Here is a 163,450-nt window from a genome sequence, read left to right on the forward strand (position 1 = left end):
TATTGCAGGGTTGCAGCAAGGTTTTGAAAACCAGATCATTACGAAAGTGATTCCATTTAAAGCGTTCAGGCTCAACGATCAGCAATATTTAGATTACTACTATAAGAACCCTGAAAAGCCGTTTTGTAAAACATTCATTGACCCGAAATTAAAGGTTTTGCTAAACCAGTTTTCGGGTCATGTGAATGACGAAAAATTGCAGTCTTTGGAAGTAAAGGCGGATGGTGGATCAATGTTGCAATTCTCTTCTACAAAGTGAAATTAACCCTCGCAAACGCAAACCTCCCGTTAAATCCAGACTGCTGGCCGGTGCGGGAATAAATGCATAATATCCTGCACCCCGGTTTCCGCCAATGGTTTCGTCAGGGTAAATGTCGAGCAAGTTATTGGCGCCGATGGTGAAACGCACGGTTCTTGAAACGTCATAGCTGAGCGAAAAGGTCGGTGATAATTTTCGAACCAAACGTCTGCGCGTCAGCTTCCACGTTCGTTGCAGCGTCCACAGTAGGTCCGAAATATACATTTCTTAAAAATGCCACAAAATTTCCGATGTTATAGCTCAATGTCAGATTGCTTTTTACGCGGGGCACGGCTGATTCGAGGTAAATGCGGCTCGACCGATCGAAATAAATGTTCTCTTTTCCAGCCAATAAAGGGGAAGCTTTCACGCCGCCGACAATATTGGTCTTTACAAAAGTGCCCGACAGATCTGCCCGGAAACGTGATTTCCCCAAACGCTCTGCATAAGTGAGGACTGCGTCAATGCCCCGGGTTTCGGTGTCAATGGCATTTGCGAAAAACCTGGCAGTCTGTGCATTGGCTTGTGAAAGCAGCTCGAAAATTTCCCTGTCCTGAGGCGAAGCAGTGGGTGAATTGTTTCCGCTGAACTGGCCTGTGTAAATGATTCGATCGTTAATCCGGATGTAATAGCCATCGACTGTAACCTTGAATTTGCCAAAATTTCCAGTAAATCCGGCGCTGTAATTAATGGAAGTTTCCTCTTTCAATTCCGGAATGCCAAGCAGCCGCGCAGGGCGACTTTCATTCGTAAATGTGCCCGACTGAATAATTTCTCCTTCCACAAAAAGACTCGATGTAGCGCTGAAATAACGTTGGTGCAACGATGGCGCCCTGAAACCAGTGCTGACCGCGGCGCGGATCGCAAAATCTTCCCCGATCTTGTAACGCGACGCCACTTTCCAGTTCAATGTTGACCCAAAATCTGAATAATTTTCAAACCGGACCGCGCCATCGATCAGCCAGTTTTCGGTAATGTCCAGTGAAAGATCCGTGTAAAGTCCGACCGAAGTTCGTGACACATTAATTGCGTTCTCCGGCCGAAATCCAGGAAAAGCCTGTGCGCCGCCCGCATAATTTGCACCATTTGCCGCTTGCAGGGTGAAAACATTTCCGGTCAGACTTGGAATCAAAATAGCGGCACCATTGGCGCCCGTTCCGACCCTTACCGCACGGCCATAATCAGCCCACGACCTTTCCTCGCCCTGGATAATCTGGTAATTTTCGTAACGGTGTTCTGCGCCGAAGGCCACATTTAATCCGCTAAGCACGTTTTCGAAATTACGGTTGAGATCGAGGTTTGTTGTGTTTCGGGTAAACTCATATCCGCCTGCCGCGAAACGGGTAGGGGACGCGCTTAAGCAGGGAAGCATTTAAAGAATTTTCAGTAGTAAAATCAATCTGGTTACGGCCGAATGTATTGCTCAGATCAGCATTCCATTGACCCACTTTTCCCCTGATTCCGGTTGCAATGGATTGGTCATAATTATTGGTCGCAATCAGCGGCAGATAGCCGAGCGGATATATTTCTCCAATATTCTGGGTCAATTGTGCAGGCATTCGCCGGAATGCAGCCGACTCGCCCTGACGGTAATTGAGTCCGCCAAAAGCATAAATCTCCGCATCATTAGCGAGCGGGACAACGCTGTTAAACGAAAACGCGCCGCCGCGGGCACGTGCCTGTCCGATTCGGGAGTTGAAATCGGATCGGGTCATTCCTCTGCGTTCGAGTTCCGCATTGGTAATGTCGGCGCCGGTCGGATTTGGATAAAGGCCCGGATTGTTATAATCTGAAAAAATGACGCCCGTGAATTCCCGCATGCGGTTCGTCGGATTTCTAAAATCGAATGATCCCGCTAAATTGATAAAACCACCTTTGGCGCCCAATGGCAAACCGTAATTTACATTTGCCTGAACGGTTTCTCCATCAATGCCGCCTTCGGAATTTTTGGAAGCAAATCCGCCCGCCGTTGCGCTCACTCTCAGTTCATTGACATTGTCTTCCAAAATAATGTTAAGCACGCCCGCAATGGCGTCAGAGCCATATTGTGCCGAGGCGCCGTCTCGTAGGATTTCGATGCGCTTGATGGATGAGGTCGGGATCGCATTCAGGTCCGTTCCCACGGAACCTTTTCCAAATGTGCCATTGATATTAATGACCGAAGTCGTATGCCGGCGCTTTCCATTGACCAAAACCAGCACCTGATCCGGTCCGAGTCCGCGCAAGGAAGCAGGGTCAATGTGGTCGGTGGCGTCGCCCAAAACCTGTGTGTTGGAATTGAACGAAGGCGCCACATAATTCAGGATCTGGTTCACACTCACCTGTCCAACGTCTTTCACCAGATTTTGAACGTCGATGACATCCACGGGCACCGGCGTATCCAGCTGCGAACGGGCCTCGCCACGCGAACCCAGCACGACGAGTTCATTTAATGAAGTTGTTTTTAAATCAAAATTCAATTCAACGGTTTCCCCACCTTGCAGCGTGACAGGTTTTTGCTCAGGCGCCGATCCTGTAAAACTGGCATTGATGACGTAGGTTCCAGCCGGAAGTGACAATTGATAGGAGCCATCAGCGCCAGTAATAACGCCCTCGCCACCGCCCTGAACAAAAACCGACGCACCCGGCAGTGCATCCGTCCCTTCTTTTACGGTTCCGCGCACCGTCGCCTGCTGCGCCACAGCAATGTTTAGTGACAACAAAAATACAGCTGCAAAAACCTGCATTTTTCTGAAATGTAGATGGATTCTCATGTTTCAAGTGATTTGTTGAACAATAAGTCGCGCGCCAACAAATTCCGAGCCAGCGGTAAAAAAAGTCTCCATTGTGAAATTTTCACAACGGAGACCAATCCGCAAAAGCGGCTTTCTTATATCATTATATAGACATTACAGTCTTATTACTTCGGATCTGAATTCTCTTTTTTGTCCTTCCGTTTCTTTCCCGATTTGTCAGATGTCCCGGCATTGGTGGTCGTTGCTTTGTTCATGCTGTCGCTTTGTGTTGCCGGATCGGTGCTGAACGGGCTGCCATTCTGCTGACCTGTGGGATTAATGCTGTTGTTGGTCGTGCTGTTATTCTGCGTTGCAGGCGCGGCGTCCTTAATGCTGCCGTTGGTTTGCGATGACGGAGCGGCGTTACGCTCATTGTTGTTCTGCTGGCCCGTCGGATTTATTGAATTGTTCGTTGTGCTGCTATTTTGCGTTCCAAAAGTCGAGCTGCCCTGCTGGGTCGACGAGCTTGTTCCCTGTTTCGGTGTGGTCTGATTAGTCGTGCTTTGCGCGAAAAGTGTTCCGCCCGCGATCAGCATTAATGCAACGATACTTGATGTTAACTTCTTCATGATGTTCAAATGTTGATGAATGCATGAAGTTATCAATTTCCGTTCCAGGGCTAAAAATACAATTGCTGAGGGGAGTCAGATCACGAGAGTTTTTTTATAAAAGTCAGGATCTTTTGTTCCTGCCTTGTTTTGTTCGGTTGAGATAAGATTGAATCAATGATCTCTTTCTGTTCCTCGTCGCAGCGATTTGAATTTCTTTAAAATATCGGCGTCGTCGAAGCAATCCAGCAATTGATCTTTTGAGCTGAGTTTATTGTCTGAAATTTTGTAAAGGGTGACAGTTACTTCGTCGCCGCCACCCTTATTAATCGCTTTTCTGATTGTGCCGTTGACCGAAATCATCTTATCCGCATTCGTCACGGGAGCCAGATTCAGATTTTTGAATTCAAAGCCGTCAATGGTGCCGGAGACCTTCATTTCACCCCAGCTTCCCCGAATGTCCTTTGTTCCGGGTATGACCAAATGATAAGTCCAGGCGCCTTTTCCGGGTTCGTGGCGGAGAATCAGCTTCTCGTCTTCAATCAGTGCTTTCATTTTCTCTTGTCACAACGTATGAGCAGCAACGTAAGCAATTTAGTGAACACATTGGCACATTAAAGGGAAATTTCGTCAGTCTACGCAAGTTTTATAACCGCACCAGTTGCCATAGCGAACCGTTTTTGGTGCTCAGCTCGCTCAGATTTCCTGACTCGACCAGGGTCCTAAGGAATGGTTCCGCCTGCGTCCGGGAAGTCTGGAAAGTTCGGAAAACTCACGGGCAGTCAGCGTATTGAATTTGCTAAAAAGTGATCTCCAATCCGTATTAATGTCCTTTTTTTCGGCATTGGGTAACTGTTTCAGCAAGGCAGCCTCATATGTTTCATAAGGCTTAGTGCCGTAAACTTTTTCCTGGTTACCCTGCTCATCTACAAAAAACATCGTCGGAAAACCTCTTACACCAAGCTGTGCCGCAAAGTCCAGATCCTCCTTGAACAAATCTTTCGCGCGACCATTGAAATCGCTTTTCAGCTGCTGCACATCCAGACCGACCGTTTCAGCGGCCAGGGCCATATGCTCCCATTTTGCAATGTTGATTTTTTGCAAAAAAAGCATTTCACGTAATGTCCGCAGGAATTGAACGGCTTTTTCGGAACCTTGAAGCTGAGCAGCTTTGAAGCCAATAGAGGGTGGATAGGATGAATCGAGCGGGTCTTCCAGCCACACATCGCCATCGATCGGCATGTCATAACGCTCGCTTACTTCATCCCAATGATGCGCCACGTCCGAGGGTTTGCTGATTCCGCCGCTGTTGTAACTCCAATTTGGCAACAAGCCGCCCGATTCGATATTCTATTTATTTCAATGTGCTGTCCATATTCCAGTTTCAGTTTGCGCAACTGAGGTTCAATGCCCCAGCACGAGGGAACAGATCGGATCGGTGAAATAAATGAGTTTGACGCTTTTTTGCGAAGCAGCACTTATTTGATCGATCGTTCCAGTAACCAACCTCAGGCATTTCGTGGAACACCTGTTTCAATATCACACAGCAGCGGGTTAATGTTTGTATTTTCCATGTAATTTTTTTGTGATTAGCCGATTTGATGTTTGGCGCCTGCCCATCAATCTCCTATACTAATGTTCAGATTAGGCAACTCAATTTGCAACTTAACTTTTGCTTTCAGCGCTGTAAAAAAACGTGTAGCAAAGTATCCATTGTTGCATTACTTGCATTGCTTTCAAGTCTTGAAATTTGCGCTTTTTGAACGCCAATTAATTTCCCTAAATCTTCTTGGGTTAAGTTTCTTTCTTTTCTTGTTTCTTTAATTGCTTTACCGATCAACTCCATTTTTAGTTCGTATTCAAGTATATCGCGTTGGGGCGCATCGAATGTTTCCAAGAAGTTTGTCCTGAACTTCGTCTAATGTATACGTTTTCATCTCTTATGATTTTCTGATTGTTTTCTGAGAAATATCGAAGCCGAGCGCTTAATGCTTTCTCAAATTCCATTTTCCGGAACCTTACTTCTCTTTTTTATAAATCCATGCGTGGATATTACCAAGGTTTCTTTTGCCAAAGTTTTGTCCCAAAACGCAAGAAGACGATATTGGAAACCTTGATAAAGTGTTCTGTAAACTCCGAAATATCATCAGTTAGTTTTTTAAACAATTCCGGGTCCGTTTCGATTTGTGATTTACGGATGTTGTAAAGAATTTTTTTCTGAATGCTTCCTTTCGAGCCCACTTAGAAAATCAAAAGCTTCGTCCAATAAGATAATTTCAAAAAGTTTACGCATATATAGTGTGTTTGAAACTCTAAATGTAAACGAAGTTTCGTTAAAAAGAAACTTCTCATTACTCTTGTGCACTTAATTCTTTCTGTGCGAACCGTTAAGCATCATCCATTGCACCGCATTTTCAATCAGTTTTAGCAAAAGTTTCCATTTTTCCAACACTTGCGTCGTGTCCCATGGACGTGTAAAATGTTCCGCCTTTCCCGACATTCCGGTGCCAGGCGACGGGGTGGTTACGGCCCATTCCGAAGTTTTTGATTCCTCGATAAATAGCATGTTACCACTTGGCAGGATGCGCTCGCCATTAATGTAGGCCACAATTTTTGCGTCTTTGGGCTGGGTATGAAAGATATACCATTCGTCTGTGCTCGGCCAGGAAGCGGGCAGCCGGCGCGTAATGGTGGACTTCTCCCGCGTTCTGCTGCATTTGAACTTCGGCCGCTTGCAGCTGAGGGCGGAGTGGATGGTGCGAGAAAGCAGCACCGACCAGATTTTTGGTCAGCCACGGCCAGTCGTCGTGCGAGAAATCACCGGACCCGTGAATGCCCATTAACGCCTCCTCCCACTGCACATATTGTTCCACTGCCCGCTGTTGCGCCGCATTGCAGCAGTCGTCCGGTCCCGTTATTAATAATGACGGCATTGAAATGTTTAAGCTGCTCCAAATTGAAGACGCCGCCTTCCTCATTTTCATACACAAACCAACCGTTTTGCTCACCCAGCTTTTCAAATACAATTTTGGCAGCATCAATCGATTCCGAATGCCGGTAACCAGTCGCTTTGGAAAACACCAGAATAGCAGACTTGCCGGTGGGAAAGTCAATAGCAGGCTGCTCCGTTTCGAAGCGGACGGGAAAGCCATTTTTGATCTTGTAAATAAATAAACCGCCAGCAACGGCTGCTATAAGCACAAAAGCCGCGGCAGCTGATAAGGCCTTTTTTAGGAATTTTTTCAAGACGGATGCATTTGATTAAACCAGATTCAGCGTCACGGATACAACAAATACTTCTTCCTGATATCCTTAAACTGTTGCAAACCAGGTTCCCAGCTTTTTCTGATGTCCGCTTCTGACACACACGCAATGATCTGTTTCCTCAACTGATCCGTTCCAATGCGTAGATCAAAAGCGGAAATATCCTGGTTTGCCCTGCCGGGTGTGAAGAAATGGGCTTTGTCCGGGTAGGCGTTGTATAATTCAATTACCCAGGTCAGATTAAGCTGGCGGCTTTTGCGGAGTTTAGCGATGTCGTATCCGCGCAGGTCGAGTCCGTAGCAGATGGAGTCCTTGTGATTGGGGCGTTCGCTCATTCCGGGAATGCTTACGGGTTTATAGGAAAATGCATATTTGCCTTTCAATGCGGGTGCTCCCAGGATCGTAAATGGCATTAATGTGCCCCTACCTTCGTTAATGGCTGTTCCCTCGAACATGCACAGGCTCGGAAAAAGCATGACGGCTTGTTGTGTATTCAGATTCGGCGACGGATTAATGGGCAATTCGTAAGGCATATCATGATCGTAATTGGCCACCTTAATGACGTTAATCTTGCATGGTTTGTCAAGATATCCTTCCCCATTCAGGTATTGCGCAAATTCACCAATCGTCATGCCGTGCGTCATGGGTGTGTAATGGATCCCGATGGCAGATTTAAACCTGTCTTCCGTCATTACGGGCCCGTCAACTACATATCCGTTGGGATTTGGCCGGTCAAGAATCAGCAGTTCTTTATTGTTTTCTGCACAAGCTTCCATCACATATTCAAGCGTATTGATATTCGTATAATAACGGCAGCCAACGTCTTGAATATCAAAAACCAGAAGGTCAATGTCTGCCAGCTGCTCTTTGGTAGGCTTCTGGTTTTTGCCATATAATGAAATGATCGGAATGCCGGTTTTCGCATCCACTTCACTATTTACGACGGCGCCATTGCTGGCATTCCCCCGGAAACCGTGCTCCGGCCCAAACACTTTTACAATGTTAATGCCCAGGCTCAGCAGGCTGTCCACACTGCTTTTTTTACCAATAATAGAACTCTGATTCGCCACCAGACCAATCCGTTTTCCTGTCAGTAACTGGCAGATATTTTTCAGTCTGGTCAGCACCGGTGATGATTCCGGAATTATTTGAATTAGTCTGTTTGGACGAGGCAGTTTGAGCGTAACAAACGGGCACGACGACCGCCAATAACATTGAGAAAAAAAGTTGCAAGAACATAGACAAGGGATTTATTTCACAACCTCACTCACCAAAATGACCGGCGTTGTGTTGGTATAATTAGCAAAATCTGCACGGATGGCATCTCGGTGCGGTCCGACTGCCTCCTGATATTCTTTCAGGTTTTTGACATAGAATGTGCCGATCGCCATGTATGGCAAAGGTTGATTTGGAATGCCGGCGGAAAGTCCTTTTTCAATGGTGTATTTAACGAGATTTGACCCCGAGAAATCCCGCTACCATCGGCATATGTTTCGTCTCATAATATTCCATGTTGAAGGTTTTTCCCTCAGCAAACGGATACATAATGCAAATTTTGATCAAACCTTTTTCTTCCATTGTAATGTCATTTTTTATAGGTTTTTCAAAATTGTTGTCACGACCAAGTGCAATTAAACAAATGGTTAGGAAGAAAAATGTCAGAATGCCCTTTGTTTTCATGACCAGCTACATTTAAGTTTCGAAATATTTAAATTGTTTTGAAATATATGTAATAAATTACATTATCGTGCGCTTAATAACCCTATCATTCTCGCAGAATCCATGAACAGAAGAACTGCCATTACCCACGTTGCGGCCTTACTTGGAGGGGCGTTTTCGGCTCCCACTTTGCTGGCGATGCAGCGTTGGGAAGCATCAGAAACTTTTCCGGCCGAACTGACTTTGACCGAAATCCAGAAACAGATCGTCGCGGAAGTCGCTGAAATGATCATTCCCAAAACGACCACACCCGGCGCGAAAGATGCAGGCGTTCCGGCGTTCATTGTGATGATGGTGCAGGATTGTTACAAGGCCCCGGAGCATAAGAGTTTTGTGGAAGGGATTAACAGTCTGGAAAAAAAGCAGTTCCTGACATTTACAAATGAACAGAAAACCGCATTGTTGAAACAGGTGGAAATCGATTCGGCCGAGGAAATGAAGGCATATCAGGTGCAGCAGACCAAAATGGGTGACAACGAAGACCGGGAACAAATGGCGGTTCAGAAAAAGGGATTGCCGTATTGGAGATTGATGAAAGAACTGACCATGCTTGGCTATTTCACTTCGGAGGCGGGCATTAAATCGTCCTTTGAATATGTCCCCATTCCCGGAAAACTGGAAATGATCACCATGCAGCCCAATCAAAAATCTTTCGCCTACTAGTCGCCCATTTTACCATGAACTTAAATTTAAAAGCAGATAAAGCACATACGTTCGACGCAATTGTAGTAGGGTCGGGGATGACGGGTGGAATGGCAGCGAAAGAGCTCACGGAGAGAGGCTTGCAAGTGTTGATGATCGAGCGGGGACGCGAAGTGAAACACATTGAAGATTACGATACGGCCATGAAAGGCCCGTGGGAATTTGAGCATAGGGGCAAAGTTTCGATCCATTCAGCCGAAGAATATTGGGCAAACAGCCGTTTCGGGACTTTGGCCAATGAGGAAACCGGGCCGTTTTTTACCGATGATCAAAAGAATCCGTATATAGAAAAGCGTCCGTTTGACTGGATCAGGGCTTATCACACCGGCGGGAAGTCGATGCACTGGGGTCGGCAGTCGTACCGGATGAACAAAAGCGATTTTGAGGCAAATGCAAAAGAAGGCATCGCCATCGACTGGCCGATCCGCTACGAAGACCTCGAACCGTGGTACACGCATGTTGAGAAATTTGTGGGCATCAGCGGACAAGCCGAAGGCTGGGACGTGTTGCCCGACGGACATTATCTGCCCGCCATGCCCATGAGCGCTCCCGAGCGATATTTCAAGGAAACCATGTTGAAAAAGCTCAACCGGCCGGTAACGATCGGGCGGGTTGCTAATCTTACCAAACCGCAATCATGGCATACGGATCTGGGTCGCGCTTCGTGCCAGTATCGGAGTAAATGTGCCCGTGGTTGTCCTTACGGCGGTTATTACAGTTCACTATCAGGCTCCATACGAGCCGCTAAAAACGGACAAGCTGACGGTGCTGCACGATACCATTGCGAGCGAGATCATTTACGATGAAAAAACGAAGAAAGCCAAAGGCGTGCGCGTGATCAATCAGAATACGATGGCGGTTGAAGAGTTTTTTGCCAAAATCGTCTTCCTTAATGCAGGTTCCATGAACACGGCGGCGCTTCTGCTGAATTCGAAATCAAACCGTTTTCCTACCGGGCTCGGCAATGACAGCGACCAGGTTGGCCGGAACATTATGGACCATCATTTGGGTGTGGGCGCGAATGCGACGGTGGAGGGATTTGAGAACGATTATATTTTTGGTCAAAGGCCGAACGCATTGTATATACCGCGTTTCCGGAACTGGGGAACAGACAAAAAGGACTTTTTGCGCGGCTACGGTTACCAGGGTGGCGCGAGCAAAACAGACTGGAAACGAGGCATCACGATGAACGGTTTTGGCGCCAGTTTCAAAGAAGATATGTCGCATCCCGGCACCTGGACAATGGGTTTTGGCGGCTTCGGCGAAATCCTTCCTGACCCGTCGAACCGCATGTTTTTAGACAAAGAAAAGAAAGACAAATGGGGCATTCCGATGATCGTGTTCGACGCCGCTTTTGGTGAAAATGAACTGACAATGCGAAAAGATATGATGGTCTCCGCCGTGGAAATGCTCGAAGCCGCAGGTTTCAAAGACGTCACCGGATTCAACCGGCAGGACACGCATCCCGGCCTAGGAATCCACGATATGGGCACCGCGCGCATGGGGAAAGATCCAAAAACATCAGTACTCAATAAATTCAATCAGATCCACGACTGCCAAGAATGTCATTCGTCACCGACGGCGCGGCGATGGTATCATCATCCTGCGTCAACCCGTCCATTACCTACATGGCAATGACAGCACGGGCGGCTGATTTTGCGGTAGGGGAGTTGAAGAAGCAGAATTTGTAATCTTAATTCAGCTCGAAAAGTTTGCCCGAAATCCCGACGGTGATTCGCCTGTTTTAGTCTGAAACAACCGGCTGAAATAGGCGGGATCATTGTAACCTAATTCATAAGCGATTTCTTTGGCCGTGAGCGAAGTGTGGACCAAAAGCCGCTTCGCTTCCAGGATAATTCGGTTTTTGATCACCTCATTAGGCTGTGGCAGCCGCAGGCGGTTGAATTTATGCGTGATCGTTTTCGGTGCCATGCACAGGAAATCGGCATAGTCGGCGACGGTGTGTTTAGACTTATAATGCTCTTCCACGAGCCGGGTAAACTTTCGGAAAAATTCCAGGTCACTTTGCTGTTCAGTCACATCGTGTGTCAAATGCTGCCGTTTCCAGGAGCGTGTTGCTCGGATGAGCAGTTGTTTGAGATAGGTGCGGACCATTTCTTCGAGCGAGCTGTCGTTGAGATGAAATTCCTGGATCATTTCCTTAAATAAGCCGCCCAGAAAAGCATTTTCAGCCCCCGAAAGCTCCACTTTGGGCATATTACGGATGTTGTTGAAAAGCAGCCCGTCGCACGCAACTTCCTGATCGTGAATTTGAATGCAGTAAAAATCGCGGTTGTAAAAAATGAAGTAGCCATTTTCCTCGCCAGCAGCTTCCAGTTCAAGATATTGATTGGGGCTGATAAAAAACAATGTCGGCTGCTGCGTCTCGTAATTCGCAAAATCCACCCTCAGTTTGTAGTCTGCGGGCAGATAGAGGATCTTAATGTATTCCTTGTAAGCTGGCCCGTTGATCACATCCGTTTGCTCCTGGCTCACATGCAGCAATCCCAAAGTCTTTAAATTGTTATTGAAAACGGTCTTACTCATGGCTATATAGGCTTGTGAATGCTGGGGTTATTGTTTCAAAATAGAGAAAAAACCTGTGAAGCGATCATTCGCTTCACAGGTGCGATTTGTTTAATTAGTTTCTGGCAAATTTTTCGAGCTCGGCGTTGAATTTATCCATTTCTTCAATAAAAAACCCGTGTCCGCCTTTTTCGAATTTGACAATGTACGATCCTTTGACGGCTTTGTTAAGCTGTTCAGCCTGAGCATAGTCACACAATTTGTCATTCACACCGTGGAATATCGCAACCGGCATTTTGATTTTTCCAAGCACAGGACGCAGGTCCAGGTCGCCTAAGGCGCTGATAGCCTGAGTCGTAGCGTAAGGTGATGCATTCAGGTTGATGCTTTCCAACCATTTGATCGATTCCGGTTTAAGTCCGCCTTCTTGTCCTTCAAATGCTTTTCCAAAGCCTGCCACCAGTTGTTCGCGGTTTGTTTTTGTTTGTTTAATGAGATCTTTTGCGCCTTGTTCGGTGATGTGCCGTAAGGATGGCCTTCGCGTTGTTTCCATGATGGACCGGTTGCACCAAATATGGCTAACTTCTTGATATGCGCACCATTATATTTGGTCACGTAGTGAAGAACCACAGCACTGCCCATTGAAAACCCGCCTAGCGTCGCGTTCTCGATTTTCAATTTTTCCAAAACCACCTTAATGTCGTCCGAGAAAGTATCGAAGTCGTATTTTCCATAAGGTCTGTCCGATTTTCCGAAGCCGCGGAGGGAAATGCTCGATCACCCTGAACCCTTTTTCAACCAGATATTGGTATTGATATTCGTACATCTCGTTGTTGAGCGGCCATCCGTGAATGAGCACAACGGGCTGACCTTCGCCGAGGTCGATCACGTGGAGTTTTACATTTTTTTCGACCTCAATGTATTCTTCTCTTCCGAATGCTGCTGGCTTGCGTGTTTGTGCAAATAGAGATTGGCTTTGGATAAAAGTGAAAAGGAATGCGATGGTCAAGGCAATAGTTTTCATCTGAGTAGTAAGTTTGAATGTTTGAGTTAATCTGCTAACCGTTAGTCGATTGTCATATCGTTTTGACATTACAAAGGTGGCAGGTTAATCAGCCCAGAAGAATGGATAAAAAGCCTTGCGCCTTGTACATTTTTCCCGCAAGGTGAAATTATGGCTTGTAAATGTCTCTCTACACGACAAGCGTTTGCCGGTTCTTACTGATTCCTGTTCAAAACACTGACAATCAACTTCTTTACAGTTTCCATTTCCTCCGGTTTGCTGGCAGCGGCGAAAAGTGTCAGGCTTGCGAGTGCTCTCGTTGCTGATAATTGGGTTTTCGTTCGCTTTTAATAAGCCATTCACTTCCAGGAAAAGTAAAAAAGACGCCGCAGCAATTCGTTTATTCCCATCGACAAATGAGTGATTTTTGATAACTAAATAAAGTAGGGTAGCCGCTTTTTCCTCGATTGACGGATAAAAATCAATTTCCCCAAATCCTTTACTGATCTGCGCAATTGAGCTTCGGAAACTATCATCTTTCTCCTTTCCAAAAACGAAAGAGTCGAAATCACGCCGCATGGTATTGATAATGTCGTGATAAGACGATAAGTCAGGATAAAACGGCCGCTCTTTGACTGATACCTTTCTGATCCAACGCTTCATGGTCGTAATCATCAAGCAATTCCAGTCCTTTGGCAAAATGTGCGAGCCAGGTCGTGTCTGCTTCATTCACCTTGTATTCGATTGCACGGCTCAGAATCCGAATCCCGTCTTTCAGCGTTTGCACCTGCTGGTTCTTCTGAGCAAGTCGCTGTTCGTTAATGGAGTAGCCTTGGACAAGATATTCTTTAAGCCGCTGGGTTGCCCACTGGCGGAATTTCGTGGCAACTTCCGATTTGATACGATATCCGACTGAGATAATGGCATCCAGATTATAGTATTTTTGGCTACGTTTCACTTCTCTCTTGCCTTCCGAAGCAACTATTAAGAAAACCTTAATAGTTGCCTCTTCTATCAACTCCCCATCTTCATACACATTTTTGAGGTGCATATTGATATTCGGAATCTGTCGTATGAAACAATTCTGACATCATTTTTTGAGTAAGCCAAACAGTGTCGTCTTCAAACTTTGTCTCAATCTGTGCCTGTCCATCCTGGCTGATGTATATCTCAATCTGCTTCTTCATTTATTAAATCATTTTGTCCGGACCCAATATAGAGGTAAGCCGGGCAAATGATTTGATGGATTATCCTTCGGTAAAGAAGATGGACAACTTTCTGCGCGGATGCATCGTGCGCGCAATGTAAAGCTGTAAGCAATTATTTAAAGGTCGCTATTGTCTATTTGCAGACGTCGTATTGAATAGATTAATGTAAAGTTATGTTCAGTGCTGGTGAACTTGCGCTACCTACCCATCCAAACTTTCTCCTATATTTGCCCCGCAAACTTTAATAAATTCTTATGAAACTATTTTCAAATGTCAGACCAAAAACGGTCTTGGAGAGGCATACGGGTGTAAGTCCCGAGACCTGACCGATGTAGTTTCATTCGTTAAAGTTTGCGGTGACCTCTCCTTTTTTCTCACTCTTTTTCATGGTCATATGCAAACTTTAACGAATGAAGAAGGAATCGATTCGAATGCAAATTCAGTCAACGCAAACGCAACGATGCACGTCACGCATCGAATGTCGGCGCTCCGCTGACGCAATCACAAGCTGATTTTTGGTATGTGATTGAATGTCAGGGTTACAAAGAGCTGGCGCATTCGCTGAAAATGGTGCATGATCTGGCGCTTTATCATTCGGATGTTCCGTTTGACACCTGCAGAGAAGTCGGCACTTTTCGATGTGAACTTACTTGTGGAGGGATTTCAGAAGTCTGGGACAAAAGGTTTAGAATGGGACTGCGAGGGCAGTCCCTCTTTTGTTTTGAAAAGACAACGATTCTTGTTTTTGCGCCAACCCTTCCCGCAAGATGAATGCATTTGAAATCATTAGCCCGTAATTTTCAGCGAACTAATCAATGCATCATCAAAATCCAGATGATAATTCATCACAAGCGGACTGCCCGGAAATGTGCCGCTTGCTTCCACGGTGAGCGTTCCTTTTGTACCAGTTTGCGTAAAGTCAATGACTTTTGTATGCATATTATACTTCTCTGTCGCTTCCTCGATCCACCCTTTTATTTCCTCCCTGCCTGAATAGGACGAGCCTTCGTCGGAAACGGTTGCGTTTTCTGTGAAGTAATTGGCAAATGCGGTGCTGTCTGCTTCGTTTTGTGCTTTGATAAAGCCTTCTATGTTTTCTGGAAGTTTCATGATTATGTTGATTTAAAATGGTTTTTGTATTGAATAAAATCTTGATAAAAACTGGGTTATAATGTGGGAATGGTGCCGCCATCAATCACGTATTCTGTGCCAGTGAGGTAAGCTGCTCTTGGAGAAACCAGGAAGCCGACAAGCTCCGCGACTTCCTCCGGCATGGCCGCTCTGCCGAATGGAATGCCGCCTAATGCGTCCATAACGCTTTTTTCAGCTTCTTCCATCGTGCCGCCTGTGCTTTCGGCAATGCGCTCCATCATCCGGACGGATGATGTGGTCATGATCCAGCCCGGCGAAAGGGTGAGCACGCGGACGCCTTTGGGCGCAACTTCATTGGATAAGCTTTTACTATAATTGACCAAAGCAGCTTTCGCAGCCGCATAAGGCAATGTAGAGTCGTACAAAGGAAGCTTCGCCTGAATGGATGCAATGTGGATAATGACGCCTTCGTGCCGGTTGATCATTGCCGGCAAAATCCGCGGTCCAGCCGCACCGGCGCCAGCAAATTGGTTTGAAATGACGTTTCCCAATCTTCATCAGAAAGCACTGCAAAGCCGCCCGCAGGCGTTTCCGAGCCTCCATATTGTTGATCAGAATGTCCAGTCGGCCGAATTTTTCAATGACTTCGTTTACCACTTTCTGCGTTCCTTCCGGTTTGCTTAAATCTGCGGCTATGAAGTGGATGTTTTCATTTTCTTCTTGCGGCTTGTTTCTTGCGGTGATGATCACCATTGCACCTGCTTTAAATAGACGGTCGGCGATTGCTTTTCCGGCTCCTTTGCTGCCACCGGTTACCAAGGCAATTTTGTTTTTTAGTTCGTTTTCAAAATTGAAATCCATGTCCTTATCGATTTGTGTAGGACAAATTTCAGCACAATGCCACGCGCTGACAAGTACGGACTTACGATTCAGATAGGGATAAATTTATCCCTATTGAACCGCCAAATGCATATGTTTATATTTGCAGCATGTACGAGAGAAAGACAATGCCCAATCTGAATTGCGGGCTCGACCTGATCGGTGAGGTGCTTTACGGCAAATGGAAAATCAGGCTTTTGTGGTTCATTCACCAGGGCTTTCAACGGCCCAGCGAGCTGCAACGGAAAATTCCGGATGCATCCCGCCGGGTGTTGAATGTGCAATTAAAAGAACTCGAAAACCACGAGCTCGTTGGAAAGATCATCTATCCCGTCGTCCCGCCCAAAGTGGAGTATTACCTTACCGATTTCGGCAAATCATTGATTCCCGTTATTGGCGCAATCGGCGAGTGGGGCGATCAAAATGACCAGCGTCTGCGGACGCTTATCGAAAGGAACATTCAGTCTTAGCAACTAAATTTTCCTCACAAGCTTTTTCCAAAATCTGCTCCATTTCCAGAAGTAAGCCTGGAATAGGTGTATCACTCGTATTGGTCAGGCAAAGCGCATCGTTGGAAGTTAACGCACCGATCGTCTGTTCCATTCCTTTGCCCGAGCGCACCATCGGGCCGTAAAGCGCTTTCAGTTTCAATGGTCCGAAATCCGTTTTGTATTTCACTCTGACCAGATTGGTAACCATAATGTGATGGTTAAATGCCTGTTTTAAAGCATCCAGCATTTGCTGCATATCGTTGTGGCCAAAGACAAGGTCGCGGAAAAACGACGAATAGCCGGTCGTGTATTCAGCAGAACTCGTCCCGCCGAGACCAGCCTTCGCCAATCTTGCCAAATCCCAGAACGATAAGTAGCGCTGGTTTTCAAAAAACACCGATTGCGTGGTAATGTTCAGGCCAAAATTATCGTCCAGGTTCAGCGCGCCTCTGGTGCAAACCGGCGAAACCAACTCCATTCTCGTCTCGTCCCATTCCGGGCGCAATTTCCTGGAAGCCAGCAATACGGCCGCGCAAATGGCGCCATGAACGCTTGTGTTTTCCTGTCTGGCGCGTTCTAGCAGGTTATGCGTTGTGCTTTCCGAAAAGCGGTGCGATGAAACCAGTGGATTCACGACATCCGTTTTCATTCTGAGTTCCAAAATCTTATCGACTATCTGTTCAGGCAGATCTTCCGGCAAATCGAGCGTTTCATCATTAGACACTTGCGGCTCCATTAGTTCAAGCTCATTTCCGGTAACGGCCAGCAATATATCCCGAGTCAAATAACTTAGTGATGTGCCATCCGAAACGGTGTGATTTGCAGCCAGGATCAGGACCGTGCTATCCGTTTTTTGAACCAAAACAACCCTTAACAATGGGCCTTCTTCAAGTGTTGAACCTTTTAGAAAGCTCTTTCTCCACTTCCTGTTCCCAGCGATAATGCTGCTCTGCATGCACTACCCGGAGCGGAATGTGCAGGTTGTCCACATGCTGTAATGCTGGTCTTCCCAATTCATCCATTACAACCCTTACCGAGAGGTTTGGATGGCGTTTTTGTGCCATGTCAATGGCCTTCCGCCATTTTTCAACGGGCTGTGTTCCGGTAATGTCGGCGGCCAGACAAAAGTCCTTGGAATCGATTTGATCCAACAGCCAAAACGCTTTTTCGAATGCACCTAACGTGCGATTCTGTTGACTTTTCATTTTGCATTGAGTTAAAGTGAGAGGAGACGGAACCGACCGCCTCCCTTAAACTGAATGCAAAATTGGCAGACTGGAATGGGGGAGAGAATGGACAAAAGTTGATGCAGCGTGTACATTTTTCGATTCGCATTTTGGGCATAACTTGACTGACTGGGCCAATATCTTCAAATTTGTAATGCAAGTTGTTTCAGCTTTTGTAAATTCGTTTAATCACAAAGCACTAGGCGGATGATGACGGCAATCAGACTTTTATACTGCATCTCAGTTACGTTATCGATCATTTACGTAAGCTTGTTTATGCTATATGGAGGGCCGCTTCTGATCTTGAAAGTGGTTGAATGGGGCCTGTTTAAAGTGACTGTTGGATCTAATATGTATAGTTTGGACTTTCCGCCTTATGAAGATAATCTGTCAAGCTTCAGTTTTTACGTTTTGCTAATAGTGCATTGACCGGTCTTTATTTCACCGCTTTAATAGCGTGCGCGCTTCTGCCGATTTTCACTAAGATGAACGTTAGGACCAAATATATTACAGGAGCCAGCTTAGGCATGACTGCACTTTTTATTATTACTATCGGTCACGCGATTTGGCGTCACATGGTCCTCATTTACGTTGGAATTTGACCGGCACCAAAAAACCCGGGAAAAAATAAAATTTTTTCCCGGGTTTTTAACTTAGGTGAAAAACGCTCTTCATTCAATCCCTGAACTTTGATGTAACAAAAAACAAAAATGTTACATCATGAAATCGCTGAACACATCTGCTGTTGCCACTTCTAACGAGGCTGCTGAAACTGCTAAATCTTTGCGTACGCTTTACTTTACCCGCACAGCATTCTCTGTATTATGGGTTTTGCTGGTCACGGCACTGGCCGGTAAAAATGCTTTGGCTGCAACGATCCTGTTTGTTGTTTATCCGGTATGGGACGTTATCGCAACCTTTTTTGACATCAAAGCGAACCCGACGCATGCAAACAAAACACCGCAATATGTGAATATGGTGATCGGAATTGCAACGACCATTGCGGTTTCCATTGCGTTACAAAAAGGCGTTGCGGAGGCACTGGTCGTTTTCAGCGCCTGGGCGATCCTTACTGGCCTGATCCAGCTGATTCTGGGTTTGCACAGACGCGGACAACTCGACGGTCAATGGCCGATGATCATCAGCGGCGGTCAATCCATGCTGGCGGGCGTGTCCATATTTTTGAAAGCACATACGCCCGGAACAGGTTTGAATACGCTGGCTGGTTATGCTGCTTTTGGGGCATTTTACTTCTTGCTGGCCGCTTTTCGCCTTAATAAGACGATCAAAAATGCTTAACCGCATGCAGATTTGGAAAGAGCGGCCCGATGTCGTCGTTTGTATCAAATTAGAAGGCATTATGCGTGACAAAAATGAAATCATTGCCCAGCATTTGCGAAACTTTGCTGCGCTGACGGATAAGGACATTGCCGAAGGACAGCCCTGCTGGAAACCCCGGTCAATTAAAAAAGGCGATTTTTTCAACATGCAGAGCATGGTCTGCAACGACCTCGGCTTGGTTGTGAAAGGGATCTTTCGCATCTATTATCACGATCCGAAAACAAACACCGATAAAAACCTCTTTTTCTTCTCGGAAGATCAGTTTGTCGTTTCGTTCAGAAGCTTTATTTCGCAAAAAGCCTGCTGGTATTACATAGAGGCGATGGAAGATTCGGAGATCGTTTTTATTTCTTACAAAGACCTCAACGGGCTGTATGAAACGAATCCGAACTGGGCGAAATTCGGGAGGCTTCTAGCCGAGCTGTTCTTTTCCTATGCCCAAACCCGCACCGAAGAATTTGTTTTTTTCTCGCACGAAGAACGTTACTTGCGGCTCTTGGAAGAACATCCGAACATTGTTGAGCGCATTCCCGCCTATCACATTTCCTCGTTTTTAGGCATTACCAATCCTTCGCTGAGCCGGATCAGGAAACGTTTAAAGAGCAGTTGATGAGCCGGTGCTGCCGCCCTTCTGCTCTTCTTTCCTTTTTCTCTTCTTTCATGCGCTGCCGTACGCCGTCGTCCACGCCTTCACCCGCTTGCATAGGCGTCAACACGCTTCCAGATGTTGCCGGTGCGGGCGGTGCCGTTTTGATCTGATAACGATGCGCAATGTTGGCCGACAATCTCTCCGTGAAATGTGGGAAAATGCGGTGCGAGATGTAGGCGCCCCGGGCTTTCCAGCCCACAGGCAATTCCCTGGTCCGGTGGAGGGATGAGAAAATGATCGCATTCACCACTTTTTGCGGTCCGTCCATAGCCGCCATCCGCGGTGTGCCGCCGCTATAATTCGCAGCATGGCGCCAGAAAGGCGTATCAACCGCCCAAGGCATGATGGTTACGACCTTGATTTTCTTCTTGTTGCCGCTGAGCCTGAGTTCCTGATGAAGCACATTTCCCAGCGCACGCACCGCCGCTTTGGTGGAGCCGTAAGTTGCATGGTATGCAAGCGGAACAGCACTTTCTACCGAGCCGACATTGATCAGCTTGCCATGTCCCTGCTTTTTAAAAATAGTCATCGCAGCATTGCTTCCGTAAACCACACCTTTCAAATTGACATCGACGAGTTTTGAATATTCTTCCACAGGAATGTTTTCAAAACCGCCTATGGCGCCGACGCCAGCATTATTGATCCAAAAATCTAGTTTGCCAAATGTCTGCTTAGCCGTGTCAGCCAAATGCTGAATGTCCTCCGCCTCGCTCACATCAGTCACAACCACGATTGCTTTTCCGCCGCCTTTTCGAACTTCCTCGGCGACCTCCTCCAATATGTCTCCACGCCGCGCTGCCAGGACCACATTTGCATGATAATGTCCGAGTTGCTGGGCAACGCCCCGTCCAAAACCGCTGGACGCGCCGGTTACGACAAATGTTTTGCCATCAATTTTGCGTTGATCCGACTTGCTCAATTGTCTGGTTGCACAGCTGCTAAGCAATGTGAGCAGTGAGATAATCAGGATAAAGCTTTGTTGCTCCCGGCTGTTTTGCGTGAGCATTTTACGGAAAATATATTTCATCATTCTGTAATGTTAATCAGCTTAAAGACCGCCGCCCCGGTTTTGCCGGTTCATTGCTACTGGCATAACTGGGGCGGCGGGGCAGGCTTAAATGGGTTAAAAGGATCAGGAAATGATGTCCTTAACCTTATCAATGAAGCTCGGGTCGGGAGCGACGCCTTGTTCAATCTGGCCGTGGACTTCTTTGTCTGCCGGGGCCAAAACAGGCGTTCCTCCGGTCGGAACTGCTTTTTCAAACCGGAAAATGCCTTTGCCGTCGATAGATGAGCCCTCAGTCCAGCGTCCCGTTGCATTGGTAACCTCATTTACGCTTGTGCTTAAAAAACTGTAAGCGACATTCTCATGCTGCAACGACGACGGGAAGCTGTTTGGAATCGGGTGCGTATCAGGGCCCAGCTCTTCGAGCACCGCCATCCATTGGTTCTGGTGCATCGTATCGCGCGCAATCAGGAACGCGAGCATGTCCTTCATGCCGGTGTCGTCTGTCATTTCGTACAGCCTCGTCGCCAGCACGCGGCCTGTGGTTTCGGCCATCACGTTCGCATGCATGTCTGCCGCAATGTTGCCGCTGCTCACCACCCACGATCCGTTGAATGGAACACCGTTGGCGTCAGCAGCCATCGCTCCCAATCCGGCAGAAAGAATGTGGCGCGGATCACGGCCGCCCATCACCGCTTCAACCATCGGATTGCTCATCGCCATTTCATCTTTCACTGCGCTGGAAGAGCCTTCCAGATTCAGGCATACGGCTGTTGCGAGCATTTCAATGTGCGCGATTTCCTCTGTTCCGGTTTCCAGGAGCATATCGCGGTATTTTTGTGGCCCCCGCGAGTTCCATGCCTGAAACAAATATTGCAAACAGACGCGCATCTCGCCTTCAATCCCGCCAATTGCCTGTTGAAGTAATTTTGCAAATTGAGGGTTTGGCTTATCAACCCTTACCGTGTACTGGAAGCTTTCCATCGTGATAAAACATAATTGTAGATTTTTAAGTGAGAAATGCCGACGTGCTTTATAAAAATCATTCCAGTATCGGCGTTTGCCTGGCATGAGATGGTTATCCATTTTTTGCCACATTCCGGCTTTAAAAAGGATCGTTAAAATATTGCTGGTCAATAATCTTTTCCTTTCCAATCGCCTCATTTTCATGCGGAAGGTTTGACTCAGGCGTTTGAGAATAGGGGACATTTTGCGGGATAAAATCCTGTATGGCGCCCGGCTTGCTGTAATCGTAAGGCCAGCGGTAAAACGGCCGGGAGCTTTCCAGGCCAGTTGCCGTGCCCGGGAAAAATAGGTGTCGTCCATTCCAATGTGTTGGAATGCCACGGATTTTGCGGACCGACTTTTCCAAAAAAGATGGATTTGAAAAAATTCCAGAGGAAAATAAACTGCGCCACAAAAGTTACCACGGCTGCGACCAGAATGAACAGGTTCATATCCAGAAACTTATTGGTAAAATCGTAACTGGTAAATGCGTAATAGCGGCGCGGAAAACCTGCAATGCCAATGTAATGCAGCGGAATAAAGACCATGTAAATGCCGATAAACGTGAGCCAGAAATGCACTTGTCCCATTGTAATGTTCATCATTTTGCCAAACATTTTTGGAAACCAGTGATACACGCCCGCAAACAATCCAAACGATGCCGCCGCACCCATAACCAGGTGAAAATGTGCTACTACAAAATACGTGTCGTGCAATTGGATATCCAGTGAGCTGTTGCCCAGAATAATCCCCGTAAGCCCGCCGGAAACAAAAAATGAAACCATCCCGATTGCAAAAAGCATAGCCGGAGTAAAAACAATGTTGCCGCGCCAGAGCGTAGTAATGTAGTTGAATGCCTTCACCGCAGAAGGCACCGCAATGATCAGCGTCAGGAACATAAATATGGATCCGAGAAATGGGTTCATGCCGGAAACGAACATGTGATGCGCCCACACAATGAAGGACAAAAACGCAATTCCGAGCATGGAAGCGATCATAGCGCGGTAACCGAAAATGGGCTTGCGCGCATTGGTGGAAATGATTTCGGAAGTCAATCCGAGCGCGGGAAGGATCACAATGTAAACCTCCGGATGGCCCAGAAACCAGAACAGATGCTGGAACAAAATGGGCGTGCCGCCAACATGGTGCAACGCTTCGCCATTGATATAAATGTCTGATAAATAAAAACTGGTGCCGAAATGGCGATCAAATATCAATAGCAGCACGGCTGAAAAAAGCACGGGAAATGAGATCAGACCAAGAATCGCGGTGATCAGAAATGACCAGACGGTGAGCGGTAACTTGCTGAATGTCATGCCTCTTGTTCGGAGGTTAATGACCGTTGTAATGTAGTTGATCCCACCCAGCAGCTGCGATATGATAAAAAGCGCCATACTCGCCAGCCAAAGCGTCATCCCGGCTCCCGATCCCGGAATGGCTTGCGGTAATGCGCTCAATGGCGGATAAACCGTCCACCCGCCAGCCGCAGGCCCTGTTTCAATGAACATCGACGAAAGCATTACAATGCTCGCCGCGAAGAAAAACCAGTAGGAAAGCATATTCATGAAACCCGAAGCCATATCGCGCGCACCGATTTGCAGCGGGATCAGGAAATTGCTGAATGTGCCGCTCAGACCGGCAGTAAGCACAAAAAACACCATAATGGTGCCGTGCATGGTCACCAGGGCGAGGTAGAAATTTGGGTCGAGCCGTCCGGCTTCGTCAATCCATCCGCCGAGTATGGGTTTTAACCAGGACAAATTAGCCTGCTGCAAGCCCAGCTGAATGCGGAAAATAACCGACATTGCGAGTCCGATCACTGCCCACAGAATGCCCGTGATCAGATATTGCCGCGCGATCATTTTGTGATCTTGCGCAAAAACGTATTTGGACCAAAAACTTTGCGGCTCATGGTGAACAGTTTCGTGGATCTGCTCGCCGGATGCGGGTTGAAAATGTGCTGACATGGTTGATTGTGGAGTTGGTAAAACGGAATGGTTATATCACAACCAGCCCCGGTTTGAGGTCAGAGCCGGTTGTGTTTTGTGGAGGCAAGATGTTAATAGCCAGGGTTTTGTCTCAACACAGAGTTGCCGCCCTGGTTGCTGAGGTCGATCTGCCGCTGCGGGATCGGGTAAAATTCGTTTCGGTTGGGCGTAAACCTTGCGCCACGGATATCGGTCGTTAACCTTCCTTCATACGCGAAATACGCATTCAGCACCTGCGGCGCGATGCCCCAGCGCACAAGGTCGAAAAAGCGCTGACCTTCCATGGCCAGTTCCAGCTTGCGTTCGAAATAAATGGCGTTCAATGCACCCGCTTTGCCCATTCCGCTGAACGCGCCCGCCGGATAGGGGCTGATCACATAATTGGCTGCCGGAACATTCGAAAAGCCTTCTGCCGGGTCATTGTCATCGCGGTATTTTCTTAAAATGTTCACAGGATCCGCAGCCCTTGCCCGCACCTGGTTCACGTAAGTTTGCGCTTTGTCAAGATTGCCTAATTGTGCCTCCGCCTCGGCTGCCATCAGCAACACATCCGCAAACCGGATCACATTGTAATTGATCGCTGTGCCTGGTGCCCACGTGCTTTGGTCCGCATAAATATCCTGCGTGTTTTGCCAGTAAATGTTCTTTTTGGGCGAATAAGGGCCGGCATAAGTTTGCCCCGGACTTCTGATCCAGCGCGCTCCCGGATGGTAACCCCAGTCGTGATAAGGCAATCCGCGGCGGCCTACGGTCCAATCGAGGCGAGGGTCAACGGGGCCGGGATCGGGAGTGAAAGGTTGCGTGGATGAGATGCCCTGATCGTTTTTCAGCGGATGCTCATTGTAATCGTTCAGGTAGGGAAGTCCGGCTGCGGTTGTGCGGTAAGAGTTGGCCAGATCGTGGCTCGGCTGGTAAAATCCGCAGCAACGGAATGGACTGTCGCCATAGGGAAAGTTGAGCATATCGCCCTGGTTTCCGTTTGCAATGCCATTTGTTCCATCATGCACAGCCATCTGGATCTGGAACACACTTTCAGAATTGTTTTCCGTGGCCGCGTCGAAGTTGTCTTCAAAACGTTTCGTTAGCGCATATTTGAGTCCGTTACTCGTCACGCCTTGTGCGATCACCACATCAAAAAGCGTCTTGGCTTCCTGATATTTCTTTTGATAAATGTAGCTTCTGGCCAGATACGCGCCGGCTGCCCATTTGTTAACCCGGCCCACTTCCGATTGCGTTGCAGGCAGATTGTCGTAAGCAAATTGGAAATCGGCTTCAATTCTTGGCCAGATATCCTCCGTATTGGGCTGCGTCGCCGCTTCCACGGTTTCCACATTTTCATCCACCCAGGGCACATTGCCGAACATTCTTTTCAGCTCAAAATAATAATGTCCCCGCAGGAAACGCGCTTCGGCCAAAATCTGCGTCCGGTCGGCTTCGTTCACTTCCGCGACTCTGCCCACAACCCGGATCACCGAATTAGCCCGGTTAACCCCTTCATAAACAGACCGCCATTTGCTGTTGAAATAACTGTTGCTCGGGTCGGCTGTGAACCTGGCGATGGCATCGATGGCGGGCTGGTCACTGCCGTCGCTGCCTTTGTGCGCCTCGCCGCCCGCAATGCTGCCGAACACCCAGTTGGTAGGAGAGGCCTCCCAGCCGCTGGTTCCGCTGAGATTGGCATTATCACGTTGTTGCGCGTCGAGAGCGGCATACGCGCCTCTGAGTAATGCGTCCACGCCCGCGCGGGTGTTGAGCTGTTCTTCACTTAATGCACCTTGGGCGCCAATGTCGAGCGCATCTTCACACGACACCATGCATATGCCGGACAATGCCAGCAGGATCGAAAGTATGTTTTTTAATTTCATCTTGATTCGTATTTATATTAAAAACCAATGTTAACCCCGAGCAAAAACTGGCGTTGATTTGGATAAACGCCTTCGTCAATGCCGAAGGAAGTGGTGGTGGAAAAGGATTGGTTGAGGCTGCCGCCGGAGCTGTTGTTGGTGTTGGCCGTGGTGCCAATCTCAGGATCAAGACCTGAGTAACCGGTGATTGTAAATAGGTTGGCAGCCTGTAAATAAATGCGTAACCGCGACATTTTGGCCTTTTTTAGCCAGGCTTCGGGAAATGTGTAACCGATCTGTGCATTCCGCGCGCGCAGGTAAGAACCATTTTCGACGAAATAAGAGTTAGGCACATTGGCGCTGCTGAACGAGCCGACGGTTTCCTGGATAGGCGCTTTGGCATTGTGGTTTTCCGGCGTCCACGAATCGTAAAGGGCTGTTTCACTTTTGGCGCCCTGGAAATTGGCATTGAAATCCGTCCACCACCTTACATTGTTCCAAATGTCGTTTCCCTGCGAACCATATAGGAAAATGCTAAAATCGAAGTTTTTATAATTAGCGCCGAGGTTCAGGCCGTAGGTAAATTGAGGATTGGGGTTGCCTAAAAATGTCCGGTCGTCTGCCGTAACGACGCCGTCGCCGTTGGTGTCCGCATAACGGAAGCGTCCCACAGCCACATCAGACTGGTAGATTGCACCCTGATTTCCGGAAGCTTGTTGCGCCTGCGCATTAGCCGCATTGATCTCTTCCTGCGAATTCCAGAAACCATCGACTTTATAACCAAAAAATTCACCAATCGAATGTCCGACAGCATTGCGAACGATGTAGCTTCCATTAAACCGGCGGCCTTCCTGATCAAAATAATCAACGCCCTCGGCCAGTGAAATAATTTTGTTGGCATACGTCGTAAAGGTTAGCGTCGCATTCAGTTTCAGATCATCGGTGACATTGAAATCAGTGTGGGCCGATAAATCCACGCCCTGGTTGCGCATACGCGCAATGTTCACGAAAGGAACAGCTCCCAAACCGGCGGTTCCGGCGATTTCTGGATTGTAAAGCAAGTCACGGATTTCCTTCCGGTAATAGTCAACCGTCAGGTCCAGTTTTCCTTTAAACAATGTGGCGTCGATCCCAATGTTGCTGTTGATGTTTTTTTCCCATTTCGCATCCGGGTTACCGATCCGTAATCTTTGCAAACCCATCATGGTTGTCTGGTTGGTGCCGTCGATGTCGTAAAATGACGAGCTTCTGTCCTGGCCGTAAGTGGTGTAAGCATTGGCCGGATCCACATTCAGCTGGTTTCCCATAATCCCGTAACCCGCACGGATTTTCAGGTCTTCCATCCATGGGATATCGCCCAGAAATCCTTCATTGGAAATGCGCCAGCCCGCACTGACCGACGGAAACCAGCCAAAACGGTTGTTAAGAAAACGCGAAGATCCGTCACGACGAACGGTGGCCCCGATCAGATATTTATCTTTCAGCGAGTAATCCACCCGGCCGATTAATGACCAAAGTGCGTCTCGAAAACGCGAGCTATAATTGGTAGGCGTGCCCGAGCCGGTGGTCAGGTTGGTAAATTCGGGATCAAAACTGAAATAACCGGTTGTTGTTCCACCGAGCAAATTGCCGCGGTTCTGGTAATTTTCCGTTCCGACTAAGACCTTGAAATCATGAATGTCGCCGAAAACGTGCTGCCAGTTGATGGTGTTAGTCCAGGTCCAGTTGAAACCGTTGAATGAGTTTTCAGTATAGGAATTGGTGGTGGTGTTTTCTTGGCTTTCGTATTCCGGATAAGCAAACGACCGATAAGCACCATTGTAAATTTCTCCCCCGAAGCTCGACCTAAAAGTGAATTCTTTCAGAAAATCAGCTTCCACGAAGATGTTACCAAACAACCGGTTCGTCTGCCCGCGGTTGTTGCTGGTCCGCTCTGCAATAGCCACCGGGTTGTCAGCATTACCCAAACCTTGTCCATAACCTCCGGCATAGTTGCCCATAATGTCACGGACGGGAATGATCGGCTGCTGCCGGAACGCCATCCCAATGGAGCTGCCCTCCGTCAACGCGTTGATACGCGGGTTATCGGAAACCGAAAACGCCAGATTTTCACCCACGCGAATGCGCTCATTTACATTATACTGACTGTTTGAACGGATCGTATAACGTTTCAGGTAAGTGTTGATGAGCGTGCCCTGCTGGTTAAAATAGTTGAGCGAAAACAAATAATTTCCCTGCGGCCCGCCGCCACTTACCGATACATTGTGGCTGGTGATAACCGCCGGTTTGAAGATCTCATGAAACCAGTCGGTGCCTTCCTTATTCGCCCGGTTAATGCGGTAAAAATTGTTGTATTCATCCGTTCCCGTGAAATTCGGATTCACATTATAGCGGGAAGGATCCACCGACGGATCGCCTTCGCTGGCGCCTTGTGGTGCGATGTAATCCGGCAACACGGGCGTCGGGCCACTGCCATAAAGCGGATCGTTGATCGGATCATTCGGATTTGCGTTCCGTAATGCATTGAATTTTAGCTGCGCCGTTTCCTGTGGATTCAGGAGGTTCCACACGTTCCCCGACTTGGGTAACTGAACCCCCACATAGCCATCATACTGCACGCTGACCTTGCCTTTTCCACGCTTCGTAGTAATGATAATAACCCCGTTTGCAGCACGTGAGCCATATATTGAGGCTGATCCTGCATCTTTGAGCACCTGCATGCTTTCGACATCATTGGGGTTGATATCATTGATATTTTGGGTAGGAACACCGTCGACAACATACAGCGGCGAGTTATTTCCAAATGTATTGATCCCCCTGATCCTGATCTGCGGCGCTTCGCCCGGCTGCCCGGAGCCAAGCACCGTCACACCGGAGGCCCGGCCTTGCAACTGGCTGGTAATCTGTGAAGTCGGTTGCTGTTGCAGTTCATTCACATTCACGATCGCCACCGCGCCGGTCAGGTCTTTTTTAAGTGCCGAGCCATAACCCACGACCACGACTTCATTCAGCGATCTGGCATCAGAAACCAGCGCAACGTCCACAGTCGCATTGGTTCCTGCTGCAATTTCCTGGGTCGTGAAACCCACAAAAGAGAATACAAGTGTGGCGTCTGGAGCGTCGGGAATGTTGATCGAATAGCGGCCTTCGGTGTCCGTGATTGTTCCCGTTTGTGTCCCTTTGACAACGACGCTCACGCCCGGAAGCGCCTCATTATTATCACCGCGGACCACGCCGGTTACCGTTCGGTCAATGTAGTTATTTTGTAAAATGTTTAAATCAAAAGGCTTTTTTGGTGCGGCAATGACATTTAATGCAAAAAGTAAGGCAGGTAAAATGATTTTCAAACGCAGTAAAAAATCGCGGTAAGGAAAAGCAACACTGCGCTTTGACGCAGCGAATCGGCTATAATGTGTTTTCATAGTTAGTTGATTGATAAATGATTACATTGATTTTCGCGCTAAGCGGGCGCTTTCGAGGTTCTGGCGAATGGCAGGAAGTTTGGCTTCGGCCCAGCGTCTCACGCCGGGATCCTGGCCCGACTCGATTTCGGTTTCATACAAAATGACCAGCTCGTCATGCGCCGTGATCGTCATTTCCATGAAAGTGGGGTCGAAGGATTCGGTGTTTTTGGCACGGAGCATGTCCATCTTCTTGACATTGGTGTCCGACATGTCTTTCTGCGCAATCCCTTTTTGGCGAGTCATGACGCTGATCTCGCGATCCAATGCGCTGCTGAACGTGACGAGTCCGGCGGCATATTGCTTCACCAATGCATTTTTCGCATTAATGAGGGCAACGTCACCAGCCGTTTTACAGAGAACATTGAGATCAGAAGCAGAAAGCAGGAATTGTCTGTCCGTCTCAGGCGGGACGGGCGGATCGCTGAGCATGGTGCACGCCAGCAATCGCGCGCACACCATTCCGAAAAGCAAATAAATGGTCAGCTTCCTTGGATAGCTAACCTGATTTAATCTGCTGCAAAAAGCTTGAAAGAAATTTGCTTGAAAACGAGGCTTGTTGATGAAAATAAACATAGGCTTAGCATTTTTTTCGTTGAGATAAAAATGCCGGCCGCCTATAAAAAACTGTTCCCGAAGCGGTTGTGGGAAGGGGTATTTTGCTTATCAGCGCGTTGCGCCAACTGGTGAGATGTACATCAAACCGTTTTCAAATAAAGACTTTCCAGCTCATTAGCCGAGATCGAACTTGCGTCAATGACCGATTGCAGGCTGCCTTCTTTCATGATCCCGATCCGGCTGGCTACTTCTTTGGCCCTGAAAATGTCGTGCGTCGCCATCAGGATTGCGGTGCCGTTTTCTGCTAGGGTTTTTGATGATCTGGGAAAATTCGTTGGATGCTTTGGGATCAAGTCCGCTGGTGGGTTCGTCGAGGAGCAAAACCTTTGCTTTTTTTGCAACTGCGATCGCTATGCCCACTTTTTGCCGCATTCCTTTTGAATATCCGGCTAGTCTTTGATCAAATGCTTGTCCCTGCAATCCGGCCGTTGCGAGTAAATTTCCCAGCTCCTTTTTTGAATAATTGAAACCCGCCAGCGACGAGAAATATTCGAGGTTTTCGAGGCCGGTCAGGTTGGGGTAAAGCATTACGGTTTCGGGAATGTAAGCCAGGTGCTTTTTGATTTCCTGCGGGTTTTCAGCGACTGAAATCCCGTCGATGAATGCGGCGCCTTCAGTAGGCTCGATGAATCCTAAAAACAGATTGATCGTCGTTGTTTTTCCGGCACCATTCTGGCCCAGCAATGCAAATATTTCACCTGGTTTTATATTGAGATTCAGGCTGTTCAAGGCTGTGTGGCTGCCATAGCGTTTGGTAAGGTTTCTTGCTTCATGCATTTGAAATGTCTTTTATTTTAATAAAATTTCTTTTGAACAAAATCACTGAAACGGCCAGCGAACCCAACGCCCAAGCCATAATCGCAAACAACCCACCGCGGACCGGTTCGTCAGCATATTGGCCGGGCCGGTAAGCCGGGTAACCCGCCCAGTCAATACTTTCGGTAGGCGTGTCTTCGAAGATAAAAGGATAAAAATATTCCCTGATCCGCCGGTGATGCGCTTTAACGGATTGCAGGTAACGAATGTGGCTCGTAAGGTCCGTGTTGGCGACTTTATTGAGCGACTGCTGTGCCGCTATCACGGGATTAAATCTTGCTATACGTTCCGAAAGGCTTTGTCTTTGCATTAATTTGTCAAAAAGCTTTTCCGAAGAATGCGCTGATTCGAGGTCGCCGGAAAGCTGCATGGCATAATACCAGCCAGGCGAATATTTATCTTCCGGGATCGGATATTTGCGGAATTGCGGGTAAATGGCGTAAAATTTTTCCATTGTCGGCTTTTTTGGCTCATCCCATTTGGCATGATAGCCTTCCCGCTGGCGGATCGCCGTTTCGGCCGCTTCCGGCACCGGAACGCTGTTATTGACCACAATGTTGGACACACCCGGAAACAGGATCGCCAGAAAAATCCAGATGCAGACCAGCGTCGTGGCATTGAACGACGAACTTCTGCCCAAAGCCACAACCAGAACCGAAACCGTAAACCAAAACAACATATAAAGCAGCACCACAAGCAGCAGCTGAAATGTGGGCTGCGAGAGCGGAAGCTGCAACGCGACGACCGCAGCAAAAAAGACAAGCAGCGTCGTGATAACGATCACGGCAAGCCGCACGAGCAACTTGCCCGCAATGGCAGCGCCTATGTTACTGCTCGTTGTGCGGACGATTTTCCAGACGCCGTTCTCCTGTTCTTCGGAGAGCACATTATAAGTGAATGCAATGATCAGCAGCGGAAAAAGGAATATAAACACAAATGACGCGTCCAGATTCCCGACCAGTAATGTAAGCGGATTCGTCAGTTCGGAGTCATAAAGCTGGCCTTCGATCGCGAGCATTTTCACCTTCAATGTAAAGGGGTTGACGTCGCGCTGCCCGATTGAGAATTTCGCCCAGGGAGAGGCCGGGTTAGTCGTGTAAAAAAATGGATAGTAAGCCGTCGTGCCCACCATTTTACCGGTTCCGTGTTCGACAATCTCCAGCAAATGTTGTTGCTGCACTTCGGGCACCGACGCAATGGTTTCCTGCTGCCTGCCGATCACCTGATTGCCATGATAAAAGCTGTAAAAACCAAAAAGCAGCAAGCTGACGGCTCCGATCAGCACCGTTTTTCCAAGCAGGAAATTCTTGATTTCTAGGAGCAGGATCTTCTGATTGATTTTCATAACTGGTATTTGCGTTTGGAAGAAACATAGGTCAATGCGCCAAAACCAGCGAAAACCCAGACCACGAGCGCAGCAAGCGTCAGACCACCGGCATTCAGATTTTGCGTAACGGTTAAGGGCTTGAAAGTGAAGTCGGGCTGCTGCTGCCAGTTTTTCGCGCTGACCTTTTGCTTGCCATCATTCTCATATTTGATTTGGGTCAAATGGATCTCGTTCAACTTTTTTGTTTTATCAAAACGATACTTTTCGGTCTGCTTTTGAAATGCGGTAAAACTATCGAAATCGGTGCCGGACAGATTCATGGAAATGTTGCGGATCGCCAGATATGGGTCAGCAAAGCTCAAAATAGATGATACGGCATTTTGCGACCTGTAAATGCGGATCAGGTTGTCGAAATGTTTGTTGAAAATGCCCGAAGAAATGTTTTCGCCTTCCTGCATCACCAACGCACCATAGTTGACGGGCAATGCCGAGATCGAGTCCACGCCGTATTTCTTCAATGTATTGGCTTTCAATGTTGCAAAATGCGGATCGTCGGGATCGTGGCTGTCACCTTGTTTACTCACATCCTGCTCAATGGCCTGCTCAAAAGCGATTTTATCCGGCGCTTTATACATGCTGCTGCCAAGCGTTTGGGCACTTTTGGGAATAACAATGAAGAACAACATCCATATCAGCACGAGCACCATCAATGCATTTTTGGAAGATCCGCTCACCGCCGAAACTGCCACAACAAGCAGTGTGATGACCAGAAAGTAAAGCGCGAAAAGCACTGTCAGCAATGCAATCCGAAGTAATGTTTCGCCACTTAGTTCACCCGTAATGAGCAGGTTACCAGCGATCAGGCTGACTAATAATAAGGGTAAAAACAAAACCCAAACGACGGAGGTCAAGCCTGCCGTTTTGCCAATCAGAATGTCCAGATAAGAAGCTCTTTGGCACAAAAGGATTTTAAGCACGCCATTTTGTTTGAGCCCGGCCACGGTTTGAAAGCCGATAAAAATGATGAAAAGCGGCACGAGCAATTGCAGCACCATCGCCATGCTCAGCTCGCCAAAGCGCAGCATGCCATTTGAGAATCCGGCTTCGCTCATGTTGACCGTGTTCTGCCGGTGCGCTTCTAGAAATACGGAATTGCCGACGTAACTGTCCAGGCCAAAGTCAAAAAAGCTGAGCGGCGATTTTTCCCGAAAAACCATGTAACCATAGTGTGCAACCCGATGCGGGTGCCGGTTGGGCTGGCTCATCCACTGATCCTGCACTTGCTGATGAGCGATTTTTTGCTGGTGGTTAAATTTGCTTACATACTGCCAGCCTGTAAATGTGGCGAGTAAGGACACCACCAGCAGCACGGAAAACAGCGCAAGCGGAATCTTACTCCGAAAGATTGAAGCCCATTCCTGCCTGGCAATGATGGTAATAAAATTGAAATGCATCATAAATAAATGTTTGTCTGCTATGCATTGCCAATGCAACAGCGTTGCAATTTAAAGACATTGATTTACTCTTGCATCATAGTTGCAAATATAAATTATTACGTATTGGGGTTGATGCGCGTTGTTTTTCGGCAGCATAGGCGGTTCGTAACCAAGATAAATGTCAGATCGCCAACCCAAAACTGTGACAAATGTCAACGCGAGATTGTGTCATATGACTTCGTTTTGACCGATGGTCGCTATCTAATTTTGTTCAACAATGATCAAGTCTTTTGGTCACTAAATGATTAAAAAATGATAGGGATATGAAAACAGAAAACAGCAGCACATCACCGCTTTATTATCAGGATGCAAGCGGTCTGGCAAAAATGATTCGTAACAAGGAAGTGTCCGCGGTCGAAGTAATGAAAGCACATCTTGATCGCATTGATGCTCTTAATCCGACTGTAAATGCGGTTGTGACGGTTTCGGCAGATGCGCTCAAAGCGGCAAATGCAGCAGACGAAGCCATAGCCAGGGGAGAAGCAGTCGGCGCTTTGCATGGTGTTCCTTTTACAGTTAAAGATTCAATTGACACCGCAAATGTGCTGACCCAGCGCGGTTCGCCTATTTTCAGGGGGACGTGTTCCGGGCGAGGATGCCACCAGCGTGTCGCGTATGAAGGATGCGGGCGGAATTTTGCTCGCCAAGACCAACCTCCCTGAGTTTTCGTACTGGATTGAAAGCGACAATCTGCTCAGCGGCAGGTCTAACAATCCGTGGGATCTGACGCGCACGCCGGGCGGTTCGAGTGGTGGAGAATCGGCGGCCATCGCATCCGGAATGTCCCCGCTGGGTCTTGGAACGGATCTGGCGATATCAGTCCGCGGGCCCGCCGCGCAGACGGGAATTGTTTCGATCAAACCCACACACGGCCGCATTCCGATGACGGGCGTCTGGCCACGTGCGCCGCGCCGCTTCTGGCATGTGGGCCCAATGGCGCGTAGCATCCGCGATTTGCAGCTCGCTTTGTCCGTTCTTTCCGGCCCCGACGGACTTGATGGATTTGCTACGAGTACAGTCCGGTTTGATGCAGGCATAGGGAGCCATCCAGGTCGTCCGTTGCGAGTAGGCTGGCTGGTCGAGCCGGGTTTCGGGCCGGTCGATGCGGAAGTGGCTGCAACGGTCGAAGCTGCTGCTGCTGCGCTGAAAGGTCTGGGATTGAATGTGGAGCCCGTGCATATTCCCGCTTTGGAACGTGATTTCGCGCTGGACGTGTTCAACAAACTTCACGTGATGGAAATGAAGGACGCATTCAGGGAGGCAACTGCCGGTCGCAGCGAGGATGAGATTTACAAAATGGCCAAAACAATGCTTTCGCTGCCGGACACCTCGATGCAGGATTTTATCAACGCCGAGCAGGCAACAGAGCGTCTGCGGGACGGATTTGCGGGATATTTTCAAAAATACGACGCATTACTTACGCCCGTGCTGCCGATCCCGGTTCACAAGCATGGAGTAGAACAGTTCGTGATCAACGGGCAGACGGTGGATGCAACTTATTTGCAGGGAGCCACCGTGCCGCTCAATGTCACGGGCTTGCCCGGGATCGCAATGCGGTTTGGCACGAGCAGAGAAGGGTTGCCCATTGCCGTTCAGATTGTCGGGAGCTGGCTGGCCGAATCCACCATTTTGCATATTGCGTCGCTGCTGGAAAGTGTCAGTGAAGTCCGCGACCTGCACCCGATTCCGTGAATGTGAGCATTATGAAGCGTCTTCCGGATTTTCAGGGAGGCGCTTTTCCGATTTTGTAAAATCTTTCCGGATACGGCTCAACGTTTCCCGGGAAATGCCCAGATACGACGCGACCATGTGCAGCGGCACATTGTTAAAAATGCTGGGATAAGTTTTTTCAAATTCCAAATATTTCTCGGTCGCCGAATAGCTGATCAGATAATAAATGCGCCGCTGGCTTGCCTCATAGGCGTTTGAAGTCAGCCTTTCGTAGAAAAGTTTAAGCGCCGGGATCGTCTGCAATAATTCCAGCCATTGTGCTTTTGTCCACATGATAACCGTGCTGGAAGCGAGCGCTTCAATGTTATATTCCGAAGCTTTCTCATGACTATAACTTTCCTGATCGGTGATCCACCAGTTTTCAACACCAAACCTTACCGTATGATCCGTCCCGTTTTTGTCAAACCGGTAAAGCCGGCAACATCCGCTGGCAATGAAACAGTTATAATGCCAGACTTCGCCTTCGTGCAAGATCGATTGCCATTTACGCAGCTTTCTTTCCGTACTCGCCGCCCGGACAATTTCCAGGTCCTCGTCAGAAATGTCAACTTGCTTGCGTAAATATTCTGCGAAGGCTTCAAACATATAATGCTCGTGTTTTCGGTGAAATGTATAAGTCTGGCCATAGATTGTCAAAGCAGAAAACCCAGCTAACCTTGAATTTTGTGTCAATCAAAAATCAGCTCATTAGGTTCCAAATTGTGATTTTCGACTCATAAAGTCTTTGAACTGATCAGGGCCGTCACCTGCTCATCGATGGCATTCTGACCGGTTTCCATTCCGACTTGCCGCGTGATCATTTTACCTTTTGAGTCAAATAAAATCCAGACTGGGATAGCACTCAAATTGTATTTCTTATCAAACTTCACATACGAATTGTCACGCGCGAGGAGCACTTGCTGCCAGGGCATTTGCTCTTGTTTCATGGCGCGCTTCCAAGCCGCTTCTTTGGTGTCAACCGAAATGCTGACTATGTTTAGTTTGTCGCTTTGCGCATCGTAAAGCTTCCGGATTTGCGGAATTTCCTGTCGGCAAGGACTGCACCAGCTTGCCCAGAAAACGACGAGATTATATTTATTTTGATCAATCACCGGTTTGGCCAAAGAAGCCTCCGCCTGTACGAGACTAACTTCCGCAGGATAATCATTTCCCTCTTTGTATTGATAATGAGTGTATTCAGTAAGTCGCTTATATAATGGCGCAACATGAACCGATTCGTCAAATAAGGACAATAGTTGGGCAAGGTGCGTGTCTTTCAGTTCGCTTTTTTGAAAGTCCAGTTGTTTCAATAAATGCATCGAAGCTGGAAATTGCTTGATTACCGCTTCATTATACCGGTTTGATTTTTCAGAATTCCCCTTCGCCGCTGCAAAATTCCAATGCTTATAAAATGCCTCGGTTTGCTTGTTTACATTCAGGAATTTCAATGTGACCATCGCTTTTTTCGGCACCTGTGCCAAGGTGTCCAGCACTAGCTCCATTTTTCCTTTGTCAACATAAAAGTTCGACATGCCAACTTTTAATTTGTACGGATTTGTATAGCCCAGCATCCAATAAGGATAACTCTTATCGCCAGTCTCATACAAGATCGCTGCCTGAAATGGCACAAAATCAGCACCGATTTTGACTGAAAAGCTGAACTTCCCATCCTTCACAATTGCCGAATCCAAAAATTCCCTTGTTGCCTGCTCTGCGAGAAATACTTTTTTCCCTTCCAGAATTGACTTTGAGCTGAGGAGATCAACCTGAATGACACTATCCTGCGGTTGCGAACAGCCGCTCGCGAGAAACAGAAGCGACACAATGCGCAGCGCGAAGCATTGATAAGCCATAAACTTTCGAGTATTTCCAATCCAATGTCCCATAGTTTTCAGCGTTTAATTTACCTTAAATATATAAAGAAATTATATATGTGAAAATAGGAAGAAAATTTGTTTGTTAAATTATAAATAAAACCTGGAACAAAAATTTTGACCAGTAACCCAGTTCCTACTGACACGCCTATGTCACATTGCCGCCCTAACTTGCCAGTGCAATCACAATGCTGGCTGCTTGTAACATTCATCAACCTTAACTGAAAATGCCATGTATATTGTTTTAGGTGCTACGGGCCATGTTGGTTCTGCTGTGGCTCAATCATTATTAGAGAAGAATAATCAGGTAACTGTTGTTGTCCGGGACGCTGAGAAAGGCCGGGAATGGGAGGGGAAGGGTGCAAAGGTTGCAGTAGTTGACATTCGCGATACGGACCGGCTGCAGGCAGTTTTTCAACAAGGCGAGCGCCTTTTCGTGCTCAATCCGCCTGCGCCCATCACGATGGACACCGCACCGGAAGAGCGAAAAAGTGCAGGGTCAATAATGGCGGCTTTAACGGATTCAAACATCGAGAAAATAGTCGTCCTATCAACATATGGCGCCCAGCCAGGCGAACAAATCGGTGACCTGAGTGTGCTTTATGAATTAGAACAGGGGCTGATTCAAACAGGCATTCCGACCAGCGTTGTGCGCGGCGCTTACTATATGAGCAATTGGGATATGGCGCTGGAAACAGCCCGCGAAACCGGTCAGGTGCACGCGCTTTATCCACCCGACTTCAAGTTGCCGATGGTTGCACCGCAGGATCTAGGGGCGACCGCCGCACGCTTACTAATGGAGCCCGTTGCGCAGACAGGCCTGCATTATGTGGAAGGACCAGAGCATTATTCGCCGGCAGATGTAGCCGCAGCGTTTGCAGACGCATTAAAAAAGGATGTTGTTGCCGTACAAATCCCGCAAGAAACCTGGGTGAGTTCATTGCAGGCAGCCGGCTTTTCAGAACCGGCTGCCCAATCAATGGCTGCCATGACAGCGATTATTTTGGATCAGAAAATCGAGGTGCCCGATTCGCCCATTCGTGGAAAGATTACTTTACAGGAATACATCAGTTCCCTTGCAACCGCAACCGGACATTAACCTCAGGCATTAAGCCCGCCGTCAATCGTAAGCCAGGATCCGGTGATGTATTTTCCTTCTTCGCTGGCCAGGAAGGCAACCAGTCCGGCAATGTCTTCACCGGTTCCATAGGTCGGGTTTGCCATTCTGCTCCGGAGAAAATCGGCCAGTTCGCCCGTGGCAGGGTTCATGTCGGTGTCCGTTGGGCCGGGCTGTACGAGGGTTACGGCAATTCCTTTTGGCCCGAGGTCGCGCGCCAGCCCGCGGGTGAATCCTTGCAATGTGGATTTGCTCATCGTATACAATGTCGTTTGCGGACTGAGTGCGTTGTCGGCCATATTGCTTCCGATGGTGATGATCCGCCCACCCGTTTTCAGATGTTTCACAGCTTCGAGGGCTGCCACAAAAACTGCCTTCACATTGACGTCCATCACCGTGTCGTAATCTGCAATGGTGTGCTCAGCAAAGTCTTTTCCAATGTAAATGCCAGCGTTATTGACCAAAATATCCAGTCCGCCAAATGCTTCCACGGTTTTCCGCACGGCACCGGTCACTTCATCTGCATTTGTATTGTCCGCAGCAATAGCAACGGCCTCACCGCCAGCTGCGGAAATTTCTGCTGCGAGTGCTTCTGCCTTCTCAGCGGAGCGCGCGTAAGTGAATGCTACTTTGGCTCCGTCAGCGGCCAGGCGGCGTACAATTGCTGCGCCTATTCCGCGGCTGCCGCCGGTAACCAATGCTATTTTATTTTCTAACTTTTTCATAACAACAACTTTGTGTTTTAATACGATGCAAACCTACGCCACTTCCTTTATATTTGTAAGCAAGCAGCAAATTGTTAGGTACCAACAAAAAAGTAAGAAATGAGAAAAGAGACTTCCACCAATGCTTTGAACGAGCGGATGATCAGCGATAGCTGCGGAATGGCTTACACGCTTGGCGTATTGGGCGGTCGCTGGAAGCCTGCTATCCTGTGCAGGCTCATGCACGGGACATTGCGCTACGGCGAACTCAAAAAATCAATCGAAGGGATTTCTGAAAGAATGCTCGTGGCCCAGCTTCGCGAGCTGGAAAGTGACGGGCTCGTTCAGCGAAAAGTATTTCCGGAAGTCCCGCCACGCGTGGAGTACGAAATGACCGCGTTGGGATTATCCATGCAGGACGTCATAGCGGCCATGTCCAATTGGGGAAATATGCATAGAAGCCTGAGTAAAGAACATTCAGTTGCCGAATCATCCGAAGATCAGTAACAATAAAAAATCCCGTCCGCTGCATCCTGAAATGCAAGGGACGGGATCTTATAATAGTGTACGTATTTCGAAAAGGAAAGCTGAAAAAAGCTTCGCCTATTGCTTGGCGATGGTCATTTTTTCAGACACAATCACCTTGTGTTCAATTGGTTTTACCGTATTCAGGTAGGCAAAGATCGCGGACAGGTCTTCTTCTTTCATGCCGCCGTACATCGTCCATGGCATAGGCGTGTTGAGATCGCCCGCTGCCACTTTTCGTGAAACATAGCTGCTGTCCGTATAGGCCCTGAAATGTGAGACAAAAACGTCTTTCGTCCAGTTACCAATGCCCGTTTCTTTGTGCATTGTAATGTTAGGTGAGCGCATCACACCGTTCGGGCCTTTGAATTCCATTCCTCCGCCAAACTCTGTTCCGGGAATTACTTTGCCTTTGTCCGTCTTGCTGTGGCAATCCACGCAGCCCGTTGCTGTGATCAGATACTTTCCGTAAGCCACCTGGTCTGTTTCGGATGGGCGGGTCGTGAAAGCAGCTTCCTGCGGCATTGTATTGATCAAAATGTTGACAGGAAAGTCTGGCTCTGACTGCGGGACGTCCTTTTTTACAGGTTGCAAATCACGGATATAAGCAATGATCGAATAGATATCCTCCTTATCAAGCTGGCCAAAGCGGTGGTAACCCATCACCGGGAATAATGCTTTACCACTCTTATTTACGCCTGTGGTAACGGCACGAAAAATTTCACCGTCCGTCCAGCTGGCCAATGTGTACGGCGTAATGTTAGGCGCGTAAAATTTGCCGGGAAATCCCATTTCTTGCGTGAATGCCTCGCCGCCGCCGCCGAATTCGCCCGCAAGCGGACCTGCATATTGCGACCAGTCGCGGGTGCTGTGGCAGTCCATGCAAACGGTCACATGGTTAGCCAGATACTCTCCACGCTCAACGTGTGCCAGCAGTTTTTTCAATTTTCAGCTCAGGCGCCGGTCCGGTGTTCGGAAGGGCAGCTTTGACGTAAATGATGGCTGCGACGATGACGATTGCGAGGCCGGCAAAGATTTTCCCGACAATTTTGAGTGCTTTCACTATAATGTTCAGAATGAATTAATGAATGCTTTTATTCCTGATTAATAAGTCAGTTTAACGATTGTCCCGTCCTGATAGCTCAGCAGATAATACACGTCGTCATTGGTGCGGATGATGTCCGTTGGCCGTGAAATGTTCTTTAAAAGCACGTTGCCCTTTTCATCCAATACTTCACCCGAATTTGGTTTAAAGCCCATCGCTCCAAACTCTCCGTGGTGAACCACGATTGGCTTGTTGTTAGCAGAAAGTGTGATGCCCGTCAGCGTTGTGAAATTCGGTGCGTAAACATCAACTTTTCCATTTTTATCAACCTGGAAAATTTTTGCATTGTCTTTTGCAAACGGAAAGCCTGTCAATGTGCTTACAAGGAACTTAGTGCCGTCGTAAACGATTCCTGTTGGCACAGCTTCTACTTTCGTAGCAACATTCGGGATTTGTGCAAATAAATGTAAAGTACCATCGCTGTCTCTTTTAAAGATCGCATTGGCACCAGAGTCAGCAATGTACAAAAGTCCGTCCGGGCCAACTGTAAGGTCCCATGTATTAGAATTAAGCGGGTCAGTCAGTGCTTTTGATTTTACAAATGTTCCAATGTCCTCAACAGGAATTGAAGCAAGGTTAACGGCTGCATCGCCCGATTTGAAAGAGGCTACGTCAGCGATGTAAAGCTTGCCGGTTGATCCATGCAAAAAATACAGTTTGCCGCCTTGAAAAACCAGGTGACCGATGCCCTCAGGAGAACCTTCCTGCGTAATTGAGCTTAGCCCTGTCACGAATAATGTCTTTGTGCCCGACGGGGTGATCATGGATACGCTGCCGTCTGTGCCATTTCCTGTTCCGGCCTCCGTTACCCACATATTTCCATTGTCATCAATGGCCATTCCGATGGGCGCTTTCAGTCCTTCTACAAAGGGCTGGGAAGTGAATGTTGTTGGTTCTGGAAAAGGCTGCTCATGATCCGTACAAGCCTGGATAAAAAGTCCCGAAAGGACAACTGCGATCGAAAGTACTAATTTTTTCATTGAATTGGAAGTTGGTTTTTGTCGATTAACGTGAGGTAAAATCAAACAGGATTAGGTAAAAAAATGAACGTTGAGTAAATATTATATCTGGAAAGTTTTTTAGTGCGGATGTCACCACCGGCGCAGCAGCCAAACTATTTATCGCTGAGAAAATTAACGTTTGCAAAAGAAGACAAGTGGCTGTCATGGCACAATAGCAAATTCTTGCTATAAAGGCCTTTTTCGGCAAGAAATCCGTCGCTGAAACAATCGTTTTTTCGCAGGTATATAAAAAGCGGTTACTTCTTTAATCTAAAAATCGATTTTTGGAGTATACACCCTTAGTCGTCTTACTCAACCTTTCCTCTTTGCATGCCGCGCCAACTTTTACGCTTCAACATTTGGGTGCCTGTTTTGAAGATCCAATGTCTTTGGTTATTCCTGTTCCTACTGCAATCCGGCATCAATCTTAGCATGGCGCAAACGCCGCAAACCCGCGTGAACATTCAGTTATTCGGGCCGGAGCAGGGCTTGCCAAGCAGAAATACGCGCTGTCTTTCGCAGGATGGCCGCGGATTTATGTGGGTGGGCACCGGTCAGGATTTGTGGCGCTACGACGGATATACATTTCAAAACTTTACGGGCATGCTGACCCGGTCTATCGGTGGCAGCACGCTCATTAACCAGATCAGGACCGGACCGGAAGGCAACATTTGGATTGCGCATAACAATGGCATCAGCATTATTGACCCAAACAACCTGACCTGCAAGACCATAGACCCGTCGCAGCAGATTAAGCATGTTGGTTCCAAGCAAAATCTGGATATATTTTTTGACAAAAAACAAAATGCATGGGTGGCGATCCCAAGCGGCAGACTCGTCCTGATCACCCGCAAATTGCTCCCCGCTGCATTATATACGCCAGCTTCAAATCCATCGCACGCGTTTTCTGTCGGAAGTGTGGCAAGAACCCTGCTTAGTGATAGCAAAGACAATGTGTACGCTTACATTGAAGGAAATTTTTTACACAAAGTCAGCGAAAAAAACAGCTTAACGCACGCTGTAAACCTGATTGAAGGGCTGTCAGAACAAAATTTAGCAGTTTCAAACGTATTCCAGTCTGCGCCTGACCGGATCACGGTTCATTATAACGAGCAAGGCAGTAATGTTGGGAAAATGCGCAGCTATGATTTTAAAAATCAGAAATTCGGCCCGTTGGAAACGGCCAATGCACCCGTTAAACCGGATTTTATTGAATCAGATGCCAAAGGTTATCTTTGGAGTAAAAGTGAAAGACAAGTTGGTTTTTTAAATCAGAAAACGGGGGAGCACACATCGCTCACCAGTCAGCTGCAGCAAAAGTCAGGCGCTGAAACCTTCTTCTTTGCCAGTTACCTAAGTTCAGACGGGAGTTTCTGGATTTCGTGCGTCAACGGCCTTTTCAAGATTACTTTAACAGGCGAAATATTTACCAAATATCTGAGCAAGCCGCAGGAAAAGCCCGGTGATATCGGCAGCAGCATCCGGGGCATCACCGAGGACAGCCAAGGCATGATCTGGGTGTGCTCATATGGCTATATCGTGAAAGACGTCGCTTATATGCTCCACCAGATCGATCCGGTACATGCGAGGGCCAGGCACATGGTGCTGCATCGGGCGGGGAACATTCCGGGCGATAATGTAATCCCTTATAAAGTGCTTTTTTCGAAAAACGAGGTTTACGCTGTCACCGACGGAACGCAATTCCTGAAAATAGAGCCGGAGACTGAAGAATATAAACCGGTCGAGTTTCCATTTGTCAGCGGTCGGGGATTCACTTCCTTTTACAAGCTCAATGATCACACTTTCTGGCTGGGAACCTGGGGCGGAATGGGCATAATTGATACGCGGAATCTGAAACCGATCTTGCTGAATGACAAGCCCGGGCGCTACATTAAGAATGAGCGCGTGAATCATTTCATGGCGTGGTCGGAGAACCGTATTTTGGTGAGTACGATCAATGGTTTGTACGTTTTGAACCAGGATGCGACCATCAAAGAGCATTATGGACAGTCTGCCGGAGACAAGATCAAACTTCCAGCTTTGCAGATCTTCCACACGGTTTGGCATGAAAAGGCATTATGGGCATCATCCGGGCAGGGACTTATCCGGATAGATACGGCTCAGAAAACCACGCGTCTTTTTACGATGCAGGATGGCCTTCCTGACAACAACATTTATGCAGCACTGCCCGACGAGCAGGGCAATTTGTGGCTGAGTACGAACAAAGGTTTGTCCCGTTTTAACACCCGGACACAGAAATTCCATAATTACGGGCTGGCCGACGGACTCCCGCACATGGAATTTAATCACGGTTCTTACATGAAATCGAGGAATGGAACGCTTTATTTTGGCGGTCTCAACGGCATTGTCGCATTCGACCCTTCGCGCATTGATACAAATCCTGAAGAAGAGCGCGCATTGCAGCTGATCTCTTACTCAAAATACGACGCCGACCGCAACAAAGCCGATACGATCATTAACCATAAGCCGGGCAAGGAAATCGTTTTTAACCCCGGCGACCGCCTTTTTGCATTCTCTTTCATGAGTCCCGATTATCAGAACACAGCATTGAACCGCTTCCGATACAAGCTCGAAGGCTGGGGAGATGACCGCTGGCAAATGATTGAAAATGGCAACAGACTGCTCATCAACAGCCTGCCGCCGGGGACATATAATCTCAAAGTGCAGGTTTCTGTTGCAGGCGCTGACTGGGGCACGCAGGATTGGCATGCGCCGATCAGGGTGATTGTTCCGTGGTACAAATCGCCCTGGTTTTTATCCTGAGCGTGCTGGGCATCGGCATGGTGCTTTACCTGTTTTACCGTTACCGGCTGCAACAGATCCTGCACATTCAGCAAATCCGGAACGGCATCAGTGCCGACATGCACGATGAGATCGGAAGCACGCTCAGCAGCATTACATTTTACAGTCAGGCGCTGCTTATGCAAATGGAAAAGGCAGAGCATCAGCAAGTTGTAAGAAAAATAAAGGAGAATGCACAGCAGGTGCAGGAAGGACTCAGCGACATTGTATGGAGCGTAAAAGCGGGCAATGATGAAATCGAAGATGTATTTGCACGCATGTTCAGTTTCGGCAGCAGCGTGGCCGAATCGAAAGGAATAGCGCTCCATTTCGAGACAGATCCGCAGCTTCAAGAAAATGAAGCTCGATATGCAAATGCGAAAAAATCTTTATTTAATTTTTAAAGAAGCCGTCAATAATGCAGCCAAATATGCCGACTGCAGTGAGATTAATGTAGACATTCGCCAGGATGCCAATAAGGTCAGAATGATTATCAGGGATAACGGCAATGGTTTTGATCCTGAGCTTATTAAAAAAGGAAATGGCCTTTCTAATATGCAGCAGCGCGCCGTGCAAATGAAGGGCAAGCTGACCGTTAACTCAAAAAAAGACGGCGGCACGAACATTACACTTATTTTTTGACTAAATGCGGATGGCGAGTATTTGCTATGTAGTTCTACGTGGCGAATAGTTAACTTTGTCACATGGCATCCAGGATCATAATTTTTGACGATAATCAGGAGCGGCTCAACAGCGTTGCAATGCTGCTGAACCTTTCTACTGAATTCACGTGCACCGGCACTTTCCCCAATGCCGCTAATCTGGTGGCCGATATCACGGGCTCAAAGCCCGATTTGGTGCTGATGGATATTGACATGCCCGGCATGAATGGCATTGAAGCAACGCGACTCGTACGGAGGCATTTCGGTGCATTACCGGTTTTGATTCAAACAAATTTTGAAGAAGATGAGCGCATTTTTGACAGTCTGCGTGCAGGGGCAAACGGTTATTTACTTAAAAAAACCAGCCCGGAGCGTTTTTTGGAAAGTTTGAGAGAGGCGCTCGAAGGCGGAGCGCCCATGACCGGCAGCATAGCCTCGAAAGTGCTTCGTTTTTTTTCCGCAGAGTCGCCCACCAAGAAAGATTATCACCTTACCGAGCGCGAAAAGCATGTGCTTGGATTTTTGGTAAAAGGTTACAGCTACAAACTGATTGCGTCGGAATGCGGCATCACTTACAACACGGTTAACAACCACATCCGCAACATTTACGACAAGCTTTACGTGAACAGCGCCACCGAAGCGGTCAGTCTGGCCATCAAGGAAAGGCTTGTTTAAAAGCGATCGGAAAATTTCTGAAATGCTTTGATGTGCATTAAAGCGAGCCTCTGATGTTGAGCTGCCACGGATTTTCAATGGTCAGAATGGCCTTTGTATCAATGAGATTAGCCATTGTTTTGCCCATTAATCTAAAATCTGTGGAAAGCGTTGTGATCCCGCCGGCGAGGACTTCTTTGAGCGGCGTATCATTGTAGGAAATAATGCCGAAATCCTGTCCCGGTTTCAATTGCTGAACAGCAGTTTGCTTAATGAGATCAGCCAGATCTTCGTCTTTTACCACGATAAAAAGATCGCCCTTCTGAATTTCCCGGCCCGCCGTTTCTAAAATGTAATCGTGTGAGAAACCGTAATTTTTGCAAAAAGCTTTAAGCCCTGCATATCGTTCCTCCGGTTCCTTTTCTTCCTTTTGGACCATCAGAATGCGCTTGTATTTCCGAATCAATTCCAGTCCTGAATCGAGGGCCTCGTATGTGTTTTTTTCAAAATCCTGAAAAACGGAGGAATATTGTCCTTTCAATTCGGGATGAAAATGGTCGAGCAGGAAAACGCGGCCGGAAAGCGATTCGAGCAATTCGCCAATGCCCTTGAACTTGCCGGACATGATGATGTAATCGGTGTATTTATTGTTGGCGTCCCGAATGAGCGTTTCGAAGACTTTTCTGTTGTAATTGTGAAAATAAAGATCGACCGTTGCCGAATTTCCAACCGCCTCGATGAATGACTTAAAAAGGACTTCCTTAAAGCCATTTAGCTCATTAAAAAGCAGGAAAATATGATGTCCCGTCTCGATTTTGGTGCTTTGTACAAAATAACCCACACCATGATTTGAAGCAATGATGCCTTTTGAAACCAACTCTTTTAGACCAGCAAAAACCGTGTCGCGGGAAAGATTATAAGCGCTCCTGAATTCATTGATGGAAGGAATGCGGTCGCCGCAGCGATATTCTTCCGAGCTGATCCGATCGGTAACATGGCTGACTATCAGCTTATATTTTGATTTATTCTCTTTCACTCCACATATGACTAGCCTGCAAAAGTAATTTTTTTAAATGATTTGATCAGATTGGCCTGAAAAATTAAATCGTACCAGTTCGTACCAGTTAAAAACATTTCTATACATTTGGAGGCAAATTAATGGATATGAAAAAGAACCTGATCTTCCTGGGCCTGACGCTCGGCTCATTGTTTTCTGCAACTTGTGCACAATCTCAAAACACGGCCGAAAAACATATAACGCAGCTTAGCCAAGTGCCGCACACGGTCATTAATGATCCGTTCTGGAATCCGAAGTTCGCATTATGGAGCACAACCACGGCCACCGACGTGCTGGACAAGTTCGAAGGAAAGCACCTGAAATCTGCCGATGAGCAAAGCAAGAATAATGTGCTTGCGAATTTTGATAAGGTGGCAGCGGGCAAGAAAGGGCAACACGCCGGTTTGCCGTGGTTTGACGGACTGATCTACGAATCGATCCGGGGCATCGGCGACCTCGTTGGCCAGTATCCGAATGCTGCATTGCAAGCCCGGCTGGACGGAATCATCGATCGCATTGACGCAGCCCAGCATGCAGATTCGAATGGATATCTCAACACCTACACCGATCTGATGGAGCCCACGCACCGCTGGGGTGATCATGGTGGATTTCTGCGTTACCAGCACGACGTTTACAATGCAGGAATGTTGGTGGAAGCCGGGGTTCATTACTATTAGGCAACCGGTAAAACCAAACTCCTGACCGTGGCAACGCGTTATGCCAATTATATGGCCGGATTAATGGGTAATCCACCCAAACGCAACATTGTCCCCGCACATTCAGGGCCGGAAGAAGCATTGATCAAGCTTTATTGGCTTTATAAAAACGAACCTGCACTGAAGCAGAAAGTGAATGTTCCGGTAAATGAACAGGCATATTTTGACCTGGCCCGCTTCTGGATTGAAAACCGCGGCAAACATTCGGGTTATCCGCTCTGGCTGACCTGGGGAAATGACAAATCGGAAGCTTACATTAAGTCGCAAAAGTATAAAGAAGTTGGAGCCGAAGCGCGCCCGACCTGGGGCGACTATGCCCAGGATTCGATCTCTGTTTTTCAACAAAAAACCATTGAAGGTCACGCGGTAAGGGCCACATTGCTTGCCACCGGTGTTACGGCTGCGGCACTGGAAAATCATGAACCGGCCTATATGCTCACGGCCGACCGGCTTTGGGACAACATGACCGGCCAGCGCATGTTCGTCACCGGCGGCGTGGGCGCAATTCACAATGATGAAAAGTTCGGCGCAGATTATTTTCTTCCAACCGACGCTTATCTGGAAACTTGTGCTGCGGTTGGAGCCGGATTTTTCAGTCAGCGGATGAATGAGTTGACTGGAAATGGCAAATATATGGATGAGTTTGAGCGCGTGCTTTACAACAATGTGCTCACGGGCGTCGCGCTTTCCGGCAAGCAGTATACTTATCAAAATCCGCTGAATGCGCACAAGCATGCGCGTTGGGAATGGCATTCTTGCCCATGTTGTCCGCCGATGTTTCTGAAAATGGTGTCAGCGCTGCCCGATTACATTTACTCAACTACGAAAGATCGCATTTATGTCAACCTGTTCATCGGAAGCAATGCGGCTGTGCAATTAGCAGATAATAAGCAGGTTAAGATCGAACAAAAAAACGAATATCCCTGGAAAGGCAACATTGCATGGATCATAAACCCGGAAAGCGAAACGGATTTTAGCCTGATGCTGCGGATTCCCGGATGGGCGCGTGGCAAAGAGAATCCGATGGATCTGTATCGCTCCGATTTGAATGTAGCATTCGTCATTCGGGTGAACGGAAAGCCGGTTAAGGCAGCGCTGGAAGACGGCTATGCAGTGATCAATCGCAAATGGAAAAAATCCGATCAGGTAACGCTCGAACTGCCCATGCAGCCTCGTATCATTACAGCGAACGAGAAAGCAAGGGATTTGAAAAATATGGTCACGCTCGCATCCGGCCCGGTGATCTATTGCCTCGAAGCCGTTGACAATCCGACATTGGATTCTGTGAAAATCGTCGCTTCACCTATGAAACTGGAATTCCGCAAAGACCTGCTCAATGGCGTGAACATTTTAACCGGCAGTGCCACAGGAAAAGACGGAGCAAAGACAACCTTCCAGGCCGTGCCTTATTACGCATCCGGCAACAGGGAAGGAGCTGGTTACAAGGTTTGGGTTCCTAGAAATTAAGTAAAAAGCATTCGCGCGGCGGTGCATCCTGCGGCTCGGTTTCCTTAAATGCGATGAAATTAGATTTAATAACGGCTTCAAATTTCCTTAATTTCACACAATGCAAAAGGCGGAGATAATCACGGAAACATTGTATGATCTGTACAAGATCATGAACCTTCCTTTGGCGGGCATTGATCCGGAATCTGGCTTTACCATTCATGCATTGAAGGAAACATTTACCCAGCTTCCTTTCCAATCGATCGCCTATCGCCCCGATTATTTCAGTTTTGTGTTTGTCAAAGACGCAAAAGGAAAATATGTCATCGATGAAATGGAATTCCCGATCGAACCGGGCACGATCTATTTTACCAACCCCGGAAACTTCCGTCAATTTGAATGGTATAGCATTGATGACGCATTCCTGATCACGTTCAAAGAATCATTTCTGAAAGAGCATGTGCATCACGATGTATATAAAGATTTCTCGTTTTTGCTGACCGAAGTGGTTCAGCCTAAAATCCTGCTTCCCGATCAGTTTGATGTAATTGAATCGTTGTACCAACAGATCTGCAAGGAATATCTGAGCCAGTCGCGGTATAAAAATAAGATCATCGGCAGCTTGTTTGTAGCGCTGCTTTTACGGATAAAGGAACATTTCTGGCAGGATTACAATCCGATTTACGAAGGCAATCGCAGCTCTGCCATTGTCAAAGTTTTTAAGCAAAATCTTGAAAATAGTTTTCGGGAGCTTCTGAACGGTCAGGCTGATAAGACGCCTCGCGTGCAGGACCTTGCTACAATGCAAAATCTGCATCCCAATTACCTCAGCACCGTAATCAAGACCAAAACGGGCAAAGCGATCAGCACCTGGATCGCTGACAAAACCATCGCAGAGGCCAAATCACTTTTGCAGAACTCGGACACTTCCATTAAGGAAATCACCTTTCAGCTGGGGTTTACGGAAGCAACGCATTTCAGTAATTATTTCAAAAAACACACGGATCTTTCCCCGGCCGCTTATCGCAAACAATATCAAAGCGCCTGACCTTAGATATTTGTAAGTAATGCTTTGATATGCGTCCTTTTCCGCCAGCCAGAAGCGCGAAATTTGTTTTATCACAACTAAAACAAAGAATCATGAGCAATCTGACAAATAAAATAATATTGGTAACGGGCGCTTCAAGAGGCATTGGAGCCGCTATTGCACATGCATTGGCCGGCGCCGGTGCAAAGGTGATCGTTAATTATGCAGGGTCGCAGGAAGCGGCTGATCAGACGGTCAGTGAAATCACAGCCAAAGGTGGAGAAGCTGTTGCCATTCGGGCGGACGTGAGCAATACCGGCGAAGTAAAAGCATTGTTTGATGCGGCAATTGCTAAGTTTGGAAAGATCGATGTGCTCGTCAATAATGCGGGCATTATGATCACAAAATTGCTGAAAGACACCACCGACGAAGATTTCACGCGCCAGTTTGATATCAATGTCCGGGGGACGTTTAACACCATGCGTGAGGCGGCCACGCGGCTGGCCGACGAAGGCAGCATTATCAACTTTTCAACTTCCGTAAATCGTATTATGCTGCCAACTTACAGCACTTATGTGGCAACAAAGGCCGCAGTTGAGCAGCTTACCCGCGTTTTTTCTAAAGAAGTGGGCGAGCGTGGGATTAATGTCAATTCCGTTTCTCCGGGGCCAACCAACACCGAGCTTTTTACCAAAGGCAAACCAAAGGAAGTGATCGACAGACTTGCTTCACTTTCAGCGTTTAACCGCATTGGTGAGCCTGAGGATATCGCAAAAATCGTGGTGTTTCTGGCCAGTGATGAGGCCAAATGGATCACAGCGCAAAATATCGGAGCGAACGGCGGCATGGCCTGAGCGACTGCTGCTGCGTTTTTACAAACATTTAAACCAGAAATGATGAACAGTTTAAAAAATAAAGTGGCCTTGATCACCGGATCAGCGCGTGGACTGGGCAAAGCCATTGCCGAGCGTTATGCGGCATTGGGAGCAAACATTGTCATTAATTATTCTCGCGATAACGCTTCCGCAGACGAAGTGGTGAGCAATATCAAAGCAATGGGCGTGAAAGTAATCGCCGTCCAGGCCGATGTAAGCAAGGTTTCAGACATTGAGCGCTTGTTCTCAGAAGCCAAAAATGCATTTGGAAAAATTGACATTGTTGTGGCTAATGCAGGCATTGAACTCGTGGAAACACCGGTCGTAAACTTCACGGAAGAGCAGTTTGACCATGTTTTCGGCATTAATACAAAAGGTTCTTATTTCACCATGCAGCAGGCTGCCAGAAATGTGGAGGACAACGGACGCATCATTTATATCGCGTCCAGCACCACTTCATTTCCTGTTCCGGGCATGGCGGTTTATGGCGGGAGCAAAACCACCCCCAGATATTTAGTCGATATTTTGTCAAAAGAAATCGGACATCGGGGCGTGACGGTCAACACCATTATCCCTTTTGCGGTGGACCATTCCGGCATCTTCGCCGAGCCAGACAGTTATCCTGCATTGCGTAAGCAACTGCTGGACAGCTGCCCGATGGGAAGGCTTGCAGAAGTGGAAGATGTGGCCAATGTGGCCGAGTTCTTCGCCAGCGACCTTTCCTCATTTGTAAACGGTCAGCATCTGCTCGTTAATGGCGGCGCGACCAATTAATAATCAACTTGATTTTGCGTATGAAAACGTGGTTTATAACAGGGACTTCTTCCGGGTTAGGAAGGCTCCTTACTGAAAAATTATTGCACCAGGGCAGCCGTGTTGCGGCAACGGTCCGGAAAGCCGATGCGCTTGCTGATTTGAAAGAACAGTTCGGCGAGCAATTGCAGGTTTACGTGCTGGATGTGACCGACACTGCGGCGATCAAAGAAACAGTGAGAAAAGCGTTTGCTGACCTTGGCCAAATTGACGTCATCGTTAATAATGCAGGTTATGCATTGTTCTGCGCCGTTGAAGAGGCGAGTGACGAACAGATTGAACATCAGCTTAATACCAACATTTTAGGGTCAATTCAGGTCATTCGCGCCAGTCTGCCTTATTTGCGCGAGCAAGGGGGCGGGCATATCTTGCAGCTGTCGTCGGCAGGAGGACAAACGACTTACCCGAATTTTGGTTTTTATCACACCACCAAATGGGCGATCGAAGGTTTTTGTGACACATTGACCAAGGAAGTTGCTCCGCTGAACATTAAGGTCACCATTGTAGAACCCGGTGCACACGCCACTTCTTTTGGCAATGCAATGGTGACTGCGCCCATCATGGAAGTCTATGATCAGACGCCGGCAGGTGACGTAAGACGGGCAGTCGCGGAAGGTGCATTTCCGCTGACGGGCGACGTAAATGTAACCGTCCAGGCGATGATCGATTGCGTTGAACAATCACCGGCACCCAAACGGCTTGCATTGGGTAAGGATGCATACTGGGACGTAAGGGCTTCCTTAGCGGAGCGCCTGGCAGAGCTGGACGCCCAGAAAGAGCTCGCACTTTCAAGTGATGTGAGCTTAGGTTAACAAAGGCTCCGGGTCGGGATTGCTTTTATTCCGATCCGGACCAAACCAGTGTTTCCCCTTCACCCAGGTGGTTTTTCCAGGCCCGGAGCATGCTTTCACAATTGAAAACGAGCTCCACATTTCCCTTTGCGTTTACAGCAATGAGGCCGCCTTCGCCGCCAAGCGCGGTAAGCTTATCGATTGCAGTTTGGCAGGCTGCATGAAGTTCTAAATCTTTATACTGCACTAGCGCAGCCACGTCGTATGCGGTGACGAGCCGGATAAAAAACTCGCCGTCGCCAGTGCACGAAACTGCGCACGACTCGTTGCTGGCATAAGTGCCGCAGCCAATAACCGGACTGTCGCCGACACGTCCGAATTTCTTGTTTGTAATGCCGCCTGTGGATGTTGCCACGGCCACATTTCCCGATTCGTCGAGCGCAACTGCGCCTACTGTGCCTTTTCCCGTGTTCTTCCCATCTTCTTTTTCCTGCGCCTTCATGAGTTCTTTGTGCCGCCGTTCGGTGTGGAAATAGGGATCGTCTTCAAACGGAAGTCCGTGGGCCTTTGCAAAATCTATCGCGCCATTACTGGTCAGCAGCACATTCGATGACTTTTCCATAACCGCCCTGGCGAGGCTTATCGGGTTGCGGATACGGCTTATGCACGCCACGGCACCCGCTTCCAGCGTTTTGCCGCACATCATGGCTGCATCTGCTTCATTTTTGCCTTCCGCAGTAAGCACGGAGCCCCTTCCCGCATTGAACAACGGATTGTCTTCAAGCGCCATCACCGATTTTTCAACCGCTTCAACGGCACTTCCGCCGCGTTCCAAAACGGCGTAACCGGCCTGCAATGCTGCATCCAGGCCTTTTTTGTATTCTTCTTCTTCCTGCTGCGTGGTCGTAGCGCGGGTCAGTGAGCCGGCGCCGCCGTGAATTGCAATGGTAAACATAGGATGCGTTTTGTTGGTCAAAAATTGGATCGTGGCCGATTACAAAAAGTTTGCCAGTCAACGACCGCTCAACCGGCCTGCATTACAATTGCGCAAATATTTCTACGAAAAGTATAAAAAACTTTTTTTCTCAAATTTGGTTTACGTCCCGGCATATTCCCCACTGCTGGCACAATTATTAACTGCCGCCGAAAATCTGATTTTTTAGAATCAGAATGTCCATCCACAATAAGTAATGTAGTGTAGAGTATGAAGATTATTGATATCCGTTGCATGCGCGGCCCGAATGTGTGGTCGGTACGCAAGAACAGGTTGGTAGTAATGAAGTTGGACCTAGAGGAGCTGGAAGAACTGCCAACCAACAAAATCGAAGGCTTTTACGACAGATTGAAGAAGACGATGCAGAGCTTACAGAGCCATTTTTGCTCAGAAGGACATCCGGGAGGCTTTTTTGAAAGGGTAAAAGACGGAACCTGGATGGGCCACGTGATCGAGCATATTGCTCTTGAAATGCAGTCGCTGGCAGGAATGGATTGTGGCTTTGGCCGCACCAGGGGAAATGGAGAATACGGCGTTTACCATGTGGTATTTGAATATGCAGCGGAACGTGCGGGTGTACTAGCCGCCAATAGTGCCGTTGAAATGGCAGATGCATTGGTGAAAGGCAGGCATTATGACGTCGCGGACGTGGTGCAGCGACTGAAAAGCATTTATCAGACCGACCGCCTCGGCCCAAGCACGGAATCTATCGTGGACGCATGCGCGGCACGCAATATTCCGAGCATCAGGCTTAATGACGACAGTTATGTGCAGCTTGGTTACGGAAGCAGGCAAAAGCGCATTGAAGCAACTACGACAAACAGCACCAGTAACATTGCCGTATCACTCGCCGGGAACAAGAATGCTACAAAAGAAGTGCTCGGCAGGGCAGGGGTGCCGGTGCCGGCCGGGTTGACGGTTAATAACGAAAAAGCACTCGCCGAAGCAGTCGCGGAACTCGGTTATCCGCTCGTGATCAAACCTTTGGATGCGAACCAGGGTAAGGGCGTTACTACGGACATCCGGGATATGCAAACGGCAGTTGACGCCTATAACTGGGCATCTTTCTTTTCGGACAAAGTGATCGTGGAAAACTTCATTTCCGGAAGCGATTATCGTTTGCTGGTGATTGATTATAAATTCTGTGCTGCTGCAAAGCGTACACCGCCAATGGTCTTCGGCGACGGCATTTCTACGATCCGCGAGCTCATTAACCAGACCAATCTGGATCCGCGCAGAGGCGACGGACATGAGAACAAGCTGACCCGGATCGTCATTGATGAAATGCTGCAAAATCACCTTGAGGCGCAAAACCTGTCGCTGGACACAGTCCTTCCGTCGGATGTAAGCGTCACGGTTTCGGATGCGGCTAACCTCAGCCGGGGCGGCACTTCGGAAGACGTAACCGACCGCGTTCACCCGCAGATTATAAGCATGGGCGAGCGTGTGGCGAAGCTGATCGGGCTGGACATTTGCGGAATCGACATCATTGCCCAGGACATTACCAAGCCGCTAAGCGAATCGGGAACATCAGTGATCGAAGTGAATGCGAGTCCTGGGTTCCGGATGCACCTTTATCCGTCTTCGGGAAAGCCGCGTGATGTTGGCAATGATGTTGCAGAAATGCTTTTCCCAAACAATGACAACGGTCGCATTCCGATCATTGCAGTCACCGGCACCAACGGCAAAACAACCACCACGCGCCTGACAGCTCATTTGATGAAGCAAGCCGGTTCATGCGTGGGATATACGACAACGGATGGCATTTATGTAGACGGTCTGATCATCGAGGAAGGCGATTGCACTGGTCCGGAAAGTGCCCGGAAAATTCTGAAAGATCCAACCGTGGACGTGGCTGTACTGGAAACGGCAAGAGGCGGGCTGCTCCGGTCCGGACTTGCGTTTGATCAATGTGATGTAGGCATCATTACCAATGTTGCCGCCGACCATCTCGGGCTGAACGACATTCATACGGTGGAACAAATGGTGCATGTAAAGGCGGTGATAGCCGAATCCGTGCGACCGGATGGATTCGCAGTCCTTAATGCTGATAATGATCAAAGTTACGGCATAAAGGACCGGCTCAAATGTCGCATCGCCCTATTCAGCATGAACCCGGAAAACGAGCGCGTGCTTGCACACATTCGCGACGGCGGACTGGCGTGTATATATGAACAAGGCGAAATAAGACTCATCAACGGCAGCATTAAGGTCTCGGTTGCCGATGCCGAAGCCATACCCGCAACATTCGGAGGCAAGTGCCATTTTATGATCGAAAACATTCTCGCTGCGACGCTAGCGGCATATGCACAGGGAATGGACGTTCATTTGCTTGCCAAAGGACTTTACAGTTTTCAGGTTTCAGAGGACTCAACGCCGGGAAGGCTGAACCACTTCCACTTCCAGGACTTTGATCTGGTCGTCGATTATGCGCATAATCCGCACGGAATGACTGCATTGGGCAGTTATCTGGAAAATTTACCGGCAACCAGCAAGCTCGGGATCATCACAGGAGTAGGGGACAGAAGGGACGAGGATATCCTGAGAGATTGGCAAAGTGGTTGCCGGTATTTTTGATGAGGTCATCATTCGGGTGGATGAAGACCCGCGTGGCAGGAAACACCAGGAAATCGTGGAACTGGTGAAAAACGGCATCAGAACCGTAAACCCGCGCTGCAAGATCAAAGTAATCCAGAACGAACTGCAGGCGATCAATTATGCGATCCGTCATTCGCGGCCGGGACAGCTTATTGTCGTGACCACAGAAAAAATCAAAAGTGCAATCTCATTAATTAAGGTGCTAAAAGAATCAAATGCAAAAGCCAGCTTATATGAAAGGCAGCTGGTTGCACATTAAGCGATTAGAGCATATGGAATTACCAAAAGGAAAGTTGATACCAATCGGGGGTAAAGAAGCGCGCAGCTCAGAACAGGATAGTAACGGCAGCTCGCGGTCGGTTTCGTTTGAAAATGAAGGCGTTTTGCAGGAAGTGCTGGGCGAGATGAACGGCGCAGATTCCAAAATAGCGGTCATTACAACTGCATCCACCGAACCCGAAGAAATGGGCGAAATGTATGTAGAAGCATTCGGTAAACTGGGATGCAAACAAGTGTCTGTACTGAATTTGACGGGTCGTAATGTCGATAGCAAAGCCACATTGCAGACGCTTTCAGAAGTAGACGGTGTCTTCTTCACCGGCGGCGACCAGACAAGACTGATCGACAAAATCTGCGATACGAAGTTCATGGACCTAATGAAGGAGCGTTACCGCAATGACAATTTCGTCATTGCGGGCACAAGCGCCGGAGCGATGGCCATGTCTGCGGCAACGATCAAGGAAGGTTCGAGTACGGAGTCGCTGCTAAAAGGGATTGTTGAGTTGAGCAGAGGTTTTACATTATTGCCCAAAACAATTGTAGATACGCATTTTATGAGTCGCGGACGCTTTTCCAGACTTGCCGAAGCGCTGCTGATGCAGCCGGGTTTTCTTGCAATAGGCATTTGCGAAGACACCGGACTTGTGATTACGGAAGGCAACCACATGCGGACGATCGGGTCGGGCGTGGCCCTGATTCTGGAAGCCGATGACATCCAAAATACCAACTACGAAACAGCGAAAAAGATGGATCCGATTTATGTCGAGGGCATGCAGATCCACATACTAGCGAAGGGCGCAAGCTTTTCTCTGGAAGAGCGGAAATTGATCGTTGATAAGTCTTGAAGCATGAAATCTGTTGAAATTACGTCCATCGATCAGTTTATCAGGGACATTGTTGCTTTGAAGAATGACGAGTTTGATTTTTTCATTTTCAGGGGCCAGCGGATCAATGCACCGCTGGTCCCTTCCATTGCACGTTATCATCACAAAGACATTACCCATATTGAAAAACGAATGCTGCTCGACCTCAAACGCCGGGGTAAGCTGCTGTTGCCCGACACCGTTTCCGAAGAATGGGAGCTCCTGATCCTTGCCCAGCACTACGGCTTGAAAACAAGGCTGCTAGACTGGTCCAGCAACCCGCTGGTGGCGCTGTATTTTGCAATAAGAGACATTGACGATTCCGACTCGGCATCATTCGTTTATCTTTTCAGGGGATATAATGAGCAGGTGATCGATAAAGATGAAATGAGTGCCACAACGTCCCTCGGGTCACCATTTGAAATAGAAGAATTGAAAGTGCTTCGGCCGTCGCTGAACAATGAGCGGATCATTGCCCAGTCGGGGTGGTTTACGGTGCATCCTTATTCTGAGGAAAAAAATGGATTTATTCCCATGCAGGTGGATGAGGATGTGAAAGTGAATGTCACCGAGTTTACGATTATTCCCGGTTTGAAAAGAGAGTTGATGGATCATTTGAATATGCTCGGCTTCAACGCACAGACGCTTTTCCCGGAACTTGCCGGATTGTGCCATTATCTGAACTGGGAACATCTTTACCAAAAAAATGCGGAGCAAGACTAGCCAAATCACAGGCGGCAAGGAACTCACAAGCGGATTAAATGTTTTTTATTAACAGCAGTTTTAAAGTTAATAAATCGACATGGCAGATAAACTTATTCAGGATATACCATTCTCCATTCTGGATCTCGCACCGATCACGGAAGGGAATGACGCGTCGGCTACATTTAAAAATAGTCTCCGGCTTGCACAGCGTGTTGAAGAACTTGGTTATCAACGTTACTGGCTCGCGGAGCACCACAATATGGCCAGTGTGGCCAGTTCAGCCACTTCTGTGCTCATCGGTTACATTGCCGGCGGCACGAAGACCATTCGGGTTGGCAGCGGAGGCATTATGTTGCCAAATCATGCGCCGCTCGTTGTTGCGGAGCAGTTTGGAACGCTCGCATCACTTTATCCGGGCCGCATTGACCTGGGACTTGGCCGTGCACCCGGAACCGATCAGATCACGGCTCGTGCGCTGAGGAGGAATTACATGGAATCGGCTCAGGATTTTCCGGACGATGTAATTGCCTTGCAAACTTATTTTTCAAAAGAAAACAGCACGTCAAAAGTGCGTGCGATCCCTGGTGAAGGGTTGGATATCCCGATCTGGATACTGGGTTCAAGCACGGATAGCGCACGACTGGCTGCACATCTGGGATTGCCCTATGCATTTGCAAGCCACTTTGCACCCACGCAGTTCACGACCGCCATAGAACTTTATCGCCGCAATTTTAAGCCCTCAAAATATCTTGCGCAGCCTTATGTAATGGCATGTGTAAATGTGATTGCAGCCGACACAAATCAGGAAGCAGAGCGCCTTGCGACATCCTTTTTCCAGCTTGCGACAGGCATTATCACAGGCAAACGCCGCCCTTTGCAGCCACCCGTAGAGAGCATGGACGGACTTTGGGGTGAATATGAAGAAGCAGCAGTGCGTGAAATGATGAAATACACATTCATCGGCGACAGAAAAAGAGTCGGCAGCAACCTTGCCTATTTCCAGAAACACACGCAGCTCGACGAATTAATGGTCACAAGCCATATTTTCGATCCAGAGGCACGGATCCACAGTTACGAGGTTTTGAAGAGCGTGCAGACTGAAAGCGTTCTGGCTTCATAAGCCTAAAATTGCGCTTCAACAAGCTCCTTATTAACGATTGCGCCGGTCATGTTGCCAGTCGAAACAGCACTGGCGACCGCGCGCATCATGGACGTGGAATCGCCGCACGCAAACACGCCGGGAACCGTTGTGTTGTGATAATGATCGATCTTAATGTGCCCATGTTCGGTCATTTCACAGCCTAACGAAGCCGGAATATCGGAATGCTGTGTAAACGGAACCGCTGCGTAAAGGCCGTCAAGTTCCATTTCACCATCTTCCAGAATCACTTTGCTTAGCATTCCCTCCTGGTGAATGATTTCCAAAACCTTTGATTCCACAATATTAATCCCGTGCTTTTCAAATTTGGCCATTTGCTCGGGTTTGAAATCCGCTTCTCCCGAAGTCAGGATTGTGAGCTTGTCAGTGAGGTTGTTGACAAGTGACGCCAGGTGAAAAGCCCTTTCTCCGTTTGCCATGATGGCGGTGTTTATGCCGCGCAGCTCATAGCCGTGGCAATAAGGGCAATGCACCACAGAAATGCCCCAGCAAGCTGCAAAGCCCGGAATATCAGGCATAATGTCCTTAACACCTGACGCGAAGATCAGTTTTTTTCCATGGAATGATCCGTTATTTCTGGTCGTAATGCTGAAACCGTTTTCAGTTTTCTCACCGCTGATCGCCAGATCGTTCAGGATCTTTACCGTGCTGTAAAGCAGCACTTGCGCTCTGGCTTTCTCGGCTATTGCGCTCGGTTTTTCTCCGTCGTGCGTGATAAAATTATGTGAATGTGGTGTCTGAATGTTGCACGGCGAACCGCTGTCAATGACAAGCACTTTGCGCAACGAACGTCCCAATGCCATTGCCGCGGATAATCCTGCATAGCTTCCACCAATAATAATTACTTCAAAATCATTGTCCTGCTCCATAACCCATTTATTTTAAAAGAAGTCGGCATGATTAAAATGTAATGCCAGGCCATAATTGAACCGCCGTTTCATCATTTCGATAAAAGGCGCTGTAAAGTTCAGGAATAATTTTGTTTATGCAACAATGTTGCATTTAAAATTTATATTAAATCGATCCGTGTGAAGCTTTGTGGCTGGGTGGCGCAAGCTTAATGCAGTAGTTTTGGGGCTAATCTTCGAAAACGCATCAGATAATGAATTTTTGCCGGTTCAACTTCCGCTTACTTTACGCTTCGCTCATTTGTTTTACATTGTCATTTGCCGCATCGGTTTCAGGACAGGGAACGCACCGTTACACAACTGCGCAAGCCCATTCTCACAACGATTACGAGCAAAAGATCCCTTTCTACCAAGCTTATTATCAGCATTTCGGGTCTGTTGAGGCGGATTTGTTTTTGCGAAATGATTCGTTATTCGTAGCACATCAAAGTTCGGATATGCAGCCTGACCGGACATTGAAAAGCCTTTATCTGGATCCGCTTGCAGCGCTTATCAAAAAGAACAAAGGCCAGGTTTTCCCAGACACCAATCAATCGTTGCAGCTCTTAATCGATTTAAAAACTCCTGCGGCGGCCATTATGCCGGTGCTCGTAAAAGAGCTTGAAAAATACAAACATTTGCTGGCACCGACTGGTCCGGTGCACATTGTACTTAGCGGCAACACGCCCGCGCCTGCACAATTCGAAAATTATCCCAACTACATTTTTTACGACGGCCGTCCCGGGGTCAGTTATACACCTGATCAGCTCAAACACATCGGCCTGATCAGCCAGTCTTTTGCCAGTTATACACGCTGGAACGGGAAAGGTGTTTTGACAAAAGTTGACAAAGAAAAAATTGAAAATGTCATCCGCGAGGTGCACGGAAAAGGTAAGAAAATCAGGTTTTGGGGAACGCCGGATCACATTAATGCATGGAAAGCATTCATTAATCTGGGTGTGGATTACATTAACACCGACCACGTTTCGGAACTAGGCGATTTTTTAAGAAAACGCCCGACTGCTGAATACACTTTCAACGAGCCATATCAGCCCTATGAACCCAAATACCGGAACAACGATGCACTGAGTGAAGTTGAAAATGTGATCCTGCTCATCGGTGACGGAATGGGCCTTGCGCAGATCTTCTCCGGCCTGACTGCTAATCGTGGCAAGCTCAATCTGGCACAGTTTCTCAACATTGGTTTTTCCAAAACAAGCGCATCCGACACTTACATAACTGACTCAGCAGCAGGCGCAACCGCATTTGCGACGGGCAAGAAAACAAGAAACCGGGCAATTGGCGTTGACAGCAATTTCGTTGCCATTCCCAACCTTCCTGACAAGCTCAAACCGCTGGGTGTGAAAACGGGCCTCATTTCCGCAGGCAGCATTACCGATGCTACACCGGCTGCATTCTACGGCCATCAGCCTTACCGGGAAATGGAAAAAGAGATCGCGCGGGATTATCTTCGTTCATCCACAGATATCCTCGTCGGCGGCGGTCCGGCGCATTTTGTAAAGGAAAAAGTGGCTGATTCGCTGCGGTTAAAGGGCGTGCAGTTTTCTGAAAAGTGGGCGGATCTGGCGAATATGAAAGCACCTTTCGTATTGCTTGACGATGCAAAAACGAAGTCGGTTGCCAATGGAAGAGGCGAGTTCCTGATTCCGGCGTTTCAGAAAACCTTTGAGTCGCTGCATGCTGCAAACACCGGCACATTTATTATGGCCGAGGGCGCGCAGATCGACTATGGCGGTCATGCGAACATTGTTTCCTATGTCGTTACCGAAATGCTTGACTTCGATAAGCTGATCGGCGAAGCGATGCGAGTGGCTGACTCAAACGGCAAAACGCTGGTCATTGTCACGGCGGATCACGAAACGGGCGGACTTACACTGCTAGACGGAGACATTAAATCGGGTTATGTCGACGGGCATTTCAGCACCAATGACCACACGGGCATCATGGTGCCCGTTTTCGCATATGGTCCGCATTCGCTGGATTTTCGGGGCGTGTACGAGAATGCAGCGATACACGATAAAATCATGGCTATTTTTAACAAATACAGAAAGAAGTGAAATGACATTTTGACTACACATTTCACACAACTGGCTACATTTCCCCAACATTCGGCACCGAATTTTGTAAATCAAAAAACACCTGATTTATGGAAAACGGAATCGAAGGAAAAGTAATCGCAATCACAGGCGCCAGCAGCGGAATGGGCGAAGCAATGGCCGAATTGCTGACCAGCCGTGGCGCGAAGGTTGTGCTCGGTGCGCGGCGGGAGGATCTGCTTGCAGCCCTTACGGCGCGCATTCAGGCATCCAGAGGTAAGGCGGTGGCTTTAAAAATGGATGTTACCAAACGTCATGAAGTCGCCCAGCTGGCAGGTCTGGCTGTTAGCGAATTTGGACGGCTGGATGTAATGATTAACAATGCGGGAATCAGCCAGCTTCACCGCATGGAAGAGCTGGATGTGGATGGCTGGGAGCAAATGATCGATGTAAATCTGAAAGGCGTGCTGTATGGAATCGCTGCCGCGCTGCCCATTTTCAAAAGCCAGGGATCCGGGCACATTATCAACATTATTTCTACGGCGGGGATCAGCATTGTTCCTGCTATGGGCGTTTATGCGGGCACAAAAAATGCCGTCAGGACAATCAGCGAGGCATTAAGGCGCGAATCGGAAGGGCGCTGGCGCGTGACGGGAATTTCACCGGGTTTGGTAAAAACGCCTTTTGTAAGTAACATTAAGAACGAGAATATCAGGGACGCGATCCAACAGAAAGCGGACGAAATAGCGATCCCGGCAGAAGCAATTGCCCGTGCCGTTGCCTACGCCATAGAGCAACCCGACAATGTGGACGTGGGTGACATTGTCATCCGTCCGGCTGCGCAGGATTAAGGACTAGAACAAATTTTAGCTGCTGATAATGCGATGAAGGACGCGATGACAGAACCCGTGATTTTTGAGACAATCTCTGACTTAATGCAGCGGATCGATCTGCCGAAGCCGCTGCATCCGCACATTGCCTTGGCTAACTACGATCTTTCTAAGCCAAATTTGAATGATGCCGGGCGCCGTTATCTGCTGCGATTTTACAAAATAGCATTTAAAACAAGCTTCAAGGGAAAAACAAAATATGGGCCGGGCACGTACGATTTTCGGGAAGGCGGCCTGGCTTTTGTGGGGCCAAATCAGCTGGTGGAGCTTTCTGCTGATGAAGAGCAGCACGAAGGTTATGCGCTCTTTTTTCATCCTGATCTGCTTTTCCGCTATCCGCTCGGGAAGCATATCCAGCAGTTTGGTTTTTTCTCTTATGCGGTTTCTGAGGCTTTGTTCCTTTCTGAAAAGGAAAAGACCATCATCACTTCCATTTTCGAAGCCATTGACACGGAACTGAATAACAACATTGATCAATTTAGTCAGGATGTGCTTGTGTCGCAGATCGAGTTGCTGCTTAATCATTGCAACCGGTTCTATAACAGGCAGTTTTTGACACGCAATGTTGCGCATCATGACATTATCGTGCAGCTGAACAATTATCTGGCGCAGCGATTCAAGGAAGAACAAGCATTGATAAACGGTTTGCCGAGCCCGCAGGAAGTGGCGGATGAACTGGGCCTTTCGCAGCGATATTTATCAGACATGCTGAAATCACTGACCGGCCAAACGACGCAGCAGCACCTGCACCTCTGGCTTATCGACAAGGCGAAAGAACTGTTCAGTGCAGAATCGCTCAGCACCGCGGAGGTCGCTTATAAGCTTGGTTTTGAGCATCCGCAGTCTTTTAATAAACTTTTCAAACAGAAAACGGGAAGCTCACCAGCAGCATTCCGGCAAGCGCTTTACCAGAACTGACAGGCGAAAATTTACCAATCCGTGGGTGCTTTGCCGAATTTTCGCTTGAACGAATGGGAGAAATGGGAAAGACTTTCGAAGCCGAGGTCGAGGTAAATGGCTGATGGTTTCTTGTGCTTGGTTTCGATCAGATGGCGTGCTTCGGCAAGCCTTCTTTCTTGCAGCCATTGCCGCGGTGCCATGCCAAATGTCTTTTGAAAATCCCTTTTAAAACCAGCCAGACTTCTGCCGGTAAGGCGCGCAAACTTCTCGACGGGAATGTTGTAATGGAAGTTTTGCATCATGAACCGTTCGAGATCCATTTTGTATGGCTCCGAGAAATCAAACAAAAACTCCTGCAATTCGGGCATTGTGTAAAGCAGCAGGTGAACGGCTTCTTTCACTTTAAGCATGCCCATTGAGGTCGTTATCTGCTCGTTCGGATGGCGCACATAAGGAATGATCGACTGGAAAAAAGCGCGCAAAAAGTCGTTTCCAGGAATCAAAATATTGGTCGGGCCCGTGTATTTCTGCCCGGTTTCGATCTGTTCTTCAAGCGCGATCTGCCGCAGTAAATCCTCTTTCAGGCTGATCACAATGGTTTGATAATCCTCTCCATCCATTGGGATTTTAGTGATTTCGCCCAACTGGTTTTTTTGGATCAGCAGCATTTGTCCGGCGCCCATGGTGACGGTCTCGTGCGCGGTCTGCATGGAAAACTGTCCCGAAACCTGTAAAACGAGCGTGTTATGTTCAAGAAATGCCACTTTGTCCTTTCTCATGGTGGAGAGATAGGAGAAAAAAATGACACCGGGAATGATGTACAGTTGGATTGGTCACTTTGTAAATATAGAAAATGCGGGGCTGTTTTTAAGCCCCGCATTCGTTTTATCGCTGTAAATAGGTGCCGCCCAAAATAGCATCGGGGGCAAAATATGTGTCGAGTGCTTTGGCTTCTTCGGCAGTGAATTCAATCGACATCGCCTGGATATTTTCCGGCAGTCGCGACCTGCGGCTCATGCTCACCAGCGGCATTACCCGGTCGCCCTGCGCATTAACCCATGCAATGGCAAGCTGGGTTGGCGTGAAGCCTTTGTCTTTTGCCATTTGCTTCAACGGCTCAACTTTTTCAAGATTTTTAATGAGGTTATCGCCTTGGAAACGCGAAAAATGATTCAGATAATGGTCTGCTGGCAGAGGTGCTTTCAACTCACCGGTAAGCAACCCTTCGCCCGTATTTGCAAATGCCACAACCGCAATGCCCAGCTCTTTTGCAGTCGGAAGCAAATCGCTTTCAATCCCGCGATCAGCCAGTGAATAGCCATATTCGAGAGCGCTGACCGGATACACATCATTTGCCTGACGCAATTGTTCCGCATTGATTTCGGAAACGCCCAGATAGCGAACCTTTCCTTCTTTGATCAGATCCGCCACGGTGCCAATGACATCTTCCAGCGGCACACTGCCGTCCAGCCGCGAAGGCTGGTAAAGATCGATGGTTTCCACGCCGAGACGCGTCAGTGAATAATTGATAAAGTTTTTGATCGCGATCGGGCGCAGGTCCATGCCCAGCCAGTGGCCATTATGAAATATAGCGCCGAATTTGACACTGATAAAAGCGTCGTCGCGTCTGCCCTTAATCGCCTTGCCCACAAGCATTTCATTGTGTCCAGCTCCGTAGAAGTCGCCCGTGTTCAGGAAGTTAATGCCATTATCCAGCGCCATTTGAATGGTTGCTATGCTTTCACTTTCGTCATTTGCCTTGCTTCCCCAAACGGAGGACATGCGCATGCAGCCCAATCCAAGTTTGGAAACGAGCGGGCCGTTATTGCCAAGATTTATTTTTGCGATCGTTGTCATGTTGATTTTTTTTATGATTTACGATACAAAGATCGCCGCCAGCGGCTTCCGCCGATTTCACCCACGGCTCAAATAACTTGTCTGTACGGATCAGGTTTTCATTTGTATGTTTTGCCAACTGTGTCCATCTTCACATCGTGATTGGTAAAAGTGGCGAAGTAGTAATATTTGCCTTTATAATGATGCAGTTATGCCGCCCTAAGCCCCGACAAGCTTGTCGCGTAGGATCCTTTTCCGGTAATCTGCGGGGGAGGTGCCGGCGAATTTGCTGAATAGCCTGATAAAATATTTGTAATCGTCATAACCGAGCTGGAATGCAATCTCTTTCACCGTGTTGGTCGTGTATAGCAGCTGGCGCTGTGCTTCCCGAAAAACTTCCTGCTGGATAAACCACGTGGACGAAAATCCGGTGATCGATTTTACCGTATCGTTTAAATAGCTGACGGTCATGTTCATTTGAAATGCATAATCCGCAGGCTTTTTCAATGTCCGGAAGTTTTCCTTCACCAATTGATTAAAACGGCTTGCTATCTCAACACTGCGCGACGAATGCGCCAGAATCCGGTCATTTTCCTGATGCTGGAAAATATCGACAGCCTTGTGAAACAATGCATTCAGCAGGTTGCCGATCAGCTGTTCCTGGAAATTGCCGGACTTTCCATCGGTTAATGTTTCATTCAGTAAATGAAAAATTGTAGCAAACCATTTCTTATCGGCCTCGTCCAAATGGAGCAGTGCAATGTTAGCAAGCGAATTTTCGATGATCATGCGGGCATGCTGATCAATATATCTGGCTTCAAATGCAACCATCCAACCCGAAATTTCTGACGCCAGCTGCAAGTCATGCACTTGTCCGGGACAGGACAACAGCAGCGCAGGTTTGTTCAGATCCAATGTGTGAAAATCGACATTCACATTTGCATAGCCGCTTTCGAGCAAAAAGCAGCAGTAATGGTCGTGGCGATGCGGAATCATCACCCTGTCGGACACATGCGTGAGTCTGTTCATGTCTGATATCTGAGCGATTTCTACGCCAGCCAGGCCTTGCTCCAGATGCCGGATCTGTATTTCTTTATTTGCCATTCCGTTTTTCAGGACCAAAATCCATAGCCGTACACTTTGGCGTGCACCGCTGGATTTGCTTTCAATTTTCTTCTGAGTGCACGCATCATGGGCACGTTCCCTGCAATATAGATCGAATTGTATTGATTCAAATCTTTGCGGTCGCACCATTGTTCCAACAATGCGATTCCTGCATTGCCGTGTCCGGTGATGAACTCAAATTCGGGATTTTCTTCCTTTAATGTATCGGGAATCCGACAAACTTCCGGCAGCAGAACGGCCACGTCCATGGGATGCTCACTGTGGTCGGTCAATTGCTTCAATGCCAGGAAGTGCCCGAGCGCGCTTCCCGTCCGCGAGGCACAAAACCCCGCCCATTGACGAGGGAAGCGCTGCGGCATGTGCCGCTCCAAACGAAATCTCATCTCCGGGCTGCAACCGCTTTACCCAGCGACTTCCCGCCCCATTATGACCCGCTTCAATGAACATCGTGCACACATTGGTTTCCGAATTCCAGAGCGCAGGCGTATAATCGCGGTATTCCAGCGCATCGACTTTGCATTTCAACCGCTTGATCGTATCCCAGCCTTCCATATTCGTTGTGTGGAGGTGCAGATCGACCTCGTACATTGTTCCGGGATGCCATGCTCTCACGGCCAGCACCGTGGCCGGGCTGAGCATCATTTCCAATAATCCCGAGGCTGCTTTCTTTAATATATTAACCATTTTACCTTCTCTTTTTTGACAAAGGTAAAATGAGAGAATATGTCATTTGTCCAACAAAAAGCGGTAAGAGGTGGACGAATGGCAGGTGTTGTATAATGTTGCGTTTAAATGAGCAAGTCTTAAAAGTTATTGGGGGCAGCGCATTTTTTCCAATATTCGATCATTACTTTGATCGTATCCTTGATTTCCTCGAAAGTGCCTGGCTTTACAAAAAAACCTTGTGCGGACGTGCTATACGCTTCTATAACAGCCTGTTGATTAATGGCCGTAGTAAAGTAAACGTAAGGAATGCATTTGAGGCTAAGCTCCTCATCGACCTGCATTTTCCTTCTCAGTTCCAGGCCACTTAACTGCGGCAGGTTTACATCGGAGATGATAATAAATGGTCGGTCTGGTGTTGCATGAAGAAATTCGAGTGCCTTCACACCATCCGAGAAATATATCCGCTTGTTCGTATAGTCAAGCTCATTAAATACTTCCTCTAATATAAACTGATCGTCGAGATCGTCTTCTATGATGATTATTGCGCCATTCTTGTCCATGCTGATTTGAGGTTTTGCAAAATGCCTGTAAAAACAATGCCAGTCGAGCTTTTCTCTCTGCAGGCATGAAAATTTAACCAATATAGAAAATCGATAGATTAAACTTAAAGGAAAATATCATGGCAAATACAGTTGTAGGAATTTTTGAATATGAAGCAGATGGGCAAAATGCTCAAAATTATTTGTTGGCAAATGGTTTTGCTGATGGAAATGTCGATATCAAAATTGCTACTTATAAAACAGAAGCAGACGCATCCGAGGCTCACCACGAGGATGAAGACATATTCGAACGCATAGGCCATTTTTTCCGTGATCTTTTTGATGGAGATGAAGAGGAAACAACGCGCTATGCCGAGGCAGGAAGACGCGGAACGATTGTAACCGTGCATGCCGCCACCGTCGAAGAAGCACATCAGGCAGCAGCGATTCTTGACGAATATGGAGCAGTAGATGTTCGCGGAAACGATGCATTGCGCGTAGACACTGATGAATTGAGAAATGAAGCTGTCCGTACGAAAAGCCGCATTGTAGGGCGCCCGATCCAGGAGAGCTTCCGCCTGCGTCAGACCGAATATTTTACGGATACGGAAAGATCGAGAAGATCCGGGCTTGATTTATAACAGGCTCATTTGATACATACAATTTTAGCAACCAGGTCGTTACGGCCTGGTTGTTTCTGTTTTATGGCCATCCTAATGCGTATGCAGGCGTTTCATGATGTCTTGGAATGAAAAAATTTTATTTTGTTTTATATATAAAATAATTATATATAATTGCATTTAAAATAGTTTCAAACCAACACCTTATTCGAACCTATGCTTACACATTATCTTACACTCTCTTTACGGCGCTTGTGGCGGCAGCGACAGGTGAATCTGATCCGCATACTCAGCCTGGCGCTGGGAATGGCGAGCGGATTGATCATTTTTCTGGTCGTCAATTACATGTTCAGCTTCGACCGCCATCATCCGCATATGGACCGGTCGTTCTGGGTTGTGACGGATATCAAGCGCGAGCAGCTGATGCAGACCGACGCCGCACCGCGACCGCTCGCCGAAGTGCTCCGCCGTGACTATCCGTTTGTGGAAAGTGCGACCCGCCTCGAAACTGTTTTCGGGCGCTCGATCAGTGTTCCCGATGGTAAAAACAGGCAGGTGAAAAAATTCAATGAAGCTCGGAATGTGTGCTTTGCGGAGCCGCAATATTTCAACCATTTTTTGGTAGAGTGGGTGACAGGCAATCCGGAAACTGCCCTGAACATGCCCAACACAATCGTCATTAGCGAGCGTTATGCAGAGAAATATTTTGCCAATGCTGATCCGGTCGGCCGAACATTGCGGCTTGACAACCAAGCCAACCTGACCGTCACGGGCGTGATCAAAAATCCGCCTGCCAACACGCAGCTCCGTTATGATGCATTGATTTCGTATGCCACCATTCCGGTGTTGAAACAAAGCGGCGCCATGGACGATTGGGAAGGTCTGCAAAGCATGTGTTTTGTGCTGTTGCGCGAGGGCGCAGCTCCTGCACAGCTCGCAAGCACGCTGGACGCGATCCGGAAAAAGTATTTGTCCGCGGAAAAAGCAACGCAATTCGCCTACCAGCATTTACCGCTTGCCGAGCTGAACCACGAGCGAAGCGGCATGGCGCCGCGTCCGGTTTTATATGCACTGACTGCGATTGGCATATTACTGGTTTTGGCTGCCTGCATTAACTACATTAACCTTGCGACGGCGCAGGCATTGCAACGCGCGCGGGAAGTGGGCGTGCGTAAGGTTGTGGGCAGTAATCAATGGCAACTGATCCGTCAATTCGTTCTGGAAACGGCCATTCTGACATTTGTTGCGGTGGTGATCGCACTAATGCTGACCCAGCTGACGATGCCGCTCATTAACCAGACGCTTGCCACACAAGTGGATATGCTGCACCCCGCGATCTCGATCCTGGATATTTTGAATCGGACCAGCATTGGATGGTTTGTTACGCTTGTTATGGGTGTTATTTTACTTTCAGGTTTGTATCCTGCATGGGTTTTGTCCCGTTTCAATCCGACCCAAGCGCTTACAGGTCAGCTTACTACGCAGACAGTTGGAGGCTTCACCATTCGCCGCACTTTGATTACAGGGCAGTTTGTTTTGTCGCAACTGTTTCTGATCATTGTGCTCGTGATCACCGCCCAGCTGCGGCATATGCAAAAGGTTGACTGGGGTTTCAAACACGATAACATGCTGACGGTCTGGCTTTCTCCGCCCAATCCGGTCCCTTATGACCAGCTGCGTCAAAGCTGGATGCAATTGCCTGGCGTTGAAAAAGTGACTTATGGCAGCGATCCGCCAGCTTCGCCTTACAACCGTCCTACGCCTTTCAGCTATCATATTTTGTCAAAGCCAGAGCCGTTCGAAACGCGGCTGCGCGCTGCTGATGAACATTATCTGTCCACATTCGGATTATCGCTTGTGGCAGGCCGGAACTTTCGTTCTACGGATACAACGGCGCAGGAAGCACTTGTAAATGAGTCGCTTGTGCGGCAGCTGGGCGTTTCGCCTGTGAGTGCTGTGGTGGGAAAGCATATGCGGGTGAAAGAGTCCGATCGCATCATTGTGGGTGTTGTGAAAGATTTTCGCAGCGGTGATCTGCACCAGCCCATCGTGCCCGTCACCATTGTGCATGACCTTGGACACACCAATATGGCTGTGATCACCTTATCGCCCGCATCACCGCAATCCACATTGAAAGCCATTGAACAGACCTGGGACGAAGCGCTGCCCGACCGCGTATTCAAGGCGGATCGCGTTGACAATTTACTCAATTCATTTTTTCAAATGGAGCGCTTACTGGCTGGATTTGTACAGGCCTTTGCGCTCATCGCCATGGCCATGAGCTGCATCGGGCTTTACGGTCTGGTAACGTTCATGGCAACAGGCCGGGCCAAGGAAATTGGTGTTCGGCGCGTGCTCGGTGCGCGTACGCAACAATTGCTGTGGCTTTTCGGTAAGGAATTCAGCAGGCTGATCGTCTTTGGATTTCTGATCGCCGCGCCATTGGGCTGGTGGCTGACCAGCAGCTGGTTACAGCAATATACACACCGCATTTCGTCAAGCGCGTGGCTCATTGCAGCCACATTATTCCTGACCATCCTGATCACCGCTTTAACCGTTTTAGGTCATGCATTGAAAGCAGCAGTTGCCAACCCGGTAAAATATTTGCGGGCGGAATAGTCGGCGCATCTGCGCTGCATATTTTTAGTAATCAATTGGTTTTTTAGAGATGTACAACGTGCCGCGGAAGTCATTCTTATCGCACGCTTGTGCATCTTCTTTTTCATTACAAAGCGGCGCAGAGCCAGAAATATAAAGTCTGGATTGCTGGGCGGGTTGCATATCGGTTGCCAGGATCATTGCCGTTCATCTCTTGCGTATCGAGTGTGAAAAGTGTGTCGTGTCTCATGCAGTTACCGACGGAATACTTAAATCTTTCTACAATTTTTCCTGGCTAATTATATGTAGCTTACTCTGGATTTACCGTTGAATCGTGACCCGATGGTTTTCCTGATTGCTCAAATGACATTTCTACCCACCTCTTTTGGAACGCAGTCGATGTGTGAATCGACATTATAGTGATGAAAAAGCGATTTTTCCGGCCGGCGTTGACCAGTTTTCTTGTAACGATTCTAATATGCCTGTCGCTGTTATGGAGTTTTACATCTTGCGAGAAATCACGAAATGTTGATCAGGAAAAACAGTTGAAATCCCTGATCGACAGCCTTGATCGCACATCCCGCAAAATCGGCAGTAAAAATGCCATTCGAAAGCTGGATTCACTCATGGCAACTTTTGATGTGCCGGGCTTACAGGAACGTGTTCAGTATTATAAATTTATGAAGGTGCTCAGTCACCGCGACTCCACATTGGAACGCAACGGGCTTATGTACACCGACAGCCTGCTCCAGTTGTTTTCTTCCCATGCAATCCGCGAGCAATATCCGATCGATTACTCCAAAGCCTTGCTTCTGAAAGGGGATGATTTGTTAAAGCAAAAAGAATTTTACCGCGCTTACCGGAATTATTACGATGGGAAAGCCTTCTTGACAAACCTGGGCGAAATCTGCGAATGTGCGCGTTACAGCAGCCGCATTGCCATGATTTCTTACAGAGAGCAAAATTACCTTCAGGCCATCGCATACTGGAAACAAGAACTGAAAGAACTGGCTGAATGTCGTGATAAGGAAAGTTTTCAGCTTCAATTTATTGAAAAACAGGGTGGTATGCGGAACATTGGCATCGCCCACCTCCATCGCAATGAGCCGGATACTGCATTGGTTTATTTTCGTCAGGCTCAAAATTTTATCGAAAAGCATGCAGCCGAATTTCCCCGCGAACAAAATTTCATCAAGTTTGCCCGGCTTGTTATTGTGAAAAATCAGGCGGAGGCATATGTCCTTAAAGGCCAGCATGCGGTTGCGGAAAGGATGCTGAAAAAATGCCTTGTACATGATGTGGAAGTGGAATGGTCTATTGATGTAGAACTGCAATCGCGCCAGATTTTAACGAAACTTTACATTGACACAAAGCAATATGCGAAAGCGGCGGAACAATTGGCCATTCTGAGAAAGATGCCTATGGTGCCCGGCAGCGAGCCAAGCGCTTTGGATCAGTTTCGGGCGCAGATTTTGTTCGGTCAAGGCCAATACGAGGAGGCCGGGAAGCTGTTTAACGCCAATCTGGAAAGCGCGCGTTTACGTCAGTTGAAGGCGAATGCGGAAAACAAAAGCGACGTCGGGCAGCTTTTGCAACAGATCCGGGGTGAACATGAATTGGAACTGGATGACAAAAAATTTGAGCGGCAAACATTGATCCTGAAATTTGCCATCGTCATTTTGATAACGCTTTGCATTATCATTTACCTGATCTGGCGAAATGCCAAAAAGCGTGCGGCGAATTTGCGGGCTGTTACCGCATTAAACCGGATCATTACACAAAGGAACATTGTGCTGCAGGACACGGTAAATGCTTTGGAACAGGCGGAAACCGAGAATGAAGCCGTCCTGAAAATCGTTGCGCACGACCTGCGAAATCCCATCGCAGCGATGATTTCAGCCTCTCAGCTCGTGCTTTGGGACCAGGATCCATCCGACGAGCAGGCCGAAATGCTTGCGGCGATCAAGCATTCAGGTGACAAAGCCAATGCATTGATCAGCCAGATATTACAATCCAATCCGGACCGGAATAAGATCCTGAAAACGGACGTCGCGCTGGAAGAAATCGTGCAGTCCTGCATTGATATGCTGAGTTACAAAGCCGCCGAAAAGCAACAGACGCTCGATTATAAGTTCGAACGCGCTATGGTGCCGGTTGACAGGGAAAAAATCTGGCGTGTGTTCAGCAACCTGCTGAGTAACGCAATCAAATTCTCACCGGCGGGGAGCACGATCTGGGTCAACATGGAAGGTCAGAAAGGCCAGGTGCTGCTTTCGGTTAAAGACAAGGGCATAGGCATTCCGGAAAGTCTGAAAGATCAGATATTTCTCCCGCTGAACAACGCCAAAAGATCCGGAACATCGGGTGAACAATCCTTCGGCATCGGGCTTTCCATATGCAAACAAATTGTGGAAGCACATGGTGGAAGAATTTGGTTTGAAGCCGTCGAGGGAGGCGGGACGATATTTTTTGTTGAATTGCCTACACTACAGATTACTCGCTCCGCAGCGATTTCACCGGGTTCGTTATCGCTGCTTTAAAACTTTGGAAGCCCACGGTCAGCACGGCAATGCAGATCACGAGCCCGGCCGCGGCTGCAAACATCCACCATGTAATGTCGGTTTGATAGGCAAAATCTTGCAGCCACTCATTCATTAAATAACCGGCGATAGGGCAGGCGATCAGAATTGAAATGATAACCAATCGCAGAAAATCTTTGGAAACCAGTACCAGGATTCCGGCAACGCTGGCACCCAGCACCTTTCTGACACCGATTTCTTTGGTGCGCTGCTCTGTCATGAAACTAGCCAATCCAAACAACCCGAGGCAAGCAATGAAGATCGCAAGCATGGATGCGAGCGCGAAAACCTGACTGTATTGACGCTCGGTGTTGTATTGCTCGTTGTATTTTTGGTCTGCAAAATAATATTCGAAAGGATTGCCCGGATATGCAGCTTTGTAAAGACTTTCCAGTTCTTTCAATTGCCTTTGCATATCAGCCGTGGAAATTTCAAGCACGAGTCTTCCGCCCGATCGTCGCGGCATGAAGATCATCGGGTCAATGGCTTTTTGCAACCCCTGGTGATTATAATCCTTTACAACCCCAACAATTTCATAAGGCTGACCCCAGTTAATGATTGCCCCCGCAGCCTTTTGAGGCGATTCAAAACCCAGCTGCCGAGCAGCAGATTCATTAATCATCAGTTTCTTGCTTTTTTCCCACGCTTGCTCAGTTTCTTGCACCGTGAAATTCCGGCCTGCAACCAGGCCTATGTCAAATACTTTCAGATAACGCTCATCAATGATGCCCATGGCATAGCTCTTTTTTGAATTATCCGGCTCATCGCCCTGCCTGACAATGCCGGCAGCAGTAAATGAGTAATAATTGCCCGGCACAATGCCCGTATGCGAAAGATTTTTAATGTAAGGCAGAGCCGTGATCTGATCGTCAAGGAGGGTGGAGCTGGCCCCCAGCGCTTTTTCGTCACCCAGCTGCGGACCATTGATGACCAGACGCTGATCCGCCTTGAAACCCAGGTCCTTGGTTTGCATGAATTGGAGTTGCTTATAAAGCACCAATGTTGAAATGATTAAAATCACAGAGACGCTGAATTGCATGACAACCAGCACTTTGCGAAGCCAGTTGTCTTTTCCTGAGCTTTGTTTCAACCCTGAGCTGCCCTTTAAAATCTCGATGGGTTGCAACGAAGTGACCGAAAACGCAACGTAACTGCCCGAAAGTATCGCACCCAGAATCAACAAAACCGCTGCTGCGATCGAGCTTGGGTCGGAAGCTAATCCTTGCAGTGAGAAATTCTTTTGGGTAAAGTCGTTAAAGCTCTTTTGTACAACCATTACCAGCACAATTGCGAAAGTAAAACCAATGACATTCAGTATAAAAGATTCGCCCAAAAACTGATAAATAAGCTGAAACCGCCCTGCACCCACGACTTTCCTAACCCCAACTTCCTTGGCGCGTTTGAGTGAAGCAGCTGTGGAAAGATTGATGTAATTGAACCAGGCGATGATCAAAATCAGGACAGCAATGCCGCTGAGCAGATATACAAAAGACAAGCTGCCGCTGGTTTCATAGGTGTCGTCCATGGATGAGCCGAGGTGCATATCGGCCAGCGGTTGTAACACAAATTTGCTGTTGTCACTTGGATCAAGTTTTTTTCGCAGCACATTAACCTTCGTTTCCAGCGTTGCAGGACTGCTTTTTTCGGTTAGCTGGAAGAAATTGGTTACATAAGAACCGTCAAAACCATCGAGCCGTGCCCAGCCATTGCCGTTGAGGTTTGCGGGATTTGCCAATGTTTGCAGCGAGAAAATTGCGTCGAATTCAATGTCTGAATTTTCGGGCATGTCCTCGTAAACCGCGGTTACCGTATAAAGTGTTTTGCCAAACTGATTATTCAGCACGAGCGTTTTACCCAGCGCTTTATCTGTGCCGAAATATTTTACAGCCCGGTCAGCCGAAATCGCGACCGTGTTGGTTTCCAAAATGGCCGATTGCGCATTGCCGGCAACCAGCGGGAATGTGAATAATGTGAAAAAACTCCCATCCGCATAGGCAAGCCGATCTTCCCGGAATGTTTCCAGCTTGGCGCTTTTTCCAGCATTTTCAATGGTGATGATCCCGTTGGCTGAACCTTCGGCAACCCGGCAATATGCTTTTACTTCATTAAATTCTTTCTGGACCAAAGGAGCAATAGCGGGTGCCATTTGGACAAAAACATCGCCCGTAGGACGCACGTCCAGCATGCGGTGCAGCGTAGGCAGGTTTTTGTGAAATTGATTCACGCTCCTTTCAAAAGCCACATATTCAAAGATCAGGATGAAAGCGGCAATGCCAAGAGCCAGTCCGGACACATTGATCATGGAAAACAACCTGTTCTTACGCAGGCTGCGAATTGCAATTTTCAGGTAGGATTGGAACATGGCCGGGGTTGCTTTTTGGTAAAATGGGATATATATACGTTACAACTATTCAATTTAACATTTCACCATCGCTGTTCTTCCCCGTGAGAAGGTTTGCAATCACTTTTGCAAAAACAATCAGCCATGAAAAGCACATTCGGATTAATTATTATTGCATCTTGTCTATCATTCGCCGCGGCCAATGCACAGGATTCTGCACGCTATCAGCTCAGGCTCTCGATTCCGATCATCGACATGCCTCAAAACAAAGATATACCATATCGCTATCCTTCCATGCACCAGGCACAGGAATTCTCAGCAGACCTGTACGAGCTTGGTTATCTGGGAATTGAAGGGCTGGGAAACGCCCTCTTTAAGCCAAAAAGAAAGCATTATACCCCAGGCAGAAAAGCGGTTAATTTCGGTTTCAAATATCTGGCAAGTCTGGGATTTGCAAAATATGGAAGTGAATTGCCCATTCCGCTGGGCGTGTGGGCGCACGAAGAGTTTCACCGGTCGGTGCTGGGCGTAAATGGCATGAATTCTAAAAACGGAAACTGGTTTCCGCATCGCTGGGACGGCACGGTTTACGGCATAAGTGATCAGGAACTGGCGACGCTCAAATCGAAGGATCCGAATGCATTGCTTTATGCTTATGTCGCGGGTGTGCAAGCGGAAGTTTCACTGAACAGGAAAATCGCTGTCCAGGATTTTTACAAAAAGCGAACATTACCGAAGAATGCTTTGCTGCTTTATAATGCATGGTATGTGTGGGATTATTTCAAATTCTCGACCAGTCCGCAGAGTGATTCTGTGGCGGTATGGGCTTCAAAAAATGAAAATCCGGACCCTAGAGAACGTGATTTTGCCGGTGCAGATTTGACAGCCTGGGTCTTTGACATGTTTGATCCAGAAAAGCCTTATAATGAGCGTGATGCATTCGAGAATGGAGCAGGCGTCAGCCGCAGAATTGGTTTCTCACAACTTTCAGCAGCGGGGAAGGATTATTTGGTTAAACAAAAGCAACTGGCGTTGCTGAACTTTGTGAATCCGGCGATATTTTTTATTAATCGCATTCCAATTGGCCAACATTCGTCCTTCAATTTCTTCCTGCAATATGCTCCGACGCATTTTGGAAATGATATCGCGTTGCTTTTACCGGTTCAACTTCGGGATTCCGACTTTCTGCTTGGTTTCCACCAATATAACAATTACAAATCGACTGGATATGGACTGGAAATGGGTGTTTACAATCGCAAATTATCCAAGCGTCTGCAAACGGATCTGCTGCTGAATGTATGGAACCAGCCTGAAAAATTTTATGGAAATGATAAATCCAATGGAGGTGTATTACAGCTTGATTTTCGATTTCATGTGGCAGGAAATCTCTCAGTTTCAGCTTCTTTAACGGGTAAAACCAAAGGATGGCAGATGGGCAGCCCTTATCTGAAATCAAACGTTTCTGCGCGGGCTGGGTTGGCTTATGCATTGAAAAAGCGAGACTAAAACATTGACCACATTAAACTTTACAACCTTGGAAGAACTGTTGAAAATTGGATCGCGGGCGCTTAGGAAGGCTGCGCTGAATGAAGAAGCAAAGGAATATATTTTGAATGATCAAACCCTTTTTGGCACATTAAAGCGGGCGGCTAGCCGATATATCGCCGGCGAGACATTGCCTGAGGCGGTTGCGCTTGTAAAGGCACAAAATGAGATTGGTTATAAATGTTCGCTGGAATTTATCGGAGAAAGCACCCGGACAGAGCGGGAGGCAATGGAAGCGACTCAGGAATTTTTGCAGATCTGCAAAGCGATTGAAACGCAATGCCTCAATGCGACCGTGTCACTGGATTTGTCCCACATTGGACTGTCGCTTTCTCCCGAACTGGCATTGCATCATTTGGACATGATTTGCACAAAAGCGGCGGAATGTGATACGGAAATCATTATCAGCGCAGAGGGCACGGACCGGACCGATGCAATTTTGAAAGCATATGAAGAGACTGCGAAAAAGCATGAAAATGTCTCCATAACGCTTCAAGCTTATCTTCATCGGACAAAGGACGACTTCCAGCAAATGATCCGAAACAAAGGCCGAATCCGGATCGTAAAAGGCGCATTTGAAACCGAAAAAGGCCTTTCAATGCCAAGAGGAAAACACCTCGACGACGCTTATCTGAGCTATATCGACCAATTATTATCCGGCAAACATGCATGTTCAATCGCCACGCACGATCCCCACATTCAGCAAGAGGCAAAGCGGCTCATCGATTTTTACCATCCACAATCCGGCTCATACGAATTTGAAAGTCTCTACGGCATTCAGAATGAACGGCTTGCCAAGCTCAAAGCCGATGGTTATGCCACGAAACTTTACTTCGTTTATGGTAAAGAATGGTATTTATATCTCTGCAACCGCATCGCCGAATTCCCGTTGAACATCTTTCTGGCATTGCAGGATATTGTTGGGGGTGATGGTCGTTGATTTTAATTTTTTTCTTCTGTCATTTTTTATATACTTTTAAATGTTCATACATATGAACATATTTACGGATTGAAACAATGTTAATCTTCGCCGGATGAAATTACGCTACTGGGTTAATTTTGGTGCTTTGCTATTTTTGACGGGCCTAACGGCTTGTGGTGGTGGAGAGTCGTCCGGGGGAAAGGGGGCAGGGGAAGAGGTCGAAGTTGATGAAAACGATTTTACAGCTGAACCGGCGGCGGAATGGACGGATTTGTTCGTACGCAAATCGGGCTGGTTTGGCGGGGACGGGATCTTTGCGATTCCGTTTTCCGGGAATGACTCGGAGAAAAGCGACAGCCTTATTTTTCTGTTCAGCGACACCATTATTGGTGAGATTGAAGGCGATACATTGAAGCCGGGTATGGTGATGATCAATAATTCGGTGGCTGTTTTGAAGGGCAAAAAGCCGGATTCTTCAAATATAGCTTTCAAGATGGCGCGTGACGGGAAGGATTACAGAGCCACATTTATCCTCAAGACTGACAAGCCGAACAAAGACACTTATTACTGGTTGGGCGATGGGTTTGTCAATCCGGATGCGGGAAAAGACTTATTTGTTTTTGCCTATAAAATTACCAACACATACGATAAATCGCCATTTCCGTTCAAAGAGACGGGAAATGCATTGATCCGGGTTCCGGCGAACAGTCCTTTTCCGTATGCCAATCAGCAGCAGTCGGAACTTCCTTTTAACGATTACAATAAGCCGGAAGAGACGATTTCCTTCGGTGCAGCAGTTTTCAACAACAACAAATCTGCCGGTGAGCCCGACGCGGATGGCTTTGTCTACGTGTATGGCATTAAGGGTAAAAACAAACAGCTGATCGCTGCCCGCGTAAAATCTGACCGGGTCGAAGCATTTAAGGAATGGACATTTTGGGATGGAAATGGCTGGGCAAAAGATGTGAAATCAGCGGCGGCAGTAAGCGATTCTGTTTCCAATGAACTCAGTGTAAGCCGACTTTCAAAAGAAAAATATGCATTGGTGTATCAGTTAGGCAGTATTTTTCCGGAAATATGCCTGCAAGTGGGGCCTACGCCAGTTGGGCCGTTCGGTCCGCGCATTGTGCTGTATAAAACCACCAATGACATTCAGGACCCGGACTTGTTTACTTATAATGCCAAGGCCCATCCTGCATTGTCTGCGCCCGGCGAGCTGCTGATATCTTATAATGTGAACAGCTTCAAGTTTATGGAAGTGATTCAGAAAAAGCCTGATCTTTATCGTCCGCGGTTTGTTAGGGTCAAATTCAAAAAACAATCGTCCCATACAAACCATTGAGCATGACAATCGAACAAACTGATGCGCTAACTGCGAAGAAAAGAATGCCTTACATTATACTCATCACGAGTGTTGCGGCATTTGGCGGGTTTCTTTTTGGCTATGATACGGCGGTTATCGCCGGTGCCATCGGTTATCTTCAGGTCAAGTTTAACCTTTCACCTTTAATGGTCGGCTGGGCTGCCAGCAGCGCGATATGGGGTTGCGTATTAGGCGCGATGTCAGCCGGTTATCTCAGCGATCGCTTTGGCAGAAAAGCCGTTTTGATTGGCACGGCGGTGCTTTTTGCCTTGCCGGCTTACGGTTCAGCTGTCGTAAATGATCTCACCAGTTTTATCATCATGCGACTTCTGGGAGGCGTTGGCGTGGGAGCCGCGTCGATGCTTTGTCCGATGTATATTTCGGAGATTGCACCTTCGCATTTGCGCGGGCGTTTGGTGACGCTTTATCAGTTGGCCATTGTGCTCGGAATCAACATTATATACGTGATTAATTTGAAGATCAGTCAGGCAGGTGACGAGGCCTGGAGCATTGAATATGGGTGGCGTTATATGCTGGGTTCGGAAGTGATTCCTGCTGTGGTTTTCTTCGTCCTGCTGTTTTTTGTGCCCGAAAGTCCGCGCTGGCTCGCGGCGCGTTCAAAGGACAATGCGGCGAAAAAGATTTTGGAAAAAATAAATGGCAAAGTGATCGCTAACGGGATCTTTCAAGAAATAGCAAACAGCCTGAAAGACGAGAAAGGCAGCCTTGGTGACCTGCTAAGCATCAAGTTACGGAAGCCGCTGCTGATCGGCGTCGTGCTCTCTTTATTTTCACAGATTACGGGCATTAATGCAGTCATTTATTACGCGCCGGAAATATTTAAAAGCATTGGTTTTGGTGCAGAATCGGCCTTTACACAAACGATAATCATCGGCATTGTCAACATGCTTTTCACGCTCGTCGCCATCTGGCTTATCGATAAGGCGGGTCGCAGAAGCCTCCTGATATGGGGCATCGCGGGCATGATCATTTGCCTTTTCGCGACAGGAATCTGCTTTCATTTTCATTTTGATCAAGGGCCCTGGCTGCTGATTTTTATCCTGGGTTACATTGCCAGTTTTGCGGTTTCACTTGGGCCCATTCCGTGGGTTTTGATGTCAGAAATTTTTCCAACCAAGATCCGGGGCATTGCTATGTCGCTGGCCACATTGGTTTTATGGTTGGGCGTTGTGGCGATCACGCAACTCACACCCTATTTTCTCACCCGATTTGGCGGAGCGACGACATTCTGGATTTTCATGGTGAATGCCATCATTATCTGGATTTTTACGATCAGGTCGATCCCCGAAACGAAGAACAGGACGCTTGAAGAAATTGAAAAAAGCTGGTGAATTTGAAAGCGTTATGAAAGAGATATTCATAGGAGTTGATTTTGGAGGAACAAGAATCAAAATCGGACTTATTTTTGAAGGGAATATATTGATTGACAGTAATATAGAAGCCGGTTCGGACCAGACATTTGAGCAACGACTGGCTGATATTGCGGTGGAAATGAAGCTTTTGCTTGCTAGCGGTTCTTACAAACTTAGGGGCATCGGCTTCGCATTTCCAGGCATAGTCAACTTTCATACGAGCCGGATTCTGTCGAAATATGTCAAATATCCGGGAGCTGAAAATGTGGATATTAATGCGTGGGCAGCAGCAAATTTTGGTGTTCCGGTGGCGGTTGAGAACGATGCGCGCGCAGCCCTGATCGGGGAGTGGAAACATGGAGCCGGGGCCGGGAGCAGCGATCTGGTGCTGGTTACGCTGGGAACCGGAGTGGGCACGGGCGTTTTGATCAATGGCGAGCCGTTGCGCGGCAAGAACTTCATTGGCGGCAATCTCGGCGGACATTCGACCATTAATCTGGATGGAGCCATTTGCAATTGCGGCAATGTGGGCTGCGTCGAAAGTGAAAGCTCAACGTGGGCTCTTACAGCATTGGCGCTAAAATCTCCGGAGTTTGCAACGAGTAAACTTGCGGATTTTGAGACAATTGATTTTAAAAATCTCTTCGAAATGGCAGAAACAGGTGATATGCTGGCCGTGAAATTGAAAGAGCGTTGTCTCCGCGTGTGGTCGTTGTGTGTCATTAATCTGATTCACGCCTATGACCCGGAAAAGGTCATTTTTGGTGGCGGGATCATGAAAAGCAGCCACATTATTTTGCCTTATATCAAAGAAATGATTGATAAACATGCCTGGATAAATGCTGCAAATGTGGAGCTGGTTGTTGCAAAACAGCCTGAACACGCAGGCATATTGGGCGCTTATGAATTAATAAAACAGAAATTAAATTGACGATGCATTCCAGTTACGACAAGTTTCCATTTATAGAGATCAGCAAATCTTCTGACCCGTGTTTTGTGGGCTGGGAGCGCATTTTTTCTGAGCTGAATCAGCATATACAATCCGTGCAACGGACCAAAACGGTCATCTGTATTGACCTATATCATGGCGTCGATGTCGCTGAAATGCTGCACGTGATAAAGGGAAATTTGAATCCGACTGCTCTTTTCGACACCCATGCTTGCCTCAAAAGTCCGGCTCAAATTCGCGAAATGGTCTATCCGTTTGTTACAAGCGATCCGATTTTCGGGAAAATGAATGACCTGCAAATGATTGATTTCTTTGACACAGAAATCCTCAATCAAACCAAGCAGGAAATCAGCGAGATCGTGTCAGGGATGATTGTGATCTGCGGCGAAGGAGCGGCTCTTTTTGCGGATGCGGATGTGCTGGTTTACGCGGATCTGGCACGTTGGGAAATTCAGAAAAGGATGAAACGCAATGAGGTCGGCAATTTCGGTGTCAATAATCTGGATGAAACTTTTGCACTGAAATATAAACAAGGCTATTTCCTTGACTGGCGCGTTTTTGATCAGCATAAGCTGCGTTTTTTTGATAAAATCGACTATTTTATTGATGCCAATGTTGCCAGCGAACCTAAAATGCTCGCTGCGGAAATTTATCAAGCTGGTTTGGAGAAAACTGTTTCTCAACCGTTTCGCGTCGTTCCGTTTTTTGATCCCGGTCCGTGGGGCGGGCAATGGTTGAAAGAAGTCGTCGATCTAGACCGCGATGAGGTGAATTATGCCTGGGGATTTGATTGTGTGCCCGAAGAAAATAGCCTTCTGTTTAAAATTGGGGAGCATTTGTTTGAACTGCCATCAATTAATGTGGTGCTTACGCGGCCGAAACAATTGCTTGGGGAATCGGTTTACAAAGCATTCGGAGCCGAGTTTCCGATTCGTTTTGACTTTCTTGACACCATGGAAGGTGGAAACCTGAGCTTACAGGTGCATCCGACACAAGAATATATCCGCGAGCAATTCGGGATGCATTACACCCAGGATGAAAGCTATTATTTCCTTGAAGCACAGGAAGATGCGTGTGTTTTTTTAGGCACACATCAGAACGTAAATGCCGAGGCAATGATCGCCGATCTTGAAAAAGCGCAGCAGGGACTGGCTGATTTTGATGCTGAAAAATATGTCAATAAACTATCGGTCAAAAAGCATGATCATATTTTGATCCCGGCCGGAACCATACATTGTTCGGGGAAAAATGCGGTTGTGCTCGAAATTTCGGCCACGCCCTACATTTTCACTTTTAAATTGTGGGATTGGGGAAGGCTCGGACTGGATGGCAAACCGAGGCCTATTAACATTGAGCACGGCAAAAAAGTGATCAATTACGCGCGTGACGAGGACTGGGTGAAACAAAATCTTTTCAACAACATCACCGGAATTTCGCAAAATGGCCACGTTAGGGAAGAGTCAACCGGACTTTATGCAACACAATTTATAGAGACGAGAAGACATTGGTTCAGTGAAAAGGTGACACATTACACGCACGGAAATCTGAATGTTTTGAACCTCGTTGAAGGTCAGGAAGTCGTTATAGAGAGTCCGGAAGGTCTTTTCGAGCCATTTTTAATCCATTATGCTGAGACATTCATTGTTCCGGCACACGTGCCCAGTTACACGATCACGCCTTCCGGGAATTCGATTGGGAAAGAATGTGCAACGCTGAAAGCGTATGTTCGAACTTAATGAAAAGCATGTTTGAAAGGCCTGCGAATTTCCTATTTTTGTGATTCTTCATTCGATTCTCCAAACATGAAATTTAGCATAGATCATAAAAGCCCGGTTCCGCTTCACATTCAAGCAGAAAATCTGTTACGCACAATGATCAATGACCCGGAGCATTTGAATGGAAAGTTTCTGCCTAACGAGGTGGAATTGGCAAAACAGCTTGCCATTTCCCGTTCCACACTGCGGCAGGCGCTGAATAAGCTGGTTTATGAAGGACTTTTGATCAGAAAAAAAGGCATTGGGACAAAGGTTGCAGAGCCGGTAATTAGTTCAAAATCAAAGAACTGGCTCAGCTTTACGCAGGAAATGAATGCGAGGGGGATCAATGTCAAGAATTTCGAGCTGCACGTGACGTGGGTGACGCCGGATGAAAAAATCGCCAACTTCTTTGACATTGACACGGACAAAAAAATCCTGAAACTCGAACGCCTTAGAGGCAAAGTAGAAGGGCCTTTTGTTTATTTCATTTCGTATTTTCACCCAAGGGTAGGCCTCACCGGGGAGGAGGATTTCAAGCGCCCACTTTACGACATTCTCGAAAAAGATCATTTGGTGGTGGCCACACTTTCCAAAGAAGAAGTGGGTGCGATAGCCGCTGATAAATTCATCGCAGCAAAGCTGGAGGTGGAACCCGGAAGCCCCATTTTGTTCAGAAAACGCTTTGTTTTTGACCAGGGCGAACGGCCTATTGAATATAATCTGGGTTATTATCGTGCGGACAGCTTCGTCTACACAGTTGAGAGTGTGAGAGAATAACTCTACATTTCACCTTATCTTCTTGCGTATATAGGTTTGCGTTAAAAATTATAGGCGCAGGCGGCTGCATGCTGTTTTTTATTCCTTTCTCTCTTCTTTGTTTCTCTCCGCTCTGGCTTCGCGTTTTTAGCTGGATAAAATAATATTATTTCATCAAAAAATATCAGTACTCCTTGTTTGTTCAAATTTATGTTTATATGTTTGTACATAGTCAAAGTGTGTTGAGAAAGAGTGCTTTAAGGGCTGCTGGTGGAGTTAATGTGCAGCAGTTGCCGGCCATGTCATAAGAATGAAGCATTGATGGATAAGATGAAGTCAGAAACGATTTTAATAACTAATTGCTTTTTATGATGCCAAAACTACATGTTAACAATCGGCGCAATCCCGTGCGCGCGCTGCCGGGAATTGCCCTTGCAATGCTCCTGGTGCCGGTTTTACCAGCAAACAGTAACCCACTTAACCGACTCGAAGGAAGCCTGGCCACCAACATTGCCGCAGCCTTTGCAGAGCAGCGAATTGAAGGCACGGTCACCGACGAAAACAATGCTGGAATTCCTGGCGTGAATGTGCTTGAAAAAGGCACAACAAACGGTGTCGTTTCGGACGCAAACGGGAAGTTTACGATTAATGTTAAAGACGCAAACAGCGTGCTTGTTTTCTCTTATATCGGTTACGTTACCAAAGAAGTGAAAGCTGGTTCTCAACCTGCATTGGACGTGAAACTGGATGTTTCGGCGCAGGAATTAAGTGATGTTGTGGTGGTGGGTTATGGCACGCAAAAGCGGTCGGAGCTTACCAATGCAGTCGTCCAGACAACCGGTGCGGAGATTAAAAAGTCCAGTGCGGCCTCGCTATCCAACTCGCTTGCGGGCCGGATGGCTGGTGTGTATGTGACGCAAAGGAGTGCGGCCCCGGGTTTTGATGATGCCCAGATTTTGGTCAGAGGCGCAAGCACTTATCGCAACACGTCCGCGCTCATTGTAATTGACGGCGTTGCCAATGCTGATCCCGATGGTCTGAACCGGCTCGATCCGAATGACATTGAGTCAATTTCGGTGCTGAAAGATGCTTCCGCAGCGATTTATGGAGCGCAATCAGCGGGTGGCGTAATCCTGGTTACGACCAAAAGGGGTGTAACAGGCAAGCCTGCATTTGATTTTTCTACGACGCAATCCTGGCAATCACCGACGATGAAAGTGAGGTCTGCCGATGCATTTCAATATATGCAGGTGCTCAATGACCGGCGGGCGCTCGAAGGGACGCCGGCAGATTTCCCGGATGCGCTGGTCGAGTCGTTCAGGAATGGAACGAGAAGGCCCGAAAACTGGTGGAACGCATTGATCGGGCCGCCGGTGAGACAGACGAGATATTCGCTGACCATGCGCGGCGGGACGGACCGGGTGCGTTATTTTGTTTCGCTCGGCACGGCCTCACAAGGCGGAATTCTTCGTGGCGACAACAAGTCGAAGCTGAGGCAATATAATGTCAGAAGCAACATTGATGTGTCTGTCACAAAGGATTTTGAAGTCGGACTTGACTTATCGATCCGTGAAAAATCTACGCAAACTCCGCAGGGCGGACCGGGCGGCGAAGTGGGTTCGCTGGCAAGCACGAGTCCGTTGCAGGAGGCTTACATTGGCGGGGATTACCGCTATCCGGGCGAAGGCTGGTCGCATTTGAATCCGGCTGCCCGCCTGCTCAGTCCGGGTTACCGCAGATACAAATCCGACGTGGCAAGCGGAACATTGCGTTTCAAATACAACATGTCTTTTGTCCAGGGGTTGGGAATAGACGGCTATTTATCAACCGTTAAAACCATCGGTTATGACAAAGTTTTCAATTATATATGGCCTTATTATGAGAAAGATCCCGACGGCAACATTGTAGAAAAACAGTCGAGATCGGTTGAAGATATCGGCTTGCGGGAAGATTTCAGGCAAAGTTTGCGCATAACCGGAAACATTAAGCTCAACTATAACAGGACATTTGGACAGGATCACAAGCTCTCGGCATTCGTTGCTTACGAGCAGATGACCTACGACGACAACAACTTCTGGTCGCAGCGGCTTGGTTACGATTCGCCATTGATCGATCAGCTTTTTGCAGGAACAACCAACCGCCTGAACTGGAACAACAGCGGCTCCGCAACGGAATCGGCGCGGCAGAATTACTTTGGACGGTTAAGCTATGATTTTAAGCAAAAATATCTCTTCGGTTTCAGTGCTCGTTACGATGGTTCTCCGATCTTCCCAAAGGATAAGCGTTTTGGATTTTTCCCGCAAGTGTCTGCCGGCTGGGTGATCAGCAATGAGTCATTTATTCCCAAAAATATCATCAGCACTTTGAAGCTTAGAGCTTCCTGGGGAAAACTGGGTAATGACCGCGTTAACCCTTTTCAATATGTTGCCGCTTATGGCTATGATGCAGGCTGGGTCGTAAATGGTGTGGATGCGCGCGGCATCACCGTGAAGTCGACACCAAACCCGAACATTACGTGGGAAGTAAGCGAAAAGACGGATATTGGTTTAGAAGCGGCATTTCTGGACAATCGCCTGACATTCGAACTGGATCTGTTTCAGAACAAAACATCCAACATTCTGGGCAAGCGACAGGCCTCCATTCCAGGTTACACGGGGTTGATCCTGCCGGATGAAAACATTGGCAAAATGAACAGCCAGGGCATTGAACTTCAGGCGGGTTACCGGCACAATTTCTCGGAGCTTACAATGCGGGTGAACGGGAATTTCTCCTATAACAAAAACAAGATCATTTATTTCGATGAAACGCCGCAGGCAGAAGATTACCAAAGGCTTGAAGGGCAACCATTCGGGTCGCGTCTTGTTTACAAATCCATTGGTATTTACAGAACGCAGCAGGATCTTGACAACAATGTAAATTATCCGGGCGCGTCACTTGGAGGGTTGATCTTCGCTGATTTGAATGGCGATAAGATCCTAGACAGCAATGACCGTTATATGTTCAATACGACGAACAATACGGACGAGAATAATGTCACAACCATTTTTCCAAGCACGCAATATGGTTTGAGCGTCGCGCTTAATTACAGAAATTTTGACCTGGCGATGTTGATGCAGGGACAAAGCGGCGCGAAGTTTCGCATGAATGTTGGATTCAATTCCGGCGCCGGTGGCAATGGGTTGGAATATGTGGCGCTCAATAGTTATTCATTGGGAAATGTCAATTCGGAACTTCCGATGATCTCACCGACCGGCTTCGCAAATTCTGACAGCGATTTCTATTACCGCACCGCGACCTGGATGCGCATGAAAAACGTTCAGCTGGGTTACACGTTTCCAAAAACATTGCTTTCCAAGGCCAAGATCGCTGCATTCAGGGTGTTTGTCTCGGGCGACAATGTGTTCATGATTTTCAATTCCTTGAAAAAATACGGCAATGGCGATCCTGAATTTCTCAGTGAAAATGGCGGGGCTTATCCCAACATGAAAACGCTGAGCTTCGGTGTCAATCTTACTTTCTAAACCGGGAATAACCTATGAAATATTTAATGAAAAACAGCCTGATCAAGCGTGCGATGTCGATATCATTTATCGCCATCATCGGCACGGCCACTTCATGTAATGTTTTGGATAAAAAACCTTTGGATGCCATATCGGATGAAGCCGTTTTTAATGATCCGGTTTTCCTGCAAAACTATGTTTATAACGTTTACAATGGCATTAAGCCGCCGTGGGCGCCGGGGACGGGTGGTTACGATGTTCTCACGGACATTGCTGTGAACCAACCCGAAACCCACGAGCGCGCGGGCGGAATCCGGAATTATCTGGAAGGAAATCTCACTGCCGATAATGTGTCGGATCTGGCCTCGATTGTGAACGGTTTGCCAGCCGCAACGCCGCTTTGGGACTATGAATATGGCTATATCAGAAAGGCCAATGTGTTTTTTGAGAACATTGAAAGTTCAACGATTGCACCCGAAAAGCTGGACCCTATGAAAGGCGAAGTGCACTTTCTGCGCGCCTGGATGTATTTTGAGCTTATGCGGACTTTTGGCGGTGTGCCGATCATTAAAAACAGTTTTCAGCTGAATTCCGAGTCGTTTGATGTGCCCCGGAATTCGTTTGAAGAATGTGCGCAGTTTGTGTTAAGCGAAGCGGATCAGGCGATCAGCTTTTTGGATGGCGAGCCGGTTAATACGGGTAAAATCAGCAAGGCTGCGGCGCTGGCATTCAAAGCCCGCGTGTTGTTATATCTGGCTAGTCCGCTGAATAATCCGAACAACGATCTGGCCAAATGGAAAGCGGCTGAAACCGCTACGAAAGCCGTTCTGGACCTTGGATTTACATTGCATCCCGAGTATGCGGAGCTTTTCAGGAAGCCACTGAAAACGGATGAGACGATTTTCGGAAAGTCCTTTACACCCGCAACCAGGATTCCGGGCTGGGGTTACAATTATGATTTTTGGCCAAGCGGTTTTGATGCCCAGCAACGCATTGTTCCTACACAAAATTTCGTCGACATGTTTCAGATGGCGAATGGGCAATATCCTTATCAGCAGGATGGAGTCACGGTTAATGCGGCCTCTGGCTACGATCCGCAAAAGCCCGAAAAGAACAGAGATCCGCGGTTTTATGACGCCATAATCTATCCGGGTGCAGGCCCGTTAACGATCAGCGACGGTTCTAAAAGCACCGTCAGGACTTATGAATATTGGGAAGATGCCAATCCAAACCCCGACAATGCGCCGCCTTACATTAACCCCAATAAAGTGGATTCGAAAAACGGTCAGAACCTTTTTGACTTTGGCCGTGACTCTAAAACTTACTGGGTCAAAGGGCTTACGCCGTTCCACTGGCGGGTGCAAACCGGCTATACTTTTAAAAAGGCAACTGACTTCGCCGGTCCGCGCGCCAGCTTTGACAATGATTACAACCAGGTGGTCGTGTTCATGAGACTCACTGAATTTTACCTCAATTATGCTGAGATCCAGATGGCTTTGGGCAATGAGGCGATTGCGCGCGAATACATTAATAAGGTGAGAAAGAGATCGTCGGTCAATATGCCTGATATCAAAAGCACCGGCGCGGCGCTGGTAAGGGAATATCGGAATGAAAGGGCCATCGAAATGCACCTCGAAGATTCCCGCTTTTTTGACCTGATGCGCTGGAAAGCTGCACCCGGAAACATTGACATTCCGATTCGCGGACTCACAAAAGTGACGATGGACTGGTCAGGAACAAAACCGGGCGATGCAATGGGCAAATTGACCTATTCTTACGGTGTTATTCCCGAAGCGGAGGTTAGAAAACCCTGGAAAGGCGACTATTATTATCTTTTCCCGATTCCAAATACGGAGATCAGAAAGAGCAATGGTGTGCTTAAACAAAACCCCGGCTATTAATCATAGCATGCTGTTTTTGAAAAGGTTAGCATAAATAATTTACTTAACGTATTTTCAGCCAACGGTGGACAATGCTCCGCCGCTGGCTTTTTTGGTTTTAAAATAAAGCTACGTTTGTGGATACTTTGTATATACAAAGTATTTGATTGGTTACATTCTAATGTTCTTCGGATTGAACGTTATGATTAAAAAATTTAATTTTTGATGGAATCTGCGGTGATTTTATTAAATTTGTCTTGATGTTTGTTTAAACATAGTCCTACCAAGCTTCTTTCACAGGCATTTTTTAATATGAAAAAACAAGTCTTCTTACTGGCGACATTAACCTGCCTGGCTGCATTATTTGTTGTTTCCTGTTTTCAAAAGAATGGGGCACTGCAAAAGAGCGCAGATAAGGGACTTGTCAGCTACAACTTTGATATCCGCCCGATCCTGTCCGATAAATGTTATGCTTGCCATGGTCCGGATGCCAAAAAGCGGGAAGCTGGCTTGCGCCTGGACGTTGCAGAAAATGCATATGGCAAATTGAAGGACGGAAATGGAGTCGCTATTTTTCCCGGCCGGCCCGAGCAATCGGAGGTTTACAAAAGGATCACCTCCGTAGATCCGGATTATCAAATGCCCACGCCCGAGTCACATTTAGGTCTTTTGAATGAAAATGAGATCGGGTTGGTGAAGAAATGGATTGAGCAGGGAGCCAAATATGAGAAACATTGGGCATTCACTGCACCCGTTTTGCCGGCTGTGCCTGAGGTTTCTGATAAAGAGTGGGCGAGAAATGAAATTGACCATTTTGTTTTACAAAAAATGGACGACGCCGGACTTTCTCCGAATGAAGAAGCGGATAAAAGCCACTTGCTGAAAAGAGTTGCGCTAGATCTTACCGGCCTTCCGCCGACATTGGAAATGCAGAATAAATTCGCGGCTGACGGAGGTGAGAAGTCTTATGAGAAAATGGTCGATGAGTTGCTCAGCCAGAAAACTTACGGCGAGAAAATGGCGATTTACTGGCTCGATGTGGCCCGTTATGCCGATTCTTACGGTTATCAGGATGATGAAGTGCGCACGCAGTGGCCGTGGCGCGACTGGCTGATCAGTGCATTTAACAAAAACATGCGCTATGATCAGTTTTTGACGTGGCAAATAGCGGGCGATATGCTGCCCAATGCGAGTAAAGAGCAGATTTTGGCGACTGCATTTTTCCGAAATCATAAATACACCGAGGAAGGCGGCGTGATTCCGGAAGAATATCGGATCGAGTATAACATTGATAAAACAAAAACATATAGCACCGGTGTGCTCGGGCTCACAGTCGAATGTGCGCAATGCCACGATCACAAGTATGACCCCATTTCGCAGGAAGATTATTACCGTCTTTTTGCTTTTTTCAACAACTCAAAAGAAAGTGGTTTTGAAGGGGATATATCGCAAACTAAGCCCGCAAAAAACCCGATTCTTCGCATTTCTGATGAAGAAGCCAAGTCGCTGCTGACATTCATTAACCGTCCGGACACGAGCTCGTTAATGGTTTCCGTCATGGGCGACCGCGACACGCTGCGGCCAACGCACATTCTCAACCGGGGCGTATATGATGCGCCGGGCCGCGTTGTAAGTGCGTCTGCATTGCCTGCGGTGATGAAATTCGACACCAACGGACTTCCGCAAAACAGGCTGGGCCTTGCCAAATGGACAACCAGTAAAAGTAACCCGCTGACTGCCCGCGTTTTTGTAAATCAGATCTGGCAGGAATTCTTCGGGCGCGGCATTGTAAAAAGCACCGGCGACTTCGGCATGCAGGGCGATTTACCAACAAATCCCGCATTGCTCGACTGGCTCGCGGTGGATTTCATGAACCACGGCTGGGATGTAAAAAGGTTGATTAAGCAGATCGTGACTTCTGCCACATACCGGCAGTCAGCCAAGGTTACGGATGAAAAACTGAAAGCTGATCCGGATAATATTTACCTGTCGCGCGGGCCTCGTTACCGGATTCCGGCGGAACTGGTGAGAGATATGGTGTTGTCAACCAGTGGCTTGCTTGTTCCGAAAATTGGCGGGCCGAGTGTGAAACCTTATCAGCCGAAAGGTTTATGGGAAGCGGCAACGTCGGGTAGGGGCACATTGAAATCGTATCAGCAGGACAAAAACGAGGCATTATACCGGCGCGGCATGTACACGTTCATTAAGCTGACGGTTCCGCCACCGTCCATGATTATTTTCGACGCCAGTAACCGCGATCATTGCGAAATCAAACGCTCCAAAACGAATACACCTTTGCAGGCACTGGTCATGCTGAACGACCCGACCGTGCTCGAAGCGTCCCGTGTATTGGCCGAAAAGCTGACGGCGAAATCGACAAATGTTGAAACCAACATTAAAGAATCTTTCCAGCGGATCGTTTGCCGACAACCTACTGAAAAGGAAATCAAATTGCTGACAGCATATTACAATGATGAAGCTTCCATGTTTGCAAAGGATAAGAAACACGCATTTAAGGTGTTGAATGTGGGTGAATATCCGAGGAATGAAAAAGCGAATGAAGTGCAGGCCGCCGCGCTGATGCGGGTGATCAATGCGCTGTACAACATGGAAGAGACGATTACGAAAAGCTAAACCTATGGAAAAGCCAATTTTTGACCACGGAATGAATACCACCCGCAGGCACTTCTTGTCGAAGCTCAGCCTCGGACTTGGGAGCGCGGCGCTGGGTTCACTGCTGATTCCTGATCTTTTCAAAGGAAATGGCGGGGAGGGTGATGCGGAGGCATTAATGGCCGGACTTCCTCATTTTGCACCAAAAGCGAAGCGTGTAATCTATCTTTTTCAAAACGGCGCACCATCGCAGCTGGATTTGTTTGATTACAAACCGATGCTCAATAAAATGCATGGGGAAGATCTTCCGGAATCTATCCGGGGAACGCAGCGGCTTACCGGGATGACGGCCAATCAGGCGAAGTTTCCGTTGGCGGGCTCTGTTTTTAATTTCAAACAATATGGAAAATCGGGTGCCTGGATGAGCGAATTGCTGCCGCATATGGCGAGCATTGCCGATGATCTTTGCATTATAAAAACACTGAATACCGAGGCAATCAACCACGATCCGGCGCTGACTTTTTTCCAAACTGGTGCGCAGGTGGGCAACCGCCCGAGCTTTGGTTCCTGGCTGAGTTATGGTCTGGGAAGTGAAAATCAGAACTTACCCGGTTTTTGTGTGCTGCTCTCGCGCGGAAAGGGCAATGGTCAGGGCGTCTATTCTAAGCTTTGGACCAATGGCTTTTTGGATTCTGTGCATCAGGGCGTGCAATTCAGCAGCGGTGAAAATCCGGTTTTGTATCTCAATGATCCCGATGGAATGGACCGGGCACAGCGACGCAAAATGCTCGATAAAGTGGCTGAACTGAACCAGGGAACGTATAATGAATTTGGTGATCCGGAAATTACAGCCAAAGTGCAGCAGTACGAAATGGCGTTCCGGATGCAGACTGCCGTGCCGCAAATCACCGATATGAGCAAAGAACCGGAATCCATAGTGAAAATGTATGGACCCGAATGTCTGGTGCCCGGCACGTATGCGGCAAACTGCCTTTTGGCGAGAAAACTTTCCGAGCAGGGTGTGCGGTTTGTGCAGCTTTATCACCAGGGCTGGGACAGCCACGGCGGGTTACCGAATGAGATTAAAGGTCAATGTATGGACGTCGACCAGGCGTCTGCGGCGCTCATCACCGATTTGAAACAACGTGGTTTGCTGGACGAAACGCTGGTGATCTGGGGAGGAGAATTTGGTCGCACGAATTATTGTCAGGGCACGCTTACAAAAGATAATTATGGCCGCGATCACCATCCGAGGGCATTTACGGTGTGGATGGCGGGTGGCGGCATTAAGCCGGGAATGGTTTATGGCGAGACGGATGAGTTCGGATATAACATTGTAAAAGATCCCGTTCACGTGCATGATTTCCACGCGACGATACTGAATCAATTAGGTCTTGACCACGAAAAACTGGTTTACAAACATCAGGGCCGTCGTTATCGGTTGACGGATGTGGCTGGGAAGTTGGTGAAGGGGATTATTGCTTAATGCCATTTTTTTAGTGCCACGAATGCACCGCAACGGCGGACCGTGAATGTCCACGAATGCATTCGTGCATCCGTGGCAAAAACAGAATACTAAACCTAAAAACAGTGCGCAGTTATTTTTCAGATTGGAAGGGGCTGGCTTATAATTTGGCCTTCTTCCTGAATGGGTTACTCGTTTTTTTGCTGCTTTTTGAAAACCGCTTTCAAGTCCCGGTCTGGATGCAGGCGGTGGGCAGGATGCATCCATTGGTGCTGCACTTTCCGCTGGTTGTGCTGATCCTTTACAGCTTGTGGGTGGTTGTTGTTGAAAAACCTGAATCCACGCGCTGGAATAGTGAAATTGCTGAAAGTCTGCTGATTATCGGTGCGGTTACGGCTGCGCTGGCTGCGTTTTCCGGTTTTGTTTTGTCAAAGGAAGATGGTTATGAGTCAGACACATTGCTCTGGCATAAATGGCTGGGCATGGCGATTTCGCTGCTCAGCGTTGCGTGGTATGGGTTCAGAAAATATCTGTTTCCCTGGAAACTGGCCTCAAAGCTCGTCGCCGTTTCGTTTCTGCTGATCCTTTTTGTAGGCGGACATTTGGGTGGAAACTTGACCCATGGCGAAGATTTCCTGATCTCGCCACTCGGACCTTCGGAAATTGAAACGCCGCGAGTCGCATTGGAAGAGGCGGAAGTGTATGAACATTTAGTGAAGCCCGTTCTCGAACAAAAGTGCGTTTCGTGCCATAACGAGGAAAAATCCAAGGGTAACCTGCAAATGCAGACGCAGGCATTGCTGGTTAAAGGCGGTAAAAATGGTGTTTTGTGGGATACAACGAAAGCCGATCTTGGAATGCTGATCAGCAGGGTGCATTTGCCACTGGACGACAAGAAACACATGCCGCCGCGTGGAAAAGTCCAGCTGACCGAAGAAGAAATCGTGCTCCTTGCAGCTTGGGTGAAGGCCGGCTCGCGTTTTGATCAAAAGGTAAGCTCATTGTCCAGCCAGGATCCCGTATATGCTTATGCTCAAAATATCCTCGGCGGCGACCGCACCGAAGAACAATACGATTTCAGTGCAGCCAATGCCGACGAGGTTCAAAAACTCAATTCCACTTATCGTTTGATCAAACCATTATCAGCCGAGTCACCCGCATTATTTGTCAACTTTTACAACAGCGCCAACTTCAAACCGGACGAAATTGAGGGATTAATGTCCTTGAAAGACCAGATTGTTTCCATGGATTTGAGCAAAATGCCCGTTAAGGATACCGACCTGAAAACGCTCGCCAAGTTTCCCGAACTCCGCAAGCTGATCCTGAATTTCACCGACATTACGGGCGCATCATTGAGCGAGCTGAAAAAATTGGAAAAGCTCAAAGAATTGTCATTAAGCGGAACGGGCGTCAAAATGGCGCATATCAAGTCCCTTGAAGAATTTCCTTCCTTGAAAAGGGTTTACATATGGAGCACCGGATTGAGCATTGAGGAGTTATCCGCATTGAAAAAAGGCCGGAAAATTGCATTTGAAACGGGTTTCCGGAGCGATACAGTCGTTCTTCCGCTGACCCCTCCGGTGATTGAAAATGAAAGCCAGATTCTCGCTTCGAATGCATTGATCTCGATGAAACACCAGATCCCGCAGACGATCATCCGCTACACGCTCGACGGCTCCGAGCCTGACAGCGCGCAGTCGCCCGTGTACAGCAAACCGTTTGCGCTGGATAAGAATGCGACGATCAAAGCACGCGCATTCCGGAATGGCTGGTATGGCAGCAAAAAGATTGAAAAACGGTTTTTCATGGCCGGCCTTCACGTCGACAGTGTGAGGCTGCTAAAACCTGCCGACCGGAAATATGCAGGGAAAGCCGGCACAACGCTCATCGACGGAATAAAAAGCGAAAATGAGCAGAATAGCGGCAAATGGCTGGGTTACAATGAAGATTTTCAGGGTTATCTGTATTTCAAAAAGCCCATTGAGGCGAGCCGCGTGACGTTAAGTATGCTACGGAATCTGGGCGGCTCCATTTTCCCGCCAACGCGCATTGAAGTGTGGGGCGGCATGGACGAGAAATCAATGAAACTGTTGAAAGTGCTTACGCCGGAAGTTCCGCAAAAGGATATTCCGGGCGTGGAAGGCATTGTGTATGAGGTGCCATTTGAAAAACAACAGCTTCGCTGCATCCGACTCGTTGCCAAAGCATTACCCAAATTACCCGCCTGGCATTCCAACAAAGGCAACAAAGCCTGGGTGTTTGTGGATGAGGTTTTTGTAAATTAAATCAACCCGCGAAAAATGTTTCAACCGGCTAGCATTCGCAACCTTGCGAGGACATTATCTGTTTTTCTCCTGCTTATTTTCGCTTTCCTGCGGGCTGATGCGCAACAAAAAACGATCTGGAAAATCGGCGAGGCCGATAATGCTCCGACGGGCATGGCTCTCGCGCCGGATGAGTTCAAGCGTTTTTTGGAAAAGGATTTTGGTTATGAGGATAACTTTTTCCTGATCGGTAAATCCGAAAGTCAGCAGCATTGGCCTTATGTGCTTCCCGGGCCGGTCAATGGCTGGGGCGGAACGGGCGGAACTTCGGGGATCCGGTCCCATTTTCTCACGGTTTTATTTGATATAAAAAACAAGGCGAATGCTGGTAAATGGCAGCTCGTGGTCGATTTGCTGGAAACAGATTCGTTGACTGCACCATTGTTCAAAGTGGTTATTAATGGTAAATCGTGGGAGTTTAAGCTCGAAAAAGGATCCAGTTTCAAAGATCCCGGCAAGTTTTCTGCAAAGCCCAAAGAGCAGCTTGTGAAAATTGATATTCCTGCCGATCTGATCAAAACAGGGGTGAATGAAATTGTAATGACCACATTGCAAGGCGGCTGGCTGGCATTTGACCAGGTGAAACTGGAAGGTCCGGCGCAGGTTACGCTCGGCGTTCCGGGAAAAGTTTTGCTCCGCAATGTTGCTGCCGCAGATTATGAATTGAATGTCGATGGCAAGCTCGTACAGCCGCTTCTGGTGGACGTAACGCAGCTGCAAGGTGAGCCGCTTTTGGAAGTGAAGCTCGATGGAAAGCTGATCTTCACAGAAAAACTTGAACAAGGTCGCTACCTATTTGAAGCACCGATGCCGGCAGCAACGCAAATGACAACGGGTAAATTTGAAGTTTTTGCGGACAAGCAACTGATCGCATCCGGCGAGGCAAGGCGGGCAAAAAAGAAGCTCAGAACGCCTGCGGGTTACGTGAATACAATGCTCGGCGCGGGACATTCGAGATGGATGATTGCGCCGGGGCCGTGGATGCCGTTTAGCATGGTGAAGTTGAGCCCTGACAACCAGAATGGTGGCTGGCAGGCGGGTTATGATCCGACTTTTGAGTCGATCGGCACATTTAGTCACATTCACGAATGGACGATGACTGGCCTGGGTATTTTCCCGACTGCCGGACCATTGGAAATCAAAATGGGCGACGAAAGCAAGCCGGACGAAGGTTACCGTTCCCGATTTGATAAAAGCACAGAAGAAGCGCCGCTCGGATATTATAAAGTCGATTTGACGGACAACAACATCACCGCCGAACTGACTGCGACAACGCGCGCATCTTTCCAAAAATACACTTACAAAAACAGTGAAGCCGGCCGCGTAATGGTCGATTTGCAAATTCCGACGGAGTATGGTTTTAAGATCAAGAATGTAAAAATTGATAAGGTTGGCCCGCAGCGCATTGAAGGTTTCAGTGACCAGCTTTCCAGCGATGTATGGTCGGGGGGGATCGATCAGCAGTATAAAGTGCACTTTGTGATTGAATTTGACCAACCCATTAAAAATTACGGTGTCTGGCTGAATGATGAGATAAAACAGCAAAGCAATTTATCAGCTGACAGCGCCAGGAATGCAGGCATTTATCTTGAATTTGATACAAAAACAAACAAAAACGTCCAGGTAAGGTCAGGGATTTCTTACGTGAGCATTGAGAATGCTGCGTCGAATTTGAAAACGGAGATTTCTGATCCGTTCGGCTGGAATTTTGATCAGGTGCAGGAGAATCAGGAAAAAGTCTGGAACGATTTGCTCGGCCGGGTTGCAATTTCGAGCAATGATAAACGCGAGAAAGAGCGGTTTTACACGAATATGTATCGTTCGCTCAGCAGAAATGCGTTCAGCGATGTGGACGGAAGCTGGCGGGATGCCGATGAGGTGGTTAATAAGTTTCAGGACAAAGATGATGTTGCATTGGGCTGTGACGCGTTTTGGAACACATTCTGGAACCTCAACCAGTTCTGGAATCTGGTTACGCCGGAATGGTCGAACCGGTGGGTGAAATCGCAGCTGGCCATGTATGACCGCGGCGGCTGGCTGGCGAAAGGCCCGGCGGGAATGGAGTATATTCCGGTTATGGTGGCCGAACATGAAGTTCCGCTGATCGTAGGCGCGTATCAGATGGGTATTCGCGCATATGATGTAAACAAAGCGTATGAGGCCGTTCACAAAATGCAAACTACTGCTGCGCAGGCGATTGGCGGTGGTCGGGCTGGGAATGAAGATCTGGTAACCTATCTCAAACACCGTTACGTGCCTTACGATGAGGGACGGTTTTCGAATACATTAGAGTACAGCTTTGACGATTACACCGTTTCCCAGTTTGCAAAAGCATTGGGCAAAAAAGAGGATTATAAGCAATTCAGCGAACGGGGAACCTGGTGGAAAAATGTGATTGATCCCAAAACTGGTTTTGCCCGGATGAAAGATGCAAAAGGCAACTGGCTAGCTGATTTTGATCCGTTTAAGTCGGGTGCGAACCATCATTATGTTGAGGGAAATGCGTGGCAGCTCACGTTTTTCGTCCCGCAGGATGTGCCCGGATTGGCAAAGACAATTGGTGAAAATGAATTTGTGAAAAGGCTCGACTGGGGATTTAACGAAAGTGTCAAATGGCGTTATAACGGCCCGAATGATCAATATTGGGATTACCCGGTGGTTCAGGGAAATCAGCAATCGATGCACTTCGCGTTTTTGTTTAACTGGGTTAAAAAACCTTGGCTGACACAAAAATGGAGCCGCTCGGTCGTGGACAGATATTACGGACATGAAGTTTCGAATGCCTATCTCGGCGATGAAGATCAGGGGCAAATGAGTGCCTGGTTCGTCATGAGCACGCTAGGACTTTTCCAAACCGACGGCGGCACCCGCGTCGACCCGATCTATGAAATCGGCAGTCCTTTATTCAAAAAGTCGGTCATTAACCTCGGTGAGCAATTTGGCAGAGGCAAAACTTTCACCATCGAAGCCAAAAACACCTCCCGCAAAAACGTCTACATTCAAAGCGCAACACTAAACGGAAAACCATTAAAAAACTTCTGGTTCAAAGCCTCCGACCTCCTGAAAGGCGGCTCGCTGGTGCTCGAAATGGGTCCGCAGCCAAATGTGAACTGGGGAGTAGGGGACCTGCCCGTAAGTGAGTGATTTCAGAACTTAGCAATGCAGATTAATGTAATGTTACATGTGCGACCGTTGCAATCGGGGCACCACTTGTTGCCCAGTGTCAGGCGGGGATAGGCAGCTGAAAACAACGGAACAATATTTGTAACCTTCTTTCAAAAACAATCATCATGAAAGAGGAAGATGTTAAGACTGTTGCCCGCGTTTTGTTGGGGGCGGCTTTGATTTATGCTGGCGTTAGTCATTTGACTTTTGCGAGAAAAGAATTTCAGGCCCAGGTTCCGGATTTTGTGCCGCTCAAAAAGGATGATACGGTGATCTATTCGGGCTTTGCGGAAATTGCAATGGGAACAGCATTGGTCGTTGCACCGAAAAAATACCGGGAGAAAGTCGGTCAGGCTGCTGCGGCGTTTTTTACGGCTGTGTTTCCCGGAAACATTGCGCAATACGTGAACAAACGGGATGCATTCGGGCTTGATACGGATAAAAAACGTTTCGTAAGGTTGTTTTTTCAGCCAGCACTTATCGCCTGGGCGTTGAGCAGTACGAAGGATAAGCGTTGAAATGTTGCGATCCGGAAGATGTGACTTCCGGTTTCTTTATTTACTGATATGTCGGAAAAAGGGAACTCAATGTAGTTGGTTTGATGTCTAGTTATATCAATACTTTACAACTTCGATTACAATGAATACCAAGTCCGGAGCGTCCGCAGCCATTTCGTTGAACAAGTTTGTGCTGTTCATGGCGGCAGCGCTTTCTTCCCTAATTTACCTTTTCACGTTCCATGTTTTGAAATATCGCTATCGCGTAATCAGAAAAAACCTGGCGACATCTTTTGGTCTGGAAGGGGAGAAAAACATCAGAAGCATCATGGCAAAATATTATCAGCATCTTGGCGATCTGGTGATTGAGCCTTTTTTATATTATTTAGTAAGCCCTTCCAGACGTAAAAAACTGGCGACTTACACCAATCCTGAACTGCTTGAACAATTTTATAAGCAGAAAAAGCATGTCGTATTGCTTGCTTCGCATTACGGCAACTGGGAATATCTGATCAATTTGCCAAAAGTGGTTGATTTCGATGTTTACACAGCTTATACGCCCATTTCTAATCATCGTATCAATGCTTGGATCCTGAAAATGCGGTCTTCACTTGGGGTAAGGCTCATTCCAAAGCAATATTTCTACCGCGGTGCATTGTCGACGCTTAAACAACACGAAAATCCATCATTGGTGGTTGTGATCGCAGATCAGCGTCCTGCTATGGAGGCAAAACATTTTGTAGATTTCCTCGGTCAGAAAACGCGCGTTCAGATTGGTGCGGAACGTCTTGCGATGGCCGCTGACGCAGCAGTGGTGTATCTGGAATGTGTGAAGAAATCGCGCTTTCACTATGAATACACCTTTCATCTGATCTCTGAAAAACCTTCTGAAATTTCCCCGATGGAGATCACCGACGCTTATTACGATAAGCTCGAAACTAACATTTCCAAAGCTCCTGCACATTGGCTATGGTCACACGATCGCTGGAAAGGTTTGTCTGTAACCCGCTGAATAACAATCTGAACCGCAAAATAATTTTCGGGGATCGAATGGCAGACATTGGGCTTTACTTACGGCTGTTATTTACTCTTAACACATCCGTTTATGAAAACCAATTTCTCCCGCGTATTTGCTCTTTTGGCCCTGATGCTTTTTGCGGCATCCTGCACCGACCACGAAGTGCCTGAACCACAGCTTGTTCCTGCCAAAATCAAAACATTACCGCTTAAACATGGCACGCCGATTGCCACTTTTTACGTCCAGTTTGAAGATCTTGGCAACATTCCAATTACGGAATACGGTGTTGTAATGAGCACTGGCGTTGCTGGTTACCTGGTTCCGCTTCCGACACTTGCTGATGAAGTCTTAATCTTCACAGAAGCAGCAGATAATTTGGACAAGAAGACACAGACGCTAAACAAGACATTTGCAGACGCAAATTACCGCGCTTATGCCAAGCTAAGCGACGGAACCGTGGTTTACGGAGAACTGCTTAAATTCCGTTTTGAGCCTGGTTGATCAGCCGTTGAAACTGAATTATCGTCAAGAAGCCGTTGAATCTAAGTGATTCAACGGCTTTTATTTTTAGACAAAACAGCTTTCACGAATCAACCGAACATGCCCACTTTGTAAGATCCAGGCACTTTCGGAAAAGCATGATTAATGCGGTTCCAGGTGTTAATGGTCGTGATGGCCATGGTGAGGTCGATCAGTTCGATTTCTGAAAACTGGCCTTTGGCTAATTCATAAACTTCGTCAGGCACTTTTGAAATTGTAATCGCTTCGGCCCAGGCGAATGCAGCGCGCTCACGCTCACTATAATAAGGCGATTCGTGCCAGGCGCTCAGCCCATATAGCCGCTGTTCGGTTTCACCTTTTGCCCGCGCATCTTTATAATGCATATCCAGACAATATGCGCACTGATTGATCTGCGAAACCCTGAAATTGATCAGTTCGATCAGCTCCATTTCTATAGAAGAATTTTTCAGGTAATTGCCTATGTCAGCCAGTGGTTTTAATGCTGCTTGTCCTTTTGCGAATACATTAAGTCTCTTTTCCATGATTGCTATAATGTTTGAGTTTGTTCATCCATGCCAGGCAGTTGTTGCGCTGTCATTTGATGTTACAAATCTCGCCGGTTGTCATCACAGAAAACTTAAACTGGTTTAAGAAGCGCTTTCCGGCGCAATTCGCTCAAATATTCGGGTGTGATGCCCAGGAAAGAAGCCAGCAAATACTGCGGAATGCGCTGACAGAACTGCGGATAGCTTGAAATAAAATTGGTGTAAAGCTCCTCACGGCTTAATTCATATAGAAAACGGACCCGCTTCTGCGCAGCTGCATTTGCTCTTTGATGCATCAGCCGGAAATATTTTTCAAGCTGCGGCACATCGGTCAGTAACTTTTCCAAAGTCTGATGATCAATGCTTAAAATCTCACTTTGCTCCACGGCGTCAATTGAAAATTCAGCAACGCCATGTGTTGCAAAAGCATTATAATCACTCAGCCACCAGTTTTCCAGGGCAAACTGGATCGTTTGCTGCGTGCCGTTTTGTTTAAGAAAATATAATCTTAAACAGCCCTTCACCACAAAATGAATGTGCCGGCATGGCGCTCCTTCTTCGAGTAACACGGCCTTTTTGCGAAATTTTTGCAGTTTGAAACGGCTGAAAACATCTTCCGAAATCTCCTGATCCAGGTTTACAAACTTGTTTATGTGATCAATAAGCGGGTTTGTCATCTTGCTTTGAAAATGGATAAAAAATAATCACCCAATGCCTTGGATATTATCTGGACAATTGATTTACTTTGTATCGCAAAGTACTTTTTAGTATTTCTGTCAGTAAGCTTTTTAGTCCTCACAAATTAGCAAAATCTTATTCAGTTACATTGTAAAAAGCAGGTTACCAGGTCCATGAATGAACAGCAAAATCCAATTAACATCATGAAAGAGCAGATCTTATCCAATCTCGACAATCCCGGACAGCTGGAAAGGTTGTACCGCACCGACAGGCCCAATTTCAAACGGGCATTCACGACATTGTCTCCCGAGTATCGCGACAATGCAATGTTCCGCTTCTGGAATGAGCGGTTGAATTTCGGCAACGACGAAGTTTCATTCGGAAGCTCAAAGGACTTGGTTTTCGTGATCATTGCCTCGATCATCGCCGGCCTGATCGCGAAAATCCCGTCCATTTTTTCTATTAATGTGGAGTTTTTCTATCCGCGAAACATTGGCTTTATCGTATTCCCGATGCTGTCGCTCTATTTTGCCAGGAAAAACAATCTTTCCACTGGTAAAATAGCGGTTATTGCGCTAATGATCATTGCGGGAATGCTCTTTATCAATTTCTTCCCGGATTTGAAAAAGAGCGACACATTGGTCCTTTCCTGCATTTATTTGGGTCTGTTTTTGTGGGCGGTTTTAGGGTTTGCATTTGTTGGAGACAATAGCAGAGACATTGATAAAAGACTGGGTTACCTGCGCTACAATGGCGATCTGATCGTTATGAGCACGCTAATTTTAATTTCCGGGGCTATTTTGACCGGCATCACAATTGGCCTTTTTGAGCTGATCGGTTTTCAGATTGAAAAGTTTTATTTTGAATATTTCGGCATTTTCGGTCTTGCTGCCGCACCCATTGTCGCCACTTATCTTACGCAGACCAATCCGCAGCTGGTAGGAAAAGTTTCGCCGGTCATCGCGCGTATTTTCAGTCCGCTGGTGCTGGTGATGCTGGTTATTTATCTCATCGCCATCGTTTACTCAGGAAAAGATCCCTATAATGACCGTGAGTTCCTGCTGATTTTCAATGTGTTACTGTTGGGTGTGATGGCGATTATCTTCTTTTCGGTGGCCGAAACTTCAAAAGTCGTGAAGAGCCGGGCGGAGGTTTGGGTGCTTTTAATGTTGTCTGCTATCACCATTATTGTCAATGGAATCGCGCTTTCGGCTATTTTGTTCCGCATTTCTGAATGGGGGCTTACGCCAAATCGTGCAGCAGTTTTGGGCAGTAATGCATTGATATTGATCAACCTTTTGCTGGTCGCCTGGCAATTGTTCCGGGTTGTTTCCAAGAAAGGTGAAATCAGTGGAGTAGGGAGGATGATTGCGATTTATCTGCCTATTTATATGATCTGGACAGTCATTGTCACATTTATTTTTCCGCTGATTTTTGATTTTAAATAAAACATTTGGCTAAAAAAAAGGACGGGAAGCAGTTCCCGTCCTGATACCATTTGAATAAAGCCATTTGCTAACCAACCGGCAGGTAAATGCTGAAAGTCGTTCCCGAGCCAGGCTCGCTGATGACTGAAATTCCGCCGCCGTGGTTGGCCGCCACACGTTCGCAGATCGCCAGTCCAATTCCTGTTCCCGAATACTCGCTCCGGCCATGCAGCCGCTGAAATAATTGGAAGATTCTGGTCGCGTATTGCTGGTCAAATCCGATGCCATTGTCTGTCACATCAATTTTGTGATACAAATAGGCCGCCCTTGTCACATTCAATGTGTCCGGAAGATCGGTGCTCGAAATGACTTCGCTTTTAATGTCAATGATCGGCTGCACATCTGGTTTCCTGAATTTCAGTGCATTGCTTACCAGGTTCATAAAAAGCTGACTAAGCTGGGTTTTATCACCCAATAAATCCGGCATATTCCCCACAGAGATCACAGCGGAAGTCTCATTTATGGAAAGTTCGAGATCATTCAGAATTTCATTCACCACCGTGTTCAGTGAAACAGTTTTAAGGGTTTCCTGAGGCGATGTGATGTGTGAAAAAGACAGCAAGTCATTGATCAGCTCCGACATGCGTTTCGCTGCCGTTTGCATCCGGTGCAGATAATTAATGCCTTCACCCAAAATAGGGCTGTAACGCGTGGCGAGCAGATTTGAAAAAGTCTGGATCTTGCGAAGCGGTTCCTGCAAATCGTGCGACGCAACATAGGCAAACTGCTGCAAATTAATGTTCGATTGCTGCAAACGGTTGTTTGAGTCAGACAGCTCCTCGTTCGTAGCCAGATATTCCTCGTTAATCGCCGCCAGCTCCTCGTTCATGGATTCCAGTTGCTCCGTGCGCTGCTGCACCTGCAATTCCAGGCCAAGTTTAACCTGCCGCTGCTCGGTAACATCCTGCACCGTGCCGATCATTGTAACGGGATCTCCATTCAAATTGAAAAGGACCTTCCCCTGCGCATGCAGGATGCGGGCAGAACCCGTTTTTTTCTGATCCATCGTGTATTCCATATCATACAGTCCGTCAGAACCGCGTGTAATGGCACGGGTTACCGCCTCGGAAACGGCAGGCAAATCGTGTTCGCTTATGGCTTCGTAAACCTTGTCCAATGTTACTTTTACGTCTTTGCTTAACGCAAACCAGTCCAGAATCCGCTCTGAGCAGTCCAGAAGCCCACTTTCAATGTCAAATGAATAAGTGCCTAATTGTGCGAGCTCAATTGCTCCACGCAGGAATGCTTCGGTTTCCTCTATTTTTTTCCGGTTAAGCACCTGTTCCGTCAGATCCGTCGCCACCACCAAAACGCCTATAACATTGCCGTCCAGGTCGCGCTGCGGCTGATAGGCCATATTTACATAAATTTTCCGCAGCACACCGTCTGACCTAACTTCGACAGCCTGCTCTTTTGAAACGTAGGGAATCCCGGTCTCGATCACATTTTCCAGCAGTTGGTCAAAGCCCTGCCCTTTTATTTCAGGAAGCGCTTCCAGCATCGGCTTACCGACCAGATCTTCGGGTTTTCGGGAAGCGAGGTTAGCATAAAAAGGATTTGCCATTACAAAGGTCAGGTTCTCTTTGCGGATCATCGCAATGCCGATTGGCGACTGCTCAAACAGGGAGAGGAGCTGCATCTGACTTAGTTCAACCTGCTTTTCAACACTTACGCGGTCGGTAACGTCAATGGCAATGTCCAGAATGGCATATACTTTTCCCTCGTTGTCGTAAACCGGGGAATAAGTGATATCGTAATAATTTTGGGTCATTACGCCCTGCTGGAAAATATTGACCTGCGTGCCAAAGCTTTTGTAAGTAACGCCGGTTGTGTAAACATCATCCAGGATTTTCAAAAATGGCTGACTTTCCAGCTCGGGCATCACCTCCCGGAGCGGAACGCCTATAATGTCATTGCCTTTTCCTACAATATCGATAAATGCCTGATTAGGCAGTTCTACACGCAAGTCGCGCCCCACAAAAAGGCCAATGGCAGCAGGGGCGGAAGCAACGACGGTCCGCAGCTTAGATTCGCTTTCTTCAAGCGCCCGTTGGGCCAGCACGCGGTCGGTAACATCTATGGAAACATTGATAATGCCGTAAATTTCACCGGCACTGTTCAATATGGGTTTGTAAGTAAAATCAAAATAATAAGTGCTGAGCTTTCCGTCAATAACCAAATCCACGGGCGCATTTTTGGCACTATATGGCACACCGGTGACCAATATTTCTTCCAGTAATGCAGAAAAAGGTTGCCCTTCAAGTTCAGGCAAGGCCTCGCGAAGCGGCTTTCCAATGACCGATTCGTCTTTGCCCCAGTATGTGATCATAGGCTTGTTTGCAAGCTCCACAACCATATCTTTTCCTACAAACAAGCAAACTGCAACCGGCGCCTGATCAATAAGCGCTTTGAATTTTGCTTCGCTGGCTTCAAGATTTTTAAGTGCCTGCTGCTGACTGGTAATTTCAGTAAATGTGCCAAGCAGGCGAATGCCGTCTGTTTGCAGGTCCGGGTGGGACTGACCTTTGCAGATCAACCAGCGGGACTGCCCAGAATTGTCTTGCGCTGTACGGAATTCTATCGAAAAATGTGCTGGTAACGTGCCTTTAATGACCCGGTTAATCTCTGAATCGAATGCATTTCTATCGTCGGGATGAATGAGCGCTACAAATTGTGCGAGGTCAATGATGCTTTCTCCGGTGAAGTTGAAAAGCTTCTTTGCCCGGTGACACCAGCGCATTTGTTGGTGCTGACTATCCAGTTCCCAGGTTCCTATTCCAGCTGATTCTAGGGCAAGTTCAAGACGCTGAATTTCTAGCGTGTTATCCGTATTAAATGGCTTAGATGGGTCTCCCATGCACTAATTTTTGAAGCAAGATAGCAAACCAATGATTTTTAGGCATCAATCTAAAACATTATGCCAAAAAAATCGGCTGCCTCTTTCGAAGCAGCCGATCGCTGAAAATTCATTTAATTAACAGATCAGAATGCGTAACGCAATCCCAGCTGGATCTGGTAAGGGCTTCCGTTCAAGGTTGATACGCCAGCTCCTTTGGTTACATTGTATACAAATTCTTCCTTGGTTTTGTCAAAGCTTTTGATCGAATAAAGGTTTTGCTTGCCCAGGTTATTACCCACGCCCCAGTCTTTATTCAACAAGTTGGCAACATTGAAAGCATCCACAGAAAGCTCAATGCCGTGTGTCTTGTGAATCGCAAAACGTTTTGTCAGACGCAGGTCCCACACACCATAAAAGTCGTTGATCCCGCCATTGCGCTCCGCCACTTTACCCATGTCCCTGCGCAGGTAATCCTTCATACTCTGCTCAGCTTCCGGGTTATCCAAAATCGCCTGGATGCCGGTTTTCAGATATTCCGGTGTTGCTGCATTGTTGACATCGTAAACATATGGCAAGTCATTAGACGACACGAAGTCACCATTCATGTTACCGCTAACTGCAAGCGTATAACGTGTTCCGCCGATGCCCGAATAGCGAACACCAAATGTTACACCCCAGAAACTCGGCGCAGTTCCATACAACACCACTTTCTGACGGAACTGGTTGTTGGCATAGTTCATTTTGCTCAAATCACGCGGATCGTCCACCACCATCTGATCCAAAGTCGCGGTGTTAGCCACGTTACCATTGTAAGATGTGTTATCCTTAGAGTCGTTCCAGGTGTAAGAAGCAGTGATCTGACCGTCTTTAAAATAGCGGTAAGTTCCGTCGATCACCAATGCATACTGGTTTTTCTTTCCTTCACTTACCAATTCCAGCACACGTCCGACTTGTTTTGTTTTACGTCCGTTGATCCAGTTTGTGGCACCATTTGTAGCATTAATAGAAGCAGAAGGCACATATACACCACGATTTGCCTCGGCAGCGATGCGGAAGAATGGATCTTCCACCATGTTGCGGTCAATGTACATGTAGTTGTTACGGGCCCAGGAAGCATATCCGCTGATCCCTACACGCAGGCGGTCACTGAAAAAGTGATTGTAAGAAAAATTCGTTTTGTACAAAACAGGAATCTTTGCGTCCGGACTGTTTGTGTTGATCGTCGTCAGCCTTTCAATTTTAGGGTTATTAAACAATTCTGCACCCGGTGCGCTTGAAGGATCATTTCTATAATTGATAAAATCCGGCGTAGGCACCAGGTCACCCTGAATATCCACAGAAGCCACTTTCGTGCCGTCGAAAAGCATGTTGTTAACCATCGAGTAAGGGTTCAAAGCCGAGCCGAAAACCCCTGCGCCGAAGCGGATCACATCTTTGCTTTGCTCATTTACATCCCAGGTAAATTGTACGCGGGGCTGCAATTGCAAGGTGTTAATCGTGTTGTTGGTGCGAATTCCCAATTCGTCAAAAACCACCTGACTGAAATTTGCCTTGCTCAAATAGCGCGTATTATCAAGTCTCAGACCCGCCATCATTTCAAGACCGATAGCCAGTTTTGTCTCCATTTGCGCATAAATGCCTGATGCCAAAGATTTTACTTTCTGGCTTTCTTCTTCTGCCACATAAATTTCGCGGGCATAACGATATGGTTTCAGGTTATCGAAATTGTTAATTCCGGTGAAGTAAAAACGACCATTCATTTCGCTTCCGTAACGTGAATGCATCACATTATACATCAGGTCGATCCCGAAAGTGAAGTTAATTTTTCCCGTGTTATAATAAAGATTATCAACCAATTGAAGCACATTTCCTTTAAACCATTCAGGTGAGAAGCGCTGTCCACCAATCTGGATCGAGTTAAAGTAAGTGCTTGTTCCTGATGCAGATTCCACATTTTCCACGATCGCACGCGGAATCCCAGCTGCGGGAAGGTCTGTGCTTGGCTGAACAGCCACATCTTCATAGAAATGCTGTCCCTTTAATTCATTGGTAATTTTAGGGCTCAAAATCGTCCGTAAAGAAGCCATAATGCTGTTATCAAACTTCTTCCTGTTGATATACGATTCGTAGAAGTTGATCCCGGAGTTGTCGCCTTCCGAAAGATTGTCATCTTCTCTCACCATATTGTCGCGGATCGTAAGCAAGTTTTTCGCATTGATCTGCCAGTCGATTTTGGCAAAAAAGGCATCGGTTCCTTTCTTTTTGTCAAAAGCCCCGAACTGCGGATTGTCTGAAACACCGTATTTCCTGCGGGCAATGTCAACAAAATTATCAAGCGTCTCTCTTGTCACCTTGTTCGCAGCTTCGTCTGCCGGAGATAGAATGTTGGCAATGTATAGCGGACGTGAATCGGCCTGATGATCCCACGCTACGAAAAAATGCAGCTTGTCTTTGATGATCGGGCCACCCAGTGAGAAGCCATACTGATAGGTGGAAAAATCCTGCGTTCTTTTGTTTCCTCTCAAATCAAAAGGACTTGAAAGCCAGTTCGTTCTCATGAAGTTAAATGCACTTCCGGAAAGCTGGTTGGTTCCTGATTTTGTAACGGTGCTGATGGTTCCGCCACCCGCGCGACCCATGGTCACATCGTATTCGTTGGTAACCACTTTAAATTCGCGGATCGCTTCCATGGAGATGGAATAGGCGCTTTGCGTGCTTCCGCCCGCCACAGTTCCGCGTGAAGTCATGCCGTCAACCGTATAGTTGGTTGAAGACGCCAGCTGACCACCAAGACTGCTTCCGTTGCTCAATGGAGAAAGGTCAATCAATGTCGTGAAGTTACGACCGTTTACAGGCAGCCGGGCAATGTCTTTCGCAGTAACCGGCGTAGAAGCGCCCAGCGTTGCGACCGTGTTTTTCAGTGAGTTAGCAACAACTTCAACAGCCTGCAATTCCGTCGCGCTCGTTTCGAGACTGAAATTCAAACGCAGCTGGTCGCCCTGATTCAGTGAGTAACCCGTCTTTTTTTGCTCGCCATAACCGATGTAGGAAACGGTGATCGAATAAGGTGATCCCAGTGGCAACTGCTTGATGATGTAGTCACCATTCGCATCCGTTACCGTACCCGCCTGAAAACCCGTTGATTCATTTTTAACAATTACAGTGGCGCCGATAATCGGCCCTTCTTTGAGTTCTGATACTTTTCCAATAACTGTTGCTTCATTGCTCTGCGCCATGGAAGCAGGCGCGACAAAAAGCAAGAACGCCCACATAAGCAGGCAGCCGGTAATTAATCTCATCATTTGTTGTTCGTTTGGTGAATCATAATAGGTGGTGGGCCGCAAAAGTAGACATGTGATATTACCACTGCGTTAAGGGCAGATTAACCTTGGATTAACATGATGGATGGGGGAGTGTGGCGTCGTGGCGGTGTGCATTTTCGGATGGGAATTGTTCAATGCAATGTCCCGAATGCATTGCAAACGTCCGCTTATGAACAATTTATTTGCTGGATTCCTATGTAACCGATTTTAAATCAATTGCTTAGTTTTTGGGTATAGCTTTTGTAATTTCAACGACATCGCGCAACTCCTTGTGCAGCAAGCAAATCCTAACGCTTCGTTCCCATAAAATCATGATCGGCAGCTACATCAAAACCGCCCAAAGAAGTCATGTCCGAAACAAACTGTTTTCATTCATCAACATTTTCGGCCTTACAGCCGGGTTGGTGGCATGTCTGCTGTACTGATCTACATTAGCCATGAATTCAATTATGATGGCTTTAACCGCAATGCTGACCGGACTGTAAGAGTTGTGATGGATTACCAAATGGCTGACCGAAGTGAAAAAATTCCTACAACCGGTTCAAAGGTCGCGCCGCAGTTCACCCGGGTTTTCCCGGAAGTTGAAGCAAGCGTCCGGCTTTTAAACTTTCCTTTGAATGTGAAGGCCAATCAGCAGACTTATGGTGAAAAACGGGTTCTTTTTGCTGATTCAGCTTTTTTTGAGATTTTCTCTTTTAAACTTTTGACTGGCAATGCGGCAACAGCGTTGGCGGGACCCAATAAAGTTGTGCTTTCCGCTTCCACAGCACACAAATATTTTGGCAACACCGATCCGGTTGGAAAAACAGTACAACTCTCATTTCGTGGTCAGGTGGATTACACGGTAACAGGCGTTGTGGCTGACAGCCCTTCGGATTCTCAGATCAAGTATGACCTGATTCCATCGTTTGCATCGCTTCCTGCCGACAAAGAAGAACTGTGGTGGGAGGCAAATTACATCACTTATTTACTGTTAAATAACTCATCTTCAATTCCGACATTACAGGCCAAGATTCCGGGCTATATGAAAACGCAGGCCGCAGAAACCGAAGTTACAGGCAGCAATTATCTTACTTACCAGCTCGAACCGCTCAAAGATGTGCATTTACATTCGGAAGTCGAAGGTGGCCTTGAACCCAACGGAAATCTGCAATATCTTGTCATGTTCGCCTTTGCAGGGCTGCTGATTTTGGGTATTGCAGTCGTTAACTATGTTAATCTGGCCACTGCAAAATCCATTTCCAGAGCCAATGAAGTGGGTGTTCGCAAGATGATGGGGGCTGGACCCGTGCAGCTTTTCAGCCAGTTCATAGGCGAGTCGGTGATCCTTACCGCCATAGGATTGCTGCTTGCGATTTTGGTTGTAAATGAGCTCCTGCCATTCTTTAACCAGCTAACCGGACAAACATTCTCACTTACTTCCTGGTGGACGCCAAAGGCGCTCGCAATTCTGATTGGCGGTGGCTTTGTACTCGCTCTACTCGCTGGAAGTTATCCTGCATTGATACTAAGCCGGTTCAAGCCCAATATTGTGCTGCGTGCAGCTGGCAAAGCAGGCAGCGGCCGGTTGCGTAAGGCATTGATCGTGTCTCAGTTTGCGATAGCGATCTTTTTGATAATCAGCATGCTTGTAATAAGTGATCAGCTGAATTTTATGCAAAGCAAGCCGCTTGGTTATGATAAAGACCATGTAATAGTCCTGCCTTCGGACCAGGGTGTGGCCGGTAAGATAAAAGTGCTCAAAGCGGCATTTAAGCAAAATACATCCATCCGCAATGTAGCAATGGCGAATCAGTCCCCGGTTTTCGTGCAAGGTGGTTATTCTATGCGGAAACCCGTTTGGCCGGAAAATCAAAAGAAAATGGTTACTGCATTGCCCGTGGATGAGGATTTTATTCAAACCGTTGGGTTACAGATCGTGGAAGGCCGAGATTTGACAGCAGAAGATTACAGGCAGGCAACATTACCGGAGCGAAAAATGCAATATCAGCATTATGTATTGAATGAATCCGCAGCAAAGGAAATGGGCTGGACGCCGGCAAAGGCAGTTGGGCAGAAGCTTGTTATGGGCGGTTATTTGGGAGAAGTCGTTGCAGTAGTGAAGGATTTTCATTTTGCTTCCATGCGGCACAAGATAGATCCATTGATTATTTTTCCTGATCAGGCAAACGGCGTTGTGCTGGTCAACATTTCCGGACAAAATGTGCAGCAAACATTGCAGGCGATGCAGCAACAGTGGCAGGCGATTTTACCAGATTCGCCATTTTCCTACCAGTTTATGGATGATGAATTTGAGAAGCTTTACGCTCAGGAAGCTCGTACGGGACAACTGTTTAAGTTATTCGCAGGACTCTCCATCGCGCTGGCGTGCCTGGGATTATTCGGCTTATCCGTGTACACAACTTCCCAGCGCACCAAAGAAATCGGGATCAGAAAGGTGCTTGGCGCGTCGGTGGGCAGCATTGTAACGCTTCTTTCGCAAGACTTTTTAAAATTAATTGTTTTGTCGATCCTGATCGGATCACCCGTTGCCTGGTACGCCATGAATCTTTGGCTGGAAGATTTTGCGTATCGGGTTGATGTTGCGTGGTGGACTTTTGCCCTGGCAGGATTACTTGCGAGCGGCGTTATTATGTTAACTGTCTGCCTGCAAAGCCTGAGCGCAGCTGCAATGAACCCGGTTAAAAGCCTGAAAAACGGTTAATCCTTCTTAAAAAACTCGCCGAAGTGCCAGAGTACGCCGGCGGGGTCGTGGAGGAAACATTCTTGGCCCCAGTCTTCGATGCGGATGGGCGTGAGCTTTACGCCTTCGTAACGGTCGGGCAGGTTTAGATTTACAAGTTCGTTCCAATAACGCTTTACGTCATCAACTTCGAGGAAGAGCATGGTGTTCTCGATCCATTCTTTGGCATAATAATCTTGCAGATAAAAGCCTAAGTCATTGATCCTGAAAAGCGAAAAGTTGTGACCCAACACCACTTCCTGGAAGCCAAGATCTCTGTAAAAGCTTCTCGACTCTTCAAAATTTTTGGCGCCGATAAACGGCCGTATCGACTTTGCGCGATGTTCCATGGTTCTGCGGATTGGTTAAAACAAAAATAGAAAACTACATTGCACTTCGCAATTTCAGGGCTCACTCATCCAAAAGTATAGCGGTATCCTTTTTGGATAGTAGGGGGTTTCTTGCTGCTGAACGAGCCTAATTTTGTGTTTATTAATTGAAGTCATTGATGCTTTCAGCATTTTCTCGGCTTTAATAAACAAAATTTTAACTGACTTTAAACATCATTGAATATATGGAAATCGGAATCGACAGTTTTGCTTCGGCGATGTTGGGAACTGAAAACGGCACGACATTGAGCAGCGTGGATGCCATGAGCGAATTATTGGAACGGATCGCTTATGCCGATGAATCCGGCCTGGACGTTTTCGGGATTGGTGAGCATCACAAGAAGGAATTTCTGGATTCGGCACCGGCTGTGATCTTGGCTGCTGCGGCTGCTATGACCAAGAAGATCAAACTGACAAGTGCTGTTGCTGTGTTAAGCGCCGCCGATCCCGTGCGGGTGTTTCAGGAATTTGCCACGCTGGATCTGATTTCCAAAGGCCGCGCCGAAATGGTTGTGGGCCGTGGTTCTTCGGTGGACGCATTTCCATTATTTGGTTTTAGCTTGAAAGATTATGACAAGCTTTTTATCGAAAAACTGCAACTGCTGCTCGAAATCCGGGATAATGAGTTTGTAACCTGGTCGGGTAAGTTTCGTACGGCGCTTGATAACCAGCCGATTTATCCAAGACCATTACAAAAACAATTGCCCGTTTGGCTTGGCGTAGGCGGAACTCCTGAATCGTTTATTCGTGCGGGTTCATTGGGTTTGCCATTGATGGTGGCTGTTATCGGCGGTGAAACGCATCGGTTCAGGCCGCTCATTGATCTTTACCGCGAGGCCGGAAAAGATGCAGGATTTGCGCCGGAGCAGTTACAGGTTGGACTGCATTCGTTTGGTTATGTGGGCGAAACCACCGAGCAGGCCATTGCAGATTACTATCCGGGGCACGCCGAAATCATCACGAAATTAGGCCGGGAACGTGGCTGGCCGCCGGTGACCAGACGGAGCTTTGATGCGCAGATGAGTCATTTCGGTGCTTACGTCATTGGCAGCCCGCAGGAAGTGGCCGACAAGATCGTTCGCCATAGCGAAGCATTAGGCGGCATTTCCCGGTTTACTTTCCAGATGGACAATGCGGGATTGACGCAGGCGCAATTGCTGAAAACCATCAAACTGATCGGCAGTGAAGTAATCCCATGCGTTAATGCGCAGGTTCTGGCCTAATGGTTTTTGGTAAGAAAAGGTTTTTTATTTGATCTCAATACTTGACCAATATGGTTTTGATTGGGTTGTGTCCGGATAAATGCCGTTTACGATGTAAGTGCCTGTCGGCATATTTGCCGGGATGGTGTATTTCCCAACCGCAATGCTAGCTCCTGCCATCGCCCAGTAATAACGTTCCAGTTCCGGCGACAGGTCAATCGTCTTTTCGGGAGATTTGAGCCGGAGCTTTGGCAGGTGATTGACATCAAATGGAGCCTGACTATAAACCCACATCAGGGGTGACGACTTTGCATAAAAAACGTCGCCCCTTTTAAATGTCAACGGTTCAATATTCCGGTCGAGGCTTTGATTAATGTCCCCTTTCCAAATGCTTTCCAATGCTTTTGTCTTAGCTTCTTTGGAAACTTGGATCGCACCTTTTCCTAACAATGTGTTTCCCTCATAATAGGACAGCAGAAACGAGCCTTCGGGCAAATTTTCCGGTATTTTATCAAGCGTTAATGTGTTCACGTCTCTTACACGCACCGGAACAGTCAAAGGTGATTTCAATGCAACACTGGAAATATTGACGGTGTATTTTTGATCCGGCAAGAAGAATCCGCCACCCGCCCTTATCGTATCCTTGCGAACGTATTCAAACGGAGCATACGAACTAATGCCCGCAATCGGCGTCGCCCTTTTAAATATCAGCCCTTCGAAAACAACTGGATTATGATTATAAAGCCTGATTTCCATGGTCAATGGGTCGCTGCTGATCAGATCCGGTGCATTTGTCAGGTAAACGCGCGAATCGCCAGGATAGAAATCGGCCTCTCCCGAAACGCCGGTTTTCTTGTTTGTAAACTTAACAATGTGATTTCCTGCACCAGGTGCAGCAGGGCTGCTGCCTGATTTTGCATTTAAACGAAGAGGCAGTTGGATGCCTTCGGCATTAATCTGAATTTCCTTTTGAAGCAATTCTATCTTAGGCGTTCCCGAGAAATTGAAGTAAATGTAACCGTAAGAGAAATTGTTGTCCGCCTTGTTTTTTACTCCGAAATACAGGGGAGAAGTGCCTTGATATTGATATTTAATGACATTACCGTCCTTTGGCTGGTTCATTTCGTCCATTAATGAAACCTGCGACTTCGATTGACAAAATCACCTCAGCTTCCGAAGCATTGAATGTCTGCGGAAAACTCACCATATAAACATTATGCGCTGAATCGTAGGTTATTTTATCAGCTCCGGTTACCTTACAGTTCTCTTAGTAACTGATCCATCCGCAATTGCTCGCCTTGCGGATTTACAATGTCGGTTGGTGCAATTTGATTTTTTAGAAGTGCCGGGAGCAGCCAAGCAATAACACACTGAAAGTCAGAAAGAAGTAGAGCGTTTTTTTTCATAGCAGATAGAGGAATCTACAAACGGTGACATGATGCTCGAAGTAAACTTAATTCTACGGATAATCCAAATTTTTGTTTTTAAATTAAATATTCATATTTGTAAAGCCCATAAAGTAAAAACTTAAAGTGTTCACCGATGCTATTAGAAAGACGAGATTTCTTATCCACATTAACATTGGCCAGCGCAGCCACATTATGCTCCGGTAACCCACTGTTGGCGTCGACTTCGCCGAAGAAAGACAAGCTCGGAATCGCCCTCGTAGGTCTGGGATATTACAGCACAGACTTGCTCGCGCCAGCATTACAATTGACTGAAAAATGCTATTTGGCGGGCATCGTCAACCGGCACACCAGCCAAGGCCGAGGCGTGGAAAACGAAATACAATATTCCTGACAAAAACATTTACAACTACAAGAACTTCGACCAGATCGCCAATAATCCGGACATTGACATTGTGTACGTGGTTTTGCCGCCATCTATGCACAGGGAATTTGTGGTGCGCGCAGCGAAAGCGGGTAAGCATGTATTTTGTGAAAAACCAATGGCGCCTTCGGTTGCCGACTGTGAGGCAATGATCAGCGCTTGCAAAAGCAATAAGGTGAAACTTGCGATCGGCTACCGCTGCCAGCATGATCCTAACATTCAGGCTTATATGAAGGTGGCGAAAGAGCCAGAAATTTGGCAAAGTGAAAATGGTGAACAGCGCTGCGGGTTACTTTGACGCGCGGACGGACCATTGGAAACAGAAAAAATCTTTGGGCGGCGGCGTCATGGGCGATATGGGCGTTTATGCATTGCAAGGCGCCAGGCTCGCGACCGGCGAAGAGCCGATCAGCGTCATTGCACAGGCGTCCACAACGCGTCCCGACATTTATAAGGAAGTGGAAGAAACCATGATGTTCATGCTCGATTTCCCAAGCGGTGCGCGCGCTGCCTGCCAGACGAGCTTTGGCATCAATATGAATTACTTGCAGGTGAGCTATGAAAAGGGCTGGCTAAAAATGGAGCCGCAGTCTGGTTACAGCGGCAACAAAGGCAGCATGTCGGACGGAACGATCATCGATTTCCCGATCAAAAGTCAGCAAGCCAAGCAGATGGACGAAGATTGCACAGCAATTATGACCAATGCCGAACTCATTGCACCGGGAGAAGAAGGACTCCGTGACATTCGTGTGGTGGAGGCGATTTACAAGTCGGTCGCTTCGGGTAAGAGCGTTAAGATCTAAATTGGACAAAAGCTTGACAGGCCGCTAATTGGGGCGGTTTGTCAAGTTATGTAACCGAAAATTTATAGGATAATTGTTTGATTATTTTGAAGGAATGTCGTAGAATTACTTATCTCTTTTACGATATATAGTCAACGATAATCATGCGATTCCTACCCTCAACGATCTTCATTGTTCTCCTTTTACTTTTTGCCCGGCCAGGCCATGCTCAAAAGCCTGGGCTTCCTTACAACCGATTTACGGGTGAAATCACGCAGACAAAAGCCGTTCAAACGGGTCAATCACGGGAAAAAAGTTACAATGCCATCAAATCGTGGGTTATCAAGAAATATCCGAATCACAGACAAGTAATCCGTATTGACGATGCTGGCTCAGGTCAGCTGGTTTTGCAGGATACGGAACCCATCACTTCTGCTCGCTTCAAGTCATTCAGTTATCGCGTGATAATTGATATAAAAGATGGAAATTATACTTGTACCATCGACAATGTCAGGACTTTAAGCCCTGGCGCCGAGCAATACATTTCCGCTGATCAGGATTTTTCAAACATGGGCATGTACGGTCAGGACATTGACGACATTGACCGTGAGATTTCGATCACCAAAGACAAAAAAGCGCTGGCGAAACTCTACGATGAGCGCCGCACATTGAAATTATTTTTGCGCGATTACGATAAATCGCATTGCGTTATGGATATGCATTTTACCATGATCCAGAACGGCATCCAGCAGAGCGTTACCGGCAATGGTTCACTTGCCTCAAAGTAATATTAATCAGTTCGTTACAAAGCAGATAACGGAAATTTGAGATACATTTTTGTATCTTCGTTTCAAACTGCTCAACGATGCTAAGCTTTGATGGATGGCTCACGAATTACACATTGACAGGATTTGTATTGGTGCTCCTGTTTTCCCTCACATTTATTCGGAAGAAGTTTGACGGCGAAGCGCATTTTCAAAGTGTAGGCTGGGCTTGGACAGCCGCATTTTTTGCGATTTTATTATTTATGCGCTATCCCTTCATTGCTTACAATCGGGAGATGGATGTGGATGAAAGTCAGATGCTTGCGCAGGCACTCAGCTTAAAAAACTACTGGATTTACTGGAAATACGTCGATGGCCTCACACAGGGTCCGCTCGCCAGTTACTGCCTCATTATTCCTTCATGGTTCGGCTTGCCCTTCGATTACACTTCCGCCCGCCTGCTCGGCTTTGTCATCCTGAGTCTCACATTAACAGCCACTTTCTGCACATTACGGAATCTCTTTTCCTTTCCTGCGGCGTTGTTAGCCTTTATGCCCATTGCTTTTTTCTATGTGTTAAGCCAGGGCGCGTTTTCAACGCTTTATAATGAATATGTGTGCCTTTGCCTGCTCTCGCTGTGTTTCTGGCTGTTTTCTCTTTTGTACAGGCAGCTGCAACCTGAAAAAAGTAATTTCTTTTTGCTTGGACTGCTCGCGGGCATGGTGCCTTTTGCCAAATTACAGGGCGTTCCTACGGCTATGCTGATCGTTCTTTTTGCCGGCATTGTCGTTCTTCTTCGCGGCAAAGACAAAGCGCTTTCGCTCGTCGCCCTTGCTTTTGGCGGCTTGTTGTTCCCGGCTATTGTGATCATTCTGGCCGTTCGCTTTGGGGCAATTCAATATCTTTGGAATTTTTATGTTTTGGGAAATTTCCAATATTCCAGCGGTGGGAGCATTTGGGAAAAAGCGCTTAATTATCTGCATTTTCTGAGAAATTCAGGCCAGTTTTCTTACCTGATTGCAGGCTATTTTCTCCTCGTCATGTATGCCGCATATACATTGTTACGCGCAAGAAAGATGCTGGATTTCAAAAACCTGCTCTTTTGGTTTGGACTGCTGCATATCCTGACCGCGTTTTATGCCGTGATCAAATCGGGCTATTTATTTCCGCACTATCAGCAATTTGTCATCATTCCGATCGGCATATTTACCGGTGTGCTTCTGGAAGCTGTGTTTTTATCATCTTTTTGGAAGGCGCGTAAATTGCAGCTTGTTCTCGGAGTTTGGGCGTGTATTTTAATGGCGCCACATGTGCTTGGCAAGCTGGCTTCAATCGGTGGTTATGCAGTGAAAACTGATGCGCGGATCAATCATGCTGACTTGGGTAAACCTTTGACTATATCACCTGTTTCGAAGGAAATTATGCGCTATACATTGCCGGGAGAAGCTATTACGATCTGGGGCTGGCACCCGTCTTACCATTTGGAAACCAGACTGAGCCAGGCCACAGGTGACGTGATCGCATACCGGATCCTGACTGCAAACAGCCACCGGCGCGCTTATCTTGCCAAATATTTAAGTGATTTGAAGTTGAGGAAACCGGTCGTTCTGGTGGATCAGATCACGCCGCAATCGTTTTGGTTTAATGACACCACGCGCTTCACGCATGAGCATACGCCAGGTGTTGGTGATTTCATTGCACAGCATTACAAACTCGCTTCCACGATTCACGACGAACGAATTTACGTGCGGAACGACCGCATGAAAGCATTCCTGACGCAGCATTAACAGCTTGCCGAATCAAATGCTTACTAGATTTAGTTTTGTTTAAATGTGAGTTGCGGAACCTCCACGAGCTGCATATCAGCGCCAAGCCAGAAGCGGAAAATAGATTGCATGGTGTAACGCACTTCTTCAAAGTCCATGGGTTTCACAATGTAAGCGTTAGCGCCATGCTGATAGCACTGCTGAATTTTGTCTTCACCCGTTTCGGCACTCATGATCACAACCGGCAGATCCGTATAAAAACCTTCCATTTCGGGCTTGGGCTGCCGTAATAATTTGAGCAATTGCAATCCGTTCATGCCCGGCATGTTCAGGTCAACGATCAGTAACCCGGGAATCTGGTCAGTACGCTCTTGTCTGGCTAATGATTCGAGGTGGCGGTAAAGCACTTTCCCATCTTCAAAAAATCGGACGGGGCATTCTCCCGAAAATCCCTTAATTACTTTATAAAGCAAGAAGTGATGATCCGGGTTGTCATCCACTATGTATACTCCTTTTTTCATGTTAAAAATGGCATTGGCGAAAAGCAAATTTTTGTATAATAAACATACCATCGCAACTGCGATTTCCAGGGTCAGCGCGCGAGGTTGTCAATCAGTAACGAGGAAACTTATCAAAGCGTTTAAATGATGCAGATGGCACGGGTTTTTGCGAGATTAAAAAATACTTAATTTTTTTCGGGACCACTAACATAGGCTATCTACATCCACAATTACATGAACATGCAAAAGATCAAATTGTTTTCTCAGTACGATATGGACGTCCTTTTTTACAAAGAAAAAATGGACATTGTCAAGGAAGTGAATCAATGGCCTGATGCATATTTCTCAGCAGAAAACTTACCTGGTCACATTGACGCCCTCGCACAACAGAGACAACTTCAAATTCCACAGGTCGATTTTCTGGCCGGCCGCTCAATTACTGTTGACCGGATTTATCCTGCATCAGCATTAAGGCCAGGCGGCAATCCAAATAAAAAATTGAAGGTTAAAGTGTTAGTTTATCAATATCCGTTTACCGGTGAAAGTTTCCTGCTCGGGTGTAAGCCTCGCGCAGCTTTCGACCCGATTGAAGCGGAATGGCTGCTGGATGCGGGCAGTAAAATGATCCTCGCTGAGTATCCGAATTACGAAAGCAATCCAAAACAGATCATTAGGAAACACAATGCGATGACCGAATCCTTGCAGCTGATGCTAGCAGACGTTTCACAAGGTTTACAGGAATTTAATGACAACATTCGGGACGTCATTGAGCCGGCAATATATGAAAAGCAACAGGAAGTGATTGAGCGTCAACGCGTTCTTTCAGCCTTGGGTTAACAGAAATACATTGTGATGCAGCGAGTAACCGCTGCATCACAATCTTTTACCTTGCGGCAACCGCTTTGATTATCTCATCGCTGCCGCAGTTTCCACAGTTCGTTCCCGGTTTGGCATCTTTACCACAATTCTTGCAGATATACTTGTCCTGCTCTTTGTAAACGCGTCTCCAAAAATCCTTGTCACATTCCGGGAGCACACCCAATCCCGGCGCCACTTCAACGTCCTTGATAAGCGTAAAAGAACCACCCGCTTCGAAATAAAGCCGCTTTACTTGTCCCAGTTGAAGAATGTCATTATTCCGGAGCTGCGCAAATACGCGCTCCCGCGAGATGCCCGTCAACTTCATATTTGGAAGGTTAAGCACGCCGTCTCCAACCAAAACCGTTACATTGCCTTGCGTCATAGATTCAAGACGTTCGTTTCTGGTTGCTAACCACGCCACGAGCTGCTGCACGGAAACCACTACAATGGCAATCACAATGGCAGGCAACACGCCCCGGTCGGGTGACAGAATGGGAATACCAATCGCTGCTGCGAGTGACACCAGCGCGATCATTTCATTGCGGCTGAGCTGAGAGGCCATTCTTTTTCCCATCAACCGCATGGAAACCATGAGCAGGAGATAAACAACTACGACTCTGAAAATGACTTCAAGATAAAAGCCACCCGGGACGTTGCCGACAACAATGCGCTGCCAATCGGAAATATTTATGTCTTCGGGTTTCATCGTTTTTCAGTTTCAGGTGTGGGCTCAATGTCTCTTTCCAACGCAGCTTTTTCCCAGTGATTTGCTTTGCACTTAGGACAGACGTCTTTCGCTTTGTCTTCATCAACTGTCTTTCCGCAATTCAGGCACACGACAACACCGTCGGTCAGTTCCTGCGAAAACAGTTTAATGGCTTCATCGTCAGGCGGGAAAATCGATAATCCGGGCGCCGGTTCTTTGCTTTGGTAAATACTAAACATTCCGCAAGCCTCCAGGTAAACCCTGTCAATGCCACCCAGATTGTAAATGTGTTTGCTCCGGATTACGGAAAAAAGCTGCTGGCGCGACACTTTGGTTTTAGCCATCTCATCCAGATTGATGACGCCGTCTTTGACCAGGATACTGATCGTGCCCTGGCTGACTTCCTCAAATTTCGGACTTTTATACTCCGCAAAATTCAGACTACGCTGAAACGTAAGTGCGCAAATCAGGACCATAACAGTAAGCAGGACGCCGATTTGAGGCAACTGCATGCCGGGCGCCACAATGGCCCCGAGTGTAACCATTACCGCAAGTTCCGAGATGGTCAGCTGACCGCCCATTCGCTTGCCCATTAGCCTCACAATGGCTAACAGCACAAAATAAATAACAATTGTCCGCAGCAAAACTTCAAGCAAAAAAATGGGCGGCGCCTCCCCAAATAATATCCGCTGCCAGTCGCCGGGATAATCTCTTCTTTCTTCATTGTCTAGTTTGTTGATATGCTTTTGTTGAGTGGCATCGCATATAATTTTTGTACCAATAATGGCTGTATAAAATACCTGTGGTTACCGTCGATTTTTTACACGGGAATGTTGAGACTGTTTTTATAAGATAAAAAAATGAGGCTTTTTCGGCTTTTAAGGCAGTTTTGGAACAGTTTTTATGAAAGCACGTCTCCCGTTCTGAAACGGTTGCCGAACGTCAGACGCATGCGGGCGGCATAAAGAAAAATTGATATGTCACGGAATTATCACCATCTGGATTTACAACATCATAAGGCGCAGCGGTCGCTCTTCGAAGATTTGCAGGATTTGTATGCGGCCGACCAGCTTTTGCTGAAAGCGATTCCATCATTCGCCAAAGCGTCTGTGTCGCCTGAGGTTACGGCAACATTTGATTTATATGCGGCGCAAACCGATGAGCACATTGGCCATCTCAAAAAAATCTTCAAACTGCTGGGCGAGCGGCCGGGGCAGCGGCCCACTGCTCTGAGAGCATTGATCCAGTCTGCGAAGCGCGCTGCTTGAAGAACCACAGGATGATCCGGTCGAACATGACCTGAAACTGGTAAAGAAAGCGAAAGAATTTGTCAGCTTTCAGATTGCGCTATATACATCAGCGTTCAATGCCGCTCAAAGTTGTGGTTATTCCGAAATCGGCACATTACTGAAAAAGGCGATGCTGCATGAAGGCGAGCGGCAATCCATTCTGGCCAAGCTGGAATTAACGTTTCAGACCAATGCGGAAAGTGACGGACAGACCACGTTGCAGCCCATGCATAGCTAATGTCATTCGTTTCCTTTGTATTTATATTTAAGAAAAAGCATCGCAATGTTCAGGCAAATGGTGAAAATGTTGGTCGCGATAATGGGAACATCTTTCTTATCGACTCCATAATAAACCCAGAGCGCATTACCGGTCAGCAATACGACGAACATCAGGGTTGAAACCTCGCTCGCCTTTTTCTTTTTAACGGTTGTTACCAATTGCGGCACGACTGCCGAGGATGTGCAGATCCCAGCCACAAGGCCGAGAATTTCTATAAAATCCATATTGCTTTTTTTGTTGATGAATGTTTGGCTGATTTCAGCCGGGCGCAGTCCTTATAAAATTACTTTCCAGCGGCTTCATGGGCCGATAAGTCAGATTCCGTGTAAGAAATTCTACGGGTTACGCGGGTGGCTATTTGTTAGCGTCAGGTCAGGACTGGTTTTTGTTAACTTGCGCGAAATTTCAGAAAGCCGTAACGAAGAAAACTTATGCTGGAACTGCTCGTCGTCATTACATTTTTTGGCTACATATATTATTTAAGAAATTATGCGGATCTCCGCTCCAAATCCGAGAAGGAAGAGGCTGCATTCGCACCGGGAATTGCACTTTTGAAAAGCGGGGATTTCGAGCAAGCTTACGATTATTTTCACGCGCGTGCAGCAGAAAAGCCGGGATCTAGCGTCGCTCATTTATACAGAGGTTTGGCAGAAAAAGGAAGAGGCGATCGCGCGGCAGCATTCGCGGACATTCAAAAAGCGGTGAGCCTGGACGACGAGGTTTTCCGGGCACATCTTGAACTGGGCAAACTTTATCTCGAAGATGGAAAGCCTGAAATTGCGCTTGCAGCATTCAATAAAGCAGTTACAAATGCGCAGGAAACAGCTCCGGAGCCTTATCGCTGGCGCGGAGAAGCTTTTCAAAAATTGGAACGCAACGAGGAGGCGCAAGCAGACTTTGATTCAGAAAAACGGTTGGCTGAAAAATCAGAAATAGCAATTCGAAATCTGACGTCATTAAGCCGCCGTTTTTTGATAAAAAACTGATCATCAGCGCATCAATGGTATTTTTTACGAGCGCTTTGGTTGTTGCAGTTGTGAAGGATGCGGAAAGCATTCACTTGCCTTATCTCGTCGCTGTTTTTTCCGCCATTATCATCGGCTTTGCCGAGCCTTACAAAGGATGGCTGCTTGCCTTGATGCAATGTGCCCTGATTTTGGCAGGATACTTCTTATTCACCTCCCAGCCGACAAGTGAAGCAGAACGCGAGCTCGAAAATTTCAGTCTCTACGGCTCAGTAATCCTGACCTTTGTAGCCAGCTTCCTCGGTGGCTTCATGAAAAGAGCCTTAAATATGCAATAGCACATCATTACTTCATGAATGTGATGCAAAAGATTTATATCAAAAAAATAAAGCGTTTTAGAGCTTACAAGAATAAATTTGTGTGCTAAGTTCTTGTTTTCTTATTTCAAGAATTAATAAGACATTCCAACCTTCTAATTTTCATCAGATTGCATTTCGAAAGGAAGTAAAATGCGAGATTAGGTGTATATTACTACAAAATTTGCAAAGTAGTTTTACGTCTCCTCTAAAAGCATGAAGCTGAATTTTTACCGGTTTTTTTATGCGCTTTTAATGCAGTGTATGGCATTAACGGCCTTCACACAAAGCAAACCCATACATTTCAGACACATTTCCGCCGAAAACGGACTTCTTAATAACAATGTCAACTGCCTGATGCAGGATAGCAAAGGCTTTATCTGGATTGGCACGAATGGTGGGCTAAACCGCTATGACGGCCATTCATTCAATGTTTACAAAAACGAAGAAGATAACAAGAACAGCCTCAGCAATGATTTCGTAACCTGCCTGGCCGAAGACAAGTCGGGCAACGTGTGGATTGCGACCAGCGGCGGCGGGCTTAATGTGCTGGATAAAACGAGGAGGAATTTTAAGGCTTTCAACTTCAAAAGAAAAAGACCAGAAAAGCATTTCCGGTGACTTCATTAACCGCATTACTTTTGACAAGGGCGGCAAAATGTGGATCGCGACAACGGGCGGCCTGGACCTTTTTGATCCCGAAAAAGGCGAGGTAACCCGACACTTCAAACTCGATTCCACCAAGATCAACAGCCTCAGCAGCGACAATGTCAACACGGTTTTTTGTGACAGGCAGGACAACATATGGGCAGGAACATCTGCGGGCTTAAACCTGCTGGACAGGCGCACAAACACTTTCAAGCGATTTCTTTTCGACAATAAAAATCCAGGCTCATTATCCGGGAATGAGGTGCGTTATGTTTTTCAAGATAGCAAGGGCCGCATTTGGGTAGGGACTTACGGGGCAGGACTCAACCTTTACGAACCAGAGAAAGGCACATTTCGTCGCTTTCTGCATGATCCTAAAAATCCAGCCACATTGTCCCACAACAACATTACGAGCATCAATGAAAATGGCAGCGAGATCTGGATTGGGACGGAAAATGGCGGCCTGAATATTCTGGATACAAATAAATGGACATTCAAATCGCACACGCACGACGAAGTTGATCTCAGCAGCGTTGCCGGAAATTCGGTTGATTGCATCTTTAAAGACCGACAGAATAATTTCTGGCTTGCCGCTTACAGTGCCGGTTTGAGCATTTATAACAGCAATAACAGTTTCGAACATTTCCGGCACAGCGCATCAGAAAAACAGTTTGTCCAACAATGCTGTCCTGTGTTTTTATGAAGATAAAAATGGCAGTTTCTGGATTGGGACGGACGGAGGAGGACTCAATTTATTTGACAAAACAACACAAAATTTTACGGCTTACCGTCAGGAAAAATCCGGCTTGTCAGGAGACTTTGTGCTGGCTATTTTGCCCGGTGCAGACGAAAAGCTTTGGATAGGGACCTGGGGCGACGGACTGAATTTGTTTGATCCGAAAACATGCCGCTCAACCGTTTTCAAACACAGGCCGAATGTTGCCAATGGCATCTATAACGACAACATTTATGCGCTGGCAAAGACGCCCGATAACAAAATCTGGATCAGCACTTACGGCGAAGGAGTGGACGCTTACGATCCGGAAACGAAAGCATTTAAACATTATTTAAGCGATCCGGACGACATTAAAACATTGTCAGACAACACCATTAATTGCTTTTTTACCGATAAAAAAGGAACGTTGTGGCTAGGCACCGACGAAGGGCAGCTCAACCGCTATAATCCTGATCTGGATAACTTTACGAGGTTTAAAGTTTCGGAAAATATGCGCGTTTCCAACAGCGCTATTAACTGCATAGTAGAAGATAAATCCGGGATTTTCTGGCTGGCCACATTGAAAGGCCTCGTCCGGTTTGATCCTGCGACCGGGAAGTTTAAAAAATATACAACCGCACAGGGATTGATCGCCAATGTGGTTGAAGCACTTGTGACGGATGAGGCCGGAATGCTTTGGATCAGCACAAATGGCGGGCTGTCGATGTTTGATCCGAAACTCGAAAAGTTTAAAAATTACTCCGTCGAATATGGTTTGCAGGCGAGAGAATTCAAGCAAAAAGCGGCTTATCGGGACAAGGAAGGCAACTTGTATTTTGGTGGGGTGAATGGTTTCAACAAATTCCAGCCGCTCGACATTCGCCGCGATCACGGGACTTATCCGATCGTTATCACCAACTTTAAAATTTTCAGCCGCGACGGTCAGGTTTCGGGCAAGGACAGTAACAAGGTGAAATTGCCCGTTGACATTTCAGAAGCCAGCGAAATCACATTATCCCACGATCAGTCCTTCATATCCATTGATTATACAGCATTGGATTTTGTTTCATCGCAAAAAAACTACGCGTATATATTGGAAGGTTTTGACCAGGAATGGAATTATGTCGGGAATAAGAATACGGCCATTTATACCAATTTGTCACCCGGCGATTTCAGGTTCAAAATCAAAGCACAAAACATTTCGGGCGAATGGGTAACCAGTCCAAAAAGCCTGCTCATCATTGTGAAGCCGCCTTTCTGGGCAACCTGGTGGTTCCGCTTATTAGTTTTTTTGATCATTGCGGGGATTGTTTACTGGCTGTATAGTTATCGTGTGAATGCCATTGTTCGAAAGAAAGCAATGCTGGAACAATTGGTGGAAGAGCGGACGGTGATGGTGCAGCGCCAGGCAGAGGAGTTGCATGCGCAATCGGATCATTTACAGGCATTAAACGAAGAGTTGCAGTCTCAATCCGAGGAACTGCGGGTGCAAACGGAAGAGCTTTATGAGCAGCATGAGCAGGCCCAGATCGCCCGGGAAGAGGCCGAGCGCGCCAATCAGGCCAAAAGCATTTTTCTCGCCACAATGAGTCACGAGATCAGGACACCAATGAATGGCGTTATCGGTATGACGGCGTTGCTTTCTGAAACCGAACTGTCTGAGGAGCAGCGGGATTACACGCGGATCATTGCCACTTGCGGCGAAACTTTGGTTAATGTCATCAATGATATCCTTGATTTTTCAAAGATCGAATCAGGGAAAATAGACCTAGAAGCGCATGAATTTGAACTGCGGCTTGTGCTGGAAGAAATGATGGATTTGTTTGACTTACAGGCTTCAAAGCAAAAGGTCAGCTTGCGTTATGAATTGGAAGAATGCCTTCCGCATTTCCTGATCGGCGACAGCACAAGATTAAAGCAGGTTTTGACCAATTTGATCAATAATGCGTTGAAGTTCACAAGCCAGGGCGAAGTTTATGTGCGCGTATATAAGCACGAAGAACCGGAACACGGGGAAATCGGTGTTGGATTTACTGTAAAAGACACCGGCATTGGCATTAAGGCTGATAATTTGTCGAATTTGTTTCAGGCGTTTTCGCAGGTGGATTCATCTGTTAACCGGAAATATGGCGGCACGGGCCTGGGATTGGTCATCTGCGAGCGGTTGGTCCGCTTAATGGGCGGCGAAATCCGGGTGGAAAGCGAATACGGAAAAGGCTCGTCATTTCACTTTTTCATCACAACGCGCTACACGGATAAGATTGCGGACAAGCAACTTTCGCAGCCTGGCTCACAACCGGAGAACCGGTTGCTCGACACTTCATTTGCCTCACATTATCCCATGCGCATTATGGTTGCCGAAGACAATGCGGTTAACCAAAAATTCATTGATTATGTGTTGAGAAAGCTGGGTTATGAGGTTTTCATCGTGCAAACCGGCCTGGAAGTGTTGACAGCGCTCACACGTGAACGTTTTGACATCGTCCTCATGGATGTGCAAATGCCCGAAATGGACGGACTTGAAGCCACGGAAGCCATTCGGAAGCAGCATGGTCCGCTTCCTTATATTGTAGCGCTGACAGCCAATGCATTAGATGAAGACCGGGCGAAATATATCAGCATTGGCATGGACGATTACATGGCCAAGCCAATGAAGCTCGAAGTTATAAAGGAAGTGCTGCAAAAGGCATTTCGCAGGATTCATCAATTACACGCGGAGGCTTAGAGCATCTGCGTTTATTTTTTAAATTCGCAAATGTCACTCCACAACACGCCGTCTGCATTGGTTCCCGAACAGCCCAATGGCAAAATCGTTTATATCGATTATCTGAAAGTTTTACTGACGGCACTGGTCATTTTGCATCATGCATTTGTGACTTACGGAGCGCCGGGCGGATGGTATTATTTTGAAAAAACCACTATTAAGGGCGCGGCAATAGCGATGACGATGTTCGTCTCGGTTAATCAGTCTTTTTTCATGGGGTTTTTCTTCTTCCTTTCCGCATTATTTATCCCAGGATCTTACAGGAAAAAAGGAGCAAAGCTTTTCTTGAAAGACCGCTTTTTCCGACTTGGAATTCCCGTGCTGTTCTATTCTATTATCCTCGCAACGGTCATGAATTTCTTGGTTTACCGCTATGCCGGTGCGCATGACATTACATTTCTGCATTTTTTGTCAGTGTATGATGGCTGGATCAATGTCGGGGTTTTGTGGTTTGTGGTTGCGCTGTTACTGTTTTCGGTTTGTTATGTAATCTGGCAAAAGGTTTTTCACGCACCAGTGCAAGCCTGGAAGTTACCGGCAGTAATGCACATTTTGCTTTTCGGAATCGGGTTAGGAGCAGTCACATTTCTGGTGAGGCTTGTCTTTCCTGTTGGCTGGGAACTGAAACCGCTTGGCTTTCAGCTTGGACATTTTCCGCAATATATTGCCCTGTTTATCTTGGGAATCATTGCTGCGGAAAACAAATGGATTTCGCTGATTGAAGACCGGCGCTATCGCAAGCTTTTTATCATTGTTCCCTGCCTCATTATTTTCGGGCTTCCTGCAATTTTTGCAGTACAAGCCATATCTGGTAATCCGCTTGCATTTTTCGTGGGCGGCTTGCACATTGAGGCTGCCGTATATGCCTTTTGGGAACAAATCACCGGCGTCTCCATTATGGCAGCTTTACTCGCATTCGGAAAAAACAATCTGAATACGCCGTCCGTTTTTATGAATAAAATGTCGCGTTGCGCATTTGCCGTTTACATTCTGCATCCATTTGTCCTCGTCTGTCTTTCCCTGCTTCTGAAAAACTGGCCGGTAGACCCCGCTGTGAAGCTGTTGATTGTTGCACCGGCCAGCGTGTTTTTAACTTTTTTGCTTGGCTATTTTGTGGTAAAAATTCCAGGTGTGAACAAAGTCGTTTAGCGGCTTTTGAACCCTTCAGCTTCACCTGCATAATGCTTTCCTTTGTTCAGAAACCCGTGTATTCCACTGCTGATCACGATCACGGCAACCACCGCCACGGCTGTGAATGCGATGGATTGGTTTTCATTCCAATTGGCCACGGCAACGGCCGCTAATCCCCACGCGCCTACAATTGCCGCTTCACGCAAATTGCGGTTCCAGGTTAGGAAAAGCTGCACAAGTCCTGCCACGCAGATCATAATGATCGTCCAGGTGGCGGCCGAAATGCCGAATCCGTCCCATCCGATCTTGGTCAGATAGGCAGCGACATTCGCAATTAATGCAACTGTAATCCAGCCCAGATACAATGCAAAAGGCCACCATTCCAATGCGATTTTTTTAAGTGAAATCAAGTCAAGTTCCATGCGTGTCCGCAGCACAATGCCCAAAAGTGAGGATAGCAACACAATCATAATCAGCACCGAAGCGCCTGTGTAATCATACAGCCAGGCGACGATCCAAAGGCAGTTTGCTATGCAGGAAATCACAAATAACCAGCCGATCTTGCCGACCATTTCGGGCGCTCTTTTATCATTAAAAAGCCCTCTGCTCTGGTAAATAACGAATGCCGCCAGACCAATGTAAATCACTCCCCAGATCGAGAAAGCATAGCCGGAAGGCGTAAAAAAGTTTTGATATTCGGCCGACACGGTCGCCATGGTGTTACCGTTGAATACGCCGGTGTTGGACAAATAATTCACAATTACCGTTACAATTAAAGCCAGTATATTCGCCGTCTGCAAAGTCTTTGTCATGATGATGCGCTTAGTTCAAATGCCAACGTACAAAGCTTATGCCACATGATCAAAACAATTACGATCACTGAGTTCTTTTCCCTGCAAAACCATGTGCCGCTTGCCGATGTACGCACGCCGGCTGAGTTTGCGCATGGGCATATCCCGGGTGCATTTAACCTGCCGTTGTTCAGCAATGAAGAACGTGTTTTGGTAGGAACAACATATAAGCAGGTTGGGAGGGAAGAGGCGATTTTGCTTGGTTTCGACCTTACCGGTTCCAAATGGTCAGGTTTTATCAAGCGCGCTTTGGAGATGTCGCCGCAGAAGAAAATCGCGGTCCATTGCTGGCGCGGCGGCATGCGAAGTGGTGCAATGGCATGGGCGCTTAACCTTTACGGCTTTGAAGTTTATCTCATCGAAGGCGGTTACAAACATTACCGGAGATGGGTGCTGGGCCTTTGGGAACAACCTTATGAACTGTGCATTCTGGGCGGTCGCACGGGTTCCGGAAAAACGAGGTTGCTGAAAGAACTTGCCTTACTGGGGGAGCAAGTCGTTGATCTCGAGGATCTTGCACAGCATCAGGGCTCTTCATATGGAAGCATGAACAAAATGGTTCAGCCTACGCAGGAACAGTTTGAGAACAATCTTGCGTTGCAATTGAGGGATATGGATGCGACGCAACGCATTTGGATAGAAGACGAAAGCAGGAATGTCGGTAAGCTCAACATTCCGGCGCCATTCTTCAAACAAATGATCGACGCGATATTAATTGATCTGAATGTTGGTCTGGACGCCCGCGCGAAATCCTTAACGCTTGAATATGGCCAGCTTGATAAAAACTTTCTCATAACCTGCACATTGCGCATTCAAAAACGGTTGGGGCCTTTGCAAACCAAACAAGCCATTGCCGCGATCGAGGACGAACGCATGGAGGATTTTGTCAGAATTGTGCTTGTATATTATGATAAAACATATTTAAAGGACATTGGCAAAAGAAGTCCGGACAAAGTTTTTTCGCTGGATATTACCGATGATCGCCTTTCAGAAAATGCAAAACAGATTTTAAATTTTACATTAACTGTGCCGACGCAGGCATAGCAAAATCAATGGATACGACAACAGTAAAACTAACCCAATATTCCCACGGAGCCGGCTGCGGCTGCAAGATCAGTCCCGCAATTTTGGACAAGATCCTTCACAGTCCCATCGCAGCGCAAGCTGATCCTCGCCTGCTCGTGGGCAACGACAAGCGCGATGATGCCGCCGTGTTGGATCTCGGAAACGGAACCGCATTGATTTCGACGACCGATTTCTTTATGCCAATTGTGGACGATCCGTACGACTTTGGACGCATCGCATCAGCAAATGCAATCAGCGATGTGTATGCAATGGGCGGAAATCCTGTGCTGGCCATCGCGATTTTGGGCTGGCCAATTGATAAGCTCGCACCAGAAGTTGCCCAAAAAGTGCTCGAAGGCGCACGTGCGATTTGTGGCGAAGCAGGCATCACCCTCGCTGGCGGCCACAGCATTGATTGCCCCGAGCCGGTTTTTGGACTTGCAGTAACCGGATTAGTCAACATTCCGCAGCTTAAACAAAACTCCACTGCCAAGGCTGGCTGCAAGTTATATCTCACCAAAGCATTGGGTGTGGGAATACTTTCCACCGCTCAGAAAAAAGGGCTTTTGCAACCCGAAGACGCTGAAATCGCACTTAATAGCATGGTGAAGCTGAACATTCTGGGTGAAACTTTTTCGCGCATGGATGGCGTAGAAGCCATGACGGATGTTACCGGCTTTGGCTTACTCGGCCACCTTTCCGAAATGTGCGAAGGGAGCGGATTATCTGCTGTTATAGAGTTTGAAAAAGTGCCCGTCATTGATTCTTTGCCTTATTATCTGGAACAGCAATGCTTTCCGGGTGGCACTAAAAGGAACCTGGCGAGTTATGGTCACAAAGTGGGGCCCTTGACGGATCTCCAAAAATATATTCTCGCAGATCCGCAGACGAGCGGCGGTTTGCTCGTTGCAGTAAATGAAGAACATGCGCCTGATTTTGAAAAAACGATGGCTGTTTTAGGCCATGAATTGATATCTTTCGGCCGGCTGGAACCCAAGCACGACGGCCCGTTGATCACAGTAAAATGAACATTAACCCGCGTCAGACGACCGGATTTGAAACCCAATAATCTCAATTAATGATGAAAAATTTCAAACAATTCCTCCTGCTTTTTTCACTCAGCCTGATGTCACTGGTTAGCCAGGCACAGACAAAAGCAGAGCCGTGGACAGAATCTCAGCTGATGCCCACAAGCGAGCTCGCTGCGCTGATCAATGATCCGACGGCTAAAAAACCGCTCATTATCAACATTGGCCCGCAAGCGGTTATCAAAGGTTCGGTAGATGTGGGACCTGGAAAGGAGAAGGATAACATTAAGAAGCTGGAAAAAATGCTTTCCAAAGAAGACAAGAACCGCGAAGTGGTTCTGTATTGCGGCTGCTGCCCGTTTGACAAATGTCCTAACATTCGCCCGGCGTTCAGTTTGATTAAGGAAAAAGGATTTGCTAAGGCAAAGCTTTTGAATGTGCCTAAAAATATAAAGACAAACTGGATCGACGCAGGTTATCCGGTGAATGAATAATTGAGTTATAAGCGCGTTGGTGCGCTGAATTTTTGCATTATGATATTGATATTGAGGAGATTGGTTTTTGTTTTTGCCTTGCTGGCTTGTTTGAATGCTGCTGCGCAACAAAGTGCTATTAAGGTGGGCAAAAAAGCGCCGGAGATTTTGCTTCCGACTATATCGGGTGAATCTCTGGCACTTTCGTCCCAGAAAGGCAAAGTGGTGCTGGTCGATTTCTGGGCAAGCTGGTGTGCGCCATGCGTGGAAGAGCAGCCGGAGCTGAAAAAGCTTTACGGTCAGTTTAACAAGCAGGGAAAGGATGCCAGAAAATTCGAAATATTCGGGGTTTCGCTGGATAGCAAAAAGCCGGCTTGGGAAAAAGCAGTCCGTAAATACAAAATCGACTGGATCCAGGTTAGCGACCTTAAATTCTGGACATCTCCCGTCGCCAAAACCTACGAAATCGAAGCACTTCCGTTTAACGTTTTGTTAGATAAAGAAGGCACGATCGTCGGTGTAAATCTTCATGGCAAAGAGCTGGAAACAGCAGTCGCCAAGGCGTTAGCCAACTAATCAGCGCAACTCATACTCATGCGTCAAAGCTTCAACCGGAATGCGAAGCAGTCTGGATCACATCAACCCAAAATACCAAACCCATCCAATAAAAAACACTTGCAATGGCACGCGGAACCAGAGATAGGCTAGGCCGGGGCCGTTGAAGGTGGCTTTTTCGTAGTTGAGGGTTTTAGTTGCGGCGTGGATGTTGGCGGGGAGGATGAGGATGAAGAAGATGATGAGGATTATGGCGGCAGTTGGTCTTAATATTGGAAATAGGAGCGAGACGCCGAGGACGATTTCCAGGATTCCGGTGAGATATACGACTTCTTTTTTCAAAGGCACGAAGTCTGGCAGCATCAGCGTCATGCCTTTTGTAAACATAAAATGGCCGAGCGCCGTGAAGCAGAGCATTACGCACATGGCCAGATTTCCGCTCAGCAGCACGTTCCATGCTCCGGTGAAATATTTGCAAACGAGCGTGGTGAGGGCGAATGTGGCAAGTAATAATATAAACGGTTTCATCTTAAATGGCTTTTTGTCTTGACAAAAGTCACCATTGAAACCGCTGCGTCAAATGATGTATGTTAGTTTCGTGCGAAGCGCTTTCTGATTCTGCTTAAACTTTCCGGTTGAATGCCGAGGTAAGACGATAAATGCTTGACCGAAATTTCATTCACAAGTCTGGGATTGCGTTCAATTAATTGTGCATAACGCTCGTCCGCCGTTAATGCGAGCAAATCCATTTCCTTACGCAAACGTCGAGCATATTGCATTTCTGTGATCAGCCGGCCCGTCCGTTCACCATTGTGGAAGTTGCGGTAAAAATGATGCAAATCTGCGTAAGATATCGCCACAGTTTCTGAATCTTCAAGGAGCTCAATGGTTACGTAACTCGGGTCCCGCGTGATAAAAGAATAAAAACCCGACACAAAATCGCCGCCAAAGTGAAAGTCGATTGTGAATTCATTTCCATCGTGCAAAAAATAATTGCGCGTCGATCCCGAATTCAAAAAATACATATAGTTCTCCACCTGCCCCTGCGCAACCAGAAAATCCCCTCTTTTGAACTTTTTAATAACAAGCCTATCCGAAAAGGCCTCCCATTCATCTTCCGGAAGAGAAGAAAACTGCATTATTTTTTCCTTAATCTTATCTAAGTGGTTGCTCATCAGTGTCAGCGCATTATTTCTGTTCAATATAACGGGATAAAGGCAAAACAATAATCTCTTTCAATAAAACTGACCAAACGGCTGTTTCTGGTATGATTATTTTGGGAAATCGCATCATCTTTTTCGAAACAGATCATTTCCCCAATTATGGAAACATCATACAGAAGACGCCGGTTTCTACATCACTTCGGACAGCCCACTAACGCCATTCCAGCGCTAAGTCTAATGAGTTTCAACACGGACATCAGGCCGACGACCCAAATTTCAAATGATGAAAACGAAAGTCGGATGAAGGCAAAGGCGGATTCTCAGCCTCAGGATGGTTCTTTTTCAATCATACAGTTTCTAAAAGACCTTGTTTCCTGAAAGCCGAAGGGCTCAATCCTTTGTGTTTCTTAAATAGGCGGTTCAAATGGCTTTCGTCCGTAAAGCCAAGCTCCGTCACGATTTCATTGATGCGCATATCGCTGTGTTTCAAGCGCGTTTCAACCAATTTTAATTTGCAATTGGTGATATATTGCTGCAAAACCTCACCCGTATGTTTCTTAAAGTAACGACCCAAATAACCGTCTGAAATCCCAAAATGCGCCGCAATGCTTTCAATACGCAACATATCGGGCGTGAAAATGTTTTCCTGAATGTAATTAATAATGTTCATCACAGTGTTGCCCGTGCTGTCCGAAATCTTCTCCGGCATCGTCATTGCAATGTTCCGTGTCACAATGGTCACCATCGTGTTAACAAGCTGAGCAATAAGCTCCTGATGATAAAGCGGGCGGTTAACGAGCTCATTCGTCATAGAATTGATCAGCGCTTTTACTAAAACCTTATCTCCCGGATTACACAAAATACACCCCGGCTGATGGCTGGCATTGTGCAAAATATACTCCACGCGCCGGATCCATTCCGCATCTCTTCCTTCCAGTTCTTTGCGGCTTCTGATGCTTGCCTCGCTGAAACGGATGAAATAAAACTGTGTAGTTTGCTCAATATCAAACGAATGCCTGTCCGCGGGCGTGATCAGGAACATGTTGCCGGGATGATAAGTAAACTGATTTTTGTTAATAATATGCTTACCCGTCCCATTCACAATGTAAACCAGCTCAAAGAAATTTTGCCTGTGTTCATTCATCGGACATTCATCCAGTTCTTTAAAAACAATCTCGAACGGCTGGTATAAACTTGTTGTGCTCATATACGTAAAGTTACAGAATATTGTAATTTTTGTACAAATGGATTCATTAATTTCTGTACAATTTTGCAATGTCAATTAAACGAAACGAAAAATGAAAGCAATTACAATAAAAACATTTGGAGGAGTTGAAAATTTCGAATTACAAGAACTGCCGGTTCCCGGAATAGCTGCAAACGAAGTCTTGGTTAAGGTTAAGGCCATCAGTATCAATCCCGTGGACGTGAAAACGTGTGCTGGCAAGGGCATGGCAGGCAGATTGAAAGACATTAGTCCGCTCGTGCTCGGCTGGGATATTTCAGGCATTGTGACCGAATCTAATTCACCTTTATTCAAAGCAGGAGACGAGGTTTTCGGAATGGTGAATTTTCCCGGATTGGGAAATGCTTACGCCGAATTTGTAGCCGCTCCGGCTGATCAGCTTGCTATTAAGCCTGCGGGAATCAGTTTTGAAGAAGCCGCTGCTGCAACGCTCGCTGCACTGACGGCATGGCAAGCGCTCGTCGTGCATGCCAAAATCCAGCAAGGTCAAAAAGTGCTCATACACGCTGCTGCGGGTGGGGTAGGGCATTATGCAGTGCAGCTCGCCAAAGATTTGGGCGCCTATGTGGTCGGAACTTCTTCCGCGGAAAACAAAGAATTTGTGCAGAGCCTGGGTGCTGACGAGCACATTGATTACAAATTGAAACCCTTTGAAGAGCAAGTTTCGGATATTAATTTTGTGCTGGACACCATTGGCGGCGAGAACATTGACCGCTCATTGAAAATCGTCAAAAAAGGCGGCACATTGATCACAATCCCGTCCGGATTGAGCGATGGCGTTGCGGAAAAAGGCGAGGCATTAGGCATCAACGCGTTTTTCTTCCTCGTATCATCCAATGGCGAGCACATGAAAGAGATCGCCGCTCTGCTTGAAAAAGGGATTCTTAAATCCGAAGTCGCTGCTGTTTACCCATTTGAAGAAATGGCTCAGGCGCACCAGCAAGTTGAAACGGGCCGGACTCGTGGCAAAGTCGTGGTGTCAACTGATGTCCGTTAACCGCGTGATCTTATTGTCGTAAAATTCAAAGACGGACTTGCCGGTAAGGTTAAGTTCGTCTCCTTTTTTCATTCCGTTTGGCAGGTCTATTGCCAAAACGCCGTTGTAATCGATTTCAATTTCAGACCAGTTCTCATTATGAATCATTGACTTAATGGTCTGCTTCCTGGAAGAAAAAACGCCGATCGCCTGCTCGGCCTGCTGCCGGAATTCTTCGAGCCCGCATAACTCCATAGTCACGTTATCATTCTCGATATTTTGAAAGATAATGCCTTTATCAAAGTCCGCGATCATTCCTTCAACGTCACAATTGTTGTAGGCCGTCACATAATTGTTGATTACTAATTCCCGGTCGTTCATGGGGTTGCAGGGTTGGTTATTAAAAACAAAAAACAGCAAATGCGGCCTGATGCGCAATGTTGCCCTTAAATATAGAAAATAGCCTGCCAAAATCTTCTAACTTTGGGCGATACAGGAAATGGTGTCTTCCTGCGGACAATGGCAAGTAACCGAATCCGTCTTCCAAAAAATCTCATTCCCCTTTTCCGGGCTTACCCGATCGTTTTCTTTACATTCAAATGGCTGCTGCTTTCCGCGCTGGTCGGTGTGCTGGTCGGGTCTGCATCTGCGCTGTTTTTGGTGTCGCTGGACTGGGCTACAAACTGGCGTGAAACCCACCGCTGGATCATTGCGCTGCTGCCCGTTGCTGGTTTTTTGATCGGCTGCATGTATCATTATTGGGGAAAAGATGTGGAAGCAGGCAATAATCTGCTGCTCGAAAATATCAGCCGTCCAGCCGGGATCATTCCCTTGAAAATGGCTCCATTTGTCTTGATTGGCACCATTGCAAGCCATTTATTTGGTGGCTCGGCGGGTAGGGAAGGCACTGCGCTGCAAATCGGCGGCTCCATTGCAGACCAGTTTACCAGCATCTTCAAACTCCGTCCGCGCGATCGGCAGCTGATCATTATCGCCGGCATAGCAGCCGGCTTCGGATCCGTTTTCGGAACGCCACTCGCCGGTGCTGTTTTTGGAATAGAGGTTCTAGTAATTGGCAAATTGCGCTACAATGCCTTGATTCCTGCATTGTTAGCTTCCGTGATCGCCGACCTGACCACGAGAGCCTGGCAAGTTGGACATACGCATTATCACATTCCGTATGTTCCTGAACTTTCGCCGATGCATCTGATTTATGCCGTCGGAGCAGGCCTTATTTTTGGGATTTGCTCGATGCTTTTTACTTCGCTTACCCATTATATAGGACGCATTTTTAAAGCCAATGTCGCCTTTCCGCCATTGCGTCCATTCATCGGCGGCTCGGTCGTTGCGATAGCTGTCTTTGCTTTCGGCTCCACGCGGTACATTGGATTAGGCATTCCGGTGATCGTCGAAGCATTTTCCGAGCAGTTACCCGGTTATGACTTTGCTTTGAAAATCCTTTTCACGGCTGTTACATTGGGCGCAGCATTCAAAGGCGGAGAAGTGACGCCCCTATTCTTCATCGGAGCCACATTGGGAAGCGCGCTTTCTTATTTTATTCCTTTGCCAACCGCTTTGCTGGCCGGAATGGGCTTTGTGGCTGTTTTTGCAGGAGCCGCCAACACGCCGCTGGCCTGCACGATCATGGCTATCGAACTTTTTGGAGCTTCTTGCGGCGTATATGTCGCGCTTGCCTGCGTGGTGGCCTATTTCGTCTCCGGCCATCGCGGCATTTACAGCGCGCAGCAGATCGGTCATCCTAAGCATTTGCTATTCAGCCGACACATTGGAAAACGACTTTCGGAGTTGAAAAAGGATGTTAGAAAGCGTGATCAGGAAAAGCGTTAATGAAGTTCTATTTTCACGACGCAATGCTTTCTGTTATTGCTAATCTGTTCATTTCCATAGGTATAAGATTTCCTTTGCTGTTGTCGCAAGTGCCGCAGCAATATGAATCGGGTAATGCTTCGAAAGCCGTTCCGGGCGAAATATTTTGTGCCGCATCTCCGAATTCCGGGTCATAAACGGTGAGGCAATCAGGACATTGATAGACAAGCTCTAATGTAATCGGAGCGATTTTCGTCTCGTCGATTTCCGGTGTGAATGCGATCAGATTTTCCCTCGAACGCTGGTTATTGAATCGCCTGCAAAGTTTTTCGAGCTGGGCTGCAAGATGAATTTTGAATAAACCTTTTTCAAAAAGCAACTGCGTGCGGCTGTTCGGGTTGAAATTCTCAGTGTAATAAATGTCATAAACATGAAACATGGCCAGCTGCCCGATTTGCAACAAAGGCCTTTTTTTGATTAAAACACTGCCAAAAACTTCCGATTTAGCCTTGGTTTGAATGCCAAAGCAAAGCCCGAAAGTGCGCATATCGTTTTTATCAAAATAATGGATCAGGTCATTTTTTAGCGCTGCGCCGTCCTCGTTATGATCCTCTGTCTGCCACGCCAGTTCATTCGCCGCGTGCCGTACATTAATGTTGTGTTTGCCCAAAATATTACTCCAATCTGACCGGTAATGATCCTCTATTCCCTTAATTACCAATGACTTCCAAGGCGTAATGCAGATTTCCCCAATACGTGTTTTAAGACATAATGCGCATGCATCCAATAGAAATTCAATCGGAAAAAGCTCGTCGCGGCGATACAAACCAAGCCATGTTCTGGACTCGTAACGGTTGAAACCTTCGTAGTAAGGAAGTGAAAATGAAGGCAATTCGAGATCCAATGTCGCCGGTTGGGAAACATAGCGGATCTTCTTTTTCACAGCTTCAAACAAACTTTCTTCGCCGCAACAATCACCTGAAAGCATGCAATCTTCAATCACTTTTGCTAGTCGACCAATCTCGTTGGTGTAAACCAGATCATTCCATTTATAAACCGTATTCGTCTGTTTGTTACGCACATACAAATACCAGAAATGCGGCTCAGGTGAAGAAATGAAATTTAGATTTCCTGTAAAAAAAGGCGTGAAACTTTGATTCGAATCCGAAATATTGATCTTTAATGCCGGATCGTAGTCAAATGTGTCCAGCACGGAATGATACTCGTTCGCATTGAGCCATTGTCCCGTCCTGAAAACCTCCTCACCGCAGTAGGAACTCACAATGTTAGGCCGCCGGTCCGTGTTCATTTCGTAGAAAATGCCGCTCTTTTTCAGGTCTTTTTCCAAAAAACGCATATCCTCATAAAACACCGACATTAGCAACTGCTGCCGCGACCCAAAGCGCACTTTGCGCACATTCGCATGCCACGCTGCCGTTAAAATATCTTTCAAATAACCCGGCGAAGCGATGCCGCCCGGCAAGTTGATTTTTACATTATAATAGTCTCTCATGATTTGTGGCTATTAAACGAGTGCTGCCTCCGCTGCTTTTTCCAAAATACTCCGCACTTCCGGTCGGCATGAGCCACACCCGGTTCCAGCTCCTGTTCGCTGGCATAATGTCTGAAAATCGCTGCACCCGCCCGCAATCGCGCGTTCCAGGTTTCCCTGTCCCACATTGTTGCACGAGCATACCAGTTTGCCTTCCAAGGGCTCCACCTTCTGACTGGCGCGAAGCAACTGCAACCGCTTGTCGGAAAGCTCTATCGAATTGGAAATCAGATCCTTGTATTCAAGAAATTCATTTTTATCCCCAATCAAAATCGCGCCCACCAGCTTATCCCGGTGCACAATGCATTTCTTATAATAGCGCTTCGATTTATCTATAAAAACAATCTGCTCGTAAGCCGGATCATTGTTTGGGACGTCTGTAAGGCCAATGCTGCAAAGTTGCAAGCCTTCCATTTTCAGGATGTTCATAGACGTGCTGCCTTTGTAAGGCTGCGAAATGTCGCCGGCCATGTATTTCGCGATCACTTCCGCTTGTTGTTCGGCGGCCAATGTAATGCCCCACATTTGCCCGTTCCATTCTGCAATTTCGCCCGCCGCGTAAATATCCGGATCGGAAGTTTGCAGATAATCATTCACCACCACGCCTCGCTTGCAATCCAGTCCCGCCTGCTGCGCCAGTTGAATCACCGGCACCGTCCCGATCGCCAGAACCACCACATCACAAGCAATCTTTCGCCCCGATTTCAAACGGATACCATCCACTTTTTCCTGCCCGCTGAATGTGGCGACCTCATCATTAAAGTAAATTTCAATGCCGCGATCCATCAATTCCTGGTAAAGCAATTCGCTCGCAAGCGGATCAAGCTGGCGTTCCATAAAGCGGCCGCTGCGCTGAATCACGCTCACTTTTACATTCATCTCGCGGAAAGATGCCGCCAATTCCAGCCCCAAAATCCCGCCGCCAACGATGACGGCATGCGGTTCAGGTTGTTTCAAAAATGGCAGCAAAGAATCCGCGTCGAACCGCGATCGCATATTGAAAATTCCGGGCAGGTCCGGGACGCCTTTTGGCATAAAGGCTTTGCTGCCCATGCCCAGAATCAGCTTGTCGTAAGTGTGTTCGTGACCGTTGCTGTCCACAACCGTCTTATTATTCCGGTCAATGTGCGCGATGGAAATGCCCTTATGCACGATAATGTTGTTCTCTTCAAACTGATCTTCGCGCAGTTTCACCAGCTGCTCCCAATGCTGGGCACCACTGATGTAGTCGGGCAGCATTACGCGGTTGTAGAACGGATAAATTTCTTTGGAAAAAACATGGATCTCATCTTCCTGGTTTAAAGCACGATAAGCGTTGATAAAGCCCAGTCCCGCCGAGCCCGCACCAATGATAATGATCTTTTCAACAGGCTTTTTATACAAAGTAACCTCCACTGAGGAGAATTTGAAATCGGGTTCTTTGGATTTCGGATCGACCAGATTGTTGGTCAGATTATTGGCCCTGCCGAGGTTACTGCCCAGTATTTTGCCCCAATGCATGGGTAAAAAGCAAAGGCCCGGCCGCACGTCTTCCGTAATGTTCACCTTCACCCGCACTTCGCCGCGGCGGCTTTTGATCACCGCCAATTGTCCCTCCTTAATGTTCCGATTTTTGGCGTCTTCGGGGTGAATTTGTAAAAAAGGTTGTGGTGTGTGTTGGTTTAATTTCGCTACGCGGCCCGTTTTGGTCATGGTGTGCCATTGGTCGCGTATCCTGCCGGTGGTTAAAACCAACGGGTAATCTGGCGTTGTGGGTTCGGAGGTGTTTTCGTCGGGGACGGCGTGGATTTGGGCTTTTTTGTTTTTGGTGTGGAATTGGTGGTCGGTGAAGAGTCTTTTGGTGCCAGTTGTCGGTGTGTCAGGGTTGTTCTGCGATTTTGTTTGTGGCCATTGGATGCTTCTGTTGTTTTTTAGAAGCGTGTAATTGACGCCGGTTACGTCAATGCTTGTTCCGGCAGTACAGGCTGTGTATTCCTCGTAAACTTCGGAGGTGTTTTTGTAATTAAATGAATCGCCGAAGCCCATTTTGGCAGCGAACCGCCAGATGATTTCTGCGTCTGGCAATGCTTCTCCCGGTGCGTCGATGGCCTTGGGCAAATGCGTAATGCGCCTTTCTGCATTCGTCATTGTGCCTTCTTTTTCCAGCCAGGCCGCCGCAGGAAGCACCACGTCGGCAAATTTTACCGTATCCGCCCGGTTCGAAATATCCTGAACCACCACAAACCGCGACTTGTTCAGCGCGGCTTCGGCAACATTAATATCGGGCATGCTCACGAGCGGGTTCGTATTAATGATCCAGATCGCTTTGAGTTTGTCGTCGGCCAAGGCTTCGAACATTTCCGTGGCGGTCAGGCCGGGCTTATTGGCAATTTTGACCGGTGTATTCCAGAATTGCTCCATCTCGGCGCGATGTTCGGCATTCACAATTTCCCGGTGTCCCGGCAGCATGTTGGCGAGTCCACCCGTTTCGCGTCCGCCCATGGCATTCGGTTGTCCGGTCAGTGAAAAAGGTCCGTTGCCGGGTTTGCCAATTTTTCCGGTGATCAAATGCAGGTTAATGAGCGACAAGTTTTTATTCACGCCAATCACCGATTGATTAAGCCCCATTGTCCAGAACGACAAGAAACCTTTCGACGCACCAATCCACTGGGCAGCCGTGTAAATATCATTAGCATCGATTCCGCAAAGTTCAGCGGCTTCCACAATGGTGCGTTGCGTTACTTTTTCCTGGAAATCTGAAAATCCATCTGTATGCGCGGCGATGAATTCGTGGTCAATGTAATTTTTTTCAATCAAAATCCTCCCTATGGCATTATTAAGCACAATGTCTGTACCCGGCGCGATCTGTAAATGCAGGTCTGAAGAGCGGGAAGTGTCTGTTTTTCGTGGATCAACGCAGATGATTTTTACATTCGGATTGGCAGCTTTATGTGCTTCCACGCGCCGCCAGATTATGGGATGGCACCAGGCAGGATTTGCACCGGTCACAAAGATGACATCGGCCGCCTCGATGTCATCGTAGCAAACCGGCACGCTGTCCTCGCCCAGTGCCAGCTTGTAACCCACCACGGCCGAGCTCATGCAAAGCCGCGAGTTGGTGTCAATGTTATTGGAGCCTATAAACCCCTTTATCAGCTTGTTAACCAAATAATATCTTTCAGTAAGGCATTGCCCGGATACGTAAAAAGCCACAGAATCCGGCCCGAATTTTTTGATCAATGTCTTGAAAACAGCCGCAGTCCGCTCCAAAGCATCGTCCCAGCTTACGCGCTGCATCGGCATCGAGCGGTTAAGCCGCATTTGCGGATACAGCAGCCTGTCCGACTGGTCCATGACGGTGTAATGCAGGTTCATGCCTTTCGAGCACAACATTCCTTTATTCGAAGGATGCTCCTTATCACCCTCCAAGCTCAGTTGCCCGTTCCCCTCTTTCGTAATCACAACCCCGCAGCCGACGCCGCAGTAACAGCAAGTTGATTTGAATGTTTTCATGGTGATAATTGGCAGATTACGGAATGTGAATAATGCGTAGCTGCTCTCTTAAGCCTCGGCTGGTTCCAGTGCGCCTTCGGTAACTAGGCTTCTTGTTTTGTCAAAGTTGATCAAGGCAACCACGGCTGCGATGCAGGCGATGGCGACGCCGATATACATGAATGCTTGCGAGTAAGTGATGTCACTGGATTTGAATAAAAACCCTGCTAAAACCGCCCCTACATTGCCGCCCGCGCCCACAATGCCACTCACAGAACCGATTGCTTTTGGATTGATAAAAGGCACAATTGCATAAGTAACCCCATTGGCCATTTTCAAAAACATCGCAAAACACAACATCGTAGCCACTGCCGCAACAATGCTTCCGCTTTGGGCAAACAATGCAATGCCGATTCCCTCACAAGCGAGCAAAAGTGCCAGCAACTTGCCTTTTCCGATCATTCCGTATTTGTTACCCACTTTGTCAGCCACAATTCCGCCGACTGCTCTTGCGAAAATGTTCATAAAGCCGAATGTTCCGGCCAGAATCCCTGCGGTCGCAAGCGAGGTTTCGAAGTTTTCAAAAAAGTAGAGTGCAGCGACATTGTCAAAGGTGATCTCTATGCCAAAACAGGCTCCATATGCCAGGAAAAGTGCCCAGGTTCTTGGATCTTTCATTGCCAGTTTGAGCGTTCCTTTCGTCTTAACTGCTTTTGCGTTCGTAATTTCAAGCTCTTCAAAATTTCCGGCAGGCGTGTCTTTGGTAAAACGGTAATAAACGAATGCAAAGATGAAAGGGACACACCCGGGAAGATCATGGCGATTCGCCAAGCCGATTCAGGCAGGTAACCCATGCCCACGATTCCTGCGAAAACCAATGGCATCACCATGTTCGTGATCCCGCCTCCCAGGTTTCCCCAGCCGCCAGCGACCGCATTGGCCGTGCCCACGATCTTTTTGTCGAACATGACCGATGTATGATATTGTGTGATCACAAAGGACGCACCGATCACGCCGATTGCCAGGCGAAACAGCAAAAAACCTTCATAAGAGTGCACTAAGCCAACCGTCATCACCGGAATGGAGCAGATGCCCATCAATGCAGCGTAGGTTTTTCTCGGTCCCCAGGAGTCGCATAATTTCCCGATTGCGATGCGCGCCACGACGGTTGCGGCAACGGACGCAATGATAATGTTACCGATCTGGCCCTTGGTCAAACCCAGGTCCGTTTTCACAACAGTCATCAATGGTGCCAGTCCGAACCAGCCGAAAAAGCACAGGAAAAAGGCCATCCACGTGAGGTGGAACGTGCGCATTTGTACGCCTTTGAAACTGAAAATGTTCAACTTTTCAAGCGGCTTATTGGTCGTTTCCATAGTAATAAGAGTTTTGATATGATGCTTTGGGTAATATTTATTTCAAAAAGTCAGGCTTGATATTGATCATCAGGTATGCCCAGTTGGCCATTTTTTGCGGGTCCTTAACCGCTTTCACTTGCGCCAGACTGTTGGTTGGAAGGAATGTGCAGTAACCGCCCTGGAAGCTGATGGTTTTTGTCAAATTGTAGGTGGCAATGATATCAAGCTCTTCGCCGAAATTGGCCGAAAGCTTCTCGTCTTTGGTGTTGCGGATCGTTGCTGCGCTGGGAAAACTGGTGTAAATCCACGGCTATGGACAGCTTTTCGGACGCTTTAATCACACTATTGATGTAAAAATCAGCGAGTCCGCCTTTGCCGAAACCATTGGCGGCATAGAAGTAATCCATCTGGCCCCAAAACTTGTGCGGCGTGCCATATAACGGATCAAATGTGCTGTTTTTGCGCGAGCCATTGTTCGTGCCGGAGGTATAATCAAAGCCCGGCCCGATGGTGAAGCGCGGAGTTGCCGTGAACAAACCGCGCACCGAATACATGTAAGCATTCAGCGATTTACCATCCTTGTCTTTGCCTGCCTGATAGTAGGCGCTGGCCGTCAGATTCCAGGCTTTTCCAAGTTTGGTTTGCAGATAGGGCCCGAAAGTAACACGCTTGTTCGTTCCATTTTTCACAGATCTCACACCAGCTGAATCTACGGCATATTTTTGAAAATCATCTTTAAGGATCAGAAAAGAGACATTTCCCTGAGTTAGTTTCTTTCCCAAATAAGCAAACTGCATGGATTTGTACATGGTGCCGATGCCGTTGGTTCCCGCTGCATAACCATTGGGAATGCCGTCGTACAATGTGCCGGTCCGAAGCTCACGGTTTTGGTTATACGCAACGCCGATGTGTGCTGTGAATCCGTTGTTTCCGTATTTTAGTAATGCTGCGTCGTGGCGTCTTGCCTGTTGAAGCAGCCAGTCCAGGTTTCCGAGGAGGCGGCTGTCATCGTAAAGCAACTCCTGTCGCCCAATCTTCAATGCAGATTCCTTTCCCAGCTTCGTTTGGTTCGTATCCAGCAAACTGATTTCACCCCAGGCCTCGTGCAACATTAAGCCATTCAGCGCCGGATTCGTGATGCGGTTGTTGGTGGAAGCATCTTGTCCCCAGACCCTTACATCCTGAACGGCCACAAAAAACTGCGTTCTGTAACCTTTGTAACCTGCATTAAGCCTTGTGCGCTGCGATGTAAAAAACGCAGGCTTGTCTGATTTCGACAACCCGGCGGTAACCCTGGCCGTGCAGCAGTTCTGAGCGCGTCCGCAACTGGCCGCAAAAAGGCTGAACTGCGCAATTGCATTCCGGGAATCGAGCAGGCAGAAGCCAGCCGCAACCAGCATTAGGAGGTAGAGATTTCGTCGTTCACGGAGCTGAAAGATTAGTTGAGTAAGCTGAAATTTCAGGAAACCAATTGCATGCTTTGCAAGTATTCCATCGCGTAGGACGGATGCAAAGCCACCACATCGCCCATGATCATGATGGCGGGCGTGCCAATGTTATTCTCTTTCACGAGGCGCGGGATTTCCCAAACCTGTCCCATCACGCTTTTTTCATCAGGGCGCGTGCCGTTCTGGATCACCGCCATCGGCAAATGTCCGCGCCCGAAGTGTTTGTATAGTGCACATATTTCATTGACTTTACTCAATCCCATCAAAACGATCACCGTCGCTTTTGATTGAGCTGCAAGTCGCAGATCTTCTGATAGCTCGCCATTTTGCGTGGTGCCGGTAATTACCCAGAAGCTCTCGCTCACACCGCGCCGTGTCACCGGAATTTCCATGGAAGCCGGAACGGCAATGCAACTGGAAACGCCGGGCACCACTTCGCAGGCCACGCCATGTTCCCGGCATATTCCATTTCCTCATGTCCGCGGCCGAATACAAATGAGTCGCCGCCTTTCAACCGCACCACATGTCCGCGTTTGCGGGCCAGGCGCACGATGAGTCCGTTGATCTCATCCTGCGAGAAAGATGGATTTCCAACTTTTTTTCCAACATACATTTTCAATGCATGGGCGGAAGCGAAATCCAGGATCTCCACGTTGGCCAGTTCATCGTAAAGGATCACGTCCGCCTCTTTGATTGCCCTGATGCCTTTCAAAGTGATTAGCTCTCCGTTGCCTGGTCCGGCGCCCACAAGTGTCAGTTTTGCTTCCATCTCTTATATATATATAATAGAGTGAATATTAGAAATGTACTATATATAGTATTTTGTAACTATATCATTTATTGGTTCAAAATTAGAAGCAATATTTTATAAAACAATGCTTTTACCAATATTTATGTTTGTATTTGGCTATAAATGCAAATATAAAATTAGGAAATGCATAAAATGCGATTTATGTTTGTTCTATCAAAAAGTAGCAAACTCTGCTGAAATATTGAAATAATGCTACGAAATAATAATGTTTTCACAAATTAATAGTTACTATTTACTATGAATACTATATCAAACACCCATATTGTTGTGATAGGCAATGGTATGGTAGGCTACAAATTCTGTGAAAAGTTGCTCGCTAAGAAAAAAAGTGATCAGCAAATTACCCTTACTGTATTCGGAGAAGAACCTCGTGTGGCTTACGACAGGGTACATTTAAGCGAATATTTTTCTGGTAAAACGGCTGACGATCTCACATTGGCCAGTCCCGAATGGTATGCTGACAACGGGATCAGGCTGTTCCTTTCCGATCCGGTCGTGGACATTGATCGCGAAGAAAAGCTGGTAAGATCTCATCATGGTCATATAGTATACTATGACTATCTGATCATGGCGACAGGGTCGGGAGCGTTTGTGCCTGCAATTCCTGGCGTTGAAAAGGATGGGGTTTTCGTGTACCGCACCATTGAGGATCTAGAGCTCATCCAGTCCTATGCACGGAAAGCAAAAAGGGCGCAGTGCTAGGCGGCGGGTTGCTTGGTTTAGAGGCGGCAAAAGCATTGTTGGACCTTGGTTTGCAGGAAGCGCACGTGGTTGAATTTGCTTCCAGATTAATGCCTCGGCAGATTGATGAAGCGGGCTCGCGCATTTTGCAAAGTCAATTGGAATCATTGGGATTACAAATACATCTGGCCAAAAGCACCCAGGAAATTGTGGGGGGCGATTGCATTGAGGGGATGCAGTTTAATGATAACAGCTTGCTGGATGTGGATATGCTGGTCATTTCGGCAGGCATTCGCCCGCGTGACGAGCTCGCCAAAATTGCAGGACTTGAAACGCATCCACGGGGTGGGATTGTGGTCAATAATCAGCTTCAAACTTCTGATCCGAACATTTTCGCAATCGGAGAATGTGCGCTGGCACATCATATGATTTACGGACTCATTGCCCCTGGTTACGAAATGGCGGAAGTGGTGGCGACGTTGCTTTTGGGTGGTGAAAAGGAATTTATGCCTTTTGATATGTCCACAAAATTGAAGCTGATCGGAACGGATGTGGCGAGTTTTGGTGATCCGTTTATTGAAGAGCCAGCGTGCAAGACGATCCGTTACGAGAATAAAGCGAAGGGCGTTTACAAAAGGATTAATGTGAGCCAGGACGGCAAAACGCTGCTCGGCGGGATTCTTGTCGGCGATGCGGAACAATATAATATGCTTTTGCAAACCTGTAAAAGCAAAACCATTCTGCCGCCTGATTCAGAGGATCTGATTCTGGGATCGCGCGGGGGAGAAGAGGCAGGCGCAGGAGTCATGAGCTTCCCGGACGACGCGCTGATATGCTCGTGCGAGGCGGTTACCAAAGGCATGATCTGCCATGAAGTGAGCGAAAAAGGCAATCACACGATGGATGCTTTGAAAAAGTCCTGCAAGGCCGGAACGGGTTGCGGCGGCTGTGTGCCGATGGTGAAAGATATCATTTCAGGCGTAATGAAGCAGAATGGCATTTACGTAAGGAATGTGGTTTGCGAGCATTTTGATTATTCAAGACAGGAACTGCTGGATCTGGTGAAAATGAATGGTGCCAAAACTTACGGCGCTGTGCTGGATGAGTTCGGGAAAGGCGATGGCTGCGAGGTTTGTAAGCCATTGGTTGCCTCATTATTAGCCAGTTTGTGGAATGAAAACATTTTGCAAAATGACCGCGCAACGATCCAGGATTCCAATGACCGTTACTTGGCCAACATTCAGAAAGGTGGCACTTACTCGGTGGTGCCAAGAATTCCGGGCGGTGAAATCACGCCTGAAAAGCTGATCATCATTGGTCAGGTGGCGCAGCAATATGGTTTGTATACCAAAATCACGGGCGGCCAGCGCATTGACTTGTTCGGAGCGCATTTGAACGACTTGCCCGATATCTGGGAACAACTTATTAATGCTGGTTTTGAAAGCGGTCATGCTTATGGAAAATCATTGCGAACGGTGAAAAGCTGCGTAGGATCAACCTGGTGCCGGTTTGGCGTTCAGGATTCGGTAACATTCGCGATTGAAGTCGAGGATCGTTACAAAGGTTTGCGATCACCGCATAAGCTGAAATCGGCGGTTTCGGGCTGCGTGCGGGAATGTGCGGAGGCGCAAAGCAAGGATTTTGGCATCATAGCAACAGAAAAAGGCTGGAATTTGTACGTCTGCGGAAACGGAGGCTCCAAACCACAGCATGCGCAACTGCTCGCAACAGACGTGGACAAGGAAACTTGCTTAAAGCTGATCGACCGGTTTTTAATGTTTTATATCAAAACAGCCGACCCGCTCGACAAGGACTGCAACATGGCTCAACAAAATGGAAGGCGGCATGTCTTACCTGAAAGCGGTTGTTGTGGATGACGTTTTAGGCATCGCTGTGGAGTTGGAACATGATATGCAAAAGCTGATCGATGTATATCAATGCGAATGGAAAGAAGTGGTGCAAAGTCCAGAGCTGAGAAAACGCTTCTCGCACTTTGTGAACGCACCTGTGAAGGATCCGACTGTCACTTTTGAAGATATGAGGGATCAAAAGAGAGCTAAGGAGTGGGCTTAGTGAGCTCGGGCTGAGGTTTTTCCCCAGGGTTAAAAACCCTGGGGAATGGAATCGGTCGCCGGTGACCCGGCTGGGCTCCTTTCCAAGAAGTAACAAGTAAGCCGCGTAGCGGCGGCCGATCTTATGGCCCCAGGTTTCAACCTGGGGAAAAGAGAAGAGAGATTGAGTTCAGGAGAAAGATTGAAATGAAAAAAAAAGAAACAAACCAATTAATCGATCAATTAATCAAAGCCAAGGCTCTTGCAGCCAGCTTTCTTTCCCAGGATTGAAATCCTGGGCGAAGTATCAGTCGCCGGTGACCCGGCTGGGCATCTTTCCAAGAAGTAACAAGTAAGCCGCGTAGCGGCGGCCGATACCATAACCCAGGTTTTTAACCCTGGGGAGAGCAGAACAACTTAACCCAAGCGAAAGATTAAGATCAGAGAAAAAAAACAAAGCCAAAGCCTTGGAATCCAGCCAGCTTTCTTTCCCAGGATTAAAATCCTGGGCGAAGCATCTGTCGCCGGTGACCCGGCTCGAAAATGAAAAACGCCAACAAAAATCCCAAATGGAGACAACAACACAAACACAAAATGCAGTCACTTGGCACATCGCTTGCCATGTTAGTGATATCCCTGAAGATGGCGGCGGCTGCGCGCTGATTGATGGGAAACAGATCGCGATCTTCAACTTTGCCCGCCGCGGCGAATGGTATGCAACTGATAATCAATGTCCGCATCGCCAGCAGATGGCCGTGTCGCGCGGGATGATCGGCAGCCATGAAGGAGAGCCGAAAGTGGCTTGCCCTTTTCACAAAAAAACCTTTTCATTGCAAAGCGGGCAGTGCCTGAATGATGATTCCTATAAAATCAATACCTTTCCGGTGATGGTGAAAGAAAACCTCGTTTACATCGGAATATGAGCGAATGGAGAGACTCGATAAGAGCGTAGCAAGCAGTCTGACACGGTTTTACATTGTTGCATTATGCGTAGTGGCGATGCTGACAATCAGCGGTTTGTTCCTGATCAGAAGGACAATCAACAACCTCAACCACGACAGCCGGATGGTGAATGTGGCCGGCAGACAGCGCATGCTAAGCCAGCGATTGACCAAGCTTGCGATCCTGAATGTCAATGAAATTAGTCATAGGGATTCGGTTCAGTTTGGTACGCTATTGAAGATTTGGAAGGAAAGCCACGAGAATCTTGCAAGTAAAAAATTACCGGTTGAAAATGGCCTGGTAACCTGGAAAAGCTCAACGCTCGACTCCATGTTTCTGGACTTGACACCCGTTTTTGACAGCATTTATCTTAACCTGACGTTGGTTAACGATTCCGCAACGCAGGCACCGGCAAAGCAGCAGGCACTAAGCGCTATTTTGGGAAATGAACCTTTGTTTCTTGCCAAAATGGACAAGATCGTCTTCCAGTTTGATAAAGAAAGCTTTCAACGGCTAGAAAATCTGGAACGGATCGAGTGGATTCTGGATATCATGACCATTCTGGTTTTGTTTGCGGAGGGGCTGCTGATTTTCCGGCCGGTTGTCAACACGACAAGGCGCGTGGTGAGAATGCTAACGGAGTCGGAAAATGCATTACAACTCTCAAATCAAAAATTAAAAGAAGCCAATAAGCAGCTTCTGGAAGCGCAAAATGAGCTTTTGCGTTTGGAAGAAGAAAAGTATGAGCTGCAATTAGCCGAGGACCGGATCCGTGCTTCGGCACTTATTGAGGGGCAGGAAGAAGAGCGGAAGCGGTTTGCATTGGAATTGCACGACGGCATCGGCCAAATGCTTACCGGCCTAAAACTGCACGCTGAAAAGTTGAAATCTGTTCAATTTCATGATGAGAAAAATCAGCGCAGGTTCGAGCAGCTGGTTGCTCTTATCCAGGATATCATTCAAACCACCCGTCAGATTTCTTTCAATTTAATGCCTTCTGTGCTCAGCGATTTTGGCTTAAATGCAGCATTAAGGCTGCTTTGCGAGCAAACCGCCGAGGTTTCTGGGATAAAAGTTGCTTTTGATGGTGATGTTAATAAGCGTGTTGAAATGAGCCGACCCATGGAAATCGGGCTCTATCGCATTGCGCAGGAAGCCCTTAATAATGCGGTTAAGCATGCCAATGCGGATAAGATCAAGATTAAATTGGAACATAATAAGAATCAGCTGATTTTGGAAATTTCGGATGACGGAAAAGGATTTTTAATTAGTAATTTGAAATCAGAAGACGGAATTTTTCTCACCAGAAATGGCATGGAAAACATCCGTACTAGGACGCAGCTGCTGAACGGCGAAATGGAAATCGTCTCCAAAGTCGACAGCGGAACAAACCTGATCGTCCGGGTTGATCTATAATTTTTAATGCTAAAAAATACGCCTTCATGCCGATCCGAATCTTAGTCGTCGATGACCATTCAGTTGTAAGACAAGGGATTATAACCCTTCTTGAAGATGAGGAGGACCTATTGATCGCAGGCGAAGCAGCAGATGGCGACGAAGTTTTTGATATGGTCGAAAGCGTTGATCCGGACGTGATTTTGCTGGATCTGACCATGCCCAAAATGTCCGGAATCGAGGTGATCAGACAGATCGTTCCTAACTTTCCCGAAGTGAAAATTTTGGTTTTCAGCATGCATAACAATGCAGAATATATGATCTCGGCCGCTTCGAATGGTGCCGCAGGTTATCTTCAAAAAGACACCAGCCGCGACGAAATGTTGAAGGCCATTCGCAGCATTGCCAAAGGCGAGCTTTACTTTCCACCCTATGCTTCGTCGGTCATTATCAAGAGTTTGTTAAAACAAATTGCACGTATTCCTGAGCCGAAAGTTGAGGTTGAAGAGAGTGCCGATAAGTCCATCTGGAAAATGATCACGCCGCGCGAACAGCAGATTTTAAAATGTCTCACCGAAGGCATGAGCAGTAAGGACATTGCCGAAAAATTTGATATCAGCTCCAATACGGTTGCTAATCAGCGTGCGAGCATCATGAAAAAAGCCAATGTGAAAAACACGGCCGAGCTGATCAGCATTGCATTGCGCGGAAACTGATTTTTTATTCTTTCATTCTCTGCCGCTTCCATATATTTACATTTGTATCATTAAATGAACAAATTGTTTGAAATTATGGTGAAATGTCGCAGCATTCTTCTCTCTCTTCTGTTGTTATTACTTGGATTTGCATCGATTGCGCAGTCGTATTCGGTGAGTTCCAATAAGCGTTTTTTGATGAAAGATGGCAAACCTTTTTTCTGGCTTGGCGACACGGCGTGGGAATTGTTTCACCGGCTCGATCGCGAAGACGCCACTTATTATTTGCAAAAACGTGCTGCACAAGGCTTTACCGTTATTCAAGCAGTTGCATTGGCCGAATTTGACGGGCTTAATGTGCCAAATCCGTATGGCGATAAACCGCTGATTGATAATGATCCGACCAAACCCAATGATGCCTATTTCAAACATGTAGATTTTATTATTGATAAAGCTGCCGAACTGGGGCTAACCATTGCTTTCCTGCCAACCTGGGGCGATAAAGTGTTTAAATCAACTTGGGGAAAAGGGCCGGAAGTGTTTAATAAAAGCAATGCGGAGGCTTATGGAAAATGGCTTGGTAACCGCTACAAAAATCGTAAAAACGTCATTTGGGTGCTTGGCGGTGACCGCACGCCCAGAAAAGATGTTGATGATGTTGGCGTCTGGCGAGCGATGGCAGCTGGCGTTGTTGCTGGTGTGGGCGGCAATGATAATGCAATGATGTCATTCCATCCGCAGCCCAATAAGGAAGGTTCGGGCGAATGGTTTCACAATGATAACTGGCTTGATTTCAATATGTTCCAAACCGGACATTGCCGCGACGCATCGGTTTATGACAACATTAAAGGTGCTTACGATCGCCAGCCAACCAAGCCCGTGCTGGATGGCGAGCCCATTTATGAAGATCATCCTGTTTGTTTCAACGTCAATGAGCTGGGCACTTCAAACGCTTATGATGTCCGGAAATCAGCTTATCTCGACCTTTTTGCAGGCGCATTTGGTCATACTTATGGCTGTCACGACATTTGGCAAATGTATTCGCCCAATCGCGAAGCCGTTAATGGTCCGCACATTTTTTGGCAGCAGGCGCTGGATTTGCCCGGAGCGAACGAAATGAAATTTTTAAGAAAACTCGTCGAATCACGGCCAATCACCGACCGCGTTCCCGATCAGTCCGTGATTATTGAAAATGACCTCGGCTCACACGACCGCATCCAGGCGACGCGAGGCAATGATTACATTTTCATTTACAGCGCAACCGGAAAACCATTTTCCGTAAATCCAGGCAAAATCTCAGGCGATCAGATCAACGCATTCTGGTTCGATCCGAAAAATGGCAAAACCAAAGAGATCGGAAAAGGCGACAACAAATCAGTCAAAAAATACACACCCCCAACCTCAGGCTACGGTCAAGACTGGGTCCTGGTGCTGGACGATGCGTCAAAGAATTACAAGCTGCCCTAACTTGGAAAAAACACAAGAACTCTACCAACAAATCCTCCGCCACGCGTTGCAGCGCGTTGCGCTTACGGAGGAGGAGCAGCGGCATTTTTGTTCTTTGCTTACGGTGCGGCATTTGCTTCCGCGTCAGTATCTGGTGCAGCAGGGAGATGTTTGTAACCATGAAAGTTATGTTTGCAAAGGCTTTTTGAGGTCGTTTTATATGGATGAAAAAGGGCAATGACCATACATTGCATTTTGCGTTTGAAGATTGGTGGATTACAGATTCGACGAGCTTTCTTCTGCGCGTTCCGGCTACGCGGAACATTGTGGCGATGGAGCCTTCGACATTGTTGCAAATAGACAAGGCCAGCCTCGATCAGCTTTATATTGACATTCCTGTTTTTGAGCGATATTGGCGCATTATGGACGAAAAATCGGGCATTGCGCAGAATGAGCGCATTCTTAATTCCATTTCAATGTCGGGAGCGGAGCGTTATGAAGCGCTGATTGCCAAGTATCCGAATCTCGAACAGCGCATGCCGCAAAAATATATTGCTTCGTATCTTGGAATCACGCCCGTCTTTTTAAGCCAGATCCGCAAGAGCCTTTCCCTGTCCGTACATTAAACTAATTTAACGCTTAATCTTAAATTAGTTAAACGCCCTCGAGGCAACCGCGCTCCATACATTTGTAAAAAAACACAAGTTATGGAAACGCTAAACAGCAGCATTTTTGATACAACACAATTGCATGGCCGAAACCTGCAAAATCGCCTCGTCGTCGCGCCGATGACCCGGCGCAGTGCGACTCCCGAAGGCGTTCCTACTCCCGAAATGGCAGATTACTACGCATCATTCGCCGCAGGGGGCTTTGGAATGATCATTTCAGAGGGCATTTATACGGATAATGTTCACAGTCAGGCGGATGTGAGTCAGCCGGGGATTACGAATGAGGCGCAGGTTGCTGGCTGGAAGGCAGTGACCGAAAAAGTGCATCGGTTTGACAGCATCTTTATAGCCCAGCTCATGCACGGAGGCGCACTTGCACAATTGCATGAAAACAACATTGCGCCATCCGCAGTGCAGCCCCTTGGTTTCCGCTCAACCGAGCCTGGCGGACTCACGGGGCCTTTTCCTCTGCCAAGAACGATGACGGAAGCTGATTTTGAAATTGTAAAAAACGGATATGTAAACGCAGCGACACTTTCCTATGAAGCCGGTTTCGATGGGGTGGAGATCCATGCGGCGAATGGTTATTTGTTTGACCAGTTTACTACGGAGCACACCAACTTGCGGACAGATCAATATGGCGGAAACACGCGCAACCGGCTGCGCTTTCTGATGGAAGTTTTTGAAGCGATGCGTCACGATCTGCCCCAGAATTTCATCATCGGAATCCGCCTTTCCGAAAGTAAGGTGAATGATTTGCCATACAGATGGCCGGGCGGCTCCAAAAACAGCGACTGAAATTTTTGAAGTGCTCAGCGAAATCAATCCAAGTTATCTTCACATTGCCTCAGAAGGTGGCTCCTGGAAGCGGGAAAGCCTGTATGCCGACGGACTTTCTTCAACGGGAATTGCGAAAAGCTAACCCAAGTCCCGATCATTGCAAATGGCGGTTTGCACGACATTAGCTTCGCAGAATCGCTTATTGCGAGCGATCAGGCTGATTTGATTTCAATCGGAGTTGCGGCGATTGCGAATCCTGACTGGCCTAACCGGGTTCGTGCGGGAGCGGAGCTGATTCCTTTTTCCAAAGATTTGATCAAACCCAGCCTTACGCTCCAGCATACAAAAGCCGTGTTATCTGAATATAAAGCGCAAAAATTGGTCAATTAGCAGCGCATAAAACCTTAACGCAGATAAACTGAACCTCTTGGAATGCGCTCAGCGGCTGCGAATGACTGTTTATATTTTGTTTCAATGCCTGCCAGTTCTCCCGTTTTCTTTTGCGCTTTCAAACTTTGATATAAACCAATTGTCGACCAGCCATTGCCTGGATTCCAAGTCAGGTCTTCGCGATAAACCTTTTCTGCGTCAACCGGTTTGTTCATTTTCAAAAGATAAGCGCCGAGGAATTGCCGTGCCGGAATGGGCCAGTCATTTGGCTCCGTATAGATCAGCCCGTCCTCGGTTTCAATTGCTTTATTTAAACTGGCAACGGCCTGATCATATTTTTTGTCGTTAAACGCAATGGCGGCGGTCAGGATATCTGCTGCAATGCTGGCAATGGGCGTAAATGCGTTGAACGGAATGCGTCTTTTGGTCAGGATCGGATCTTTTGATTTTTCCATAAGCGAAGCCAGTTCCAGTTTTGCCTTATCGCCAGCGCCCGTGTTGACATACGCGACGCCTTTTACGAAATTGCGTAGAAGCACTGCATAAGTCCATTTTGGATCCAATTTGGTCGTATCATTTAATATTTCCTGCCATTTTCCAAGCCTTACCAATGTCAGCTCAGGCAGCATAAACAGATATTGATCGTAGGGATTTTCATAAACCGGGGAAACCGTTTTCCTCAACCGATTGGCCGCAAACATGCCTGTTTTGTAAAGCCCGGCGCTCATGGCGCAATAAGTTTGAACCGCAAAATAATGCGGGCTATGCTTTACCAAACCAAGATTTTTAGCCAGCGAATCATATTGATGCAACGCAGCATCCGCCCGGTCATTCACGTCCACGCCTTTCAGAAAAAAGCCATTGCGCTCGTATTCGTGGCTCGACATATGCACCATATGCGCCACACCCGGCAGCTGATCACGCAATTTGTCCGCATTAGGAAGCGCCACCTCCGGATTCCGGGACGCCTCGGTGAGGTGAATGTGATAATGCAATGCCGCCGGATGGTTTGGGTTTTCTTTCAAAACCTGCTCGCTTAGCGCGATAACCTCGTTCGTCCATGCCTTTGGTGTTCCGTCATTGTTCCAGAAATCCCAGGCATGAATCAGCATAACCGCATCTACGAAAAGCATTTTAATTTCTTGATCATTAGGGAATTGACTGATTAGCTCGCGCGTCTTTTCTGCATAAGCGACATTTAGCTGTTTCCGGTCCGCGTCCGAAGCATCAGAAGAATAGCGCTGGTTCATCACGGCGATCAGCTGCTTTTCTTTCGGGCTTGCAGTTGAAGCTAGTGTATTCATCTGGCTTAAAACCAGTGGGATAGACTGCGGCTTTGTATACAAATGCGCACTGTTATAATAAGGCCCCATTGCCAAAGCCTGCCCCCAAAAAGCCATTGCACATTCCGGATCGAGCCGAGCCGCCTCTTGAAATGACGCCAGAGATTCTTTCATGTGATAACTGTAATACATCGTCAGGCCCTGGTTAAAGTAAAGCTGAGCGCTGTCATTTTTTGTCGAAACGGGATACGCGATATTTTCCCAGCCGGGCAGCACGGAAATGAACTTTCCATTTGCAGCAGCAACCACTTTGGCATCGGGCAGCGGTCCGCATACGGCGATGCTGCTTGACGTGTTTTCCTGTTTTTTATCAAAATCAAAAAAATGGAATTGATACGCCAAAATGCTCACCAGAACAAGCGGGATAAGCAATAGGGAGAATATGCTATTTTTCATTGTGTAAGTTTTTGTAGCCTGACATTCGCTCACATGCCAATGTGCCTGTGATTCGCGTGATTTAAATATAAAGCCATTATTTCTCTTTTTGACCACTGCAAATGCCATAACCCAAGATTTTACCTAAAATGAGCGGTACGATAATTGCCAAGATTGATTTATACAATCATCAACAAACTGCATAATGGAAGAGAAACTACGCATTAAGCCACTGCCGGAAACGGACGAGAAAGGAGTCCAGTCACCGATTTCACGCAAAGGATTTTTATCATTAACAGGGAGATATGCTGCAATCGGTGCGATGAGCGGACTGGTTCTGAAAGGTTCGCAGAACGCTTTTGCACAAACAACAAAAAAAGCAATTTCACCGACCGCTCGCGTGCCTGCAAAACCCGAAGATCCGGTCGTCCTGGAAAAGTGGAAGTCGGAATATGACCAGCAATCGGGGCCCGTTCCGACACCGCTGCCGCCTGATTCCCGCGTTGGTTATGCGGTAGTTGGTTTAGGTCATTTGTCTCTGGAAGAAATTCTACCGGCGTTAGGAATGTGCAAAAGATCGAAACTGACGGCACTTGTGAGCGGAAGTCCCGACAAAATGAAAAAGGTTGCAGCGCAGTATGGAGTCAAAACGGAGAACTGTTACAGCTATGAAACATATGATCAACTGAAAAATAATAAGGAGGTTGATGTCATTTATATTGTGCTGCCTAATGGACTGCATAGGGAATATGTTGTGCGCGGAGCAAATGCCGGAAAGCATATCCTTTGTGAAAAACCAATGGCCAACACAGCTGCGGAATGCCTGGATATGATCGCTGCCTGCAACAAAGCGAATGTGAAATTGATGGTCGCTTACCGGATCCAGTATCAGCCGCACAACCGCAAACTGCGTGAGATTTTACAGTCAAAAGAATTTGGTGTGACGAAGGTTGTGGAAGCGTCCAACTGTCAGAGCACAGCGAATCCGGAGCATTGGCGCCATAAATTGAAACTGGCCGGTGGCGGCGTTCTGCCCGATATCGGGCTTTATTGTCTGAACACGACGCGGTTTGTTTTGGGTGAAGAACCAACCGAAGTTTTTGCATATCAATACAGCACACCGGGTGATCCGCTTTTTAAGGAAGTGGAAGAGTTTGTGTCGTGGCAAATGCGTTTTCCGAGCGGCGTAATCGCCAGTTGCACAAGTAATTATGATGTGCATGAAAGCCGCCGTTATCGCGTTTTGTGTGAAAAAGGCTGGCTCAATATGGACAAAGCCTATGCTTATGAGGGACAGGAGTTAACCCGCGCCAAGGCGGACGGCATGATGGAGCTTAATGAAAAGATCGGGATTGCTGAGAAAAACCAGTTTGCAACAGAAATGGACCATTTCTCAGATTGTGTAATCAATAACAAAAAACCGTTCACACCAGGAGAGGAGGGACTTCAGGACCACATCATTATGGAAGCCATTTATCAATCTGCCAAAGAAGGCAAGCCCGTGAAAATCAATGCTGTGGCAAGCAATGCAGCTTTGCACGGGCCTGAGCCGGAGCTTGGTTAATTTTCGATTTTTGCAAGATCAGGCCGGCCGAATACTTCATTCTCCGGCCTGGTCTCATCCACCAGACTCTCGAAAGCTTCGGATCGTAGTAACGCGCCAGCTTTCCTTTGAACAACACAACTTTCTTAATTTCGCTTTTCAATGGCTTAATGTTGCTGCCGATGCCATACACCTGCCGAAAGCCATCCAGAAAATACGCATCTTTATCGAGCTCCGAAAGCTCAAATTCAGAAGCATCTTTCACTTCAACATTTCCTGAAAGCAAATTTGCCGGCGGCGCATCCTTGTAGAGCGGAAATGTAACGTATTTCAACTTTGCATAGAATCGGTCCTGTCCGAATTCCTTGCTGATCCTTGTATCATCCAGCAGATAAGGCGATGATCTGAATGCCTCATTAATTTCCGTATGTGTTGCCCTTTTTCCATCCAGATATAATTCCGTATCCTTCATAACCAACCAATTCTTTCTGTCTGTCGAAATAGCCGTTTCTGAATTTGGTCAGCACATTCTTCATGAAATAATGTTCCTTTTTGAAATCTTTTATCAGGTCGACTTCGGCTACGTAGGCGTTTGCATGCTGCGTCAAATATTCTTTCACTTCTTTGCTGACAGTGCGTGAGTCCGCATTTTTAGCATAAAACTTGGTTTTGGGACCATAGTAATAGCTTCTGACCGTCGAGTCCCGTTTTGGCGGGACAAACTGCACGGAAAGTCGGCCATAGCCGACGCTGTATTGCGCCGAGTAACTCTGACTAGATAATTCATATAATCGGAGTGGGCAAGCCGGAGCGAGTACATCAGAAAATCCTCAGATTCCGGTTTGACGCCGATCTTACTGTAATAATAGCCATCCTGATCCGTATGAAGAGTTTTGACAACCTTTTCATTGATGATGAGTTCAACGGGGAAATCTTGCAGCGGCTTGTTTGTCACAGCGTCCAGCAACATTCCGGCACAATAACCAAACTCATCTTTGGTCTTGAGCTGCATTTTGAAGCGTATCATTTTTAACCCGGTAGTCAAGAACAAGAAGCTTTTCGCGAATCTGTTTAGGTTCAATGTCAGGTCGGAATGCGACGAGCATGACAACGGCCAGCGGAACGATAAACAGAAACTGTGTCAGATAAATTTTCGGCGTCCTCGCTTTGTTCATCATAATGATCCGCTGTTTTAAGGAGGCGAAATTGAACTGATTTGTCAAACGGTGTGCAGGCACGCCGGTGACCTTTAAAAGCAGATATTGATATTGTTTCGCATCAACATTTCGCTTTAAAACCTGATCATCCGCAATGTATTCCAGGTTTTGCCGGATCGCATATCGAATTAGCCACGCGAAAGGATTATACCAGTTTACGATACAAAGAATCTCGGCCCAAATGTTGTCAAAAGTGTGTTTTTGCTGCACATGCACATATTCATGCAGCATGATCTTTTCCAGTTCATCGTCCTTATGCATGGCAGGATTGACAAAAATGGAATTGCCAAAGGAAAACGGACCGATCTCGCGATCCATATGATATAGTTTCACATGGTCCTCTGACACGAGCCGCGCCTTCTGTTTTATCCGGATATAAAAATAGAAATGCAGACAGAAACGCGCAGTCATCGCGATAATCCCGCACATAAGAATGATCAGAAGCCAGTTAACAGGCTCTTCCTGCGCGGGCATGGCGACCGGCATTTCCGCAGCTGTCACTTGAATGTAATGTGTCACTTGCGGAACCTGCATAACCCAGTCGTTTTCTGCAATGTCCTGTTGACCAAAGAGTTGATCGACGTCGATAAAAGGAATGCAGAACGAAAGCATCGAATACAGCAGCAAATACCAGCGGTTCCAGTTGTAGAAAGTGTGGCGGCGCAGGGCTGCATAATAAAACAGGCTCGTAACCGCCAGTCCGACGGTGAGCTTTATGAGATATTCTGGCAATTCGGTCATGGTGAAGCAAGTTTAGCACCGACTATTTTTTACCTTCTATTAATCCAATGATCTCCTTCAATTCATCAGCTGAAATCTTGTTTTTCTCTACAAAAAAGCTGACGAGTTCCTTGTATGAATCCTCAAAATAATCCTTAACTACATTGCCGATAAACTTTTGCTTGTAAGCCTCTTCCGTTATTAATGGCGCGTATAAATAAGCATTTCCAATAAGCCTGCCTTGCACGAATCCCTTCTTTTCCAGGTTCTTAACCGTTGATGCAAGCGTGGTGTAAGGCGGAGTCGCGCCGGTGAATGCAGCCATAAAAGACTTCACGCTGCCTTCGCCCGTCTTCCAGATCGCCTGCATCGCTTCTTCTTCTTGTTGCGTCAATTTTTCCATTTCTACGAGGTTTTCGTAAATCTACGAATGTTTCGTAGTTAATTCAAAGTGTTTCTGAATATTTTATATTTACCCGGATAGCATTCAATTAATTGGATCAAAGAAGGCGTTTGTTCGATGTGAAGGAAGTTGCAAGGCGGGCGAATGTATCCACAGCCACAGTCGACCGCGTGCTGCACAACAGGACCGGGGTTTCGGAAAAGACAAAACAGCGGATCAACGACATCATTAAGGAGCTTGATTATCAGCCCAATATCCTGGCCAGCCGCCTCGCTTCGAAGAAAATCATCACGCTGGCAATTCTCATTCCCGAAGTTTCGGAGGAAACCGATTTTTGGCAAGCGCCGCTGAACGGTGTGCGCAGGGCAGAAGCGGAGATCAAACAATATGGCATTCAGGCCCACACATTTTTCTTTGACCTCAATAGCAAGGAATCTTATGCCCAAAAGGCGAAGGGAAATACTGGAAATGGATGTGCACGGCATCTTGATCGCGCCGTCTTTCATTTCCGAAACACAGGATTTTGCCAGAGAATGCACAAACCGGAAGATTCCTTTCGTTTTCATTGATTCTGATGTTCCCGATCTGCAAAGTCTGTCATACATTGGGCCGCATCTTTTTAAAAGTGGTTATGTAGGAGCCAAGTTGCTGACTTACAGACTGCAACCGGATAAAAAAGTGCTGATTATCAACATTTCAAAAGAAATTGACAACTTCAATTACGAAACGATTGAAGAAGGTTTCCGTGCTTACTTTGCCGACAATCAGAATGCTAACGAAATCGTGCGGATCGATATTCAAGAGACGGATTACCAATCTGTTGCCCGGCACCTTACTTATGTTTTCCACCTCAATAAAGACATTGGCGCAGCGTTTGTGACAAATTCCCGTGTGAACACAGTGAAGCTGGTGACGAAAAACGCGAAAGCGTTTCACGATAAATGCGAAAACTAGAGAACGGACAATGAGAGGCTCGTGTTAATATCGGCTTCAACTGAACGAAGTACGTAA

143 protein-coding genes and 11 pseudogenes are annotated in these 163,450 nt (G+C 47.3%); 79 read left to right on the top strand and 75 right to left on the bottom strand.

The genetic code is table 11. The features are described 5' to 3' along the window. A pseudogene (locus AC0IYG_RS01840) lies at positions 1 to 259 on the top strand (hypothetical protein); the annotation flags it as partial. On the opposite strand, the gene AC0IYG_RS01845 reads toward AC0IYG_RS01840, so the two are convergent. From AC0IYG_RS01845 to AC0IYG_RS01905, 13 genes and pseudogenes are all read right to left on the bottom strand, one after another. Further along, positions 230 to 409, bottom strand: a complete 180-nt coding sequence (locus tag AC0IYG_RS01845) for a hypothetical protein (protein WP_471709327.1) — start codon at positions 407 to 409, stop codon at positions 230 to 232. The pseudogene AC0IYG_RS01840 and the gene AC0IYG_RS01845 overlap by 30 nt on opposite strands. 13 nt (positions 410 to 422) lie before the next feature. Further along, a complete protein-coding gene (locus tag AC0IYG_RS01850; protein ID WP_471709328.1) occupies positions 423 to 1,670 on the bottom strand; it encodes a TonB-dependent receptor plug domain-containing protein in 1,248 nt (415 codons plus the stop codon). After that, positions 1,618 to 3,051 (bottom strand): TonB-dependent receptor, encoded by a 1,434-nt coding sequence (locus tag AC0IYG_RS01855; protein ID WP_471709329.1) that lies wholly within the window; start codon positions 3,049 to 3,051, stop codon positions 1,618 to 1,620. The genes AC0IYG_RS01850 and AC0IYG_RS01855 overlap by 53 nt, the downstream gene beginning before the upstream one ends. 146 nt (positions 3,052 to 3,197) lie before the next feature. Further along, positions 3,198 to 3,641, bottom strand: a complete 444-nt coding sequence (locus AC0IYG_RS01860) for a hypothetical protein (RefSeq protein WP_471709330.1) — start codon at positions 3,639 to 3,641, stop codon at positions 3,198 to 3,200. Positions 3,642 to 3,794: 153 nt separating this feature from the next. Continuing rightward, entirely contained in the window at positions 3,795 to 4,175 is a 381-nt protein-coding gene (locus AC0IYG_RS01865) for a DUF1905 domain-containing protein (RefSeq protein WP_471709331.1), read from the bottom strand. Between the two features lie 141 nt (positions 4,176 to 4,316). Further along, entirely contained in the window at positions 4,317 to 4,952 is a 636-nt protein-coding gene (locus AC0IYG_RS01870; protein WP_471709332.1) for a DsbA family protein, read from the bottom strand. A gap of 346 nt (positions 4,953 to 5,298) precedes the next feature. Continuing rightward, on the bottom strand, positions 5,299 to 5,517 hold the full coding sequence (locus tag AC0IYG_RS01875) for a helix-turn-helix domain-containing protein (RefSeq protein WP_471709333.1): 219 nt from the start codon (positions 5,515 to 5,517) through the stop codon (positions 5,299 to 5,301). 468 nt (positions 5,518 to 5,985) lie between these two features. Beyond that, positions 5,986 to 6,228: a hypothetical protein gene (locus AC0IYG_RS01880; RefSeq protein ID WP_471709334.1), complete on the bottom strand. Its 243-nt coding sequence runs from the start codon at positions 6,226 to 6,228 to the stop codon at positions 5,986 to 5,988. After that, complete coding sequence (locus AC0IYG_RS01885; RefSeq protein WP_471709464.1) at positions 6,215 to 6,553, bottom strand: ThuA domain-containing protein; 339 nt, start codon at positions 6,551 to 6,553, stop codon at positions 6,215 to 6,217. The genes AC0IYG_RS01880 and AC0IYG_RS01885 overlap by 14 nt, the downstream gene beginning before the upstream one ends. Then, the gene (locus tag AC0IYG_RS01890; protein ID WP_471709469.1) at positions 6,438 to 6,866 is read right to left on the bottom strand and encodes a hypothetical protein; all 429 of its coding nucleotides are present in this window, start codon (positions 6,864 to 6,866) and stop codon (positions 6,438 to 6,440) included. The genes AC0IYG_RS01885 and AC0IYG_RS01890 overlap by 116 nt, the downstream gene beginning before the upstream one ends. Before the next feature lie 32 nt (positions 6,867 to 6,898). Continuing rightward, positions 6,899 to 8,123 (bottom strand): annotated as a pseudogene (locus AC0IYG_RS01895) (exo-beta-N-acetylmuramidase NamZ family protein). Between the two features lie 11 nt (positions 8,124 to 8,134). Next, complete coding sequence (locus tag AC0IYG_RS01900) at positions 8,135 to 8,284, bottom strand: EthD family reductase (protein WP_471709335.1); 150 nt, start codon at positions 8,282 to 8,284, stop codon at positions 8,135 to 8,137. A gap of 46 nt (positions 8,285 to 8,330) precedes the next feature. Then, positions 8,331 to 8,564, bottom strand: a complete 234-nt coding sequence (locus AC0IYG_RS01905; protein WP_471709336.1) for a hypothetical protein — start codon at positions 8,562 to 8,564, stop codon at positions 8,331 to 8,333. Positions 8,565 to 8,666: 102 nt separating this feature from the next. Here AC0IYG_RS01905 and AC0IYG_RS01910 point away from each other — a divergent pair, with 102 nt between their 5' ends. Continuing rightward, positions 8,667 to 9,266, top strand: a complete 600-nt coding sequence (locus AC0IYG_RS01910) for a gluconate 2-dehydrogenase subunit 3 family protein (protein ID WP_471709337.1) — start codon at positions 8,667 to 8,669, stop codon at positions 9,264 to 9,266. A gap of 14 nt (positions 9,267 to 9,280) precedes the next feature. After that, a pseudogene (locus AC0IYG_RS01915) lies at positions 9,281 to 10,996 on the top strand (GMC oxidoreductase). Positions 10,997 to 11,003: 7 nt separating this feature from the next. Here the strand turns inward: AC0IYG_RS01915 and AC0IYG_RS01920 are convergent. The 5 genes from AC0IYG_RS01920 to rhuM all read right to left on the bottom strand — a co-directional run bounded on the left by AC0IYG_RS01920 (position 11,004) and on the right by rhuM (position 13,885). Then, complete coding sequence (locus AC0IYG_RS01920; RefSeq protein WP_471709338.1) at positions 11,004 to 11,852, bottom strand: helix-turn-helix domain-containing protein; 849 nt, start codon at positions 11,850 to 11,852, stop codon at positions 11,004 to 11,006. 354 nt (positions 11,853 to 12,206) lie between these two features. Next, a complete protein-coding gene (locus AC0IYG_RS01925; protein ID WP_471709465.1) occupies positions 12,207 to 12,602 on the bottom strand; it encodes an alpha/beta fold hydrolase in 396 nt (131 codons plus the stop codon). Continuing rightward, positions 12,526 to 12,855 carry an alpha/beta fold hydrolase gene (locus tag AC0IYG_RS01930; RefSeq protein ID WP_471709339.1) on the bottom strand — a complete coding sequence of 110 codons (330 nt, stop codon included), beginning with the start codon at positions 12,853 to 12,855 and terminating at the stop codon, positions 12,526 to 12,528. The genes AC0IYG_RS01925 and AC0IYG_RS01930 overlap by 77 nt, the downstream gene beginning before the upstream one ends. Positions 12,856 to 12,939: 84 nt before the next feature. Then, entirely contained in the window at positions 12,940 to 13,413 is a 474-nt protein-coding gene (locus AC0IYG_RS01935) for a type II toxin-antitoxin system death-on-curing family toxin (RefSeq protein WP_471709340.1), read from the bottom strand. A gap of 31 nt (positions 13,414 to 13,444) precedes the next feature. Continuing rightward, positions 13,445 to 13,885 (bottom strand): RhuM family protein, encoded by a 441-nt coding sequence (gene rhuM, locus AC0IYG_RS01940; RefSeq protein ID WP_471709341.1) that lies wholly within the window; start codon positions 13,883 to 13,885, stop codon positions 13,445 to 13,447. A 679-nt stretch (positions 13,886 to 14,564) separates the two neighbouring features. On the opposite strand from rhuM, the gene AC0IYG_RS01945 reads away from it, so the two are divergent. Then, complete coding sequence (locus AC0IYG_RS01945; protein ID WP_471709342.1) at positions 14,565 to 14,813, top strand: hypothetical protein; 249 nt, start codon at positions 14,565 to 14,567, stop codon at positions 14,811 to 14,813. Between the two features lie 15 nt (positions 14,814 to 14,828). On the opposite strand, the gene AC0IYG_RS01950 is transcribed toward AC0IYG_RS01945, so the two are convergent. Genes AC0IYG_RS01950 through AC0IYG_RS01960 form a run of 3 tightly spaced genes read right to left on the bottom strand, consistent with a single transcriptional unit; the run spans position 14,829 to position 15,995 of the window. After that, the gene (locus AC0IYG_RS01950; RefSeq protein WP_471709343.1) at positions 14,829 to 15,152 is read right to left on the bottom strand and encodes a nuclear transport factor 2 family protein; all 324 of its coding nucleotides are present in this window, start codon (positions 15,150 to 15,152) and stop codon (positions 14,829 to 14,831) included. A 56-nt stretch (positions 15,153 to 15,208) separates the two neighbouring features. Continuing rightward, the gene (locus AC0IYG_RS01955; protein ID WP_471709344.1) at positions 15,209 to 15,619 is read right to left on the bottom strand and encodes an SDR family oxidoreductase; all 411 of its coding nucleotides are present in this window, start codon (positions 15,617 to 15,619) and stop codon (positions 15,209 to 15,211) included. Then, complete coding sequence (locus AC0IYG_RS01960) at positions 15,504 to 15,995, bottom strand: SDR family NAD(P)-dependent oxidoreductase (RefSeq protein ID WP_471709345.1); 492 nt, start codon at positions 15,993 to 15,995, stop codon at positions 15,504 to 15,506. The genes AC0IYG_RS01955 and AC0IYG_RS01960 overlap by 116 nt, the downstream gene beginning before the upstream one ends. A gap of 128 nt (positions 15,996 to 16,123) precedes the next feature. Between AC0IYG_RS01960 and AC0IYG_RS01965 the strand changes: the two genes are divergently transcribed. Further along, positions 16,124 to 16,483, top strand: coding sequence for a winged helix-turn-helix transcriptional regulator (locus tag AC0IYG_RS01965; protein WP_471709346.1), 360 nt, complete (start codon positions 16,124 to 16,126; stop codon positions 16,481 to 16,483). On the opposite strand, the gene AC0IYG_RS01970 is transcribed toward AC0IYG_RS01965, so the two are convergent. Both AC0IYG_RS01970 and AC0IYG_RS01975 read right to left on the bottom strand, forming a co-directional pair. After that, complete coding sequence (locus tag AC0IYG_RS01970) at positions 16,458 to 17,459, bottom strand: phthiocerol/phthiodiolone dimycocerosyl transferase family protein (RefSeq protein WP_471709347.1); 1,002 nt, start codon at positions 17,457 to 17,459, stop codon at positions 16,458 to 16,460. The two genes, AC0IYG_RS01965 and AC0IYG_RS01970, sit on opposite strands and share 26 nt — an antisense overlap. Beyond that, positions 17,392 to 17,709, bottom strand: a complete 318-nt coding sequence (locus AC0IYG_RS01975; RefSeq protein ID WP_471709348.1) for a hypothetical protein — start codon at positions 17,707 to 17,709, stop codon at positions 17,392 to 17,394. The genes AC0IYG_RS01970 and AC0IYG_RS01975 overlap by 68 nt, the downstream gene beginning before the upstream one ends. A 741-nt stretch (positions 17,710 to 18,450) precedes the next feature. Here AC0IYG_RS01975 and AC0IYG_RS01980 point away from each other — a divergent pair. Both AC0IYG_RS01980 and AC0IYG_RS01985 read left to right on the top strand, forming a co-directional pair. Further along, positions 18,451 to 19,029 (top strand): hypothetical protein, encoded by a 579-nt coding sequence (locus tag AC0IYG_RS01980; RefSeq protein ID WP_471709349.1) that lies wholly within the window; start codon positions 18,451 to 18,453, stop codon positions 19,027 to 19,029. A 4-nt stretch (positions 19,030 to 19,033) separates the two neighbouring features. After that, positions 19,034 to 19,681, top strand: coding sequence for a Crp/Fnr family transcriptional regulator (locus tag AC0IYG_RS01985; protein ID WP_471709350.1), 648 nt, complete (start codon positions 19,034 to 19,036; stop codon positions 19,679 to 19,681). On the opposite strand, the gene AC0IYG_RS01990 is transcribed toward AC0IYG_RS01985, so the two are convergent. From AC0IYG_RS01990 to AC0IYG_RS02030, 9 genes and pseudogenes are all read right to left on the bottom strand, one after another. Further along, on the bottom strand, positions 19,656 to 20,750 hold the full coding sequence (locus tag AC0IYG_RS01990; RefSeq protein ID WP_471709351.1) for an SDR family NAD(P)-dependent oxidoreductase: 1,095 nt from the start codon (positions 20,748 to 20,750) through the stop codon (positions 19,656 to 19,658). The two genes, AC0IYG_RS01985 and AC0IYG_RS01990, sit on opposite strands and share 26 nt — an antisense overlap. Positions 20,751 to 20,852: 102 nt before the next feature. Next, positions 20,853 to 21,723: pseudogene (locus tag AC0IYG_RS01995) on the bottom strand (manganese catalase family protein). A 108-nt stretch (positions 21,724 to 21,831) separates the two neighbouring features. Further along, positions 21,832 to 23,698 (bottom strand): annotated as a pseudogene (locus AC0IYG_RS02000) (cytochrome c oxidase subunit I). Between the two features lie 92 nt (positions 23,699 to 23,790). Next, a complete protein-coding gene (locus tag AC0IYG_RS02005; protein WP_471709352.1) occupies positions 23,791 to 25,584 on the bottom strand; it encodes a RagB/SusD family nutrient uptake outer membrane protein in 1,794 nt (597 codons plus the stop codon). A gap of 17 nt (positions 25,585 to 25,601) precedes the next feature. Further along, on the bottom strand, positions 25,602 to 28,985 hold the full coding sequence (locus AC0IYG_RS02010; RefSeq protein WP_471709353.1) for a SusC/RagA family TonB-linked outer membrane protein: 3,384 nt from the start codon (positions 28,983 to 28,985) through the stop codon (positions 25,602 to 25,604). Between the two features lie 21 nt (positions 28,986 to 29,006). Continuing rightward, on the bottom strand, positions 29,007 to 29,600 hold the full coding sequence (locus tag AC0IYG_RS02015) for a DUF4142 domain-containing protein (protein WP_471709354.1): 594 nt from the start codon (positions 29,598 to 29,600) through the stop codon (positions 29,007 to 29,009). A 177-nt stretch (positions 29,601 to 29,777) separates the two neighbouring features. Continuing rightward, the gene (locus AC0IYG_RS02020) at positions 29,778 to 30,419 is read right to left on the bottom strand and encodes an ABC transporter ATP-binding protein (RefSeq protein ID WP_471709355.1); all 642 of its coding nucleotides are present in this window, start codon (positions 30,417 to 30,419) and stop codon (positions 29,778 to 29,780) included. After that, complete coding sequence (locus AC0IYG_RS02025; RefSeq protein WP_471709356.1) at positions 30,412 to 31,803, bottom strand: ABC transporter permease; 1,392 nt, start codon at positions 31,801 to 31,803, stop codon at positions 30,412 to 30,414. The genes AC0IYG_RS02020 and AC0IYG_RS02025 overlap by 8 nt, the downstream gene beginning before the upstream one ends. Next, positions 31,800 to 33,242 (bottom strand): ABC transporter permease, encoded by a 1,443-nt coding sequence (locus tag AC0IYG_RS02030; protein ID WP_471709357.1) that lies wholly within the window; start codon positions 33,240 to 33,242, stop codon positions 31,800 to 31,802. The genes AC0IYG_RS02025 and AC0IYG_RS02030 overlap by 4 nt, the downstream gene beginning before the upstream one ends. Before the next feature lie 302 nt (positions 33,243 to 33,544). Here AC0IYG_RS02030 and AC0IYG_RS02035 point away from each other — a divergent pair, with 302 nt between their 5' ends. Together AC0IYG_RS02035 and AC0IYG_RS02040 are read left to right on the top strand one after the other, a co-directional pair. After that, the gene (locus AC0IYG_RS02035; RefSeq protein ID WP_471709358.1) at positions 33,545 to 33,943 is read left to right on the top strand and encodes an amidase family protein; all 399 of its coding nucleotides are present in this window, start codon (positions 33,545 to 33,547) and stop codon (positions 33,941 to 33,943) included. Further along, entirely contained in the window at positions 33,897 to 34,973 is a 1,077-nt protein-coding gene (locus AC0IYG_RS02040; RefSeq protein WP_471709359.1) for an amidase, read from the top strand. Before AC0IYG_RS02035 ends, AC0IYG_RS02040 begins: the two co-directional genes overlap by 47 nt. Before the next feature lie 9 nt (positions 34,974 to 34,982). On the opposite strand, the gene AC0IYG_RS02045 is transcribed toward AC0IYG_RS02040, so the two are convergent. Continuing rightward, positions 34,983 to 35,597: a Crp/Fnr family transcriptional regulator gene (locus AC0IYG_RS02045; RefSeq protein WP_471709360.1), complete on the bottom strand. Its 615-nt coding sequence runs from the start codon at positions 35,595 to 35,597 to the stop codon at positions 34,983 to 34,985. A gap of 128 nt (positions 35,598 to 35,725) precedes the next feature. Then, positions 35,726 to 36,877 carry a thioredoxin-like domain-containing protein gene (locus AC0IYG_RS02050; protein ID WP_471709361.1) on the bottom strand — a complete coding sequence of 384 codons (1,152 nt, stop codon included), beginning with the start codon at positions 36,875 to 36,877 and terminating at the stop codon, positions 35,726 to 35,728. A 220-nt stretch (positions 36,878 to 37,097) separates the two neighbouring features. Here AC0IYG_RS02050 and AC0IYG_RS02055 point away from each other — a divergent pair, with 220 nt between their 5' ends. Then, positions 37,098 to 37,964 carry an NmrA family NAD(P)-binding protein gene (locus AC0IYG_RS02055; RefSeq protein WP_471709362.1) on the top strand — a complete coding sequence of 289 codons (867 nt, stop codon included), beginning with the start codon at positions 37,098 to 37,100 and terminating at the stop codon, positions 37,962 to 37,964. 2 nt (positions 37,965 to 37,966) lie between these two features. On the opposite strand, the gene AC0IYG_RS02060 is transcribed toward AC0IYG_RS02055, so the two are convergent. Continuing rightward, entirely contained in the window at positions 37,967 to 38,707 is a 741-nt protein-coding gene (locus AC0IYG_RS02060; protein ID WP_471709363.1) for an SDR family oxidoreductase, read from the bottom strand. 99 nt (positions 38,708 to 38,806) lie between these two features. Between AC0IYG_RS02060 and AC0IYG_RS02065 the strand changes: the two genes are divergently transcribed. Then, positions 38,807 to 39,193, top strand: coding sequence for a winged helix-turn-helix transcriptional regulator (locus AC0IYG_RS02065; RefSeq protein ID WP_471709364.1), 387 nt, complete (start codon positions 38,807 to 38,809; stop codon positions 39,191 to 39,193). A 96-nt stretch (positions 39,194 to 39,289) separates the two neighbouring features. Here the strand turns inward: AC0IYG_RS02065 and AC0IYG_RS02070 are convergent, their stop codons facing one another. Genes AC0IYG_RS02070 through AC0IYG_RS02080 form a run of 3 tightly spaced genes read right to left on the bottom strand, consistent with a single transcriptional unit; the run spans position 39,290 to position 41,296 of the window. Then, a complete protein-coding gene (locus AC0IYG_RS02070) occupies positions 39,290 to 40,156 on the bottom strand; it encodes a c-type cytochrome (protein WP_471709365.1) in 867 nt (288 codons plus the stop codon). Beyond that, the gene (locus tag AC0IYG_RS02075) at positions 40,131 to 40,274 is read right to left on the bottom strand and encodes a hypothetical protein (RefSeq protein WP_471709366.1); all 144 of its coding nucleotides are present in this window, start codon (positions 40,272 to 40,274) and stop codon (positions 40,131 to 40,133) included. Before AC0IYG_RS02075 ends, AC0IYG_RS02070 begins: the two co-directional genes overlap by 26 nt. A 41-nt stretch (positions 40,275 to 40,315) precedes the next feature. Further along, a complete protein-coding gene (locus AC0IYG_RS02080) occupies positions 40,316 to 41,296 on the bottom strand; it encodes a ScyD/ScyE family protein (protein WP_471709367.1) in 981 nt (326 codons plus the stop codon). A gap of 351 nt (positions 41,297 to 41,647) precedes the next feature. Between AC0IYG_RS02080 and AC0IYG_RS02085 the strand changes: the two genes are divergently transcribed. The 4 genes from AC0IYG_RS02085 to AC0IYG_RS02100 all read left to right on the top strand — a co-directional run bounded on the left by AC0IYG_RS02085 (position 41,648) and on the right by AC0IYG_RS02100 (position 45,456). Continuing rightward, positions 41,648 to 44,101, top strand: a complete 2,454-nt coding sequence (locus AC0IYG_RS02085; RefSeq protein ID WP_471709368.1) for a ligand-binding sensor domain-containing protein — start codon at positions 41,648 to 41,650, stop codon at positions 44,099 to 44,101. Beyond that, a complete protein-coding gene (locus tag AC0IYG_RS02090; protein WP_471709369.1) occupies positions 44,071 to 44,523 on the top strand; it encodes a histidine kinase in 453 nt (150 codons plus the stop codon). The genes AC0IYG_RS02085 and AC0IYG_RS02090 overlap by 31 nt, the downstream gene beginning before the upstream one ends. After that, positions 44,495 to 44,761 (top strand): sensor histidine kinase, encoded by a 267-nt coding sequence (locus tag AC0IYG_RS02095; RefSeq protein WP_471709370.1) that lies wholly within the window; start codon positions 44,495 to 44,497, stop codon positions 44,759 to 44,761. Before AC0IYG_RS02090 ends, AC0IYG_RS02095 begins: the two co-directional genes overlap by 29 nt. Positions 44,762 to 44,823: 62 nt before the next feature. Beyond that, a complete protein-coding gene (locus AC0IYG_RS02100) occupies positions 44,824 to 45,456 on the top strand; it encodes a response regulator (RefSeq protein WP_471709371.1) in 633 nt (210 codons plus the stop codon). Between the two features lie 37 nt (positions 45,457 to 45,493). Here AC0IYG_RS02100 and AC0IYG_RS02105 read toward each other — a convergent pair whose 3' ends face one another. Further along, complete coding sequence (locus AC0IYG_RS02105; RefSeq protein ID WP_471709372.1) at positions 45,494 to 46,471, bottom strand: GntR family transcriptional regulator; 978 nt, start codon at positions 46,469 to 46,471, stop codon at positions 45,494 to 45,496. 128 nt (positions 46,472 to 46,599) lie between these two features. Here AC0IYG_RS02105 and AC0IYG_RS02110 point away from each other — a divergent pair. From AC0IYG_RS02110 to AC0IYG_RS02135, 6 genes and pseudogenes are all read left to right on the top strand, one after another. Then, positions 46,600 to 48,363, top strand: a pseudogene (locus tag AC0IYG_RS02110) (glycoside hydrolase family 127 protein); the annotation flags it as partial. A gap of 9 nt (positions 48,364 to 48,372) precedes the next feature. After that, positions 48,373 to 48,675, top strand: coding sequence for a hypothetical protein (locus AC0IYG_RS02115; protein ID WP_471709466.1), 303 nt, complete (start codon positions 48,373 to 48,375; stop codon positions 48,673 to 48,675). Between the two features lie 100 nt (positions 48,676 to 48,775). After that, a complete protein-coding gene (locus AC0IYG_RS02120; protein WP_471709373.1) occupies positions 48,776 to 49,702 on the top strand; it encodes a helix-turn-helix domain-containing protein in 927 nt (308 codons plus the stop codon). A 92-nt stretch (positions 49,703 to 49,794) separates the two neighbouring features. Next, positions 49,795 to 50,535 (top strand): SDR family oxidoreductase, encoded by a 741-nt coding sequence (locus tag AC0IYG_RS02125; RefSeq protein ID WP_471709374.1) that lies wholly within the window; start codon positions 49,795 to 49,797, stop codon positions 50,533 to 50,535. A gap of 39 nt (positions 50,536 to 50,574) precedes the next feature. After that, positions 50,575 to 51,330 carry an SDR family oxidoreductase gene (locus AC0IYG_RS02130; RefSeq protein WP_471709375.1) on the top strand — a complete coding sequence of 252 codons (756 nt, stop codon included), beginning with the start codon at positions 50,575 to 50,577 and terminating at the stop codon, positions 51,328 to 51,330. 20 nt (positions 51,331 to 51,350) lie between these two features. Then, entirely contained in the window at positions 51,351 to 52,181 is an 831-nt protein-coding gene (locus AC0IYG_RS02135) for an SDR family oxidoreductase (protein WP_471709376.1), read from the top strand. A gap of 25 nt (positions 52,182 to 52,206) precedes the next feature. On the opposite strand, the gene AC0IYG_RS02140 is transcribed toward AC0IYG_RS02135, so the two are convergent. Further along, positions 52,207 to 53,115, bottom strand: coding sequence for an isoaspartyl peptidase/L-asparaginase family protein (locus AC0IYG_RS02140; RefSeq protein WP_471709377.1), 909 nt, complete (start codon positions 53,113 to 53,115; stop codon positions 52,207 to 52,209). A gap of 273 nt (positions 53,116 to 53,388) precedes the next feature. Between AC0IYG_RS02140 and cphA the strand changes: the two genes are divergently transcribed. The 5 genes from cphA to AC0IYG_RS02165 all read left to right on the top strand — a co-directional run bounded on the left by cphA (position 53,389) and on the right by AC0IYG_RS02165 (position 58,719). Further along, the gene (gene cphA, locus AC0IYG_RS02145; protein ID WP_471709467.1) at positions 53,389 to 55,731 is read left to right on the top strand and encodes a cyanophycin synthetase; all 2,343 of its coding nucleotides are present in this window, start codon (positions 53,389 to 53,391) and stop codon (positions 55,729 to 55,731) included. Continuing rightward, entirely contained in the window at positions 55,712 to 56,011 is a 300-nt protein-coding gene (locus tag AC0IYG_RS02150) for a hypothetical protein (protein ID WP_471709378.1), read from the top strand. Before cphA ends, AC0IYG_RS02150 begins: the two co-directional genes overlap by 20 nt. Beyond that, positions 55,986 to 56,876 carry a cyanophycinase gene (locus AC0IYG_RS02155; RefSeq protein ID WP_471709379.1) on the top strand — a complete coding sequence of 297 codons (891 nt, stop codon included), beginning with the start codon at positions 55,986 to 55,988 and terminating at the stop codon, positions 56,874 to 56,876. The genes AC0IYG_RS02150 and AC0IYG_RS02155 overlap by 26 nt, the downstream gene beginning before the upstream one ends. A gap of 3 nt (positions 56,877 to 56,879) precedes the next feature. Further along, complete coding sequence (locus tag AC0IYG_RS02160; RefSeq protein WP_471709380.1) at positions 56,880 to 57,617, top strand: FRG domain-containing protein; 738 nt, start codon at positions 56,880 to 56,882, stop codon at positions 57,615 to 57,617. Between the two features lie 79 nt (positions 57,618 to 57,696). Then, positions 57,697 to 58,719, top strand: a complete 1,023-nt coding sequence (locus tag AC0IYG_RS02165) for an LLM class flavin-dependent oxidoreductase (protein WP_471709381.1) — start codon at positions 57,697 to 57,699, stop codon at positions 58,717 to 58,719. A 2-nt stretch (positions 58,720 to 58,721) separates the two neighbouring features. Here the strand turns inward: AC0IYG_RS02165 and AC0IYG_RS02170 are convergent, their stop codons facing one another. Next, positions 58,722 to 59,627, bottom strand: coding sequence for an NAD(P)/FAD-dependent oxidoreductase (locus AC0IYG_RS02170; protein WP_471709382.1), 906 nt, complete (start codon positions 59,625 to 59,627; stop codon positions 58,722 to 58,724). 233 nt (positions 59,628 to 59,860) lie between these two features. Between AC0IYG_RS02170 and AC0IYG_RS02175 the strand changes: the two genes are divergently transcribed. The 3 genes from AC0IYG_RS02175 to AC0IYG_RS02185 all read left to right on the top strand — a co-directional run bounded on the left by AC0IYG_RS02175 (position 59,861) and on the right by AC0IYG_RS02185 (position 63,510). Continuing rightward, positions 59,861 to 61,723: an alkaline phosphatase gene (locus tag AC0IYG_RS02175; protein ID WP_471709383.1), complete on the top strand. Its 1,863-nt coding sequence runs from the start codon at positions 59,861 to 59,863 to the stop codon at positions 61,721 to 61,723. A gap of 89 nt (positions 61,724 to 61,812) precedes the next feature. Next, positions 61,813 to 62,553 (top strand): SDR family oxidoreductase, encoded by a 741-nt coding sequence (locus AC0IYG_RS02180; protein WP_471709384.1) that lies wholly within the window; start codon positions 61,813 to 61,815, stop codon positions 62,551 to 62,553. Between the two features lie 45 nt (positions 62,554 to 62,598). Further along, the gene (locus tag AC0IYG_RS02185) at positions 62,599 to 63,510 is read left to right on the top strand and encodes a helix-turn-helix domain-containing protein (protein ID WP_471709385.1); all 912 of its coding nucleotides are present in this window, start codon (positions 62,599 to 62,601) and stop codon (positions 63,508 to 63,510) included. Positions 63,511 to 63,521: 11 nt separating this feature from the next. On the opposite strand, the gene AC0IYG_RS02190 is transcribed toward AC0IYG_RS02185, so the two are convergent. The 6 genes from AC0IYG_RS02190 to AC0IYG_RS02215 all read right to left on the bottom strand — a co-directional run bounded on the left by AC0IYG_RS02190 (position 63,522) and on the right by AC0IYG_RS02215 (position 67,679). Beyond that, positions 63,522 to 64,271, bottom strand: a complete 750-nt coding sequence (locus AC0IYG_RS02190; protein WP_471709386.1) for a helix-turn-helix domain-containing protein — start codon at positions 64,269 to 64,271, stop codon at positions 63,522 to 63,524. Positions 64,272 to 64,377: 106 nt separating this feature from the next. Further along, positions 64,378 to 65,349: an aldo/keto reductase gene (locus tag AC0IYG_RS02195; protein WP_471709387.1), complete on the bottom strand. Its 972-nt coding sequence runs from the start codon at positions 65,347 to 65,349 to the stop codon at positions 64,378 to 64,380. A 198-nt stretch (positions 65,350 to 65,547) separates the two neighbouring features. Continuing rightward, positions 65,548 to 66,432 (bottom strand): helix-turn-helix domain-containing protein, encoded by an 885-nt coding sequence (locus AC0IYG_RS02200; RefSeq protein WP_471709388.1) that lies wholly within the window; start codon positions 66,430 to 66,432, stop codon positions 65,548 to 65,550. A gap of 8 nt (positions 66,433 to 66,440) precedes the next feature. Next, entirely contained in the window at positions 66,441 to 66,701 is a 261-nt protein-coding gene (locus tag AC0IYG_RS02205; RefSeq protein WP_471709389.1) for a hypothetical protein, read from the bottom strand. A gap of 7 nt (positions 66,702 to 66,708) precedes the next feature. Further along, entirely contained in the window at positions 66,709 to 67,137 is a 429-nt protein-coding gene (locus AC0IYG_RS02210; RefSeq protein WP_471709390.1) for a hypothetical protein, read from the bottom strand. 119 nt (positions 67,138 to 67,256) lie between these two features. Next, complete coding sequence (locus AC0IYG_RS02215) at positions 67,257 to 67,679, bottom strand: response regulator (protein ID WP_471709391.1); 423 nt, start codon at positions 67,677 to 67,679, stop codon at positions 67,257 to 67,259. A gap of 119 nt (positions 67,680 to 67,798) precedes the next feature. On the opposite strand from AC0IYG_RS02215, the gene AC0IYG_RS02220 reads away from it, so the two are divergent. Then, positions 67,799 to 68,299, top strand: coding sequence for a hypothetical protein (locus AC0IYG_RS02220; RefSeq protein ID WP_471709392.1), 501 nt, complete (start codon positions 67,799 to 67,801; stop codon positions 68,297 to 68,299). A gap of 195 nt (positions 68,300 to 68,494) precedes the next feature. Beyond that, complete coding sequence (locus AC0IYG_RS02225) at positions 68,495 to 70,897, top strand: ABC transporter permease (protein WP_471709393.1); 2,403 nt, start codon at positions 68,495 to 68,497, stop codon at positions 70,895 to 70,897. A 106-nt stretch (positions 70,898 to 71,003) separates the two neighbouring features. Here AC0IYG_RS02225 and AC0IYG_RS02230 read toward each other — a convergent pair whose 3' ends face one another. Further along, positions 71,004 to 71,126 carry a hypothetical protein gene (locus tag AC0IYG_RS02230; RefSeq protein WP_471709394.1) on the bottom strand — a complete coding sequence of 41 codons (123 nt, stop codon included), beginning with the start codon at positions 71,124 to 71,126 and terminating at the stop codon, positions 71,004 to 71,006. 172 nt (positions 71,127 to 71,298) lie between these two features. Between AC0IYG_RS02230 and AC0IYG_RS02235 the strand changes: the two genes are divergently transcribed. Then, on the top strand, positions 71,299 to 73,416 hold the full coding sequence (locus tag AC0IYG_RS02235; RefSeq protein WP_471709395.1) for a sensor histidine kinase: 2,118 nt from the start codon (positions 71,299 to 71,301) through the stop codon (positions 73,414 to 73,416). Here the strand turns inward: AC0IYG_RS02235 and AC0IYG_RS02240 are convergent. Further along, entirely contained in the window at positions 73,370 to 75,817 is a 2,448-nt protein-coding gene (locus tag AC0IYG_RS02240; RefSeq protein WP_471709396.1) for an ABC transporter permease, read from the bottom strand. The genes AC0IYG_RS02235 and AC0IYG_RS02240 overlap by 47 nt on opposite strands. A gap of 123 nt (positions 75,818 to 75,940) precedes the next feature. On the opposite strand from AC0IYG_RS02240, the gene AC0IYG_RS02245 reads away from it, so the two are divergent. From AC0IYG_RS02245 to AC0IYG_RS02320, 16 genes are all read left to right on the top strand, one after another. After that, a complete protein-coding gene (locus AC0IYG_RS02245) occupies positions 75,941 to 77,302 on the top strand; it encodes a hypothetical protein (protein ID WP_471709397.1) in 1,362 nt (453 codons plus the stop codon). A gap of 28 nt (positions 77,303 to 77,330) precedes the next feature. Beyond that, a complete protein-coding gene (locus AC0IYG_RS02250) occupies positions 77,331 to 78,281 on the top strand; it encodes a proline dehydrogenase family protein (RefSeq protein WP_471709398.1) in 951 nt (316 codons plus the stop codon). 94 nt (positions 78,282 to 78,375) lie between these two features. Then, complete coding sequence (locus AC0IYG_RS02255) at positions 78,376 to 79,605, top strand: DUF4185 domain-containing protein (RefSeq protein ID WP_471709399.1); 1,230 nt, start codon at positions 78,376 to 78,378, stop codon at positions 79,603 to 79,605. 2 nt (positions 79,606 to 79,607) lie between these two features. Further along, the gene (locus AC0IYG_RS02260) at positions 79,608 to 80,978 is read left to right on the top strand and encodes a sugar porter family MFS transporter (RefSeq protein WP_471709400.1); all 1,371 of its coding nucleotides are present in this window, start codon (positions 79,608 to 79,610) and stop codon (positions 80,976 to 80,978) included. A gap of 13 nt (positions 80,979 to 80,991) precedes the next feature. After that, positions 80,992 to 81,930, top strand: coding sequence for an ROK family protein (locus tag AC0IYG_RS02265; RefSeq protein WP_471709401.1), 939 nt, complete (start codon positions 80,992 to 80,994; stop codon positions 81,928 to 81,930). Positions 81,931 to 81,932: 2 nt separating this feature from the next. Continuing rightward, on the top strand, positions 81,933 to 83,684 hold the full coding sequence (locus tag AC0IYG_RS02270) for a class I mannose-6-phosphate isomerase (RefSeq protein WP_471709402.1): 1,752 nt from the start codon (positions 81,933 to 81,935) through the stop codon (positions 83,682 to 83,684). 66 nt (positions 83,685 to 83,750) lie between these two features. Further along, positions 83,751 to 84,482: a GntR family transcriptional regulator gene (locus AC0IYG_RS02275; RefSeq protein WP_471709403.1), complete on the top strand. Its 732-nt coding sequence runs from the start codon at positions 83,751 to 83,753 to the stop codon at positions 84,480 to 84,482. A 347-nt stretch (positions 84,483 to 84,829) separates the two neighbouring features. Then, on the top strand, positions 84,830 to 87,982 hold the full coding sequence (locus AC0IYG_RS02280; RefSeq protein ID WP_471709404.1) for a SusC/RagA family TonB-linked outer membrane protein: 3,153 nt from the start codon (positions 84,830 to 84,832) through the stop codon (positions 87,980 to 87,982). Positions 87,983 to 87,996: 14 nt separating this feature from the next. After that, the gene (locus tag AC0IYG_RS02285) at positions 87,997 to 89,862 is read left to right on the top strand and encodes a RagB/SusD family nutrient uptake outer membrane protein (RefSeq protein ID WP_471709405.1); all 1,866 of its coding nucleotides are present in this window, start codon (positions 87,997 to 87,999) and stop codon (positions 89,860 to 89,862) included. A 291-nt stretch (positions 89,863 to 90,153) separates the two neighbouring features. Then, on the top strand, positions 90,154 to 92,475 hold the full coding sequence (locus tag AC0IYG_RS02290) for a PSD1 and planctomycete cytochrome C domain-containing protein (RefSeq protein WP_471709406.1): 2,322 nt from the start codon (positions 90,154 to 90,156) through the stop codon (positions 92,473 to 92,475). A gap of 4 nt (positions 92,476 to 92,479) precedes the next feature. Further along, positions 92,480 to 93,940, top strand: coding sequence for a DUF1501 domain-containing protein (locus tag AC0IYG_RS02295; RefSeq protein WP_471709407.1), 1,461 nt, complete (start codon positions 92,480 to 92,482; stop codon positions 93,938 to 93,940). A gap of 104 nt (positions 93,941 to 94,044) precedes the next feature. Beyond that, positions 94,045 to 96,204 carry an FN3 associated domain-containing protein gene (locus AC0IYG_RS02300; protein ID WP_471709408.1) on the top strand — a complete coding sequence of 720 codons (2,160 nt, stop codon included), beginning with the start codon at positions 94,045 to 94,047 and terminating at the stop codon, positions 96,202 to 96,204. Positions 96,205 to 96,219: 15 nt separating this feature from the next. Continuing rightward, the gene (locus AC0IYG_RS02305) at positions 96,220 to 99,387 is read left to right on the top strand and encodes a GH92 family glycosyl hydrolase (RefSeq protein ID WP_471709409.1); all 3,168 of its coding nucleotides are present in this window, start codon (positions 96,220 to 96,222) and stop codon (positions 99,385 to 99,387) included. A gap of 146 nt (positions 99,388 to 99,533) precedes the next feature. Then, positions 99,534 to 99,926, top strand: coding sequence for a DoxX family protein (locus tag AC0IYG_RS02310; protein ID WP_471709410.1), 393 nt, complete (start codon positions 99,534 to 99,536; stop codon positions 99,924 to 99,926). Positions 99,927 to 100,047: 121 nt separating this feature from the next. Further along, positions 100,048 to 100,917 (top strand): lysophospholipid acyltransferase family protein, encoded by an 870-nt coding sequence (locus tag AC0IYG_RS02315; RefSeq protein ID WP_471709411.1) that lies wholly within the window; start codon positions 100,048 to 100,050, stop codon positions 100,915 to 100,917. A 93-nt stretch (positions 100,918 to 101,010) separates the two neighbouring features. Continuing rightward, complete coding sequence (locus tag AC0IYG_RS02320; RefSeq protein WP_471709412.1) at positions 101,011 to 101,424, top strand: hypothetical protein; 414 nt, start codon at positions 101,011 to 101,013, stop codon at positions 101,422 to 101,424. Positions 101,425 to 101,513: 89 nt separating this feature from the next. Here AC0IYG_RS02320 and AC0IYG_RS02325 read toward each other — a convergent pair whose 3' ends face one another. After that, positions 101,514 to 101,966, bottom strand: coding sequence for a carboxymuconolactone decarboxylase family protein (locus AC0IYG_RS02325; protein WP_471709413.1), 453 nt, complete (start codon positions 101,964 to 101,966; stop codon positions 101,514 to 101,516). Positions 101,967 to 102,061: 95 nt separating this feature from the next. Beyond that, on the bottom strand, positions 102,062 to 102,646 hold the full coding sequence (locus AC0IYG_RS02330; RefSeq protein WP_471709414.1) for a Crp/Fnr family transcriptional regulator: 585 nt from the start codon (positions 102,644 to 102,646) through the stop codon (positions 102,062 to 102,064). Positions 102,647 to 102,850: 204 nt separating this feature from the next. On the opposite strand from AC0IYG_RS02330, the gene AC0IYG_RS02335 reads away from it, so the two are divergent. After that, positions 102,851 to 104,095: a hypothetical protein gene (locus tag AC0IYG_RS02335; protein ID WP_471709415.1), complete on the top strand. Its 1,245-nt coding sequence runs from the start codon at positions 102,851 to 102,853 to the stop codon at positions 104,093 to 104,095. Positions 104,096 to 104,162: 67 nt separating this feature from the next. Here AC0IYG_RS02335 and AC0IYG_RS02340 read toward each other — a convergent pair whose 3' ends face one another. Both AC0IYG_RS02340 and AC0IYG_RS02345 read right to left on the bottom strand, forming a co-directional pair. Next, complete coding sequence (locus tag AC0IYG_RS02340) at positions 104,163 to 106,991, bottom strand: PAS domain-containing sensor histidine kinase (protein ID WP_471709416.1); 2,829 nt, start codon at positions 106,989 to 106,991, stop codon at positions 104,163 to 104,165. 125 nt (positions 106,992 to 107,116) lie between these two features. After that, positions 107,117 to 110,275, bottom strand: coding sequence for a TonB-dependent receptor (locus tag AC0IYG_RS02345; RefSeq protein ID WP_471709417.1), 3,159 nt, complete (start codon positions 110,273 to 110,275; stop codon positions 107,117 to 107,119). A gap of 430 nt (positions 110,276 to 110,705) precedes the next feature. Between AC0IYG_RS02345 and AC0IYG_RS02350 the strand changes: the two genes are divergently transcribed. Next, positions 110,706 to 113,000 (top strand): ABC transporter permease, encoded by a 2,295-nt coding sequence (locus tag AC0IYG_RS02350; protein ID WP_471709418.1) that lies wholly within the window; start codon positions 110,706 to 110,708, stop codon positions 112,998 to 113,000. On the opposite strand, the gene AC0IYG_RS02355 is transcribed toward AC0IYG_RS02350, so the two are convergent. After that, positions 112,997 to 113,368: a VOC family protein gene (locus AC0IYG_RS02355; RefSeq protein WP_471709419.1), complete on the bottom strand. Its 372-nt coding sequence runs from the start codon at positions 113,366 to 113,368 to the stop codon at positions 112,997 to 112,999. The genes AC0IYG_RS02350 and AC0IYG_RS02355 overlap by 4 nt on opposite strands. 224 nt (positions 113,369 to 113,592) lie before the next feature. Here AC0IYG_RS02355 and AC0IYG_RS02360 point away from each other — a divergent pair, with 224 nt between their 5' ends. Continuing rightward, positions 113,593 to 114,630 (top strand): Atu2307/SP_0267 family LLM class monooxygenase, encoded by a 1,038-nt coding sequence (locus AC0IYG_RS02360; protein ID WP_471709420.1) that lies wholly within the window; start codon positions 113,593 to 113,595, stop codon positions 114,628 to 114,630. Positions 114,631 to 114,654: 24 nt separating this feature from the next. Here AC0IYG_RS02360 and AC0IYG_RS02365 read toward each other — a convergent pair whose 3' ends face one another. Further along, positions 114,655 to 115,731, bottom strand: a complete 1,077-nt coding sequence (locus tag AC0IYG_RS02365; RefSeq protein ID WP_471709421.1) for a hypothetical protein — start codon at positions 115,729 to 115,731, stop codon at positions 114,655 to 114,657. Positions 115,732 to 116,151: 420 nt separating this feature from the next. Here AC0IYG_RS02365 and AC0IYG_RS02370 point away from each other — a divergent pair. The 3 genes and pseudogenes from AC0IYG_RS02370 (at position 116,152) to AC0IYG_RS02380 (ending at position 119,772) form a co-directional block, all read left to right on the top strand. Continuing rightward, a pseudogene (locus AC0IYG_RS02370) lies at positions 116,152 to 117,242 on the top strand (Gfo/Idh/MocA family protein). 143 nt (positions 117,243 to 117,385) lie between these two features. Next, positions 117,386 to 118,009 carry a DUF4468 domain-containing protein gene (locus AC0IYG_RS02375; RefSeq protein ID WP_471709422.1) on the top strand — a complete coding sequence of 208 codons (624 nt, stop codon included), beginning with the start codon at positions 117,386 to 117,388 and terminating at the stop codon, positions 118,007 to 118,009. 77 nt (positions 118,010 to 118,086) lie between these two features. Then, the gene (locus AC0IYG_RS02380; protein WP_471709423.1) at positions 118,087 to 119,772 is read left to right on the top strand and encodes a hypothetical protein; all 1,686 of its coding nucleotides are present in this window, start codon (positions 118,087 to 118,089) and stop codon (positions 119,770 to 119,772) included. Positions 119,773 to 119,801: 29 nt separating this feature from the next. Here the strand turns inward: AC0IYG_RS02380 and AC0IYG_RS02385 are convergent, their stop codons facing one another. After that, the gene (locus AC0IYG_RS02385; protein WP_471709424.1) at positions 119,802 to 120,272 is read right to left on the bottom strand and encodes a response regulator; all 471 of its coding nucleotides are present in this window, start codon (positions 120,270 to 120,272) and stop codon (positions 119,802 to 119,804) included. 219 nt (positions 120,273 to 120,491) lie between these two features. Here AC0IYG_RS02385 and AC0IYG_RS02390 point away from each other — a divergent pair, with 219 nt between their 5' ends. Further along, entirely contained in the window at positions 120,492 to 121,088 is a 597-nt protein-coding gene (locus tag AC0IYG_RS02390; protein ID WP_471709425.1) for a hypothetical protein, read from the top strand. A 46-nt stretch (positions 121,089 to 121,134) separates the two neighbouring features. Here AC0IYG_RS02390 and AC0IYG_RS02395 read toward each other — a convergent pair whose 3' ends face one another. Both AC0IYG_RS02395 and AC0IYG_RS02400 read right to left on the bottom strand, forming a co-directional pair. Further along, entirely contained in the window at positions 121,135 to 121,818 is a 684-nt protein-coding gene (locus AC0IYG_RS02395) for a DUF421 domain-containing protein (protein ID WP_471709426.1), read from the bottom strand. Next, entirely contained in the window at positions 121,815 to 122,435 is a 621-nt protein-coding gene (locus AC0IYG_RS02400; protein ID WP_471709427.1) for a YetF domain-containing protein, read from the bottom strand. Before AC0IYG_RS02400 ends, AC0IYG_RS02395 begins: the two co-directional genes overlap by 4 nt. A 360-nt stretch (positions 122,436 to 122,795) precedes the next feature. Between AC0IYG_RS02400 and AC0IYG_RS02405 the strand changes: the two genes are divergently transcribed. Continuing rightward, entirely contained in the window at positions 122,796 to 123,086 is a 291-nt protein-coding gene (locus tag AC0IYG_RS02405) for a DUF892 family protein (RefSeq protein WP_471709428.1), read from the top strand. 261 nt (positions 123,087 to 123,347) lie between these two features. On the opposite strand, the gene AC0IYG_RS02410 is transcribed toward AC0IYG_RS02405, so the two are convergent. Continuing rightward, positions 123,348 to 123,611 carry a SemiSWEET family sugar transporter gene (locus AC0IYG_RS02410; RefSeq protein WP_471709429.1) on the bottom strand — a complete coding sequence of 88 codons (264 nt, stop codon included), beginning with the start codon at positions 123,609 to 123,611 and terminating at the stop codon, positions 123,348 to 123,350. 207 nt (positions 123,612 to 123,818) lie between these two features. Between AC0IYG_RS02410 and AC0IYG_RS02415 the strand changes: the two genes are divergently transcribed. The 6 genes from AC0IYG_RS02415 (at position 123,819) to AC0IYG_RS02440 (ending at position 129,984) form a co-directional block, all read left to right on the top strand. Then, complete coding sequence (locus tag AC0IYG_RS02415) at positions 123,819 to 124,373, top strand: hypothetical protein (protein ID WP_471709430.1); 555 nt, start codon at positions 123,819 to 123,821, stop codon at positions 124,371 to 124,373. A 14-nt stretch (positions 124,374 to 124,387) separates the two neighbouring features. Next, positions 124,388 to 124,690 (top strand): hypothetical protein, encoded by a 303-nt coding sequence (locus AC0IYG_RS02420; RefSeq protein WP_471709431.1) that lies wholly within the window; start codon positions 124,388 to 124,390, stop codon positions 124,688 to 124,690. Positions 124,691 to 124,924: 234 nt separating this feature from the next. Beyond that, positions 124,925 to 125,329 (top strand): ligand-binding sensor domain-containing protein, encoded by a 405-nt coding sequence (locus AC0IYG_RS02425; protein ID WP_471709432.1) that lies wholly within the window; start codon positions 124,925 to 124,927, stop codon positions 125,327 to 125,329. Next, positions 125,253 to 126,059 (top strand): ligand-binding sensor domain-containing protein, encoded by an 807-nt coding sequence (locus tag AC0IYG_RS02430; RefSeq protein ID WP_471709433.1) that lies wholly within the window; start codon positions 125,253 to 125,255, stop codon positions 126,057 to 126,059. Before AC0IYG_RS02425 ends, AC0IYG_RS02430 begins: the two co-directional genes overlap by 77 nt. After that, on the top strand, positions 126,028 to 128,796 hold the full coding sequence (locus AC0IYG_RS02435; RefSeq protein WP_471709434.1) for a hybrid sensor histidine kinase/response regulator: 2,769 nt from the start codon (positions 126,028 to 126,030) through the stop codon (positions 128,794 to 128,796). The genes AC0IYG_RS02430 and AC0IYG_RS02435 overlap by 32 nt, the downstream gene beginning before the upstream one ends. 30 nt (positions 128,797 to 128,826) lie before the next feature. Continuing rightward, positions 128,827 to 129,984: an acyltransferase family protein gene (locus AC0IYG_RS02440; protein ID WP_471709435.1), complete on the top strand. Its 1,158-nt coding sequence runs from the start codon at positions 128,827 to 128,829 to the stop codon at positions 129,982 to 129,984. On the opposite strand, the gene AC0IYG_RS02445 is transcribed toward AC0IYG_RS02440, so the two are convergent. Continuing rightward, positions 129,981 to 130,778 (bottom strand): TspO/MBR family protein, encoded by a 798-nt coding sequence (locus AC0IYG_RS02445; protein WP_471709436.1) that lies wholly within the window; start codon positions 130,776 to 130,778, stop codon positions 129,981 to 129,983. The two genes, AC0IYG_RS02440 and AC0IYG_RS02445, sit on opposite strands and share 4 nt — an antisense overlap. A 45-nt stretch (positions 130,779 to 130,823) precedes the next feature. On the opposite strand from AC0IYG_RS02445, the gene mnmH reads away from it, so the two are divergent. From mnmH to AC0IYG_RS02465, 4 genes are read left to right on the top strand one after another with little or no spacing between them, the layout of a single operon-like run. Further along, the gene (gene mnmH, locus AC0IYG_RS02450) at positions 130,824 to 131,861 is read left to right on the top strand and encodes a tRNA 2-selenouridine(34) synthase MnmH (protein ID WP_471709437.1); all 1,038 of its coding nucleotides are present in this window, start codon (positions 130,824 to 130,826) and stop codon (positions 131,859 to 131,861) included. Between the two features lie 8 nt (positions 131,862 to 131,869). Next, positions 131,870 to 132,910, top strand: a complete 1,041-nt coding sequence (gene selD, locus AC0IYG_RS02455) for a selenide, water dikinase SelD (RefSeq protein ID WP_471709438.1) — start codon at positions 131,870 to 131,872, stop codon at positions 132,908 to 132,910. 50 nt (positions 132,911 to 132,960) lie between these two features. Continuing rightward, the gene (locus AC0IYG_RS02460) at positions 132,961 to 133,404 is read left to right on the top strand and encodes a rhodanese-like domain-containing protein (protein ID WP_471709439.1); all 444 of its coding nucleotides are present in this window, start codon (positions 132,961 to 132,963) and stop codon (positions 133,402 to 133,404) included. Between the two features lie 39 nt (positions 133,405 to 133,443). Further along, complete coding sequence (locus AC0IYG_RS02465) at positions 133,444 to 133,959, top strand: TlpA family protein disulfide reductase (protein WP_471709440.1); 516 nt, start codon at positions 133,444 to 133,446, stop codon at positions 133,957 to 133,959. Between the two features lie 57 nt (positions 133,960 to 134,016). On the opposite strand, the gene AC0IYG_RS02470 is transcribed toward AC0IYG_RS02465, so the two are convergent. From AC0IYG_RS02470 to AC0IYG_RS02480, 3 genes are all read right to left on the bottom strand, one after another. Beyond that, positions 134,017 to 134,466: a DoxX family protein gene (locus AC0IYG_RS02470; protein ID WP_471709441.1), complete on the bottom strand. Its 450-nt coding sequence runs from the start codon at positions 134,464 to 134,466 to the stop codon at positions 134,017 to 134,019. Positions 134,467 to 134,528: 62 nt separating this feature from the next. Beyond that, a complete protein-coding gene (locus AC0IYG_RS02475) occupies positions 134,529 to 135,113 on the bottom strand; it encodes a Crp/Fnr family transcriptional regulator (RefSeq protein WP_471709442.1) in 585 nt (194 codons plus the stop codon). A gap of 334 nt (positions 135,114 to 135,447) precedes the next feature. Continuing rightward, complete coding sequence (locus AC0IYG_RS02480) at positions 135,448 to 136,308, bottom strand: AraC family transcriptional regulator (protein ID WP_471709443.1); 861 nt, start codon at positions 136,306 to 136,308, stop codon at positions 135,448 to 135,450. 91 nt (positions 136,309 to 136,399) lie between these two features. Here AC0IYG_RS02480 and AC0IYG_RS02485 point away from each other — a divergent pair, with 91 nt between their 5' ends. Continuing rightward, complete coding sequence (locus AC0IYG_RS02485; RefSeq protein WP_471709444.1) at positions 136,400 to 137,344, top strand: NADP-dependent oxidoreductase; 945 nt, start codon at positions 136,400 to 136,402, stop codon at positions 137,342 to 137,344. On the opposite strand, the gene AC0IYG_RS02490 is transcribed toward AC0IYG_RS02485, so the two are convergent. Then, a complete protein-coding gene (locus AC0IYG_RS02490; RefSeq protein WP_471709445.1) occupies positions 137,327 to 137,704 on the bottom strand; it encodes a nuclear transport factor 2 family protein in 378 nt (125 codons plus the stop codon). The genes AC0IYG_RS02485 and AC0IYG_RS02490 overlap by 18 nt on opposite strands. Positions 137,705 to 137,842: 138 nt before the next feature. Between AC0IYG_RS02490 and AC0IYG_RS02495 the strand changes: the two genes are divergently transcribed. Further along, entirely contained in the window at positions 137,843 to 139,171 is a 1,329-nt protein-coding gene (locus AC0IYG_RS02495) for a voltage-gated chloride channel family protein (RefSeq protein ID WP_471709446.1), read from the top strand. Between the two features lie 13 nt (positions 139,172 to 139,184). Here the strand turns inward: AC0IYG_RS02495 and AC0IYG_RS02500 are convergent, their stop codons facing one another. The 6 genes and pseudogenes from AC0IYG_RS02500 to cobA all read right to left on the bottom strand — a co-directional run bounded on the left by AC0IYG_RS02500 (position 139,185) and on the right by cobA (position 147,748). Beyond that, the gene (locus AC0IYG_RS02500) at positions 139,185 to 140,663 is read right to left on the bottom strand and encodes a rubredoxin (protein WP_471709447.1); all 1,479 of its coding nucleotides are present in this window, start codon (positions 140,661 to 140,663) and stop codon (positions 139,185 to 139,187) included. Between the two features lie 12 nt (positions 140,664 to 140,675). Continuing rightward, positions 140,676 to 144,194, bottom strand: coding sequence for a molybdopterin-dependent oxidoreductase (locus tag AC0IYG_RS02505; RefSeq protein ID WP_471709448.1), 3,519 nt, complete (start codon positions 144,192 to 144,194; stop codon positions 140,676 to 140,678). Between the two features lie 48 nt (positions 144,195 to 144,242). After that, positions 144,243 to 145,549, bottom strand: a pseudogene (locus AC0IYG_RS02510) (MFS transporter). Between the two features lie 37 nt (positions 145,550 to 145,586). Next, on the bottom strand, positions 145,587 to 145,733 hold the full coding sequence (locus tag AC0IYG_RS02515; protein ID WP_471709449.1) for a hypothetical protein: 147 nt from the start codon (positions 145,731 to 145,733) through the stop codon (positions 145,587 to 145,589). A 19-nt stretch (positions 145,734 to 145,752) separates the two neighbouring features. After that, positions 145,753 to 146,931 carry an alginate export family protein gene (locus AC0IYG_RS02520; RefSeq protein WP_471709450.1) on the bottom strand — a complete coding sequence of 393 codons (1,179 nt, stop codon included), beginning with the start codon at positions 146,929 to 146,931 and terminating at the stop codon, positions 145,753 to 145,755. 59 nt (positions 146,932 to 146,990) lie between these two features. Next, positions 146,991 to 147,748 (bottom strand): annotated as a pseudogene (gene cobA / locus AC0IYG_RS02525) (uroporphyrinogen-III C-methyltransferase). A 279-nt stretch (positions 147,749 to 148,027) separates the two neighbouring features. On the opposite strand from cobA, the pseudogene nirB reads away from it, so the two are divergent. The 8 genes and pseudogenes from nirB (at position 148,028) to AC0IYG_RS02565 (ending at position 156,838) form a co-directional block, all read left to right on the top strand. Further along, a pseudogene (nirB, locus tag AC0IYG_RS02530) lies at positions 148,028 to 150,544 on the top strand (nitrite reductase large subunit NirB). Positions 150,545 to 151,091: 547 nt separating this feature from the next. Further along, complete coding sequence (nirD, locus tag AC0IYG_RS02535; protein ID WP_471709468.1) at positions 151,092 to 151,445, top strand: nitrite reductase small subunit NirD; 354 nt, start codon at positions 151,092 to 151,094, stop codon at positions 151,443 to 151,445. A 4-nt stretch (positions 151,446 to 151,449) separates the two neighbouring features. After that, on the top strand, positions 151,450 to 152,880 hold the full coding sequence (locus AC0IYG_RS02540; RefSeq protein WP_471709451.1) for a sensor histidine kinase: 1,431 nt from the start codon (positions 151,450 to 151,452) through the stop codon (positions 152,878 to 152,880). A 26-nt stretch (positions 152,881 to 152,906) separates the two neighbouring features. Further along, positions 152,907 to 153,575, top strand: a complete 669-nt coding sequence (locus AC0IYG_RS02545) for a response regulator (RefSeq protein WP_471709452.1) — start codon at positions 152,907 to 152,909, stop codon at positions 153,573 to 153,575. Between the two features lie 54 nt (positions 153,576 to 153,629). Next, positions 153,630 to 155,021 (top strand): glycoside hydrolase family 140 protein, encoded by a 1,392-nt coding sequence (locus AC0IYG_RS02550; RefSeq protein WP_471709453.1) that lies wholly within the window; start codon positions 153,630 to 153,632, stop codon positions 155,019 to 155,021. A 1-nt stretch (position 155,022) separates the two neighbouring features. Continuing rightward, positions 155,023 to 155,241, top strand: a complete 219-nt coding sequence (locus tag AC0IYG_RS02555; protein WP_471709454.1) for a hypothetical protein — start codon at positions 155,023 to 155,025, stop codon at positions 155,239 to 155,241. After that, a complete protein-coding gene (locus tag AC0IYG_RS02560; protein ID WP_471709455.1) occupies positions 155,225 to 155,626 on the top strand; it encodes a Crp/Fnr family transcriptional regulator in 402 nt (133 codons plus the stop codon). Before AC0IYG_RS02555 ends, AC0IYG_RS02560 begins: the two co-directional genes overlap by 17 nt. 162 nt (positions 155,627 to 155,788) lie before the next feature. Next, positions 155,789 to 156,838: pseudogene (locus tag AC0IYG_RS02565) on the top strand (NADH:flavin oxidoreductase). A gap of 14 nt (positions 156,839 to 156,852) precedes the next feature. Here AC0IYG_RS02565 and AC0IYG_RS02570 read toward each other — a convergent pair. Next, a complete protein-coding gene (locus tag AC0IYG_RS02570) occupies positions 156,853 to 158,577 on the bottom strand; it encodes a tetratricopeptide repeat protein (protein ID WP_471709456.1) in 1,725 nt (574 codons plus the stop codon). Positions 158,578 to 158,761: 184 nt separating this feature from the next. Between AC0IYG_RS02570 and AC0IYG_RS02575 the strand changes: the two genes are divergently transcribed. Then, positions 158,762 to 160,120, top strand: a complete 1,359-nt coding sequence (locus AC0IYG_RS02575) for a Gfo/Idh/MocA family protein (RefSeq protein ID WP_471709457.1) — start codon at positions 158,762 to 158,764, stop codon at positions 160,118 to 160,120. Here the strand turns inward: AC0IYG_RS02575 and AC0IYG_RS02580 are convergent. The 4 genes from AC0IYG_RS02580 to AC0IYG_RS02595 all read right to left on the bottom strand — a co-directional run bounded on the left by AC0IYG_RS02580 (position 160,065) and on the right by AC0IYG_RS02595 (position 162,439). Further along, positions 160,065 to 160,571 (bottom strand): hypothetical protein, encoded by a 507-nt coding sequence (locus tag AC0IYG_RS02580; RefSeq protein WP_471709458.1) that lies wholly within the window; start codon positions 160,569 to 160,571, stop codon positions 160,065 to 160,067. The genes AC0IYG_RS02575 and AC0IYG_RS02580 overlap by 56 nt on opposite strands. After that, on the bottom strand, positions 160,516 to 160,827 hold the full coding sequence (locus tag AC0IYG_RS02585; protein WP_471709459.1) for a hypothetical protein: 312 nt from the start codon (positions 160,825 to 160,827) through the stop codon (positions 160,516 to 160,518). The genes AC0IYG_RS02580 and AC0IYG_RS02585 overlap by 56 nt, the downstream gene beginning before the upstream one ends. 261 nt (positions 160,828 to 161,088) lie before the next feature. Next, positions 161,089 to 162,057, bottom strand: coding sequence for a M56 family metallopeptidase (locus AC0IYG_RS02590; RefSeq protein WP_471709460.1), 969 nt, complete (start codon positions 162,055 to 162,057; stop codon positions 161,089 to 161,091). Positions 162,058 to 162,079: 22 nt separating this feature from the next. Further along, positions 162,080 to 162,439 (bottom strand): BlaI/MecI/CopY family transcriptional regulator, encoded by a 360-nt coding sequence (locus AC0IYG_RS02595; protein ID WP_471709461.1) that lies wholly within the window; start codon positions 162,437 to 162,439, stop codon positions 162,080 to 162,082. Between the two features lie 92 nt (positions 162,440 to 162,531). On the opposite strand from AC0IYG_RS02595, the gene AC0IYG_RS02600 reads away from it, so the two are divergent. Further along, complete coding sequence (locus tag AC0IYG_RS02600) at positions 162,532 to 163,008, top strand: LacI family DNA-binding transcriptional regulator (RefSeq protein ID WP_471709462.1); 477 nt, start codon at positions 162,532 to 162,534, stop codon at positions 163,006 to 163,008. After that, positions 162,908 to 163,393 carry a substrate-binding domain-containing protein gene (locus AC0IYG_RS02605; RefSeq protein WP_471709463.1) on the top strand — a complete coding sequence of 162 codons (486 nt, stop codon included), beginning with the start codon at positions 162,908 to 162,910 and terminating at the stop codon, positions 163,391 to 163,393. The genes AC0IYG_RS02600 and AC0IYG_RS02605 overlap by 101 nt, the downstream gene beginning before the upstream one ends. Positions 163,394 to 163,450 lie beyond the last annotated feature (57 nt).

It is taken from the genome of Dyadobacter sp. AC419, from assembly GCF_979253085.1.

Excerpts from the sequence above, each read along its gene's own strand:
- AC0IYG_RS02330 (WP_471709414.1), bottom strand. The coding sequence starts at position 102,646 with ATGACAAACCCGCTTATTGATCACATAAACAAGTTTGTAAACCTGGAT.
- AC0IYG_RS02170 (WP_471709382.1), bottom strand. The coding sequence starts at position 59,627 with ATGGAGCAGGACAATGATTTTGAAGTAATTATTATTGGTGGAAGCTAT.
- AC0IYG_RS02425 (WP_471709432.1), top strand. The coding sequence starts at position 124,925 with ATGAAGCTGAATTTTTACCGGTTTTTTTATGCGCTTTTAATGCAGTGT.
- AC0IYG_RS02065 (WP_471709364.1), top strand. The coding sequence starts at position 38,807 with ATGAGAAAAGAGACTTCCACCAATGCTTTGAACGAGCGGATGATCAGC.
- AC0IYG_RS02030 (WP_471709357.1), bottom strand. The coding sequence starts at position 33,242 with ATGATGCATTTCAATTTTATTACCATCATTGCCAGGCAGGAATGGGCT.
- rhuM (WP_471709341.1), bottom strand. The coding sequence starts at position 13,885 with ATGCACCTCAAAAATGTGTATGAAGATGGGGAGTTGATAGAAGAGGCA.
- AC0IYG_RS02465 (WP_471709440.1), top strand. The coding sequence starts at position 133,444 with ATGATATTGATATTGAGGAGATTGGTTTTTGTTTTTGCCTTGCTGGCT.
- AC0IYG_RS01865 (WP_471709331.1), bottom strand. The coding sequence starts at position 4,175 with ATGAAAGCACTGATTGAAGACGAGAAGCTGATTCTCCGCCACGAACCC.
- AC0IYG_RS02410 (WP_471709429.1), bottom strand. The coding sequence starts at position 123,611 with ATGGATTTTATAGAAATTCTCGGCCTTGTGGCTGGGATCTGCACATCC.
- AC0IYG_RS01920 (WP_471709338.1), bottom strand. The coding sequence starts at position 11,852 with ATGAGTAAGACCGTTTTCAATAACAATTTAAAGACTTTGGGATTGCTG.
- AC0IYG_RS02430 (WP_471709433.1), top strand. The coding sequence starts at position 125,253 with ATGTGCTGGATAAAACGAGGAGGAATTTTAAGGCTTTCAACTTCAAAA.
- AC0IYG_RS02005 (WP_471709352.1), bottom strand. The coding sequence starts at position 25,584 with ATGAAATTAAAAAACATACTTTCGATCCTGCTGGCATTGTCCGGCATA.
- AC0IYG_RS02310 (WP_471709410.1), top strand. The coding sequence starts at position 99,534 with ATGAAAGAGGAAGATGTTAAGACTGTTGCCCGCGTTTTGTTGGGGGCG.
- AC0IYG_RS02200 (WP_471709388.1), bottom strand. The coding sequence starts at position 66,432 with ATGGCAAATAAAGAAATACAGATCCGGCATCTGGAGCAAGGCCTGGCT.
- AC0IYG_RS02015 (WP_471709354.1), bottom strand. The coding sequence starts at position 29,600 with ATGTTTATTTTCATCAACAAGCCTCGTTTTCAAGCAAATTTCTTTCAA.
- AC0IYG_RS02540 (WP_471709451.1), top strand. The coding sequence starts at position 151,450 with ATGGAGAGACTCGATAAGAGCGTAGCAAGCAGTCTGACACGGTTTTAC.
- AC0IYG_RS02285 (WP_471709405.1), top strand. The coding sequence starts at position 87,997 with ATGAAATATTTAATGAAAAACAGCCTGATCAAGCGTGCGATGTCGATA.
- mnmH (WP_471709437.1), top strand. The coding sequence starts at position 130,824 with ATGATCAAAACAATTACGATCACTGAGTTCTTTTCCCTGCAAAACCAT.
- AC0IYG_RS02380 (WP_471709423.1), top strand. The coding sequence starts at position 118,087 with ATGCTAAGCTTTGATGGATGGCTCACGAATTACACATTGACAGGATTT.
- AC0IYG_RS01855 (WP_471709329.1), bottom strand. The coding sequence starts at position 3,051 with ATGAGAATCCATCTACATTTCAGAAAAATGCAGGTTTTTGCAGCTGTA.
- AC0IYG_RS02325 (WP_471709413.1), bottom strand. The coding sequence starts at position 101,966 with ATGGAAAAGAGACTTAATGTATTCGCAAAAGGACAAGCAGCATTAAAA.
- AC0IYG_RS02280 (WP_471709404.1), top strand. The coding sequence starts at position 84,830 with ATGATGCCAAAACTACATGTTAACAATCGGCGCAATCCCGTGCGCGCG.
- AC0IYG_RS01965 (WP_471709346.1), top strand. The coding sequence starts at position 16,124 with ATGTACGAGAGAAAGACAATGCCCAATCTGAATTGCGGGCTCGACCTG.
- AC0IYG_RS01905 (WP_471709336.1), bottom strand. The coding sequence starts at position 8,564 with ATGAAAACAAAGGGCATTCTGACATTTTTCTTCCTAACCATTTGTTTA.
- AC0IYG_RS02270 (WP_471709402.1), top strand. The coding sequence starts at position 81,933 with ATGCATTCCAGTTACGACAAGTTTCCATTTATAGAGATCAGCAAATCT.
- AC0IYG_RS02495 (WP_471709446.1), top strand. The coding sequence starts at position 137,843 with ATGGCAAGTAACCGAATCCGTCTTCCAAAAAATCTCATTCCCCTTTTC.
- AC0IYG_RS02405 (WP_471709428.1), top strand. The coding sequence starts at position 122,796 with ATGTCACGGAATTATCACCATCTGGATTTACAACATCATAAGGCGCAG.
- AC0IYG_RS02020 (WP_471709355.1), bottom strand. The coding sequence starts at position 30,419 with ATGCATGAAGCAAGAAACCTTACCAAACGCTATGGCAGCCACACAGCC.
- AC0IYG_RS02305 (WP_471709409.1), top strand. The coding sequence starts at position 96,220 with ATGTTTCAACCGGCTAGCATTCGCAACCTTGCGAGGACATTATCTGTT.
- AC0IYG_RS02080 (WP_471709367.1), bottom strand. The coding sequence starts at position 41,296 with ATGAAAAAATTAGTACTTTCGATCGCAGTTGTCCTTTCGGGACTTTTT.
- nirD (WP_471709468.1), top strand. The coding sequence starts at position 151,092 with ATGGAGACAACAACACAAACACAAAATGCAGTCACTTGGCACATCGCT.
- AC0IYG_RS02040 (WP_471709359.1), top strand. The coding sequence starts at position 33,897 with ATGAAGGATGCGGGCGGAATTTTGCTCGCCAAGACCAACCTCCCTGAG.
- AC0IYG_RS02035 (WP_471709358.1), top strand. The coding sequence starts at position 33,545 with ATGAAAACAGAAAACAGCAGCACATCACCGCTTTATTATCAGGATGCA.
- AC0IYG_RS02085 (WP_471709368.1), top strand. The coding sequence starts at position 41,648 with ATGCCGCGCCAACTTTTACGCTTCAACATTTGGGTGCCTGTTTTGAAG.
- AC0IYG_RS02500 (WP_471709447.1), bottom strand. The coding sequence starts at position 140,663 with ATGAGAGACTATTATAATGTAAAAATCAACTTGCCGGGCGGCATCGCT.
- AC0IYG_RS02140 (WP_471709377.1), bottom strand. The coding sequence starts at position 53,115 with ATGTTTACCATTGCAATTCACGGCGGCGCCGGCTCACTGACCCGCGCT.
- AC0IYG_RS02475 (WP_471709442.1), bottom strand. The coding sequence starts at position 135,113 with ATGAGCAACCACTTAGATAAGATTAAGGAAAAAATAATGCAGTTTTCT.
- selD (WP_471709438.1), top strand. The coding sequence starts at position 131,870 with ATGGATACGACAACAGTAAAACTAACCCAATATTCCCACGGAGCCGGC.
- AC0IYG_RS02260 (WP_471709400.1), top strand. The coding sequence starts at position 79,608 with ATGACAATCGAACAAACTGATGCGCTAACTGCGAAGAAAAGAATGCCT.
- AC0IYG_RS02155 (WP_471709379.1), top strand. The coding sequence starts at position 55,986 with ATGAAAGGCAGCTGGTTGCACATTAAGCGATTAGAGCATATGGAATTA.
- AC0IYG_RS01850 (WP_471709328.1), bottom strand. The coding sequence starts at position 1,670 with ATGCTTCCCTGCTTAAGCGCGTCCCCTACCCGTTTCGCGGCAGGCGGA.
- AC0IYG_RS02100 (WP_471709371.1), top strand. The coding sequence starts at position 44,824 with ATGGCATCCAGGATCATAATTTTTGACGATAATCAGGAGCGGCTCAAC.
- AC0IYG_RS02340 (WP_471709416.1), bottom strand. The coding sequence starts at position 106,991 with ATGGGAGACCCATCTAAGCCATTTAATACGGATAACACGCTAGAAATT.
- AC0IYG_RS02345 (WP_471709417.1), bottom strand. The coding sequence starts at position 110,275 with ATGATGAGATTAATTACCGGCTGCCTGCTTATGTGGGCGTTCTTGCTT.
- AC0IYG_RS02545 (WP_471709452.1), top strand. The coding sequence starts at position 152,907 with ATGCCGATCCGAATCTTAGTCGTCGATGACCATTCAGTTGTAAGACAA.
- AC0IYG_RS01930 (WP_471709339.1), bottom strand. The coding sequence starts at position 12,855 with ATGAAAACTATTGCCTTGACCATCGCATTCCTTTTCACTTTTATCCAA.
- AC0IYG_RS02095 (WP_471709370.1), top strand. The coding sequence starts at position 44,495 with ATGCGAAAAAATCTTTATTTAATTTTTAAAGAAGCCGTCAATAATGCA.
- AC0IYG_RS02050 (WP_471709361.1), bottom strand. The coding sequence starts at position 36,877 with ATGGGACATTGGATTGGAAATACTCGAAAGTTTATGGCTTATCAATGC.
- AC0IYG_RS01935 (WP_471709340.1), bottom strand. The coding sequence starts at position 13,413 with ATGCGGCGTGATTTCGACTCTTTCGTTTTTGGAAAGGAGAAAGATGAT.
- AC0IYG_RS02320 (WP_471709412.1), top strand. The coding sequence starts at position 101,011 with ATGAAAACCAATTTCTCCCGCGTATTTGCTCTTTTGGCCCTGATGCTT.
- AC0IYG_RS02590 (WP_471709460.1), bottom strand. The coding sequence starts at position 162,057 with ATGACCGAATTGCCAGAATATCTCATAAAGCTCACCGTCGGACTGGCG.
- AC0IYG_RS01960 (WP_471709345.1), bottom strand. The coding sequence starts at position 15,995 with ATGGATTTCAATTTTGAAAACGAACTAAAAAACAAAATTGCCTTGGTA.
- AC0IYG_RS02240 (WP_471709396.1), bottom strand. The coding sequence starts at position 75,817 with ATGTTCCAATCCTACCTGAAAATTGCAATTCGCAGCCTGCGTAAGAAC.
- AC0IYG_RS01980 (WP_471709349.1), top strand. The coding sequence starts at position 18,451 with ATGAAATCGCTGAACACATCTGCTGTTGCCACTTCTAACGAGGCTGCT.
- AC0IYG_RS02550 (WP_471709453.1), top strand. The coding sequence starts at position 153,630 with ATGAACAAATTGTTTGAAATTATGGTGAAATGTCGCAGCATTCTTCTC.
- AC0IYG_RS02025 (WP_471709356.1), bottom strand. The coding sequence starts at position 31,803 with ATGAAAATCAATCAGAAGATCCTGCTCCTAGAAATCAAGAATTTCCTG.
- AC0IYG_RS02390 (WP_471709425.1), top strand. The coding sequence starts at position 120,492 with ATGCAAAAGATCAAATTGTTTTCTCAGTACGATATGGACGTCCTTTTT.
- AC0IYG_RS02195 (WP_471709387.1), bottom strand. The coding sequence starts at position 65,349 with ATGACAACGATCGCAAAAATAAATCTTGGCAATAACGGCCCGCTCGTT.
- AC0IYG_RS02210 (WP_471709390.1), bottom strand. The coding sequence starts at position 67,137 with ATGGTTAATATATTAAAGAAAGCAGCCTCGGGATTATTGGAAATGATG.
- AC0IYG_RS02130 (WP_471709375.1), top strand. The coding sequence starts at position 50,575 with ATGATGAACAGTTTAAAAAATAAAGTGGCCTTGATCACCGGATCAGCG.
- AC0IYG_RS02375 (WP_471709422.1), top strand. The coding sequence starts at position 117,386 with ATGCGATTCCTACCCTCAACGATCTTCATTGTTCTCCTTTTACTTTTT.
- AC0IYG_RS02045 (WP_471709360.1), bottom strand. The coding sequence starts at position 35,597 with ATGTTTGAAGCCTTCGCAGAATATTTACGCAAGCAAGTTGACATTTCT.
- AC0IYG_RS02560 (WP_471709455.1), top strand. The coding sequence starts at position 155,225 with ATGAAAAAGGGCAATGACCATACATTGCATTTTGCGTTTGAAGATTGG.
- AC0IYG_RS02255 (WP_471709399.1), top strand. The coding sequence starts at position 78,376 with ATGAAATTACGCTACTGGGTTAATTTTGGTGCTTTGCTATTTTTGACG.
- AC0IYG_RS02520 (WP_471709450.1), bottom strand. The coding sequence starts at position 146,931 with ATGCTGGTTGCGGCTGGCTTCTGCCTGCTCGATTCCCGGAATGCAATT.
- AC0IYG_RS02335 (WP_471709415.1), top strand. The coding sequence starts at position 102,851 with ATGAAAGAGCAGATCTTATCCAATCTCGACAATCCCGGACAGCTGGAA.
- AC0IYG_RS02120 (WP_471709373.1), top strand. The coding sequence starts at position 48,776 with ATGCAAAAGGCGGAGATAATCACGGAAACATTGTATGATCTGTACAAG.
- AC0IYG_RS02295 (WP_471709407.1), top strand. The coding sequence starts at position 92,480 with ATGGAAAAGCCAATTTTTGACCACGGAATGAATACCACCCGCAGGCAC.
- AC0IYG_RS02160 (WP_471709380.1), top strand. The coding sequence starts at position 56,880 with ATGAAATCTGTTGAAATTACGTCCATCGATCAGTTTATCAGGGACATT.
- AC0IYG_RS02570 (WP_471709456.1), bottom strand. The coding sequence starts at position 158,577 with ATGAAAAATAGCATATTCTCCCTATTGCTTATCCCGCTTGTTCTGGTG.
- AC0IYG_RS02470 (WP_471709441.1), bottom strand. The coding sequence starts at position 134,466 with ATGAAACCGTTTATATTATTACTTGCCACATTCGCCCTCACCACGCTC.
- AC0IYG_RS02265 (WP_471709401.1), top strand. The coding sequence starts at position 80,992 with ATGAAAGAGATATTCATAGGAGTTGATTTTGGAGGAACAAGAATCAAA.
- AC0IYG_RS02440 (WP_471709435.1), top strand. The coding sequence starts at position 128,827 with ATGTCACTCCACAACACGCCGTCTGCATTGGTTCCCGAACAGCCCAAT.
- AC0IYG_RS02505 (WP_471709448.1), bottom strand. The coding sequence starts at position 144,194 with ATGAAAACATTCAAATCAACTTGCTGTTACTGCGGCGTCGGCTGCGGG.
- AC0IYG_RS02315 (WP_471709411.1), top strand. The coding sequence starts at position 100,048 with ATGAATACCAAGTCCGGAGCGTCCGCAGCCATTTCGTTGAACAAGTTT.
- AC0IYG_RS02115 (WP_471709466.1), top strand. The coding sequence starts at position 48,373 with ATGCAGCCTCGTATCATTACAGCGAACGAGAAAGCAAGGGATTTGAAA.
- AC0IYG_RS01970 (WP_471709347.1), bottom strand. The coding sequence starts at position 17,459 with ATGCAGAGCAGCATTATCGCTGGGAACAGGAAGTGGAGAAAGAGCTTT.
- AC0IYG_RS01950 (WP_471709343.1), bottom strand. The coding sequence starts at position 15,152 with ATGAAACTTCCAGAAAACATAGAAGGCTTTATCAAAGCACAAAACGAA.
- AC0IYG_RS02395 (WP_471709426.1), bottom strand. The coding sequence starts at position 121,818 with ATGAAACCCGAAGACATAAATATTTCCGATTGGCAGCGCATTGTTGTC.
- AC0IYG_RS02220 (WP_471709392.1), top strand. The coding sequence starts at position 67,799 with ATGGCAAATACAGTTGTAGGAATTTTTGAATATGAAGCAGATGGGCAA.
- AC0IYG_RS02580 (WP_471709458.1), bottom strand. The coding sequence starts at position 160,571 with ATGAAGGATACGGAATTATATCTGGATGGAAAAAGGGCAACACATACG.
- AC0IYG_RS02275 (WP_471709403.1), top strand. The coding sequence starts at position 83,751 with ATGAAATTTAGCATAGATCATAAAAGCCCGGTTCCGCTTCACATTCAA.
- AC0IYG_RS02350 (WP_471709418.1), top strand. The coding sequence starts at position 110,706 with ATGTCTGCTGTACTGATCTACATTAGCCATGAATTCAATTATGATGGC.
- AC0IYG_RS02190 (WP_471709386.1), bottom strand. The coding sequence starts at position 64,271 with ATGAGAAAGGACAAAGTGGCATTTCTTGAACATAACACGCTCGTTTTA.
- AC0IYG_RS02055 (WP_471709362.1), top strand. The coding sequence starts at position 37,098 with ATGTATATTGTTTTAGGTGCTACGGGCCATGTTGGTTCTGCTGTGGCT.
- AC0IYG_RS02385 (WP_471709424.1), bottom strand. The coding sequence starts at position 120,272 with ATGAAAAAAGGAGTATACATAGTGGATGACAACCCGGATCATCACTTC.
- AC0IYG_RS02490 (WP_471709445.1), bottom strand. The coding sequence starts at position 137,704 with ATGAACGACCGGGAATTAGTAATCAACAATTATGTGACGGCCTACAAC.
- AC0IYG_RS02605 (WP_471709463.1), top strand. The coding sequence starts at position 162,908 with ATGGATGTGCACGGCATCTTGATCGCGCCGTCTTTCATTTCCGAAACA.
- AC0IYG_RS02180 (WP_471709384.1), top strand. The coding sequence starts at position 61,813 with ATGGAAAACGGAATCGAAGGAAAAGTAATCGCAATCACAGGCGCCAGC.
- AC0IYG_RS02245 (WP_471709397.1), top strand. The coding sequence starts at position 75,941 with ATGAAAAGCACATTCGGATTAATTATTATTGCATCTTGTCTATCATTC.
- AC0IYG_RS02185 (WP_471709385.1), top strand. The coding sequence starts at position 62,599 with ATGACAGAACCCGTGATTTTTGAGACAATCTCTGACTTAATGCAGCGG.
- AC0IYG_RS02125 (WP_471709374.1), top strand. The coding sequence starts at position 49,795 with ATGAGCAATCTGACAAATAAAATAATATTGGTAACGGGCGCTTCAAGA.
- AC0IYG_RS02215 (WP_471709391.1), bottom strand. The coding sequence starts at position 67,679 with ATGGACAAGAATGGCGCAATAATCATCATAGAAGACGATCTCGACGAT.
- AC0IYG_RS02235 (WP_471709395.1), top strand. The coding sequence starts at position 71,299 with ATGAAAAAGCGATTTTTCCGGCCGGCGTTGACCAGTTTTCTTGTAACG.
- AC0IYG_RS02290 (WP_471709406.1), top strand. The coding sequence starts at position 90,154 with ATGAAAAAACAAGTCTTCTTACTGGCGACATTAACCTGCCTGGCTGCA.
- AC0IYG_RS02060 (WP_471709363.1), bottom strand. The coding sequence starts at position 38,707 with ATGAAAAAGTTAGAAAATAAAATAGCATTGGTTACCGGCGGCAGCCGC.
- AC0IYG_RS02230 (WP_471709394.1), bottom strand. The coding sequence starts at position 71,126 with ATGAGACACGACACACTTTTCACACTCGATACGCAAGAGATGAACGGC.
- AC0IYG_RS01975 (WP_471709348.1), bottom strand. The coding sequence starts at position 17,709 with ATGAAAAGTCAACAGAATCGCACGTTAGGTGCATTCGAAAAAGCGTTT.
- AC0IYG_RS02480 (WP_471709443.1), bottom strand. The coding sequence starts at position 136,308 with ATGAGCACAACAAGTTTATACCAGCCGTTCGAGATTGTTTTTAAAGAA.
- AC0IYG_RS02415 (WP_471709430.1), top strand. The coding sequence starts at position 123,819 with ATGCTGGAACTGCTCGTCGTCATTACATTTTTTGGCTACATATATTAT.
- AC0IYG_RS01910 (WP_471709337.1), top strand. The coding sequence starts at position 8,667 with ATGAACAGAAGAACTGCCATTACCCACGTTGCGGCCTTACTTGGAGGG.
- AC0IYG_RS02365 (WP_471709421.1), bottom strand. The coding sequence starts at position 115,731 with ATGAACCAGCCAAAGGACGGTAATGTCATTAAATATCAATATCAAGGC.
- AC0IYG_RS01985 (WP_471709350.1), top strand. The coding sequence starts at position 19,034 with ATGCAGATTTGGAAAGAGCGGCCCGATGTCGTCGTTTGTATCAAATTA.
- AC0IYG_RS02595 (WP_471709461.1), bottom strand. The coding sequence starts at position 162,439 with ATGGAAAAATTGACGCAACAAGAAGAAGAAGCGATGCAGGCGATCTGG.
- AC0IYG_RS02165 (WP_471709381.1), top strand. The coding sequence starts at position 57,697 with ATGGCAGATAAACTTATTCAGGATATACCATTCTCCATTCTGGATCTC.
- AC0IYG_RS02135 (WP_471709376.1), top strand. The coding sequence starts at position 51,351 with ATGAAAACGTGGTTTATAACAGGGACTTCTTCCGGGTTAGGAAGGCTC.
- AC0IYG_RS02445 (WP_471709436.1), bottom strand. The coding sequence starts at position 130,778 with ATGACAAAGACTTTGCAGACGGCGAATATACTGGCTTTAATTGTAACG.
- AC0IYG_RS02175 (WP_471709383.1), top strand. The coding sequence starts at position 59,861 with ATGAATTTTTGCCGGTTCAACTTCCGCTTACTTTACGCTTCGCTCATT.
- AC0IYG_RS02010 (WP_471709353.1), bottom strand. The coding sequence starts at position 28,985 with ATGAAAACACATTATAGCCGATTCGCTGCGTCAAAGCGCAGTGTTGCT.
- AC0IYG_RS01885 (WP_471709464.1), bottom strand. The coding sequence starts at position 6,553 with ATGCCGTCATTATTAATAACGGGACCGGACGACTGCTGCAATGCGGCG.
- AC0IYG_RS02460 (WP_471709439.1), top strand. The coding sequence starts at position 132,961 with ATGATGAAAAATTTCAAACAATTCCTCCTGCTTTTTTCACTCAGCCTG.
- AC0IYG_RS02355 (WP_471709419.1), bottom strand. The coding sequence starts at position 113,368 with ATGGAACATCGCGCAAAGTCGATACGGCCGTTTATCGGCGCCAAAAAT.
- AC0IYG_RS01955 (WP_471709344.1), bottom strand. The coding sequence starts at position 15,619 with ATGATCAACCGGCACGAAGGCGTCATTATCCACATTGCATCCATTCAG.
- AC0IYG_RS02225 (WP_471709393.1), top strand. The coding sequence starts at position 68,495 with ATGCTTACACATTATCTTACACTCTCTTTACGGCGCTTGTGGCGGCAG.
- AC0IYG_RS01860 (WP_471709330.1), bottom strand. The coding sequence starts at position 3,641 with ATGAAGAAGTTAACATCAAGTATCGTTGCATTAATGCTGATCGCGGGC.
- AC0IYG_RS02360 (WP_471709420.1), top strand. The coding sequence starts at position 113,593 with ATGGAAATCGGAATCGACAGTTTTGCTTCGGCGATGTTGGGAACTGAA.
- AC0IYG_RS02485 (WP_471709444.1), top strand. The coding sequence starts at position 136,400 with ATGAAAGCAATTACAATAAAAACATTTGGAGGAGTTGAAAATTTCGAA.
- AC0IYG_RS02575 (WP_471709457.1), top strand. The coding sequence starts at position 158,762 with ATGGAAGAGAAACTACGCATTAAGCCACTGCCGGAAACGGACGAGAAA.
- AC0IYG_RS02205 (WP_471709389.1), bottom strand. The coding sequence starts at position 66,701 with ATGGACGTGGCCGTTCTGCTGCCGGAAGTTTGTCGGATTCCCGATACA.
- AC0IYG_RS01990 (WP_471709351.1), bottom strand. The coding sequence starts at position 20,750 with ATGATGAAATATATTTTCCGTAAAATGCTCACGCAAAACAGCCGGGAG.
- cphA (WP_471709467.1), top strand. The coding sequence starts at position 53,389 with ATGCGCGGCCCGAATGTGTGGTCGGTACGCAAGAACAGGTTGGTAGTA.
- AC0IYG_RS02420 (WP_471709431.1), top strand. The coding sequence starts at position 124,388 with ATGGTATTTTTTACGAGCGCTTTGGTTGTTGCAGTTGTGAAGGATGCG.